The organism is Ammoniphilus soli, from assembly GCF_040813775.1.
Genome location: NZ_JBEGDL010000005.1, coordinates 115,344 through 309,504 on the forward strand (window position 1 = coordinate 115,344; position 194,161 = coordinate 309,504).

The window sequence follows — 194,161 nt, forward strand, 5'->3', positions numbered from 1 at the left end:
GGTGAGCTTGCTGACAAAACTTTTGTGACAAATTCAGATGCCCATTCTCTGGCTAAAATTGCCCGGGAGTATCAAAAAATGCGAATGGGGGAATGCAGCTTCGATGAGCTGCGCAAGGTGCTATGGAGGGAAGAGGGACGGAAAATAACTGCTAATTATGGATTGCACCCTAAACTGGGGAAGTACCATCTCACCCGCTGTGCCTCCTGTGACGAACTGGTCCGGGAAGGCGCGGAGGGGCGCTGTCCTTACTGCGGTCATCACCAACTCATCCGAGGGGTCTATAACCGTCTGATGGATATCGCTGATCGAAAAGAGCCCATTCATCCAGATCACCGCCCGCCATATATCCATCAGGTTCCGCTGGAGTTCATTCCGGGCCTTGGACCCAAGAAGATTCAGGATTTGCTGCGTCACTTCAAAACCGAAATGAACGTCCTGCACGAAGCGGATCAAGAGCAGCTTGCATCCATTGTAGGAGAACCGATTTCCCGTCTCATTCTAACCAACCGCATGGGAGAAATGGCGATGGAGGAAGGTGGGGGAGGCCGTTACGGCAAGATCCTGCCAACATAAGAAATACACTCATATCTGATCCCCTCCCCGCATAAAGTGAAGTATGACCAACAGATAAGCGGAGTTTTGGAGGGACCGGGATGAGGCAAAGTAAATTTGGACAAACTATACAATTGCATCTTAAGGAAAATATTTCGCTTTACCTGTTCATCATAGTTCTCTTCACGATGGGTGTCAGCTTTGGCGCCGTTATTGTAAATTCTCTTTCCCTCGCTCAGAAGCAGGAACTGTCGGGGTATCTTGGCCAGTTTTTTCAAGTGATGAATGAAGGGGTGGAAAGCAACGCGAGAATGGCTTTCCAGCATTCTTTGGGAGACCACCTTAAGTATATCGGCTTTATGTGGATTCTTGGACTTTCGATTATAGGGCTACCGGTCATTCTCGTCATGGTGTTCCTTAAAGGGCTTGTCATTGGCTTCACCGTTGGGTTTCTGGTCAATCAATGGAGCTGGAATGGCATGATGCTTGCAGGACTGTCCGTCCTGCCGCAAAACCTCATCGCTATACCTGCCATTATTATTGTAGGTACGGCGGGCATTTCTTTCTCCCTTCGCCTCATACGTTCTCGCTTTCTTCGAAGAGGGGAGCCGATCTACCATCATTTCCTCCGGTATTCCCTGCTTATTGTTTTTATGGGAGCGCTTCTTGCGGTATGCTCTATGTTTGAAGCCTATGTCTCTCCTCAACTAATGAAGCAAATTGTTGTTAATGTCATGGGTGTATAAAGTGTTGCCTCAGTGCAATTTCGTATTTGACTTCTTTTGTCTGCCTCTTCTATAATGGATGAAGTGAGATCGGAGTGCCATGACCGAACAAAGATACTATGGCGTTCAAGGTGCGGGGAGGAATAGACGTGGAAGAAAGAATAGACCGGATCAAACAACAATTGCATTCACATGGCTACAAACTGACGCCTCAGCGGGAAGCCACGGTCAAAGTTCTTCTGGAGAATGAGGAAGATCACCTCAGCGCAGAAGATGTCTACTTGTTAGTAAAAGAGAAAGCACCTGAGATCGGATTAGCTACAGTATACCGCACATTGGAATTGCTCAGTGAACTTAAAGTGATTCACAAGATAAATTTCGGCGATGGAGTAGCTAGGTATGAATTCCGCGCAGAGAATCAAGCCCACCATCATCACCACCTCATCTGCGTTCAGTGCGGTACGGTTGATGAAATTGAGGATGACCTGCTAGACGACGTAGAGAATATTGTAGAACGCGATTTTAATTTCAAGATAACGGATCATCGTCTGACCTTTCATGGCGTGTGCCACCGTTGTCATGGGGAAGCGGAATAACTCGAAGGAGAAATCGAATTTCGATTTCTTTTTTTTTTTTTTTTGAGGAACTTTGAATCCCAAACTTCTAATTTCAAGGTTTCGATATGTATATTACGCCCATAATAGGAATAAAGATGAATTAATCTTGTCCGAAAGGGATTGGGCGGTGGGAAGATGTTTATTTCATTCAGAAGATTGTTTGAAGGAATTCGACTTATTATTATCTTTGCTGTAACCACCTTCATATTTTTCAGTGTCATTTCATTTTTTTCTGACGTGATCAAGCCGAGCAATCCGTATCGTAAACCAGAAGGCAGAGCCCTAAAGGTTATGAAGGTTGAGGAGCATTTCTACCCTTCTTCCGAGAGCGGCGCCATAGAAAGGCTCAAGTTGTTTTATTGGTATGGAGAATGAAATTTCGCAGATAAGGCAGGAAAATAAATAAAGGAAGTGGAATAACATTATGGAGAAATTGTTGCAATAAAGGAGAAACCCAATGGAAACATGGTTGAATCAGTTTATGGAATACCTTCAAACAGAAAAGGGACTTGCTAAGAATTCCATAGACTCTTACCGAAGGGATCTGCTTATTTATTTATACTTCTTGGAATCCAAACATGTTTCTGACTTGAAAAATGCAAACGAAGATGACCTGACTCAATTTCTTTACTATTTAAAGGAGAAAGGCCGAGCGGCTTCGACGATATCCCGTCATTTGGCATCCATACGATCCTTTTATTCCTACTTGCTAAGAGAACAAGTCTTACATAAAGACCCGACGATTCATCTTGAATCCCCAAAAGTAGAAAAGAGACTTCCCAAGATCTTGACCATCGATGAGGTTGAACGCCTAATGAGTTCTCCAGTCCTTGAGGATCCGGCTGGATTAAGGGATAAGGCGATGCTAGAGCTTCTTTATGCTTCCGGGGCTAAAGTGTCAGAAATGCTTTCTGTTGACGTAGAAGAGGTTAATCTTGAGCTTGGTTATGTGAAGTGCATAAATAAGAGCCGTGAACGGATTGTCCCCCTTGGGAAATATGCCATCGAAACATTGGGCAGCTACTTGCAGAAGGGTCGTCCAGGCTTTGCAAAAAATGAGGAAGAACAAGCCCTTTTCCTGAATCAGCATGGGAACCGGCTGTCTAGGCAAGGATTCTGGAAATTGATTAAGAAATACGCGGAGAAGGCAAAGATCAGCAAGGACATTACCCCGCATACGCTTCGGCATTCCTTTGCCGCCCATTTGCTCGAGAACGGAGCCGACCTGCGTTCGGTCCAAGAAATGCTTGGTCATGCCGATATTTCTACTACGCAGATTTATACACAAGTGACGAAGCCAAAGCTAAGGGAAGTTTATTCAAAGGCACATCCTAGGGCTTAATCCATCGCTCTTTCGATACAACTATGGATCGAAAACGAGCGTTTTTTTGTCCTGTCAGAATTAAAACTTCGTTAGATTATTTGAACAGCACGAGGAAAGCCTGGAGACGCAGAACGAAAGCTTGGCGTCGGCCAAGTTTCTAGTGTCATTGGTAAAATAGGAATAGGTTGGGAAAAATAAAAAAGCAAAATGAGATTCGTTCAGGGGGTAAACATGAAATTTGATCGTATTTTTCTAATTGTTTTAGATAGTGTAGGGATTGGTGAACTCCCCGACGCCGATAAGTTTGGGGATAAGGGAGCCCATACCTTGGGGCATATTGCTGAAAAAATGAATGGGCTGAACATTCCTCATATGCAGGCCCTCGGATTGGGGAATATCGAGGCTCTTCAAGGAGTCGAAGCGCCATCGGAAACGAAAGCCCATTATGGAAAGATGGCCGAGGTCTCTGTGGGAAAGGATACGAGCACCGGGCATTGGGAGATAATGGGACTTAAGGTTTCTACTCCCTTTAATACATACCCAGAGGGATTTCCTAAAGAACTCATCGAGACCTTTTCTAAGCGCATTGGCCGAGGGGTGCTAGGGAACAAACCCGCATCAGGAACGGAGATTATCGCTGAACTAGGAGAAGAGCATATAAAAACAGGAGATGTTATTGTCTATACTTCAGCTGATTCTGTTTTTCAGATTGCTGCCCATGAAGAGGTGGTTCCTCTTGATGAACTCTATCGAATTTGTGAAGCAGCCAGGGAGCTTACGCTAGAGCAAAGTGAATATCCGGTGCTGAGAGTAATCGCTCGGCCTTTTATCGGGAGTCCCGGCCAATTCTCGAGAACAGCAAATCGCAAGGATTATTCCTTAAAGCCGCCTGGAAAAACCGTGATGAATCATTTGGTGGACGCCGGATATGATTCTATCGCCATAGGAAAAATCTCCGATATTTATGCTGGCGAAGGGGTAAGCGATTCTGTTAAAACCAAGGACAATATGGATGGCGTGAATAAGCTCCTAGAAGTGATGGACCGTGATTTCAAGGGACTTGCCTTTCTTAATCTCGTGGACTTCGATGCCTTGTTTGGTCATCGCAGAGATCCTATCGGATATGGCCAGGCCCTAGTAGACTTTGATGCTCGATTGCCAGAAATCCAAAGCAAGCTGCGAGAAAAAGACCTATTGATCCTGACTGCGGATCATGGCAATGACCCCATTCACCATGGTACAGATCACACGAGGGAGTATGTCCCTTTACTTGTCTATCATGCAGGTCTTACTCAGGGGGGAAATTTAGGGGTACGAGAGACCTTTGCGGATATTGGAGCTACAGTAGCAGAGAATTTCGAGGTGAACGCGCCGGAGATCGGCACGAGTTTTCTAAAGGACATAGGGGGATTGTAGGATGCTAAATTTTGAACAGATCCAGGAGACAAAGGAATATATCAGTGCCAAACTTGATGCGGTTCCGGAGATCGGCTTGATCCTTGGCTCTGGCCTTGGAGTATTGGCAGAGGAAATCACCAGCCCAAAGGCTATCCCTTACCATGAAATTCCTCATTTTCCCGCTTCGACCGTGGAGGGCCATAAAGGCCAATTAGTCGTTGGCCAATTGAGGGGAAAGAATGTCGTAGCCATGCAGGGGAGGTTCCACTTTTATGAGGGATATTCCTTAGATACTGTAACTTTTCCCGTCCGTGTAATGGCCGCCATTGGCGTGAAAAAAATTATCGTAACGAATGCTGCCGGAGGCGTAAACACAAGCTTTGAACCGGGGGACTTGATGATCATTGAGGATCATCTGAATATGACAGGGAGAAATCCTCTCATTGGAGCGAATGATGATCGCCTAGGAGTGCGGTTCCCTGACATGTCCGAAGCGTATTCCAAAGAATTGATCGGTTTAGCAGAACAAGCGGCAGCGGAACAGGGAATCCCCTTGAGACGAGGAGTATATGCCGGATTGACTGGACCAAGCTATGAGACGCCTGCGGAGATACGCATGCTGCGTTCCATAGGGGCTGATGCGGTAGGAATGTCAACGGTCCCTGAAGTAATCGTCGCGCGCCATAGCGGGATGATGGTGCTGGGAATCTCTTGCATAAGCAATATGGCTGCGGGGATCTTGCCACAGCCTTTGTCTCACGGGGAGGTTATGGAAACAGCTGAAAAAGCAAAGGAAAAGTTCTTAGGGCTAGTCCAAGGAATTATAGAGAAGATATAAATGATAAGGCTGTCCCTGAAGGTCGGAAAAACCGACTTTTGGGGAACAGCTTTTTATTTTTCGCAGCGTATGACAAATTTCTTGCAAAAATTGTAGAAAATACCATTAAAAATGATATAATCGTATTTGGGCGTGAGGGCTCAAAATGCCAGAAGACTTCGAAGACTACCTTCTCGACTAGTTGTTTGAAATAAAGAAAAAGTCATGGGGGAGGTTAGTTTCTTGAAGAAACAGGGGCTTTTTAAACTGTCTGCTGTTATACTTTCCAGCCTGCTGCTCACCGCTTGTGGTGGCGGACCGGCTATGCCAATAACAGATAAGCGTGCTGAACTTGCGGTTAAGAAGGAAGATAAGGGAGATCAAGTGCTTCGCCTTAACATCGACAGTGAGCCGCCTACGCTTGACCCTGGTCTCGCGAAGGATAGCGCTTCTGGTACATTGATTCGCCAAATGTTTGAGGGCCTTACTCGAGTGGGGGAAGATGGAGTTCCCCACGAAGCTGCAGCGGAGAATATTGAGGTATCCCATGACTTGAGAACCTATACCTTTACCATCCGAAAAAATGCCAAGTGGTCAAACGGCGACCCTGTTACCAGTTATGACTTTGAATATGCCTGGAGGCGTATTCTAATGCCTGAAACCGCAGCTAATTATGCCTACCAGCTGTATGTCATCAAGAATGCAGAGAAATTCAACAAGGGTGAGATTAAGGATGGGACTGGAGTGGGGATCAAGGCTGTTGACGATCGAACACTGGTAGTTGAACTGGAGAACCCGATTCCATACTTCCTGGAATTGACAGCGTTTTATACCTATATGCCAGTCAATCAAAAGATCGTAGAGGCTAACAAAGATTGGGCGAGAAATGCAACAGAAAAGTATGTATCCAATGGGCCTTTCAAATTAGCCAAGTGGGAGCATCACAACATGCTTGAAATGGTCAGAAACGACCAGTATTGGGATACAGAAAAAGTTCAGCTCGAGCGAATTACATTTGCCATGATTGAAGACAACGTGACATCCTTTAACATGTATGAGAATGGAGAGCTGGATTGGGCAGGTGCACCTACAGCCGACCTGCCTATCGATGCGATCCCTGCGCTGAGAGACCAAGGAAGACTTCATGTCTATCCCATTGCCGGCACGTATTGGTATAAGTTCCAGACGGAAAGGGTACCCTTCAATAATGCAAAAGTACGTAAAGCATTTGCCTATGCCCTTGACCGTCAAGCGATTATAGAGAATGTGACCCAAGCGGACCAAATTCCTGCCATGGGAGTTGTACCCCCAACGATGGCCGTAGGTGAAGGCGGCTATTTCGAGGATCATGATGTCGAAGGGGCGAAGCAATTATTGCAAGAAGGTTTAGCGGAGCTAGGCGTAACGAAGGAAGAGTTGGATATTACGCTCAGCTATAATACCGGTGAAGGACACCAAAAGATTGCTGAAGCGATTCAGGACCAATGGAAGCAAGCTTTAGGCGTGGATGTCAAGCTTCACAGCTTAGAGTGGCAGGTATTAATAGATGAGCAGGACAATGGAAATTATCAAATTGGCCGCATGGGCTGGTTTGGCGACTTTAACGACCCGATCAACTTCTTGGAGCTATTTAAAGATAAATATGGCGGAAACAACGATACGCTTTGGGAAAATACTGAATTCCAACGTTTACTCAACGAGTCAGCCTTGCAAACAGACCTTGAGAAACGTAAGCAGATCCTTGGGCAAGCAGAGCAGATCTTAATGGATGAAATGCCCATCATGCCTATCTATTTTTATACCAGATCTTATGTAAAGGACGAAAAAGTAAAAGGCGTTCTTCTTCATGGACTTGGTGATGTGGATTACAAATATGCCTATATTGAGTAGATGCTGGTAACGATTAAGTTGCTTTCTGGATTCAAGCATGATAAGTTAACGAAACATGTAAAGGTATATGTTGCGGAGTCATCCCGTTTGATGACTCGCCATATACCTTGCTTATTGTCGGAGGTGTTAATGGGTGGCAAGCTACCTATTCAGACGCTTAATTTTCTTCTTTATTTCTTTGTTCCTGATTGTCAGTGCGACGTTCCTTTTGATGAAAGCGATACCAGGTGATCCGTTCACTTCGGAGAAAGCTGTTCCAAAGGAAATTATGGAGTCTATGAGGGAGCACTATGGACTGAATGATCCGCTTCAGATCCAGTATGTAAAATATCTTGGATCCGTAGCAACCTGGGATTTAGGGCCATCATTCAAATATAAGGCTAGAACAGTAAACGAAATAATAAACGATGGTTTCCCCGTTTCCTTCACGCTTGGTTTATCTGCTTTACTGATAGCTATTAGTTTGGGTTTGCTATTAGGAGTCATTGCGGCACTCTATCACAACAAGTGGCAGGATTATGCGGCAATGCTCGTTGCCGTACTTGGGATTTCCGTACCTAGCTTTATTCTGGCCACCTGTTCACAGTATATCTTCGCTATTAAGCTAGGCTGGTTTCCTGTGGCCAGATGGGGATCATTGGAGCAAGTAGTCCTTCCGGCATTCGCATTGGCGGCACTCCCCATGGCATTTATTGCAAGATTAACCCGTTCTAATATGCTAGAGGTATTGTCACAGGATTATATTAAAACAGCGAAAGCAAAAGGAATGAGTAAGTTTACCACGACGTTCCGGCACGCACTGCGAAATGCTCTGATGCCTGTAATTACGTACTTGGGCCCTCTGTCCGCAGGAATTTTGACGGGGACTTTCGTCATTGAGAGAATTTTTGGGATTCCGGGCCTCGGAAGCCATTTTGTAACAAGTATCGGTAACCGGGATTATACGGTGATTATGGGTACGACCGTATTTTATAGTGTTAATCTAATGCTCATGATTCTATTGGTGGATATTGCCTATGGAATCATAGACCCAAGAATTAAACTCTCCGGGAAGGGGAAATAGAACTTGTCCCAGCCAATGAAATTGACCAAGGATTTGTTTCAGCCGATTGAAAAAGATTGGAGCAAGGCAGAAGAAATATCCCGTCCCAGCCTTTCCTTCTGGCAAGATGCCTGGAGACGCCTTAAAGCAAATAAACTGGCGATGGCAGGCTTGTGGAGTTTAGTCATCTTGAGCATTATGGCTGCCATTGGCCCGATGATCAATGGCTTTACCTATTATGATACAAACTTAAAACTCAAAAACTTGGCTCCAAATGCAATATACTGGTTTGGTACAGATGATTTGGGGCGCGATATGTTTACTCGTGTATGGTATGGTGCTCGTATCTCCTTGTTTATCGGGATTGCAGCCGCCCTGATTGACCTGGTCATAGGAGTTATTTGGGGGGGGATTGCAGGTTTTAAAGGCGGTAAAGCGGATGAGTTGATGATGCGCTTTGCCGATATCCTCAATGGCCTTCCGTATTTGCTTGTCGTAATCATGCTTATGGTTGTAATGGAGCAAGGCTTACTTACGATTATTGCGGCCATGACCATTACAGGATGGATAGGGATGGCTCGCATTGTACGCGGACAAATCCTTCAATTTAAAGAACAGGAGTATGTACTGGCAGCCCGTTCCCTTGGGGCCAGTGAATCCCGTATTCTATTCAAGCATGTGATTCCCAACGCGATGGGGCCCATCATTGTGACCATGACACTGACGGTTCCTAGCGCCATTTTTACAGAAGCTTTCTTGAGCTTTTTGGGATTGGGTGTCCAAGCGCCGATCGCGAGCTGGGGGACCATGGCAAGCGATGGGTTAGGGGCCTTGCGTTATTATCCATGGCGGTTATTCTTCCCAGCTGTCTTCATCAGTATCACGATGCTTGCTTTTAACGTATTAGGAGATGGCTTGCGTGACGCGCTGGATCCTCGTCTGCGCAAATAACCTGGGGGTGGACGGAAGTTGGAGAAGATCTTGGAAGTTAAAGACTTGCATGTCTCCTTTCATACCTACGCTGGTGAGGTCAGAGCTGTCCGCGGTGCCAATTTCCATGTAGGCAAAGGAGAGTCCTTAGCCATTGTAGGGGAATCCGGCTGCGGGAAGTCTGTGACGGCCCAGACGATCATGAAATTGATTCCAATGCCCCTAGGGCAGATCAAACAAGGGCAAATCCTTTTTGAGGGTGAAGATATAGTAAAAAAATCGGAGAAAGAAATGCAAAAGGTCAGAGGAAAGGAAATGGGGATGGTTTTTCAGGATCCGATGACTTCCTTAAATCCAACGATGACGATCGGGGCACAAATCGTGGAAGGCTTGGTCAAGCATCAAGGCCAATCCAAATCGGAAGCCAGAATCCAAGCGATGGATATGCTCCGTCTAGTGGGCATCCCGAATCCTGAAGTCCGACTCGATCAATATCCGCATGAATTCAGTGGAGGGATGCGCCAGCGTGCGATGATTGCGATGGCTTTAGCCTGCCAGCCGAAGCTGTTAATTGCGGACGAGCCCACCACGGCGTTGGATGTGACGATCCAGGCGCAGATCATGGATCTAATGAAAAAGCTCCAACTCCAGACCGGAACTTCGATAATATTGATAACCCATGACTTGGGAGTTGTAGCTGAAACCTGCGATCGGGTGGTAGTCATGTATGCAGGCCAAGTGATCGAAACCGGCACAGTGAATGAAATCTTTTACAACACGATGCATCCCTATACGAAGGGCTTGCTGAAGTCTGTTCCGCGTCTGGACCTGAAAAAAGATGAAGAGCTTGTTCCCATTTATGGCACGCCGCCAGATCTCTTGCATCCGCCAAAGGGATGCGCTTTTGCTGCGCGATGTGATTACACAATGAAAATTTGCACCCAAATAGAGCCTCAGATGGAGGACATGAGCCATACCCATAAAGCGGCTTGCTGGCTGAACCATCCCATGGCGAAGGAGGGTGAATAGGGATGTCCAAACCTGCGGAAGTTTTACTGGAAGTCAAAGGTCTGAAAAAGTATTTTGAGGCGGGCGGGGCTGTAGTTAAAGCTGTCAACGACCTGAACTTTGTCGTTCATCGCGGGGAAACCCTCGGAGTTGTTGGGGAGTCGGGTTGCGGAAAATCAACAGCTGGCCGAACCATCCTCCGCTTGTATGATGCTACCGAGGGAGAAGTGCTGTTTCAAGGAAAAGATATTCAAAAGCTATCCCCTAAAGAATTAAAAGCCATCCGCAAAGAAATGCAAATGATCTTTCAAGATCCTTACGCCTCCCTTAACCCTCGCATGACGGTTGGGGATATTATCGGGGAGCCGTTAGATATTCATAGATTGGCGAAGGGAGAGAAACGCAGACAACGCATCCATGAACTCCTGAAATTAGTAGGGCTAAACCCGGAGCATATGAATCGATTTCCCCATGAGTTCAGCGGCGGTCAGCGTCAGCGTATCGGGATTGCCCGGGCGCTTGCCGTTGAGCCGAAACTCATTATATGTGATGAGCCGATTTCAGCCCTTGATGTATCGATTCAAGCACAGGTGGTCAACCTGCTGAAGGATCTTCAAAATAAAATGGGGTTGACCTATTTATTCATAGCTCATGATTTGTCTATGGTCAAGCATATCAGTGACAGGGTAGCGGTGATGTATTTGGGCAAAATGGTGGAATTGGCAGAAAGCGAGGAGCTCTATTTCAAACCGTTGCATCCCTATTCCGAAGCTTTATTGTCGGCCATTCCCATTCCAGACCCCAAATGGGGACGAAGCCGGGAACGAATCCTCTTGCAAGGCGATGTGCCAAGCCCTCTGAATCCTCCATCCGGCTGTCATTTCCGCACTCGGTGCCCGAAGGTAATGGATACTTGTTCCAAGCAAGAGCCAAACTGGAAAGAAGTAAAGCCGGGTCATTTTACGGCTTGCCATCTTTATAACGATAGATAAGAGAAAGTTCTGTCTGCAGGACTTTCTTTTTTCTTTTTTCTCCCTATGGTATATTTATCCAAAAAAATGACCAGACTATGAGTTGAAATAGAGGTTAATCTTTGTTCATTCTACTTTTGGAGGGAGATTATGCAAAAGAAGGTTGCACTTTTGATCGCCATGATGCTATGCCTACTACCCGTTTCCAGCTTTGCGCAGGAATCTGCCATAGACTTGGCTCCCAATGCAAAATCTGCAATTCTGATTGAAGTTGATACCGGAACGGTCATCTATGAGAAGAACTCCCATGAAAAATTGCCCCCGGCCAGCATTACCAAGGTTATGACGATGCTGCTCATCATGGAAGCGATTGATCGTGGAGAATTAAAGCTGACAGACAAGGTAAGAACAAGTGAATATGCCGCATCGATGGGAGGTTCCCAAATCTTTTTGGAGCCCGGAGAGATGATGAGCGTGGATGAGATGCTTAAGGGGATCGCGATAGCTTCCGGCAATGACGCATCTGTAGCGATGGCAGAACATTTGGCCGGTACAGAAGAAGCCTTCGTTTCCAAAATGAATCAAAAAGTAAAAGAACTCGGATTGAAAAACACGAACTTTGCCAATACTAATGGGCTGCCAAGCACCAATCACTTCTCGACAGCCTATGATATTGCGATGATGTCAAGAGAGCTTTTGAAGCATGAAGAAATAACAAAGTATACAAGCTTATACCAAGATTATTTGCGGAAAGAATCCAATCGGCCGTTTTGGCTGGTCAATACCAATAAATTAGTTCGGTTCTATCCCGGAGCGGATGGGCTGAAAACGGGTTATACATCAGAAGCTAAGTTTTGCCTAACGGCAACGGCCAAACGGGACAACATGCGCATAGTTGCAGTCGTCATGGGTGAACCCGATTCCAAAACACGGAATAAGGAAATTACTCAGATGTTTGATTATGCCTTCTCTCAATACCAATCTTTCCCACTGGTAAAGAAGGGCGAGGTCGTAACCCAAGTAGAAGTAAATAAGGGTTCAGTAGACAAGGTAAATCTGATAGCCCCGCATCCCTTTGGCATCCTGTCGAAAAAAGGAGAAAAGCCAGAGGATTTTGAAAAGGAAATAACCGTGAAGCAAGATGTGGTCGCTCCTATACAGCAAGGAGATGTTCTGGGTGAAATGGTGGTTCGCAAGCAGGGGCAAGAGATCGCCAAGCTGAGCCTAGTAGCAGACGCATCTGTGGAAAAGGCGTCATGGTGGCAGCTAATGAAGAGAGCAACGAAACGACTAATTCTCATCCATGAGTAGCTTCATTGAGATGCCTTAGCAGACGACAAGGCATCTCGCTTTTTTTCTAGTTTTGTCGACTGGCAGGAATTGCCTTTCTCCTTGTAGAAAGATTAGCATATGACAGAATCTACAAGGAGTGAGTGAATTGAGTTTGCATGTTGATCTTGAAGTCTTATCGAATGTGCTTATCGTCCGCCTGCGCGGCGAGCTTGACCATCATACAGCTGAGAAATTAAGGCAGCAGATGGAGGAAAAGATCCTTAGGGGAAATGTGCAAAACATTGTACTCAGCTTGGAACACCTTCACTTTATGGACAGCTCTGGACTTGGGGTAATTTTAGGGAGATACAAACAAATCACGGGAAGAGGCGGAGAGATGGTCGTTTGTTCCATTAACCCCTTGATTTACCGTTTATTTGAGTTGTCCGGTCTCTTTAAGATTATTAAAATCAGAGAAAATGAAGGCGAAGCCCTTCAGCTATTGGGGGTGGCCTAATATGACAAATAAGAATTACATGAAGATCGACTTAGCGGCGAAGAGTGAGAATGAAGGGTTTGCGCGAGTGGCGGTGGCAGCTTTCGTATCCAAGCTGAATCTTACCTTGGACGAGCTAGAAGAAATTAAAACAGCCGTTTCGGAGGCTGTAACGAATGCTATTATTCACGGTTATGATGAAAATGAGGATCAATTGGTCACGATCGTAACCCAGTATAATGAGGAATACATTGAAATTATGATTGAGGATAAGGGTATTGGAATCCAGAATGTGGACGAGGCGAGACAGCCTCTTTTCACCACGAAGCCTGAATTGGAGCGTTCTGGCATGGGCTTTACCATCATGGAGAATTTTATGGATTCGATAGAGATTCTGACCGGAGAAAATATTGGAACTAGAGTTACCATGAGGAAAAATCTAGTAAAAAATCAAGCACTTTGCAACTAGTAGGGAGATATGCCTATGGAGACAGACGTACGAAACGCTAATCATCCCTATTTGAGCGACGAAGAAGTCAAGCGGCTAATAGAAGCAAGTCAGAATGGGGATCAAGAAGCTCGCGAGAAACTGGTCAATTGCAATATCCGCCTAGTATGGTCAGTGGTTCAGCGTTTCTTGAATCGCGGTTATGAAGCAGATGATCTGTTCCAGATCGGTTGCATCGGTTTGCTGAAGGCAGTAGATAAATTTGATCTGTCTTATGATGTAAAGTTTTCAACCTATGCGGTTCCTATGATCATCGGGGAGATTCAGCGCTTTCTGCGAGACGATGGAACATTGAAAGTGAGCCGGTCGCTAAAGGAAATGGCGAATAAAGTAAGAAGGGCGAAAGATGACTTATCTAAAAAGATTGGCAGAATCCCGACCATTGTAGAAATTGCCGATGAACTCGGGGTCACACCGGAAGAAGTGGTTTTTGCCCAGGAGGCGAACCGTGCCCCGTCTTCCATTCATGAAACGGTTTTTGAAAATGATGGTGACCCTATTACTCTAATGGATCAGATTTCCGACAGTGATGAAGGGAAATGGTTTGATAAAATTGCTCTAAAGGAAGCCATTAATAAGCTTTCGGAGAGAGAAAGACTGATTGTATTCCTCCGTTACTTCCGGGATCAAACCCAATCCGAAGTGGCGGAAAGGCTGGGGATATCCCAAGTGCAAGTCTCCCGGCTGGAAAAGAAAATTTTAAAAATGATCAAGGACCAAATCGAACTCTAATTGTTCGGTTTGGTTTTTTTTTACGCTTATACTGATGGCGGGATCGGGAACGATACGTTATACAAAGATATATTACCATCAGCGAGGTTTAACTACTATGGCTGGAAATGAACTGAAACAGAAGAATACATGGAAATGGTCAAAGGAAACTTATACCAAGCAGGCCGAGCGGTATAAGCCGAAAAAACCTGTCGCTTACAACTGTCTAAAAGCTTTTGCAGTAGGAGGCTTAATCTGCGCCTTCGGGCAGGCCATTACCAACTTCTACATTTATTTCTTTGGATTTACGGAGCAAAATGCAGGGAATCCGACGGTTGCCACCCTCATTTTTCTGGCGGTTCTTCTAACTGGCTTCGGTGTATATGACAACGTGGGTCAATTTGCAGGGGCTGGCTCTGCCGTTCCCGTTACCGGATTCGCCAATTCCGTGGCATCAGCTGCCATCGAGCATCGCAGCGAGGGATTGGTTTTAGGCGTAGGCGGAAATATGTTTAAGCTAGCTGGATCTGTCATCGTGTTTGGTGTCGTGGCTGCGTTTTTCATAGCTTTAGTCAAGAAGCTTTGGATGCTTATGTTCTAATGAATGGGAGGAGGATATTTCGTGAACATTCAACCGCGTGTTAGCAGACAGACGTGGCAGTTCAGCAAAGATATCCGCATCCTTGGCTCCGGGGTAGCTACAGGGCCCTTGGAAGGGCAGGGCCCGTTAGGAGAGGAATTCGATATTATTCACGAAGATAACTATGCCCATGAGGATTCATGGGAAAAAGCAGAGCGCAAAATGATGGGTGAGGCTGCAAATGTAGCCCTGAAAAAAAGCGGATTAACGGGCGAGGACATCGATGTGATGTTGGCTGGAGATTTGCTGAATCAGATTATTACGGCCAATTACACCGCTCGCGGGCTTAGCTTGCCTTTACTGGGCTTGTTCGGGGCATGCTCCACCTCCATGGAGGGGCTGGCTTTAGCTGCGGCCCTTGTTGATGGAGGCTTTGCCAAGTATGCGCTGACGGGTTGCAGCAGTCATAATTCAACTGCCGAGAGACAATTTCGATATCCCACAGAATATGGCGGACAAAAACCGCCTTATGCCCAATGGACCGTTACGGGAGCTGGTGCTTCGGTAGTTGGGATTGGAAATAAAGGTCCGAGGATCACCCATGCAACCATCGGAAAAGTAACCGATATGGGGATAAAGGATCCTTTCGATATGGGAACGGCGATGGCTCCCGCCGCTGCGGATACCATCGTTACACACTTTGGCGACCTGGGCCGAGCCCCACAGGATTATGATCTGATTGTGACTGGCGATTTGGGCAAAGTCGGCTACGCGATCCTTAAAGATATGCTTAAGGATTTCGGCTATGACATGACGCCTCATTACAGCGATTGCGGAATAATGCTATATCGTCAGGATCAGGATGTATTTTCCGGCGGGAGTGGATGTGCTTCTAGCGCTGTTGTTACATACAGCCATATTGTGAATGGGTTGTGCAGCGGAAAGTATAACCGTGTCCTTGTAGTGGCCACGGGAGCTTTATTCAGTCCTGTCAGCTTTCAGCAAGGCGAATCCATTCCTTGCATAGCCCATGGCGTGGTGATGGAAAGGGTGATGGACAATGAGTGAATACTTTATCGCTTTTTTAGTCGGCGGCTTGATTTGCGTCATCGGTCAATTGATGCTGGACCTCACCAAGATGACACCCGCACATGTCATGTCGACTTTAGTGATAGCTGGTGTCGTCTTGGATGGATTGGGCCTTTACGATCCGCTCATTGATTTTGCAGGGGCGGGGGCAACCGTGCCGATTACAAGCTTTGGCCATGCCCTTTACCATGGGGCCTGGGCGGAGGCTGAGAAAAACGGGTTAATCGGGATCGTAACAGGGATTTTTGAAGTTCCCAGTGCAGGTATTTCTTCTGCTATTGTATTTGGCTTCTTAGGAGCACTCGTGTTTAAACCGAAGGGGTGATACAGATGAAACCAACGAAACGGGACGTTATTATCATAACGGATGGTGACCAGGTCGCGCAAAAAGCAGTGGAGGTTGTTGCCCAAAATATCGGAGGCCGATGTATTTCAAGGTCAGGGGGAAACCCCACTCCGCTGACAGGGGAGGAAATTGTCGAACAAGTCATGAGAGCAAAGTACGATCCTGTACTCGTAATGTTTGATGATAACGGAAATGGGAGTGAGGGTGATGGGGAGAGAGCTTTGGAATTTGTCGCCACCCATCCGGAAATTAATGTTTTAGGCATAGTCGCTGTCGCTTCCAATACTCCCATGGTAGATGGAGTTGACGTCGATCTCTGTGTGAACTTAGATGGCCAGGTGACTACCCATTCAGTGGACAAGGATGGAGAAGAGCATTACACAGACAAGCCTCATATTGACGGGGATACCGTTGATGTACTCAGTAGGCTTAATGTTCCTATCGTGGTCGGCGTAGGGGATATCGGAAAAATGCATGGACGGGACCATTCTATCCATGGGGCTCCCGTGACAACGAAGGCCGTGGAAATTATTCTTGAAAGGAGCGGCTATTATGGCAACGAAAGCTCCTAATAGAGAAAAGAAAGCCCAAGAAGAGCAACAGGAAAGTCTTGCGGAGAAAAAAGGATTGAAATTTTTCAAAAAACTGGAATTGAATAAAAAGATTCTTAATGAGCGGATCCAATCGGAAATCAGCTATGATATGAAGTGCCGCGAGATGAATTTTGCCGAGAAAGATGTTGCTTTTTTCTATGTTAATGGCTTGATTGATTCTAATTTAATGACCATAATCGCGAATATCATGAGCGATCTGAAGCGCGAGGAAGTGGTTCCAAATACCATTAAACATTTTTTGGAACGGTATGCTACCCATATGTCGGTGGAGACCGTCAATACCTTTGATGAAGCAATTGATAAGATGTTATCAGGCGTCGTATTATTTCTGATCGAGGAGGAAGAGAAAGCTCTACTCATCGATGCCCGCAATTATCCAGGGAGAAGCCCTGCCGAGCCGGATACGGAAAGAGTGGTTCGCGGATCGCGTGATGGCTTTGTCGAAAATATTGTGGTCAATACAGCTTTAACTCGTAGAAGGATTCGGGATGAGCGATTGCGCATGGAGATGATCCAGGTGGGGGTTCGCTCCAAAACCGATGTATGTATTGCTTATCTGAACGATGTAGCCGATCCAGGTCTAGTCGATTCGCTGAAGCAAAGAATGCAAGAAATTCAAATTGATGGGGTTCCCATGGCGGAGAAAACAATAGAAGAATTTATTGTGGGAAAAAACTGGAACCCTTACCCTTTAGTCCGTTATACGGAAAGACCGGACGTCGCAGCGATTCACTTGTTAGAGGGACATGTATTAGTGTACGTGGATACTTCTCCGAGCGTCATGATAACACCAACGACTTTTTTCCACCATGTACAGCATGCCGAGGAATATCGTCAAAAGCCCTTAGCTGGGGCTTATTTAAGATGGGTTCGCTTTTTTGGGATCTTTTCTTCCCTCTTTTTGCTTCCCATTTGGCTCTTCTATGCCCTGAATAAAGGATATTTGCCTGCACCGCTTGCCTTTATTGGACCAAAGGAAACAGGTGCAATTCCAATATTTTGGCAATTCATACTTGCAGAAATTGGGATAGATCTGATGAGACTGGCTGCAGTGCATACTCCGTCCCCTTTAGCAACAGCTATGGGCTTAATCGCCGCCATTCTCATTGGGGAAGTTGCGATCAATGTTGGTTTATTTATGCCAGAGACCATCCTTTACTTGGCTGTAGCGTCGATAGGGATGTTTGCAACGCCAAGTTATGAGCTAAGTTTGGCGAATCGAATGGTTCGGATTGCTTTGCTTGCGGCGGTTTTTGTATTTGGTCTTCCAGGCTTGTTGGCTGCAGGTACCTTGCTGATCGTGATGCTTGCCACGACGAACTCTTTGAATACACCTTATCTTTGGCCGTTTATTCCGTTCAATTTTAATGCGATGAAACATATTTTATTACGGATGGCTGTTCCGACATTGAAGAAGCGCCCGAGTATCGTCCATCCGCAAAACGATAACCGCCAATAGAAATGTTTTGCAAGTTAGGCGGACGGGTTGTCACTTCTGCAGGGGAGTGGTATATTTTATAGATATATAACAAAAGTAAAATGGCGTGTGCAAAGCGCCTTTTTTCCATTATATAAGATTTTTTTGGGCAGAGGAGGGGATAGGGACGTGTACTTGCATGGAACAAGCAAAATTAATGAATCAGGCCACCTTGAGATTGGTGGATGCGATACGGTAGAACTTACTGAAAAATTTGGTACACCCTTATTTGTTTATGATGAACAATTAATCCGACAGAAGTGCAGAGATTACATGCAAGCCTTTGAGACAACCGGACTGACTTTTCAAGTGGCTTACGCGAGCAAAGCCTTTATGTCAATGGCAATGTGCCGGTTGGTTGCGGAAGAGGGGCTTTCTTTAGATGTTGTATCCGGCGGTGAATTGTATACTGCCTTGAAGGCGGATTTCCCTGCGGAACGAATCCATTTCCACGGGAACAATAAGACGCCTGAAGAGCTCGAAATGGCCCTTGATGCGGAAATTGGATGCTTCGTCGTAGATAATTTCTATGAGCTTGAGCTGCTCCATGCTTTGGCTAAGGAACGCAAGATTAAAGTAAACATTCTTTTGCGATTGACACCAGGGGTCTCAGCGCATACTCATGAGTATATTTCTACGGGTCAAGATGATTCCAAATTCGGCTTCAGTGTTACGGCTGGGCAAGCCATGGAGGCTATGAAACAAGCGTTAAAAATGGAACACTATACGGTATTGGGGATTCATTCCCATATCGGGTCGCAAATTTTTGAAACCAATGGGTTTGTGGCAGCTGTAACCAAGCTGTCCGAGTTCTTGTTTGATTTGAGGGAACAAACCGGCTACGAAGTGAAGGTCCTTAATTTAGGGGGCGGATTTGGCATTCGTTATACGAATGAAGATACTCCTCTGAAGGCTGCAGAGTACATTCACCCGATTACGGATGAAGTACGGAAGCAATTTCAAGCAGCTGGCTATTCCCTTCCTGAAATTTGGATTGAACCAGGCCGAAGCATTGTAGGCGATGCAGGCACAACGCTTTACAAGATTGGGTCAGTAAAAACCATTCCAGGCATCCGCAAGTACATTTCGGTAGATGGAGGAATGACCGACAATATTCGTCCGGCCCTGTACCAATCGCGCTATGAAGCCATGCTGGCAAATCGTGCAACCGCAGCAGCAGATGATTTGGTTTCTGTTGCAGGCAAATGCTGCGAGTCAGGCGATATGCTGATCTGGGATATTGAGTTGCCTACAGTTACCTCAGGAGATCTCTTAGCTGTATCTTGTACAGGAGCATACGGGTATGCGATGGCTAATAATTATAATCGCATCACGCGTCCTGCTGTAGTATTTGTTAAGGATGGCCAAGCGGAGATCGTAGTGGAACGGGAGACATATGATGATTTGGTAAAGAAAGATCGAATTCCGTCCAGCATGATTATAACAAAATAAATTCAAAAGTCGCCGGTACAGTGCTGTACCGGTTTTCTTTATGAAAAGGGAGTAAAACCTCTCAGTTCAATGGATATAAGGGATGGAAGAACTTCGCTTGCTTAATGCTTGATAGTTTTCTTTTTGTTTCCTTTTAGCGTATAATCAAATGGTACAACTTACATATTGACGTTGAAAGGAGTTCATACATATGAGCAAATACGCTGTTATTGATCTAGAAAAAGGCGGACAAGTCAAAATCGAGTTATTTCCAAACGAAGCGCCTGGTACAGTAGGGAACTTTGAAAAGCTAATCAAAGAAGGGTTCTACAATGGACTGAACTTCCACCGTGTTATCCCTGGCTTCGTAGCGCAGGGCGGTTGCCCGCATGGAACAGGAACAGGCGGTCCTGGTTACAGCATCAAATGCGAAACGCAAGGAAACCCTCACAAGCATGAGCGTGGCTCGCTTTCGATGGCCCATGCAGGAAAAGACACTGGAGGATCTCAATTCTTCATCGTTTATGAGCCACAGCCGCACTTGAATGGCGTGCATACCGTATTCGGCAAGGTTGTAGAAGGCATGGAGTACGTGGATGATATCAAGCAAGGCGATAAGATGAAGGAAGTTAGAGTGGTAGAAGAATAATTGTAGTCTTGCAATAAAATAGGGCAAAGCCATTAGCTAAGCCCTATTTTTTCTTTTGTTAAGGAAGCATATCTCTGAAGGATTGATGTGAGGAATGCTCCAGGCCAGCTTTGTTTTGAACCATGAACATAAGAGATTTTCCGAAATCAATAGCCACTTTGCCGGTTGACTCCGCGATCTTTTGAGTCAAGACTACAGCATTAACGCCGCATGATACTAAGGCGATATCAAATTCGTGTTGCCTTTGGATAGCAACCTTCAATACTTTCTCCATTTGTTCATAGTTGGAAAAGGGCTGAACGAACACGATATTCAGTTTGTAAGGCTCTTTCTGCAAAATGGGCTTAACCGACTCTCCCCAGTCGCCAATAAGGAAAATTCTCCTTCCCTTTAAGATTCTCCAGAATCTTCTTTTTTGAGTAAAGACCCGATTGACAAACGTGTGGCAAGTCCGTTTTGGGCGTATTTTAAAATATTGGAAGACAGCCTCTGTTAACGGCCGCTTAATTCGCTGTTCTGCTATAATCGGATCTCCATGCCAAAATGGAATCCCTATGACATCTGCCTTTTTTAGGGCCTTTACCATTTCATTTCGAAGCTTGATATTAGGCAGGGTTACTCCCTTCTTCCCCTGATTGGCAGCTTTTGCCCAGTTTTCTGAAAGTACTTCTTTTATAGGCATCACGGAGTTCTGGGCCAAGATAAGGTTTTCCCCATCGCCAACCCGTACAAGAGAGAAAGGCTTACGCTGCTCCACGGCATCCCTAATCAAGCGCAAGACTTGATCAACCTTCAGAAAGTCCCTATATTTCATACTTACGCTCCCTCCTTATACGCAGATTAAATCTATTACTATATTAATATGTAACAACAGGGAGAAAGTTTTAGGCTGCCATTGATTCAGTTAAAATGCTAGAGTACAAATTCTCACTAGTAGACTACCGCATAATCTATCAGAAAGTAATGATAATAATATAAAGAGAGGAGTGATAGAAATCATAAGAGGAGGATACGCATGAGAGTTGCCTTAATTTGCCCTAATTCGCTGCCTTGTCCCCCTATCCGAAGCGGAGCGATTGAATTATTGCTCCATCGCATGGCGCCCTATTTAGCGCGGTTAGGTCATCAGGTTACCGTTTTTTCCATTCAAGACCGCTCATTGCCAAACAGAGAAATCTTGAATCATGTGAGTTATATCCGATACCCCAAAGCGAGGTATATAAAAGAAGTATCAAAATATCTGAAAAGAGAATTCTTTGACGTCATCCACATCTATAACAAATTTCAATGGGTGAAAGAGATAAGGAAGTGTTCTCCAAAGTCTAGACTGGTCCTATCTTTCCACAATTTGAGATTAGGCCATTTTGCTGATGATGAAGTTTCTATGGAAGTTATTAATACGGTAGATCATTTTGTAACCGTCAGCCAATTTGTCGCTAAGGATATGAATACGCGCTATCCCGCTTCTTCCGGAAAAACCACCTCCCTGTACACTGGGGAAGATCCCTTCCGTTATATTCCCCATTACAGCCATGAAGGACAAAGTATAACAAGCTATATGAAACATAGACTAGGTATCCCGCAAGATTATCGCATCGTTCTTTTCGTCGGCAGGCTTGTAGAATATAAAGGCTGTCATCTCTTAATACAAGCCATGAAAAACGTGCAAAAGCATTTCCCGAAAACGGCTTTGGTTATTGTCGGCAGCAGGTGGTTCGGCGACAAGAAAATGACTGATTACATTAATGGATTATTAAAAAGCGCAGCGAAGCTTAAGCATTTTCACTTCACTAATTTTATCCCAGTAGATCAGATCCCCCGCATTTACACGATGAGCGATATCCTCGTTTGTCCTTCCCAGTGGGAGGAACCGCTGGCCCGGGTACATTACGAGGCTATGGCTGCCGGGCTTCCGGTCGTTACGTCCCATCGGGGAGGAAATCCTGAAATAATCAGGAATGGAACCAACGGTTTCGTGGTCAGTCGCTACAACCAATCTGATGAATATGCTAAAGCGATCTGCCAGCTGCTGGAAAAACCGCAATTGTGCGTAAAAATGGGTAGAGCCAATAGGAAATTGATTGAGCAAAGATACAATTTTAAGCAATATGCACTGAACTTGTCCAAATTATATAAAAAAATAATTAACGGATAAAAGTATGTTACGAAAGCGGTGAAAAAAGAATGATTTATTTGATTAACTTCGCAACAACCAGATTTTATAAATCACAAGAGCTATTAAACCGGTCTGCTCTACGTTTTGGGATAGATCGGGTCGTTTCGTATAGGGAAAAAGATATCCTGCGAACAGAGTTTTACCGTAGAAATCGGAATATACTGGACCAGAAGAGAGGATATGGATACTGGATTTGGAAGCCCTATATTATTCGTGATGCGATGTCAAAAGTGAAAAAAAATGATATCATCATTTATTGCGATTCCGGAATAGAGATTATCAATCCAGTAGACCCCTTGATTAAGACTTGCAAAAAGCAGCAGGGAATCATGCTGTTCCAAACTCACGGCCATCTTAATCGTACTTGGACGAAAAGAGATTGTTTCGTCCTTATGGACTGCGATGCCCCAAAGTACTGGAATGCCGAACAAATAATGGGGTCCTTTTCCATATACGTGAATAATAAGCGAAACCGGGATTTTGTAAATGAGTGGCTTCACTATTGCTGTAATGAAACCATTGTTACGGATTGTGCCAATCAATGTGGCTTAAGCAATTTTCCAGATTTCAGGGATCATCGCCATGATCAGTCCATCCTCTCACTATTGGCCGTCAAGCATAACATTGAAATCTATCGAAATCCCAGCCAAAATGGCAATGGGCGCAAAAAGGCTTATCGCAATTCTCGATATGGAACAATATTGAACCATCATCGAAAAAAGGATAAGGCCCGTTAAAATAGGAAGAGGGGGTCATTACGACGCCCCTTTATTCTGTGTGCGAATCTGTTAGAAAGAGTATTTCAACGTATCTAAATCTCTCCGATACAAAACCTCACTATTCCAAGGGTCAAAAGAAATCAGTCGTCGGCTTTTCGGATGCGGACGAAGAAAGGCTTTGGCCCGTTCATTCATCATGCATGCAGCAAAGGAGAAGGTACTATTGGAGATAGCTACCTTATCGCACTGGGTCAAGATATAGAAGTCTGGATAAAAGCTCGCTTTTGGAAGCACTATGCCTAATTCTCTGCTCGTTATGGGATGAAAAGCGGAAAAAGCATCGATTACTTTATGCGGTTCATCACTGGCAAGGAATAATATGGGGTCATCCAACTTGTTCCAGATTGAATGCAGCCAATTGATATAAATATGATTGGGGGGAATGAAGCAAAATGAATGGGTAGATTTGTATCGTTCATAATCCCCGCGCCGCAAATGAAGCCCGATGATCGTTTTACCTCCGGCTCGCAAGCGCTTGATGGCTTCGTCCATTTGAGCTTGGATTGGGGGAATGGGCTGGAACAGGGAGCGGATGTAACGTTTGGAGCGAGCAAAATACTTCGTGTGATATTGGAAATATCCTAGGAAGTCAATATTTTTATAAGGCTTCTTGGCATTGGGAATGGAGTCGCGCTTGAGGCTGGGGGAGATCTGCTTCACGACCGGGAGGGGTCTGGCGATATACGGATCAGCATGGCCAAACAAGTAACGTCCAATCCATTCTGGAGCCTCGGCACGCAAATGGTATCTTTTCGCATAGGTTTTAAGAAAGGCGTATTGGAATACCTTGTTACCGAACCCTTTTCCGATCTTTTTCGAAGCTAATACGTTCATCGTGATGACATCTTTCAAAATGCCTCCTCCTTTCGTCGGGTTACACATACCTCTTTAAATCCAGCAATGAACCAAGCTTTAGACTCCACTCCTTGGGGGCGGGAAGAAAACCTCCGCCGGTTGCAAAAGTCAATTCGCCAACATATATTCGCCCGTTGGCCACTATGAAGTCTACACGGACATATGGAAAATCTTTCGCAAGGATGTGGGCAAGGGCAAACATTTTTTCCAACTGCTTTGGTTTTTCCGGGGGGTGATGGAAGCTTTGCTTATCGATCCGCTCGTGTATTACGTCCCCTTTTCTATTGTAAATCCTAAGGGTGCTGTGGCCTGGCAGCCTGAGGAAAATGCGGCTTCCATGAAAGCATTGAAACTTATACTCTTTGATTCTTCCGGAGGAATCCCATAAAAATTTTTCAATCATCACGCGCCCTTTTAAGGGTTTGTAATTGCGTTCCATTGACTTGTCATACCAATTCGACTTTAGCCATTTTTTCATCCTGGACTTTGCTTTAGGCCAATTGATCTCTGACTTATCTTTTACGAAGATATTCCATCCTGATCCATGTGTCGCTTTCATGACAAATGATTGGGGAAGCGCATCGAAATCGATGTCCTCCACACGTTTGTAAACTCCAAAAACAGGAACAAGATATTCATTTCCAATTCTCTTCCTGATGAACTTCCGGACTTTAGCTTTGTCAGTGTATTTCGCGAATCTTTCTAGTTTTCCGTAAATTTTAATCCATTGTATTTTCTCCTGAATGGTTTTTGGATGTCTCAAGTTCAGCTCATAGCCTAAAATTCGCTTAAAGCGTTTTTTAATGTGCTCCTTGGTATCGTCGTCCATGTTGTAGAAGCCACCTTTCACAAAAAATAAATTAGCTTGTATGGCTTATTTATTCTATTACTCTATCATATTTCCAAATACAGTTATTGCTATGAGTTAGTTGACTCAATTGCTCTCGCCTGTTGAAGATAGAGAATGCTTCCTGTAAGGTACCAGCTATTTTGCCTACCCCATTCCATGAAATTTGTTGTATAATTATCAACAGCCCAAAACAGTAGGCGGGGATGACGATGGCTTATGAAGTGAAGCTGAATACCTTTGAAGGGCCTCTAGACCTTCTTCTTCACTTAATCGATAAGGCGGAAGTGGATATTTATGATATCCCGGTTACGCTTATTACCGAACAATATATGCAGTATCTTTACATCATGCAGGAATTTCAGCTGGATATAGCAAGCGAGTTTTTGGTCATGGCGGCTACGCTGCTTGAAATCAAGAGCAAATTGCTGCTTCCGAGGAAGGAAGAACCTTCCTATGAACCCATGTATGATATGGAAGACGACGACTATGATCCCAGGATGGAATTGGTAGAAAGACTCCTTGAGTATAAAAAATTTAAATCCCTGGCAGAACAGCTGAAAGAGCGAGAAATAGGCAGAAGTAAAATCTATACGCGTTCGCCAGGTGACTTAACGGCCTATATGTCTATCGCAGAAGAAAATCCTGTGGCAGATGTGACGCTATACGATTTAATGGATGCGTTGGCGAAGGTTTTTACCAAATCCATTAGCCCTGCAGAAAAAACCATGTCTCGGGTACATAGGGATGAGGTGTCGGTAAAGGATCGGATCAAAGAGGTGCGCGATCTGCTTTCTTTTAGCGGCAGCCTGCCGTTTTCGCGATTGTTTTCTGATGCGCCAGCAAAAACAGAAATCGTTACAACCTTTATGGCCATTCTTGAAATGATGAGAAAGCATGAGATCCAATGCGAACAACATGCTCTTTTCGATGATATTTTGATAACTCTGAGTAAAGGAGGGGGCCATTACGGACAGGGGAAATGAATGGAAGAGCGTCATTGAGGGCCTTCTCTTTGTTTCCGGAGACGAGGGCATTGATGCTAAAACGATAGCGGAAATTTTAGAAGTTGAGCAAGATACAGTGATAGAGCTGCTCCATGAAATGCAAGGCGAATTCAGGCAAACTGGACGCGGCCTGCAAATTATCGAGATTGCTGGCGCCTTCCAAATGACAACTCTTTCGGAGCACGCAGCATATTTTGAGAAATTGGCCTCATCCCCCGCGCATGCCACGTTATCCCAGGCAGCGCTGGAGACGTTGGCCATCATCGCCTATAAACAGCCTATCACGCGAGCAGAAATTGAAGAAATTCGCGGCGTCAAATGTGAGAAAGCCATCAATACACTGACTGGCAAGAGGCTGATCGTGGAAACGGGAAGGGCAGAAACAGCCGGACGTCCCATTTTGTATGGGACGACTAAAGAGTTTATGGATTACTTTGGCTTAAAGCACATGAATGATCTGCCGCCTATGCCTGCCATCTCCGTTGATGATGAAGTGGAACAGGAAGTAGATCTGATTTTCCAAAAATTAAAGGATAACCCATAGGGAAAATGCTTTGCAGTCTTTTTTTCTTTTCTGGTATAATATGTTCTTAGTTAACATGGAGGAGTGTCGAATATGATTCAAAGTCTATATGATAAAATGCTCGGATACCTTAAAATGGAAGAAGAAATTGACTTTAAGGAATTCGATAGCTACTACAAGGAAGTTTTGTCAACGCTTGAGAAGGAATACCAGCAATACAATCAAGAGCAAGCCCTGCAAGCTCTTTTTGTGATGGATAATATCAAAACGAACAGTGATTCCCGCATGCAGCGCAAATTTTCAGAAGCAAAAAAGTACAAGAAAATTTCACAGCGTGCCCAGATTTGGGTGGAGGCGCTGTTTATCCATTTAGTGAAGAGCGGGATGACCGATCAGGAAATCCACGATAAAATTGAAGCCATGTATGAAGCGGCTTAGGCAACCAAGCCGCAGGCCAACCCTAGTATTCTCGGATACTAGGGTTTTTTGCTCTGTTTTCGTCTCCTATCCTGCTGACATATCAACATGGGATAAGCATATACTTGTACAAAGTGCGCGAGGTAAGGAGGATAAAATGAAGCGGAGAAAAAGCCGATTATCGCTTTTTATTTTATTTGCATATGTTCTATCCATGTTCTCTATCCCCGCTGCAGAGGCGGCCCCATCCATCTCGGCACAAGCTGCAGCCGTGATTGATGTGGAATCCGGGCGGGTTTTATACGAGAAGCAAGGAAATGCAAAGATGCGGGTCGCTAGCCTGACGAAGATTATGACGGCTATTGTGGCCGTTGAAGAAGGACGCTTGGATGAGGTGGTCACAACTCCTGACCATGCAGTAGGGACGGAGGGGTCGTCCATTTATTTGCGTAAGGGGGAGCAGCTTACGCTTGAGCAGCTGCTATATGGGCTAATGCTGCGTTCAGGTAATGATGCGGCAGTTACCATTGCTGAACATATAGGGGGTTCGATAGAGGGGTTTGCCCGATTGATGAATGAAAAAGCAGAGTATTTAGGGTTAAGACAAACCCACTTTACCAATCCCCATGGTTTGGATGACAGCAACGAGCACTATTCTACTGCACTTGAAATGGCTAAAATTTCGGCTTATGCTCTGAAAAACGAGGACTTTCGCCGGATCGTGTCGACCAAAGTGATTAAAATCCCCCAGCATGGCGAAAAATGGGACAGAAAATTAGTAAACAAAAACAAGATGCTCAACTTATATGAGGGAGCAGATGGGGTGAAGACCGGTTATACCAAACTGGCCAAACGATGCCTGGTTTCCTCCGCAACAAAGGAAGGCAGACAAATTGCAGTCGTCACGTTAAATGCTCCGAATGATTGGGACGATCATGCTCGTTTATTAGATTACGGGTTTCAGCATTTCAGCCGAACCCAGCTTCTTGGTGAGAAGGAAATGGTTGATGCAGACAAAGGATTAATGTCGATGAATGCCTTTTATTATCCATTAACCGAAGGAGAACTCAACCAAATCCGCAAGCAGGTTGTCATGGAAGAAGGCTATCGGGAAATGCTCCCTGGCGGAGTGGCTGGATATTTACATATCTATTTGGGAGATCAACAAATAGGGCGCATTGGCTTGGTATCTGAGGGAGAAGAGAAGAGTACTGCAGGAAGTGGCATTGAAGGTACGCCGTCGGACGATTTCGATTTTCTTTCCATCTTTAAGTCGCTTATCTGGGGGCTTGTAAATGGTTAACTTCATTTGGCTGGGACTCATCCTTATTGGAATTGTTGTGGCGGGCATAAACGGCAAGATCGAAGTGGTAAGTGCCGCTGCCTTTGAGGGAGCCAAGACGGGGGTTACCGTTTGTTTTGGCTTGATCAGCATTCTGGCTTTTTGGCTAGGCATGATGAAAATAGCTGAAGATTCGGGCTTGCTCCAAAAGCTGCAGCATCTATTAAGCCCGATAGCCCAATTTTTGTTTCCAGATGTGCCCAAAGACCACCCGGCAATGGGGTACATTTTATCCAATATGAGTGCCAACATGCTTGGACTTGGAAATGCAGCGACACCCATGGGGATTAAGGCCATGCAAGAACTCCAAAAGCTAAGCCCGGATCCCCAAAGGGCCACGCCTGCCATGTGTACATTGCTCGCCCTTAATACTTCTAGCATTACGTTAATTCCTACAACGATAATCGCTATTCGCTTAAACTACGGATCAGCCAATGCGGTTGAGATCGTGGGGACGACGCTATTTGCTACAATCGTTTCGACAGGGGCTGCCATCTTGCTAGATAAATACTATCGTTTTCGAACCCGAAGAACTCGGATAAAGGGGTGAACAGTCTGTGTATGAACTGATCAGCTATGCTTCTGTTTGGGCCATACCGCTCGTTTTAGCCACGATATTAGTTTATGGCATGTATAAGAAGGTCCCGGTATATGAGTCATTTACAGAAGGGGCTAAAGACGGCTTCGGAACGGCGGTAAAGATCATCCCGCATCTTGTAGGGATGCTAGTCGCGGTCTCGATATTCCGCCAGTCAGGTGCTTTGGATATGATTACCTCCCTAGCAAAGCCGATCTTAGATGTTTTGCATATACCGGGTGACATCCTGCCTTTAGCCCTGTTGCGGCCGATTACGGGGGCTGGGGCGCTAGCCGTAACAACAGACATCATGGCAACTCATGGTCCGGACTCGTTTTTGGGTCGACTAGCGTCCACCATGCAGGGCTCTACTGATACCACGCTTTATGTATTGACCGTTTACTTTGGGGCGATCGGTATCCGCAATTATCTTTATGCGCTTAAGGTTGGTCTCTTGGCCGACGTGGCTGGAATCGCCGCTTCTATTTTCATTGTTACGCTCGTATTTGGGTAAGCTCACTTACCTTGAGGACCAGCTGGTCGCTTCCGCCCAATTATCCGTTTTCCAGCGCAAGATTTCAGGACGCACTAAATGTATGATTTCCTTGAAGAATTCCAGCTGCTCTTCTTCAGTGAGCGGTTGAAAGTTTTCGGCAATGGCTAGATTTTTTTCTAGCTGTTCCATGGTTTCCATCCCTACGATGGTAGTTGATATCGGAAGACCTAGGGTATATCGCAAAGCGCGATCATACCAAGGAACAAGCTTACCCAGGGCCATGACCTTCATGCCGATAATAGCTGCTCCTTGTTCGTTTGCCGCCGGGACAAACTCGTGCAGGAAGCTGTACATGTGATGATCCAGAGCAGACAGGGCAACGAGGACACTATCAAAACGAAAGCGGCGTATGGCCTCCAATTGAACTTGGGGATTGGTATGGCCGCTAATGCTAATGTATTTGATTAAACCCTGTTCCTTGGCTTCCAAAATCGCTTCCATAGCTCCACCCTTGGCAAATACCGCGTCCAGCTCATCCATATACATGACGTTGTGAATCCGCCATTCCTCCACGTGATCGGTTTGTAAACGTTTTAGACTTTCCTCCAATAACCGCAAGGAGCCGTCTCTTGTCCGATCATGCGTCTTGGTGGCTATCCAGACGTCTTTTCTTCGTTGACGGAGAGCTAAAGCTTTCCCTAATCTTTCTTCAGATTGCCCCTTAGAGTAGCTTGGTGCGGTGTCAAAATAAGTTATCCCGCAATCGATTGCTTTATTGACGATTTCAAGGGCTGCCTCTTCAGAACACTGGTGCTCGTCCACGATACGCTGAGATCCGAAGCTTAAAAGGGAAACCTCGTATCCGGTTGAGCCAAACTTCTGCTTTTTCATGATTCCAGGACCTTCCTCCTTGTGTATTCACTTCTAGTTTTTCCAAATTAAATCAATGATAACGTAAAGGGAGCACATTCGCATGTTTTATTTAAGTCTACTATTTGCTACAGTAGTTTGGGGACTGAATGTAATCATCGACAAACAGGCGTTAAAGACCGGACACCCGATTGAAGTCAACTTTATCACAACGATGACAACGGCTATTGTGGTATCCATCTACTTTAGCTTGGCAAAAAAGAATGGATTGCAGTTTGCGTATTCCCCTCAAACTGTTGTGTTGAGTGTACTGAACGGAGTCCTGATTCCCACTTCCTTCGTTGTTTATTTGTATGCCTTATCCAAGGGTGAGATCAGCACAGTAGTCATGGCCACTGCCACCTATCCTATTATTGCCATTTTATTTGCGGTCTTTGCGTTTAACGAAAGCGTGAGTGCTTCACAGTGGCTAGGCATCCTCTGTACGGTTTTTGGAATTTTTCTCGTAATGAAGTAAAATGGACTACAAGATCGGACATAAGGAAGGAATCGGAATATGGAAGAACGATTGCAAAAGGTCATGGCCGCGAGAGGAGTGGCTTCTCGCCGCAAGTGTGAGGAATTAATTTTAGCCGGCCGGGTTAAGGTCAATGGGACCGTGATCAGCGAACTGGGCTATAAAGTCAACGAGGATAACGATCGGATTGAGGTAGACGGAGAGGTTCTCGGTAAACAAGCCTTTAAATACATTTTGCTCCACAAGCCGACGGGCTTCATTACGAGTGCCAGTGATCCACAAGGGAGAAAAGTTGTAACGGATTTGGTCAGGAATGTAAAAGAAAGAGTTTACCCTGTCGGGAGGCTGGACTATGATACTTCGGGCCTGCTGCTTCTGACGAATGACGGGGATCTTACCAATAAAATCGCCCATCCGCGTTTTGAAATTGACAAAGTCTATTTGGCTACAGTGAAAGGAATTCCCTCTGCTCAAGCGCTCAAATCATTGAGAGAAGGGATTATGCTGGAGGACGGCATGACTTATCCTGCACAGGCAGAGCTTGAGAAAACCGATCCGGAAAAAAATCAAGCCACCATACGTTTAACCATTCATGAAGGCAGAAATCGTCAAGTGCGGAGAATGTGTCAGGCGGTGGGTCATCCTGTTATTCGGCTGAAAAGGGTGCAGCTGGGCTTTCTGACACTGGGCAACCTCGCTCCTGGCCATTATCGTTTTTTGGAACCGACCGAGGTGGATAAGCTTCGCAAACTGTTTACGTAAGGGCTTGGAATGCAAATCTAAGCCTTTTTCTTTTGCTGGGGAGGGATAGCCCAGAATGTCATATAAAGTTCATAAATCGTATTTTCACTATCAAAATGTTACAGTTATAATTAAATTAGTTTTAGTCAAAGCACAAAAATAGTAATCAATCTGGAGTGGAGGGTTTTGATTTGAACCGTTCTCGTACGATCACTAGAATGGCCATTCTTGTCGTTATTTTTGCAGGCATCGCTGTTGCTCTATATAACGGATTCATTAAGGATAAGGCTGTGGTGCAAACCGGGGAAAAGGCTCCTGATTTTGTTCTGCAGACACTGCAAGGCGAGAAATTTCAACTTAGTGACTATGAAGGAAAAGGAGTTGTCCTGAATTTCTGGGGAACTTGGTGTGCGCCTTGTGAAGCGGAAATGCCTGACTTAGAGGAGGCTTACAAGACGTTTAAAGATCAAGGTGTTGTCGTGGTTGGAATGAATATTAGGCAGCCCGATGTAACCGTAAAGCCTTTTGTCGAACGCTATAAATTGACGTTCCCGATTGTAATGGACCGCAACAACGAAATTACTCAGCTCTATGAGATCGGCCCCATACCGACTACCTATTTTATCGATAAGGATGGGATCGTCCAGAAAATTGTGATTGGTGGTCCCATGTCAAAAGAGACAATCGAAAATAATATGAAACTTATCGTGCCGGAATAGGAGTGGAATCATGGAAGACATCAAGTGCCATTGCGGGCACGCAAACCCTGTGGGGACCTTTCTCTGTGAAGCATGCGGCAACCCTATCGGTGAAGAAGTCAAGGATAAAGACACCGTGTTGGATATGCGTTACGAAGGAGTGGCGCGAAGATCCCAGACCTACAATAAGACGATTGTGGACAAGATTTGGAACTTCTTTTCATCCGTAAAAATCGCCGTCTATATGATCATCATCGTCCTTATAGCATCCATTCTCGGAACCGTATTTCCGCAAGAAATGTACATTCCAGTTCCTAAGCCAGCTAATGTTTATTATGGTGAAGCGTATGGGACACTCGGAGAAATCTATTATTTTCTTGGATTCCATAACCTGTACACATCTTGGTGGTATGTCAGCTTGCTTCTCATGATTGGGATTTCCTTGATCGTTTGTAGTATTGACCGGGTAGTTCCTTTATATAAAGCATTGAATAAGCAAAAGGTAAAACATAATATAAACTTCTTGACTCGCCAAAAGCTGACGGCACAAATTCAAGCTCCTGATCAATGGAGCCTCAAGCTTGAAAAAATGGAAGAGCTCCTAAAGAAGCGGCATTTTAAGGTCAGAAGGGAAGGAGATGCGCTTCTTGCGGAAAAAGCCCGTTTTAGCCGATGGGGACCTTACGTGAATCATATCGGATTGATCGTTTTTCTTATTGGTGTGCTTCTGCGCCTAGTTCCAGGCTTTTATCTGGATCAGTATGTTTGGGTACGGGACGGGGAAACGAAAAAAGTTCCGGATACCAATTATTATGTGAAAAATGAAGCTTTTATCATCGAGTATTATGCGGATGATGAGTTCCCGGAAGACATTGGGCTAGGTTCCCGGGATAAAGTCGTCAAGACGTATAAAACAAAAGCTGTCCTCTATGAAAATCTGAATGCAGGATTGGCGGGAGCTGAGCCGAAGCTTGAGAAAGTGACGGAACACGAGATTCTCGTCAATCATCCATTGAAGTATAAGGATTTGCAATTGTTCCAAGCCGGTCAGAAGCCGAATTCCTTATCTGCACTCAACTTGACATTGATCAATGAAAAATCGGGGACGGAGATTGGGCAATTCAAAATAGATTTATATGATCCAAAGGATGAATACCGGATAAATGAGGATACAACCGTACAAATCCTGGAATACTTTCCTGATTTTGAATTCAATGAGGAGAAGAAACCCGTCACGAAGTCTACCAATCCAGACAACCCAGCATTTATCCTTAATACGATCACTCCAGAAGTCCCTGAAGGAGAAAAATCTTGGTTGTTCCTTGGCTCGTACTTGCCTGCCCCTGGCGTAGACAACATCTATGGTTTCAAGTTCCATATGCCGGATCTTACGAACATTACGGGTCTCATGGTTCGTATGGATAAGAGCTTGCCGCTGATTTATTTTGGGTGCTTTGTCACCATGATCGGTTTAGTTATGGGCTTCTATTGGCAACATCGCCGGATTTGGATTCAAACGGAAGGCAATCGTGTCTATGTGGCTGGACATACGAACAAAAACTGGTTTGGCCTGAAGAAGGAATTACAGGATATTATGGATAAAGTGGAGATCCCCATCCTCCTAGAGGAAACGGGGAAAGGAGGAAAAGCATCGTGATTGCATTAAGCGGCAATTTGCTTCTATGCGCTTTTATTAGCTATGTTTTGTCAACCATCGCTTTCGTTATTTCAGTGACCGGAAAGCGTTGGAGCGACCGCAGTCCCGAACAGCATACCCAGCGCTGGGGCTGGATAGGGTTCGGGATCGCAGCAGTCGGCTTTTTATTCCAGACAGGGTTTATTATCACTCGATGGATTGCCGGCGGACACTTCCCGACAAGTAATATGTTTGAGTTTATGGCATTCTTGGCTTACTCGATTATTTTGGCTTTCATTGTCATTTACCTCATGTATCGGATGACGGTCATTGGAGCTTTTGTCATGCCGGTGGGGATTATCATGCTGGCCTATGCTTCAGTATTTCCGAGAGAAATTCAACCGCTTATCCCAGCGTTGCAGAGCTACTGGCTAAAAATTCACGTAACGACAGCGGCCATTGGCGAAGGAGCGTTTGCGGTAGGCTTTGCAGCGGGCTTGATGTATCTTATTCGAACGGTAAATCAAGAAAAGAGCACAAAGAGTACCAAGTGGCTTGAGGCTACACTATGCATGGTGTTGATGCTAGTCGGATTTATTATTACCACAATGGGCTTCTCCTCCTCTGGGTATGAGGCTACCTTCCAAATGGGAGGGAGTGGGGGTGCACCAGCATCCGAAGTGGTTTACCGCATGCCGGCCATTGCCGGACCGCAGGATGCTGCCCTAGTGACAGAGGGAGTTATGAAGCCGCTCTTTGAAGCTCCGTCTTGGATGCAAGGCGTAAATGCGGGAAGAAAGCTTAATACGCTAATATGGTCAATTCTAACCGGTTTGGTATTATATGGGTTTATACGCTTAGTCACCAGGAGAAGGCTCGGGCAACTGATGCATCCGTTGGTTCGCGACTTGGACCCTGAAACCATAGACGAAATTAGTTACCGAGCGATAGCTATCGGTTTTCCAATCTTTACATTAGGGGCTTTAATCTTTGCGATGATTTGGGCAGCTGAGGCGTGGGGGCGCTTCTGGGGTTGGGATCCCAAGGAAGTCTGGGCATTGATTACCTGGTTATTTTACTCTGCTTATTTGCATCTCAGATTATCGAAGGGCTGGCAAGGGGAAAAGTCGGCTTGGATGGCTGTGCTCGGCTTCATCGTTGTGATGATTACTTTAGTATTTGTAAATCTTGTCATTGTAGGATTACACTCTTACGCATAATGGACAAAGGGGGAATGGAGTATGGGTAATGAGGCGGTTCAGAAGATTTTAGTGGTGGACGATGAGGAGAGAATCCGCAGGCTGCTCCGCATGTATTTGGAGAGGGAGAGTTTTGCGATTGATGAAGCGGCTGATGGGGAAGAAGCCCTTGAAAAGGCCATTAATAATGATTACTCGCTAATCTTGCTTGACTTGATGATGCCTGGGATGGATGGGATTGAAGTATGCCAAAGGCTGCGGGAGAAAAAGGCTACTCCGGTCATGATGCTAACCGCTAAGGGGGAGGAAGCGAATCGGATCCAAGGCTTTGAAGTAGGGACCGATGATTATGTGGTGAAGCCATTCAGTCCTCGGGAGGTCGTATTTAGAGTGAAGGCCCTTTTGCGCAGAACCTCTACGACTGCTTTCCTGAAAACGGACCAGCCGACTCACAATGTACTCGTCTTCCCGCATTTGACCATCGATAATGATGCCCATAAGGTGCTTGCCGATGGAGTAGAAGTCAATTTGACTCCGAAAGAGTATGAATTGCTGCTTTATCTGGCGCAAAATCCAGACAAAGTTTTTTCCAGAGAAGACCTGCTCAAGGATGTTTGGCATTATGAGTTCTTTGGTGATCTGCGGACTGTGGATACGCATATTAAAAGGCTGCGGGAAAAGTTAAACCGGGTATCAGAGGAAGCAGCAGTGATGATTACCACGGTCTGGGGCATCGGATATAAGCTTGAGGTGCCAAGATAGTGGTTTGGAATAGTGTAGTCGGGAAACTATGGATTACTATAATAGGCTTAGTTGCGGTGGTGCTCACCCTGCTGAGCCTCTTGCTGGTTCAGTTCTTGGATCGATACTATTACCAGGAGGGCTCGGATAACCTGAAGAAATTAGCTGTACAATTGGCTACCATAATAGAGGAATATCCCGATCCCGAGCATGTGAACACGGGAAGGGAAATGGTTGAAGCGTTCAATATGAGCATGATTGTCCTTGGCGTGGAACAAGTCATTCCCTCTGTGGAAAAGGAAACCCTGCCGCATGTGCCGCCTACGCTGCTAATGGAGGATGAGAGGCTGAAAAAGGCATTAGCCGGCGAAGTGGTCGTTATTAGGGATCGTTTTCCGGTGAAAACCTTAGATACCGATCAGATGAATATGATGGATATTCTTGCTGTCTCTGTACCATTGAATATGAAAAATCAGCAGCCGGGGTCTGTCATATTGTACCAAACCTTAGAAGAGCTTACGGAAACAACAAGGGAAACTACTAAGTACATTCTTTATGCGGCAGCCAGTGCTATCTTTTTGACGACAATCTTTGCTTTCTTCTTATCTACTCGCATTACCCACCCGCTTCGGCTAATCAGGAAAGCGGCTGATTCCTTTGCAGAGGGAGATTTCACAACCGAAATCCCGATCCGAAGCAATGATGAAATCGGGGATTTAGCTTCGACCTTTAACCATATGGCCAAGCAATTAGATGAGTTGATCCATGCCTTATCCAGGGAAAAGGAGCAACTGTCCAGCGTCCTGCGGAGTATGGTGGACGGTGTGATTACGGTGGATATTGAAGGCCGCATTATCATTGCGAATCCGCCAGCGGAATTGATGTTCAAAACCCTTGCTTTTGAGCATTCGCTGGATAATTGGGTACCAGGGGAAGCTTCCATAGGACGGAAAATTCCTGAACCGCTGTCAAGCTTCAGTCGTACCGTGATGGAAGAGGAGCATGAATCAGAAATCGATATCACGGTGCAGGGGAGGACTTGGTCGGTCATTATGGCTCCGCTTTATGACCGGAATCAGGTCCGCGGAGCCGTTGCAGTGCTGCGGGATGTGACAAAGGAGAGGCAATTGGACAAGCTTCGCAAAGATTTTATTGCCAACGTATCGCATGAGCTCCGGACGCCTCTAGCGATGCTGCAAGGCTATAGTGAAGCCATCGTCGATGATATTGCCGGAGATCCTGCCGAGACGAAAGAGCTGGCGCAAATTATTCACGACGAGTCAGTCAGAATGAGCCGATTGGTTAATGATCTATTGAATCTTGGCAGGATGGAAGCCGGATTTATTGAATTAGAGAAAGAGAATGTCCACCTCGTACCTGTTTTGGATAAAATCGTTCGGAAATTTATAGGCGTTGGGAAAGAAAGAAATGTAACGGTGACGTCAGAGCTTGATTTCCAGAATGCGGATGAATTTTTCCTTGATATTGACCGAATGGAGCAGGTGTTTACCAACTTGATCGATAATGCGTTAAGGCATACGGAAGCAGGGGGAAAGGTAACCCTCTATGCCACAATGAAGGAGCAGAGCCTTTACATGGAGGTTCGGGATACGGGAAGCGGAATTCCGGAAGAAGACCTGCCGTTCGTCTTTGAGCGATTCTACAAGGCGGACAAGGCGAGAACGAGGGGGCGTTCAGGAACCGGTTTGGGGCTTTCGATCGTAAAGCATATTGTACTCGCGCATGGCGGGAAGATTGCTGTTCATAGCAAGCTAGGCGAGGGTACGACCTTTTCCATTCATATCCCGAAAGATTAAATTGTGATAAAATAAGATTAATCAAGGCTGGCTTGGTGCCAGCCATTTTTCATACTGTCTGAATATATCACTTTGTTATACCATTTGGACAGCACGTTAGGGGAGTACAGACTATGGTGAAAATGATTTTATTCGATGTGGATGGCGTTTTGCTGAGTGAGGAAAGATACTTTGACGCTTCGGCATTGACGGTCTGGGAAATGCTGTTTAGTCCAAACTACCTTGCGTTGGCGGGGGAGAACTTTACGGCAGTTCCTAGCGAAGAAGAAATTCGTCGCATCCGTACAGATGTCTTCACGGAAGACCGAGTGCTCGATTTTATGAAAAATCGAGGGATTAACGGTAACTGGGATATGGTCTACTTGTCCTTTGCCCATCAGCTCATACGATTAATGGAAGGGCTGCTGGAGGATCATAGGGCGGAACTTGAAAGCATGCTTAGCCAAGAGATCAATCGCGATGCCTTGCAAAAGCTGGCGGGATGGCTAAAAGGGCATACGAATTCCATCGATTATGGTTCTTTTATAGCCGACTTCCAACCGAGCCAGGCAGAGAAGCAGGAGCTCTTCTTATACTTAAATGAGCTGGCGGAGAGTAAATTGCGGATCAAGACAACTGTGTTTGGCCGCAATAGTGAGTTATGGGAATTGTGCCAGGAAACCTTTCAGGAATGGTATCTAGGAGACGACCTGGTTCATGAGGATATAGGAAGAGCGGCATTTCAAGCAGGAAAAAAGGGCTTTTTGCATGACGAGATACCCATTGTGAATCCCAAAGAAATGGCGGATGTCTTCTCAACGCTAAAGAGGAAAGGAATTATTCTCGGGATTGGGACAGGCCGGCCTTCGATCGAAACGCTAGTCCCCTTGAAGGCGATGGGGCTGTTGGATTATTTTGACCCGGAGCGCATTATTACGGCCACGCATGTTCTGGAAGCTGAGAATGAATTCCCGGAGAAAGCTCCGCTTGCCAAACCGCAGCCATTTAGCTATGTAAAGGGCTGGCTAGGACTGAATGCAGATAACCAGTCATGCGTAAACTTTGCTCTCCCGTTAACCAATGGAGCCGACTTGCTGATCGTAGGGGATTCTGTAGCGGATTATATGGCTGCGAAAAGTATGGGCTGCCGTTTTGCAGCTCCGCTTACCGGCTTGACAGGAGAAAAGGCGAGAAGCAAGTTTGAAGAGCTACAAGCGGATTACATTCTGAACGATATGAGAGAAGTGGTTTCCATCGTGTAACAACAAGAGAAGGGAAGTTACGCTTACAGGCTGCCTTTCATATACTGTAACAATATGAAGGGATGGGTGACGAATGAAAAAAGCCACTTTAAAGATCGTGCGCAAGGTGCGATATCCTTTCTACCAAGCGATGGTGGATGCTCGTGAGGAGCAATTCCTCGATGAAGAATTTAAAATCGTGTGGGATGAAGCGGAAAGTGATAATATGAATTTTACTCTGGAAGATCGAGTAGAATTATTAAAAATGCTAACCTGCCTTAAGCACGTATATCATGAAGGGGTAGACTATTTCTACTGTACGGATCTTGATGCTTATTGGGAGGAGCTCAGCATCCTGTTGGATGCGAAAGGAAAATGAAAGGGGTCAGCGTATAGCTGACCCCTTTTTCCTATGCTAATTCAATTTCTGTTACACTGATGATTTCGTTCAATTCGCCCAAATGATCAAGTACATCCGGAGAAACTTGACGGTCAACGCTTAGAATCATAATTGCGTTACCACCCACATCGCGGCGTCCAACCTGCATGGTCGCAATATTTACATCATTGTTTCCAAGCAGCGTTCCGACTCGTCCGATAGCCCCTGGACGGTCAGTGTGGTGGATCAGAATGAGGTGTCCATTCGGCTGAATGTCCACGGAATAGTCATCCACTTTCACAATGCGTGCACCATAACCGCTTAATAGCGTTCCAGCTGCTTTTTTCTGTTCCTGACTGGTTGTTAAAGCTACAGTGATGAGGTTCGTAAAGCCTTTGTTGGCAGAAGACTTCTGCTCAACAACAGAAATTTCTCGCGACTTGGCCAAGTGAGGGGCATTGACATAGTTAACGCCTTCTCCCAAGTGATAGGATAGAACGCCTTTTAACACCGTACGGGTAAGGGCCGCAGTATCCATTTCAGTGAGCTCTCCAGAATAGGTCACAGTGACTTCCTGAAGTCCTCCAACGGCCGTTTGTGCTACAAAATGACCAAGCTTTTCTCCTAGAGAGAAGTATGGCTCTAGCTTTTCCATCACGTCTGCAGGAACGGAAGGAAGGTTTACGGCGTTCTTGAAAGGCTCGTTGCGTAAAATATGAAGGATTTCTTCAGAAACATCGATCGCTACGTTTTCTTGGGCTTCTACAGTCGACGCACCAAGGTGTGGTGTTACGATCACTTGCGGCAAGGTCACAAGTGGGTTTTCTACTGGAGGCTCCACTTCGAATACGTCAAGAGCAGCACCTGCTACTTTCCCGCTTACGATAGCCTCATATAGAGCCTTCTCTTCAATAATACCGCCACGAGCGCAGTTAACAAGACGAACGCCGTCTTTCATCTTGGCGAAACGATCTTTATTGATAATATATTTGGTTTCCTTTGTTAAAGGGGTGTGAACTGTAATAAAATCTGCCACACTAACGAGCTCGTCAATGGTAGCGGCAACTACGCCAAGCTGCTTCGCACGCTCTGCCGTTAGGAAGGGGTCGTAAGCCACGACTTTCATGTTAAACGCTTTGGCGCGCTTAGCCACTTCAGCGCCAATTCGGCCTAATCCAACAACACCTAGAGTTTTTCCGCTTAATTCAACCCCGACGAAAGACTTGCGATCCCATTCGCCTCTCATCATGGAATAATAAGCGTTAGGGATGCGGCGGGCTAAAGCCATAATCATGGCAAAGCTGTGTTCAGCCGTAGAGATGGTGTTTCCATCGGGAGCATTAATCACTGCAATCCCTTTGTTTGTAGCAGCAGGGATGTTGATGTTATCTACTCCTACGCCAGCTCGGCCAATCGCTCGAAGGCGGGTACCGGCCTCGATGATCGCTGGAGTCACCTTTGTTTGGCTGCGAACCAGCAAAGCATCATATTGAGGAATGATCTGAACGAGTTCTTCCTCGGACAATCCGGTCTTTTGGTCAATTTCTACATCTGGGGCTTCCAAAAGCTTCTGCAAGCCTTGCTCGCTTAATGGATCACTTACTAAAACCTTAAACATAATTACTCCACTCCTTTTTTATATTAATAGATAAAAGCTTTACATTAGGAAAATGAAAGCGTAACAAAAAACCTCTCGCCTCCTTACCAAGACCCATATATAGTCACAGTAAGGGACGGAGAGGCTGTTATCCGACTCCGTGGTGCCACCCTTATTCGCTGCCATCTCGCGATGACAGCCTTAGCTGGTCAAAGACCACTGCATATAACGGTGCAACCGTCATAGTCCTACTCCCATTGGTTCAGACTAGAAACTCAAAAGCGCTCGGTTAATGGCAAGGTCACCGGTTCGCAGCAACCACCGGCTCTCTGAAGACCTATATCCATTAACATTCTTCATCATCGTTTTTTAAATTTGCGGAAAGTTATCATTTTGATTGATTAATAATGTAACATGCCAAGAACTTGCAGTCAAGATTTTTTGTGTTGCATAAAACTGAACGTTACATAGGATATTATATGTTATTGTTCGTCATTTTGCAAGCTTTGTGGAATCTTGATTTGGTTCTTATAAATATTATAAAGAAAAGTATGTTAAAATCAAAGGATAGGACTTTATTGAAGGAGCTGTATCTGATGGATCAACACTATATTCATGCGAGTGATTTTGTGAAGAAACTAGAACAAGGAGAATTAGATCAGTCATTAATTATCGATGTACGCGAGCCTTACGAGTGGGAACAGTACCGCTTGGAACAAGCTACGCTTATTCCAATGAATACGATACCTTCCAAATGGACTGAGTTGCCGGCAGATCGGGATATCTATTTAGTATGCGCCCATGGGGTAAGGAGTTGGCATGTGATGAGCTTTTTGCTGCAGAACGGCTTGCAGCGCGCAATTAATGTGGAGGGAGGCATGGCAGAGATCTATCCTCTGCTTAGTGGGGGTGAATGAAGCTTTTCCTAGGGCTAGTATTAAGTGGGGCGATCTCATATTTGGCATATAAGAGAAACTCGCTTTCGGCAAGCGGCATGATGGCAGCGGTAGGGATAGGCACAATAGTTTATGCATGGGGATCTTTGTACTGGTATGGACTTTTGTTAGCCTTTTTTATTTCCTCCAGCCTTCTCTCGCACTTTCAAAAAGCAAAAAAAGGAGAGGTAGAGGACCTGTTTGATAAAACGGGAAAAAGAGACGCTGCCCAGGTGGCAGCGAACGGGGGAATAGGTGCAATTCTTGTCCTCCTCTCCTATTTTAGCGATAACTCTATGCCTTTCATGATGTTTTATCTAGGGGTAACGGCTACGGTGAATGCGGACACGTGGGGAACTGAGCTAGGGGTATTATCAAGGAAGGCGCCGAGGCATGTTCTTACATGGAAGGTGATGGAACGTGGGGGATCGGGAGGCGTAAGCTCTTTAGGTACAGTGAGTTCTTTGTTAGGCGGATTGTTCATTGGAGGGTGTGCGACAATTTTTCTATATCTCGAAGGAGGAAAGTTTGAGAGCTACTTGATGCTGATCGGGGCGGTGGGCGGACTAGTCGGTTCACTGCTCGATAGTATATTGGGGGCCAGTGTCCAAAGAATGTACGTCTGCAGCATATGCTCACGGGAAACGGAGAAAAGCCTGCACTGCAGCCAGACAACCATACCCATTCGCGGCTTTACCTGGTGCAGCAATGACTTCATTAATGCCTTAAGCTCAATAGGGGGAGGAGCGGTTGCTTGGATGCTGTGGACATTCATCATCTAGTGAGCAGGATAACTTAAATTTCATTAAAGCATCTCGGAGGAGTTGCGGAAAACGGATGATAACTCGGTACAGATTACTTTCTTACTACATCAAAAAGAGGGTGTCCCAAGGGACGCCCTCTTAATACTTATTACTTATTGAAAGGCTCGTCACCGATCTTGATGGAATCAGTTGGGCAACCTTCTGCAGCATCGTTCATATCATCCCAAAGGATTTCAGGGATCTCTGCAATACCATGGTTATCGTCAAGCGTTACGAAAGCTAGTCCTTCATCATCGTAATCATAAATGTCTGGAGCAGTTGCTCCACAAGCTCCACATGCAATACAGGTTTCTTTATCCACCCAAGAATACTTAGCCATTTCTAATATCCTCCTCAAATGTTACAGTAATTTGGAAGGCTATAGAGAGTTGATTCTATATCCTTCACTATAGGCTGTATTTTGTCCGTTTTCAATATACATTGTAGTCATAACTAGGAAAAATATCAAGAAGTTTAATGGAAATATTTTTTTCTGAGTGGCGTATTTTGACATATTAGGAAGAAGAATTTTGTCGGATATGGTATAATGAGGAAAGAAGTGGATGTGGCATATGCATTTTAGAGAGCTATGGCAGTGGGGAGAGAACAATGGAGCTTAGAAGAAGACAAGTTGATGCACATTCAACTGAAAATTTAGATCTGGATCACGAAGCGTTAGAAGACGACGACAAGGCAGAGAATCACACTGAAATGGAAGAGATGGAGTCAGGGAGTTCTGAGATTCCTCCACGGAGTGCGATTCATGGTCGGAAAAGAAAAAAATCACCGTCTAGCAAGCGGAGTCTAATGATGTCTTGTCTTGTATTGGCTATAGTGGCCTTGGGAGGCGCATACTGGTATTTAGGTGAGGAAGGGATAGAACAGGCGATACAAGCAACCGCCTCAAGCCTTTTAGAAGGAGATACTGACGCGGCCACCGAAAAACATGAGGTATTTAAGGGAGTGGAGGTTAATACGCAATCAGAGCAGGACAATAATCCCCCTTTAAATGAGCGGGAAAACGGTGATTCTTCCAGTCCTCAACAGGAAAACATTGTCCAACCGGCTCCGGAACCTGTGAAGCAAGCACCAGAACCGGACGCGCAACCGAAATCGAAACCATCGGCAGTAGATACTCCGTCGTTCGAGCGAATTGCCAAACATAAAGTCGAAGTAGGGGAGACTCTTTATAGAATCTCTGTCAAATATTATTCGAGCGGAAAATATGCCGATTTCCTGGCCCGGCATAATAACCTAAAAACGCCATCAGACCTTATTTCAGGTACCTATATTCAGGTTCCCTTTCCTCCTCTGAAGTAAATTTGAAAATAGAAAGTCATGAGATCATGAGAAACTCATTGACAATTGGTGTGGTGGAATCTTAACATGTTATAAAAAATGTGCAAGCCAAGTTGGTAACGGCACTAAAAATTGAATATCATGAAAGGAAGAAGCTATGGTTTATAAAATTGTAAGGTTTCTAGTCCATACATGGCTCCACCTGCGCTTCCGGATTAAGGTGGAAGGATTGGAGTATATCCCGGTGAATGAGGGATGCATATTAGCAATGAATCATCAGAGTAACTATGATTCTCTGATGGTAGGGGTCCATACTCCCAGAAAAATGTTCATCATGGCTAAAGAGGAATTGTTCAAAAACCGCTTCTTTGCCTGGCTGATTACAGAAATGGGTTCTTTTCCCGTCAAGCGGGGAAGTGCTGACTTAAAATCTTTAAAGCATACGCTAAAACTGATTAAGGACGGAAATATTTTCTCCATATTCATTGAAGGGACCCGTTCTCAGACAGGTGAAATGCAGGAGCCTAAAAAGGGGATCGGCTTTATCGTAGACAAAAGCAAGGCGCCTGTCATCCCTACGTACATCTATGGCGTAAAGGGAGGCTGGGGATCGCCGGCTGGAGTGGTGTTTGGACCGCCTATCAGCCTTGAGGGCTTATCCGACTATGAGGAGATTGCTGCTAAAGTGGCTCGCTCCATTGAAGAGCTAAAGAATAGGAATACATAAAAAATAGAGCCTTGCTCAAGAGAGCGAGGCTTTATTTTTCTTCCTGCTTATCCAGATTTTCTTCTGTGTGGGGGAATTCCAGATCAACAGCCATTTCAAACAAAAACTCTTGGTCATCTTCCCTGCCGTTACGCTCTTTTCTTCTCTTTAGGAATTTAGAGATAAAGGAGTGGTCATGGTCCATAGTTTAAGGCCCCCTTTATGGGTATGCTATCCTTAAACTTTCAAAACATTCATCGTGAAGGAGTTCATTTGAAAAATGGAAGTGAAATTAGAGAACCCTTTAATCGTTCAGAGTGATAGAACTCTATTGCTTGAAGTTCAAAATCTTTTATTCGAAGCTGCCAGGGATGCGATTACTCCTTTTTGTGAGTTGATCAAGAGTCCGGAATATATCCATACCTATCGCATCACATCTCTTAGCATTTGGAATGCAGCTGCAGCAGGGATAACGGCGGAGCAGATGTGCTCTGCCTTGATTCAGTTTGCCAAATATGGAGTTCCGCAAAGTTTGCTCCGGGATGTAGAGGATTATGCTTCCAGATATGGGTTACTAAAACTAGAACGGTTGGAGGACAAACTATATTTGACCTCTTCTGATCCCTTGTTGCTCATGGATATCCTTCGCTATCGGGATCTGCGTACGATGTTAGGGGAAGAGAGAACGGAGCACAGGGTGGAAATTGCCCCTTACGCACGCGGGATTCTCAAGCAAGAGTTAATTCGTCTGGGCTACCCCGTCCAGGATATTGCAGGTTATGTCCAGGGGGCTTCCTTATGTCTCTCCCTGCGAGCAACTTTAAGGGAATATCAAAATCTTGCGGTTGATTCATATTACGCAGGGGGGAGCGAATTTGGCGGGAGCGGTGTGCTGGTTTTACCCTGCGGAGCAGGAAAAACGGTGATTGGGATCGCTTCGATGGTCAAAACGGGAATGGAGACGCTCGTGTTGACTACCAATGTAACATCCGTAAGGCAGTGGATCCAAGAAATTTTGGATAAGACGGATTTATCCCCTGACCAGGTAGGGGAATATTCGGGAACGAACAAAGAAGTAAAGCCTGTCACCGTAACCACATATCAAATGCTGACCTACCGGAGCGGCAAAGATGCGGACTTTACGCACATTGATTTGTTTAGTCAACGGAACTGGGGATTTATTATTTATGATGAGGTACATATGCTACCAGCTCCTGTTTTTCGCGTGACAGCCGATATCCAGGCCAAACGGCGTTTAGGATTAACGGCCACCCTCGTAAGAGAAGATGGAAGGGAAGAGGACGTGTTTACCTTAGTGGGTCCAAAGAAATTTGACATGCCTTGGAAGGACCTCGAGAAGAAGGGGTGGATCGCCGAAGCGAATTGCTCCGAGATACGGATTCCTATGCCTTTCTCCCTTCGGGAGGTATATATTTATGCTAGCGCAAGGCAAAAATTTCGAGTTGCTGCCGAAAATCCAGAAAAAAACCGTGTAGTCAGACAAATTATCGATCAGCATACAGATGATCAAGTCCTCATCATCGGCCAGTATGTTGATCAACTAGTGGAACTATCTAAAGAGCTGAGAATTCCAGTGATTACGGGAAAAACTCCGCAAATGGAGCGGGATAGACTTTATGCTGAATTTCGCAAGAGTGCTCTTAAACGACTCATTGTTTCTAAAGTAGCCAACTTTGCCGTAGATTTGCCAGACGCAAACGTAGCTATTCAAATATCGGGAACGTTTGGATCCCGCCAAGAAGAGGCTCAGCGCCTCGGTCGCGTTCTTCGCCCTAAGGAGGAGAACAGGGCCTACTTTTATACATTGGTATCCAAGGGAACAAAGGAAGAAGAATGGGCGCAAAAACGCCAGATGTTCCTCGTAGAGCAAGGGTACCAGTACAAAATACTCGATGCGGAGTGAGAGCAGAAAAGGAGGTACTTCCGTTATTTCTTCCTCCTGAATATTTAGGAAACCAGGCGGTTTGAAGGGCTAGCCCTTCAAATGTTGCAGGCGATCAAGATAACGGGAGAATTTCCGGTTATTTCTCTTTTGTTCAAGAAAAAAGGCAAAATAAGCGGACTTTTTCCTGTTAAGCCCTGCAAAAATCAGGGTTTTTCGTGCAATTCGTGGGGTTAGCCGGATTTTCTCCTGCTATTTTAATCAATTTGCTCTCATTTTTTGAAATAACCGGACTTTCCCCACTATAGCACCCATCTCCAGCAAAAATTCGCAAATCCTCTTGACCCATCCCTTACGAGTTCCCGTAAGGGATGTTTTGTTTTATAACAGACCATCTAGCATTCTTCGAGACTGTCCAATCCAATTATTCCAATTACGTTCGGCAATTTCTCCTTTTATGAACCATTAACCTGGAGCATCTGTTTCTTGTAATATAACAAAAAATTAGTCTGTTACATATCAGCCTGAATGCTCGGATTCAAAAACAAATAGTTAATAATTCAATGCTTAAAGCGATTACACGCAGGTAAAACACAGTGAAAAAAATGTCGAATGATTATCTGTTGCTATTGGCAATTAGTTCTGTTATACTTTAGAAAGTGAAAATACAGAATAGTTATAATTAAAAGTAGTTAATTACTGTGTTAATAGGGAAAAAGGAAATTGGGGGAGGGAACAGTATGTTACCAAAGAAAAATGAATTAGGATTTTTTGAGATTCGCTTAGAATCAATTGGCGGTCTAGGAGCTAACTTGGCCGGGAAAATGCTAGCAGAAGCAGGAGTCATGGGGCTAGGTTACAATGGGATGAATTTTTCTTCCTACGGCTCCGAGAAGAAGGGTTCGCCAGTTAAGGCGTTTGTCCGTTTCTGTGAACCTGATGTTGAAGTGCGTGCCCATAGTCCGATTGAACAGCCGCACGTTGTAGGCGTATTTCACGAGGCATTATATAAAACTGTTGATGTGTGCAGCGGGGTTTACCCGGACAGTATCGTTTTAGTCAATACAACAAGAGATTTCGATGAAGTTCGCAAAGATCTTAAGATGGAATATGGAACGCTTGCGCTAGTAGACGCCTTAAGTATTGCTGTAGAAGAAAAAACCAAAGTAAATACTGCGATGCTCGGTGCCCTATTCCGGGTCTGTGATTTCTTGGATCCAGAAGCAATGAAAAACATTATCCGCAAGACCTTTGAAAAGAAATACCCTCACTTAGTTGAACCAAACATCCGTACGTTTGAGCGAGGCTATCAAGAAGTGAAGTTCAAAACCTACGAGGCACCTGCTGATGCCCAGTCACGCGCTTTCGTTCGTCCGCAGCCTGCTTTAGGGTATGAGACTCAACCGATCGGTGGAGTTATCGTAAATCCCGGTAACAGTATTCTGAAGGACTTGAGCGGATCCCGCCAAGGGTTTTTGCCGGAGTACCATGATGATAAGTGCATCCACTGTGCAGCCTGTGATACAGTTTGTCCTGATTTTTGCTTTGTTTGGGAAGAACGCCCTGACAAGAAAGGTCGTCCGCAAATGTTCCTGCAAGGTATCGATTATCAATACTGCAAAGGCTGTCTAAAGTGCGTTCAAGCCTGTCCGGTGGAAGCACTAACTGATAAACGAGAAGAAATTGGCTACGCCGAGGATCACCGCATTCCTCACAAGTTCGTATTGGCTCAATAATAAGGGGGGTATTCTAGATGGCAATCGATTATGAAAAGGAAAAAGCAGAGTTAACACAAAGCAAACCAGCGCAGAAATTGGTATTCGAATCCGGCAACGAAATGGCTGCAATGGCGGCAGCTCAGATCAACTATCATATTATGGGTTATTTTCCAATTACACCATCTACAGAAGTAGCCCAGTTCCTTGATGCAATGAAGGCGAAAGGACAGCATGATATTGTCTTGATTCCAACAGACGGAGAACATGGTTCTGCAGGTTCCTGTTATGGGGCGGCAGCAGCTGGAGCACGCGTCTTCAACGCTACTTCCGCCAACGGGTTCTTATATATGCTTGAGCAGTTGCCAGTTCAATCCGGTACGCGTTATCCAATGGTTATGAATTTAGCGACCCGTGCAATTAGCGGACCGCTGGATATCCGTGGAGATCATTCAGACTTATACTATGGCTTCAATATTGGATGGCCTATCTTGCTGGCCAGAACGCCACAAGCCGTTTACGATATGAATATTATGGCATTAAAATTGGCTGAGCATCATGACGTTCGCCTTCCGGTTCTTGTTGCGTACGACGGATTCTTCACGTCTCACCAGAAGCGTAGAGTCCAGTATTTCGAAGACCGTGAAGTCGTTCAGGATTTCATCGGACCACAGCCGAAGAACTACAACTTTGCCCTTGATCCAGCAAACCCAATCACGGTTGGCCCTTACATGAATGACCCGGATCTTATCAATAATAACTACCAGCAATCTGAAGCGATGTACCGCGCTTATGATGTGTTCAAGGAAATTGCAAAAGAATACTACGAGCTCTCTGGACGTGAGTATCCAATTTTGGATCTTTATCAAATGGAAGATGCAGAAGTTGCTGTTTTCTTGATTAACTCCGCATCGGAAACCGCTAAGGATGTTGTTGATAAGCTTCGTGCGCAGGGGATCAAGGCTGGTGTAATCAGTCCTAATATCATTCGCCCGTTCCCGGCTAAAGAAATACAAGAGGCATTAAAGAATGTAAAAGCTTTGGTCGTTGGTGAGCGTGCGGATTCCTATGGTGGACATGGGGCAAACATAACGCATGAAATCAAGTCAGCTCTACAAAGTGACCGAAATAGCGCGATGGTTATTAGCCGAGTGTTTGGGGTGGGCGGTAAAGACTTTTACTCTGATGATGCGGAAAACTTCTTCCAATTAGGATTGGATGCTATCGAGAAGGGCTACATTGAGAAAGAATTTGACTACTATGGTCATACTCCAGGTAAAGCGGAATTAGCTCCGAAGCGTGTGCTTGAGCCTCTTTATGGCAATGCGTATAAAACAGGCCTAATCAAGGTGACTCCAAATGAAGAAACAGGGAAGTTGGATGTGAAGATCCCTCCACTTCGCGCTTTGACTGGGAAACCGAAGAGAATTGCTCCAGGACACGGTGCTTGTCCAGGATGCGGGATCTTCCCGGGCTTGGAAATGTTCTTTAAGGGCATTGAGGGCGATATTGTAGCTTTATTTCAAACGGGCTGTGCGATGGTAGTTACGACAGGGTATCCGTATAGCTCTCATAAACAAACGTACATTCACAACCTATTCCAAAATGGGGGCGCCACTTTATCCGGTGTGGTTGAAGCATTCCATGAGCTTAAGCGTCGTGGAGAAGTGGAAGTTTCCGATGATTTCACCTTTGTCATGATTACCGGGGACGGTGGTATGGATATTGGGATGGGACCAGCTATCGGGGCGGCTCTTCGCAACCATAAAATGATCATCCTAGAGTATGATAATGAAGGATACATGAACACAGGTAGCCAATTGTCTTATTCGACACCACTGGGGCATATGACAACGACCTCTAACGTTGGGAAGTTCCAGGGAGGAAAAGCGTTCCATCATAAAGATACGGTGCAAATCATGGCATCGACGAATATTTCCTACGCATTTACAGGTACAGAAGCGTTCCCGCAAGACTTGTTGAAGAAAGCGGCAAAAGCGCAATGGTACGCTCAAAACGTCGGAACGGTTTATGGAAAAATTCTTATCGCTTGTCCGCTTAACTGGAAGTCGCCAGATGAACTTGGTGAGTCTATTGTGGGTACAGCAGTTAACTCCTGCTTCTTCCCGCTTTATGAGATTGAGAATGGAGTAACTACTCTCACTTATGACCCAGAAGAAAAAGGGAAGCGAGTAGACGTTTACGAGTGGGTTAATTCGATGGGTAAAACAAAGCACCTGACTAAGCCAGAGTATGCTGAAATGTTGGATGCCTTCCGCCAGGAAGTCGAAAGACGCTGGAGAAAGCTGAAGGAAAAACATTTGAATCCGTATTTGTAATATATAGGGCGATGACATTTCTTTTGTCATCGCCCTTTTCCATCATTTTTGGTAAAGACGGAAAGTTAGACGTATAGGACGTCCCCTAGCAAGAATAGATATAGAAACAAAAAGTGTTAGGGGGGAGAACGTTGCAGATCCATGTCGTTCAGCCTGGGAATTCCCTTTACGGCATATCCCAAGCTTATGGGGTACCAATTAATACGATAGCTCAAGTTAATCAGATTGATTTACAGAATAACTTAGTGGTAGGCCAAACGCTAGTCATACCGATAACGGGAATGTATTATTGGGTTCGCCCGGGAGATACCTTGAGTGAGGTGGCCAGAAAATTTGGCACAAGCGCACGGACACTGGCAAGAATCAATCGCATCCCTCTTAATAGGCCTTTGCCCATCGGGCTTCGGTTATATATTCCACCAAAAGAGAAATATCGTGCCGAAATCAACGCTTATGTAGAGCCAAGAGGGGAAGAAGTAGCACCCGCCTTGGAGCAAGCTGCTAGAGAGGCGGCACCCTATCTAACATACCTAGCTCCTTTTAGCTATCAAATTAATCGCGATGGAAGCTTAAAGCCTCCCTTGCTTAATGATTTTCCGAGTATTGCAGCCAATCAAAACGTAACGCTAATGATGGTTGTCACCAATCTTGAAAATGATCAATTCAGCTCTGAATTGGGGCGAATCATCCTGACAAATAATCAAGTACAGAATAATTTGCTCAATAACATTATTCAAACGGCAAAACAGCAAGGCTTCCGGGATATCCACTTTGACCTGGAGTTTTTGCGGGAAGAGGATCGGGAAGCTTATAATCAGTTTTTGCGCAAGGCCGCAGCACGTATTCGAGGCGAAGGATTCATGATCTCCACTGCTCTTGCCCCGAAGGTAAGTGCAGAGCAAACCGGGGCATGGTATACGGCGCATGACTATAAAGCCCATGGACAGATCGTCGATTTTGTAGTCATTATGACGTATGAGTGGGGTTATAGCGGAGGTCCTCCAATGCCTGTTTCTCCAATTGGTCCAGTACGCGAAGTGCTCGAGTACGCAATCAGTGAGATGCCTCCGAACAAGGTGATGATGGGGCAAAACTTGTATGGGTATGATTGGACGCTGCCTTTCGTACAAGGCGGACAATATGCGCGTGCACTAAGTCCACAGGCAGCCATAGATCTTGCCCGGAATCAAAATGCGGCGATTCAATATGATTATCGAGCTCAAGCCCCGCACTTTGATTATTGGGATGCAGAAAGAAAGCAGCACAAAGTTTGGTTTGAAGATGCGCGCTCGATACAGGCAAAGTTCAATCTTGTTAAAGAACTGGGCCTGAGAGGAGTAAGTTACTGGAAGTTAGGCTTGCCCTTTCCGCAAAACTGGCTGCTCATTACAGATAATTTTAATGTGGCAAAACGAGAGTAGGAGCATATCCTGTCCCGCTTCTTTATAAAATGGAAGGAGGGGGGATGGCTCTTGTTATTAAAATACCTCTTTTCATTGTTTGCGGCTTGGGGACTCTTGTTTACCTCAGAAAAAGCTTTTCCAAAGGTAAATAGGATTCTTGGTACCGAAGCGGATTGGGGGTCTTTATTTTTATTTAAACCTTTCCATCTTTTAGTTTCGGTTTTTTGCTTTATTTCAGCGTTCCTTATTTTTCGCCACCTTTTTAGAACCTGCCTGAAAAATTTATTTTCTAGAGGTCCCTGGTTTAGAAAAGCTCGATTGATTAACATCATTCTTATAGGTCTTATTGGTTGGATAGTTATTGAACTTACTATAAAATATAGCGTGCCTACCCTTTTTCTTATAGGCATGCTTGTAGCCTTTGATCTGCTCCGATGGTTTTCGATGGCAAGAAGGAACAGGAGGCTGAAAACTGCTTTACAGGAATTAAAACCATGAGATCTAAATGGATTCTTATCATAACAAAAGGGTGACTAAGGTCACCCTTTTTTGGTGCTGTCAAAGTTATTCCACTCGAACTTCAGTGGGTAAAACGAATCTATAGCCCATTCCTGTTAATTCTTTTAAAATTGGCTCCAGCGCCTCTGCGGTAACTGGTAAATCGTGCATAAGGATATTGCCTCCATCATGCATCGTCGATACCACCTGCTTAACAACCTCCTTAGGGTCTTTGTGTTCCCAATCGAGGGAGCCGACAGACCAATTCATCCACTGCATGTTTTCCTTTTTCATGACATGTTTTTGAACATCGGAGTAGGCCCCGAAGGGTGGACGGAAGAATTTGGGTCTCTCTCCTGTAATGTTTTCAATAAGATCATTCATAGAAATAATTTCTTTTTCTTGTTTCTCAGGAGTAAGCTTTCTGAGGTTCTCATGTTCCCATGTATGGTTAGCGATGAGATGTCCCCGTTTATGAATTTCTTTTAATAAAGTGGAGAAGGTTTCTGCTTTTTTAGGGTTGGCTTGATAATCCCATCCATAATTGTATCCGTTGACAAACCAAATGGATTTAGCATTATACTTGTCGAGGATATCCAGTATTTGGGTAGTTACCTGTCCCTTGGGACCATCATCAAACGTGAGAAGAGCAATCTTTTCGCTTTTTTCTTCATCTAATGGATGGATCTTATAATTCTTGGTGTCCACGTAATACTTCGGAGGATTTGATGCGTCTTCGGGAGGCTCTTTGGAGGCAGCTGGTTCTGGCTCAGTTGTTTTGTTCGCTGTTGTCAATTTTTCTGGGTTACTCGGTTGAGGGGGACTAGCTTTGGGAGCAGGAGTAGGCTCTTGCTTTAAGGGCTGTCCGGTTGAAGAATTCGACGCTGTGGAACATGAGGTAATCAGCAGAATACATAGAGTCCATAAGAGGCATGCGTGTCTAGCTTTAATCATCTAGGCTTCCCCTCCAATTCTTTTAATTTATCTTAATATACAGGCCATCAAATTAGAACTGCAGGAAAAAGTTCAAAAGTAAGTAAACCGTGCATAGAATAATAATGCTCACAAAATAGTAAGTGAGGACAATACTCTGTTCTTAGAGTAAATAGCAGATTTCTTGTACTACCGGAAGCACAATACACTGTTATTAAGGTAAATAGCAGATTTCTTGTACTACCGGAAGTACAATACTCTGTAATCAAGGTTAAAAACAGATTTCTTGTTGTTTCCTATGCCTTGTACATGGTATCATTAAACAAATTAATAGATAGTTATCCAGAACATGAAAAAGCCTTACTTCATAACCTATAGTACTACCGGATTGGCAAGGGGGGGTCGTGAATGCGTGTTGAGCGCCTAAGTCAGGATAAGATAAGGATTTTCTTAACGTTCGATGATTTACATGAAAGAGGAATTGAAAAAGAAGACATCTGGCGTGATATCCCGAAGGTCCACGATTTGTTCAATGACATGATGGAGCAAGCCTATCAGGATTTGGGCTTTGAAGTCATGGGACCCGTGGCAGTAGAAGTTTTCGCTATGCCGGCTCAAGGGATGGTAGTGATTGTAACAAGAGGCAAAAGTCATGCCAATGCTGAAGATGATACAGATTATGATGATGAAGATATATATGAAATGGAAGTTACGCTCGAAGAGAGTGAGGATATCATTTTTTACTTCCACGATTTTGAGCATCTAGTTGAAGCCTGCCACAGGGCGATTGCTGTCGTTCCTGATGGGGGGCGTGTGTACAGTTACAATAATCGCTATTATCTAGTTTTGGATGATATCGATATGGATAACCAACAACTCTACCATACGATCATTGCTTTGCTTTCGGAATATGGGGAGGCTTCTACTGTAACCAAGTATGTCCTAGCGGAATACGGAAAGCAATTGGTTGGGGAAAATGCCATTCAGATCCTCTGCCAACATTTCAAATAGCATATTTATAATGTAAGTAAAGGCGCGTGCTTCTATACGCGCCTTTTTTCAGCCTTATCGCACGTTTTCAATATCAAATGGGAGAGTGAACTGATGGACAACAACAAGGATGATTATGCAACCATTCTTCCTCGGCGAGTATCCAGTGAGGATTTGAATCAGCTGCATGCGTATTATCGAAGCAATATGAAGCAAGAGGCCCTTGAATATCTGAAAAAGCGAGGAATTCAAGAGACCACGGCCGATCGTTTCCAATTGGGTTTTGAACCGCACCGCATCGGATTTACGTCACAGAGAGGAAAAACAAGCGGTTTCTTTACGAACTGTCTTGTCTTCCCGGTTAGAGATGAAAAGGGTCAGTTAGTGGACCTGATTGGCCGCTCCATATACGATGAAAAGCCCAAATATAAAGCTCTTGTTGGCAGAGGGGATGTCTTCTTCAATGAGGAGATCATTGAACAATCGGATGATATCCTTTTATGCCGAAATGTCTTTGATGTGCTTTCCTTGGAACAAGGTGAACTGCCTGCCATCTGCATGAATGATTATGCTGGCTTTAAGGAAAGCCATGCTCAGAAATTAAAAGGAAAGCGAGTTTTTATCTGCTATCCGAACGATGAATCGGGAAGAAGGGAAAGTAATCGGATTTCCTCATTACTGGCCGAATGGGCAACGGATGTTTACACGGTATATTTGCCAGAGGGCCTAAGGGATGTGAATTACTTTTTTACTCAAGTGAAAAACCCTCGAGATACCTTTCATCAGCTTTTGCAAGAAACGATCGAGGAAAGCGAAAAGGCCCCGGTGTCCCCTGATGTGAGGAACTCAGTCGTGTTTCTTGAGGAATATCAGAAGAGGCATAATGGTGACGTAAAAGGAATCTCCACGGGCTTTGCCTCGCTGGACGAAAAATTGGTGGGAGGTTGGCGAACAGGTTTTTATCTCATCACAGGACTCGTATCTAGCGGCAAGTCCATGCTTCTTCGTCAAATGGCAGACCATATCGCCCTGCAGGGTGAGCCTGTGGTTTATATCTCATGGGATATGACGGGCTTCGAATTATGGGCTCGAAGTATGGCTCGGCTGTTAAAGGTGTCTCCGCAGGATATTATTTCAGGCAAGGTCCCTTTGCAGCAGCTTAATCAAGCCAATCAAGAATATGCCGCCATTGCCAAAAATATGTGGACGATGGAGGGCAGGATGGATACAACACTGGATGAAGTGGAAGAATATATAGAGAGAATTATTCAGTCCATCGGACGCATACCGGTTGTTTTCATTGACCATCTTTTTCGGGTACCTTTACGGGATAAGGAAGGACGCCTTATCCAACAAAATTACTCTTTAGTTGCATACTTCCTGCACCAATGGTCGAGACAATGGGATACGCCGATTCTGGTGGCAGCGCCAAAGCAAGGGAATGAGCAGCACCTGTTCTCCGCGATTGAGGCGGCTGTAGATGTCATTTTGGCCCTAGAAGCGGAGGCAGGCAAGGAAGGGAGAAATCAACGAGAGCAAATTTCTCTTTGCGTGAAAAAAAACCGAAATGGGACATTAGGTCAGTTATCTTTCGTGTTTGATAAGGAGAAGGCCCTTTTTTTTCCTTCTCAATCATAGAGGAAAGATGTATACTAAACCACGTATGACTTTTCATTAGCATATAATCGTGTTGAGGTGGTAATTATGGCAGAAAAAGAAGTGGTAGAAAAACAAGGAACGAATGAACTAGGAAAAGAAAACCTAAATGTCCTTGTATCCACTCAAAAAGTCATCAATGAGGCTCTTTCAAAGCTAGGATATCCTGATCCAGTCTACGAGTTGCTAAAAGAACCCATGAGGATACTAACCGTACGCATTCCCGTAAGAATGGATGACGGTTCAGTCAAAGTTTTCACAGGGTATCGTGCCCAGCACAATGATGCAGTCGGCCCTACTAAAGGCGGAGTGCGCTTTCACCCCGAAGTGACGGAAGATGAAGTGAAGGCGTTGTCAATATGGATGAGCTTAAAGTGTGGTATTGTAGATTTACCTTATGGTGGAGGAAAGGGCGGAATTATTTGCGACCCTAGAGAAATGTCCTTCCGCGAATTGGAAAGATTGAGCCGGGGGTATGTACGGGCCATCAGCCAGATCGTTGGACCTTCCAAGGATATTCCAGCACCTGATGTATTCACCAACTCTCAGATTATGGCATGGATGATGGATGAATACAGCAGTATCCGTGAGTTTGATTCCCCTGGGTTCATTACAGGAAAACCCTTGGTACTGGGTGGATCGCACGGCAGGGAAACGGCTACGGCAAAAGGGGTAACGATCTGCATTGAAGAGGCAGCCAAGCGCCGGGGCATAGAACTTAATGGGGCACGCGTGGTTGTTCAAGGCTTTGGTAATGCAGGAAGCTTCCTTGCAAAGTTCATGCATGATAAAGGGGCTAAAATTATCGGGATCTCTGATGCTTATGGCGGGCTTCACGATGAAGAAGGCTTAGATATAGATTATTTGTTGGACCGAAGAGATTCCTTCGGAACGGTAACCAAACTGTTTAAGGATACGATCACCAATAAGCAGCTGCTTGAATTGGATTGCGACATTCTAGTGCCTGCTGCCATTGAAAACCAGATTACAGCTGAAAATGCTCATAATATCAAGGCGAAAATTGTGGTCGAAGCAGCCAACGGTCCTACTACTTTAGAGGGAACGCGAGTTCTTACTGAAAGAGGTATCCTCCTTGTGCCAGATGTCTTAGCTAGCGCAGGCGGTGTAACTGTTTCCTATTTTGAATGGGTTCAGAATAATCAAGGGTACTATTGGACCGAAGAAGAAGTGGAAACCAAGCTTCGAGATGTTATGGTGCGCGCTTTTGAGAACGTCTATAACACCTCCCAAGTACGCCGCGTAAATATGCGCTTGGCAGCCTATATGGTGGGTTGCCGTAAAATGGCAGAAGCATCCCGCTTCCGCGGTTGGGTTTAATTCGGATATTTCAGGGGTCTAGGCGATAACAGGAGAATTCCCCGCGGAGTTTCTCCTGTTGGGTCCCATGAAACCTGGCTTTTTTGTATGATGCGCTGTACTAAAATTTGCCGCTCATTTTCCCCCTCAAGTTTCCACTCCACTTTTAGTCAAACATCTTTGCAATTTGTTTCAGGTCTTTGGAATTTTCGCAGGCTACCATTAACTTAATTCTCGCCTTTTGGCCATTTAATCCATTCGAGAAGATAACACCCAGCTGGCCTAAATGGTGCCCTCCGCCTTCATATCCATACAGATCCTGTACATAGCCGTTATAGCATCGAGAAACAAGAACGACCGGTTTTCCTTTCTGGCATAAGGTCTCGATGACAGGTACGATGCCAGGGGGAACATTTCCTGCACCGAACGCTTCGATGACGACACCATCTATCTCATCATCCAAGAGGAAGGAAAGCCATTCTGCCTTCATCCCTGTTACGGTTTTGATCAGAGGAATATTGGCCAATATTTTGGAAATGGGAATATGTTTTCGAGGTAATGGAGATTCCATATACTGGATGTTCTTTTTTGAAATCAATCCCACCGGTCCATGTTGGGGGGACTGGAAGGTCGCAACATTGCTTGTATGAGTTTTGGTTACATAGCGAGCTGCATGAATCTCGTCGTTAAAAACAACAAGTACGCCCCGTCCATGGCTTTCTCTATGGGCAGCGACACGGACGGAGTGCACGAGATTAATGGGGCCGTCTGCGCCCAGCTCATTGCTGCTTCTCATGGCTCCGGTAACGACTATTGGCTTGTTGCTGTGTAATATCAGATCCAAGAGGTAGGCCGTTTCTTCCAAGGTATCCGTGCCGTGGGTAATTACCACACCTGAAACGCGCTCATCATTTATATACTTGCCGATCTGAGTGGCAAGTGCCAGCATAAGTTCTGGAGTCATATGGGGACTTGGGAGATTTAAGAAATCGTCCATAATGATTTCGCCGAATTCCTTTAAATAAGGAGTGACGTGATGCAGCGGCTGACTTCCTTGAGGCTTAACGGCCTCGCTTTGTTCATCGACCGCCATGGCGATGGTTCCTCCCGTATTAATCACTGCAATCTGCTTATTCATCTATTTCCTCCAGTTGTGTTGTTTTCTATTTATTAAAAGCATGATACGATGGTAAGAAGTGTTGCTTACACTTCGTCTAAACAACAGTATAATGAAAAAGTGCCCCAAGAAAAAGTGGGGGGGATGAGCGATGATCGCAACAATTGGCGCTGCTGTCGCGCCGGGTATTGCGTTGTTAAGTTATTTTTATCTGAAAGACCGCTACCAGACAGAGCCGCTTCATATGGTCATTAAGACCTTTTTGTTCGGGATCCTTTTAGTATTCCCGGTTATGGTTTTGCAATATGGTCTCCAGGAAGAAATTGAATTTGGGATATTGGGCAAGGCTTTTCTTGTGGCGGGTTTGATAGAAGAATTTTTCAAGTGGTTTATTGTGTATTATACCGTTTATAAGCATATAGATTTTGATGAACCTTATGATGGCATTGTATACTCTGTAGCTGTGTCTCTTGGCTTTGCCACATTGGAAAACTTTTTTTATCTTTATTCCTTTGGGATTCAAGAGGCTTTGATGAGGGCTTTGTTGCCTGTCTCGAGCCATGCTTTATTTGGCGTTACGATGGGATATTACTTGGGCAAATCAAAATTTGAAGGAACGGTCCATGGTCAAAGGTGGCTGTTTTATTCGATTTTATTTCCTGCATTACTTCATGGCGTTTATGATTTTATTTTATTAACCTCGAAGCATCATTTTCTATGGGTGATTACCCCATTTATGGCGACCTTATGGCTGGTCTCTCTGCAGCGTATAAGAAAAGTGCAAAACAAGTCTAAAACGGTTCCTTTCTGATCAAACTAAAGGGAGAGAGTAGTGAAGGAGGAATCTTGTATGTTGTTGAAAGATCGGCAAAAGGTAAGAATCCGCTGCAATTTGTGCGGTGAAAAATTTACACTCGTTGGGAAGCGTGGGCGGTCCGGTGAAGTGGACACGGGCTTCAAGCAGTGTTTATGCAATAATGACAAGGATTTTGAAGTGTCTGAATTAGATCTGTAAGGATATGCGAATGGCATATCCTTTTTTGTTTGTCTTTAAAGAATAATCCATTTGGATAAAACTCACAATAAGAGCAATACAAACTCAAGTTGGAAGTAAGAGGAGGATTATCCATGGCCAATCCCTCTAGAATGCTTATCCTTGCCGCTCTTTCCATGCTTATTGCCTTGGCTTTCTTGCTGACAAATGCTTGGAGCAACGATGAACCTACATTCAGCGGAAGAATTTTGACTCGGGGTTCTTCTGGGCAAGATGTGGTGGAGCTTCAGGAACGGTTGAAGTACATAGGCTATTTGAAAGATACCACAGATGGCAAGTTCGGATGGAATACGTACTGGGCAGTTCGTAAATTTCAAAAAGATTTTGGCATAAAGGCAGATGGGAAAGTAGGAAAGGCAACCCAGCGCATTCTGGTTAGCAAGACGAAGTATAAGCCAAAGAAAAATCAAGCGGCTGCTCCCAAACCTAAAGCAAAGGATCAAGGATCGGCGTATAAACCTCATGGTTACTCTGACAATGACTTGAAGATTATGGCTAATGCGGTCTACGGTGAAGCTAGGGGGGAGCCTTATGTAGGACAAGTGGCAGTGGCTGCCGTTATCTTAAATCGGGTAGAAAATTCATCCTTCCCGAACACTCCGTCAGGTGTTGTGTTTGAACCTCGAGCGTTCACTGCGGTAGCGGATGGGCAGATCTGGCTGACTCCGAATGAAAATGCAAAGAAAGCTGTACAGGATGCCCTAAATGGTACTGACCCAACCGGAGGCTGCATTTATTACTTTAACCCGGATACCGCCACCTCAGGATGGATCTGGACAAGAGCCCAAGTGAAGAAAATTGGGAAACATATATTTTGCAAATAAGGAGTGACACCTATGTATACGAAAGTTTCCGGTGTATTGGCGCCAGTCCTTGCTGTGGCTGCAATCGGCCTTGGAATGTGGGGCTACCAGGAGAACCAGGAAAAAAATCGGGTACTGATCAAGGCAGAGAATCAATATCAACGGGCTTTCCACGATCTTACCTTCCATATGGATCAACTGCAAGATGAGTTAGGCAAAACTTTGGCGGTTAATTCTCGCAGGCAAATCGACGGAACCTTAAGCAACGTCTGGAGAATTACGGCAGAAGCAAGAAACGAAGTTGGACAATTGCCTTTAACCATGCTCCCCTTCAGTAAAACGGAAGAGTTTCTAGCGAATATTGGGGATTTCTCTTATAATACAGCGATCCGGGATTTAGACAAAGAGCCATTGTCTGAGAAAGAATACCAAAGATTAAAAAACTATCATAAGCAGGCTCAGCAAATTCAGACAGAACTGCGCAATGTTCAGGATCAAGTTTTGGATCGCCAGCTTCGGTGGATGGATGTGGAAACTTCGTTAGCGAAGGAAGAAAAGGGGCTAGACAGCACCATTGCAGATGGATTCCGCACTATTGACAAGACGGTTGATGAGTATTCGGATATGGAAGTAGGACCAGGAATCAATTCGCTGGAATCCCAGAAGCGATTTAAAGCGGAAAATCTTAAAGGAAAACAGATTTCGAAAGAAGAAGCAAAACGTATCGCAATGGAGTTTGTAGGATTAAATGAGAATGAAGCGGATATACAGGTGAGAAAAACAGGAAAAGGCCTTGAGTATCAGGCTTATAGTGTGAATTTTGCCCCAACTGGAAAGGAACAAGAGAACATTAGCCTTGATGTCACCACAAAAGGAGGACATGTCATCTGGCTTTTGGACAATACGGAAGTCAAGGAAGCCAAGCTAAGCCAAGAACAAGCGAAGGCTAAGGCAGATGAATTCTTGCAAAAGCACGGGTATAACAACATGCAGCCTTATGTTATAGATGAATACAGCAATACGGCGGTACTTAGTTATGTGTATGTGCAGGATAATGTCCGCATTTATTCGGACATTGTTACTGTCAAGGTAGCTATGGATACCGGAAACGTAGTAGGCTTCCAATCCGAGCATTATATCTTTAATCATAAGGATCGAACAATTCCTAAACCGAAGTTAACAGAGGCCCAAGCAAGGAAAGAAGTAAATCCTCACCTTAAGGTTCAAGAATCTAGATTAGCGATGATCCTTAGCGACGAAAACAAAGACACGTTATGCTATGAGTTCTTGGGAAGCCTGGGGGACGAAACCTACCGAGTATTTATTAATGCAGATAATGGAGAAGAAGAATCCATTGAGAAGCTAGATGGCCCTGGAAGTGATCGATAAAACAGGCTAATGGAGCTTTCCCTTCTGGGGAAGGCTCTTTAAGTACTGGACCCTTACCAATCCAACCTATGGTATAATATTCATAGCATGATTGGGATGGAGGTTTCGTATGATTCCGGGAATCAGCCAACTTATTAGAATTAGCATACGAACCAAGAATGAGGGGGAAGCCAGGACCACATATAAATCTCGAGTGGATAATGTGCTTGAAGACTCCTTATTAGTTGAAGTGCCTTTATCTGAACAAAACGGCAAAGCAATGGCTTTTTCGCCTGGTTTGGAAATTACGGTGTTCTATTTTGGAATAGATGGTTCAAAATATATATTTCCGAGTGTCGTATTAAGCAGAAAAAATGAAGAAGTGCCTATGTGGGAGTTAGCACTGCCCCGTCTCGAGGACATTCAGAGAAACCAAAGGCGGAATTATCTGCGCATCTCCGCAACCTTAGAACTGTCATTAAGAATTTTAAACGGAAAAATGCACTTTTTAGCCCGGACGGTTGACGTAAGCGGGGGAGGAGTAGCTTTTACTTGCAAGCCGGAGTATCGGATCAAGCAAGGAGAGATATTCCAGTGCTGGTTGGCGATCCCTTATCGTCAAGGCATGGAACATGCTCCTTTTACAGCGAAAGTTGTTCGTGTGGTTCCACCCAAGGAAAAAGGGGAACATCAGTCCATAATGCTGATGATTTTGGAGATTAGGGAGCCTGAAAGAGAAAAGATCATTCGTTATTGTTTCGAGCGCCAAGTAGAACTTCGCAAGAAAGGATTGCTTTAAGTTCATAAACCCTTCCATTTTTGGCCATAATGGGAATGGAGGTGCAGGGTGCGTGAGAAGAAGTAAATATCCTAGTTACGAAGAGCGTTTTTGCCGTTTCTCCAGCTTTGTGGAAAAGGGCTTAGTAGCGACGGTTCTGGTGCTATTAATCTCCCTGACTTTTACGCAGGTTTTGTTAAATGTTGACAAAGTTAGGCAATGGGTCGTCGAAGTAGAGAGACTGGAAGGCGTTGCATCTTAAGGTACACTATGGTACTATCAAAAGGGTGGAGCGACAAATAATTGAATAGCTGATGATAGTATTGTCCTTCGGTCTGCGGCTCTTATCTTTTTCTTTATGGCGTAATTAAATATTTTGAGCATATAAGCAGGAAAACCCTGCTTTTTCTTGTATGTGCCGAATTTACAACTTCGTTATATCATTTGGATAACACATAGAGAACTTTAGGCTTTACCCATGACAAGCAATAATTGGAAGAAGCGAGGGTTTTCTTTGTGACGAGAAAGGGATCGCGCATGAACATAGCAATAGATGGACCAGCTGGAGCAGGTAAAAGCACAGTAGCGCAGCTTGTAGCTAAGCAGATTGGTTTTACATACATCGATACGGGAGCAATGTATCGTGCTTTAACTCTCATGGCGCTGGAGAAGAATGTTTCCCTTGACAATGAGGAAAGCCTACTAGAAATTCTCCGTTCCATGACTATATTACTTAAACAGGAATTGAATGAACAAAAGGTTTTTATCGGCGACCGCGAAGTAACTGAAGAAATCAGGCATCCTGAAGTAACACGGAATGTCTCTTTGGTAGCCAAGCATCCCTTAGTACGCCATAAATTAGTAGATATGCAGCGGAACATGGCTGCGGAGCAGAACGTCGTAATGGATGGGCGGGATATCGGTACACATGTTCTTCCCAACGCCCAAGTCAAAGTTTTTCTTACGGCATCCATTGAAGAACGTGCTCTTCGGCGCTATAAAGATCTTCAGCAGAAAGGGCATACGCCTGATCTTGAACAATTAAAGGATGAGATTGCTCGTCGCGACCAATTGGATAGTGAGCGTGAAACGGCTCCCCTGAGATGTGCCGAGGATGCCATCGTAGTAGATTCCACGGGACTTACGATTGATCAGGTGGTAGATAAGATTGTGGCATTATTTAAGGAAAGATTAGAATCAAGGCAGGCCTAAATCATGGGATGGTATCGTTTATTTAGAGCCCTATTTCGGGTTTTCTATCAGGTGGTTTACCGTTGGCAAGTCATCGGCCTTGAACGCATACCTTCCCAAGGAGGGGTTATCCTCTGCTCTAATCATATCAGCAATTTGGATCCTCCGTTTATCGCAGCCCCTATCGAGAGACAGGTATTGTTTATGGCTAAAGAGGAGCTATTCCATATGCCAGGTGTGGGCTGGCTCATCAAAAAATTTGGAGCCTTCCCTGTCAAAAGAGGAATGAGTGACCGTTGTGCTTTGAAAAAAGCCCTTCAAGTTTTGGGGGAAGGACAAGTTTTGGGCATTTTTCCCGAAGGAACACGAAGCAAAACGGGTAAGCTGGGAAAACCGTATCCAGGTGCAGCCTTGTTTGCGCTTAAATCGGAAGCGACCGTAATTCCAGTGGCCATCATGGGGACATGGAGGCCTTTTTCCCGGATGAAGGTCATTTATGGGGATCCTATCGATCTATCTAACTACCGTAACGTAAAGCTTACATCGGAACTGATCGGAGAGGCCAGTAACCATTTCATGCAGGAAATCCAGAAGCTTCTGGATGAACATGCAAATTCATTCATCTCTTGAATCAAATATGGTAAAATGTTTTATACTAAGATTACCTGAATTAGCAATCATTTTATTTTTTCAATGGTAAAGTGTGTTAACTTTTAAGGAGGAATGGTCCATGGCTGAAGAAATGCAAAATGCGGAAGTAAGAGCAGTTCAAGTAGGGAAAACGGTTCAAGGAAAGGTTACGAAGGTAGATGCTAAACAAGCTTTAGTTGATATTGGTTATAAAACAGAGGCAATCCTGCCAATTAGCGAAGTATCCAGCTTGCATATTGAGAAGGTAGCTGATGTTTTATCAGAGGGCGATGAACTAACGCTTCAGGTTACAAAGATTAATGAGGACAAAGATGAAGTCATCGTTTCCAAAAAGGCGGTAGATGCGGTTAAGGCATGGGATGAGCTTGAACAGAAATTCCAAGCCGGTACAGTCTTCGAGAGCCAAGTAGCCGATGTAGTAAAGGGAGGTTTGGTTGTTGACGTTGGGGTACGCGGGTTTATTCCGGCTTCCCATGTTGAACGCCACTTCGTTGAGGACTTCTCTGAATATAAAGGGCGCACACTGAGCCTCAAGGTCATTGAACTTGACCGGGAGAAGAATAAGGTGATCTTATCCCATCGCGCTGTTCTTGAAGAGGAAGTAAATACCGTGAAGAAAAAAATCTACGACGATCTACAAGTGGGCGAGGTAATTGAAGGAACTGTTCAGCGATTGACTGACTTTGGAGCTTTCGTGGATGTCGGTGGGGTTGATGGACTTGTTCATATTTCCGAATTGGCTTGGGAACGAGTTGACAAGCCGTCCGATGTAGTGAACGAAGGCGACAAAGTAACGGTGAAGGTTTTAAAAGTGGATAAAGAGGGCGAGCGAATCAGCTTAAGCATGAAGGAAGCCCAGCCTGGGCCTTGGCAGAGAGCAAGTGAGCAGCTTAAGGCAGGAAGTGTGGTTACTGGGACAGTTAGACGCTTAGTCAGCTTTGGAGCTTTTGTTGAGGTAGCACCTGGAGTAGAAGGGTTGGTACACATCTCTCAGATCTCTAACCGTCATATTGGCAACCCAAATGAAGTGTTGGAAGAAGGACAAGAGGTGCAAGTGAAAGTGTTGGATGTTAACACGGCTGAGCAACGCATTAGTCTAAGCATCCGTGAAGTACAAGAAGAAACAGAAGCAAAAGCAACGAAAAAAGAATTGGCTAACTATGAAGCCGATCAGGGCGGAATGGGCGTAACCATTGCTGATCGTCTCGGAGACTTGGCTAAGAAATTGAAATCCTAAGGACGAGGTTTATTTAATGCAGAGGACATCAAGAAAAAACGATCACATCAAGTTTGCTATCCAAACCGGTCAAAGCGGCCGGCAAGGCTTTGAGGACGTGAAGTTTGTCCATAACTGCATTCCACAATCCATCGTTTCCGATATATCACTCGATACGACTTTCGGCGGACTTTCTCTAAGTTCGCCGATTGTTATTAATGCCATGACGGGTGGGGCAAAGGAAACCTATAAGATCAACCAAAAGCTCGCCCGACTTGCCCGGGCGGGCAAATTGGCTATGGCTGTAGGCTCCCAGATGGCTGCGATCAAGGACCCATCGGTTCGGGATTCCTATACGATCGTTCGAGAAGAATATCCGGATGGGATTATTTTGGCTAACTTAGGTGCGGAAGCCAGTCCGGACCAAGCCCTGGAGGCCGTTGAAATGATTGCGGCAGATGGATTGCAGATCCATTTAAACATCATGCAGGAGTTAATTATGCCTGAAGGGGATCGGGATTTTCGTGGCGTACTGGAACGAATTGAGGCGATTGTAAAAGCCGTTCCTTGTCCTGTGATCGTTAAAGAAGTTGGCTTTGGTATGTCCCAAGAGTCCATTCAGTTTCTATTGGAGACGGGGATTTCTGCCATTGATGTGGGCGGATCGGGAGGCACGAACTTTGCTCGAATTGAAAATGCGCGTCGGGAAATTCCGTTGGACATGTTGGACGACTGGGGAATGACGACAGTGCAGAGCTTATTGGAAGCGTCATTATTCCTGGATAGAGTGGACATCATGGCTACGGGAGGGGTCCGTAACGGACTAGAAGTGGCCAAGTCGCTGGCTTTAGGTGCATCCGCTGTAGGAATGGCAGGGTATTTCCTCCACTTGGTTACGCAGATGACTGAACAGGAAAGCCAATTCGCTGTAAAGCATCTTCATGAACAGCTTCTTCTCGTGATGGCTGCTGTTGGGGCAATGGATGTGAGTGACCTTAGGACTTGCCCGGCAGTGATAGCTGGAGATTCCTATCATTGGGCAATAATGCGAGGGATTGATTGTACATTGTTAAGCAAAAGAAAGTTAAGAGGCGAATCCTAAGTATGGATTCGCCTTTTTAGTTAAGCTTTAAGCGGGCGGATTTTTCCGCTGCCAAGCTTGATGAAGAGGTGTCCTTCTCCATTTTTAAGCACTTTGATCCCCAATAAATTGACGACCGTGGTGTAGAAAGCCATCTGCTCTGTCACCTCCTTCATTTATATCCTATGTGATTGGAATCAAGTCCTATTACCTATACAATTATTTCCTTTTCCCTTTTCTTTTATGTTTCAATCGAAATGGCAAATACTATACCTGAACTTAAAGGAGTGAAATGAAGCAGAGGAGGATATATATGGTTAAGAAGATTTTCCCCCCGTTTTTTGCGCTTCTCCTCATTGTTCCCTTGCTGTTAGGGCAACCGGGAGTGGGAGCAGCGGTACCAGGAAAACTTAAGGTGCCCGACACAGTAAAAGACATTTCCAGGCAAAATACGTACCCTAATCCCAGTATGGATCCGGAATACGTACAGCCGAGTGCAACAACGTCCGAACTATTCAGGACCACCAATTATGGGATTGAGAATCCAAATTTAATTCGGCTGCTCAATGAAACAACCATTCAACCCTCCAAATTGGCCATTGGATTTCGCGCCAATATCTATTTAGGAAACTGGGCTTTAAACTATGAATCCAAGGAAACATCGGTGAATTGGGAGTATAAAGAAGCCAATATCAACAAGTTGGATAACCGCGGCGGTCGGGAAACGACCGAGCTGACCTATGAACAGAATGAAGAATTTACGGCCGTAGGAGGATTAACCACAGAGGTTTTAGCCGAGGATGATGTTAAAAAGCTGATGATTGCGAAAGCGAAACAAAATACGGGGCTTAATCTAGCCTTTCAAAGTACAGTCGGAAAGGGAACGAAGCAGGATACCATCATGAGGGTCCCAACCAAGAAAATCGGTTATCTGCATGCGTTTGTCCCAGCTGCTAGCGAAAAGGGTACCATTACGTATGGTGAGGTTTATTTAAACATCCAAGGCGGAGAGAAAAAGTTGATTATAAAAAATGTAACCCACAAGGGAGTCGGTGCGTGGATACCGATTCAGGACAAGCTGATGTTTAAATATGTGATGTCCGATCAGCCCAAATCGAATCAAAATTGAACAGCTATTATAGCTGCAGAGTCTGGAACGTCGCAAGCACGTTTCAGACTTCTTTGTTTTCTTGTTTTTTCTCGTCCATTTTGAGGAATAATGAAAGTAATACATGTGCCACCGAGAGGGGATAAATCAAGTGAATGACGGATTTTTAGGCCTGATTGGCTTATGGTTTTTGCTTCTGTTTTTATGGATCGGCTTGTTTGACCGTTTTTTTGCGGAAAATAACTGGAATAAAAAGTGGGTGATTATTATTCTGGTGTTTGAGTTGCTATTTACGGGATGGACGATCGAGTTGCCGGGTAATGGGCAGATTGCGGTGATGTCTGCTCTATTGCCACTATGCTTAGGGGGCTGGCTATGGGTCAAGCTGGGAGATAATAGCCGTCTGCATTTGCTGACCGCAAGCTTTTTGGTAGGAGCTTCCGTGTTTCTGATGCAGTTGCTTCTTCGTTTAGACCCCGTTTTAATGTTTATGCAAGAGAGTTATATGATTGCAAGTTTTGCCCTTGTTCTCATTCTAGTGGCAGCAAGGACCCCTGTGCAGCAATTTGTGTTACTCACCCTGGGACTAGTTTTAGGGGATATCTGCTATCAAGCGTATTTATGGGAAAAAACAGGACATTATCTTCTCGGATCACCTCTTCATAGGGATACGTGGTGGATTGCCTTGTACTTGCTAATCTTAGCCCGCCTAATCCTTCAGTATGCGAAGCGATCTAGTGCATGGAAGCGAAAAAGGGCAGAGACAACAAGCTAGAAAGGGAGTGAGTACGAATGGAAGAATACACGGCTGCAGTGGTGATGGGAATTATAGTCGGCATCTTTAGCCGCTTGCTCATGCTGCGCACGGATTATCGTTCCTATCCGACCTATCCGCACGGACATGTGATTCATATTGCTTTAGGAGTTATTGCGGCTGGATTAGGTTCGGTAGCCGTGCCTGCTTTTATCGAAGAGGATTTCACAGCCGTTACTTTCTTAGGCTTAGCCGCTTCACAATTTCGCGATGTAAGGAATATGGAACGCAATACCTTGCAGCAGCTTGACCAAATGGAGCTCGTTCCCCGGGGTACTGCATACATAGAAGGAATTGCCATGGTGTTCGAAGGGCGTAATTATCTCGTAATGCTATCTTCTATCATCACAACTGCGGTCTCGGTCTTTTTTGGCTGGAAGTGGGGAATCGTCATAGGACTAGCTACACTCCTGATCGATAAGATTTTCATGTCCGGAAAGAATATTACGGATATCGCGGAAGTTACACAGGGAAATGTTCGCATGGAAGGGCAAAATTTGTATGTCGATGACATTTATATTATGAATATCGGGCTAGAGGATACAAGAGAAAAGATTAAACAGCACGGAATAGGCATGATATTAACGCCCAAGAACGCCAATGGGGTAGTTACACTGGGTAACTTTGGGCAAAGGCAAGCCATTCTCCATGATGTGTCTACCGTACTTGGAGTCTATCGCGATTCGGGAGAGCCCTCACTTGTTCCGCTGATAAAGCGAAGTCTAGATGATGGTCGATTGGGTATTTTCCTTCTGCCCCAAATTAAGGATCCAGGGAAAATTAAGGGGACGATCCTAAGAGTGCCCGTATTGGAGAGTGTTTACCGCAAGCCGTTGGAAGCAAAGGTAAATGAATAGGGGGTGTAAAGATGGGGACAACAATAGAAAAAACCATACTGGCTGTGGTGACGATGAATCGGGAGCGAGTGGCAGGAGGTGCCCCCATTTTTTTTGCCGCAAATGAAAAAGAGTTACAGCAGCTGGCTTTCACTTTGGAAAAAATTCTCGATGCCATGGCGCATACGCTGAACGATGATACGACAATTCTTGTAAAGCATTTTTAAATCATGGCGATATTGCAAGAATGAGGAAAATCCAGTATTATAGATGGTTGAAAGTGAGGTTGGAGAAATATGGCTAATCCAGTTGTGGCTATCGTCGGCAGACCTAATGTAGGAAAGTCGACATTATTTAATCGCATAGTAGGAGAAAGGATCTCCATTGTAGAAGATATACCAGGTGTGACGCGCGATCGCATTTACAGTAAGGCCGAGTGGCTGGATCGCCATTTTCATCTGATTGATACTGGCGGTATTGCATTTGATGATCATGACGTGCTATTGGAACATATTCGTCATCAGGCAGAGCTAGCCATTGACGAGGCTGACGTTATTGTCCTTATCGTAGATGCAACTACAGGTATAACCAGTACGGATGAAGAAGTGGCAAAGATGCTATTCCGTTCAAAAAAGCCCGTAGTATTAGGCGTAAATAAGGCGGATAATCCTGAGCGGATGAATCAAATGTACGAATTTTACGCTTTGGGCTTCGGGGAACCGATCGGCATATCCAGCGTTCACGGGCTGGGTATCGGTGACCTGCTCGATGAGGTGATCAAGCATTTCCCGAAGGATAGCGAGGAAGAGTATGATGAAGATGTAATCCGCGTATCCTTGATTGGCCGTCCGAATGTGGGCAAGTCTTCGCTTGTTAACGCTTTGCTTGGGGAAGAACGCGTAATTGTCAGCGATATTGCCGGAACGACGCGGGATGCGATTGATACCAGGCTTACCCGGGAAGGACAAGATTTTGTATTAATCGATACAGCCGGTGTGCGAAAGCGGGGGAAGGTCTACGAGTCAACAGAAAAATACAGCGTGTTGCGTGCCCTTCGAGCAATCGAACGATCTGATGTGTGTTTAATCGTCATCAACGCAGAGGAAGGCATTATCGAGCAAGACAAGAAAATTGCAGGCTATGCGCACGAAGCGGGACGAGCGGCTATATTTGTAGTGAACAAATGGGATGCGATTGAAAAAGATGATAAGACGCTTCATCAGTTTGAACGGACGCTTCGCGAGCATTTCTTATTTATGGAATACGCTCCTATCGTTTTTGTATCAGCCAAAACCAAGCAGCGTGTCCATCAGATTCTCCCTAAGGTAAAGGACGTGGCAGATCAGCACGCAATGAGAATCCAAACGAATGTATTGAATGATCTCGTGCATGAAGCGACAACAGTGACTCCGCCTCCGTCGGATAAGGGAAGAAGGTTAAGAATTAACTATATTACCCAAGTTTCCGTTAAACCTCCAACGTTTGTTTTGTTTGTAAATGATGTGGAGCTATTGCATTTTTCATATCAGCGTTTTATAGAGAATAGAATTAGAGAAGCTTTTCCTTTTGAAGGGACACCGATCCGGATTATCGCCAGAAGCAAAGCCGAGGATTAGGTGCCGTGTAAGCAAAAAGGCTTAGGGAGAGGATTGAGGGGATGAATACGGTAATTGCTATCGCAGCAGGGTACCTGCTAGGGTCGATTAGCTTTAGCTATCTTATTGCTAAGAAGGTAGCAGGTATAGATATTAGACATCATGGGAGCGGGAATGCGGGAGCAACGAACACACTGAGGGTACTAGGCAAAGGACCAGGAATGCTGGTCCTTCTTCTGGATGCCTTGAAGGGAATGGCTGCTGTTTGGCTCGCCCTATGGATAAGCAATGGTGATCATGTAATAGCGGCACTGGCCGGGGCGGCAGCTATCCTCGGCCATAATTGGCCCATTTTCTTTGGTTTCAAGGGAGGAAAAGGAGTAGCGACCACGATAGGGGTCATCGCAACTCTCTCCTTTATCTCGTTTCTTTGGTCTGTACTCATTACAGTAGCCGTTATTTTCATTACTCGTTATGTGTCTTTAGGTTCTTTGGTATTTTTGGCTCTTATTCCGATATTCATGTATGTTTATGAAGAACCTCAAGCGTATATCTGGATGGCCGGGATCGTTGCTGTCCTTGGTTTTGCTAGACATTCCCAAAACATTGTCCGTCTGCTTCAAGGGACAGAAAGCAAATTGGGGCAATCCAAAAAATAAGGGGGATGAGCAGATTGGACATTGGTTTGATTGGTGCAGGAAGCTGGGGAACGGCTTTGGCTATGGTCTTAACCGATAACGGACACCGCGTTCAGATGTGGTCCCGACGTGTCGAACAAGCGGAGGAAATAAATGAGAGGCATACAAACAGTAAGTATTTGCCTGGTATTGAGTTGCCGGAATCTATTGTTTGCTCCAACCACTTAGAAGAAGTGGTTCAAGGAAAGGAAGTAATCCTACTCGTAGTCCCTTCTCATGGCATCCGAGAGATTGCGCGAAAAATTGCTCCTTACTTAAGTGCAGGCGCTCTCCTCATACACGCTGTCAAAGGGCTCGAGCTAGGCACTTATAAGCGCATTACAGAGGTGCTGAAGGAAGAGCTGCCGCCTTCTCATCATAATCGAATGGTAGTCTTATCTGGCCCTAGCCATGCGGAAGAAGTAAGCCGCAAGTCACCGACGACTGTAGTCGTGGCCTCCCAGCCAATCGATGCGGCAGAAGAAGCTCAAGACTTGTTCATGAATGGTTATTTTCGGGTTTATACGAACCCGGACGTGATAGGATTGGAATTAGGCGGTTCCCTCAAAAATATTATTGCCTTAGGTGCAGGTTTATCCGATGGGCTAGGTTTTGGGGACAATGCCAAAGCCGCTTTGATGACGCGCGGACTTGCAGAAATTAGCCGTTTGGGCGTTCATATCGGATCTGATCCTTTAACGTTTTCTGGCTTAGCGGGCGTAGGGGACTTGATTGTAACCTGTACAAGCAAGCATAGCCGGAATTGGAGAGCCGGAAATCTTCTGGGTCAGGGGATGTCGCTTGAAGAGGTATTGGAAAAGATGGGTATGGTGGTTGAGGGAGTGAAAACAACCAAAGCGGCTTATGAATTAGCTGAGCGCATTGGTGTGGAAATGCCCATTACCCGTGAATTATACCGAGTGTTATTTGAAGGAAAATTGCCTCGACTTGCTGTCGAGGAATTAATGGGGCGCCCTCAGCGGCACGAAGTCGAGGAGATCGCACACAATAAGTATCAGTGACATATCATAGCAGGGTGATTTTACAAAAGAATTTGAAATAATGGGCTACCGTCTATGTTGCAGACTTTAAAGCGTCCACATAGGATATATTGGGTTCAAAATAAACGCAGCCTTTAACAGGCAAGGTTACAGTCAAAGAGGGGTAACGGATTCCGTTACCCCTCTTACTTTTGCTTCCTTGCCTCTTCCTGCGCTAAGAATTCGACTAAGTCTTGCACAAGAGGGGATTGAAGGAGACTCATGACTTGCTTAAAGTCGAGGTTCTGCAGATCTTTTATGAGGTCCGTATCCCATCTTCCGCGATGGGCCGATGTGCGCCTGCTTTGCTTCATAGCCTCGATGATGCTGGACAGTGTTACAAGCGATGCTTCCAGTTCCTGAAGATGTTGTCTAACCGTGCGCATTTGTTCACTGACTTGAATCAGAGTCGAAGGCGATGACTCCAAAGGGTCATCAAGGTTCAGTGGGCTAGCGGCAGAGGGCGGCTTGGGACTGCTTTGCCTTTCCGGTTGCATGTTTCTCCAATCATTGTGGGACATAAGAGAATCTAGCACCCCTTTAGTAAATCTTTTTCGATGTATTCTATTCAAAATTAGGCGAGAAGGTGCTTTGCGTCCAAGTTATGCTATAATAGGAGCGATGAATAAAGAAAGAAGGAAAGTGAAGAAATGGATAAAGAAATGTCGTCTTTCGTTGCCATGGGATTAATGTTTTTAGCGAATATTGCCATTATATTTGCCCGCAATAAGCTATCAGGTATACCCCGCATTCTGGTATCTACCTTTGCCTTTCTGTTGTTAATTCCATCCTTGCTCCTTATTTTAGTTGTTCTATTATGAGAATTAAAGTTGAATTTCAACCTAAGGGTAAAACCGTTTCGCTAAATAAAGGAGAAAATCTCCTTCAAGCGGCCTTGAAAAATAGAATCCCGATTCGGAACCGATGCAGAGGCAATGGGCAATGTACCACGTGCAAAGTTCAAATTATGAGTCCAAACGCTATGGTTTCCCTGCCCTCTTCCCAAGAGCAAAGAATGATTGGGGAGGAAGCTTTGGAGACCGGATATCGTCTCGCTTGCCAGACAAGGGTTTATGGAGCTGTTCGGGTCCGTGTTCCAGAAGAGGCTTGGAAGACAACCGTCAGAGAGCATATTCAGCAACAGAAAGAGAATGAGGGGATTTAAATTGAAAAAACGCAGCTTAGTCAAACTATCTGTTTTGCTTTTGCTAATTATGATCCTATTAACCGGGTGCATGTACCCGGAAGAAAGAAGGGCGGAAAACCAATTGCCGCCTATGCAGCAAGTGCAGCTTGTGCAAGATGCCATTGATCAATTCCGGGAGGAAACCGGTGTCCTTCCCATTGCAACCAAGGAAGCTGACACGCCGATATTTGAGAAATATGTGATTCAGTTTAACCAGCTTGTTCCCAAATACCTGACGTATACGCCTGGAGCAGCTTTTGAGCAAGGCGGTTCCTATTTATTTGTTCTGACGGACGTCGAAGTCCAACCTACTGTTCGCCTGCTGGATCTGAAGATGGTGGAGAATATTGCGGATATCCAGATGCGAGTGACGCGCTACTTTGATAAGAATAAAAGCTTGCCTGTGGCTGGGGTAGTACAGCCTGGCTATTTTCAAATTGACTTGAGGAAAATTGGCGTAGCGAAAGGGAAAGACGCGATAGAAAGTCCTATAACAGGCAACAGCCTGCCCGTGATTATGTCTGCGGCAGGGGTGGTGGGGATAGATTACGGTGAAGATTTGAAGCAAATTTTAAGCGGCATCCAGGGAGAGATACCGGCAGATAAGGATATTCGATCCCTCATTCCGGAAAATTCACTATATGTCCCGGTAAAGTCATTTCCTTATGTATTGATTGATGGTATCCCTACTTTGGCCAGTAACCAGTAATTTTATAAAAATAAAGTCATAGACTCGTAGTCCATGCCATAGGATGATTTATAGAGGCAGAGGGGTGCGATCGGTGATCCAGAAGAGCAATTGCCTTGTCAATTGCTCTTTTTGTTTAAAGATTTGATCATAATTCCATCACATCCTCATATATTGATAGTGTCCTAATCTATCCAAGAGTCATTGTACAAAACACTGATTTTTGAAAGGGAGGTAAATAGGTGGAACGAGTAGATATTTTCAAAGACATTGCAGAACGGACGGGTGGAGACATCTACATAGGCGTCGTTGGTCCTGTCCGTACCGGAAAGTCTACTTTTATCAAGCGGTTTATGGAACTCGTGGTATTGCCAAACATCAAGAGCGAAACAGATCGGGCCCGAGCAAAAGATGAACTGCCACAAAGTGCATCTGGACGCACAATTATGACCACAGAGCCAAAATTCGTTCCTAATCAGGCTGTGGAAATACTTGTGGCAGATGGGTTGGAAGTGAATGTGCGCCTTGTAGACTGCGTGGGGTATGCCGTCAATGGAGCCAAAGGCTACGAGGATGAAAATGGTCCCCGCATGATTAATACACCTTGGTATGACGAGCCGATTCCCTTTGAGGAAGCAGCTGAAATCGGGACACGCAAGGTCGTTCAGGATCACTCCACTTTAGGTGTGGTGATTACGACAGACGGATCAATTGCGGAAATCCCCCGAGAAGGATATGTAGAAGCAGAAGAGAGGGTCATTGCGGAATTAAAAGAGGTAGGGAAGCCGTTCATCGTTGTCGTGAACTCGCTTCATCCAGACCGCAAGGAAGCGCAAGAATTGCGTAACCAGCTGATTGAAAAGCATGATGTGCCGGTTCTGGTCATGAGTGTAGATGACATGGTGGAAGCCGATGCCATGGCCACCCTGAGAGAGGTGCTGTTTGAATTCCCGGTACATGAAGTAAACGTAAATTTACCGAGCTGGGTGATGGTGCTTCACGATGATCACTGGCTTCGCCAAAATTATGAAGAGAGTGTGCGGGAGACGGTTAAGGAAATTCGTCGTCTCCGTGATGTAGATCGAGTTGTCGGTCATTTTAGTGAGTATGAGTTCATAGAGAAAGCATCTTTATCCGACATGAATATGGGGCAGGGAATCGCCGAAATCGACTTGTATGCGCCCGATTACCTCTACGATCAGATTCTAGTGGAAGTCGTTGGTGTAGAGATTCGCGGGAAGGATCATCTGCTTCAGCTGATGCAGGAGTTCTCTCACGCTAAACGAGAGTACGACCGGGTAGCGGTTGCCTTAAATATGGTGCGCCAGACGGGCTACGGAATTGCACCGCCATCCATTGCAGAAATGACGCTGGATGAGCCAGAGATCATTCGCCAGGGAAGCCGGTTCGGGGTGCGCTTGAAAGCAACGGCTCCATCGATTCATATGATTCGAGTCGATGTGGAATCGGAATTCTCCCCTATTATCGGGACGGAGAAGCAAAGCGAAGAGCTGGTCCGCTACCTCATGCAGGACTTTGAGGAAGATCCGCTTAGCATCTGGAATTCTGATATATTCGGGCGCTCCCTTAACTCTATAGTGAACGAGGGGATCTCGGCAAAGCTTGGCATGATGCCGGAAAATGCCCGCTATAAGCTCCAAGAGACTCTTCAGCGAATCATTAATGAGGGCTCAGGTGGTTTGATTGCTATTATACTATAGATAAATATTGGTTATCTAAGGCTTCCGTCAATCGATGGAGGTCTTTTGCTTTTTAGTCTAGTCAAAAATTTGGTGGAATATCCATATTTGATGAGAAAAATCCTTGAATTTAACGGTTTTCTATATTAATATAAAGCATGTTAACTGTTAGAATAGCTTGTTTAAAAGCCGCTGCAGTTGCTTTAAAAGAAGTAAATTCCCTTTTTTTGAGGAATTTCCAGCGAATAGGTATAATTTAAGTGCAATTGGTTAAAGAAAGTACCATAAGGCCAACTCATTGGGAGGAGGTGAAACAATGAATAAGACAGAACTTATTTCTTATGTAGCTGAAACAGCTGAATTAACTAAGAAGGATGCTACAAAAGCAGTTGATGCCGTGTTCGATGCTATAGAAAACGCTCTTAAAAATGGAGATAAGGTTCAACTTATTGGTTTTGGTAACTTTGAGGTTCGCGAGAGAGCAGCACGCAAAGGCCGCAACCCGCAAACCGGCGAAGAAATCGAAATCGCAGCTAGCAAAATCCCAGCTTTTAAGCCGGGAAAGAGCCTTAAGGATTCCGTTGCCGGCGAATAGAACTAAAGACTTACATAAGTGGATGAAATCTGCACCTTTATGGTGTGGATTTTTTTGTTTGAAAGGTGAATGGGTTTGAAATCGGTGGATATTCGAGACTGTCGATTAACTATAGGTTGAATTTTCAGGGGTTTGGATGATAACGGGAGTTTTTCCGACTAAACCTCAAAATCATGATATTTTTTAGTGTTTTAGAGAGATAACCGGATTTTCTCCGCTAATTTTCGCCAAAAAGTCCCCGTTTTAAAAATTAACCGGACTTTCACCTGTTATCTGAAACCCGCCTTCTACTGGGAAAAACATTTCACTCCTTTGTCTATAAAAAAAGCCCCAAAAACAAGTTTTGGGGCTTTTTTGGCTAGTGGCAACACTAGGTTGCTTTTGAAAATATGTAATCCTTATCTGCTGCACGATAGGAATAGACCAGAGAAACGGCCATGAGCAGTATGGCTCCTCCGAACAGGAATGGATAATTCATATTGTAATGATAGAGCAATGTACCTGTAATGGGTCCTAAAATTCGCCCTAAGCTATCCATGGAAGAAATCAGACCGGAAGCGACACCGTGTCCAACCGTAGACTTTTGCGTAACGAGCGAAGTTACACAAGGCCGGATTAAGGCATTGCCAATGCCGAAGACGGTAACAAAAAGCGCTGCAGTCCAAAAGTCCATCGAAAGGAGAATAAGGAGAAAGCCGATGCCGGAGACCACGAGTCCGATGAGAATGGCTGTACTTTCTTTTCCTTTTTTTATTTTCTTGCGTACCACGTACCCTTGTATAATGGCCCCAGCAATCCCGCTAATCGCAAACATCAATCCCATTTCCAAGGAGGAAGCACCGATCTTGCTCATTTGAAAATACTGGAGGGTGCTTTCTAAACCGGCTAAGGTAAAGGAAACGAGGAAAGACAAGATGTAAAGATGCTTGAGTGGGCCGGCAAAAGCTTTCCAGCGGGATTCTCGTTTTGCAGGGCGCGATGTTTTGTCTGGGTGATGGGATTCCTTCAGCACGATCCAAGCAAATCCAAGAGTCCCTAGAGAAAGCAAGGAAGCGGCAAAAAAAGGAATCGCCATACCGAAAACACTCAATAGTCCGCCAAAGGCCGGTCCGAATATGAAACCAAGACCAATGGACATTCCGGCTAAACCCATGCCTTTGGTCCGGTTATCTTCTGTCGTGATATCGGCGATATAGGCTATGCAGCAAGCTGTGGCTGCTCCGGAAAAGGCTCCTCCCAAAAGACGGGAAGCATACATCATCCATAGATTCTGTTCAGAGATGCCGAATAGAAAAAAGCTGACGCTGAAGCCCAATACACCGATCATAATGATGGGGCGACGCCCGAATGAATCGGAGAGACCGCCCCAAACTGGTGATAAGAAGAATGACATAGCTGAATAGAGAGAAAGCATCAACCCCAGATGATAAGGTGCAGCTTGAGCGTCCTCCACCATATTGGGAAGAACAGGGATAATCATTCCAAATCCGATAAAGATGGTCACTAGAATCACCATGACGGTGAATATTCGCTTATCCATGTATGGCCCCCTTTTTATTTTCAGATTCAGTCTCTACGGCAGGACTGTAAGGCAAGGATTGGAAGCAGAGGTAACAGATTACTCCAAACAAGCCAGCAATAATAGAGTTGTGAATGAGTGACGGAACGAGTGCAAGGCGGGACAATACCACGTAACCACCGCTTAGAACTTGCAGTATGGTAAACGTCAATACTAGAATCGTACCATAATATAAATCTCTTCGATGACGATAATGCTTTGCGATCACAGAGGTTAGCCAAATGACAAGAAGAAGGAAAATAAAGGCAGCCACTCTGTGGATGAATTGAATAGCAACAGGCCCCCAACCGGTTAGATCCGGAAGCCAGGATCCGTTGCAGGTAGGCCATGTAGTACAGCCTAGTCCCGTTTTCGTGTGGCGTACATAGGCTCCTAAATAAACAACTCCGTAGCAGTATACCGCAAGCCACCAGATGGAGTTCCTTAAGCGAGAAGAGATCGGAGCAAGCTTACGGGGCTTTAGCAGGTTCCCTTCAAACACTAGAATGGTTAAGAGAAGAACGCTGGCAAAGGCTGTAAGTGAAAAGCCGAAGTGCAGCGCCAGAACAGCGGATGATTGTCCCCAGACAACTGCAGCTGCGCCAAGCAAAGCTTGCAGAAAAGTAAAGAAAAAACCCCCAAAGGCAAAGGCTTTGACTCCACGCTTATGTCCTAGCTTCCTCCAAGCCCATACGGATTGTAACGTTACTAAGATGCCAAGGACACCTGAAACGGCGCGATGGCTGTATTCAATCAAAGACTCAAGGTTGTCCAATGGCGCGAACTGACCATGGCATAACGGCCAAGTTTCACCACAGCCTTGCCCGGAGCCGGTTTTCGTAACGAGGGAACCCATGATCAGCACAATGAACATGCCCACGGTGGTCAGCACAGACACCCATTTCAATCCTTTATTCATCTAACTTACCTTCTTTCTGGCAAAGACGCCGGATTACGGTCAATAGACCGGGTCATATATGAGGTTAACACTTTATAGAAGAGAAAAATGCCATCTTTCATTTTAGCAGTTGCATCCCTCATTGTTAATAAGTTTTTCTATCCAATATTGTATTTTAGAGAACACATATCTTTTTTGCAATTTTTATGAGCAGGTGCTATTATGAGATTGAGTTTTGGGGCGAAAATTGGTTCGCCATTTGACATGTCTGGTACAATGAGATTTGGTACATATGTCAAGAGGGGGATCAATAGGAGGGAAGAATAAGTGAACGTTGATCATGAAAAGATACAACAAGCAGTAAGGATGATTCTTGAGGCGGTTGGAGAGAATCCTGACCGCGAAGGATTGCAAGATACACCAGCAAGAGTAGCCAGAATGTATGAAGAGATCTTTCAAGGCTTACATATTGATCCAAAAGAATACTTCTCGGTGATCTTTAGTGAACCGCATGAAGAGATTGTATTGGTTAAAGATATTCCGTTTTATTCAACTTGCGAGCATCACCTGGTGCCTTTCTTTGGTGTCGCTCATGTAGCCTACATCCCTCAAGGGGGAAGAGTAGTGGGGCTAAGCAAACTAGCCCGGGCAGTTGAGGCTGTCGCTAAACGGCCGCAATTGCAGGAGCGGATTACTTCTCTGGTGGCGAACTCTATTATGGAGACGATAGAGCCACAAGGCGTTGTGGTTGTAGTAGAAGCGGAGCATATGTGCATGACGATGCGCGGAGTGAAGAAGCCAGGATCAAAGACAGTCACCTCCGCCGTGAGAGGTTGTTTCGAAGAGGATGCAGCCGCTCGGGCCGAAGTCTTCAGTCTCATAAAGGGATAGTAAGGATGAGGAAAAGAAAATGTTTAGGAGGAGTTCCTTGTGAGTGAGACGAACGATTATTTTATCATTAAAGCTAAGGAAAATGGGGTAAACGTAATCGGGTTAACAAGAGGCGAAACGACTCGCTTCCATCATTCGGAAAAGCTGGATAAGGGCGAAGTGATGATAGCCCAATTCACGGACCACACCTCAGCGGTAAAGATTCGCGGAAAAGCGATTATCCACACTAAGTTTGGGACAATTGATACAAGTGAGGACTAAAAACCACCACCCCGAGCAGGCGACTTGCCTGTTTTTCTTTTCCTGTTTTAAGCCATGCCGACGGGCTTGACTTTCTTTCGGTGGCATACATTGCTATCTCCTCTCGTACAATGGTACAGAGAGGGGGTGGCTTTGCCATGCCATTAGCACGCAATATATTCTTTGCCGTAGTCCTTTCTACGACAATTGCTTTCTTACTTTCTGTTCTTCCTGATAGCCAAAAGGAACAGCAAGCAGGGTTTGCCCCGGTATTCAAAAGAGTGAGCCCAATGGTTCTGCAAGAAGAAAATTTGGTGGATGTATTGGCCATGTTTGATACTGGCCTGCCGATATCGCATGTGAAATGGGAAAATGGCAATCTGTTTATTGATTATAAAGCGGCAATGGAGAAGCCCATCTATGTTGAGGATATATATAAGGACCTTTTCTCTGCTGTCAGATCAGCTTATCTGTACACGAGTAATGTAGAAGGACTGTATGTGCGGGTTCTTTACCATGAAAAGGGAAGGGATGAAGTGCTTCTGGCGGTTTCGGCCGATAAAAGCGATACCCTGCTCAACGCTCTAGAATCGGTTACAGACAAAAAGGCATTTTTGCAAGAATATACGAACTTATCGTATGGTGTACTTTGGAAGGCCAACATTCAAAAATGATTCTTAAAATTTAATGTCATTAAAGATATAATAACGTTAGTGTCAATACGTTTAGCTGTATGTTATACTGTATCCATTGTCATTTTGGGGGAAAAGTTATGATACTAACGACAAGTTTATTCCGTGAAGAACTGAAGGCTATAGTAGAAGAAGTGAATAAACATATAAAGTGTGACTATGTTCAGCGCTACGTGGAAATCCCCTCCATCCCCTTGTTGCGGATGCAGGTCCTTTTTTTGTTTCTGCACGATTCCGATGTACCGCACGAGCAAATCAGGCATTATATCGTTTCTACTGTTCTTATCCAGATGGGGCTGGATTGTCATGAAGAAGTGACGTTGCTCCCGCAGTATAGTGAAAAAGGGATCCGCAACAGGCAGCTTTCCGTTTTGGCGGGTGACTTTTTCAGCAGCAAATATTACTTTTTACTAGCAAAGCTCGGGGATGTTGCATTAATCAAAGAACTGGCTAGGTCAATTTACCAGATTAATGAAGTCAAGACGAAGCTTTATACGCAACCTCAGTTGTCTATTGAGGATAGCCTGAAATTGAGGAATGAGATAGATTCAGCTTTATATACAAGCTTCATCCCTCGGTTTTCTGCCGATTTAGATTCGATCTGGCGAGGGCTGATTGAAAAGTTCAGCCTTCTAGAAAGACTAAGGAACGGTTGGTATGAGCTGCGTTGGGGACAAGCCCAAAAAGAAAAACAGGAAGAAGAAACACTTTCGCTTATTCAAACAAAAATTGAGCAGACGGCGAAGGAAATTAAAAACACCCTAGCATACGTTCAGAAGGAAGAAGTAAAACAGGGCGTTGGAGAGCTTCTAGAGGCTTATTTCCCGCAGGGACGTGTCGCAATACAATAGGGTGTTCATTTGAGGAATGGAGAGAAGGGGTCAAAAGCAACATGAACAAACTCAAAATTATCTTAGAAATGATTAAATTTGAGCATACTATTTTTGCTTTGCCATTTGCATACATGGGAGCCATTTTGGGAAGCATGGTGGTCAATGGCACATGGCCAAGCCTATCTCAAGTTTTTTGGATAACTGTGGCTATGGTAGGGGCCCGAAGTGCTGCTATGGCTTTAAACCGGGTGATTGATCGGGTCATTGATGCCAAGAATCCCCGTACGGCAACTCGGGCTATTCCGGTTGGCTTGCTTTCGGCGAAGGAAGTCTATGTCTTCATTATTGGTTCTTTTGCGCTGTTATTTTTTGCTGCCTTTCAGTTGAATATGTTAGCTGTAAAATTGCTGCCGCTTGCTGTTTTTGTTCTCGTCTTGTATTCCTACACGAAGCGGTTTACATGGGCTTGCCATTTGGTTCTCGGTGTTGCTATCGGTCTGGCACCATTAGGCGGATGGGTGGCGACGACAGGTCAGGTTGATCTCCTTGGGATCCTGCTTTTCGCTACGGTGGCCTTATGGACAGCCGGTTTTGACGTCATCTATGCTTGCCAAGACATTGATTTCGATAAGCGGAATGGGCTGTTTTCTATTCCAAGTCGATTTGGTGTAGCCAAGGCACTAAATATGGCAAGAGGGTTCCACATGGTTACCCTCATCGGATTTATAACGTTATATATCTTAACGGATCTCAGTCTCTGGTTTGCCATAGGACTGATCGTTGCAGCCGTTATTCTTTTCTATGAGCATCGATTGGTATCCCCTCACGACTTGTCAAAACTTAACACAGCATTTTTTACGATGAATGGCATATTAAGCGTGGTGGTTTTTGCCTTTACAATCTTGGACTTGGTGATGAAATGAGAAAAATATTTGTAGTTGGAATTACTGGAGCAAGCGGGGCTATCTATGGTGTTCGTTTGACCCAGGAGCTGCTAAAACAGGATCATAAGGTTCACCTTGTGATTACGGAGGCTGGGTGGCAAGTATTTCAGGAGGAACTGGGCTGGAATACCGAAGACCGTGATCTCGTGCTGGCTGCCCACTTCATGCAGGAGGGAGCCGGAGAGCTTCACTACCACCAGCTTCGTGACTTTACCGCTCCAATCGCTTCAGGTTCCTATCAATGTGACGCCATGATCATCGTGCCTTGTTCTATGGGAACCGTAAGCGGGATCGCGCATGGGGCATCCGGGAACCTGCTCGAACGGACGGCCGATGTGATGCTGAAGGAAGGCAGAAGACTGGTTTTGGTACCGCGCGAGACCCCGTTTAATACGATTCACCTGGAAAACCTGTTGAAGCTTTCCCAGCATGGTGCACGAATTGTTCCAGCTATGCCTGGATTTTATCAAAAGCCGGAAACCATGGAGGATTTGGTTCATTTTGTAGTGGGTAAGGCTTTAGACAGCCTTCAAGTTCCGCACTCCCTTTTCCGGAGATGGGGGGAATGAGCATGAGTCGAATAAAGATAGGGAAAATCGCTTATTCAAACGTACTGCCCGTATTTTATTTTTTTCGTGACACCATGTTTGAAGGACGAGCGACCTTCACTGAAAAAGTCCCGGCGGTGCTAAACCGCCAATTGGCAGCTGGGGAGATTGATCTGGGACCCGTGTCCTCCTTTGCGTATGCGGAAAATGAAGCGGAATACCAGGTGTTGGCGGATCTTTCCGTAAGTGCGCTTGGCCCGGTGGGGTCGATTTTTTTATTTACCAAGGAGCCTATAGAACAACTAAAAGAACCTAGAATAGCTTTAACCAACACGTCGGCAACCTCAGTAAACTTACTGAAAGTAATTTTGGAGAAATTTCAGGGATGCATGCCGCATTACCAAACCATGATGCCTGACTTAGCCAGTATGATGGATAGTCACGATGCAGCTTTATTAATCGGAGATGATGCTCTCTTGGCCAAGTGGAGCAATCCAGGATATTATGTTTACGATTTGGGGGAAATGTGGTATAAACATACAGGGATGTGGATGACCTTTGCCTTATGGACGGTAAGAAAAGACACAGTAGTTTCTGACCCTGGATTGCTCGGCGAAATTCATCGGGAGTTTCTTAGATCAAAGAAACAAGGGTTGGAGCAATTGGATCATATCATTAATCATGCCCAAAGCGTATTCAGAGGGACCAGCGAGTTTTGGCGAGAGTATTTTTCGGGGCTATGTTATGATTTCCAATCAGAACAGAAGAGAGGGCTGGAATATTATTTTCACTGCGCTTCCGAATTGGGTTTGTTGTCAAGACCTGTTGAAGTGAATACATGGGGTGCCAGTGCGAAAATAACTTAGGGTGAACGTATGAAATTAGCTGACATTTTCTTTCAGATGAAAAGTGATATGCAGTATATAGAAAAAGAGCTGGCAAAGTCGATCTCAACGAAAGATGCCATTCTCTACAAGACGTCCAGTCATTTGCTCAAGGCAGGAGGAAAGCGAATTCGTCCTGTTTTTGTGTTGCTGGGAGGCAAATTCGGCCACTATGACCGGGAACAGTTAAAGCATGTTGCTGTTGCTTTGGAATTGATCCATATGGCTACCTTAGTGCATGATGACGTGATCGATGACGCGGAGACGCGGAGAGGGCAGCAAACCGTTAAGTCAAAATGGGACAATCGGCTAGCGATGTATACGGGCGACTATATTCTTGCAGAGGCTTTGCTCACGATAACTTCGTTGCCGATTCCGAGAGTTCACCAGGTCCTTTCTCGTTCTATCATGTTAATGACTCAAGGGGAAATTGAACAGATCCGTGATTTTCACCGATGGGATCAAAGCTTGCGCAACTACCTTCGAAGAATTAGAAGGAAGACGGCTTTGCTTATCGCGATAAGCTGCCAGCTAGGGGCGATTGTTTCTGGGGCGCCGGAAAAATACATACGTTCCCTATATAACTTTGGCTATAACGTCGGGATGGCCTTTCAGGTTACGGACGACATATTGGATTTTACCGGAGATGAAAAAACGCTTGGAAAGCCTGCTGGAAGTGACCTCCGCCAGGGCAATATTACCCTTCCTGCTTTATATTGCTTTCAAGACCCGAAGACTGCCCCCCTGCTTAAAGGGATGATGGAAACGCTGGTAGACCAGGAAGGGAACCGAACCTTGCATATTCCAGACAACCGGGTTGGTGATGTCATCCAAGTCATTCGGGACAGTGAAGGAATTGCTTATGCCCAGTCTTTAGCTGACCGTTACATTGCCCGGTCGTTGCAATGGCTTGAACAGCTGCCAGAAGGCAAGCCAAGAAGCTCTTTGCAGGAAATAGCTCAATTTATTGGCAGGAGACAGTTTTAGCATTTGCAATTCAAGGGCAACATTTGGTAAAATCACATTCGTGAACGTAGGCATTAAGAATACATAAGAGGGAAAAGAGGAATCGTTATGGCATTGGAAAGAACTTTTATTATGGTAAAACCTGATGGAGTACAACGCAACCTTATCGGAGAAATCACAACTCGCTTTGAGAAAAAAGGATTTAAGCTTGTTGGGGCTAAGTTTATGGGAGTAGGACAAGCATTGGCTGAGGAGCATTACGGTGAACACAAAGAACGTCCTTTCTTCGGCGAATTGGTAGGCTTCATCACTTCCAGCCCAGTTTTTGCAATGGTTTGGGAAGGAGATAACGTAATCGCCACTGCACGCAACATGATGGGGAAAACTAATCCGGCTGATGCAGCTCCTGGAACGATCCGCGGAGATTTTGGAGTAAGCGTAGGCATGAATATCATCCATGGATCCGATTCCGCAGAAAGTGCACAACGCGAAATTAACCTATGGTTTAAAGAAGAAGAGTTGACTTCTTATGAAAAAACTGTAAATAAGTGGATCTAGCGTCTAAACCGTAGAGGATAAGCCTCTACGGTTTTTTGTTTTTGGGGAGGAATTTTGGGTCTCGTCACGAATAGATAAAGAAGATGACGTAAGGACTAATACGAGCGGGTGGGGTCACATCAGATGGAAGATCGCGATTTTTTGCAATTTATTGCTAATGTCAAACGAAAGACAGGGATTGACTTAGCATTGTATAAAGAAGCTCAGATGAAGAGACGCCTGACATCCTTGCTCCAGAAGAGGGGCTTTGCCGATTTTGCTTCCTATTTCGAGGGGATGAGCCGGGATAAGGATCTGTTTTATGAATTTCTGGATCGAATGACGATCAACGTCTCAGAGTTCTTTCGAAATGCCGGGCGATGGGAGGTCCTTAACCAGAAGATCCTTCCTCGGCTTCTGAAGGAAAAACCAAAATTAAAGTGCTGGAGTGCGGCATGTTCGACAGGAGAAGAACCGTATACCTTGTCTTTAATTCTATCGCAATTCATGCCGCTAAGAGATATCAATATCATGGCCTCAGATATCGATGAGGGAGCCATTTCCAAAGCGAAGATGGGGATCTACAATGAGCGATCTCTTCAGGAATGCCCGAAGGATTTGCTGGCAAAATATTTTGCCAAAGACGGACTCCATTACCGGATAAGTGAAGATATTAAACGCACCATTAGGTTTAAAAAGCATAATCTTTTAGCTGAATCCTTTGATTCGGAGCACGATCTCATTATTTGCCGTAATGTCATGATTTATTTTACAGAAGAAGCGAAGCACGAGCTGTATAAAAAATTTAGCCAAGCTTTACGTCCTGGCGGCGTTTTGTTTGTTGGCAGTACGGAGCAGATTTTCCAGCCGCAACAGTATCGCTTAGAAACCGAGGATACCTTTTTTTATCGTAAAGTCTAGTGAAGGAGTTTGAAGTACATGTTTAACTTATTGTTTGTTCTGTTAGGCACGTATATCTTTTATAAGCGGGGATTAGGCTATATGCTGGAGTCGCGAATTATGGGACGTGACAAGGCGGAGCGAATGAGTTACTTTCTGTTTATGTTGGCGGGAATCATTTTTGGGGAATTCATTGGTTTGTCGGCGGCCATACATTATGCACCTGATCTTCTCCTAGTTCAGGCGTTGATGGGTACAGCATGCTCGATTGTGTGCGGGGAGACATTTTATTATTATAACAAGAGAGTCGTAAGAAAAATTCCAACGGTACAAGAACGAAAAAATTATTAATAATGCTATCTTCTGTCTGCATAGATTTCCAGTTATTGCCTCAAAATAACAGGAGTATGCTGGTTTTAGGGAGGCGATAGCATGGACAAAAGCAAGGTAATAGATGCCTATTTCCAAGGGCTCTTAAGCCTAGATGAATGTGCGCAGATCCTGGGATTGGACAAGAACCGATTGATGGAAATGGCAGAGTACTTTGTTGAATGTCCTTCCCTTTCTATGGGGTAACTTCATAGCAATTTTGTATTCGAGCGGTCCCTATGGGGACTTTTAGTATTCCCAAAAATGAAAAGCTTATTCTATGAAATTGCTTTTTACAGGATGGGAAAGTTTAAGTCAAATTGCTTCAAGTAAATTTTTTTTACACTACCAATTTTGACAAGGCTATAATATAATAGCACATAAAAATATGACACTTAAAAGTGCTAAAGGGTGGAGGGGTTCAGATGAGATATTTAACAGCTGGAGAATCACATGGTCCTCAACTGACGGCGATCATTGAAGGCGTACCGAGCAACGTTCCGATATCTGCAGAGAAAATCAATGAGCAGTTGCAGCGTCGCCAAAAAGGACATGGCCGAGGCCGCAGGATGCAAATTGAAAAGGATCAAGTTCGAATCGTGGCAGGGGTGCGCCACGGCTTTACTACGGGAGCACCGATCTGCTTGGTTGTAGAAAACAAAGACTGGACCCATTGGGAGCATATAATGGGACCCGATCCAATCGAAGGAGACGAAGAGGTCAAAAGACAAGTCACCAAACCAAGGCCAGGACATGCTGACCTCAATGGGGCCCTTAAATATAACCAAAAGGATATGCGCAACATACTGGAGCGCTCAAGTGCTAGAGAGACAGCCGTTCGGGTAGCTGTAGGAGCTGTAGCTCGCCAATTATTAGAACAGTTCGACATTAAGATTGGCGGTCATGTCAAGCGTATCGGTTCTGTTGAAGCAAAGGAAGTTGAGGTTTCACTAGATGAATTAATCCGCATTACTGAAGAATCCCCTGTTCGTTGCCTCGATGAGGAAGCAGCTCAAAAGATGATGGATCTCATCGATCAAGCGAAGCAGGATGGGGACTCCCTTGGCGGAATCGTTGAAGTCATCGTAGACGGTGTTCCTATTGGGCTAGGCAGCCATGTACAATGGGATCGCAAGCTGGATGGAAAGCTTGCCCAAGCTATCATGAGCATTCAGGCATTTAAAGGGGTAGAAATCGGTATCGGCTTTGAGGCAGCAACTAGCCCAGGCTCCCAGGTTCATGATGAAATCATTTGGAATAAGGAGCAAGGCTTTACGCGCAGCACCAATAATGCAGGTGGACTAGAAGGCGGAATGACAACAGGGATGCCAATTGTGGTAAGAGGCGTTATGAAGCCTATACCAACCTTGTATAAACCGTTAATGAGCGTAGATTTGGCAACGAAAGAGCCGTTCACTGCGACCATTGAGAGATCTGACAGCTGTGCGGTTCCAGCGGCATCTGTAGTGGCAGAAGCGGTTGTGGCCATTGAGATAGCCAAAGCGATGTGCGATACCTTCCATAGCGACAACCTAGAGCAAATGAAGGAAAGTGTAGCGCAATTCAAGCAGTATTTGGAGAAGATTTAGTGATGAAGAGGTTAACCGTTGATTTAGGTGAGAGGAGTTATCCGATCGTAATTGGAAGGGATATCCTGCAATACCTTCCAAAGGAACTTGCTGATCGGGGGATTACGCCAAAAAATAAGCTATTCATCGTAACGGATCATCAAGTGGCTCCTTTATATTTGGAGAAAATACAAACCTTACTGACAGTTGCCGGTTATCAGCATGGTTCCCATGTGATTCAGGCTGGGGAACAGGCCAAGACACTGCAAGTGCTTGAAGAGGTAACGGGCAGTGCGCTGGAAGCTGGACTTGACCGAAAGTCGGTGTTCATCGCTCTTGGCGGGGGAGTGGTTGGGGATTTGACGGGATTTTGTGCCGCTACCTATATGCGCGGTGTACCCTTTGTCCAAATTCCGACTACCTTATTGGCTCATGACAGCAGTGTAGGGGGGAAGGTTGCGGTCAATCACCCTCTTGGAAAGAATATTATCGGTGCTTTTCATCAGCCAAGCCTAGTTCTCTATGATACGGACACGTTAAAGACCCTGCCGGCCAGGGAAGTTTCTGCCGGTTTTGCTGAAGTCATAAAGCATGGGCTGATATGGAGTGAATCGTTCACGGATTGGCTGGAGAGTCATGCAAGTGAGCTGCTGGCCCTTCAATCCCCTTATATTGATGAAGCTATTTATCAAGGCTGTCTGATTAAGACCCAGGTTGTTTCAGAAGATGAGACCGAACAAGGGAAGCGTGCAATCCTGAATTTAGGGCATACCTTTGGTCATGCCATGGAGTCCCTCTCCCATTATGGAGGAATGATCCATGGAGAGGCGGTATCCATCGGAATGGTGGCTGCTGCCCTGCTTGCTGAGCGCATCGGTTTGTGCGACCCATCCTTGGGCGTATCGCGACGTACCATTGAGCTGCTTAAAAAGTATCAGCTGCCGGTTCGGATGCCTGAGCATTTTCAGCCGGATCAATTGCTTGAGGCCATGAGGCTTGATAAGAAGGGCAGTGGAGGAAAGCTTGTTTTTGTTCTGCCTAGCCGAATTGGACAGGTTGAAATTGTTCGTGAAGTCAATGAGGAGGATGTAGTTGAGATCTTGCAACTCGTAAAAGAGATAGAGTAGCAGCGGACTTTGAGGAATGGCGATGCTTATACCGTTACAGAAGTCATAAATGCGTAAAAAATGCGTTGACATCTTAGATGACAGTGTATAAACTTATATGTAAGTTAAAGTTGAGAGTCTAGTTGAGCGTGAGAAGTGAGTTGAGTTGAGGAAGCAGAGCTGAGATGTCATAGGGAAGGCAGGTAGGCCTTCGTCTATTTTTCTATGCACATTAAGCCCAGGGTTTCTGGGCTTTTTTATTATATTTTGGCTATTCCTACCCTTTTTAGAGTAGGAATATGCTCTCCTCATCTCCGCTTCTTTCTTTTTCAAAAATGAAAGGAGAGGAAGACCACATGTATTATCCCCCCATTGAAAAAGCAGTAGAGCTTGCTGCTGAGTATAACTTGATTCCCGTACGGATGACGTTCATGGCGGATCAGGAAACCCCAATCAGTATTTTTCAAAGACTAAGATGCGATGGCTCATTTCTTCTAGAAAGTGTAGAAGGAGGCACCCGCTGGGCACGCTATTCTTTTATCGGCTTAAATCCATTAATGACCCTGGAAGCGAAAAACGGTAAAGTTAGAATTCAACATCGCGGCTTGCCGCTCATTGAGTCGACAGAACATCCTGTTGAACGACTTCGCCAGGAATTGCAGAACTTTCGAAGTCCGGATGAGCTGGATTTCCCTCGTTTCTCAGGAGGGGCAGTAGGCTATTTCGGCTACGATATTCTTCGTTATTATGAAGAGCTTCCTGAAGCGAAAAAAAATGATTTAGATATGGACGACGTGAAGTTTATGTTTGCTGACGAAGTCATCGTATTTGATCACCTGAAGCAAGAAATCCAAGTCATTGGCCATATCTCGGTTGATCCCAACGACCAGCCAGAGGATATAGAGAAAAATTATCAAGCTTGCTGTGAAAGAATTAAAGCACTAGCACGCAAGACACGCAATCTGGGGAACTCTCCGAGGGATCTCTATGTCCTTCCAACCGGATATGCACCAATCGCGGTTCAATCGAATCTAACTCAAGATCAATTTATAAAAATGGTGGAAAAAGCGAAGGAGTACATATCATCTGGGGATATTTTTCAGGTGGTCTTATCCCAACGTTTCGCCATTGAGGATGTACCTGATCCGTTTCATGTGTATCGGGTGCTGCGGTCACTGAATCCTTCCCCTTACATGTACTTTTTGCAATTTAACGAAGACGAAATTCTCGTGGGGACTTCGCCTGAACTATTGGTTCGGGTGGAGGAGGGGAAGGTAGAGAACCGCCCGATTGCAGGAACGCGTCCTAGAGGAAAAACCGCACTTCAAGATGAAGAACTGAAAGCGGATCTTCTCGCCGACCAAAAGGAGAGAGCCGAACACCACATGCTCGTCGATCTTGGACGCAATGATATCGGGCGAGTTTCAAAATACGGGACAGTCAAGGTTGAACAGTTGATGGAAGTGGAGATGTACTCCCATGTCATGCATATCGTCTCGCACGTAACAGGCAGGCTGCAGGATGACAAGGACGCTTTTGACGCTTTGGTATCGTGTTTCCCTGCAGGGACGGTATCAGGGGCTCCGAAGCTAAGAGCTATGGAAATTATTGCAGAGCTGGAGCAGGAAGCACGTAATGCATATGCAGGAGCCATTGGGTATTTTAGCTTCTCTGGCAACATGGACTCCTGTATCACGATTCGTACGATTGTATTTAAGGATGGGAAAGCCTATATTCAAGCGGGAGCGGGCATTGTTGCCGATTCTGTCCCTGAAAAGGAATTCGAGGAAACGGAAAATAAAGCCAAAGCGTTAATTCGTGCCATTCAGATGGCTAAGCAGATTCAGAGATTAGAGGAGGATGATGAGTATGTTTCAACCGCTACTCAATAAAGTGGTCGATCTGAAGCATTTGAGCCGAGAAGAGTCTAAGGAAGCGATGAACTTAATTATGTCAGGGGAGGTTTTACCTTCCCAGCTGGCTAGCTTTCTTACCGCAATGAAGATTAAAGGGGAGACTGTGGAAGAGATTACAGGGTTTGCCCTGACCATGCGAGAAAAAGCGCTGAAAGTCCAAGTTCCTTCCCAAAACCTGATTGACACGTGCGGAACAGGGGGAGACGGGGGAATGACCTTTAATATCTCTACAGCTTCGGCTTTTGTAGCGGCTGCAGGAGGCGCACGTGTTGCTAAGCATGGGAATCGGGCAGTTTCCAGCAAAAGCGGCAGTGCAGATGTGCTTGAGCAATTAGGGGTGACCATTCAGTTGGGAGAGGAAGAAGCCAAGCAGTGTTTGGAACAAACCAACCTTTGCTTTATGTTTGCACCATTCTATCACCAGGCAATGAAGCATGCGGTTGCCACGCGTAAAGAAATTGGTTTCCGCACGGTATTTAATCTGCTCGGACCGTTAACCAATCCAGCGCAGGCCGATCGCCAATTAATAGGTGTATATGATGGAAGCTTAGCGGAAAAAGCAGCCCATGTTTTACGTGAGCTGGGGCTGGTCAGATGTCTGATTGTGGCGGGCGAAGACGGATTGGATGAAATCAGCATTTCGGGTCCCACAAAAGTGGTAGAATTAAAGGATGGAGAGATCCACTCTTATTACCTGACTCCTGAGGAATTGGGCTTGGAGAGCTATCCAGTTGAGGCTGTGTCCGGAGGAAAGGCTGAAGAAAATGCCTCCATCATTCACCGAGTATTCTCAGGCCATCAGGGAGCTGACCGGGATATCGTATTGGCCAACAGTGCGGCTTCGCTGTATCTGGCAGAACAAGTCGAGTCGATACAAGAAGGAGTCCGACTAGCGGCAGAAATTATTGATCAAGGACTTGCGTTACAGAAGCTAGAGCAATTAATCAATGTCACAAGGGGGATGTCCCGTGCTTCATAAGATAGTGGAACAAAAGAAAAAAGAGATAGAGGTATTAAAACAGGAGCTTAATTCGAACCAGGCGGAGAAAATCATAGCGGATCTTTTGCCGACACGGCCTTTTGTCAACCGGTTGATCCAAAGCCATCGCCCGGTTAGTGTAATTGCGGAGGTGAAGAAGGCTTCCCCTTCCAAAGGGATCATTCGCCCAGACTTTGACCCTCTTGCCATTGCAGCGGCTTATCAAAAGGCTCAAGTAGATGCCATGTCCGTCCTGACCGATGTAACGTTTTTCCAAGGCAGCAAAGAATATTTGCAGCTTATCCGCCAAGAGAGCGATACTCCCATTATCCGCAAGGATTTCCTGATTGATCCGCTTCAGGTGTATGAAGCCCGGATCATGGGAGCAGATTGCATTCTATTGATTGCTGCCATATTAACTCCTCAGCAATTAGCTGAGCTATCCTCTTTAGCGGAGAGCCTCGATTTAGATGTTCTAATTGAAGTTCATAGCCAAGAAGAGCTCGAACAGGTCTTGGCCAACACCAGTCCTTCTTTGATCGGGATCAATAATCGCAACTTGAAAACCTTTGAAACATCATTAAAGACAACGGAAGAGCTACTGAAGTATATCCCAACAGGATTACCTGTAGTAAGCGAAAGCGGGATTCATTCTTCAGATGATATTCGTTACCTGCGGAGCCTCGGAGTAAGGGCGGTATTGGTCGGTGAACACTTCATGCGCCAGCAGAATATCACGCAGGCGGTGGAGGAACTGGTAGGATGATAAGCGCCAAACCTCTCATTAAATGCTGCGGCTTTCAGGATGTCCAATCGATCGCTTACCTGGAGTCCACGGATGTTGATTTGGTAGGGTTCATCCTGGCTCCAAGCAAGAGGCGGGTTTCTCTTGATAAGCTCCCCTTGCTTTTAGAAGCCGTTCCGACTGGCAAAAAGAAGGTAGGAGTGTTTGTGAATCCTAGCTTGGAGGAGCTTCGCAGTCTTCTCAAGGAGGTTACCTTTGACGTGATACAGCTTCACGGACAGGAAACTCCGGCATTCTGCAGAGCATTAAAGCAAGAATTTCCTGTCGAAATTATTAAAGCTGTCCATATCGAAGCGGATGAACAAAGCAGCCTTCCCGATCAGGAGTATGGAGCGTGCATAGATTATCTTTTGCTGGATACATTTGATAAGCAAGCTGCGGGAGGAACAGGGAAAACCTTCCGCTGGGAGGTTATACCTGCCTATCAGCAATGGTGCGTACAATACGACGTAAAATTGCTCGTAGCCGGGGGCATTACGCCGGAAAACGTGGGCCAGTTGATTGGCGAATGGCCATTAGACGGAGTGGATGTGGCTAGTGGAGTAGAAACGGAAGGTAAAAAAGATAAAGAAAAAATCATGAGACTGGTAGAAAGGGTGAAGGAATATGGCAGCAGTGCCAAATGAGTTTGGCCGTTTCGGCGAGTTCGGCGGCAAGTATGTACCGGAAACCTTGATGAATGCGTTGGAGGAATTGGAACAGGCTTTTCAGGAAGCGAAGGAGGATGCTTCTTTTCAGGAGGAGCTGCAGCATCATTTAACCTTTTATTCCGGACGGGCCACTCCTCTTTATTATGCAGATCGGCTGACCGAATATCTGGGTGGAGCAAAAATCTATCTAAAGAGAGAAGACCTTAATCATACGGGAGCCCATAAGTTAAATAACGCGTTGGCCCAAGGCTTATTGGCTAAAAGAATGGGCAAAAAGAAGATTGTTGCCGAGACGGGGGCCGGCCAGCATGGAGTAGCGTCGGCAACGGTTGCCGCTAAGCTGGGCTTAGAATGCAAGGTGTTTATGGGGGAAGAAGACATTCGCCGGCAGCAGCTTAATGTGTTTCGCATGCAGCTGCTGGGTGCAGAAGTCGTACCGGTTAGCTCGGGAACCAAAACATTGAAGGATGCAACCAACGAAGCAATCCGTTACTGGGTCACGAATGTTGAAGATACCTTTTATCTAATAGGCTCTGTGGTTGGACCGCACCCTTACCCTGTGATGGTGCGAGACTTCCAACGAATCATAGGTGATGAAACTAAGGAGCAAATTCTTGAGCTGGAAGGACGCTTGCCTGATACGGTGGTAGCCTGTGTTGGAGGAGGAAGCAATGCCATGGGCATGTTTTATCCGTTTGTTCAAGATGAGGCGGTGAGGCTGATCGGAGTAGAGGCAGCAGGCCACGGGATTGAAACGGGCAAGCACGCGGCAACCTTCGCTAAAGGGACTAAAGGGGTCATCCATGGGTCGCTGACGTATTTATTGCAGGATGAATTTGGGCAAATTCAAGAACCGCATTCGATTTCTGCCGGCTTGGATTACCCGGGTGTGGGTCCTGAGCATGCCTATCTGAAGGAAATCGGCCGTGCAGCCTACCACCCGATTACAGATCAAGAAGCCCTTGAGGCACTTCAAATTCTTTGCAAGACAGAAGGAATTATTCCGGCCCTCGAAAGCTCCCATGCGGTTGCGGAGGCTATTAAATTAGCACCAGACCTTCCTTCAGACCATCTCTTGGTTGTTTGTTTGTCGGGGAGGGGAGATAAGGACGTAGAAGCAATCCAGCACCATCTGAAGGGGGAAAAGCAATGAATCGCGTGGCAGGAAACAACCCTATAGCGCAAAAGTTTGAAACCAAAAAGGGACCGTTGTTCATTCCTTTTATTACAGCGGGAGATCCTACCCCAGGGGCCACGGTAGAGATTGCTTTAGCCCTGGAAGAAGCAGGGGCAGATATCCTTGAATTGGGAGTCCCTTATTCCGATCCTTTAGCAGATGGACCTACTATTCAGCGCGCTTCCGCGCGTGCTCTTCGCCATCAGGTGTCCATTCGGGACTGCATTCGCATGGCTGGCGAAATGCGCCAGAAGGGATTAGCCATTCCAGTTATTTTATTTACCTACTTCAATCCCGTAATGCAGTATGGAATTGAGCGCCTTTTCCAAGAAATGAAGGAGAATGGGCTAAACGGTATTCTTATCCCTGACCTGCCGGTGGAAGAAAGCGGAGAAGTGAAAAAAGCTTCTGAAGCTTACGGTCTTCCCCTGATATCTTTGGTTGCTCCTACCTCAGAGAAGCGGATTCAGAAAATTGCCGAGCAGGCTGATGGTTTTCTCTACTGTGTTTCTTCGCTAGGAGTGACGGGGGCAAGAAGTGAGCTAGGAGCGGGCGTAGAAGCCTTCTTGCAGGAGGTCAGAAAACATTCGCGTGTTCCTGTTGCTGTCGGCTTTGGAATCTCTAGGCCGGAACAGATGGCTCAATTGGCTCCTCACTGCGACGGATTGATCGTCGGAAGTGCTTTGGTGCAGGTGATTGAAGAGGCCGGAGATTTGCTTGCAAAGGCGGATACACAAGCGGCAGGCTTGGAAAAAATAAAAATGTTTGTACAAAACCTAAAATCTGGAGTAAGATAAAAAAAAATTTACTCTAGGAGTGAGAGACATGATCCCAAAGAAGCAGATAGTCGATTTACCGGTCTACCAACCGGGCAAGCCAATTGATGAAGTTAAGCGGGAGCTGGGGCTGGAGCGCATTGTGAAGCTCGCTTCCAATGAAAATCCATTCGGATGCTCCCCTAAAGTAAAGGAAGCTATTGTGCCTGTGCTAGATCAGCTAGCGATCTATCCGGATGGTGCAGCCATGGATGTAAGAGAAGCGGTGGCCGAATTCCTCGGAGTTGACGGCTCACAGCTCATCTTTGGCAATGGTTCAGATGAGTTAGTCATGCTGACCTCCAGAGCGTATCTTGAACCTGGCGCCAATACCGTGATGGCTACGCCGACCTTTTCCGTGTATAAAACCACCGCAACAGTTGAAGGGGCGGATGTGATTGAAGTGCCGTTAAAAGACGGTGTCCATGACCTGAATGGACTTTTGGAAAATATCACGGAGCGGACAAGGGTCGTATGGGTCTGCAACCCGAATAATCCATCCGGGACGATCAATAGTGAAGCGGAAATCAAGTCCTTCCTTGAGCAAGTACCGAAAAATGTTTTAGTCGTATTGGATGAAGCCTATTATGAATATGTGACGGACGCTTCTTATCCCGAGTCGATTCAGTTTTTAGCTGATTACCCGAATCTGCTGATTCTTCGTACCTTCTCCAAGATTTATGGATTAGCGGGACTGCGAATCGGATATGGCATTGCTTCGCCGGATATAGTGGATAAGATCAACCGTGTCCGGGAGCCGTTTAATACAAGCAGTGTTGCACAAGTAGCAGCCATTGCTGCCATTAAGGATCAAGAGTTTGTTCAATCTTGCCGCACCACCAATGATAAAGGGCGCAAACAGCTTTACGCAGCCTTTGATGAAATGGGTCTTTCTTATTACCCTTCCCAAGGGAACTTCGTTTTGGTGAATACTGGACGTGATGGGAATGAAATTTTCCAAGCCTTATTAAGAAAAGGTTATATTGTGCGCTCAGGCGTAGCGTTGGGCTTCCCGACATCCATTCGTGTGACGGTAGGCAATGAGGAGCAAAATGAGGGATTCCTCTCTGCTCTGCGTGAGGTGTTATAAGTGAAAAAAGTAGCGGTATTGGGAGTGGGACTCATCGGTGGGTCCCTCGCCCTTTCCTTTAAAAATGAGAATATTGAGATTATAGGTTTTGATGTAGATTCAGAAAATCTGCAAAAGGCACTGGAACTGGGCGTCATTCATAAAGGGACTCAACATTTAGCAGAGGCGGTTCAACAAGCCGACTTTATTTTTCTTTGCTCGCCTGTAAGCAAATTATTTGAACTGATATCTTTCCTTCGCTATACGCCGTTGAAGGAAGGAGCGATCGTGACCGATACGGGGAGCACCAAGTCGTCCATTGTCGAATGGACCCAAGACTTCCAACAGAGGAAGGTTCATTTTATTGGAGGGCATCCCATGGCTGGCTCCCACAAATCCGGCGTGGAAGCGGCGCATGACCGTCTTTTCGAAAATGCTTACTATGTATTGACTCCAGTGCAAGGCGTACCGGATGAAGCCGTCTCCTCATTGAAGGAGTTGCTCATGCCGACAAAGGCAAACATCGTCGTCCTGGATCCGGAAGAACATGATCGAATTGTAGGTGCGATCAGTCATTTCCCTCATATTATTGCTGCGGCTCTCGTGAATCAGGTCGATCGCTACAGTGAACATACACCGTGGTACAACCGTCTGGCTGCAGGCGGATTTCGCGATATTACCCGAATTGCCTCCAGTAATCCGCGGATGTGGCGGGATATTTTGCTGCACAATCGCAAGGTGATGCTATCCCTGGCCGAGGATTGGAAGAAGGTTCTGGATGAGATCATTGGCTTTGTGAAGGAAAGCGACGGTCAAGGAATAGAAAACTTTTTCCGGGAAGCACGCGATTTTCGCAACCAGCTGCCAGAGCGCAAAAAAGGAGCGATTGCTCCCTTGTATGATCTTTATGTCGATGTGCCTGACACACCGGGGGTTATCGGAAAAATTACGACTCTCTTGGGACACAAGCAAATCAGCATTACCAATATCCGGATTCTGGAAACCCGGGAAGATATCATGGGTGTTTTGCTGATCACGTTCCGAAATGAGGAGGATATGGAAAAAGCGCGTGAGGAATTAACCCGTGATGGCTATCGGGTGTATTCTCGAGAATAGGGGGAAAAGATATGTTGACAACCAAGGCGGCAAAGCGAATTGCGGGGGATATCACCGTTCCGGGAGATAAATCGATTTCCCACCGTGCCGTAATGTTCAGCTCCATGGCAAAAGGAACGGCTAAAATCTACGGTTTTTTACCGGGAGCAGATTGTCTCAGCACGATCAGTTGTTTTCGGAAAATGGGTGTTTCTATCGAACAGAACGGAGATCAAGTGGTCGTTCAAAGCTCAGGTTTAGAGGGCTTGAAGGAGCCGCATGACATTCTTGATGTGGGAAACTCAGGGACAACGATTCGGCTGATGTCAGGCATCCTGGCAGGGCGCCCGTTTCATTCGACCCTGATTGGGGATGAATCCATTGCTAGACGCCCAATGAAAAGAGTCGTCCAACCGCTAAAACAAATGGGGGCTAGAATCGATGGACGGTCTGGCGGCGACTTCACGCCGCTAGCGATTCGCGGGGGCGAGCTGAAAGGGATCGAATACCGTTCACCAGTAGCTAGCGCACAGGTGAAATCTGCGATCATTCTTGCCGGTCTGCAGGCAGAAGGGATAACGACGGTGTATGAGCCGCATCTTTCCCGTGACCATACCGAGCGCATGCTGTCTTCCTTTGGCGTGGAACTGAAGTCGTTTGAGGGCGGAGTGTCCATTCAAGGCGGACAAGCGATGCAACAGCAGGATGAGATTCATGTTCCAGGGGATATTTCTTCGGCTGCCTTCATGCTGGCTGCTGCAGCGATTGTCCCAGGCAGTGAATTGACCATCCGTGGAGTGGGTGTGAATCCTACTCGTACAGGGATTATTGATGTTCTCTTAGAGATGGGAGCAGATCTGAAGGTTGAAGATGAAAGAATTCAAAACGGTGAGCCTGTGGCTGATCTCACGATCCGCTACGCTCCACTAAAAGGGATTGAAATTGGCGGGGCCATTATTCCTCGTCTGATTGATGAGATCCCGATTATTTCTATTATCGCTTCCCAAGCTCAAGGAAAAACAGTCATCCGAGATGCAGAGGAATTGAAAGTAAAAGAAACCAATCGCATCGATGTGATGGTTCAAGAGCTCAAAAAGCTGGGAGCTACTATCGAAGGAACGGACGACGGGATGATTATCCAAGGCGGAGCGGCACTGACAGGTGCCCGTTGTCACAGTCACGGTGACCACCGCATCGGGATGTCAATGGCCATCGCAGGATTAGTTGCTGAGGGTGAAACCTCGATCGAAGAAGCGGAAGCGATTAATGTTTCGTTCCCGGGATTTGAACAGATATTGAATAAAATTGCCGAGCAGTAGTAAGAAAGAAGAGGCTGTCCTTTTTGAGGGCAGCCTCTTTGGCTGCTTTATCCACAGGCAGGGAGTGTCAGCGTTACCTTAGTCCCTTGGCCAAGGGTACTATCGATGGAAATCGTTCCTCCATGCTTATCTATGATCCACTTGGCAATCGACAAACCCAGTCCGGTACCAGGAAAATGGCGGACATTTCCTCCGCGATAAAAGCGGTCAAACACCCGGTGAAGCTCTTCTGTTGGAATGCCGCCCCCGGTATCTTGAAGGGTGACTTGTATTTCGTGATGCCGGTGGGCAACGCGGAGCTCAACTGCCCCTGATGTAGTATACTTAAAGGCATTTTCCAAGAGAATGAGAGAGATTTGCTTTAGGAAATCTCGATTCCCTTTCAAGCGGATATGCTCAAGCCCCTCATTGATGGGATCCTGTCGAAAGACCACGTCTGGCTTAGCCATCGCTTCGGCTTGTCCTATCCAATCTTCCAGCCAATCGCTGAGCCGAATGTCTTCCATCTGAATAGAGTAGCCGGCATCAGCGCGGGCCAAAGCGAGCAATTGGTGCACCATTCGGGAGACTCGTTCGATTTCTTCTACAATGTCTTCCATAGCTTCTGTCGAAAGCACTCCCTTTTCAAGGTAGAGCTTTCTCAGAAAGTCCATATTGCCGCGAATCGTCGTTAGCGGGGTGCGAAGTTCATGGCTGGCATCAGCTACAAATCGTCGCTGGGCTTCATATGAATCCTCAAGCTCTCGATACATTTGCTCGATTTTTTCCATCATCGAGTTGATTTGGGCAGAAAGCCTTCCGATTTCATCCGGTGGACCTGAATAGCTGATCCTACGTTCAAGCTTTCCTTCTCTTTCGATTTCCGCCGTTGCTTCCATAATGCGCTGGATAGGGAGGAGGGCTTGCCTCGCTAAGATCCAGCCGAATAATGCTGATAGGGTAACCGTCGTTACAGCCCCGATAGCAAGAAGCCACCGAAGGTTGGCTAATGAACGGTGAAAGCCGTAAAGAGATTCCGCCACTTGAAGAACGCCGAGAAATTGCTTTTCGGAGACCAAGGGCAAATAATAAAGCCGGATTTGGGTACCTTGAACATTTTTCGTCTCAAAAAAAGAAGTCCCTTGTACGATATGCTGCAGTGCTTCTGTACTGATCGGCAGGGAATATTCACCCAATGATTCAGAGCGAGAAAGCACTTGGCCTTTTGGGTCGACAATCTGTACGAACAGCTCAGGCGAAGAAAAGACATCGATATCGGGAAGCACCAATCGACGCAGAGGAAAGGGGAAAATGTCTACAATTTCAATGGATTGATGGATCTCTTGGGCTCGTTCCTGAAGGTGAATGTCAATTTGATTCATTTCCCGATGGGTAAAAAATAAGTAAATATAGGTACAAAATAAAGAGATCACGAGCAGAAGCACTCCACTGTAATAAAGGGAAAGCTTCAGGCGTATAGGCATTTATCGACCCTCCCGCAGGATATAACCAAGCCCTCTGACTGTCTGAATGAGGCGTGCTTGCCCATGCTGCTCCAACTTTGAGCGCAAAGAAGCAATATAGACTTCAATGACATTGGATTCTCCCGCATAGTCATATCCCCAAACATGATGGAGAATTTGATCTTTGGATAAAACGATATTCGGGTTTTTCATGAAATACTCGAGCAAGTCAAATTCTTTGCCCCGTAGGTCAATCTTCTGGCCACTCCGCTTACACTCTCGGCTTGCAGAATTTAAGGTCACATCGGAAAAGGTGAGAATATCTTCCTTTTCTTTAGGCGGTTGATGTCTTCTGAGCTGAGCCCGTATACGCGCTAGAAGCTCGTCAAGAGCAAATGGCTTGACTACATAGTCGTCGGCTCCCATGTCCAGCCCTTTAACCCGTTCCTCTACCTCGTCCTTTGCTGTGAGCATGATGATTGGCACCGTGTTATTTATTCGGATTTCCTGGCAGATTCCCCAGCCGTCCAAGCCTGGAAGCATAATATCGAGAATGATGAGATCAAATGATTCCTCGTGTATAATCAGCAACGCATCTTCACCCGAGTGCACGACTTTGACTTCATAACCTTCATATTCTAATGAGCGTTTGAGCATCATTCCAATTTTATGATCGTCATCGACTACAAGAATGCGATCTTTTTGCATTAGAACTCACCTGCCTCAAGGAGTTAATGGTACATGGGCTTTACATAAGGGCGGCCAATGAAAATAACGGAAGTTTTTCCGACAATTTAACTTTTGGGATAGAAAAAAGCTCAAATAAGGGGACTTTCCCCTGTTATTGGGATAGCCCCCCAAAAAGGAGGGGCCAAACCCGCCATAACCCCTAGGATGGTGTGTCTAGCCCCGCTCTAAACCATTAATTACTATTATAATTTTTTTCCCCAATAATGACATTCAAATTTTTAAATTCTCCGTTTCGCATGAGAAGCAAAGAATGTTTTGATCCTACTTTGGTCTCCCCGATGGCTTTGACGAATTGATCGCTGCTTGTCATCTTTTGTTTATCCAATTCCACAATGATGTCCCCTTGCATAAGACCTGCTTTTTCTGCAGGGCTTCCTGATGCCACGTAGCCAACGACGACACCTTCTTTCATATCAGTCTCGAAGTATTTCGCCAGCTCTGGAGTTAAGTCCTGAATCGAGACTCCAAGCCAAGGGCGTGATACCTTTCCTTTATGGATAAGGTCTTCTAAGACGTCTTGAACGGTGTTGATAGGAATAGCAAAACCGATACCTTGGGCTTCAGCATTAATGGCTGTATTAATCCCTATAACTTCTCCATTTAGGTTCAGCAGAGGCCCGCCGCTGTTTCCAGGGTTAATGGAGGCATCCGTTTGCAGGAGGTTAGTAAATCGAGCCTGACCGATATTGAGCGGTCTTTGCTTGGCGCTAAGGACTCCTACCGTAACCGTATGGTCGAGCCCATAAGGATTTCCGATCGCTACAGTCCAGTCTCCAACGAGAATTTGGTCGGAATTTCCCATCTTGAGAACAGGCAAGTTCTTATCGGCATCAATTTTTAATACGGCTAAATCAAGCTCTGGGTCTTGGCCAATAATTTTTGCATCGTATTTATTTTCTGCGCCAATGATGTTGACTTTAATTTGCTGTGCCCCTTCTACCACATGGTGGTTCGTCAGGATGTATCCATCCTCACTAATGATGAATCCTGAGCCTAGCCCTTGTTTCTGCTGTTCAGGCATCGGATAGTCCCCGCCGAAGAATTGGCGGAAGAAGAGGTCGCGCTCACTCAAATTGGAATCCTGTGCGGACTGGGTTTCAATTTTTACGACGGCTGGTCCGACTTCTTCAACCATTCTTGCAATAATATTGCTATTCTTGGATTCCAAGAGAGAGGCCTGCTGTATGGATGAGATAGGAGCAGATACGGCTTGCGTAGGGATGTTTTCTGTGTTGTCATTAAAGTATGAAGCATTCTCTACACCCAACCAAAAGCTTCCTGTCAGCAAGGTGCCTGCCACAAAAGACAAAAATGCGGTTTTCCATGTCTTTTTCGTCATAATATTTTATCCTCCTTACATCTACTATTCTTATTTAACCCATTCAACCTTAAACTAAGCTGAAAAAAAGATGACAATTTTCCTGCTCTATTAGGAAGGCTTGTCATCTTTTTTCGTTTTCTTACATATCTATTACCAATGCCTGGACAGGGGGAGAAAGGAGAAGGGGAAAATTTGAATCGATACCTTGGTTATTTGTTTTTTAGCACAGGACTGTTATCTGCAATGGTTCTGGTCAAGCTCTGGGTGATTCCCTTTACCTTGTGGCATCTCTTTCCGCAAACAGACCTCATGTCAAGATTATATGAGGTGTTAATCATGGCTTTCGGAGGAGTAACGTTTCTCCTTTTTATTGTTTTTGGGTACTTGGGCAAGCATGCGTTTCATATAGATCTATCGAAACACCTGCTGCTCCATTTTATGATTCAGCTTCCTTTTGGATTGCATGCCATATTGCAGGAAGTGACGGATGCGAGACCTTTAATCGGAGTCGCGCGTGTTTTTGCGGAGGGCTGGTGCGGATTGGTCGGGGAACCTACAAGACTTTTATTTATGGTTTATCCGTGGACCGATATTTTTGCCATTATCGCTAGCTTCATCTTCTTAACTATTGGCCGGACAATTGAGATCGTTGATGAGGAAAGACGCTGGATCCAGCAAAGAAAAAAAATAAAGGTGGGAAGAGTATGAAGACCTTAATCCGCAATGCGACTCTCATCTATGGAGGGGGGACCAAGGCAGAAGATATCTTGATCGAGCATGGGCGAATCCGTGAAGTCAGATCCTCCATTGCCATCAGGGGAGACGAAACCCTTATTGATGGTACTTCTTTTTATGTTTTGCCTGGGTTTATCTCCGAGAATGCGAATGATCCTTCACTAGGAGTGACGACAAGGATTAAAACGGTTCGACTTTCTGATCCGCAACAGCTTAAGGAGAACGAGAGTCTGAACACAGAAGATAGCAGCGGGGACTATGTTTACCGGGTATCCCTGCCTGTCTTAACTAAGGAAGTCTTTCAATTTCTCATGCAAAAGAGGATAAAGGTGATTCGGCTAGAGGGTGAATTAGGGGGAAAAAGTCATTGGAGTAAGTTAGATTGGGAAGTTTGGGAGCAACGAATGCTAAGAGCGGGAATAGTTGCCGATATGGACGAGAATGACTTTTCTTATCTTTCAGGATTGTCCATCCCCCTGTTAATACCCTATGAAAAGTGGCGGAAATCTACACGTCCGAGAACCATTTTCAGAGTAACCGATGGGACAAAGGCACCATGGAAGAGTCAAATGAGTAGGATGGATCCAGTCGTAATGGGGGCTTATTGGCTTGATGCGAAGGATACCTTTCTTCCTAAATTGGAAAAAGAAATAGATGTCCTGAAGTATTTGGGGAGACTCGCTTATGTCCGCTCCCGGTTGCCCGCTAAAATGTTCGGGATTTATCCGGTTAAGGGCTCAATCAGTGTGGGAGCTGATGCAGATCTTCTTTTCGTGAGCAAGGATAGCCTGCTCCTAGGATCGAGCCAATCCCTGCAGTGGAGGACGATGGTTAAGGGGATTTTCCTAGATGAGCAAATGCATTCTGAAAACAATAGAGGGCAGTTTCTAATCGCCCACCAAACCTATGCTTATGCCTATTAGTTCCTTATATCTTCCGATTAAGATTTCCTTTTGGGGAGTCATTAATTGGAAGATATATTTTTTGCTTTTCTTTGCAGGAATATGGCGGGATTTGACGAATTGAAGATAAAAGAGAGTAAACAGGATTAATGCCCCATCTTTTTTTTTGTAATAGGATGAAACCTTTTTGCTTTGGAGTACGTCATTAACATGTAGAGAGAACAATGAATTGTTCAGTTTGCCGAGGGGGTAGGAGAATGTTGACTGATTCTCAATTAATCCGTGAAATAAAAGATGGCCGTGTAGAATATTATTCTGAAATCATCCAGCGTTATGAGAAACGACTTCTAGCATTTATCGTACATATGCTGCACAATACGCACTTGGACCATATGGCCGAAGATCTCTGCCAGGAAACCTTTTATAAAGCTTTTCGTAACCTGCAGTCCTTCCGGGATGTTGAAGCCTCTTTTTCGACTTGGCTATATACCATTGCTAGGAATACGGTCTTAAGTGAACTTCGCAAAAGCCGCAATTCCGAAGTTTATATTGAGGACAGCAAGGTGGATCCAAGCACTTCTTTGGATCGCTTGCCGGAATATGAGCTGTTGCGCACAGAACGGGAGAGGCTTGTACGCCTAGCCATCGAGAATCTTCCTGAAAAGCAGCGTTATGCCCTTATACTCAGAGAGTACGAAGATAAGGATTATAAGGAGATTGCAGATATTTTGGATTCGACTGTGAGCTCCGTTAAGTCTCTGCTTTTTAGAGCGCGAAGCAGCATTAAGACTCAGCTGGAATCCTATTTTACTGAAGCACAATGGGAGGAAGCTAAGGGAATGACGAAAACATGAAATGTTCAAACGCCATCCATCTCATGGCAGGCTATGTAGATCAGACATTACCAGAGCATTCGATGAAAGCCATGAAGCTTCACCTAAGCCAGTGCCAGGACTGTCAGATGGAATATATCATCTGGAAAGAAAGCAGCAAGCTGTTCCAGATGGATTTCTCGACCCTCCCGATCCCGGAGACATCCGCGTCCTCCGTGTCAGACGGAGTTATGTCACGGCTGGCTCGTGAAGATAAATGGATGTTTCCAATAACAGCACACGTGTTTGCCATCTCTCCTTCCGCGAAGAGATGGCTGACTACGTTATCGATTCTTTTTCTGCTGGTATTTGGAGTTTTAATGTATGGAACCTTTAATGTAGATCAAGCAGCTCAGACAGAACAGGGACAAGGGGAATGGAAGGAGCTTTCATCCTCTCAAGTGGTCATCGCCATTGATCAGCTTGTAGCCAATACCGAAGAGAAGGCCTCTACTGACATGAGGTATCGCTTAATGGCCAGTATTGGTGATCCATTGAATTTGGACCATAGCTCCTATACACCGCCTAATGCAGGTTTAGTGACTGGGTTTTTAGGTATAATGGTTACGGTAGTAACCATGAGCTGGCTATCGAGAGCATAATCATTATTCAAGCCGTTCTATTTATTAAGAACGGCTTTGTTTGCCTGTTAGAATACGTAACACGAGGAAAGCAATAAGTTTTGCAGATCGAGGTGATTGGGTGTACGGACAAGTTTATGACCAAATAGAAGAAGCTATGGGAAAAATTCGCACAGGGCAAGTCGCTGAAGGACTGGCTATCCTTCAGATGCTTATGGCCGAGGCAGGGGAACAACCGGATTTGCAGCTGCTGCTAGCCGATGTATTTTATGATCTGGGACATGTTGATACCGCTCTCTCCCTTTTGAAGGAAGCTGAGATTTATTTCGAAGAAATGTCAACCGATATGCAAATTGAGGCTAGAACCTTAAAAGCAGAAATCATGATAGATATGGGTGATCTGGACGAAGCGATGAATGAATTGCTTCTCTGTGTTGACTTAGAGCCAGATTATACACAAGCCTCCATTCTTTTGGCTGATATATACCTGATGCAAAATCTCCCCGAGGTTGCTTGTCGCCACTTAGAGAACGTTTTGGAGATCGAGCAGGATCAAGATGACGTCAGATTGATTCTAAGCGATCTTTATATTCAAATGGGCGATTTCGAGAGCGCACAGGAGCACCTGGACTATTTGACAGGCACGGAGCTTGAACACCGAGCCAGGTTAGGTCAAGCGAGACTCTGGAGTCAAATGGGGAAATTCGAAGAGGCCTACGAACTGTTTCTCCAATGCTGGAGAGACGGTTTTTCGGTCGAAGCGCTTTTTGGCTTGAGTGCGACGGCGCTCCAATTGGAACGAGTAGACGATGCCATAGATTATGCAAAAGAAATCTTGCGGGAGGATCCTTCCCATATTGGAGCTTATCAAATTTTAGCGGAAGCCTACCAATCAACGGGTCAGCTGGATGAAGCAAAAGAAGTCCTTAACACCGCTCTGCAACAAAGTGAACAAGACGAATCTTTAGTTTTAAAGCTCATCGAGATTACCTATGCAAAAGGAGAGCTTGAAGAGGCAAAGCGATACGTGGAACAGCTGCTAAAGCAGAATGATGAGCATGAGACAGCCTTAGAATGGAAAGAGAGATTACAAGGATTTCTTAATTAAAAGGGTGGCCCTAGAAGCAATTGCTTTTGGGGCTGCCTTTTTTCTTTTATGTACTCGAATAAATTCATTTGCAATAGGGTATAACCCTATATCAGATCGGTCAATAATGGAATTAGCAGGAAGGGAGGGATAAAGAAGATGCGATTGGCGGAAATGTTAAGCTACGCGGATATAGATCAGCTTCATCAATTGGCAAGTACCTATTCATGTGATTGCAATATCAATTCTAAAAATGAACTTATCCAGTCCCTACTTACCTCGATAAAAAGGGAAGCAAACATCATGGAACAGCTGGAGGCGCTCAGGAAAGAAGAATTTCATTTCCTAATGTATATTGTCTTTGATTCCAGGACGTCATTTTCCTTAGAGGACTTACGGGCAAAGGCAAAGTTTTCATATATGGAGAACCTCGATCGGGATACCTATAGGAAGCTGGTTACGGTGGCGCTGAAGAAGGGATGGATCTTTCGCGGCATCTCACGGAATGCGGTTTCTTCTTTTCAGGTTCCGGAAGATATGAGACAAAGCTGGGCAAATGCGATTTTAAAGATGGAATGCGGGGAACAGCCGCATTTGGCAGATCCCCCGGTTTACCGAGATGAAGGAAATGCCATTATTCAAGACCTTTGCCACTTTCTTCAATTTGTTCAGCGCCATCAGCCGCAGCTGACCTCGGACGGTGTCATTTATAAGCGAAATCAGCAGCAACTCATGGACCTGATGTCTGTTCAAGAAGAACTCATTGAAAAGGGCGGTTGGCGTTTTGGGTATGGTCGTCATTTCCGTGATTATCCGGACCGATTCTCCTTGATTTATGATTTCTGTTTTTATCGGGGCTATATTCATGAAGAACCTGGCAGTACCTTATGGCTCACGGCCGAAGCGGAGGAAGCCAATCAGCTGCCTCCTGAATTCTTATCGATGGAAATGTACAAGTTCTGGTTAAGGTTATACAAGCGTCCCATAAGCGGCTTGCCTATGTTTGCGCGGCTAATTGGAAAGGCAGCAGAGAGATGGATCAGAGAAAAAGAGCTTGTTCAAATTCTTTCACCGAGAATTCGTCCATATTACTATGATAATGAAGATAGTATTGCTAGAAACCGTATTTTAAAAATGATGGTACATCTGGGATTACTTCGCAAAGGGCTGATAGATGAAGAGGGTTGGGTGTTTGAAACGACAACACTTGGGAAGCACCTGTTAGAATCTGTCGAAGGAAATATGATGAAGGACATTGTGTTAGATAGGAAAAATGAAGGATAACTAGAAGTGATCTAGAAGAATAAATAATATCAATAGATGTTAGATACCCCTACACCAATAATAATCGGAATATTATGAGAATATAGAGGAGGGCTGCTCTGTGGGTGAAGCAGTGACCGTTTCTGCAAAAAAAGAGTTTATTCGTTGGTTTCTGAGTAAATTCCAGTTGAAGAAAAAAGAGGGAAGCTGGTTGTTTAATTATATGTTGTCTGATGAACGTCTTCTGGAGAAAGTTCATTTTACGGACGATCTGAGAAATCGGGAGAAAACGATGATCATATCAACAATCTGTTCACAGGCCACTCCATTTCAATTTCAGAAGACAACGAAGATATACTACGATGTTGAAAGAGCTTTTCATGACATTCGATTAAATCCGGAAGAGGATGTATACATCTCCCTATATTTTAAAGACCGGTTGTTATGTCCGCAATATCTAGCTGTGTTGGAGGGAAAGCCAATGGAAGGGCAGCGGGTAAGCCAGGATGATGTGATGAGTTTGATGGCTGAGATTATTATGGATAGAGCGATCCGCAAGCAAAGGATGAAGGTTCTCTATGACGAAATCGATCGCTCACTTGCTGATGGCAACCAAGGGTTGTTTCTGGATCTAACCAAGGAGTGGAATGAGTTGAAGCAGCTGGAGTGGGAACAGGAGAGTTGACAAGCACCGTTCGGTTAGCGAAAATACAAGGTAGTTGAGTAAAACTCGGAGACCCCGAGTTTTTTTCTGTATATTGAAAAGGGCGGTGGCTTAGTTGAGATGGACAGTTGAAGATATGACGACCTATGAAGGGGCTAAAGAATATATCGATACGGCATTGATTCCAGTGTATCATTTACATCCGGACGAATTAGGGGTAGCTAAGATTAAAGAGCAAAAATGGCTAGAAGAAATATGTGTCTATGCCGAGCGGCAGCTAACCGGTCGAATGGTGTTGTTTCCGACTTTGTATCTAATGGATGGACAGAAAGGAGTGCCCGCTTTTGACTCCAATCAATTTCAGTACATACAGTTCATTACGACGCAAACGGAAATGCACGAGAGTCTAATGGCATTAAAATTTCCGGTCTACTTGTTAGAAAGGAAGGAAGATGAAGAGGATCTAACGGAAATGGTGAGAGAGGGAAAAAGGTTGACTCAACAAATAATGGGTCTATGGAAAAAGTAGGGGATTCTTGTATTGTCCAAGGGTTGGAAGGACAAACTATCTATGGAAACCCTAAGTTGGTGGACCCCATGACGAGATCAGTGTCAAGAGAAGTCATAAAATGTTCACAAAACCTTTCAATCTGGAGTGGATTGTAATTTACAGTACAAGATATTCTTGACACTTTTCGTTTTCTTTCGCTATGATTGGAATGTCCTAGTTTCAGTGTGTATTATTCTGGGGTCCGAACGGACTTTTTCAATTAGAAGGATAGGAGGTCAGAGAGAAATGAGTAAGAAAGACATTTCCAGGCGGACGTTTTTGAACTACATGCTCATGGGTACCGGTGGGTTTTTAGCCGCTGGGATGATCACTCCCATGGCACGGTTTGCTTTGGATCCGGCATTGAAGGCTGATGCTGGCGAAGGAACCATGGTTCCTGTAACGACAGTGGATAAGCTAACTAACGAACCGCAACGCTTTGACTTTAAAGTTAAAGTGACAGACGGTTGGTACAAGACTGAAACCCCATTATCCGCTTGGGTGTACACAGAAGGAGACGATATTGTAGCTTTGTCGCCAATCTGTAAGCATCTAGGGTGTACGGTTCAATGGAATACAGAACCGAGCAAAGAGAATCACTTCTTTTGTCCGTGCCACTTCGGCTTCTACGAGAAGAACGGGAAAAACGTTCCGAACACGCCGCCGCTTAAACCGCTTGATCGGTATGCGTTCGAAGTGAAAGAAGGAAAACTATATCTTGGTAAACCTGAACCAAATCCTGTGTAGGGGGGGCGTAAATTAGATGATTAAGCAAATCTACGACTGGGTCGATGAACGCCTCAATATTACGCCGATGTGGCGCGATATCGCCGATCATGAGGTGCCTGAGCACGTTAACCCAGCGCATCATTTTTCAGCATTTGTATACTGTTTCGGGGGATTGACCTTCTTTATTACCGTCATCCAAATCCTATCCGGTATGTTTTTGACCATGTACTATGTTCCAGATGTAATCAATGCTTACGAATCCGTTAAGTATCTCCAAAACGAAGTGGCGTTTGGGGTTATCATTCGCGGTATGCACCACTGGGGTGCGAGTCTTGTAATCGTTATGATGTTCCTACATACTCTTCGCGTTTTCTTTACAGGGTCTTACAAGCACCCTCGCGAGTTGAACTGGGTTGTCGGAATGCTGATTTTCTTTGTAATGTTAGGTCTTGGTTTCACAGGATATCTTCTTCCTTGGGATAATACAGCCTACTTTGCGACAAAGGTAGGGGTTGAGATTGCAGCAACCGTACCTTTCATAGGAACCTTTATTAAGCATTTATTGACTGGTGGAGAAATTCTTGGTGCTCAAACGCTTGCTCGCTTCTTTGCGATTCATGTATTCTTCTTACCAGGTGCGTTGTTAGGGCTTTTAGGGGCACACTTTATCATTATTCGCAGACAAGGTATTTCTGGGCCTCTATAAAATCAAACTAAGTGAAAGAAGTTTACTGAAAACGCTCAAGAGGGGGGTAAAAGGAGAATGGCAAAGCAAGATAAGACCATTGAATATGTCGGCGATTCCCGGGTTCCTGCTAAACGGGTACCTAATGTTTCGCCTTCCTATTCCGAATTTCCGGGAAAAAACGAGCCGTTCTGGCCTAACTTTCTATTAAAAGAATGGATGGTAGCAGCAGTTGCTCTCGTTGCTTACCTGATTTTAACTGTAAGTCATCCGTCCCCGCTGACGGATAAAGCGGATCCTACGAATACGGATTTTACACCGCTTCCTGACTGGTATTTCTTGTTCCTTTTTCAGCTATTAAAATATCCTTGGGCATCAGGGGATTGGGTGCTAATCGGGATTATGGGTATCCCTGGGCTAATGTTTGGAGGATTGCTTTTAGCCCCATTCTTAGATCGAGGACCTGAGCGCCGCTGGACAAGACGACCTGTATCCTCCGGATTGATGTTTATTGGTATCATTTCCATCGTATATCTCACTTGGGCAGCGATGGATGAACATCATAAGAAGCATCCTCCTAAGGATGAGGCGGAACAGCATGAGGCCCCTGCAGCGCCTGCTCCTGAGGCAGCTGAGGGCGATCCTGGCGCTGAAATATGGGCCAAGCAACAGAACTGCCAAGGCTGTCACGGAGTGGATATGTCAGGCGGTGGCGGTCCAGCGCTAACTACGGTTGGAGCTAACCTTTCTGCAGATGAGATCAAGGATGTTATTCAAAACGGACGCGGCAATATGCCTGGTGGCATGTTCTCCGGTAGCGATGCAGAACTTGATCAACTTGTTGAGTATCTAGCTGGTTTGAAGTAACTTAAAAAAACTGACTGTTTCTAAAGCAGTCAGTTTTTTCCTTTTGATGTATAATTTTATCCATTTATGGTCTAGCTAGGAAGTGACATAAACTTATCGGAGGCAATTATGGTTGCATTATTCGAATGGCTAATGGGATCCTTAAAAAAGTCCTGGTTTTTATGGAGCCTCATCGTGATCAATTTCTTTGGGTCGATTTATGGCTTTTACTGGTATAAAGGACAGCTAGAGCAAACGGATCCAGGGTGGCTTCGCATTTTTGTTCCAGATAGTCCGACGGGAAGTACACTGTTTACCTTCTTTCTTATTACCCTTCTCATTGGACGTAGTTTTCCTACGCTAGAGGCATTTGCCGCGGTCACCAATTTTAAATATGGAGTGTGGGCGGTTGCCGTTATTCTAGGTGGCTGGGGGATGGGAGGCAGCCAGCATTGGACCGACTACATGTTGATGTTTTCCCATGCAGGCATGGCTGTAGAAAGTCTTCTTTATGCCAAGCATTATACCCTAGGTTTTCAACATATCCTGATGGTCGGGATTTGGACAATCTGGAACGATTGGATGGATTACATGCTGGATATTCATCCATATATTCCTTCTGTCTTGGAGCCCTATGACCATGTTGTAGGATGGTTGACTTTATTGCTTAGCCTAATGTCTCTGGGACTTGTTTATTATCTCGTGATGGATGGAAAGCAGAAGGTTCGTTAAAATATGAGGTAAGCGATACAATCAGTGTGTAGCTTACCTTTTTTTGATTTATTTTTCTTAACTTCATTGGTTCTTCACAACTAAGCATTAAAATAGCTAGAGTTGGAATAAATCTGCGAAGAGCGATTTGGAGCTCCGCAGTTCTGGATATGCTGATGATAACCGTAGACTATGCTCATTAGGAGTGAAGCTGAATCATGAAAAAGATCATCATAATGCTTGGGGCATTAGGATTGACAGTTGCATTGGCAGCATGCAGCCAAAATAATACCGATAAAATGCCAGAGCAAAACAATCAACAGGAAAAGGCAGAACCTATGCCAAAATCAAACCAGGAAGAAGATGTATCAGATACAGAAAAAGGGGGGATTGCTTCGGACAGTTTTTACGAGCCGTTTGCTGGGAAAATTGATCACGTTCATGGTTTAGGCTATGTTGGCAACCAAAACGCTGTTTTTCTTGCAACGCATGACGGACTAAAAGCATATGAAAATGGCAAGTGGTATAAAACGATAGAGGAAAACCACGATTATATGGGATTTAATGCAATCAATGAAGGGTTCTATGCTAGCGGTCATCCTGAACCAGGTTCCAATTTGATAAATCCGTTTGGGATAAAGAAAAGTCTTGATAATGGACGCAGTCTTGAAGCGCTGGCGCTGGAAGGCGAAACGGACTTCCATGCCATGGGAGTGGGCTATGACAGTAAAGTCATTTATGTTATGAATCCGGAAAAAAACTCTTTGATGAGTGGCGGTCAATTTTACATGAGCGAGGATGATGCGAAAACTTGGAAAAAAACAGCGGCCAAAGGACTGGGAAAGGATATATTTAGCATTGCCGTTCATCCCAAAAATTCCGATATCCTCGCGGTTGCAGGAAAAGAAGGGATCTATTTATCGAAGGACAAAGGGGAGACCTTTCATTTAATGACGAAAGGTCTTCAAGGGACATCAGTATTTATGACAGAGGATACTTTATGGTATGGTGGCTATAATGGCCAAGCCGTACTCGTTAAACGTTCCCTTGAAAACGATGCAGAAGAGAATGTAGCCCTGCCTGAAATGGAGCAAGACGCAGTTATGTACCTAGCCCAAAATCCGAAAAATCACAATGAAGTGACGTTTGTTACGTTTAACGGCGATGTATTCATGAGCAAGGATGGAACCCAAACATGGAATATACTCATTGAAAAAGGGGAAATGAAGTAAGGATTTAAAATGGCACCTCAAAGACGAGGTGCCTTATTTATGCGCGTAATATCGCTTTCTTATGGTTAAATTCTTCTTCACTAATTTCTCCTTTGGCAAATCGTTCACGCAAGATGTCCAACGCATGATCCTCGCTTTTAGCTTTTCCTCCGGAAATCCATCGAATGAGGAAATAGATTCCTGTGAGAAGGAGTCCCCATTGAAGAAACATCCAGAACATCATGCCGAAACCACCTAAACCCATGCCATTCATATAGCCCATCATGATTTATCCCTCCCTTTGGTTATATTATAAAAAAACTTTATGTAGAAATATGGAGGGAGAAAGAATATTCCATCAGATTTCCTCCATAGTACGGTTTCGCGCAGCAGTATCACCATCAACATCCACAGACAGTATTATGTTAATATAGATACGAATTGAAGTATTAAAGGGATGTGGTTTCTGTAGGAACTAGATCTGCTTATCTACAATAAAAGATAACATTAAATGGGACTTAGGTGAATTTATGGAACAAAAGATTGTTTATTATTTTATGGAATATGAAAACATCGCGGTTTTGATCAGTTTACTAATCAATATTGTTATTGCGGTTCTTGGCGTTGTTCCAAGTGTCTTTGTAACGGGTGCCAATCTGTTGTTTTTTGGATTTTTTGGGGGAACGATGATTTCTTTTCTGGGTGAGGCAATTGGTGCAATCGTCGCATTTATTATTTACAGAAAAGGATTGAAAAAAATTTCTGAAAAACATCTTGAAAAGTACCCCAAACTAAGGCGATTATTGGATGCTGAAGGCAAAGAAGCTTTTTATCTTATTCTGTCTCTTCGCCTTCTGCCTTTCATTCCATCAGGATTGGTTACATTTACGGGAGCGGTTGGGAGAGTTTCGCTGATCTCATTCGCGCTTGCGAGTTCATTGGGGAAAATCCCCGCATTGCTCATTGAAGCTTATTCCGTATATCAAGTTACCAGGTTTGAGTGGCAAGGAAAACTGTTGTTAGCTTTAGCAGCCGGTTATTTCTTTTATTTGGTAGTTAAAAAGAGATAGATACATATTAGGCAGGAGCCTTTTTTGAATTACTTTTATAATAGCCAATTAACCCCTCCGCATGACCCTACATATCGTAGTATGGCAAGCGAAATTAATCGAAAAATGGAGGGTAATACTGCATGCCTCATAAGATGAATGTTCCTTTGACCCATTCTCCAAAGGCCACTGCGAATGCTTACATGCTTCCTGGTCTGGTGAATAACATTCAGCACTGTGAAGCGGTTTGCGAGCATATGGTAACGATGATGCTCCATCAGCCTGACCTGCATGCAAGGACAATGCAGATTCAATTTTTGCGCGATTGTGCGGATATTTGCGCCCTAACCGCAAAATACTTATCTCGCCAAAGTTCCTTTACCCGCTCGCTAATCCAGAAATGTGCGGAAATATGTGAAGCTTGCGGAAGGGAATGTTCCAGATTCCAGGATGAAATGTCTCAGCATGGCACTCGGGTATGTTTCCATTGCGCCGCAGCATGCCGTGAATTTCTTCGGAAAATGAGCTGATCCGTCCAAAGAGACTGATGGTTCGAAACGTGTTGATTCTACTTTTTAGACTCATCCCAGATCATTTGGAAAGGTTTTTTAACAAAAGCATCCATTTTCTGCTTTGGAAGGATTTTTTCCCAACTGGTTGATATCCTCTTTTTTTATAATACGATGGCAAGCTGGGATGTCGTTTGATAGTGAACAATCCGGTCCTTTTTCCACCCTGTTTTTTCACTTTTTTCTCAGCATAGCGAAGTAGTTTATTTCCCCATCCCCGCTTCTGGTAAGACGGGATGACTGCCAATGACCCGATTTCCCAATACGTATTTCTTCGGCGGATCGCTACCGTTCCTACAATTTTTTTCTCGAATACAAGAACATAATATATTTCTTTCTTCATCTTTTCCCGCAGTTTGCTAAGTTTGATGCGAGCTGCTGGGAAGACGTATCCTTTTCTCGTATTATCCTGATGAGCGAGAGATAAAACTCTTTTAATAGCTTTAACATCATCAGCTACGGATTTCCGAATAGTTATCTGCATAGGATTCCTCCTTATCACTAAGATATGTAGCGTTAAGGAGCAGCGAATAGACTTATGCAGGCAGCTTATAAAATTGGGTTATATAAGGTTTTTATCTCAATTAGTCTAGAAATTTAGCAAGTGTAAGCAAAAGCCACCCCATCCTGATGGATGCGGGTGGTTTTCTTCTATTAGATGAATTACTTTTGAAGAGTAGATTTCACTTTGTTCAATAAAGCTATAACGCGTAGTGACTCTCGATCGATTTGGACTACCATTCCGTGAGAAGACATAAAATGGGTAGCAAAGGACGTATCGAGAGGAGAACCGACAAATGACAATGTCTTTATGGGTTACTTTTGGAGTTATGCTTGCTCTCTCAACGGCTGTCATTGGATATTCCGTCCATAAGCGAAATCGGATTCCAGGCATGACGGGAATGATGATTGCTATGACGCTGGGAATGATGGTAGGATTAACGGCTGGTGTCATATTCGGAGTCCTTTTTTCCGGGAATCTGTTCCTTTCTACGATCATTTCCATGTTTGTCGGCATGGGGGCTGGTTTTCTAGCGGGTCTTCCAATGAGCGTCATGGCCGTGCTGGATGGAATGCTTGCTGGGTTAATGGCCGGCATGATGGGAGCTATGCTAGGGGAGATGGTGCCTATAGAGTTTCAGAATACCTTGATTCGCATTATGTTCGTCCTTTTTATCGGCATCTTGCTGATTCTTCTATATATGATGCAGGAGGAGTTTTCCGGGAAAAAAGATTCCAAACGCACTTTGTTTCATCAACCTTTATTCATGACGGTGGTGCTGTTTGCTTTCTTTGTTGGCTATAACCAGCTCGGTTCAACTATACATATCACCCAAGGGGACGGAATCGAAAATGCGCATACAAAGCATGATTCCAGCGAGCGGGAGATGGGGTATCAAGAGAATGAGATTACAGTTAGGGCAACAGAATTCTCTTATTCTCCGGAACAAGTGGAATTGCGCAAAGGAGAAAAGGTTACCCTAGTCTTGAAGAATGAGGGTAAGGTAGAACATGATTTGGAAATTGTAAAGCTGGAAGCCAATATTTGGGGTCAAGATGTTTCACATGGGGCAGGATCGAACGTTGTCCATGTGCACGCTGGTCCTGGCGAGAAACAAGCTATTACGTTTACGCCCTTACAGGCCGGACGGTATAAAGTCTTCTGTACTGTACCTGGCCATCAGGATGCGGGAATGGTCGGCATAATTAATGTATTATAGAATTAAGCTTTACCACATAGTAAAACAAAAGCCGAATCTCCTTATACCAAGGATTTCGGCTTTTTATTCTAATTCTATTTGCCAGAAGATGATCGTTGTGCAACTTCGTGACTTAACAAATCATGAATAAAAATTTTCGTTTCTTCTATATTAGGGTCAATCACTTGCCCTCCATTTACTCTCTTTTCTTTTAGAATGGAAAAAGGAGGGATTTGTTCCGTTCCCATTTCCGTCCACCGTACTTTTGTGGCTAAGGATGCAAAGCGAAGCATATCATTCGTCTCCATATTGGTTGAAATGTAAGGAGAAAGATCATTGAGGATTTTAGGAATATTAAAGGCATTTAAATGGCTCTTGGCTTGGCTGGCCAAGGCCTTAAGTAGCTTCCTCTGTCGTTCCGTTCGTGAAAAATCACCCATTTTATCATGACGAAATCGAACATATTGCAAGGCTTTATGCCCATCCAATCGCTGCATTCCTTCTTTTAAATGGATGTCATAGTAACCGTTATTTTCATATAAAAGATAATCCATATCTTTTTCAACGTATAAATCGAGTCCGCCAAGGGCATCAACCATTTTTTCAAAGCCTTCAAAATCGGTGGTCATGTAATACTGGATGGACAATCCCGTTAATGCTTCAACGGTTTTTGCCGTTAAATCGGGTCCCCCCATCTCAAAAGAAGTATTGATTCGATTGGATCCATACCCAGGTACTTTGATCCAAGTATCACGGAGGATGGAAAAGAGGTAGGCTTGTTTGGTTACGGGATTAAGGTTTAAAAGCAAGATGGTATCTGAACGCATAGAGGATTCAGTTTCTCTTTTGTCCGTACCTAACAAAAGTATACTAACGGGCTCTGTACCTTTCCATTCCGGAAGCTTGATTGGTTCAGTTTTGGTTTCTGCTTGAGCGCGTTGATTATCTCCATTTTGGTTGATCCGTTCTGAAAAATTATATAAAACAGATCCATAATATCCAGTAAGAATTACAAAGGTTATGAAAAATAACCATAAAACTCGTATACCCATTTTTTTTAGCCTCATGATTTAACATTCCCTTCTCATACCAACAAACCCTGTTGAGGGATTTTTTAAATCCTAATGCTGTATTGGACAAAAAAACTAATAAGTTGTTGAATGTTACTATATCATAATTTTGAATCATTTTTTCAGTTTTTGTAATTGTGAAGTTTTAACATATGGCAATTTGAATATAGAAATCCTGCACCGCGCCGGAGCCTAAGCAGGAACAGACCGTGGAGACCATTTGGATGAATGGGCTAGTTCAGCCGCTACTCCGGAAGGACAAGGAAACCCGCATGCCATGGCTGGAATGGAGCAAGGAGGTTCGCAGGGAGATCATATGGCGAATTATGATTTGGTCTCCGTGAATGGCAAAGCGGAAGAGGCGATTGAGCCTTTAGTGGCAAAAAAAGGAGAACTGGTTCGCCTTCGATTCCTTAATTCCGGCAATATCCGCCGCACCTTGCATCTCCTAGGGCATCAGGGCAAAATCATATCCTTCGACGGTCAGCCTGTCGAGCAGGAGGTTCAGCAGGATATCGGATTTACGATCGCCCCGGGTGAGCGGGTGGATGTTTTAATCCGCGCAGACAAGAGCGGCGATTGGGCGTTTAAGGAACTTCGCGATGGTGCAGCAACGAATAACCACAGCATGACCACCTTTATCCAGTCCTCCAAGCCGTTGCGTATTCCTTTCAGGGTGGAAGGGGAGCTCGCCAGCACAGGGGCAAAGGAATGGCCGAAGATCCCATTACCGGAACGCCCGGCTCTGCCAGCTAAGTTCGAAAAAACCTACACCATGACTCTAACTGAGAAAATGGTGCAAGCGAACGGAAATATGGAAACCGTCTAACCGATTAATGGAGAATTTTTCCCGAATGTCCCCGCTTTGGAAGTCAAACAGGGAGATTGGGTTAACGTAACGATAAAGAATGAAAGCAATGCCGATCATCCAATGCACCTGCACGGACATTTCTTCCGCGTATTAAAAAGAAATGGGCAAGCCGTATCGACGGAAATTTGTAAGGATACCATTTTGCTGAAGCAGGATGAATCGGTAGAAGTGGCCTTCCCAGCGGATAACCCTGGAGATTGGCTATTCCATTGCCACGATTTGCATCATGCCAGTTCTGGAATGGTGGGTACAGTTAACTATGAAGGGTATGAACCGCCAAAAGACATTCAGATGACGGATGAAGACAAACCGGAGTAAGGTGTCTAGCGCCTCTTAGTGGAGTTGTAAGACCTAATTTCAGTACCTAGGAGATTTGATACATAGATTCCATCCACGAATAACTCGGAATCTTTAAGTTCAACCTTTGAGGGAGGACCGGCTATATGTCGGTCTTTTGTGTTGGTTAAAGTGAATTAAATAGTGGTGCAAAAGAATATTAACAGGTCTAAACTTGTCCTGCCTCCCATAAGATGAAGGTAGATGTCGAAGAGGGAGGGTTAAAGTTGAATAAGAGATTCTATCGCTTGATGATAACCATCCTCTTGATGGTGTTGTGCCTACCTGCAATTGTTTCTGCGGATCAGGAAATATCACAGCAAGAGTTGATGCAAAATTTGGATCGCCTATCCCAGGAAGTACTGAGACATACCGAGCATGGGGAGATATTGGAAGCAAAAGCAAAATTGGATGAACTGGCACAAGGGTTTACCCAAGTTGGATTCCATAAGAAAATCAGTATAGAAGCTTTAGAGTTGGCATCGAATGCTTTAGTGCAAGGAAAGCAAGTTTACGCTGCCGTATCTCCTGATAAAAAGGAGGCGTTATGGCACGCGACGCAGATTCGCTTGTTTATTGATGCTTTGACTCACCCTAACCAGCCGATTTGGCGGGGGTATCATATGACCTATGTGGAGCAAGTGAGTAAAATGATTCATCACTCCCAGCGCAAAGAGGTAAGTGATTTCCATACGGCCCTTCAGGAGCATATGCAGCTGTATATGATTTTAAAGCCTTCCTTTGCTGTTAACCATTCACCTTCTACGATGCAAATGCTGGACTCCTTATATAATTTCTTGCAGCAACAATCACGGCAGAGCGAAGTGAATTGGCTCGCCGTCCAGAGTGCATTGGAGCAGCTAAGAGAAGTCACGGGGAACGTATTTTTGGGTAAGGAGGAGTTTACTTTTGCATGGTATATCAGCAGCAATTCGCCGATTGCGATGATTACTTTAATGGCTATGATCTTATTTACGGTTTTATCGTATGTGGGGTGGAGAATGTATAGGGCTCAGAGGTTCAGTATATAAGGTGGTTTCTTACCGCCTTTTTTGTTTTTTCAAAAAAACGACATAACTCTATGATTACATTTATAGTGATATTCCTTTAGAATATAGAAATAATGATAAAAACTAAAGGGATGATGCTTGGTGATGATCCAGCCTATAAAAAAAGAGATTCTTCTGGAAAGCGGGACGAATGAATTAGAGGTGCTGGAGCTCGGCATAACAACTGATAAGGAACAGTGCTTCGGCATTAATGTTGCGAAGGTAAGGGAAATTACAGCCCCTCAAAAGGTAAGCAAACTGCCTCATTCACACCCCCATATTTCCGGACTCATCCTCATGCGGAACGAAATCCTGCCGGTGATTAACCTTCCCCGGGTACTTGGCTTAAGAGAGGAGCTTGCATGGAATGAAGGAAGTTTCATCGTTACGGAATTTAATGAAATGAAAGTGGTTTTCCATGTTGGCTGGGTAAACCAAATTCACCGAATCTCCTGGGAACGAATTGAAAAGCCTTCTGAAATGCTACAGTCCGGAGGTTCCCTGGTTGGGGTTATCAAGCTCGAAAATAAAATGATCATGCTGCTGGATTTTGAAAAAATCGTAGTTGATATCAATCCCGATACGGGCATTAATGTAAACCGTTTAAATCATGTGGCCATTCGACAGGAAAGGGAGAGCAAGCGCATCCTTATAGCGGAAGATTCGGGAATCCTGCGCAAGCTTCTCGAGGAGACACTGGCGAAGGCCGGGTATTTACAGCATCATATCTTTCAGGATGGGAAGCAAGCCTGGGAATATCTTCTTGAACTTTCCAGTCAACATAAGGAAAATATCCAAGACCAGGTTCATCTTCTCATTACAGATATCGAAATGCCCCAAATGGATGGGCTGCACCTGACCAAAAAAGTAAAAGAACATGAGCATCTTCAGCGAATTCCGGTCGTCATTTTCTCTTCCTTAATTTCTGAATCCCTGAAGCATAAGGGTGAGGCTGTTGGCGCGAACGCCCAAATTACGAAACCCCAGATCGACACTCTAGTGAAGACGCTGGACAAGTTGATTTTAAGTTAGTAACATGACCGAGGGCTCCTAGAGGAGCCCCGGAGCTTAAAGTTAAGCTTCTTTCAGCGGGCGCTTTTGCTCGTCATGGGTAAAGCCTTCCCCGAGCACCTCGTGAACATCATTTACGATGATAAAGGCATAAGGGTCAATTTCATGGACTAAGCTTTTGACACGGATCATTTCCTGGCGGCTGACAACGCAATACAGCACATTCTTTTGAATTCCGGTCCAGCCGCCCTTTCCACTTAATAAAGTAGCCCCTCTTTCCATCTCAACCATGATTTTCTTAGCAATCTCTTCATTATGATCTGAAATGATCGTAACCGCTTTCGCAGAGTAGGCTCCTTCCTGCACAAAATCAATGACCCGAGCCCCGATAAAAACCGCGACTAAAGTATACATGGCTCCTGTTAAATCCAAGTAGATCAAAGATATGCCGATAACGAAAAAGTCGGCCACAAACATTGTCCGTCCGATACTCCAGCCTTTGTATTTATTGAGCAGTCGAGCGATAATATCCACACCGCCTGTGGTGCCCCCAAAACGAAAAACAATACCGAGCCCTACCCCCAACGATACCCCTGCATATAGTGCAGCAAGCAGTGAGTCCTCCAGCGGAAGTCGAAATTGACCAAAGAGCGATAAGAAAAAGGATAAAGATACCGTTCCAATAATCGTATAGATTAAAGCAATACGCCCAAGTACCCTCCACCCTAAAACCAAAAGGGGAATATTAATGAGCAGGTTAACCAAACCTGGGTCCCAGTTGAAGATAAACTTTAGGAGGATGGTGATCCCTGTTACCCCGCCTTCAGCTAGATTGTTGGCAATGTTAAAATAGTTGATGCCGAAGCCCATTAGGCCGGAACCGAGGATAATCATTATGATATTTCTGACTCGCTGTTTCATCAAATACCACCTAACGGAATTATGTATTGAGTTGGCCTGAATCTGGGAGTCAGGTGATAACAGGAGATTTTCCGCTTATTTAACAATTTTTAAAGAAAAAGTGGAAAATAAGGGGACTTTTTCCGGTTAAGTCCAGTAAAACAAGGTTTTTTCCTGTGTTTCAATTTAATAAGCGGATATTCTCCTGTTATTTTATCCCGAATTTTTCACGTTTTTTGAAATAACCGGACTTTCTCCCGTTATGCTAGACCAATTAATCACAGCCTCCTTAATAATACCTAGTATGTTCTCAAACTGTCTAGGAAATAGGTGAGGAAAAAGGAACGTGGTATAATTGGTCTATGAAAAAAGAAAAAATGAAGAAAGGATGGAATTCATGTCCAAAGAAATGACGATCAAGGAAATGCAGGCCGAGGTTGATGCCTATATTTCACAGTTTAAAGAGGGGTATTTCAGCCCATTGGCCCTTATGGCCAGACTAACGGAGGAAGCGGGAGAATTGGCGCGGGAGGTAAACCATTATTATGGCGAAAAACCCAAGCGGGCCGATGAGGAGGAGAATTCCATCGATATGGAATTGGCTGACTGTCTTTTTATACTAACCTGCTTTGCCAACTCCTTGAATATTGATCTAGAAGAAGCTTTTCATAAAATGATGCACAAGTTTAACACAAGAGATGCAAATCGCTGGACAAGAAAAGAGTAGTTCCCTCTTTTCCAATAGATACATAATCCTGTATAATTTGGTACTAAGATAGGCCACACGGACTTGATAGGCTGTACATATACTGTAGCATGATAGAACCTTCGCTAAAAAGGAATGTGATGCTATGAATCCAGGAAAGGAGTTTATCAAGGAAGCCTACCGTGCCATCTTTCAGAAAGACTACCAGAAGGCCATTGAATTGTTTAAAAAAGCAATAAGCCGTGACGTTAATAATTCAGCTTATTATTATAAATTATCAATCACTTACGCCAGAAACAATAATTTGGAAGATGCCATGGCAACGATCCAACAGGCTGTTCGAATCAGTCCGGATAATCCGGTTTACCGTCAGCACAAGGCTTTCTTGGAGGGACGGATACTGGCGAAAGATGCCCTTTCCAAAATGAGGAAAGGGGAAGAGATGTCGGCGATTTTGCCTTTGCTTGAACGATCCATTGAATTGGATCCGATCAATACCCAGTCTCGATTGCTTTATGCCATGATGCTGAAAGAGCAAGGAATGGCGGATGAAGCGGCTGATGCCCTTCAGGAGCTACTGGCTTTGGATCCAAGCCACCGGGAGGCGAAAGAGCTGTTGAAAGCATGCCTATTTCAAGAAGACTAACGAAGAGAAAAAGGAGAAACAAATATGTCAATTCGCGTCGCAGTAGCAGGTTCAAAAGGGAGAATGGGCCAAGAGGCCGTCAAGATGGTCATGTCTGACCCAGAATTGGAATTGGTGGCTGAAGTAGGTTCCCCCAGATCTAGAGGAGAGGGAGCCAGCGTTCATGGTGTACCTTTCCTCACTTCTCTAGAAGAAGCTTTTCTGAATTATAGACCGGATGTCCTCGTGGATTTAACGACCCCGCAGGCGGTAAAGAACAATATGGAACTTGCGATTCAACACGGGGTCAGACCGGTTGTAGGGACAACCGGGTTAAGTGCGGACGAGATTCAGGAATTGGACGACCTGTCCCGCGAGAAAGGCGTCGGAGCCATTATCGCCCCAAATTTCGCCATCGGGGCCATCCTCATGATGAAGTTTGCAAGGGAAGCGGCTCGCTATATGCCGCATGTGGAAATCATTGAGCTGCACCATGATAAGAAACTGGACGCCCCATCCGGTACAGCGGTAAAAACGGCAGAACTGATCCAACAGACCCGGCAAGAATTCAAACAGGGACATCCGGATGAAGAGGAAATCATCGACGGGGCTCGCGGCGGCTACTATAATGGATTCCGCATTCACAGCGTCCGCTTGCCCGGATTGGTAGCCCATCAGGAAGTGCTCTTCGGCCATGTTGGACAAACATTGAGCATACGTCATGATTCCATGAATCGGGAATCCTTTATGCCAGGCATCAATTTAGCCATTAAGAAAGTCATCGATTTGAATACCCTTGTTTACGGTCTTGAGAATGTAATGGATTAATGCTCGCAGGAGGGTCCCATGAAGATTGCTTTAATTGCCCATGATAAGAAGAAAAGTGAATTGGTTAATTTCATGATTGCCTATGAACATATTTTTTCCCAACATACATTGTATTCTACCGGAACAACTGGTTCGAGGATCATGGAGCAGACCGATTTGAATATCCATCGTCTGGCCTCAGGTCCATTAGGGGGAGACCAGCAGATTGGGGCTCTCGTAACTACAGGAGACTTGGATCTCATCATCTTCTTCCGTGATCCGTTGACTGCTCAGCCTCACGAACCTGATGTCAATGCATTGCTCCGCCTATGTGATGTCTATGGGATTCCGCTAGCTACAAATGTCGCTACTGCCGAACTATTAATAAAAGCGGTAGAGCACGGATTTTTTAGTTGGAGAGAAGTCGTAGATAAGTATAAAGGAGAATAAAAAAACATGGCTGCAGATATATTGGCTATTGGAGCTCATGCGGATGATATTGAAATCGGAGCTGGCGGCACCCTTTACAAGCAAGCCTCCGCGGGACAGACCATCATCCTGTGCGACTTGACCTTAGCAGAGCTCTCATCGAATGGGGATGTGGAGACTAGAAAGCAAGAGGCAGAACGGGCAAGGATTCGCATGGGGGCCAAACATCGCATCAATCTGGACATTCCGGACCGGCAGATTCAATTGGGTACGGAGCAGATCGGACGATTGGTTCGCGTGATCCGAGAATGGAAGCCTTCCATTATTCTTGCCCCTTATTGGGAGGATCGTCATCCGGACCATGAATGGTGCAGTCGTCTCGTTCGGGAAGCTATATTCAGTGCAGGAATTCGCAAGTTTGCTCCAGAAGCTGGAGAACCTTTTAAGGTTTCCCGCTTTTATCATTACTTTATCAATGATTTTACCGATCCGGATTTCTGCATCAACGTTACAGATGTGTATGATCAGAAGATACATATCTTAGAAGCCTATGAAAGCCAGTTTATGCCGGCGAATGGCAGAGTGGATACACCCTTGAACACAGGGTACTTCGAACAAATCCGCAGCAGAGAATATGTATTCGGAAGAAAAATAGGCAAGGGTTTTGCAGAGGGGTTTAAATCCTCTGCTCCCCTTTCCTTAGACTACTTACCTTGAGAGGAAAAACCATGAAGATTGGGATCACATGCTATCCGACAGTGGGCGGTTCTGGCGTAATAGCTACAGAGTTGGGGAAGCTTTTGGCTGAGCGCGGGCATGTTGTGCATTTTATAACATCCGATATGCCGTTTCGGTTAGGAAAGTTTTATCCAAATATTTTTTACCATGAAGTAGAGGTTAATCGGTACAACGTGTTCCGTTATCCGCCCTACGATTTAAGCTTAGCCAGTCGCATGGCGGAAGTGGCTCAGACGGAGAAACTGGACTTATTGCATGTTCACTATGCCGTTCCGCATGCGATCAGTGCTCATCTAGCCAAGGAAATGGTAGGAGACCACCTGAAAATTGTGACTACATTGCATGGCACGGATATTACGGTGCTGGGCTATGATCGGACACTCAGCAACATGATTCGTTTCGGGATCGAGAAAAGCGATGCGGTAACGGCGGTGTCACAGGATTTAATCAATCAAACCAAACAGCTTCTTGGAGTAGAAAAACCAATTGAGAAGGTGTATAACTTCGTAGATAAGCGGGAGTATTATCCGCGGGATATGACTGAAGTAAAGAAACAGATGGCTCCGAATGGAGAAAAAATTATCATTCATGTATCTAATTTTAGGCCAGTTAAAAGAACACAGGACGTCATTAAGGTCTTTGACCGGGTTCGGCAATCCATGCCTGCGAAATTATTGCTCATTGGAGAGGGTCCTGATACCTCCATGGTACGTCAACTTGTTCAAGAGATGGGCTTGTCTCAAGACGTTCGCTTCATGGGGAAGCAGGATAATCTCGCTTGTGTCTATTCCCTTGCAGACCTATTATTACTGACTTCCGAAAAAGAAAGCTTTGGTTTGGTGGCTCTAGAAGCGATGGCATGCGGCAAACCGGTGGTCGCAACGAATACCGGAGGAATACCGGAAGTCGTAGAGGAAGGACAGACCGGCTATCTCCTGCCCATAGGCGATATCGAAGGAATGGCTGAAAAGGTGTTATTGCTTCTCAACACGGATGAACTATATGCCAGGTTTTCGAAACAGTCGCTTCAGCGGGCATACTACATGTTCTGCCAAGAAAAGATAGCCAAGGAATATGAGCAGATTTATGAACGGTTGGTTTATGGAAAATCCTAATTATCCAAATTCCGATTATTTGCGAACTGGCCTGGTTTGAAATATCTTGGATAATAATACCAATACGCCTATGAATACGCGCATTCTTTTCACCTCCTCTCTACATTATATTTTGTTAAAGGAAGGAGGTTACAAGGTTGGAACAAGCTGCTGATGAACTTCTTGCCATTCTTGAGGAAAAGGGATTCTTCGCTTACAAGGTAGGAGGCTTTGTTCGAGATAAATTGCTTGGACTTCCCGTCCAAGATATTGATATTGCTACATCCGCCAGTCCGGATCAAGTGATGAGCTTGTTTCCGAAGGTGATTCCGACGGGAATTCAGCATGGGACAGTAACCGTTCACTGGAAGGAGCAGTCGTTTGAGGTTACCACCTTTCGCAAAGATTTGGGATATGCTGATCACCGGCATCCTTTAGGGGTGGAGTTTGTTGATGATATCACGGTGGATCTGGGACGACGCGATTTTACGATCAACGCCATGGCAATGGATCTCCAAGGCAATCTTATTGATCCTTTTAATGGGAAACAGGACTTGGGAAAATCGATTCTTCGTGCGGTAGGAAATCCTTATGAGCGTTTTGAGGAAGATGCTTTGCGCATTCTTAGGGGGTTGCGCTTCAGCATTCGATATGCTTTGCAGATCGAATCTGCCACTTGGGCTGCAATGAAAGCCACCAGTGCGGGATTAAATCAAATTTCCAAGGAAAGAATCCGGGACGAAATGATCAAAATGATCGAAGGGGATCATCCCGTGAGAGCGATCGACCTCCTTGCGGCGGAGGGAATACTGCCTTTTTCGGACTGGCGCTCAAAAGCGCTCAAACTGTCACAACACCCTAATAAGCATTGGACGAACCAGTGCGAAAATACAGCGCTGAGATGGGCTGCCTTGTGTTTCGAAGATTCAGCTGAGGAAGCTAAGCAATTTCTGATGCTTTGGCGCTTTCCTAAAAAGTTTATACAAGAGGTGGCTGTCTGCCTAGAGATAGCTCAGCTCCCTCTGGAGGGTGAGAGGGAGGCGAAGAGGCTCCTTCTTCGCTATGGTATAGAAAAAGTTAAGCAATGTCGGGCTTTATCACGCGCTTTCTATAATCCATTTTCTATCGACGATGAATGCTTGAACCATTGGGATCAGCAGATTCTTCTTCGGGATATGAAACAGCTTGCTGTTACGGGCGAGGATTTAATGCTGGACAGCAGTAAACCATCCGGACCGTGGATAGGGAGAACGCTGCAATATTTGTTTGAACAGGTTTCCCTGGAAGGCATGCCAAATGATCGCGAATTACTCTTAAAGGAAGCTAGAAAACTGGGTTAGCGTCTTATCGAAGGTTTTATTTTACCAGGCCAGAAAGGTTAAGGTTGGATATGAAAGATGAAATTTTGAAGATGTTTAAAGAAGCCGAGGGGGATTTTGTTTCGGGCGAAAGCCTGAGCAATGCCCTTTCCTGCTCGCGTACAGCCATCTGGAAGCATATCGAGGAATTGCGAGGGGAGGGCTATGAATTCGAAGCGGTTCGACGTTCAGGCTATCGTCTCCTTTCCTCACCTGATGTGCCTTATCCGGAAGAAGTGAGATGGGGGCTAAATACAAAGTATTTGGGCAAAGAAGTACACTATTTTCCATCGGTGGATTCAACACAGCACAAAGCCCATAGCTTGGCAAAGGAAGGGGCACCGGAAGGCACCCTAGTCATTGCGGATCACCAGGAGGGCGGCAAGGGCAGGCTAGGCAGAGTGTGGCATTCACCGCCAGGCAGCGGAGTATCGATGAGCATTCTGCTTCGGCCAAAGCTGGAATTGCATCGCTGCCCGCAGCTGACCCTTCTTACTGCGGTGGCTATTGTTGAAGCGATCCGGGAAGAAACGGAATTGCCGGTGCAAATTAAATGGCCGAACGATATCTTATTGAACGGGAAGAAAATTTGCGGAATTTTAACCGAGCTAAATGCTGAATCGGATTGTATAAATTACTTAATTATCGGAGTGGGCATTAATGTGAATACCCCTTCATTCCCTGAGGAGCTCTCGGGGATCGCTACGTCCCTTATGCTGGAAAAAAAGGAGCCTATCCGAAGGGTAAAGCTCATTCAAAACCTTCTGCAAAAATTAGAAGAGCTGTATGAACTTTATCTTGAAGAAGGGTTTGCTCCTATTAAAAGCCGTTGGGAATCACATGCCATTTCGATTGGGAAAAATCTGATCATTCGGCAGATGAGTGGCACCATGACCGGTTTCGCCCTGGGAATTGATGATCAAGGGGTCCTGTTGGTCCAAAAGGATGACGGAAGCGTAGAGAAAGTGTACTCAGCCGATATAGAAATTAGTTGAACTTTAGGGCAATTCTGCTATACTAAGGACAAGTTGGCTGTATCCTCCCTATAGAGGAATAGCACAATGTAACTGAGTGATATGCAAAAGCGAAGAAAGAAATTTAAGCATGCTTAATTAAAATCTGCTCTGAGCCTATTAATGGACCGAGACAGAAGAATCCGTGCATAGCACGGCATGCCTCTGTATTGTCATGTCCACCCCACGGGCTCTCATGCCTTTGGGGTTTTTATATTTGGTTTGCGCTCAGAAGAATGGGGGAGCAAATGGCAACAGATCGAGTCTACTCGACATCCGCGTTTCGAGAAATGAAGAAAGAAAAAGAACCGATTGTAATGGTGACGGCATATGATTACCCTTCAGCAAAGCTTGCCGAAGAAGCCGGAGCGGAAATGATTCTCGTGGGGGATTCCTTAGGCATGGTCGTTCTAGGATATGATTCCACCGTCCCTGTCACGCTGGACGATATGATCCACCACACAAAAGCGGTTACTCGCGCGGCAAAAAAAGCTTTTGTCGTGGCAGATATGCCTTTCATGACCTATCACCTGAGTCCGGATGAAACGTTAAGGAATGCAGCGAGGCTGATGCAAGAAGGATTAGCTAAAGCCGTTAAGCTAGAAGGCGGAAAAGAGCTATGTCCGGTCATTGAAAAGCTTGTTGCCGCAGGCATTCCAGTTGTAGCCCATATCGGACTGACCCCGCAATCGGTTCATCAGCTTGGCGGGTATAAGGTACAGGGAAGATCCGTAGAGGATGCTGAAAAAATGATGGAGGATGCCTTAGCCCTTCAGGAAGCCGGTGTTTTTGCTATTGTTCTGGAGTGCGTGCCTCATCAATTAGGTTCCTATATTTCAGATCGGCTGGATATCCCAACGATTGGCATTGGGGCAGGAGCGGGTTGTGACGGTCAAGTGCTAGTTCTGCATGATATGATTCAATATGCGAGCTCCATCAAGCCTAAATTTGTAAAAGTTTATGCCCAGGTGGGAGAGCAGATTTCTGCTGCCATAGCGGAGTATGCCAAGGAAGTGAAGCAAAGGGCTTTTCCGGCAATGGAGCATAACTTTTCCATGAAGGAAGAAACGATCCGGCAGCTCTATGGGGAGAAGGTCACGGTATGAAAATTGCAGAAACAATAGAAGCCTTGCGGTTATGGACGGCAGAACAGCGAGCGCAAGGCAAGACGATTGGTTTCGTACCTACCATGGGCTTTCTTCATGAAGGGCACATGAGCTTAGTGGACGAGGCAAAACGGCACACCGACCTAACAGTGATGAGTATTTTTGTGAATCCCTTGCAGTTTGGGCCGAACGAGGACTTAGAGCGGTATCCCCGAGATCTGGAACGGGATCAGGCGATGGCGGAACAAAGAGGAGTTGATCTTCTCTTTGTCCCTAGCGTAGCGGAGATGTATCCGCAAGCTACCAAAACCGTCATCCAAGTTTCGGGAGTCACCGAGCGGTTATGCGGCGCTTCGCGACCTGGGCATTTTGACGGGGTTGCCACGGTTGTCTGCAAGCTGTTCAATATTGTGCAGCCGAATTATGCTTTCTTCGGGCAAAAAGACGCGCAACAGGTAGCTGTCATCCAGCAAATGGTTCAGGACCTGAACCTCCCTGTTCATGTGGTGCCCTGCCCTATCGTTCGGGAAAAAGATGGATTGGCTATGAGTTCTCGAAACGTGTATCTTAATGATGAGGAAAGAAAACAAGCCCTTGTTCTGAGCCAGTCCTTACTAGAGGCGAGAACGGCCTATGGGAAGGGAAATTCCCCGCAAGAGGTCAAGCAAACGATTCTGAATCGAATTAGCAGCCAACCGCTGGCGGATATCGATTACGTTGAAATATTGTCCTATCCGGCATTGGAAGCTATAGAGACATTTGATGATTCGGCCTTTCTTATTGCCCTTGCAGTAAGATTTGGAAAGACAAGACTAATAGATAATTTACTTATTATGGAAGGTAAAGGGAGAGAACAGCATGCTGCGAACGATGATGAATGCCAAAATACACCGAGCTACAGTTACTGAAGCAAATTTGAACTACGTGGGGAGTATTACCATTGATACCGATTTGATTGAAGCGGTGGATATCCTGCCCAATGAAAAGGTCCAAATTGTCAACAATAACAACGGAGCGCGATTAGAAACCTATGTCATTCCCGGGCCGCGCGGAAGCGGCGTCATCTGTTTGAATGGAGCAGCAGCTAGGCTTGTCCAGCCTGGAGATAAGGTAATTATCATTTCCTATTGCCAACTTACGAATGAAGAAGCGAAACGGCACCAACCTAAAGTGGCAGTTATGGATGAAAACAACAAAATAATTGAGATGTTGGGTGAAGAAATTCACGCAACCATTTACTAAAGTACATGCGGTCTGGAAACAGGCCGCATTTTTCTGTTGTTTCCGGAAAAAATAAGGGGAAATATGAAAAAGGTGGTTCCAATATGCTGGTAAAACACCTCTTTTGCTCATTGATGGAACGGTTGGAGGGAATAGAAAATAATTGGTCAGCAGTGAGTTCCCCAACCTCAAAGGAAAAGCTTCTCTCCGAGGTCATGGAGCTGCGAAAAGTGAGCGATGATATTTTAGATCAGTGGCTCCTTTTTGAAGAGCGCATGACCAAACTGCAGAACAAATTACAAGGGCATCTTCCCTATACTACAGGTAACATGGACGCAGAGCTAGCAGAGATGCCAGATGAAGTAGCCGAGAAAATATTCAAGGAATTGATGAAGCTAGAAGACAAACCATCCAAAAAACCAGAGATGGTCAGTTTTTTATCAGGTCAAGCGGCCCATTGCTTCCGAAAGGGGCAAGGCTATTATAGCCTCCTAATGTATGGGCATGCTGTAAAGCATTTCCAGGAGGTTTTGGAGGAAGAGCCGGAACTGGATATTGCCCGCTTATTTCTTGGCTTCAGTCTCATGATGGATGGGCAGTGGGACCAAGCGGAGCATCAGTTTCACTTTATCGGAAAAACGACTGAAAATCGCTTGTTAAAAGCAACCGCACTCAATGCGCAAGGTTCCCTGCTGGCAGGGGCAGAAAAGTGGGATCAGGCGCTTTTTCATTTCGAAGGGGCAATCGGGGCCTATCCTAAGCTAAGGGATCCTTATTTTAATAAAGCTTTAGTGCAGATGAAGCTGAGGCAGTACGAGGAAGCAAGACCAACCTGGGAAATGCTAGCCAAAGAGTGCAAGGACGATTGGGAAGTTCACCTGCAGCTGGCTACATGCTATCAAGAATTGGGTGATGACAAAGAAGCTGAACAGACATTGACGCAAATCATTCAAGCGTCAGAGGATCCGGATCTTCTATGGCAGATTGGTCTTGCCTTCGAAAATCTGCGTCAATTCGGCAATGCTGTGGTTTGTTACCAGCTTATCCTGAACCGAGAGCCCGAAAATGCAGGAGCCTGGCATGGGATGGGTTGGAATTTATGGCATGCGGAAGGAATCCCGGTAAGCATGAGCTACATCAAAAAGGCAATTTCCCTTTCTCCAAAGAATCCTGATTATCAGTTTTCTTACGGTTGGATTTTGTGCCAGATCCAAGAATACAAAGAGGCGGAGCACATCTTTAAGCAAATTCTCCAGCAGGAAGGGCAGTACCCTTTGGCTGCAGCTGGTCTGGTTCACGTCTATATTGGCTTGCAGGAATGGCACGAGGCAGAAAAGTATGGCTTGCAGCTATCCTCTGATTCCCATGCTCCGACAAGGGGGTTGGGCTATTTGCAACTGGGAAGAGTGGGATTGGCCAAAGGCGATTATATCGTCGCGCAAAAACATTTTGAGCAATCCATCCAAGAAAGTCCGGATTTGAAGGACAGTTACCTCTGGCTAGGATTAACGAACTATGCGCTAGGAAAAAAGGAAGAAGCCATGCGGATTTGGGAGTATACGCTGTGAATCGGTGCAGGTTGTGGTAAGATGAAAGTTAGCAGCGGTGTATGAAAATACGCCAAATGACCTGAGGTGAACCGATTGAATAAGTTTTTAGTGGTTGATTTTGAAACTACCGGCAATAAGCCAAAGGACGGGGACCGCATTATCCAGATCGGCGCCGTCCTGATTGAAGACGGGGAGATTGTCTCCCAATTTTCCACATTAGTTAATCCAAAGACACCCATTCCGATATTTATACAACAGCTGACGCAGATAAATGATGATATGGTAGCGGATGCTCCAGTCATTGAAGACATTCTTCCCGAACTTTTAAAGATATTGGATGGCTCTGTCTTTGTTGCTCATAATGTATTTTTTGATTTAGGCTTCTTACAGCATGCTTTAACGGAGAACGGATATAACCCCTTTTCGGGACCTATATTAGATACCGTCGAATTATCCAGGCTGCTTTTGCCTAACCAGTCCGGGTACAAGCTTTCTGATCTTTCCATGGAGCTGGACATCGAGCACGAGACGCCTCATCAAGCCGATTCCGATGCAATGGCTACAGCTCATATTTTTCTATCCCTCCTGGATAAGCTAGATAGCTTGCCCTATTTAGCGATACAGCGTCTGGCTGACTTAACGAAGGGGTTTTCTTCGGATGTCGCCGAGCTGATTCGCCATATCGAGCATCAGCGCCTCATGAAGGGAAAGGTGGAAGACGATCGGGAAGATCTGGAGATGTACAGGCAATTCGCCTTGCGTACGCGCCCTGCAACAGAGCCGGACAATGGCGATGAAGAAAGTACATATGAAGAATTCTTGAAAAGGATCCAGGATAAGCTCCAACAAGAGATGGAGGAGTTTGAATGGCGCCCCGCACAGCAGGAAATGATGAAGCAAGTCTATGACGCCTTCTCCCGCTCCAGACATGCCTTAATTGAAGCGGGAACGGGTACGGGGAAATCCTTGGCTTACCTGATTCCGGCTTTATACTGGGCGAAGCAGGAAGGCGAAAAGGTGGTCATCAGCACTCATACGATTCAGCTGCAGGAGCAATTGTTCAGCCGAGATCTTCCTTTGCTCAACCGATTGTTTGAATCTGAAGTGAATGCTGCGGTATTTAAGGGACGCAATAATTATCTTTGCCTGCGAAAATATGAACAAAGCCTGATGGAAGCCACGGACAATTTCGATATCCAGCTTTCCAAGGGACAGATTCTGATCTGGCTGACGGAAACGGAATCAGGCGATGTAGAAGAACTCAATTTGCCTTCAGGAGGACAAATCTACTGGCGGCAAGTGCAAAGCGACACGCACTCTTGCTTGAACAATCAGTGTCCATGGTTTTCTCGCTGCTACTATTTTGCCGCACGGCGACAAGCCCAAGAGGCGGATCTCATTATCACGAACCATTCGCTGCTATTTACCGATATGAAAGCAGAACAAAGACTTCTTCCCAGCTATGATTATGCGGTCATCGATGAGGCTCATCACTTTGAGGATGTGGCCAGTCATCACCTGGGATTGTCTTTAAGTTCCTTGCAAATAGAGAACCTGCTTTCTGAACTAAGCTCAGATCGCGGAATGGGGATGCTGGAGAAGCTGGACAAGGAACTGACTCAGTTTTCGGATCTCTCCAGCTCAGTCCGGGACCGTCTTCAGGCCTGCATGAACCAGTTAGTCGAGGGAAGGGAATTCGTGCGGGATTGGTATGTACGCCTTTATAATTGGGGAGTGCGAACAGCAAAGGAAGGGACCGAGGCGGGCAGACTAGTGAAGCGGTACTCAAGTGCAGATTGGACGGAAAAATCGGCGAAGGGAGCGTGGCAAGCAGCCACTTATGTATCCGAATGGTTTCGCTCCTTCGAGCAAAATCTTGAAAGCCTGTATACGGAGCTGCATGCTGACAAGGAAATATCCTCTCGCATTCGCGGGCTGTTAACCGATTTGCATGGTGCCATCAAAAGGGGAGTTCATTTTAGGCAGTTGATTCTGGAATTAATGCTAGAGCCTCAAGAGGGACAAATTCACTGGATGGAATTGGATACTCGGACGAATCGAAGAACGGTGTTTTTGTATCAGGTTCCCATTGATGTAGCTCCTCTTCTTAACGAACAGTTTTTTTCAAAAAAAGAAAGCGTAGTGCTGACATCGGCGACGCTAAGCGTGAATCAATCCTTTGCTTATTCTTTACAGCGAATGGGATTGGATGCCTCCAATGTATCAACCATTGAACATGCATCTCCCTTTGATTATCGGAGCCAAACCTTGCTTTGTGTTCCTTCCGATGCCCCTGCCCTACGGTCCGGAAATGATACGGATTTTGTCCAACACCTGACGGAATCCCTGGCTAAGCTGGCCCGGGTGACCGAAGGAAGAATGCTTGTCCTATTTACATCCTATCAAATGCTCCGACAAGTGTATGAACCTCTCAAGGAAATGCTATCGGGAGAAGGATTAACGGTATTGGGACATGGCATGGATTCCAGCAGCAGAAGTAAGCTAACACGTCTCTTCAAGCAAACCCCTCGCTGTCTGTTGCTCGGAACGAGCAGTTTCTGGGAGGGAGTAGACATACCAGGTGAGGCTTTGTCGTGCTTGGCGATAGTCCGGCTTCCCTTCTGGCCTCCAAACCATCCCGTGGTCGAGGCGAGAAGCGAGCATATTAAAAGCAAGCGAGGCAATCCATTCATGGATCTGTCCGTACCACAAGCCGTTATTCGTTTCAAGCAAGGATTTGGCCGTTTGGTCAGGACCCAAAAAGACAAGGGTGTAGTCATTGTTTTTGACAAGCGAATCGTAGAATCCCGCTATGGTCAGTACTTTGTCAAGTCGCTGCCCGACACGCCCCTTCATTTTCGTCCATTAGACGATTTATTGCCTATGATCGATGAGTGGTTAGGATAAAATCGAAAGACAAAAGGATCTGGGTGATGCCAGTTTGTTTAGTTTGTTTAAAAAGTCTATTGCAGTTGTTTGGTTCTTTTTACTGATGGCTGGAAGTCAGGGGTGGGCGATGGAACAGTCTCCCTATCCCGCTCTTCCAGACGGACAGGATGCTCAGGAAATTGCTGTCCATTTTCTTGCCATTTCTCAAGGCGAGTCCACCTTAATCCAAGGAACTGACGGTTTTACGATGCTCGTGGATGCAGGATCAGCGAAGAGCGGATCAGAGCTGGCTGAATTGCTGGAGCAAAATCACATCCTTAAGATTGATGCTCTCGTGTTAACGGGGGATATGGATCACCATGTTGGAGGGGCGGATGAAATTCTTGAACGGTTTCCGGTAGATCAAGTCCTTGTTCCTAAACTGATTAAGGAAACTATTTTACGCGAAATTCACAGTCCCGTTCGAAAGCTCGAGACGATTGAGGAAGGTCAGACTCTGGAGTGGCCGCAGTTCAAGATGAGGATACTTCACCCTGCAGAGCCCTTGTCTCTTTCCCCCCAGGCCAATTCCCTGGTTTTTCAGCTTATTCATGGAGACGTGAAATTTTTATTCACCAGTGACATCAATGAGGCGGCAGAGAATGAGCTGCTGGAAAAATATAATGTCAAGTCGCAAATTCTGAAGGTCAGTGACAGTGGAAGCAATCAAGCCTCCAGCCCAGCTTTTTTAGAAAAGGTAGATGCTCATGCGGCCATCATTTTCAAAAACCAAACAGTAGCCGAAGGGGTCGATGAAGTGGTGGAGCGATTGCATGAAACCTGGATTGATATCTATCAGACCAAAAATCATGGTACCATTAGCATCTTTTCCGATGGGGAAGATTATCGGATCAAACGCGAAAAGTCCAAGGGTTATTTCGATGCGAATTAACCCTTTTTGTCTATAATTCCCGCGTAAAGATGGCACTCTAATACCAAAGGAGTGTGTAAATCCATGCATACAATGTGGAAAGGCTCGATTAGCTTTGGTTTAGTCAATATCCCCGTAAAAATGTTCTCTGCCACCGAAGATAAGGATATTCGTTTCCGACATTTGCATAAAGAGTGCGGAACTCCGGTTAAGTATGTAAAAATGTGCCCTTCCTGCAATCGAGAAGTGGAATTGGCGGAAATCGTGAAAGGGTACGAGTATGAAAAAGGACGCTTCGTGATCATTCAGGAAGACGATCTCGAGTCTATTATGCCAGAGACTCGAAAGACTATCGAAATTCTGGATTTTGTCAGTTTGGAACAAATCGACCCCATTTATTTTGACAAAACCTATTTCCTCTCTCCGAATGAGACGGGTGATAAGGCTTATACGCTCCTTCGCGAAGCGATGAATCGAACGGGAAAAATAGCGATCGCGAAAATTACGATCAGGGCAAAAGAAAGCCTGGCAGCGGTCCGCCTCTATAAAAATTGCATCGTAATGGAGACCATCTTCTATCCGGATGAAGTGAGAGCGGTTGATCATGTCCCGGGTTTACCGGGTCAGGTGGAATTGAATGAGTCAGAGATGAATATGGCTGTGCAGCTGATAGAGAATTTGGCGACAGACTTTAATCCGGAAAAATATACGGATGACTATCGGGCAAAGCTCACGGAGCTAATCCATGCCAAAATTGAGGGAGAAGAAATTCAGGAAGCGCCTGAGGCTCCGCGCCTTGGCAAGGTAGTCGACTTGATGGCAGCTCTGCAGGCCAGCCTCGAAGCGACTAAGCACGAAAGAAACCCGAAAGCCGAGGAAGAGGAAGCAAAGGAGCCCGCCAAAAAACGTCGCAAAAAGGTTACGGTGTAGAACGGTCATGCGATTAGCACCGATCATTCCCTTTGAGCCCATTGCGACAGAAACCATGCCGGAAGGTGAAGAATGGGTTGCCCAAATAAAATGGGATGGAGTTAGAGTCCTTACCTATTTTGATGGCGAGGAGATCAAACTCTTCAACCGCAGAATTAACGAGCGAACAAATCATTACCCGGAATTAACCAAAATCGAATCCTATTGCTCTGCTACTTCGGTTATCCTCGATGGAGAAATCATAGCTTTGGGGGAAAATGGGAAACCGTCGTTTCATGAGGTGATGCGGCGGGATGGGCTTCGCCGTATGGAGCGGGTAAAAGAAGTTCAAAAGAATGTAGCGATTACGTATATGATTTTTGATGTTCTTTATTACAATGGCCAATGGATCCATCATCGTTCCTTAGAAGATCGAATAGAGATCCTCGGGAATATCATCCGACCCCAGGAATACGCCCAATTAGTCACCGTTCATCGGGATGCGGATACGCTTTTTGAGGTGATCCGGCAGCAGGGCATGGAAGGAATTATTGTGAAGGATCTGCTCAGCTCCTATACTTTTGACGGCAAGGACAAGCGCTGGCAAAAGAAAAAGAATTTCCGGGATCTTATTGCGGTGGTTGGAGGTATCACATTAAGGCAGGGCATTGTAAATGCGTTAATGCTGGGCGCTTATGATTCTGCTGGGAAGCTATGGTACATTGGGCACGCTGGCACGGGCAAGCTGACTAAAGAGGAATGGCGGGAGCTCACTTCGCTTGTCCAGCCCTTGATCCAGGAGGAGCGTCCTTTTGCCAATCGGCCTGAAAGAATGAAGGACGCCATTTGGCTTCAGCCTAAAATCACAGTCAAAATCAAGTTCATGGAATGGACCGAAGGATACAGTCTAAGGCAGCCTAACATTCAAGGGTTTGTAGACATTCCTCCGGAAGAAGCGAGGTTGGATCTGTCATGAGGCAAGAGGAATTTGAAGTAGAAGTGGAAGACCGAAAGGTGAGAATAACCAATCCACAAAAAAAACTCTGGCCTGAAGCAGAAGTGACCAAATTGGATTATATTCGCTATCTGGTGGAGATAGCGCCTGCTCTTTTGCCTTATTTACGCAATCGGTTGCTTACAACGATCAGGTTCCCGGACGGCATTCATGGAAAGTCGTTTTACCAGAAAAACATTCCGGAGCATGCTCCGGAATGGATTCAAAGCCATGTATGGCGAGATACGCAATATATTGTAGCGAATGATCTGCCTACTCTTGTATGGTTAGGCAATCAGGCTTGCTTGGAACTTCATGTGAGCTTTAATTGGTATCAGCAAGAGCGCTATCCTACCGAGCTGGTGTTTGACTTGGATCCTATGGACCTGGATGATTATTCGCATGTTTTGGAAATTGCTCTTCTTATCGAAGAGGTACTCCAATCTTTAGGTTTATTTAGCCAGCCCAAAACCTCAGGGGCGTCAGGGCTGCAAATTTATATTCCCATCGAAGTGAGATACACCTATGATGAAACCCATATGCTCAATAAGTTTATTGCCCATTATATTGCCGAACGGTACCCCAAAAAAGTAACGATTGAACGATTAGTGAAGAATCGGGGAAGCAAGCTTTATTTCGATTTCATCCAGCATGGTGAAGGAAGAACCTTACCCGCGGCCTATTCTCCTCGTGCCAGAGAGGCCGCTTCCGTGTCAGCGCCGGTTAGTTGGGAAGAGGTCCGCCGGGGATTTCATCCCACCGATTTTACGATCCGAACGATGAAAGAACGAATGAGTGTTGTAGGGGACTTGTTTTCTACGGTTACAACGGAAAAGAAAAATCAATCCTTGGACCAACTGCTTCAGTTCCTTAAGCAAAAAGTAACTTGACTTTTGGAAAACAACTTTGCTTAAATGAACGATATGAGTGTGCCTAAGGAATGGAGTGGAAATGGATGAAAAAAATAGTGGTCAATGGTACCATAGTTACGGTAAATGAACAAAACGAAGTTATCGAAAAGGGAGCCCTTGTTTTCGAGAACGGGAACATCTCCTATGTAGGGAAGGTACCGGAAGACCTTTCCGGTTTTGATGAAGTTATCGATGCTAGAGGCTGCATCGTCATGCCGGGACTCGTTAACACGCATGGCCATGCAGCTATGTCTTTGTTAAGAGGCTATGCGGATGATCTGCCTTTGCAGGAGTGGCTAGAAACGAAAATGTGGCCTTTGGAAGGTCAATTTACCTCTGAACACGTCAAGTGGGGCACCTTGCTTTCGATTGTGGAGATGATGCGGACGGGCACGACAACTTTTATGGATATGTATGACCATATGGATCAAGTGGCGGAAGCCGTAGAACAAAGCGGAATGCGTGCAGGCCTGGCCAGGGGGATTATTGGACTCTGCCCAGAGGAAGTGCAAAAGGCCAAACTCGAGGAAGCTACAAGCTTTGCGCGCAATTGGCATAGACAAGCGGGTGGGAGAATTACCACTATGATGTCGCCTCATGCTCCCTATACCTGCCCGCCAGACTACATCAGGCAGATCGTATCGAGAGCCCATGAGCTGGACCTGCCTATCCACATTCACATGTCTGAGTCCATGCGTGAAGTGGAGCAGAATGTGAAAGATTATGGACAGCGGCCGCCGGCCCATCTCGACCAGTTGGGGGTGTTTGACCGACCAACATTAGTAGCCCATGCCGTTCATTTAACGGATGAGGAAATAGACTTATTAGCTCGAAAAAAGGTGAAGGTCTCACACAACCTGATCAGTAATTTAAAGCTGGCTAGCGGTGTAGCACGCGTCCCGGAGCTACTGAAGAAAGGGGTTACCGTATCATTGGGTACGGATAGCTCGGCAAGCAACAACAATTTGAATTTGTTCGAGGAAATAAAGATGGCAGCCCTCCTGCACAAGGGAGTTAACTATGATCCGATAGCGGTACCGGCTGAGGAAGCAATCAGAATGGGAACACGCTACGGGGCAGACGCCATGTTCATCGGAGATCAGACGGGGTCCCTGGAAGTCGGAAAAAAAGCGGATTTTATCCTTGTACGGACGAATCGCGCTCATTTCCACCCGTTTCATGAGCCAGTTTCCCATATGGTCTATGCGACCTCCGGATATGACGTTCAAGACGTCTATGTTGATGGGGTTCAACTGGTAGCCAAGGGGGAAATGCTGACGATTGATGAAGAGAAAATCATCTACGAGGCAAACCGCATGTTCCAATTGCTAGAAAGATAAAAAACATTTTTCACGGTAAAAAGTCCCTTTGCGGGACTTTTTACATTCATAGGTATAGGTAGGGTATTTTTAGTCACACTAATGATGGAAGCTTGGCTGTCTGCTGCCTGTCCGGCAGGATGGTTCCGGGAGGCAACGCACTAATCCATTTGGATCCAAGATGAGAAGTCAGGCTGTCTGTATGAAGGTGCTGCGTCTTCCTGAAAACGAAATGGTGATGATAAAGCAACCCAAGACATGTGGTGATCGTTCATTAATCGTTCTACAATTTCCGGAGGCATGTCATTTATATATTTTAGGGTAGTTCCATTGAGGGCCACGCATTCACCTCCCTCTTGCGCGGTAACTATATTATGTCCGTTGCCTTGGCAAGCATGAATAACAGTATTTGCACATTTGATTTACTTTCTTAACCTTTTGCGCGTTATGGCATGAAAATGCTGTGGTATAATAGAGGCAAAGCTAAATAAAGGAGAAGGGTTGAGTGAGAAATTGGCTGATCGTTTTGTCTTTCCTGCTGCTGCTTGCAGTATGGCAGTCAGGTCATCTCCTTTACAGTGTATTGGGAGATAAAAGCAAGTGGGAGGAAGAGGGAACGGTATTGGCGAAATCCTACACGGAAATCGAACAGGTGGAGAAAGTTTCGCAGTACCATGGAAAGGCGAGCTATATCGTCGTGCAAGGAAGAAACGCTGCAGATCAGCCCATAACAGCATGGTTTCGGGATGGGTTGTTCGAAGGGGCGGAATATGATAAAGATCTTATGACGGCGGAGAACATTCAAGAGAAAGTATCCAAGCAGGTGAAGGTTAAGGAATGGATCCGTCTTCAACCGGGGATGGAGGACCGCAGACCGCTTTGGGAAGCTGTCCTTAGAGATGAAGACAATAAATTTAATTATTACTATTACGATATGAAAAGCGGACAATTTATACGTTCCTATCGACTGCAAAAAGCAAGCAGTTAAAGAGAGAGTTCTTGGAGGTCTGGCCAAGCTGACCTTAGATAGGAACTCTTTTTTTTCTTTCAGGAAAAACATTCTTGCACCCTAAATGATAGATCATATGATATACTGTTAAATGTAGCTCTTACTCCAACGGAATTATTAGGTGCATAGAAAGGGGGCGCAAGCATGAACGTACGTGCAATGCCCGTAATGTTGTCTTTGATTTTTACTTTGTTCCTATTGTTCGGTGGTTGGTTTGCATACCAACAGTTCTATGTACAACAGCCTATAGAAGCTTTTATTAAACAGAAGCAGCATATCACTTTACATGATATGCGAATTGATAATAACCAGGTTAACCTTTATTTAGACTTTAGCCAACCAGATGACTTTGTTGATGACTATAAGGAGATCCAAGAGTTTGTAGCATCCAAAGCTCCAAATAAAGATGTATTTATCCATCTTTCCAAGCATGGAGAAAACATGAAAGACCTATGGGAGGAGGAATACTTTGGCTTGGCGGAAGCCATTCAAAAGCAGGAGTACTCCCGCATCCCGGAAATGATTGAGGAAATGGGGAAGAAGAGGCAGTTAGAAAAGACAGTAGCCCGTATGGATGACCAAAATGTCTATGTGTTTTTGCAGAGTGGGACTGACCATTTGTATGCTGTCCTTCCTTTAAAGGAAGAGGTGAATATCCATGAGTAAAGAAATTGTCATTGGAATCATTCCTGCGCTATTTATTTTCTTAGCGTTCATGGGTGTCAATATTGCCCCTCTCATTATAGGCGGGGTGCTTATTACTATTTTTGCCTTTTTCATGATTCGTCAATCCGGTGGGGGCATCGGGATTGGACAAGGAAAAAAGACTAAAAACAGCGTACCTAAAACCGATATGAAGTTTGAGGATATCGGCGGGCAGGAACGGGCAAAAGGCGAGTTGAAGGAAGCGCTTGACTTCTTGATCCACAAGGATGATGCCAAAAAATACGGCATCCGCCCACTGAAGGGGATTCTCCTGACAGGACCTCCGGGGACTGGGAAAACGCTCATGGCCAAGGCGGCTGCAAACTATACAAATTCAGCATTTGTGGCAGCGAGCGGCTCACAATTCGTAGAAATGTATGTAGGGGTCGGGGCCCAGCGTATCCGTGATCTTTTCAAGGAAGTCAAAACGCAAGCGGAAAAGAATAATCAAGGCAGCGGGATTATCTTCATCGACGAGATCGATGTTCTTGGCGGCAAGCGCGAGGGAAGCCAGCATCGCGAATATGACCAAACCCTGAATCAATTGCTGACAGAAATGGACGGAATGTCAACGACCGACCAGCCGCGCATTCTCATTATGGCCGCCACTAACAGGGCCGATATGTTAGATGATGCCTTGCTTCGTCCAGGGCGTTTTGACCGCAAAATCGTGGTTGATCTTCCGGATAAAAAAGCGAGAAAGCAAATCTTGAATATTCATGTGAAAAACAAGCCTTTAGCCAATGATATTGATTTAGAAAGAATCGCACAAGAAACCTATGGTTTTTCTGGTGCTCAGTTAGAAAGTGTTACCAACGAAGCTGCCATTTATGCATTTCGGGAAAAATCTGACCAGATTGAAAGCAAACACTTCTCCCTAGCCATTGACAAGGTGATGATGGGAGAAAAAACAGATCGCGAAACCAACGATCAAGAACGGGAACGTGTAGCGATTCATGAGCTCGGACATGCTATCATTTCTGAGGAGGTCAATCCGTATTCCGTTTCTCAAGTCACTGTCAGTCCGCGCGGGCAGGCTTTAGGTTATGTCCGGCAAAATCCGCAAGAAGACCGATATCTTTATACCAAAGATTATCTGGAGAAACAAATTATGATTTGCCTAGGCGGAGCAGTAGCCGAGGAAATCAAGTATGGCCACCGCAGCACAGGATCGAAGGGAGACTTCGATCAGGCTCTGCGCTTGGTTCATTCCATGATTGACAGTGGTTTATCCAAACTTGGAATCGTGAAGCTCGAAATGCTGCGCAAGGAAGATATCCAGCAAGAAACGTCTAATATTTTGGATGACCTATTGGAGAAAACGAGAAAAATTCTTCTTTCCAAGCGCCAGCTTATGGAAGATGGGGCAAGGATACTGGTAAAGGAAGAAGTATTAAGCGGTGATTTCTTCCGAACTTTCGTTGCAGAAGAGCATAAGGTAGTCAGTTAACAGTTCGGGGGCACCCGCGGCTTCGGCCGTAGGGGTGCCTTTTTAGTGTAGATACTTTTTGTAAATATATTCCGCTTTCTTTTTTTCTTCACGAACCACTTGCTTGACTTCCTCTAGGGTTTGAATTTTATACTTCTTTAAACGAAGCATGCGGTGAATCGTATGGGGAAATAGAAAATCAATCAAGATTACTTTTCGCGTCGCAGGACTAATGGGATTGACCTCTTCGTACCATTCCATCATCTTTTGGAAGATTTTTGCATCAAATTGATGTCTTTTGGTATATTTTGAAAAAATGCGAATTAAGTCTTTGGAAGGGAGGTCGTAGCAAACGTCCTCAAAGTCAATGATTGCTTTTTCGTTTTCTTCGTACCTGACATTTCCCTGGTGGGCATCTCCGTGGATGAGGCTTTGTTCTTTATAGGGTCTTTTGGCAAGAGAGGCATACTTGCTCTTTTCGAGAAATTTCAACGCTTTTTTTGCCATCTTGCGGAAGAAGGGGATGGAACTTACGTAGGCTTCCTTTCGGGGATTGCTGGCGTCTTTATTCATTTTATAGAATCGGTCCATATAACCGATTCTTTTTTTGTAATCCTTTTTCCAGTTCGTATTGGCATAAGGCTTGATGTGATGAGGAAAATTCAAGTTGTAAGAGGCTCTGTGCATTTCGGCAATGGTTTTAATCAGGCTCTTTAAATCCTGAGGATTGTTGAGAGGGTGGCGGTCGCCTTCGACCCACTCATATAGGACATAGGGATGGCCTTTGTGCATAAAAAAAAGCTTATCATCTTTGGTTGGTACAGGCTTTGCTAAGCATACCCCTTTCTTGCTCAAGAGAAGCTCTGTCCGAACGATGAATTCTTGCTTTCGCTTGTTCAGGTACAGCGTTTTTAAGGCATACTTTTTCCCGTTATCCCCGAGAAGCTTGGCAACGAGTGAAGTCGTCCGATCGTGTTTGATAAGGGAGCTTTTTTGAATCTCAATTCCGTACTGATCGGTTACTTTTTTATTTAATTTATTTAGCATATCCACCCTTCCTTTAGCGAATGCGCGCAGGCATATGGAATGGAGATAATTGAAGAAGCTCAGGGTATACATCCTTTAAATCTTTCACCGAGTGATGGGAAAGTTTTTTCATGCATTTCGCCATCACTTCCGCGCCGTTGCATGGTATCATTTTAAAAATCTCTCGGATAGAAGCCGATTGGTCTAAAAGGCTGCGGATTTGCCGGGATAGATCATGCGGGGAAAGCTTCGATTTTGCTATGCAAAGAGGACTCCCCGTCAAATCCTGCAGCATCATGTTTTTGACTTCACGTTCCTTTGAATCGGCAGGCAGCGCCAATAAGGGGGTCCCGGTAGATATACAGTCAATCATAATGCCCATGCCAGGTTTGCTGATCACTAATTCGGCTGCATTGATCAGACTGGGTCCATTCGAAAACATAGGAGCTTGAATGACAGATTTGGGGAACTTCCTGCGCACTCCGCCAAATTGGCTCGCGATCACAAGTCGGTAGGGGGTCTTTATCTTCATCAGCAAATCATACCATTCGTCCATATACTTATAGCGGAAAGGACCCACGCCTCCCCCCATATGAACGAGGATGAACCGTTCAGAAGGGCGCAAACCAAGGATCTTTCGGACCTTTGAGGGAGATTGGTCAGGCGGGCGAGCGATAATCGGGATAGGAACATAGAGCGTAGTTAGCTTCGGAACTCTGGAGGGGGGGAGGAGGTTCATGTGGAAAAAGACATCTGTTGTTTTTTCGGATACATCATGAATCTCGTTCTTAAACTTAGTCGTCCAATCTGTATCTCCTTGCGTTGTAAAGAGGTCGCTATGATAAATTCCCCCAATGATGGGTCCTTTTTTTCCTCTTTCATCCTTCAGTTCTGCCACTTCTTTTCTCCAGTCGTGCATAATGAGTCCAGCGTTGAGCAAATTCCCGGGGTGTTCCCTGATTTTTTCCTTGCTGAAATTACGAATTCTGGCTTTGGGCAAGTTGGAGCGAAGCCAGGAATGAGAGTGCTTAAAGGCAAAAACTTTGACAGTCTGCCTGCTTAGCTCCTTGAACTTGCCTACATTGGCTACACAGCGGCTCAGATGCCCTAAATTTCGTCCAACGATGTAATGAATCACGGTTTCACCACCTTTTTCCTATCGTATGAAAAAATAGGTGGGACAGTGCTTTTTCTCAATGCGCTCCAGAAAAAAGGGCTTAGACTTTTTCGTTTATTATGCTTTTGTCTAAGAGCGGACCAAGGGGAATCCATACAATGATGTAAAGAGCATAGAAGGAGGGATATATTGCGAAGAGTTGCCGTCATTCGCTCCGTCTTTCTGCCCATCAGTGAGACTTTCATCTATAATGAGCTGACGAATCTAAGGAAAACGAAAGCGATCCTCTGTACCCGGAGAAGAGAAAACGCAAAAGAGTTCCCTTTCAATAAAATCTACAAATATCGAAATCGAAAACAGCTGGAGAAAATCCTTCGCAAGAGAAAGGTGCGACTGGTTCATGCCCGTTTTGGCACGCTTGGCGTAGATCTCTTAGGGATGAAGGAAAGGCTGAAAATTCCCCTCTTAACTTCCTTCCATGGCTCAGATCTACCTACAAACCGTAATAGAAAAGCATCCTATCGGAAAAAGCTGAAGTCACTTTTCAAAAAGGGGGACGCTTTTACGGTTCCTTCCTATGATATGAAGAAGATCCTTGTTCGCCACGGATGTCCTAAGAAAAAAATCCATATCCAATATAGCGGCATTAACGTGGGTGAGTTTACCTTCAGCAGACGTACGCTATTTCGGGGAGAGAGAATCATTATCCTTTCTGTTGGACGGCTCGTGGAAAAGAAAGGAATGAAATATTTACTCGATGCTTTTTCCGAGGTTCAACGACACTTGCCTAATTCTGAGCTGCGAATTATTGGGGACGGACCCTTAAGGATCAAATTAAAGAAACAAGCAATGAAGAAAGGCATCGAAAATAAAGTCAAGTTTTTAGGGAAACTTTCTCATGATGAAGTCCGAAGAGAAATGAGGAGAGCCCACATTTTTGTATTGGCCAGTATCACGGCGAAAGAAGGAAATCAGGAAGGAATTCCAAATGTCCTTAAGGAAGCGCAAGCGAGCGGACTGCCTGTGGTATCCACGTGGCATGGCGGCATTCCGGAGCTTGTCGAGCATAAGAGAACAGGTTATCTCGTTCCCGAGAGGAGCAAGAAAGCCTTAGCCCGTGCCATGATTAGACTATTGAAAAGCCCAGAACAATGGGGATCGATGGGAAGGCGAGGAAGGGAAAAGGTTTTGGAATCCTTTAACGCGAACAAACAAATCAGAAAGCTCGAAAAGTTGTATCGAAAACTGATAAAGGGGCGATAGGGGGAAGGTTATGAAAATTGCTCTCATCTGTTCCGATCGCGGTCCCTGTCCACCGATTAAAGGCGGGGCGATTCAGCTGCTGATCTCTAGAGTAGCACCGATGCTTGCCAACAGGCATTCTGTCACAGTGTATTCCATTGCAGACCCTGCTTTACCTAAGCAAGAGAAGGTACATGGCGTACGATATGTTCGATTCCCTGCCTCTAGTTTCCTTAACGATGTATCCGCACACCTTCGAAAACAATCCTATGATCTTATCCAGACTTTCAATCGACCAAACTGGATTCCTCGATTGCGAAAGGCATCCCCATCATCCCTTTTTGTTGTTTCCTTGCACAATTTGCTGGAAGATTCCGAAAAGAAAGTTTCTTCCTCCCTAAGAGATGCCGATCATATCCTAACGGTAAGCCGTTTCGTGGCTAAGGATACCATCAAAAAGTTTCCGGAGGCCAAAGGAAAAATCAGCCCTGTTTATACAGGGGTGGAACTGCGGGAATATGCTCCCGTAGATTCAGAAAAGGGAAGCCGCTGGAGAAGACAGATCCGCAAAAGATATGGAATTGATGAAAAAGCTCCCGTCATTCTTTTTGTCGGACGACTTGTCTCATACAAAGGGTGCCATCTAGTAGTAGACGCTATGAAAAAGATCGAAGATAGAATTCCCCGAGCTACCCTGCTGGTGGTTGGAAGTAAATGGTATGCAGATAAGGAAAAGGATAAATACTGGAAAAAACTTCAAAAAAGCGCAAAAAAGCTAAAAGAAAAAGTAGTGTTTACATCTTATATTCCAGTGGATGAGATTCCCAAGTTTTTTGCTGCAGCAGATCTGTTTATTTGTGCCTCACAATGGAAGGAACCGCTGGCCAGAGTCCATTATGAGGCGATGGCGACGGGGCTGCCAATCATCACAACCAACCGCGGGGGAAATGCCGAGGTTATTATGCATGGGAAAAACGGCTATGTAATAGATGATTATAAAAATAAAAAAGCATACGCTAGATATGCGATCAAGCTTTTGTCAAACCCCCATCGGTCAAGCCGCATGGGCCAAATCAACCGCAGACTGGCTGAGGAAAAATATAGGTTTGACCGGGTAGCCGAGGATTGGCTTAACGTATACCATGACTTGATCAGGGATAAAAAAGGGGCGAGCGGAAAAAGCTATAGATAGAAACAAGTGAAGGAGGATGCCTAAACGATGAAATATTCGCCAGAAAGAAACAGTGCCAACGATGATAGGCGCAGACATGAAGCAAACCAACAGCCCAAAGCGGCAAAAGAAAATGCTGCAGGCTATGGGGATAAGAAGCTGGATGGACCTAACCGCCCGTCAACCTAATGGCTAAGCAAAGAGCATGAGACCGAGTTCGGTTTTATGCTTTTTTGCTTATAGACGGCAGCCTGGATTTTCTATAAAACAGCGGATATCTGAAACTTCCTCTACTAACATGGCATAGACTACCAATATACCATGTTAAGGAAGGTGGAGGATATGGAAGACTTTCGCTCTATCAAAGTTACCGTAAGAGAGGATAGAAAACCAGGGCAAACCCGGCTTGTGATCAGTAACCCCACCTCATTGAAACTGATTGGACAAGGCGCTCAGGGGGCTGTTTTTGAATTATCTTCCAACCGATGTGTAAAGATTTACGCGAAACCCAATAGTGCTGAAAGAGAGCGGAAGGCCCTGGAAGCCGGAGGTCCTCATTTTTTTATGCCTCAACTTTACGAAACGGGTAAGAATTATATTATAATGGAGCTCATTCAGGGACCGGACCTAGGCCAATATCTCGATGAACTCGGGGAAGTTCCGAAACGGGTCGTAAAACAAGTTATGCAAATATTTGATAGCATGAAAAAGATAGGATTTTCGAGAATAGATATGAGACTCCGCCATATATTAGTGACAAAGGAAGAGAAGCTCAAAGTCGTCGATCACGTGAATGCCTTCTCGGCGAAGAGCGAGGTTCCCGCCAAACTGCTTAAGGATCTGAAGAAGAAAAAGCTATTAAAGCCATTCTTGAAAAAAGTAAAAAAGATAGACCCTAAAACCTATGAATTATGGAAAGGATAAAGCAGGGCTCGGTTGCTTTTCCCCCCTTGGAATTGTATAATTCTAAGGGCAATGGTACATATCGTTTGTTAATAACTGGGGGTATTTACATATGAATCCAACCATCAGTCAATTAGGCCGGTTTGAAGGTCAAGAGATTCGATTAGGTGCCTGGCTTTATAATAAGAGATCGAGCGGAAAGATCCAGTTTCTGCAATTAAGGGATGGCTCAGGTTTTGTCCAGGGGGTACTGGTCAAAGCGGAAACGTCTCCCGAGGTTTGGGAAACGGCAACCAAGCTGACTCAAGAAAGCTCTATGTATGTCACGGGATTAGTCAGGAAGGAAGAACGGGCTCCCAGCGGATACGAGCTAACGGTCACGAATATTGAAGTGATCCAAATTGCTGAAGAATACCCCATCTCACTTAAGGAGCATGGAGTGGAATTCCTGATGGATCATCGCCATTTATGGATTCGTTCTCCAAGACAACGCGCGATTCTTGCCATCCGTTCAGAAATTATCCGTTCCATGTATGAATTTTTCCATGAGAATGGATTCATAAAAATGGACGCACCGATCCTGACGCCGACATCTGCAGAGGGGACTACCTCTCTTTTCCATACGAAGTACTTCGATGAAGATGCCTATCTCTCGCAAAGCGGTCAGCTTTATGCAGAGGCTGGCGCGCTCGCCTTGGGACGCGTATTTACCTTCGGCCCCACTTTCCGGGCGGAGAAGTCGAAAACACGTCGCCATTTGATTGAATTTTGGATGATTGAGCCTGAGATGGCTTTTTGCGATCACGAAGAAAGTCTTCGCATACAAGAGAATTTTGTAAGTCATGTTGTGCAATCAGTACTGAAAAATTGTCAAAAAGAACTAAAGGCTCTTGACCGCGATCTTAGCAAGCTAGAAAATATCAAAGCGCCATTCCCGCGCATCTCATATGATGATGCGATCAAGCTGCTTCAGGAGAAGGGACATGAGATCAAGTGGGGCGAGGATTTTGGAGCTCCGGATGAAACGGCGATTGCGGAGCAATTTGACAAGCCGGTGTTTATTACTTGCTATCCGACGGAAATCAAAGCGTTTTATATGAAGCCGGACCCTAACCGGCCAGAAGTGGTGTTATGCGCAGATTTGATTGCTCCTGAAGGATATGGAGAAATTATCGGGGGAAGCCAGCGGATCGACGATTTGGAATTGATGAAGCAGCGCTATGAGGAACATAAGCTGGATGAAAATTCCTACAAGTGGTACCTTGACCTGCGAAGGTATGGCACTGTTCCTCATTCCGGCTTTGGATTGGGTTTAGAGCGTACAGTAGCATGGATCTGCGGCACGGATCATGTGAGGGAGACGATTCCGTTCCCGCGATTACTCAATCGCTTGTACCCGTAGGCAAGACATGTAAAGACTATATACCCGCGGTCCGCGTTTGGGTTTATAGTCTTTTTTTTTCCACTCCTAACATTTCAGACAAGCTAATAGTATAATGAGGAGTGAGGTGTTTATAAGCATGGAGAAGTTATTAACGAAGATAATGAAAGAGGGAGCTCTCTCCCTTCAGCCTATTCTTATCCAGAAGTATAAGGAACTTGGACTGAGCGATCAAGAAATGATGCTGGTGATTCATATATTATCATTTAAGCATGAAGGAAACGATTTTCCAACGATCCACCAGCTGGCGTCAAGGATGACGGCTGCGGAGACGCAGGTTATAACCATGCTGCAGAAGCTGGTTCAGCGAGGATATTTAGCGATTGATGATGTGGTTGAAAAGGGAACGGGTATCCGCTCGGAGATGTATCAACTAGATCCTTTCTACAACAAATTAGCAGGCCTTTTAATGGAACAATATTCAAAGGAAAAAGCGGAAGAAGCTTCGGAGAAAAAAACAACCGACAATTTATTCGAGATCTTTGAACAGGAATTTGGCAGACCGTTATCTCCGATTGAATGCGAAACCCTTGCGATGTGGCAGGATCAGGATCAATATTCAGACGAATTGATCATTGCAGCTCTCCGTGAGGCGGTGATCTCGAACAAGTTGTTTTTCCGGTATATCGATAGGATTCTGTATGAGTGGCAGAGGAACAATATTCGAACCCCTGCCCAAGCTCGAGACTTTAGCTTGAAATTCCGCAAACCTCCGCAGCCGGCTGCTCCCCAGAGAAAGGTAGAGCCCTTTCCCTTCTATAATTGGCTGGAGAGCGATTCAAGGAAATAGATACTGGATTAGACAAGACCTAGAGAAAATCTAGGTTTTTTTGTTCTGAACGAAAACAAGCCTGTTTTCTTCTCCAAAAGCACCAAATTTTCAGCTCTTCATATCGTATCGTGAGAAACTATATGGGTGATGAGGATGACAAAAGATTGTCTCGGCATTTTGGTAAATGACGGTATATGGGAAGGAATAGCAAAAGAACAGACGGGATACGAAAGGATTGACTTTTATCTCGAGGCAGCGAATATGTATGAATTGATCCCCTGTTTTTTTCGGTTGCGGGATATTTCCCTTCGAAGAAAAAAGGTGAAAGCTTTGGTGAAGCACAATGGTCGATGGGATACCCGGATTCTCCGCCTTCCATCTGTCATTCACAATCGGGCTATCTTCCAATCTCCCAATAATTTTACCCGGTGCAAGAAGCTTGTTGATCATGGTGCGGTTCTATTCAACTTTTGGAACCGTTACTCCAAAATGCGCATTGCAGATATTTTAGGGAAGTCTGATGCAGTTAAACCGTATTTGCCTGCCAGTGCTCCTTTTTCTTTATCCGATTTGGCGAAGATGGGGCAGGAATATGCCTCCATGATGGTGAAGCCGGACAGGGGGACGGTGGGGGAAGGAATTATAAAAATTGATCAAATTTCCCCGCTTGAATGGAAGGTTAAGTATCGTGAAGGTACTGCCCTAGCGGAACGTTCCGTGCAGACAGGGGAATTATACACGAAATTAAAGCGACTGGTCGGCAAGCATGACTATTTATTGCAAGAAACCATTGACTTAGCCACGCACCAGGGAAGTCCTTTTGATCTTCGGGTTTCTGTGCAAAAGGATGGCAGGGGAGAATGGGGAGTTACGGGAATCGTAGGAAAGGCGGCCAGACCTGGACATTTTTTAAGCAATGTAGCACAGGGCGGGACAGTCCACAAATGGGAAGAATTTCCTTGGGGTACGCTAGGTCTTTCATTCCAAGAAGTAGAAAAAAAAGTGAAAAATGCCGCAATGCAGGTGGTCCAGGTCCTTGACCAGAATCTTCCGCACTTGGCTGATGTTGGTTTTGATTTTGGAATCGACCGCCAAGGTCATCCCTATTTTATTGAAATGAATGGAAGGGATCAGCGCTACAGTTTTGCTAAAGGTGACATGATGGAAACCTGGAAAATGACCTATGAAAAGCCAGTCGCTTATGCGAGATATTTGTTAGACAGCAGAAGGAGAGGGTGAAATGAAGCCAATGATTGGAGTCCTGCTCGACCAAGGAACATGGAGAGGAATTCCTTGGAGACGAACAGGTCATGAAAAAATTTCCTACTATGATAAGGCTGCCCAAAAGCTAAATGTGAAAATTGTTTATTTTCCCCTTTCTCAGGTTCTGCCTGACCGAAATCGAGTAAAAGGCTATATACTGGATCGTGGAAATTACCGCTTAGTTGAACGCCTGATTCCACCGGTGATTCATAACCGTTCCATGTCGGCGAATACCGCCATGGGCAGAAAGCGTCAAGCATTAACCAAGCGAATCCTATTTAATGAGCGGACCCGCTACAGCAAGTACCACATTCACCGTATCCTTGCCAAAAAATCAAGCCTCCATCCCCATCTTCCTCACACGGAACCCTTCAGTAAACAAAAACTAGACAAGATGATGAGACGGATTGACTCGATCTATGTAAAGCCTGTGAGCAGCAGCATCGGAAGAGGGATATTTCGGTTAGAAAGAACGGACCAGCAGCTTTGGACGATCCAGGGACCAGGGAATCGAAAAACCAAAAGAAGTGCTAAGATCTACCCCTATTTAAAACAGAAGACTCAAGGAAAGGACTATCTTCTTCAAGAAACGATTCCTCTTGCCCATTATAAGGGGAAGCCCTTTGACATCCGGGTTTCAGTTCAAAAAAGCGGAAATGGCGAATGGCAAGTCACAGGTATGGTTGGCAAAGTAGCGGCCAAAGGCAGTCATGTAACCAATGTGGCAAGGGGCGGAAAGGTGAAGCGTTGTGAAGAGCTTTTCAAAGCTTGCGGCCTTGATGTTGAAAAAACAAAACGAGAAATTGAGAAGGTTTCGATTAAAGTGGCAAAACAGCTTGGAAAGTCTTTAAGGAATCTTGCGGATGTAGGTCTGGATATGGGAATTGACAGCCAAGGCAAGCCGTACTTCATTGAAATGAATGGAAGGGATTTGCGATATAGCTTTCGGAACGGAAACCTTATGACGCAATGGTATAAGACCTATGAGCACCCGATTAGGTATGGAATGTATCTGTTGAAACAAGTAAAAAGAAAATTAACACAAAAAACATAGTATTCTCATAGGCAGTCAGCTATACTTACAGCAAATAGCCAAAAGGGAGTTTCTGCAAATGGACGAAATAATTGGACCTATCATGGATGGAACACTAGAATCGATAACGGCCATTATCCCCTTATCGACGACGTTTAACCCGCCGACCTGGCTCAAGGCCCCTTTTCAGCAAAAGGAAATTGGAGTATTGGTAGGTCTAGCAGGAGATATGCATGTTCGCTTTTTGCTTGAAGGCGAAAGGGAAACCTTGCGCAAGCTTGGCCAGTCCATGTTTGGCATGGAACTGGAAAATCAGATGCTGGAATCTTTTGCTGGAGAGCTTAGCAATATGATCATCGGAAATCTCTCTACCTTTCTGGCAGGAAAAGGTTACGTTATCGATATTACCCCACCAACGGTTATGGTTGGAGACACGAAGCTGTATGGGTTTAATCAGGCTGTATGCATCCCTTTTGAAATTGAAACGGTTGGCTTATTAAATTTATTGGTATTAGTAGATAAAAACTAGGTGATTAGGCCGTCTGATGAAGTGCATTTTTCATGTTAGTTTTTATGACATATAGATATCATCCTTATATTAAATCTGTTATTCTATATAGTAACATTTCCCTCCACACCTTGCACCTTTACCATGAAGGTGCTTTTTTTTTCTTCATTTTCCTGTAACTTCGTGAAAACAATCTCTTCATGTGGAAAACTTGTAGAAACTTTAATGTAAGATGTAATATAATATAACATAAAGAGATAGGGGATTAAGATAAGGAGGGGGAAGAATGTCTTATAAGGATAAAAAGGTGATTACAATCGGAGTTGTCAGTGAATTAACAGGATTGTCTGAACGTCAAATACGATATTATGAAGAACGGCAGCTGATCTTTCCTGATCGAAGCAAGGGTGGTACCCGCAAATATTCTTTTAATGATGTAGACCGCCTTTTTGAGATCGCCAATAAAATGGAGGATGGTTATCAAACTTTCGAAATTCGCAAGATGGAGAAGAAACAGCTTGAGCAAAAGCATCGCAACCAAATGATCCAGGGGCAGCTGAATGCAGCTTTCTACAAAAACAGGCCGCAAAGACCGTAAGCTTTTTACCCGCGAATGGGCGGTATGATTCAACTACCTATAGACATATGCCGTGTCCATGTCATTGGTTTCCTCATAAACTGTGGAAAATGCACTAGAAATGGGTGTGGCCAAATGAAGATTGCGATCATTAGTCCAGGGAGCTTTTCTGTACCGCCCGTTATAGGCAGCAGTGTGGAACATGACATCCAAATGGTTGCAGAGCAGTTGGAGAAGAACCATGAAGTTACGGTATATGCGAAAACTTGTCCGGAATATCCGCGATCAGAGAAAATAGGAAACCTATATTATAATCGTGTTGCGTTTTCCAACTCGAAACAATATCTGAATCGGATTATGGAACACATGAAAAAAGAAAAACCAGATATTGTGGTGGTTGAAAATCGTCCGCTTTATGTCTTGTGGATTAAGGAGAAAATGGCGGATATTCCGGTCGTTCTGAACATGCACTCCGCTGTGTTTGCCTCCCCTCCAAATATTCGTGAAGAGGATATGAAGAAAGCAGCCATTCAGGCGGATGGGTTAATTACGAATAGTAAATATCTAAGAAATCATTATGTCAAAAACTACCCGGAATTCAAAGGAAAAGCCTACGCTGTCCATTTAGGCATCGATGCTGCTCCGTTTGAAAAAGCTCATAAGAAGGAAGAAAAAATTGCGAAGCTAAAAAAGAAGCTGCACATTAAGGACGACAATACAACGATTCTCTTCGTCGGGCGATTGCTCAAAGCCAAAGGCGTCCATCTTGTCCTTGATGTGATGCCGGAGCTGATCAAGGAATACCCGCAGCTCAAGCTTGTCATAACAGGAGCCTCGCGTTATGGAAGAAACGTCGTAACGCCCTATGTTAAACAGATACGGAAAAAAACAAAGCCGCTGGGGAACCATGTTGAACTTACGAATTTCGTGAAACCAAATAAAATCCCTTATATTTATCAACTTGCGGATGTGGTTGTCATTCCCTCCTTATGGCAAGAACCATTTGGGAGGGTGAATCTGGAAGCGATGGCTTCCGCTAAACCCGTAGTGGCTTCCGATCGCGGCGGCATTCCAGAGGTCATTAAACATGAGGAAAACGGATTAATTGTCTCTTTGGATAAAGAACGTAACGAATTGCGTGATTCCCTTGTCAAGCTGATTGAATCAAAGGAATTGAGAGAGCAATACGGACAAAAAGGCTGGGAATATGTATATCGGTTTTCCTGGTCTAAAACGGCTAAAAGATATGCGAGAATTTTCTCAAAGCTGGTAGATAGAAAAAGTGTTAACTAAACGTGCGTGTTGAATGTCCAGTGGAAAAGATACTGGACATTCTTACATATTGAGGACAGGAAGCCCTTTCTTTTTTAACTTGCTTGTGCGCATGCCCATTTTCCGTAAAATCTTGTGACATATTGTAGGCAAATGCATAAATTACGTGTAGTGGGAGTACACGAGTCTAGGGAAAGGAATGAAAAGGAAATGTCTAATCAAAAGCGCCGAGGCAATTCGCGCAAAAAAAACGCGTCGAGTTCTCCTTTGATCCTAAACCTTGGAAAAAGTTTTAGAGAACCATCGGAACTTGATGACGACAATATTCTCCAGCTCCTAGATTTAAATGAAGATCAAGGACCGAAACAAGTGGAAAATAAGCCAGCGCGGGAAAAGGACGATACCGTTAATAGTCCAGTATCCGTTGTACCTAAAGTTACGGAGGATGAATCAGAAAAGAAGGAAGTTGTGGTTCAGGAGCAAGAATCAAAAATTGAAACGCTAAAAGAAGTGAATGTAGTTGAGACCGAACCGCTGCAGAGGAAGGAAAAGAAGTATAAGCTGGCAAGAAAGAAGAAAAATCAAGCCATTGCCCCTCCCGATAAAAACCTGATATTAAAAGATCGGAAAAAAGGCTTGAGTGAACCTATTATTTACACCGATGATCTTCATAATGAAGCGGTAACGAATGAGAAAATTGCCAGAAAGTCCATTGATGCTTCCCGAATAAAGCCTGAAACAATAGATTCCAATACTTTAAAGGATTATGCGGTAAGCAACGCAAAGCTGGCAAACCAAAGCGTAACGTCCAGTAAAATTGCATCGGGATCCATCGAAGAAGAGCATTTAGCGGATCAGTCCATTTCCGGGAGAAAGCTTCAAGATCGTTCCATCTCTGGGGAAAAGCTGATGAATAACAGCATTACCTCCGACAAACTAGCTGATAAAACGATCGATTCCATGAAAATTGCCGAGGGATCGATTCAGACCAAGCATCTTCATGAACAGTCTATTACAAATGAACTCCTCCAAGATCAAAGCATCACAGGAGACAAAATTAAGAAAGGCTCTATCCAAGCGGATCACTTGGCGAATCAAGCGATTGATACAGCAAAGCTCGCAGCAGATGCTGTCAGTTCGTTTCATTTGAAAAATAGTTCGGTTACTTCTGGAAAGATCGCGGATAACGCAGTAGAATCCAAGCATTTGCAGGAACAGGCGATTGAATCGAAGCATATTCGGCCAGATGCTATCCGCTCCGTTCATTTGGAAAAGGACTCGGTAGTCTCCGCCAAGCTTGCACCTGAAGCTGTCACTGCTGAAAAAATCAAAGAGCAATCCATTCTCACTTCGAAAATCGCGGAAGAGGCAGTGGTAACATCTAAACTAGCCGATGAATCTATTACTACGGAAAAGGTAAAGGATGAGTCGATCACCACCTCGAAGTTAGCCGATTCAAGCGTCAATGAACATAAGCTTGCCAAAAGGTCAGTTACATCGAATCACATTTTGGAACAAGCCATCGAACGAAAGCATCTGTCTGAAGGAATTATCAGCACGCAGCAAATCAATGACCATGCCATCACGACCTCCAAGCTGGCTCCTGAGTCGATATCCGTGGAGAAGATCATCGACCAAGCTATCACAACCCGAAAGCTAGCGGATCACAGTGTTACCTCTCAAAAAATCACAACGGGTTCGATCCAGTCCCACCATCTCCAGGAAGGCATCATCCAGGAGCAGCATTTAGGAAAAGAAACCATCAAAGCCCACCACATTAGCAACGAAGCCATCACTCAGCCTAAATTAGCCACTGATTCCGTATCTACGGATAAAATGATAAATCAGTCGGTTACAACCGATAAATTGGCAGAAAAAAGTGTGACAGAAGCAAAGCTTGCGGATGCTTCTGTAGGCACTGCGAAGATCAAGGAGCAGTCGGTTACCTCAACGAAGCTGTCAGATAACGCTGTGACGGCAGAAAAGCTGGCCAATAAATCAGTGGCTTCCCTTCACATTCAATCCGGGGCCATCCAGGAACATCATTTGGCTAATGGATCCGTTCATGCAAGTCATTTGGCTGAGTCAGCCGTACACACGTCTAAAATCGCGCCAGAATCGGTTACGACGGAAAAGCTAACGAACCATGCGATCACCACTTCCAAACTTTCCGACGGCAGCGTTACAGGAGAAAAGCTGGCTGATCATGCCATCAGTGCGAATCATCTTCAACAACAAGCCGTACAGCCGCAGCATTTAGCCTATGGAAGTGTCCAAAGGCATCACATTGCAGAAAATTCAATCAATACGGATAAAGTGGCTAATGAAAGCATCGTGACAGAAAAATTAGCCGATGGTTCGGTTACCCAAAGAAAGCTGGCCGATTCCAGCGTAACCGCGAAGAAGCTCGGAACTGAATCTGTGCATTCTGCCCACCTGCAACCGAAAGCTATCCAACAGCAGCATATCGCGGAATCGGCGGTCAGTACGGAAAAAATCGCTGACCAATCGATTACAACTCCTAAGATTTCCTCCGAATCGATATCGACAGAGAAGCTAATCGACCACTCTGTCACAACTGCCAAATTAGCGGATTACAGCGTGACATCAGAAAAGCTGGAGTATTGGTCTGTGGGAGGAGAACACCTCCAAGAAGGAGCCATCGCTTCTCAGCATATTAAGAATGAAAGCATCCAAGCCGATCACCTGTCACCGGAAATTATTTCAGGGAAACACCTTGCAGATGGTGCCATCTCCACATCTAAGATCAGAGATGAAAGCATTACGACAGAGAAATTGGCCGATCGGTCAGTTACATTAGAAAAGTTAAATTTAGATCCTCTTGAGGGCAAATATATCAAAGAAAATGCGATACATGGCGGACACCTGCAAAAGAGTTCCGTAGATACCTACCATCTGGGACAGCAGATCGTTACGGAAGAAAATCTCGCAGATCAGTCTGTATCGAACAAGAAGCTGCAAAATGACAGTGTGACCTCCGATAAGCTAGGTGCCAAGGCAGTAACCGGGGAGAAAATTGCTGACAAATCCGTAAATGGAAGCCATATTCTTGAGGACTCCGTGGGAAGCCATCACATAAAGCAAGGTTCTATCGTTTCAAACCATCTGGGGAATAACAGCGTCACTACGGAAAAACTATTGGATGGCAGTGTAACGGAAACTAAGTTACAGGATCAAAGTGTTGTTACGGAAAAACTAAGCGACTATTCGGTAACCGGGACAAAACTGGCGATGGGGTCCGTATCGGAAGATCACCTTCAGGACGCGGCCATTAGTACCAGCAAGCTTCGAAATCGGGCCGTTACAACGGATAAATTAGACGAAGAATCGGTAACCGGCAGAAATATCGCCAAAGAATCCATCTCGGAGCAGCACCTGCAAGATAACGCTATTTCCCAATCCAAGATTCAAAATGAGAGCATTAATACCGAGAAGCTTCGTTCCGAAGCCGTTACGGGAGACAAAATTGCCAAAGCCTCCATTTCTGCTGAGCATATCCAGAATGAATCCATCCAGTGCAATCATCTGACAAAGGGCAGTGTGACGTCTGACCATCTCATTCCACAATCTATTAGCAGCGAACATCTCCAGGATCAGATTTTAGAGTCTAAGCATTTAACCGCTGAGAGTGTTACTTCAGAAAAGCTGGCCAAAGGATCTGTAACAGAAGAAAAGATTGCAAAAGGTGCGATTAGCGGATCCCACATTCAAGCTGAGTCCATCCAAGGCCATCATTTGCTGATGAGATCCATTGCCTCCGGTCATCTTGGCAAATATAGCATCGTTGAAGAACATCTCCAAGATAAAATCATTTCTTCGGCGAAGCTGCAGGACCAAAGCGTTACTTCTAATAAATTAGGCGAAGGTTCGGTCCATAGCCAACATATCCAACCGAATTCCATCGAATCGAAACACCTAAACTTGCACAGTATTTCGGAAGACCATGTGCAGGAAGATGCAATCTCGTCTGAAAAGCTGCAGGATGAGTGCGTGACAACTGAAAAACTAAGAGACGGTTCTGTGACTGGAAGTAAGTTAGAGGCTGGGTCGATTCAGGCAGATCATTTGCAGGATTTATCTATAGAAGCTAGGCATATACAGATGCAAACGATCGGATCTCTTCATCTCAGAGAAAATAGCATCTTGTCTGAACATGTAAGCAAGGAAAGTATAACGGAAGAACACTTACAAAATGATAGCATTTCTTCAGAGAAACTGCGGGATGAAGGTGTGACTGCGGAAAAACTCGCCGCAGAATCTGTTACAAGAGAGAAGGTAGCTAGGGAAGCCATCGGTGGAGAACATCTGCAGGAAGCTGCGGTGGAACGCAGGCACCTCGCGCTTGATTCTGTAGCAGCAGAGCATCTGACTAAACGGAGTATTAAAGAAGAACATCTCCAAGAAAATGTAATTTCTACGGAGAAGTTGCAGGATCACAGCGTAACAGCAGAAAAGCTGGCCCCAGAATCCGTCACAGAAGAAAAGCTGGCTAAGGAAGCCATTGGTGAGGAGCATCTGAAGCTAGGAATCATTGGAGGCCGTCATCTCAGAGAAGAATCGGTCGGATCTGAGCATCTGACTAAACAAAGTATCGTCGAAGGCCATCTCCAAGAAAATATCATTTCCACAGAGAAGTTGCAGGATCATAGCGTAACGTCAGAAAAGCTGGCCGAAGAATCTGTTACAGGAGAAAAGCTCGCCAAGGGTACCATTGGCGTGGAACATCTCAAAGATGAAATAATCGAAAGCCGCCATCTCACGGCAGAGGCTGTAGGTTCTAAACATGTCGTAAAGCAAAGCATTACCGAAGAGCACTTACTAAATGAAATTATCTCTGCAGCGAAGCTGCGCAATGAGAGTGTGACCAATGACAAACTCGCTGTAGAATCTGTTACAGGAGACAAAGTAGCTAGAGGAGCCATTAGTGGAGAACATCTGCAGGAAGCAGTGGTGGAAAGCCGTCACCTAACGTTTGATTCTATAACAGCAGAGCATGTGACCAAACAGAGTATTACGGAAGAGCACCTGCAAGCTAATGTGATTTCCACGGAGAAGTTGCAGGATTATTGTGTAACGCCAGAAAAGCTGGCCAAGGGAAGCTTTGGCGGAGAGCATTTGCAAGATGAAACCATCGAAAGCCGCCATCTGACAGAGGGATCCGTATGCTCTGAACATATAGAGAAGAACAGCATTACGGAAGATCACCTACAAAATGATGTCATTTCTTCAGCGAAACTGCGCGATGAAAGTGTGACTACAAGCAAACTCGCCGACGAATCTGTTACAGGAGAAAAGGTAGCCAGGGAAGCTATCAGTGGGGTGCATCTGCAGGAAGCGGCAGTGGAAAGCCGTCACCTGACGTCTGGATCTGTAACGTCAGAGCATCTGACAAAACAGAGTATTGCGGAAGACCACCTGCAAGCTAGTGTGATTTCCACGGAGAAGTTACAGGATTATAGTGTAACGGCAGAAAAGCTAGCCGCAGAATCTCTCACCGGAGAAAAGATAGCCAAGGAAGCCATAGGCGGAGATCATCTGCAGATCGGAATTATTGAAGGCTGTCATCTTAGCACTAAATCGATAGGATCTGACCATCTGATCAATCAAAGTATCACAGAAGGTCATCTGCAGGAAAATGTCATTTCCACGGATAAATTACAGGATAAAAGCGTGACTGAAGAGAAGCTCGGGACTGAGTCCGTCACAGCTGAAAAGATTGCAAAGGAAGCCATTGGCGGGGAGCATTTGCAGAATGAAGCTATTGCAAGGCACCATCTCGCGGCAGAATCTGTCACAGGAGAAAAGCTAGCCAAGAAAGCTATTAGTGGAGAACATTTACAGGAAGCGGCGATAGAAAGGCACCACCTAACGCATGGTTCCGTAACTTCAGAGCATCTGACTAAACAGAGTATCGCGGAAGATCACATCCAAGGAAATGTCATTTCTACGGAGAAGTTGCAGGATTGCAGCGTGACAGCAGAAAAGCTGGCTATAGAATCCGTCACAGCAGAAAAGATCGCCAAGGAAGCGATTGGCTCGGAGCATCTACAAATAGGAGCTATAAACAGTCGACATCTGACGACTGAGTCGATAGGATCCGACCACCTGATCAAACAAAGTATCACGGAAGATCATCTGCAGGAAAATATCATTTCCACAGCCAACCTTCAGGATAAATGCATTACAGCAGAAAAGCTTGGTGCCCAATCCGTGACAGAGGAAAAACTCGCCAAGGAAGCGGTTGGCGGGGTGCACCTGAAGAATGAAACCATCGAAAGCCGCCATCTTACCGAGGAATCCGTATGCTCTGAACATCTAGAGAAGCATAGCATAACGGAAGATCATTTGCAGAATGATGTTATTTCCACGGCCAAACTGCGCGACGAGAGTGTGACGACAGGCAAACTCGCTGAAGAATCCGTCACTGGGGATAAAGTAGCCAAGGAAAGCATCAGTGGGGAACACATTCAGGAGCGAGCAATTGAAGCCCGACATCTGAAATCCAAGATCATCGGTTCTTTGCAGCTGCGAGATAAGAGCATTGCAGGCCTGCATCTGCAGAGCGAGTCGATCAGCTCTGGGCATCTGGCCAAACAAAGTATCGGTGAAGATCATCTTCAGAACAAGGCTGTTACTTCTCAAAAAATTGCCCCCGATACGATTCAACCTCATCATATTCCAGCGGGTTCAATCCCTAGCGAAAAGCTATCTTTTATTCCGGTGCAGACGATAGCAAGTGCCCAAAACACGTGCCAGCAATTTGGAGTGTGTGGATTCCAGTTTACGGGTGAGGAAGAATCCGATGATGTATTAATCGAATTTGAGCAACCTTATGTCACTGGAAAATACGTTGTTGTTGCCATGGCTAATCACCCAGATTGCTATGCTGTCCTAAAGGAACAAACGGATCGTTCGGCTGCGGTAACCGTGATTAGAAGGAATATTCAAGGTGAGCTGCACGGGTTCATATCCTGGATTGCGATTGGAGAGAAAGGGGAGTTCATAGAACAAACAGTGAAATACCCGATGGAAGTTCAAGCAAGCGATACGGCTAAAGAAAGTGAGATAGAAGCAGAATCAGAGACAAAGAAGAAAAGGAAAAGAACGAAGAAAAAGCAAGATGAATAGTACTTGCAAGCATACTGAGGCTTAAACAATGTGATCTAGAAAAGGGTGTCCAAAAGTTAAATTCAACTTTTGAGACGCCTTTTTTCTGGCCTATTTTCCTCAAGTCTCAGATGCAATAGACTTATGCCGTGTCCAAGATATTGCCCCATTCATAGACTGTGTTACTAGATAAAAGTCCTGAAACCATAACGATCGAAGACACTGGTTATTTTCATTGAGATGGAGGAGATGAAATTAACATTCCTTAGGAGTGGTCATGATGAAAGGATTGATCTTGTGCGCGGGAAAGGGAACGCGACTTCAGCCCTTCTCCTATTCGCAGCCCAAAACCCTTTTGCCGGTCGCAAATAAGCCTGTTTTGCAGTATTGCCTTGAAAACTTGCTGAAAAATGGGATTAGGGAGATAGGCATTGTCATTCATCCCACTCAAGATTCGATTCCTAAACTCATCGGCAATGGGGAGCGCTATGGGGTTAGCGTATCGTATATTCACCAAGTGGAGCAGAAAGGAATATCCCATGCGGTTAAACAGGCAGAGGAATTTATTAATGGGGAACCGTTCATTCTTCTTCTGGGAGATAACCTTATAGCAGAGGATCTTGGGACCCTTATTGAGTCTTTTCAGCGAGACGAAAACAATGGAGCCATTCTCTTATCTCCAGTACCCAATCCACAAGAATTCGGAATTGCGGAGATTAAGGGAACCGATATCATCGGGTTGGAGGAAAAACCCCAAAAGCCGAAGAGCAATTTGGCTGTCATTGGAGCCTATCTCTTTGATCCCCTTATATTCACCGCGGTAAACAGCATTCGTCCTTCAGCACGCGGGGAATTTGAAATTACAGACGCGATTCAATGGATGATTGATCAAGGACATTCCATCACCTATACCATTACAAGGAAGTTATATTCTGATGTCGGTACCGTAGAGCGATGGCTGGAAGCCAACCAATGGATGATGGAAAAGGAGCTTGATGACCAGATTATTCTTGGCAAGCATACGGTGGTGGAAAACTGTACGCTGGTAGGCCCTGTGATGATCGGTGAAAACTGTGTGCTAAGGAATTGTGTTATTGGGCCTTACGTCTCTATCCAGGATCAGGGAACGATTGAAAATTGCCGGATCGATCACAGTATCTTGCTTGAGAAGGCCGTTATCCGCGACTTGCAATATCCTATTTCAAAAAGTGTGTTTGGACGGGAGGCCCATCTGATAGGGTCAGGGGATGATGCAAAGACGTATCATCATTTTTATCTGGGAGATAAAACAAAGATAAATATGAAACGGGACCAGGGGGATTCCAGTGACTAAAGCAAAGCTTACTGTTGTAATCCCCTCCTACAACCGTGCTGAATTTATTGAACGGGCCATCCGAAGCGTTCTCTCCCAAACCTATAAGAACTGGAAGCTGCTCATCGTCGATGATGCCTCTACTGACGATACGGAGAAGAGGATTGAACCTTATCTGAAGGACAATCGCATCCGCTTTATTGCTCTTGACAAAAACGTGGGCATTTCCCACGTAATGAACCGTGCACTAGAGGAAGTGGATACAGAGGCTTTTGTGCAGCTTGACTCCGATGATTGGCTGGATCGAGATGCCCTGAGGCAATTTTCCAAAGCTATGAAACGAAATCCCCAAGCTGCTCTTTACTACGGAAATGTCCGCATGTGGGTTGAGCAGAAAAACGGAAGGCTGAAGCAATTCAAGACAGTACGTCACAGGCAATTCCATACGAAATACCAATTCCTTTGCTATATGACTTATATGCTTCACCCGCGTTGTTACCGGACGGAAGCTGTACGAAATGCTGGCGCTTGGGAAACGAATGATGAATATGATGGCCGTTTCATGGAAGACCGCCGTATGGTTATGAAGCTGATCGAGAGGCACCCTGTTCATTGGATCAACAAAACTTTATATAACCGGATCAAGCATCGCCAACAATTAACTAACAAGGAAGCCTTCCGAATCCGAAATCAGCTGCGCAAGGACTTAGTAAACCACTCCTTACGCAGCTGGGGCAATCAATATTCACCGGTTTTCGGTTACCGTGGGGGACTGCTCATTGTCAAGCGGCTGATTATCAATAAAAAACAGTCAAACGTACAGGTAGGTGATGCACAGTGAAAAAAGCAGTCGTAACCGGATGTGCTGGCTTTATCGGCTCTTCATTAAGCAAGCGGCTACTAGATGAGGAGTTTGAAGTGGTGGGCATCGACTGTTTTACGGATAATTATGATCGGAAAATCAAAGAAAAAAATCTAGAGAAGTTCTTAAACCATGAGAATTTTACATTCTTAATGGACCACATTACCCATCTGGATTGGGGCAGCCTTCTGCAGGGTACGGACTATATCTTTCACCAGGCAGCGATGCCGGGGGTGCGCACGAGCTGGGGAAAAAGCTTTGATACGTACGTACTGAACAATATTATGGCTACTCAGGTTCTGTTGGAAGCGGTGAAGAGAAACCCCGTGAAAAAGTTCATTTATGCCTCCTCCTCTTCCATATATGGCTCCACACATGGCAGCACTCCGGAAACTCTCATCCCACGGCCTCTTTCCCCCTATGGAGTAACGAAGCTGGCTGGTGAGCAGCTGTGCCACCTTTATGCCGATAATTATGGGATTCCTACCGTTTCGCTACGCTACTTTACGGTTTACGGACCGGGTCAGAGGCCAGATATGGCTTTTCATAAATTTATCCATAGCTTGCAGTTCGGAAACCCGATTCAGGTCTATGGGGATGGGACACAGTCGCGTGACTTTACTTATATCGATGATGTCATCGAGGCTAATTTACTGGCTATGAACTATCCTGGATCAGGCGAAGCATTCAACATTGGGGGGAAATCTCGCATAGTCCTAAAGGACGTCATTGAACTCCTGGGAAAGCTTATGGGAGTGACGCCTAAGATCAATTATGTGCAAAAGCAAGCTGGCGATCCGGCCCATACATGGGCAAATATTGAGAAAGCCAAAGCCCTGCTAGGCTATGCCCCAAAAATTTCCCTGGAGGAAGGCTTTAAAGCGGAAATTGCCTATGTAAAGGAACTTTATGGATGAGTATTCGGAAACCTATCGTGGTTTACCGTGAACGGTATTTGCCAATAAGCGAAACATTCATTTATGAGCAAATCAAGCACCTCCAGGAATATAAGCCTTATGTTCTTTGCAAGGAAATCCTTCCTGATGCCAAACGGCATTTCCCTCATGAGCATATTTACTTCCTGCAGGATTTTCGAGACAAGGCGATCGTACTAAGGAGGAGAGGGATTCGGGTCATCTATGCCCGCTTTGGAATGGGCGGGGTAGAAATGCTGCCGCTAAAGCGTGCGGCCCGCTTACCCATGCTCACCTCTTTTCACGGATCCGATGTGTCGCGCCAGCTGAACAAGCGACCGGATTACCGTGAAGCGTTGCCTGCTTTATTTGCGGAGGGAGAAAGATTCACAGTCGTATGTGAACATATGAAAAACAAGCTGATCGACCTAGGATGTCCGGCTGAGAAGATTGCAATTATTAAGTCAGGAATTGATTTGAAAAAGTTCCCATTCTGCCCAAAGTTGTCAATCGAGCAAGGAAACATTCGCATATTGAGTGTCGGGCGGCTAACAGAAAAAAAGGGGATGGATGATCTCGTATTAGCCTTTACCCGCGTAGCATCTGTCTACCCTAGAGCGAAGTTAGTCATTATCGGGGATGGGGAGGAAAGGCCCAGACTCGAATCCATGATTTGGTCATTAGGCCTCGAGAGGCATGTAGAACTGTTGGGCAGACAAAACCACGAGAAGGTCCAGGAAGAAATGAAAGAATGCAATCTGTTCGTCCTCGCATCAAGGATCGCCTCAGATGGCAATGAAGAAGGGATTCCTAATGTCATAATGGAAGCCATGGCCACCGGCAGACTAGTCATCGCGACCAAGCATGCAGGAATTCCTGAACTAGTCAAACATGAAATAACCGGATACCTCGTGCAGGAAAACGCTCCCCACCAGTTAGGGGGCATGATGCTCAAGGCCTTAAAAAATCAGGAGGATTGGTCAGACATAATAGCGAAAGGCAGGGAAATGGTAGAAGAAGAACATAACGTTCATAAGCAAATCAGAAAGCTGGAAGCTGTCATTAATGAAATCATACCGCAAGGAAGAGTAAGGGCCCGTCGGTCCAAAGTAAAAAGAAGAAGAATGGCTAGAAAGGTAAGGGGATAGCTGGAGCTGTCCCTATTGTTTTTGCAGGGCATTCTCCCATTTTCCCAATTCCTAGGTTGATCCCCACGCCTTGTAGGTGATTGTGGAATATAGTAGCAGTAAACTAACGATCCCGTCGAAGGGAAAGGGGAGTCCAAGGTGATTTCTTTTATTGTTGGCAGAGGAATGGGACATATGGGAAGGTGTATTAGCATCATGAAATGTCTCAGCGAAAAAGATCAATGTTTGCAGGTCCATGCATTCCCTGAAACCCACGACTATCTGAAGAACAACCTGCCTCAGGAATGCAAGTTAAAGGAATATCAAACGGGAAATATTCTAGAAGCCGCCAAAGATCGGGTTCTGATCCATGATTGGCGCCCTGAGGTAGCGGAATCGACCGGGGGATCCCATAATCGCATCGGTCCCGTCACGGTTTCTCTCTATCATAGCCGTTTCGATATGAAAAAAAACGAACCGAAGCCAATGCGTGACTTTAAAAGGCATATTCGGCAAGTGGCCAATAAGACCGATGTATTTCTGCACATAAACGTCACTCCACCCAGAAAAAAGCTCTCAGATATGGAATGTCTTTATATCCCAATCCCAAACATCACGCGGGACGCGACCCAATCCCCCAAGGAGGTCAAAGCGAAGCTTGGCTTGAAGGAAGGGGAGCCATTCATCCTCGTACAGATGGGATCAGGCTTAGGCAAGCATCGCTACAAGCAAATAAAAAAATGGTACCGACAAGTAGATAAACTAGCGTATAAATATCAATTTGTTGTCGCTGGACAGCTTAAGGACGAAGATTTTCCTTTCAGCAAGAAGGTCATCCAGGCCCCGCTGTTTCCCAATGGAAAAGATCTTGTTCAAGCGGCAGATTTAGTCATTACCAAGCCGGGCATGGGAATACTCGGTGACTGCATTTCTACTCAAACTCCCATTCTCATGCTGCCGGCTGATAATCCCGAGCGGAAGCAAAAAATTCAGATCTTGAGAAGAATCTTGAAAAGTGATATCGGGATCGTCAAGAAACCCGATGAACTAGAGAAAAAAATAGAAAAGGCAATGGCCAATAAAGAGATATTTGAGAAAAGCTTTAAGGCCATCCCCGCCAACGGAGCAGAAGTGGCAGCTAAAATTATGATGAAACTCATGGAAATTCCTCGCACAGAATTAAAGAAAAGAAAGAAAGAGCTTCTCTCCTTAACTCCCTTTTATTTCCATGCTAAAAAGAAGGAATGCCAATGAAGGATAAGCGTTCTATCGTCATTATTGCTCCTGAGACGCTGCCGCTTCCTCCAGAAGAGGGAGGAGGCGTACAAACGGTCATATATGAGCAGTCCAAAAGATTAAGGGACTACGAACTGACCATCATCTGCCCCAGAGGAAGCGGGCAGGAACCAGAAGAGAGTCTTGACCATACCTGTTATAGAAGGATTGACGTACCAGCTTTAAAGGGCAAGAAGCAGGTCCGGGCAGAATATATTCGCCTCGTCGCCAAAATAGTAAAAGACATTCCTGCCTGCCTGATTCACGTGCACAACCGTCCCGAATTTGTCCTGCCGATCCACTCGGCAAGAAAAGATTCATCGATCATCCTCCACATGCATAATAACCACCTTGCTGCTATTCCCTTAAGGAAACGAAAAAAAGTCATCGATGCGTGCTCCCGAGTGGTATTTGTGAGCCAATATCTTAAGGAGCGGGCAGTGAAAGGGATCAAGATCTCGAATCAAAAACTGACGGTTATTCATAACGGGATCGATACGGAAAAATTCTCTCCTCCCGGAGAGGAGGATCATATCCGTAAAGTGCTAAGGAACCAATACGGTTTCAACGAAAAGGATATTGTCATGCTTTACGTTGGGAGGATTGTGAGAGAAAAAGGACTGCTGGAAATCATTCGAGCGATGAAAAAGGTAAAAAGGAAGCAGCTAAAGCTTCTTGTCATAGGGGCATCTAAATTTGGCTCAGACCAGATGAATCTCTATGAGAGGCTTGTTCGAAAACAGGCGAAGGAAATGGGCGAAAGTGTCCGTTTCATAGGTTATATTCCCCCAGACGAACTTCCCCCATATTATCAAATGTCCGATGTATTTGTCTCTCCTTTCCGCTGGGAGGAGCCTTTCGGCCTTGTGATTGGAGAAGCTGCTTCGTGCGGTCTACCCATCATCACGACAAGGAAAGGGGCCATTCCTGAAATCATTGAACACAAGAAAGAAGGATTGCTTCTTCCGCCACGCTTTAACACCTCAGATCTCATTGCCCATCTGAAGAAAATCATGGGAAACCAAGAGTTGAGAGAGAGAATTAGCTGCAGGGCAAGGAAAAAAATCAGCCGCCATTTTACATGGGAGATTTCCGCGCAGAACATAGAGAAAGTCTATCAGGAAGGGTGAAAATATGAGAATTGCTGTCATTGGAACGGGTTATGTAGGAATCACGACTGCTGCCTCTCTAGGTGAAATTGGACATCAAGTCATAGGAGTGGATATTGATAGCGAGAAAATATTGAAGCTAAGCGAAGGAATCCTTCCTATCTATGAACCCGGGGTCGAACCGCTCATTCAACAGCAGCTGGGAGAAGGCAGCTTGTCGTTCACAACCAGTATACGGGATGCCATCGAAAAATCGGAAATTATATTTATCGCAGTTGGAACGCCTTCCTTGCCAAATGGCCAGCCGAATATGACCTACGTAGAGGACGTGGCCAAAGAGATTGGAAAGCATATTGAATCTTACCGGCTCATTGTTAACAAAAGTACGGTACCGGTGGGTACAGCAGATCGCGTAAAGGAATTAATTTCGCAAGAGATTAGTACCAGAAATAAAGCAATAGACATTGATGTGATTTCCAATCCGGAATTTCTACAGGAAGGCAAGGCCTTGCAGGATGCTCGCAAGCCAGATCGAATCGTTATCGGTTGCTTATCGGAGAAAGCCAAGCAGATGATGAGCCAGCTATATGAAAAAGTTCCCGCCCCTATATTCTTCACGACTCCCCGCAATGCGGAAATGATTAAGTATGCCTCAAATGCTTTCCTCGCCACGAAAATTTCCTTCATTAATGAAGTTGCCAGAGTATGCGATAAGCTGGGTGTCGATGTATCCGACGTTGCCAAAGGAATGGGGATGGATAATCGGATTGGTCCCCAGTTTCTGCAAGCAGGTGTAGGATACGGAGGCTCCTGTTTTCCTAAAGATGTTGCCGCGTTATATTCAATGGGCAAACAAGTTCAGGTGGAGATGTCCATCTTACGCGATGTTCAGGAGATTAATGCCATGCAGCCGAATTGGCTAATCGAACGGATGTCTGAGAAGATGCAAGGCCTTCGCGGAAAGCGCATTGCCCTCCTCGGTCTAGCCTTCAAGCCGGAAACGGATGATATCCGGGAGGCTCCGTCCTTAAAGCTGATTCCTCTCCTTTTGCAGGAAGGAGCTTTTGTTCTGGCTTATGATCCTATCGTAAAAGGCAAGATTAAAGACCGCTTCCCTGATATCATCATGGCCCAAAGCATAGACCACGCAGTCCGTTATGCCGATGCGATTCTGCTATGCACCGAATGGAAAGAGTTCCTGTCTTTAGATTGGAAAAAAGTGAAAGCTCAGATGCGGGGCCGCTACATCTTCGATGCGAGAAATGTTTTGCCTGTCCGCGAGATGCAGAATCATGGCTTCGAATACTGGGGAGTAGGAAGGAGCGGAATGTGAGAAATGCCGCAGGTGAGCGTGATCATACCGACCTATAATCGCGGGTCGTTCATTTCAGCGGCCATTGAAAGTGTCTTGAGCCAAACCTATAAAGACTATGAGATTCTAGTCATTGATGATGGCTCTTCGGATAATACGAGAGCAAATGTAACCTGCTATGGGTGGCCGGTACGGTATATATACCAGCATAATCAGGGAGTATCAGCAGCACGGAACAGCGGGATAAAACATGCGAAAGGGACCTATATCGCATTCTTGGATTCCGACGACCTCTTTTTGCCTGCAAAATTAGAGGAACAGATGCATTATATCCGAAAAAATCCCGACTGCAAGTTTTTATATAGCTGGTACTATAAAACGAATGCGAAGGGTGACATTAAGCTTCTCAGAAAAAATGTCTCCTGCAAAAACCAGGAGCATCTTCAATATTGCCTCATTACTCGCCGGCTAGGCATAAGAACCTCAACCGTGCTCATCCACAAGGAGTGCTTTGAAAAAGCTGGTTTATTTAACCCCAACTATTGGCGTTCCCAAGACTGGGATATGTGGCTGCGTTTGGCTGCCTACTATCCAGGAGCATGCATCCGGAAGCCCTTAGCCAAATATGTCCTGCATGATACGAACGTAAGCTATAAGGGCGGCGGATTCCGAAGCGAAATCAGGAATGCCGCCATGAAGCTTTATGGATGGAATCAGGAAAAACTGGATGAATTGGGGAAATGGTATGGAGACGACCGTGATCGAAAGAAGTCATACTAGAGGTGGTTACAAGTGAAATTAGCCTTCATATTTGACCGCAAGCTACCCAGCCCAGCCATTCGCGGCGGCGCCATCCAGGTATTAATCGACGGGATTGTACCTTATTTAAGGCAGAATCACGACATTACCATTTTTTCTATAACCGACCCGGATTTGCCGAATAAAGAAAAGCGCAATGGCATTAAGTACATCCGGATTTCGGCTAAAAACTATTTTAGGGACGTAGCACGCTATCTCGCAAAAGGAGGATTTGACCTCATCCATGTGCTGAATCGTCCGGACCAGCTGACATACCTTAAGGAATTTGCTCCCAAAAGCAAATTCGTATTGAGCCTTCACAATGAACGCCTATCGGAAGGATCGATATCTTCCAAAGAGGGAAAAGAAGTTATCCGTTCGGCGAAAAAAATTATTACGATCAGCCGTTTCCTGAAGAAATCCGTGATCAAGCGGTTCCCTGATGCCAAGAATAAGCTGGTTACCGTGTATTCAGGGGTTGATCTAAGCCGCTTTACCCCCATTTGGTCTCCAGAAGCCGAACGGATCCGCAATCAGATTCGGGAGAAATATGACATAAGGCCCGAACAGAAGGTGATTTTATTTGTCGGAAGGCTGATCAAGAAGAAAGGCCCCCATATCCTCATTGAGGCGATGGATAATGTCATCGAAAAGCATCCCAATGCGGTCTTGGTCATTTCAGGTGGGAAGTACTATAGCGATAATCGCGTGGATGGTTATATTGAGTCCTTGCATCAATTGGCTAAACCCATCGAGAAGCATATTCGCTTCACGAAGTATATCCCGATTGATGATATACCCAACCATTATTTGATTGCCGATGTATTTGCCTGCAGTTCGCAATGGAGGGAGCCTGCCGGAAGGATTCATTATGAAGCCATGGCTGCCGGAATTCCGATTGTCACAACGAGACGCGGGGGGATTCCAGAGATCGTGAAGCATATGGAGAATGGCTGGGTGATCAATGACTTTAAAAATCCGAAAGCTTTTGCTGAAGCGATCAATTATATATTTGATCATCCTAAGGAAGCCGAACGCTTAGCACGAAACGGGAGAAAGCAAGTGGAGCAAAGCTTTCAATTTTCCGAGGTAGCGCAAAACTTGGACCTTGTGTACTGCAAGGCGGTCAAAAATACGTAAGGGGAGGGGAAGGGATGGAACGAGTTCTGCATTACAAATATGCCCTAATTAAAGACCACAGTACCCCCCACGTTAAGGAAGTGCCCGGATTCTCTTATGCCTATTTGACCGATAAGCAAAAGCCAACAGATGAATGGTATCGGGACTTATTCGATCCCGTTTATCATTTTCCGGATATCCCGGATTTTAAAGAGTTTATTAGAAAAAGTCACATTAAAGTTATTCATGCCCATTACGGCCAGCTGGGTATTAAGCTTCTCCCAGAGATGGAACGGGTTAACGTCCCCTTAGTTGTCAGTTTTAGAGGAAAGGACGTAACAAGCTACCCGAGAAAGGAAGAGAACCAGCAAAAGCTTCTTCAATTATTTGAAAAGGGAGATTTGTTTTTGCCTGTCTGCCAATATTTTGCTGGAAGACTTGCCGAAATGGGGTGTCCTAAAGATAAGATCAAAGTTCTTTATGGCGGAGTGGATTTGCAAAAATTTCAATATCAACCGAAAATCGGGCCAAGAGAAGAAAATCGAGTTCGCATCCTTTCCGTGGGGAGATTTACCGAGAAAAAGGGATTTGCCTATCTGATTCAAGCCTTCTCCAGGTTTTATCCTTCTCACCCCCAAACGGAACTTCGGATCATCGGACGATCCGGGGAGGTGTCACAGGAAGTCAAGAGACTGGTTAAACAATTGGATTTAAAAAAGTCTGTCAAGATTAAGGAATATCTGGACCATGACAAAATAGCAGATGAAATGGAAAAAGCAGACATCTTTTGTCTCCCCTCCATTACGGCAGAAAATGGAGATATGGAGGGGATTCCGAATGTCCTGAAGGAAGCGATGGCAACCGGATTGCCGGTTGTCTCGACCAGGCATGCAGGCATACCCGAGCTTATTGAGGATGGCAAGGAAGGGTACTTAGCGGATGAACGTGATATTGAGGGATTAGCGGCACTGCTGGAAAAGCTGATCGAGCAGCCAGAAAAGTGGGAGTCGCTGGGCAGGAGAGCAAGAGAGAAAGTCGAAAAGCAATTCCATTTGCAAAAACAGCTTGCTCTTCAGGCGCAATATTACGAAGAGGCGAAGAATCGCTACTTAACTAAATCATAAGGGAGGGCGCGAATGGACACCATTGTCCATTATCTTGTGAACGATATTAAGCTGAACCAGGATTTCATGTACCGACAAATCAATGAACTCAAAAGATATCGTTCTATCGTAATCGGGGAGTTCCCCGTAAGGGAAAGTGAAAAGGAGTATCCTTTTAGCAACTACTTCTATCTGGGTGATATAAAGGATTGGCCGGCTTTTATCAAGGAATATAACATTAAGGCCATTCATGCACACAAGGGGAACCACGGCGCCAGGATATTGCCTCTGGCCAGAGAGTATGGGATCCCATTAATTACAAGTTTTCGCGGACAGGATGCATCGGCCCATCATAACTACTTTGAAATAAACCGTGAAAAGTTTTCTGATTTGATGAAACACGGAAGCTTATTCTTGCCTGTGTGTCAATATTTTAGGAAGGAAATGATTCAATTAGGCTTTCCAGCCAACCGGATCGGGGTGTTATATGGGGGAATTGACTTGAACAGATTCTCTTATTCGGTTCGCCGAAAGCCAAGGCGTCGAAAGTTTCGGATCCTTTCCGTCGGCCGCTTTGTGGAGAAGAAGGGATTTGATATCCTTCTGGTAGCCTTTGCGATGGTTCACGAAAAATATCCGAACACGGAACTCGTCATTGTTGGAAAAGGAAGCGATAAGTATAAGGAGAAGCTAGAGGAAATCGTAAAGCTTCTTCATATTGAAGATGCCGTACACTTTAAAGAACCGATGCACAATCAATTTATCGCTGAGGAAATGAAGAACGCCCATTTGTTTTGTCTGCCTAGCTATACAACAAATAAAGGGAATATTGAGGGGATCCCTAACGTCTTAAAAGAAGCGATGGCAAGCGGACTTCCAGTCATTTCAACGAAGCATGCCGGAATTCCCGAATTAATTCAGCATGGCAAAAGCGGTTGGCTGGTGGGGGAAAGAGATATTGAAGGATTGGCCAAAGGGATAGGCAAATTATTGAATAATACGCGCTGGTGGGCGAAGCTGTCTTATCATGCCCGGGTGAAAGTCAATAAAGATTTCAATTTAACAAGGCAAATTGCGATCCAAGAAAAGTATTACGATTGGCTGCTACATGCTTCTCCCTATGTTGCGAAGGAGGAAGCAAGGTGAAGAAACAGATCATCATTGGCTTAAGTTTCAATGAGCTGAAGAAAGAAAGAAGGAATCACGGAAAGGACAATATTGTACGTTTGACCAAGGATTGGATTGAAAATCGGCTTGCCATTTTTATGAACTTCACCCTCAGAAGCTTCCAAGCACAAACCAATCAGGACTTCCGCGCTCTAGTCCGCTATGATGAAACGTCCAAGGAAACCCTGAAGGAAGCATTGCGGAAGTATGAACCGCTTCCTTCAAACATCAAATTCATCGGTAAGGATCGCTTTGACAAAAAGGTAAACAGTTATCTGGAAAAAGGAGGCAGCGATTATTTTTACTTGGTCAGACTCGACTCGGACGATATGTACCATAAAACCTATATTCAACAGCTGCACGACCACATTCCCCAGAAAGATAAAATTGCCCTCATTTGCCGCAAGGGTTACAAATATGATCACATGAATCAGTGGTTAGGGGAGGATACCCGAAAATCCCCTCCTTTTTATACAGTCATCTATAAAACAAAAGACTACTTAGCGGGCAAGCGATATGACTTATCACGAGGTCACCACTCCTCGATCAAACTCCCGCATGAATTTTTACCGGACAGAAATTACGTTTACATCATTCACAGCACGAATGTGAAAGGAAAATGGCATAATGATATACTGGAAAAAGATCCAGTAAAAATACAGGAGATTTTGAGTGAATATAAAAATTAAAAGAGGGCTCTCGAAAGGTCTATAATATGTGACCTTTTGAGAGCCTTCTTTTTTCCTAACTAATTGCAGGTGAAATGAGTGTATGCTGGTGTAGAGGAAAGGAAGCAATCTAAAATTAAAAATAATATTTTACAGCCTTGTAAACCAAATCCTCCAATACTTGCCGACCCCTTAATAAGTGGATCAACAAAGCCTCTTTTTCATATGTGGAAATATTCCAATCATCCGGTAAGGATTGAATGGTTTCATACAGCAGGTTCACAGGCAACCGCTGAACTGCATAAATAAATTCAAAAAGTTTATTGGAATCCTCCATCATAGAGAGGATCCATTTGTGAACAGGGCGAAGCTTGATAGGATTGGGTTGCCCTTCCAGCGAGTCGAGGGTCCACTTAATTCCCCCGGGAAAACAATTGCCATGATCAATCATGACGACACGGTACAGATCCGGCTCCTGTCGTTCAAGCAATAGGTTATTGCGATTCCGGTCATCATTGCTGAGCCAGTGGTCAAATACAATGATTCCAGGGAGAACATCCGCGTTTACGACTGAAGTAACGGGAGGAAAATGTTTCCGTATCTTTTTTGCTTTTTTAATATATAAACTTGCAAATTGCACTCCAGGAGAAAATTGATAGTTTTCCCACTCGGGTATCTTGTCGATGAAAGGTTGATCAATGGCAATTTGTGTACATTCGGGAACAGGAAGAGATAGATACTGGGCCAACCGGGAAGCGATGTAATCGTTCCCTAATTGCTTAGTGCCTTGGGGATTATTTTTAAATTTTACGATATAGCGCAACCCATCGCTGAATTGGATAAGCTGGGGACAAGATTTCCCTTTTAGCCTTTTACTCCATCTGACGGGAGTTAAGGTCATGGATACATCCACTTCCTCTCTGTCTCCTATTATCTGCAGGCTTTATAATAATAGTTTATGAGAGGTATGGGAGGATGGTAATAGGTGATATTCATAGAATTTGGAAATTCCGCACACTTACTATGAATTTTTATTGTAAAAAACGGATCTTATCATCTTGTACATAGGTTTATCAAAATGTTTGTAACCTCTAAAGGAGGGCCATGGATTCACCTCTGTGATGAAAATGCGTCCTTTTGCATCTATCCCAATGTCCATGCCGTATATGTTATGAAAAGGAAAGAAACGGTCTAAATAGCGAGCTATGTTTAGGGAAAGCTGGTCGATCTCTTTTAGTAGCTTCACTCTAGTCTTTTTGCTTGATTTGAGTCGGCAATTAAAAATGGCTTCATCCAAATGGAGGCGATTTCCTCCAGATGAAGTATTGGTCACAATACGATCCTCTCCAGCCACTCGTGCAACTTTGCCTGTAGTAACCCATTCCTTGGGTGCTTTTTTTTGAACCAGAACTCGAATGTCGAATGGTCGGTCCTCGATCAAGGCCAGATTGACTCGTTGTTGAACGATATAGCGAGTAGCTCCAATTTTGGAAAAGACATAGGAATTTGCGTGGTCCTTTTGATCAAAAAGAATTCTTTTCTCCTTTATATGGACTTCGAAGCGTTTATCTTGCTTGGATAATCTCATCACACCTTTTCCGCCGTGAGAGCTAATCGGCTTTAAAATAACATCTTTATATTGATCAAGAATTTTCCACATGCTTTTCTCCGTTAGGAACTCCGTGTCCGGAATAAACTTACGGAGAGAATGATGCTTGCGTAAAATGTTAGACATATAAAGCTTGCTGTCCATTTTCTTTAGGGTTTTATTGTCTTTATCCAAAATGGGATAGCCAATTTTTCTCCAACGTGCAATCATTTGCTCTCTATATATGGTTTCCTCGTCATCATTTTTTATTTCTTTCATTACACCACATCCTTTATAGGCTGCCTTTAGATAGGACTGGAATAGGTTCATAAGTTCCCTTAAAGCATTATATGAGGAAATGGTTTTGGGTGTATGGGCCCTTGTGGGTTAAATGTGAAAAATTAATTTAGTACCAAGATAGTATGGGGTTCCTAATGAGATATTATAGTTGTGTCCATTGCTTATAAAGGGTGGGGTTCAATTTTTCAAGGTGACTAAGAAACTCAGAAATCATACCTAAATTCTTTAATCCTTTAAGCAAATGAGTAGGCTTACTGCGAACCTTTTTATAAGAGTTCACCAGATCAATCACTTTCAATTTGCCATTTTTCATAACATAGATATGTCGAAGAGCTGCGTCCACTCTCGTAAACTTTAAGCGGTTCATTTCACCAAGCAAAAACAAAATTTCCTTGGCGACGCCCTCAGATAGGTAGGATTTTTTACTGAGGTACTCTGCCAAAGTGGGGCCATGCAGATATTCCATAATGATATAATGGGTTCCCGATTTGTAGAGTCGTGGGACAATAGAAGAGGATTGACCAATGCTTAATGCCCTAAGTTCTCTTTTGGCATAATGTTTTCTTTTATAGATTTTTATGCAGCGATCATGTGTTAGTAGAAAAACGGCTCCTTGATTCCCTTCTCCGATTAAGGGATAAATTGTAGTCTGTTCCGTTCCTATACGTTTCTTCTTTATTATTTTCCTGATAGTTTGAATTTGACTTTCATCCATATTAACCACCTCCAACCTGATTTATAATATGAATTATCGAACAACTTGTTTTAGGTACATGCTGAAATCTATCAAAATTGAGTTGCAAGTCTATTAGAATTAGCTAGATTAATGTGAATACCAAATCCAGTAAAGGGCCCACTAAAGATTAGTGGGCCCTTCTTATATGTTTTTTTAAAACCCCGCTAACTTTTTAGCATATAACATGTTAGATAGCAAAATGTTCTGAAAAAGTTGTTCATCCCTCATGTCTAATGCGATGGTAGGATCGGGATTATTATTGTTTACTTCTATAATCCAAAGATGGTTATTTGTATCTAAGGCCATATCAATTCCTAAATTTCCGTAATGTCCGTAGCCATCCAGCGTTTTGCATATTTCATAAGTGATTTTATACATAGTTTTCTTTAGTGAAAAGACCTCTTCATCGGTCATATTCATCTTGTTCTTTAGCGTAATTTCACCTTTTTCTGCTAATCCCCCTGCCGAGATATTAGTAACGATACTTTTGGTTTTACCAAACCGAGTAACGAAGCCCATCTGTCTCCACTTTCCAAGTCGATCTTTAACCATGATAACGCGAAAGTCTACAAGGCGCTTATTAATTGAAAGAAGATCTATTCCTCTTTGAATAATATATTTGGATGGTATTAGTTTATTTTTTAAGTGACTTAAAAGATCCTGTTCATTATTGTATTTTCTCTTCTTTTTCTTGCCCATGTGGTTTAGATCCCATCCTCCAGATTTTCTGCTTATTTTTCGAATATCTTTTCCCCAGGAGCCGTCTATAGGCTTTACTAAAATATCTGAATGACGAGAGAGAAAGGAATGGAAATCTTCGATTTCCCTATAAATTATGGTTTCAGGCAGATGAGTCTTGAGGTTGGGGGAGTGGCTAAGCAGCTGATGCATCTTCCATTTATCAATTCCCTTGCTGTTAAATATCCGGTTTTCAATTATTGATTCAAAGTGGTCGACCCATTTTCTGCTGGCCTCCGTTTTCTTAAAAATAGCGGCAGGGTAGTTGAATAACCCAGGTTCCCATGAATGTTTATCCCCATTGTACAAGTAGCCTCTAATAGTATGGTTAACTCGATTGGTTCCTTCCAAACTGAAAGCTACAATTGCACCCTGGATAGATGTATTATTCTTGCAGTAATCCATTAGATTATCCAATGACTTAAGTAGGCCTCTATTTGTCCCCGCGGCTAAAATGCCAATGTACGGACCGATGATGAGATCATGTTTTCTCCGGATTAGTTCATATTCTGGGGTAATCGGTAACTTTAAGAAACGGATGACCGGGTGAGGAAGAGCTAAATGATTTGAGGAGAGTTTCTTGGAATAATGCAAGGCCAATTTCATTTTTTGAGTCCCGAAGCAAAGTGTCCAATGACGCCTTTCTTCTAAGACTAATTTTTTTCTGTTTTTAGGATGTAGAGTTAATATTGCTTCGTTTGTATCTACGGGGATGACCTTAAAAGTTTGTTTCATAGCCCACTCCATTCACTAGTTTCTTCTGTTTTGACCTGCTCTTACTAAATAAGAAGCATAGAGTAACGGTTGGCGATTAGCTTGTCTAAAGAGGTCATGTCTTCCCATTTGCTTGAAGATTTTTCTTCCAGGCTTGTCGTTCACTTCAATGATCCATATTTGACCTTGATTGTCAATACCGATATCCAGACCTAATTCCATCATTCTTCCATACTTTTGTTCAATTGTATCTGCCACTAAATAGCTAATCTCATGGCATTTCCTAAGCAGATTCTTAACTTTCTTGATGCCAAATATCGATTGAAGAACAGGAAATACTTCTTTACCAGCCCCTCCTCCGTGAAGGTTGGAAACGGGACTTTTCGGGGCTCCGATGCGCATCCCTTGGCCTGTAATTTGCCATTTCCCTTTTTCATTTTTTTGAATGAGGATTCGCATGTCGGCTACCCGGTCTTTAAGCAGATTGAGATGCAGCCCTTGTTGGATCACAAAAGGAATACGGTCTACCCAGCGATCGATCCATGGAATGATTTCACTTTGGGGAATAAACTCTTGTATCTTTTTCTTTCTCTTTCGCCCAACAGCAAGGAACCCGTCAGTATGTCTTTCTATTTTTACAATCCCATTCCCCCAGGTGCCATCAAAGGGTTTGATATAAAGGAGAGGGAATCTTCTCAACATTTTCTTTAAAGCATGGGGGCTATAAGTGCATGTTACGGGAAGAAACGGACGTAAACTGGGAACCTTCCAAAGAATATTATGAAGCTCCCACTTGCCAGGCAATTGGTGTTCGGTAAAGGGCAGTAAATCGTGTTTCCTTATATCTTCATAGAGCTTATGAGACGTATCGAAGTATTTATCAATTACCGCGTCAGGCCATTTGAATCTTCGTTGCTCCCATCTCCCGTCGGGCGTCAGCAAATACCCTTTAATTTTCCTCTTCTTAAATTTGATATCCTGCAGGGAGAATAGATAGAGTACATTCCCGAGACTTTTATTTTCTTTGAACAAAGGCCGAAACAAATCGTTATCGCCTGGGGTGGTAAGGACTCCGATGACGATCTTTTTCTTCATATAACCAACCCTCCTTACTAAATAATATGGCTCTGTAATAACTTATGAGTTTCGCCGCATTATTGATTGGATTGTTGTACTCCTATATTTCCGCTCTTAGTGGTAGGCTAGCAAACAAGCGCCTTTTTTCAAAGACACATAAGGTAATAGAAAAGAGGAAAGAGGGAGCTCCTTTGCAAAAGCATATGATTATTCGAAACAAGATCAGAATAGCCCGGTCTTTAATGAAGGATCCGTCTCTGTCAAAGTTCGTCCCGGATACAGTTCCGTTTAGTGTAAAAAAGTTAGTGAGGATGCTGAAAAAGCATAAAGTCATTTACTTAAAGCCTAATGATGGACTCAAAGGCAAAGGCATCATTCGGGTAAAGACCGTTTCCGATAGAAAATACGAGGTTTCCTATGGAAAGAAAGTGAGGATTCACAAATTTGACGCTATGGTCAATAAAGTCATTCAACAAATCGGACCAAGGGAAGATTACCTCATCCAGCAGGGAATTAATCTTGCAACCTATAAGGATCGTCCCTATGATATTCGTCTCCTTCTAGTAAAGCACCTAAACAGGTGGCATTTGACTATGATTTCAGCAAAAGTCGCAGCAGTTAAAAATGCTGTTGTGACCAATGTATCTTTTAACCGCAAATGGCTGCCGCTTGAAGAACTCCAGCATTCTATTTATAAAGTTCTTGATGAAAATGATCAAAAGGTAAGACCGATGGCTACCTTACGGGAAATGATAGATCTCTCTTATCAGATAGCTAATAAGTTGGGCAATCGTTTTCCTTTTTATATGCTTGGGTTAGATTTGGCTATCGATAAAAAAGGTAAGATTTGGTTTATCGAAGCGAATACAAGTCCTGCAATCAAACCTATGAAACAGGTCAATGACAGAAAATCTTATCTTATTGTTAGGGAAGCATTAAAAAATATAGAAATAGTCAACCCAGATTAGATATCTAGTCCCATTTTTCTATACTTAAAACCAAACCGTGGAGGGAATACCATGATCAAACATCATTTAATTAAAAGCAAGATGACAAAAACTAAGCCACTGCTGGATGATCCCATACTTTCACAATATGTTCCGGAGTTGCATTGGTTTAGTAAAGAACATTTAAAAAGAATGTTGTTTAAGTACGGTACGGTTTATGTAAAGCCAGATGAAGGAAGTCTCGGTCTAGGAGTAAGACGTCTAAAGCTGAAGAGCGATTCTGTATGTAAGCTGGCCAATGTGGAATCTTCCAGAGAAATGTCACCTTCACAGGCAATTAAAACCTTACGTAAGGCGCTAGATCCTAAAGAGAACTATCTAGTCCAACAAGGAATTGATTTATCTACTTATAAAGGACGTCCTTTCCATGTCCGTATTGTTATGCAGAAGCCAATGGATCGATGGCAGGTTTCTCTCACAAGTGCTATCCTCGGGAAAAAGAAAAATGCTATTACAACAAATGTAGCAAGTGGCGGAAGCGAGTTACCTTTAGAGGAAATGATGTACAAAAAGGATCAAAACTGGGGCCCAATGACTACTTACCGAGAGCTGCTGGATCTATCCCATCAGATTGTGTCAGCGATTGGAGCCAAGTTACCGATTCTAGTAGCTGGGTTAGATATGGGAATAGACAAGAACGGAAGAGTTTGGTTCATTGAAGCCAATACGAGACCAGATGTCGAAGGGTATAGGGAGTTAAATGATAGAATTTCCATAGAAAAATATCTTCAGGCGAAAAGATGGATTAATAAGCATCAGAAAAAATAATGGCTATAAAAATATAGAAAAGGTTCTGCCTATAAAGGCGAACCTTTTTAATTTCATTAAGCTACTAAAATTCGTAACCTGGCAACAAAGGCAATGGACCTAATGGATAGTCATCCCGGATCAAACTGCTTCCACGCAACTTTCCATTTATTCGACGACATTCGCTTTTCTTCAATCTGATCGATGCATATTGGAGACAGAGCTGCTCATCAGGAATGAAACCGTCTATTTGTTGGTATTTCCATGACGATGGATTCTTTAAATAGGGCAGTAGCCACTCAATGGCAGCGTTTATCCCTTTACCGTCATCCGTTCGATAATTCCATAAGTCGGATCCGTTTTGGTAAGCGATTTCGCAAAGGAGAGCTTGCGCATCAAGATTCAGGAGGCAATAACTCAATGACTTCGTCCTCTTCAATTCCTGGGGGAGTTGTCCGTCAGGGGCTATCTGTTTGGCTACTATCTCCTTTTGGTAAAACTTAAAAGCATCCTTCAGGATTTTTCTTTTCCCCAGGAAGGAACCATAAGTTGCAACATGGGTGACCCACCAAGCCGCGTGGTTATTTCCTGAATGACTCTCTTCTTTGCCTTTCTTACTTTTCAGGATCCAAGTGAGTATATGGTCTATCCATTCGGCAACACCATCTAGTTCCTTTTTCCAATCTGGGTACTCCGATAGAAAACCTAAAGCATGTACTATCCGGTTTACTCGCCAGAGGGCAATCATTCCCGTATGTCTCCCAGCATATTTGCCAGGAATCGCTTCGGCATATTCCATATGGGGATTCATTCGGGTTGCGGGATCTAGGAACCAGATCCTTAATAGTTCTGCTGCTCTTTCCAAATACGCTTTATTCCTCAGATAATATCCCCCGCAGCATAAGACAAGGATTGTCCTGGAAAGTTCGTCTAGGGACAGCCAATGATGCCTGTGCCGATCGGGTCTCTCTAAGCCATCCCTGCGAATGTAAGGACCTCGGCTATCTTTAGGGTTCGGCCACCAGTAGGGGGCTTCACAATAGTAATCGTGAGGATCACCGCTTGCGGCTAAACCCGGAAAGAAGGTGACACTCCACGGACCTTTCTTCATGCCAATATCAGCCATTTTCTTCAACTCGTGCCTAATCTTTTTCCATTTCCCTTGATTTTGGCTAAGGCATTGTCTGGTTTTCTCTACGAATTGCCTATCTAAGTAAACAAAGTCCAATGCTTGGCACCTCCTCTAACATGAAAATAGTAGGACTATCAATAATATATTCCTGTAAATGAATCTAGCAATAGCTTAATCGCCTATTAAATATACATTAAATGGGTAGAAAATTAGTTATCTCTCTTATATCCACTTTCTATTAAATTCATAGAATATATAAAACCATTTGCCGATGAATCTGGGGGAGGCAGGGAATGGGCAACGCTGATAAACGGATGATTGCAATGAGCTCGCTGGGACAAAAGGGGAATGGCCGATTTGGGAATCAGGCTATTCAATATGCATTCGTGAAAATCTACTCGTCACAATATTCCTTAGGATTAGAAACTAGTCCATGGGTTGGGCAATATTTGTTTGGCCATAAAGATCCGCCAGTGACTCACTCCTTCAAAGTTGCTAATAGCCAATCGGTTAAAAAATATATAAGGCGAGGAACCATTTTCAAAGAAAAAACCACCATTTGTTAACATAGATTTCAGTGGTCAGTACTTTATCTTCCATACGAAACAATACTGTCCCTATAAATCTTTCTTTCGTACCTGTTTCAGCCTGTACCTGAAATAGCAAGAATCGTGAGACCAGGGTTAGAGAATTTACAGGGAAAAGGAAATACGATAATCGGCATCCATATCAGAAGGGGTGACTTTACAAAATTCATTGGCCACCCACGCCATTGGGTCGCTCCAACTAGTTGGTATGTAAGCTGGCTGGTTTTATTTCTAGCTAGTGATGACCTTGACAGCGTTTTGCCAGATTTAAGCCTTATGATCCGGTTACCTCCCACGATTATCCTGACTACTTTCTATTAACCCAATGTGATATATTAGCCATTTCCAATAGTTCGTTTTCTCTCACAGCGAGCATGTTAAATAACTCCGGCAAACAGTTTATGAGGCCAGATATTACGAAAGCCAAGCTAGTGCGCTATGATCCATGGAACTGTAAGCCAAAAGTGAGCAGATAAATTTTCTGAAAGGAGGAGATGCAAATGATTCCTGATGAAGAGTTTCTAACCGTAGAACAAGTCCTCAGGAAGATTGAAAAGGCATTAGAACAGAAAAAATCCTTTTCGCTTGTACGAGTGGGCGATGGGGAAAATATCATTTTGGCCCAAGACTCCATTCTGACCATTAAGCAAGTATTGAAAAAGAAATGGGCAAAGAAAGCCAATAAGGGCGAAAAAGGCGTGCATTTGCCTAATCTAAAGCTAAGAAATCAAATGGTAAAAGCCATTAAAAAAGCAACTGTAGTAGGCATCCCATTTTGGGGAAATGATCCAATTAAAGCTGATGAGGACATCAAGCGTCCACTAACAGAAGCAGTATTCAGCTATTTTGATATCAAGCCCAAGCGAATCTGCCATACTTTTGTCAATCGGGTCCTATCGCAGAAAAGAGAGTTCTGGAATTTATTAAGGGGTAAAAGAGTAGTCCTAATAGGAGGCTGGGCGGAACAAGTTCAAGCAATATTAAAAGAGGAACCATATGGTTTAAACATCGTATATATCCATCCATTTTCCGATTATAGCCAGCTTGAAAAAACGTTAAAAATAATCCGAGGTATGAAAGGTGATTTTGACATTGCGTTAATCGCATGTGGAGTAAATGCAGTGGTTTTATCGCAAAAAATAGCCGAATCGACTAAAACAGTCGCAATCGACTTTGGAAAGTCTCTTATGTTTATGGTTCAAAAGAAGGCCGGACTCGAGTATTCCTCAAGTAAAGCTCGGGAGGATATGTTGCCTTAGTCGTTGCATGGAAATATATCAAAATGTTAAAAAAGTGGTATTAAAGAAGCAAGCCGGTCATTTAGCCTGCTTGCTTCTTTAATCTTTTTTACGATGATGGTTGAATAAAATGTCATGGGGCGAATTTGTGTAGGCTTATACCTAGGACGACATGGATGGACAAGATAGTTTAATCTCTGTTGAGATCTATAAAATGAGCAGTCGCTTACTTAACTAAATGGATCTTTGATGCTTTCCCCCCTTAGGCTCTATTTCACACTCCGCTCTTTAAAAGAATACCTTTTTGTATAAAGATCTGTACGATACAGCACTTCGCTATCCCAGGGATCGAAGGAAACCAAGGATTTCTCTGGAGGGTAAGGGCACATAAATGACTTGGATCGTTCATTTAGCAAACATGCAGAAAAAGAAAAGGTGCTATTCGATATCGCCAATATGTCACATTGAGTCAAAATATAGAAGTCCGGATAAAAACTCGCTTTAGTTAAAGTTATCTCTAAATCTTTACTTGTTATGGGATGGTAGGAAGAGAAATCATTTAGAACTAGATCGGTTTCATCACTAGCAATAAACAATAGGGGATCATCCAAAGTATTCCAAATTTCATTCAGCCATTGCAAATACCAGCTGTTCGGAGGAATGAAAAAAGGATCTTTGTTATACAAGCCATAATCACCACGCCTCAAATGTAAGCCGACAATAGTTTTACCCTTCGAGCGCAGCCTTTTGATGGCTTCATCCATGCGAGTTTGTATATCAGGTACCGGTTGGAATAATGCTTGGATGTAATTCTTATAGGGCGCATAATATCGGGTGTGATATTGAAAATACCCAAGTAAATCAACATTTTTGTAGGGTTCCTTAGCATTTGGTATCGAATCTTGCTCAAGACAAGGAGAGACTTGCTTTACGACCGGAAGTTTTTTTGTAATGGGGGGGTCTTTGAGGCCAAATAAGTAACGACCAATCCACTTTGGCACTTCAACTTTAAGATGATGTTTCTTGGCATAGGTCTTTAGGAAGGCGTACTGGAATAGCTTGTTTCCAAAACCTTTTCCAATCCCCTTTGGACCTAATGCTGACATTGTAATACGATCTTTCAATGCAGTGCTACCTCCAATTCATCGCAAATTCACGCGTACGTCGCTATCCCAAGGATCATAGGAGACTAGCTTTTGTTTGGGATTGGGACGCATGAAGACTTTACATCTGTCATTAAGCATGCTGGCCGCAAAAGAAAAAGAACTATTGGAAATCGCTAAAACATCACATTTGGTTAATAAATAGAAATCTGGATAAAATGAAGTATCGGGGCGAAAGGAAGTGATCTTTGGAAAGTTTTTAATGACATCCGAAGAGATTACTGGATGGTAAGGTTTGAAATCAGGAAGTACACTGTCTACGTCATCACTTGCAATAAATAGGACAGGTTTCTTCAGTGTCGGCCATGTTTGGTCAAGCCATTTCGTATACCAGCTAGTGGGAACGGGGACATTCCTCTTGTGGTCCTTGAATTTTAAAAAATCACCCCTTCGGATATGGATCCCAATGATCGTCTCGCCCCGTTTGCGAAGATCTTTGTAACCTTTATTTACCATACTTCGGATTTTGGGGGCAGGCTGGAATAAAGAGCGGAAAAGCTTCTTATGCGGTCGATAGAATCTGGTATGAAACATAAATTGTCCCCAAAGTTCAACATTGCGGTAAGGGGGAGTCTTGGAAGAAAAAAGTGTCCCCTTCCTGATCTGCTTCTTGATGACATGAGAAGTTAACAAGGGAAAATTGTGAGTAACAGGCGGGTCCTGATGACCAAAAAGGAATTGCCCGACCCAAGGGTTTGTCTGTATTTCTAGTGAGTAGCGAGACGCATACATATTTAAGAAAGCATATTGGAAGACTTGGTTTCCAAAACGTCCTTTTTTACCGAGAGAATTCATAGTTATAATCCCATTGCTCATCGTATCCCTCCAATTCAAGAGCTTTCAGATTAGTATATTCAAGATGAAAAAAATGGATACTTTATAGTATATTGTGATCTTCTAAAACTAGAAAATAGGAATGTAACTATTCCGAGTTAACAACCTTTTTCATAGAATATAGGAAGTAAAACGATAAAAGGGGGGGACGATGTGAAAATTATGCTCTTATCGGGCGGTTCCGGCAAGAGGTTATGGCCCTTGTCCAATAATAGCCGGTCAAAACAATTCCTAAAGATCCTCAGGGGGCCAGAAACCCAATTAGAATCTATGGTTCAGAGGGTATGGCGGCAGCTCAAATCCACAAAATTGGATGAACATGCCTACATTGCAACTTGCGAAGAGCATGTCGGCTTGATCAGAAGTCAATTGGGAGATGATGTTCGCATCATTATTGAACCATCAAGAAGAGATACATTCCCTGCTATCGCCTTAGCAACCAGCTATCTGCATTCCCTAGAGAAAATAGATGAGGAGGAAGTAGTGTGTGTACTTCCTGTTGATCCCTTTGTTGATGATGCATTTTTCGATACCCTGAAGGATCTCCAAGATATTTTAATTTCTTCGTCAGCCGATTTAGCTCTTCTAGGCGTGGTCCCCACATATCCCTCCGCAAAATATGGCTATATCCTTCCATCTATCAAATCCCATCACTCCCAATTACCTTACCAAGTAGCCAGCGGATTTATTGAAAAACCGGATGAAGAAGCTGCACAGCAATTAATCGATAAAAAGGCACTTTGGAATTGCGGAGTATTTGCTTTTAAAATTAAGTTCCTTCTTCAATTTCTAAGCAACAGAAAAATGCCGAAAACATACGAGGAGTTAAGAAATAGCTATCACACACTACCTGAGATCAGCTTTGACTATGAAGTGGTTGAAAAAAGCTCGAATATTGTCATTAAGAAGTACGACGGGAGTTGGAAGGACTTAGGTACTTGGAATACATTAACAGATGAAATAGGCCTACGGCAGATTGGTCCTGGAATTATAAGCGCGAATTGCAAAAATACGTATTTGGTTAATGAGCTGAATCTGCCCTTCATTCTACAGGGCTTGTCGGATGTCATTGTTGCCGCTAGTCCGGATGGTGTTCTGGTTACCCAAAAATTCACTAGCGATAAAATAAAGTCTTTAGTTCTAGGGATCAACAGCAGACCTATGTATGAAGAACGTCACTGGGGAAAATACCAGGTATTGGATTATGAGAGGGCTGGCGAACAAAAGGTCCTGACCAAGCGCTTGATGGTTTATGCAGGAAAGAACTTAAGCTATCAAACCCATGAGAAGCGCAGCGAAGTATGGACGGTCGTAAACGGCGAAGGGCTTTTCGCCTATGAAGATAAAATCTATCCGGTCAAACCGGGAAGCGTACTTCAAATTCCGGCAGGAGCAAAGCATTCCATAAAAGCCATAACGGACCTTCAAATAATAGAAGTCCAAATGGGAACAGATTTGGTTGAAGAAGATATAACAAGGATCTGCATGAGCTGGGCGGAAGTGGAAAAGCGTTGCACAATACAAGATCATGACCAATCTTAAAATCCTTCTGGGATAATGAAATTGGGAGTTGAAAGGGTGGTGTGAGAAAAATGGCTAAGGTAGCCTTGATTACGGGTATAACTGGACAGGACGGAGCGTACCTATCTGAATTTCTATTGAACAAAGGCTATACTGTCCACGGATTAATAAGGAGAAGCTCCATTTCTAATACGGGTCGAATTGATCATTTGATTCATGAAAAGAATAAATATAATCATAGATTTTTTTTGCATGACGGGGATTTAACGGATGCAACGTCTGTGATTAGGATGATTGCGAAGGTCCAGCCGGATGAAATTTATAATTTGGGTGCAATGAGTCATGTTCATGTCAGTTTCGATACTCCGGAATATGCCGCCAACGTGGATGGGCTTGGAACGCTTAGAATTCTAGAAGCAATTCGAATATTGCAAATGACAAAAAAGTCAAAGATTTATCAGGCATCCACTTCAGAGCTCTATGGATTAGTTCAAGAAATCCCACAGAGTGAAAAGACGGCCTTCTATCCACGAAGCCCCTATGCGGTAGCGAAACTTTATGCCTATTGGATTACCGTGAATTATCGGGAAGCATATGATATGTTTGCCTGCAATGGAATCTTGTTCAATCATGAAAGTCCAATAAGAGGCGAAGAATTTGTATCAAGGAAAATTACTAGGGCGGTTGCGCGGATAGCTTTAGGTCATCAAGATAAGCTGTTTCTTGGAAATTTAAACGCTAAGAGAGACTGGGGGCATGCGAGGGATTATGTCGAAGCGATGTGGCTCATTCTTCAGCAGGCAAAACCTGAGGATTATGTTATTGCCACAGGGATTACTACAGAAGTGAGGGAATTCGTTAGATTGGCTTTTGCAGAGCTGGGCGTGGAAATTGAATTTAAGGGGAAGAACGAAGAGGAGAAGGGCATTGTGATGGATTGCAAATATCCTGAATATCAGCTTCCTATTGGAAAAGAAGTTGTTGCCGTTGATGCTAAATACTTTAGGCCAACTGAAGTTGATTTGTTGGTGGGAGATAGTTCAAAGGCCAAAGAAAAACTAGGATGGAAGCCAAAGTATGATCTGAAAGCCCTTGTGAAGGAAATGGTGGATCATGATCTCAAGCTAATCAAAAGATTGATATAAACATTCAGCAATGGGAAGGGGATTGAAAATGTCGATAGATCTAAGCAAAAAAAGGATTGTTGTTACGGGCGGAGCTGGTTTTCTGGGTCAGCATACGGTAGCTCGGTTGATGGAGCATGGATGCGCAGAGATTTTTATTCCCAGAAGCAAAGAGTTTGATCTAAGAGAACAACTGGACATAAAACGGATGCTCGATACTTTCAAACCAGAGATAATAATCCACTTGGCAGCATCAGTAGGGGGAATTGGAGCGAATCAAAAGAATCCAGGCAAATATTTGTATGAAAATCTTATTATGGGTGTTCAATTGATGGAATATTCCCGCATATATGGGGTTGAAAAATTTGTAGGGATTGGGACCATTTGTTCCTACCCTAAGTATGCTCCTGTTCCTTTTAAGGAGGAGGATCTGTGGAATGGCTACCCGGAGGAAACGAATGCGCCTTATGGACTAGCAAAAAAAATGATGCTTGTACAATCTAAAGCTTACCGCGAACAGTACGGTTTTAACTCTATTCATCTGTTGCCTGTGAATCTTTATGGCCCCGGCGATAACTTTGACTTGGAAACGTCCCATGTCATACCGGCAATCATTAGAAAGTGTATGGAAGCAAGAAAGAGAGGCGATGACAGTATTACACTTTGGGGAAGCGGAAATGTAACAAGAGAATTTATTTTTGTGGAGGATGCAGCAGAGGGAATTGTATTGGCGACGCAGAAATTCGATAAATCGGATCCTATTAACATTGGTTCTGGCCAAGAGATCTCGATTAAGGATCTGGCAGAACAAGTTAAGAATCTTATCGGTTTTAAAGGGGAGATCATTTGGGAGAAAAGTAAACCTGACGGACAACCCCGGCGTAGATTGGATATTCAGAAAGCAAAAGAAGAATTGGGGTTTGTTGCATCAACCGATTTGGAATCAGGTTTGAAGAAGACGATTCAATGGTACCGCAAACAAATAAACTGTTTTTAACAAGATTAGCAATGACCAAGACCTGGCAAGGGGGGGGGAATTAGGATGGGGGAAAGCTAAACCAATAAGCTGCCCTCTTTAATAGGGGAGTCAGCTTATTGGCTAATTAGTTTAATCACGCTCTCTAATTAATTTGAACATTTGTTCTTGGTTTCCAACTGCAGCCTTATACTGTAAGCCAAGAATCTTATTCTTCTCCCAAACCGGATTTCCTTTTGAAGGGACTGGAGGATGCCAAAGATGGTATATATTCCAATCTAATCTTTTCGGAAGACCGCAGATTGTCGTCAAGGCATAAGCGAAAGCGTTATCCTCCCAACCATAACCTACGAATCTTTCATCAAAGCCTCCTACCTTGAAATAGTTATCACGAGTTATTACATTTAGTTTCCCAGCGAAATTCTGATCGCGTGTCTCAACCTCAAAGTCTTTGATCTTAATCTCTAGCGGCCATTGCGGTTTGCTTTTTAAGAGTTTTTTTGTGTTTTTTTGTGAAAGGTTAAGAATCTTTCTGTGATGAAATGGTATTACCCATGGATATTTTTTTAGACAGCTAATTGCATCAGATATCGAAGCCGGCTCAACGATTACGTCTCCGTCACAAATTACAAAAATATCTCTTGTAGCCTGTTTTGCAGCTGAATTCAATCCTTGAGACCTATTAAATAATTTACTTTCGGATATTCCAATACACAATTCAACATTTGGCAAGGTTGTTTTGTAATATCTCTGAATCCACTCGAATGCTGAATCTCGTGGACCATTATCTGGCTGGTAAGCAAAAAGAATGGACACATTACTAAACATAAACGACCTCCTTCTTGGTTGGTAGGAAAACAAGGGAGATAACAGCTTGCCAAGTATATCATATTCATAACTTTGCTCAATGGAATAGATTTTTGCATATTTTAGCTAGTCCAACCTTGTTTCTTTACTTTTTAAGTTTTTGGAAAGGCAAATTATTATTAAGTACAATTTTAGCGGGTTAAGAAAAGGACAAAAGTTGTTTTCATAAGGGCATTTTCTACAGGTATATGTCCAAGCAAATTTTCTTAGCATTCATACTATGATATTAAATTTTAGTTGGAAAAAGGATAGATAGGATAAAGGTCAAACAAGATGTATCTTGTAGGAGGTAAACCAGCGATCCAACATGAATGGGGAGGAGATTGATGAGGTGTGCCTAAATCAAGTAAACCAGTAGTCAGTATGACAAGGCTAGGACGCATGGGTCGCTTTGGAAATCAAATTTTTCAATATGCCTTTTTGCGAATTTATGCATTTCGCTACAATCTTCATGTAGAAACATCAGAGTGGGTTGGTCAGTATTTATTCGGTCATCGGGATGGTTGCGGAAAAAAATTACCTGCTTTCCATGAAAAGAAAATCACTGACAGGGAAAATATCTTTAATCGGCCGAAGCCTTTCGTTACAAATGTCGATTTACGAGGATATTTCCAGTACCACACGAAAATTTATGCACCGTATAAAAAATATTTTTGTTCATTGTTTCAGCCTGTTCCCGAATTGAAAAAAATCATGTCCGAAGCTTATGGACGATTGTTATCTAAACGGAAAACAATTGTTGGTCTTCATATCCGAAGAGGAGATTACGTGAAATATCAACATGATAGCGTATATGGCAAGCTTTATTACATTCCACCGAAGGAATGGTATATTGACTGGCTCCAAAGTTTATGGGAAACCCTCGATGATCCAATTCTTTTCATTGCCAGCGATGAACTCGATGCTGTACTTCCTGATTATAAACTGTTTAATCCAATAACATCTAGGGATTTATTGCTTAAGGGCTTACCTCAGGCGGATTATTATCTTGATCATTATATTTTAAGTCATTGTGATATTTTGGGTATATCAAATAGCACTTTTTCTTTTACTGCAAGCATGCTCAATCAGACAGGTAGACTTTTCTGTCGGCCGGATTTGAAAGCAGCAGGTCTTGTTACTTATGATCCATGGAATAGTCCTGTCAACCTTTGGAATCATTTGGTAGGCTTATAATTACATCTTGGAATTTTTATATAAAATTTAAAATCTGCACTTAGTTTCTAGGAGAGATTAAGAACTCTTTTTTGTGCGCTTGGCAGCGCATCTTACTGATCGGGTTCAAGTCCCGTGTGTGCCGACGGCCGGAAACACTAGCAGACAGACAGT

The 194,161-nt window shown here is 44.6% G+C and carries 201 protein-coding genes and 1 other annotated feature (1 of these 202 running past the window's edge); of the genes, 170 read left to right on the forward strand and 31 right to left on the reverse strand.

Annotated elements, in window-relative coordinates; all coding sequences use genetic code 11:
- The 23 genes from ABLT31_RS12585 to ABLT31_RS12695 form a co-directional block, all read left to right on the forward strand.
- Positions 1-576, forward strand: partial view of an endonuclease Q family protein gene (locus ABLT31_RS12585; RefSeq protein WP_367751964.1) — the end only. 597 nt of this gene lie to the left of the window's left edge; only the last 576 of its 1,173 coding nucleotides appear in the window; its start codon lies off the left edge, out of view; the stop codon is at positions 574-576.
- Between the two features lie 80 nt (positions 577-656).
- On the forward strand, positions 657-1,301 hold the full coding sequence (gene spoIIM, locus ABLT31_RS12590) for a stage II sporulation protein M (RefSeq protein WP_367751966.1): 645 nt from the start codon (positions 657-659) through the stop codon (positions 1,299-1,301).
- Positions 1,302-1,429: 128 nt separating this feature from the next.
- The gene (fur, locus tag ABLT31_RS12595; RefSeq protein ID WP_367751968.1) at positions 1,430-1,876 is read left to right on the forward strand and encodes a ferric iron uptake transcriptional regulator; all 447 of its coding nucleotides are present in this window, start codon (positions 1,430-1,432) and stop codon (positions 1,874-1,876) included.
- Between the two features lie 156 nt (positions 1,877-2,032).
- Positions 2,033-2,272, forward strand: coding sequence for a DUF4227 family protein (locus ABLT31_RS12600; RefSeq protein WP_367751970.1), 240 nt, complete (start codon positions 2,033-2,035; stop codon positions 2,270-2,272).
- An 82-nt stretch (positions 2,273-2,354) separates the two neighbouring features.
- Positions 2,355-3,239: a site-specific tyrosine recombinase XerD gene (gene xerD, locus ABLT31_RS12605; protein ID WP_367751972.1), complete on the forward strand. Its 885-nt coding sequence runs from the start codon at positions 2,355-2,357 to the stop codon at positions 3,237-3,239.
- Between the two features lie 213 nt (positions 3,240-3,452).
- Positions 3,453-4,637 (forward strand): phosphopentomutase, encoded by a 1,185-nt coding sequence (gene deoB / locus ABLT31_RS12610; protein ID WP_367751974.1) that lies wholly within the window; start codon positions 3,453-3,455, stop codon positions 4,635-4,637.
- A 1-nt stretch (position 4,638) separates the two neighbouring features.
- Positions 4,639-5,457 (forward strand): purine-nucleoside phosphorylase, encoded by an 819-nt coding sequence (locus tag ABLT31_RS12615; protein WP_367751976.1) that lies wholly within the window; start codon positions 4,639-4,641, stop codon positions 5,455-5,457.
- A gap of 222 nt (positions 5,458-5,679) precedes the next feature.
- Positions 5,680-7,326 carry a peptide ABC transporter substrate-binding protein gene (locus ABLT31_RS12620; protein ID WP_367751978.1) on the forward strand — a complete coding sequence of 549 codons (1,647 nt, stop codon included), beginning with the start codon at positions 5,680-5,682 and terminating at the stop codon, positions 7,324-7,326.
- Positions 7,327-7,459: 133 nt separating this feature from the next.
- On the forward strand, positions 7,460-8,389 hold the full coding sequence (locus tag ABLT31_RS12625) for an ABC transporter permease (RefSeq protein ID WP_367751980.1): 930 nt from the start codon (positions 7,460-7,462) through the stop codon (positions 8,387-8,389).
- A 15-nt stretch (positions 8,390-8,404) separates the two neighbouring features.
- Entirely contained in the window at positions 8,405-9,319 is a 915-nt protein-coding gene (locus ABLT31_RS12630) for an ABC transporter permease (RefSeq protein ID WP_367751982.1), read from the forward strand.
- An 18-nt stretch (positions 9,320-9,337) separates the two neighbouring features.
- A complete protein-coding gene (locus ABLT31_RS12635; RefSeq protein WP_367751984.1) occupies positions 9,338-10,327 on the forward strand; it encodes an ABC transporter ATP-binding protein in 990 nt (329 codons plus the stop codon).
- A gap of 2 nt (positions 10,328-10,329) precedes the next feature.
- Entirely contained in the window at positions 10,330-11,298 is a 969-nt protein-coding gene (locus ABLT31_RS12640; protein ID WP_367751986.1) for an ABC transporter ATP-binding protein, read from the forward strand.
- A 129-nt stretch (positions 11,299-11,427) separates the two neighbouring features.
- Entirely contained in the window at positions 11,428-12,588 is a 1,161-nt protein-coding gene (locus tag ABLT31_RS12645; RefSeq protein WP_367751988.1) for a D-alanyl-D-alanine carboxypeptidase family protein, read from the forward strand.
- Positions 12,589-12,715: 127 nt separating this feature from the next.
- On the forward strand, positions 12,716-13,066 hold the full coding sequence (gene spoIIAA / locus ABLT31_RS12650) for an anti-sigma F factor antagonist (RefSeq protein ID WP_367751990.1): 351 nt from the start codon (positions 12,716-12,718) through the stop codon (positions 13,064-13,066).
- Position 13,067: 1 nt separating this feature from the next.
- The gene (spoIIAB, locus tag ABLT31_RS12655; protein WP_367751992.1) at positions 13,068-13,514 is read left to right on the forward strand and encodes an anti-sigma F factor; all 447 of its coding nucleotides are present in this window, start codon (positions 13,068-13,070) and stop codon (positions 13,512-13,514) included.
- 15 nt (positions 13,515-13,529) lie between these two features.
- Complete coding sequence (sigF, locus tag ABLT31_RS12660; protein ID WP_367751994.1) at positions 13,530-14,285, forward strand: RNA polymerase sporulation sigma factor SigF; 756 nt, start codon at positions 13,530-13,532, stop codon at positions 14,283-14,285.
- Positions 14,286-14,382: 97 nt separating this feature from the next.
- Positions 14,383-14,865, forward strand: coding sequence for a stage V sporulation protein AC (gene spoVAC / locus ABLT31_RS12665; protein WP_367751996.1), 483 nt, complete (start codon positions 14,383-14,385; stop codon positions 14,863-14,865).
- A 21-nt stretch (positions 14,866-14,886) separates the two neighbouring features.
- Complete coding sequence (gene spoVAD / locus ABLT31_RS12670; protein ID WP_367751998.1) at positions 14,887-15,912, forward strand: stage V sporulation protein AD; 1,026 nt, start codon at positions 14,887-14,889, stop codon at positions 15,910-15,912.
- The gene (gene spoVAE, locus ABLT31_RS12675) at positions 15,905-16,258 is read left to right on the forward strand and encodes a stage V sporulation protein AE (protein ID WP_367752000.1); all 354 of its coding nucleotides are present in this window, start codon (positions 15,905-15,907) and stop codon (positions 16,256-16,258) included. The genes spoVAD and spoVAE overlap by 8 nt, the downstream gene beginning before the upstream one ends.
- Before the next feature lie 5 nt (positions 16,259-16,263).
- The gene (gene spoVAEA, locus ABLT31_RS12680) at positions 16,264-16,851 is read left to right on the forward strand and encodes a stage V sporulation protein SpoVABEA (RefSeq protein ID WP_367752002.1); all 588 of its coding nucleotides are present in this window, start codon (positions 16,264-16,266) and stop codon (positions 16,849-16,851) included.
- On the forward strand, positions 16,832-18,352 hold the full coding sequence (locus ABLT31_RS12685; RefSeq protein ID WP_367752004.1) for a spore germination protein: 1,521 nt from the start codon (positions 16,832-16,834) through the stop codon (positions 18,350-18,352). Before spoVAEA ends, ABLT31_RS12685 begins: the two co-directional genes overlap by 20 nt.
- A 147-nt stretch (positions 18,353-18,499) precedes the next feature.
- Entirely contained in the window at positions 18,500-19,822 is a 1,323-nt protein-coding gene (gene lysA / locus ABLT31_RS12690; protein WP_367752006.1) for a diaminopimelate decarboxylase, read from the forward strand.
- A gap of 190 nt (positions 19,823-20,012) precedes the next feature.
- A complete protein-coding gene (locus ABLT31_RS12695) occupies positions 20,013-20,450 on the forward strand; it encodes a peptidylprolyl isomerase (RefSeq protein ID WP_367752009.1) in 438 nt (145 codons plus the stop codon).
- A 58-nt stretch (positions 20,451-20,508) separates the two neighbouring features.
- On the opposite strand, the gene ABLT31_RS12700 is transcribed toward ABLT31_RS12695, so the two are convergent.
- On the reverse strand, positions 20,509-21,264 hold the full coding sequence (locus ABLT31_RS12700; protein ID WP_367752011.1) for a GT-D fold domain-containing glycosyltransferase: 756 nt from the start codon (positions 21,262-21,264) through the stop codon (positions 20,509-20,511).
- A gap of 201 nt (positions 21,265-21,465) precedes the next feature.
- On the opposite strand from ABLT31_RS12700, the gene ABLT31_RS12705 reads away from it, so the two are divergent.
- Both ABLT31_RS12705 and ABLT31_RS12710 read left to right on the forward strand, forming a co-directional pair.
- Complete coding sequence (locus ABLT31_RS12705) at positions 21,466-22,605, forward strand: glycosyltransferase family 4 protein (protein WP_367752013.1); 1,140 nt, start codon at positions 21,466-21,468, stop codon at positions 22,603-22,605.
- A gap of 29 nt (positions 22,606-22,634) precedes the next feature.
- Entirely contained in the window at positions 22,635-23,363 is a 729-nt protein-coding gene (locus ABLT31_RS12710) for a hypothetical protein (RefSeq protein ID WP_367752015.1), read from the forward strand.
- Positions 23,364-23,414: 51 nt separating this feature from the next.
- On the opposite strand, the gene ABLT31_RS12715 is transcribed toward ABLT31_RS12710, so the two are convergent.
- Together ABLT31_RS12715 and ABLT31_RS12720 are read right to left on the reverse strand one after the other, a co-directional pair.
- Positions 23,415-24,257 carry an alpha-1,2-fucosyltransferase gene (locus ABLT31_RS12715; RefSeq protein WP_367752017.1) on the reverse strand — a complete coding sequence of 281 codons (843 nt, stop codon included), beginning with the start codon at positions 24,255-24,257 and terminating at the stop codon, positions 23,415-23,417.
- Between the two features lie 22 nt (positions 24,258-24,279).
- Positions 24,280-25,089, reverse strand: a complete 810-nt coding sequence (locus tag ABLT31_RS12720; protein WP_367752019.1) for an ATP-grasp fold amidoligase family protein — start codon at positions 25,087-25,089, stop codon at positions 24,280-24,282.
- Between the two features lie 230 nt (positions 25,090-25,319).
- On the opposite strand from ABLT31_RS12720, the gene ABLT31_RS12725 reads away from it, so the two are divergent.
- From ABLT31_RS12725 to ABLT31_RS12750, 6 genes are all read left to right on the forward strand, one after another.
- Complete coding sequence (locus ABLT31_RS12725) at positions 25,320-26,093, forward strand: segregation and condensation protein A (RefSeq protein WP_367752021.1); 774 nt, start codon at positions 25,320-25,322, stop codon at positions 26,091-26,093.
- Positions 26,074-26,658: an SMC-Scp complex subunit ScpB gene (scpB, locus tag ABLT31_RS12730; protein WP_367752371.1), complete on the forward strand. Its 585-nt coding sequence runs from the start codon at positions 26,074-26,076 to the stop codon at positions 26,656-26,658. The genes ABLT31_RS12725 and scpB overlap by 20 nt, the downstream gene beginning before the upstream one ends.
- Positions 26,659-26,730: 72 nt before the next feature.
- Complete coding sequence (locus ABLT31_RS12735; protein WP_367752023.1) at positions 26,731-27,075, forward strand: hypothetical protein; 345 nt, start codon at positions 26,731-26,733, stop codon at positions 27,073-27,075.
- Positions 27,076-27,211: 136 nt separating this feature from the next.
- Positions 27,212-28,357, forward strand: a complete 1,146-nt coding sequence (locus ABLT31_RS12740) for a D-alanyl-D-alanine carboxypeptidase family protein (protein ID WP_367752025.1) — start codon at positions 27,212-27,214, stop codon at positions 28,355-28,357.
- The gene (locus tag ABLT31_RS12745; protein WP_367752028.1) at positions 28,350-28,946 is read left to right on the forward strand and encodes a nucleoside recognition domain-containing protein; all 597 of its coding nucleotides are present in this window, start codon (positions 28,350-28,352) and stop codon (positions 28,944-28,946) included. Before ABLT31_RS12740 ends, ABLT31_RS12745 begins: the two co-directional genes overlap by 8 nt.
- A gap of 7 nt (positions 28,947-28,953) precedes the next feature.
- On the forward strand, positions 28,954-29,487 hold the full coding sequence (locus tag ABLT31_RS12750) for a spore maturation protein (protein WP_367752030.1): 534 nt from the start codon (positions 28,954-28,956) through the stop codon (positions 29,485-29,487).
- A 6-nt stretch (positions 29,488-29,493) separates the two neighbouring features.
- On the opposite strand, the gene ABLT31_RS12755 is transcribed toward ABLT31_RS12750, so the two are convergent.
- On the reverse strand, positions 29,494-30,360 hold the full coding sequence (locus tag ABLT31_RS12755; protein WP_367752032.1) for an aldo/keto reductase: 867 nt from the start codon (positions 30,358-30,360) through the stop codon (positions 29,494-29,496).
- An 82-nt stretch (positions 30,361-30,442) separates the two neighbouring features.
- On the opposite strand from ABLT31_RS12755, the gene ABLT31_RS12760 reads away from it, so the two are divergent.
- The 9 genes from ABLT31_RS12760 (at position 30,443) to ABLT31_RS12800 (ending at position 39,287) form a co-directional block, all read left to right on the forward strand.
- The gene (locus tag ABLT31_RS12760) at positions 30,443-30,856 is read left to right on the forward strand and encodes an EamA family transporter (RefSeq protein ID WP_367752034.1); all 414 of its coding nucleotides are present in this window, start codon (positions 30,443-30,445) and stop codon (positions 30,854-30,856) included.
- Between the two features lie 39 nt (positions 30,857-30,895).
- Positions 30,896-31,618 carry a pseudouridine synthase gene (locus tag ABLT31_RS12765; RefSeq protein ID WP_367752036.1) on the forward strand — a complete coding sequence of 241 codons (723 nt, stop codon included), beginning with the start codon at positions 30,896-30,898 and terminating at the stop codon, positions 31,616-31,618.
- A gap of 170 nt (positions 31,619-31,788) precedes the next feature.
- The gene (resA, locus tag ABLT31_RS12770; RefSeq protein WP_367752038.1) at positions 31,789-32,316 is read left to right on the forward strand and encodes a thiol-disulfide oxidoreductase ResA; all 528 of its coding nucleotides are present in this window, start codon (positions 31,789-31,791) and stop codon (positions 32,314-32,316) included.
- Positions 32,317-32,326: 10 nt separating this feature from the next.
- The gene (gene resB / locus ABLT31_RS12775) at positions 32,327-33,952 is read left to right on the forward strand and encodes a cytochrome c biogenesis protein ResB (protein WP_367752041.1); all 1,626 of its coding nucleotides are present in this window, start codon (positions 32,327-32,329) and stop codon (positions 33,950-33,952) included.
- Complete coding sequence (gene ccsB, locus ABLT31_RS12780) at positions 33,949-35,151, forward strand: c-type cytochrome biogenesis protein CcsB (protein ID WP_367752043.1); 1,203 nt, start codon at positions 33,949-33,951, stop codon at positions 35,149-35,151. The genes resB and ccsB overlap by 4 nt, the downstream gene beginning before the upstream one ends.
- 21 nt (positions 35,152-35,172) lie before the next feature.
- A complete protein-coding gene (locus ABLT31_RS12785) occupies positions 35,173-35,892 on the forward strand; it encodes a response regulator transcription factor (protein WP_367752045.1) in 720 nt (239 codons plus the stop codon).
- Complete coding sequence (locus ABLT31_RS12790) at positions 35,889-37,688, forward strand: ATP-binding protein (RefSeq protein ID WP_367752373.1); 1,800 nt, start codon at positions 35,889-35,891, stop codon at positions 37,686-37,688. Before ABLT31_RS12785 ends, ABLT31_RS12790 begins: the two co-directional genes overlap by 4 nt.
- Before the next feature lie 113 nt (positions 37,689-37,801).
- Complete coding sequence (locus tag ABLT31_RS12795; protein WP_367752047.1) at positions 37,802-38,929, forward strand: HAD family hydrolase; 1,128 nt, start codon at positions 37,802-37,804, stop codon at positions 38,927-38,929.
- Between the two features lie 73 nt (positions 38,930-39,002).
- Positions 39,003-39,287, forward strand: a complete 285-nt coding sequence (locus tag ABLT31_RS12800; RefSeq protein ID WP_367752049.1) for a hypothetical protein — start codon at positions 39,003-39,005, stop codon at positions 39,285-39,287.
- 31 nt (positions 39,288-39,318) lie between these two features.
- Here ABLT31_RS12800 and serA read toward each other — a convergent pair whose 3' ends face one another.
- Positions 39,319-40,905 carry a phosphoglycerate dehydrogenase gene (gene serA, locus ABLT31_RS12805; RefSeq protein WP_367752052.1) on the reverse strand — a complete coding sequence of 529 codons (1,587 nt, stop codon included), beginning with the start codon at positions 40,903-40,905 and terminating at the stop codon, positions 39,319-39,321.
- 108 nt (positions 40,906-41,013) lie between these two features.
- Positions 41,014-41,256 (reverse strand) — a binding site (T-box leader).
- A 224-nt stretch (positions 41,257-41,480) separates the two neighbouring features.
- Between serA and ABLT31_RS12810 the strand changes: the two genes are divergently transcribed.
- Together ABLT31_RS12810 and ABLT31_RS12815 are read left to right on the forward strand one after the other, a co-directional pair.
- Positions 41,481-41,801 (forward strand): rhodanese-like domain-containing protein, encoded by a 321-nt coding sequence (locus tag ABLT31_RS12810; protein WP_367752054.1) that lies wholly within the window; start codon positions 41,481-41,483, stop codon positions 41,799-41,801.
- Positions 41,798-42,601 carry a DUF92 domain-containing protein gene (locus ABLT31_RS12815; RefSeq protein WP_367752056.1) on the forward strand — a complete coding sequence of 268 codons (804 nt, stop codon included), beginning with the start codon at positions 41,798-41,800 and terminating at the stop codon, positions 42,599-42,601. The genes ABLT31_RS12810 and ABLT31_RS12815 overlap by 4 nt, the downstream gene beginning before the upstream one ends.
- A 130-nt stretch (positions 42,602-42,731) precedes the next feature.
- Here ABLT31_RS12815 and ABLT31_RS12820 read toward each other — a convergent pair whose 3' ends face one another.
- On the reverse strand, positions 42,732-42,962 hold the full coding sequence (locus tag ABLT31_RS12820; protein WP_367752058.1) for a ferredoxin: 231 nt from the start codon (positions 42,960-42,962) through the stop codon (positions 42,732-42,734).
- Positions 42,963-43,231: 269 nt separating this feature from the next.
- Here ABLT31_RS12820 and ABLT31_RS12825 point away from each other — a divergent pair, with 269 nt between their 5' ends.
- Together ABLT31_RS12825 and ABLT31_RS12830 are read left to right on the forward strand one after the other, a co-directional pair.
- Positions 43,232-43,942: a LysM peptidoglycan-binding domain-containing protein gene (locus tag ABLT31_RS12825; protein ID WP_367752061.1), complete on the forward strand. Its 711-nt coding sequence runs from the start codon at positions 43,232-43,234 to the stop codon at positions 43,940-43,942.
- Positions 43,943-44,078: 136 nt separating this feature from the next.
- Entirely contained in the window at positions 44,079-44,648 is a 570-nt protein-coding gene (locus tag ABLT31_RS12830; RefSeq protein WP_367752063.1) for a lysophospholipid acyltransferase family protein, read from the forward strand.
- 31 nt (positions 44,649-44,679) lie between these two features.
- Here the strand turns inward: ABLT31_RS12830 and ABLT31_RS12835 are convergent, their stop codons facing one another.
- Entirely contained in the window at positions 44,680-44,832 is a 153-nt protein-coding gene (locus tag ABLT31_RS12835) for a hypothetical protein (RefSeq protein WP_367752065.1), read from the reverse strand.
- A gap of 75 nt (positions 44,833-44,907) precedes the next feature.
- Between ABLT31_RS12835 and ABLT31_RS12840 the strand changes: the two genes are divergently transcribed.
- The 5 genes from ABLT31_RS12840 (at position 44,908) to ABLT31_RS12860 (ending at position 52,485) form a co-directional block, all read left to right on the forward strand.
- Complete coding sequence (locus ABLT31_RS12840; RefSeq protein WP_367752067.1) at positions 44,908-46,551, forward strand: DNA repair helicase XPB; 1,644 nt, start codon at positions 44,908-44,910, stop codon at positions 46,549-46,551.
- Positions 46,552-47,270: 719 nt separating this feature from the next.
- A complete protein-coding gene (locus tag ABLT31_RS12845; protein ID WP_367752070.1) occupies positions 47,271-48,266 on the forward strand; it encodes a 2-oxoacid:acceptor oxidoreductase family protein in 996 nt (331 codons plus the stop codon).
- Positions 48,267-48,283: 17 nt separating this feature from the next.
- Positions 48,284-50,584 (forward strand): transketolase C-terminal domain-containing protein, encoded by a 2,301-nt coding sequence (locus tag ABLT31_RS12850; protein ID WP_367752072.1) that lies wholly within the window; start codon positions 48,284-48,286, stop codon positions 50,582-50,584.
- A 131-nt stretch (positions 50,585-50,715) separates the two neighbouring features.
- The gene (locus ABLT31_RS12855) at positions 50,716-52,005 is read left to right on the forward strand and encodes a glycosyl hydrolase family 18 protein (protein ID WP_367752074.1); all 1,290 of its coding nucleotides are present in this window, start codon (positions 50,716-50,718) and stop codon (positions 52,003-52,005) included.
- Between the two features lie 51 nt (positions 52,006-52,056).
- Complete coding sequence (locus ABLT31_RS12860; protein WP_367752076.1) at positions 52,057-52,485, forward strand: hypothetical protein; 429 nt, start codon at positions 52,057-52,059, stop codon at positions 52,483-52,485.
- A gap of 66 nt (positions 52,486-52,551) precedes the next feature.
- Here the strand turns inward: ABLT31_RS12860 and ABLT31_RS12865 are convergent, their stop codons facing one another.
- A complete protein-coding gene (locus ABLT31_RS12865) occupies positions 52,552-53,439 on the reverse strand; it encodes a polysaccharide deacetylase family protein (protein WP_367752078.1) in 888 nt (295 codons plus the stop codon).
- Positions 53,440-53,826: 387 nt separating this feature from the next.
- Between ABLT31_RS12865 and ABLT31_RS12870 the strand changes: the two genes are divergently transcribed.
- The 3 genes from ABLT31_RS12870 (at position 53,827) to ABLT31_RS12880 (ending at position 57,402) form a co-directional block, all read left to right on the forward strand.
- Entirely contained in the window at positions 53,827-54,429 is a 603-nt protein-coding gene (locus tag ABLT31_RS12870) for a genetic competence negative regulator (protein ID WP_367752080.1), read from the forward strand.
- Positions 54,430-54,522: 93 nt separating this feature from the next.
- On the forward strand, positions 54,523-56,046 hold the full coding sequence (locus ABLT31_RS12875) for a DnaB-like helicase C-terminal domain-containing protein (RefSeq protein WP_367752082.1): 1,524 nt from the start codon (positions 54,523-54,525) through the stop codon (positions 56,044-56,046).
- Positions 56,047-56,112: 66 nt separating this feature from the next.
- Positions 56,113-57,402 (forward strand): Glu/Leu/Phe/Val family dehydrogenase, encoded by a 1,290-nt coding sequence (locus ABLT31_RS12880; protein ID WP_367752084.1) that lies wholly within the window; start codon positions 56,113-56,115, stop codon positions 57,400-57,402.
- Between the two features lie 145 nt (positions 57,403-57,547).
- Here the strand turns inward: ABLT31_RS12880 and ABLT31_RS12885 are convergent, their stop codons facing one another.
- The gene (locus ABLT31_RS12885) at positions 57,548-58,519 is read right to left on the reverse strand and encodes an asparaginase (protein WP_367752086.1); all 972 of its coding nucleotides are present in this window, start codon (positions 58,517-58,519) and stop codon (positions 57,548-57,550) included.
- A gap of 130 nt (positions 58,520-58,649) precedes the next feature.
- Here ABLT31_RS12885 and prsW point away from each other — a divergent pair, with 130 nt between their 5' ends.
- From prsW to fni, 10 genes are all read left to right on the forward strand, one after another.
- On the forward strand, positions 58,650-59,309 hold the full coding sequence (prsW, locus tag ABLT31_RS12890; RefSeq protein ID WP_367752088.1) for a glutamic-type intramembrane protease PrsW: 660 nt from the start codon (positions 58,650-58,652) through the stop codon (positions 59,307-59,309).
- A gap of 39 nt (positions 59,310-59,348) precedes the next feature.
- The gene (locus ABLT31_RS12895; RefSeq protein ID WP_367752090.1) at positions 59,349-59,513 is read left to right on the forward strand and encodes a hypothetical protein; all 165 of its coding nucleotides are present in this window, start codon (positions 59,349-59,351) and stop codon (positions 59,511-59,513) included.
- Positions 59,514-59,626: 113 nt separating this feature from the next.
- Positions 59,627-60,376, forward strand: coding sequence for a spore cortex-lytic enzyme (sleB, locus tag ABLT31_RS12900; RefSeq protein WP_367752092.1), 750 nt, complete (start codon positions 59,627-59,629; stop codon positions 60,374-60,376).
- 12 nt (positions 60,377-60,388) lie between these two features.
- Complete coding sequence (gene ypeB, locus ABLT31_RS12905; protein WP_367752094.1) at positions 60,389-61,744, forward strand: germination protein YpeB; 1,356 nt, start codon at positions 60,389-60,391, stop codon at positions 61,742-61,744.
- 109 nt (positions 61,745-61,853) lie between these two features.
- Positions 61,854-62,522 carry a flagellar brake protein gene (locus tag ABLT31_RS12910; protein ID WP_367752097.1) on the forward strand — a complete coding sequence of 223 codons (669 nt, stop codon included), beginning with the start codon at positions 61,854-61,856 and terminating at the stop codon, positions 62,520-62,522.
- A gap of 52 nt (positions 62,523-62,574) precedes the next feature.
- The gene (locus ABLT31_RS12915) at positions 62,575-62,763 is read left to right on the forward strand and encodes a hypothetical protein (protein ID WP_367752099.1); all 189 of its coding nucleotides are present in this window, start codon (positions 62,575-62,577) and stop codon (positions 62,761-62,763) included.
- Positions 62,764-63,038: 275 nt separating this feature from the next.
- Positions 63,039-63,713: a (d)CMP kinase gene (cmk, locus tag ABLT31_RS12920; RefSeq protein WP_367752101.1), complete on the forward strand. Its 675-nt coding sequence runs from the start codon at positions 63,039-63,041 to the stop codon at positions 63,711-63,713.
- A 3-nt stretch (positions 63,714-63,716) separates the two neighbouring features.
- On the forward strand, positions 63,717-64,322 hold the full coding sequence (locus ABLT31_RS12925; protein ID WP_367752103.1) for a lysophospholipid acyltransferase family protein: 606 nt from the start codon (positions 63,717-63,719) through the stop codon (positions 64,320-64,322).
- 100 nt (positions 64,323-64,422) lie between these two features.
- On the forward strand, positions 64,423-65,580 hold the full coding sequence (gene rpsA / locus ABLT31_RS12930) for a 30S ribosomal protein S1 (RefSeq protein WP_367752105.1): 1,158 nt from the start codon (positions 64,423-64,425) through the stop codon (positions 65,578-65,580).
- Between the two features lie 16 nt (positions 65,581-65,596).
- Entirely contained in the window at positions 65,597-66,661 is a 1,065-nt protein-coding gene (gene fni, locus ABLT31_RS12935; protein WP_367752107.1) for a type 2 isopentenyl-diphosphate Delta-isomerase, read from the forward strand.
- A 20-nt stretch (positions 66,662-66,681) separates the two neighbouring features.
- On the opposite strand, the gene ABLT31_RS12940 is transcribed toward fni, so the two are convergent.
- On the reverse strand, positions 66,682-66,816 hold the full coding sequence (locus ABLT31_RS12940) for a hypothetical protein (protein ID WP_367752109.1): 135 nt from the start codon (positions 66,814-66,816) through the stop codon (positions 66,682-66,684).
- A gap of 137 nt (positions 66,817-66,953) precedes the next feature.
- Between ABLT31_RS12940 and ABLT31_RS12945 the strand changes: the two genes are divergently transcribed.
- The 7 genes from ABLT31_RS12945 to ABLT31_RS12975 all read left to right on the forward strand — a co-directional run bounded on the left by ABLT31_RS12945 (position 66,954) and on the right by ABLT31_RS12975 (position 72,692).
- Positions 66,954-67,769 carry a YfkD family protein gene (locus ABLT31_RS12945; RefSeq protein WP_367752111.1) on the forward strand — a complete coding sequence of 272 codons (816 nt, stop codon included), beginning with the start codon at positions 66,954-66,956 and terminating at the stop codon, positions 67,767-67,769.
- A gap of 130 nt (positions 67,770-67,899) precedes the next feature.
- Entirely contained in the window at positions 67,900-68,523 is a 624-nt protein-coding gene (locus ABLT31_RS12950) for a YphA family membrane protein (protein ID WP_367752113.1), read from the forward strand.
- A gap of 17 nt (positions 68,524-68,540) precedes the next feature.
- The gene (locus ABLT31_RS12955) at positions 68,541-69,419 is read left to right on the forward strand and encodes a YIEGIA family protein (RefSeq protein ID WP_367752115.1); all 879 of its coding nucleotides are present in this window, start codon (positions 68,541-68,543) and stop codon (positions 69,417-69,419) included.
- 11 nt (positions 69,420-69,430) lie between these two features.
- Positions 69,431-69,625, forward strand: a complete 195-nt coding sequence (locus tag ABLT31_RS12960; RefSeq protein WP_367752117.1) for a capping complex subunit for YIEGIA — start codon at positions 69,431-69,433, stop codon at positions 69,623-69,625.
- A gap of 69 nt (positions 69,626-69,694) precedes the next feature.
- Complete coding sequence (gene der, locus ABLT31_RS12965) at positions 69,695-71,014, forward strand: ribosome biogenesis GTPase Der (protein ID WP_367752119.1); 1,320 nt, start codon at positions 69,695-69,697, stop codon at positions 71,012-71,014.
- A 41-nt stretch (positions 71,015-71,055) separates the two neighbouring features.
- Positions 71,056-71,652 (forward strand): glycerol-3-phosphate 1-O-acyltransferase PlsY, encoded by a 597-nt coding sequence (plsY, locus tag ABLT31_RS12970; RefSeq protein WP_367752121.1) that lies wholly within the window; start codon positions 71,056-71,058, stop codon positions 71,650-71,652.
- A 5-nt stretch (positions 71,653-71,657) separates the two neighbouring features.
- Positions 71,658-72,692 carry an NAD(P)H-dependent glycerol-3-phosphate dehydrogenase gene (locus ABLT31_RS12975; RefSeq protein ID WP_367752123.1) on the forward strand — a complete coding sequence of 345 codons (1,035 nt, stop codon included), beginning with the start codon at positions 71,658-71,660 and terminating at the stop codon, positions 72,690-72,692.
- Between the two features lie 164 nt (positions 72,693-72,856).
- Here ABLT31_RS12975 and ABLT31_RS12980 read toward each other — a convergent pair whose 3' ends face one another.
- Positions 72,857-73,207: a hypothetical protein gene (locus ABLT31_RS12980; protein ID WP_367752125.1), complete on the reverse strand. Its 351-nt coding sequence runs from the start codon at positions 73,205-73,207 to the stop codon at positions 72,857-72,859.
- 153 nt (positions 73,208-73,360) lie between these two features.
- Here ABLT31_RS12980 and ABLT31_RS12985 point away from each other — a divergent pair, with 153 nt between their 5' ends.
- From ABLT31_RS12985 to ABLT31_RS13005, 5 genes are all read left to right on the forward strand, one after another.
- On the forward strand, positions 73,361-73,531 hold the full coding sequence (locus ABLT31_RS12985; protein WP_367752127.1) for a DUF2768 family protein: 171 nt from the start codon (positions 73,361-73,363) through the stop codon (positions 73,529-73,531).
- Positions 73,528-73,875, forward strand: coding sequence for a 2Fe-2S iron-sulfur cluster-binding protein (locus tag ABLT31_RS12990; RefSeq protein WP_367752129.1), 348 nt, complete (start codon positions 73,528-73,530; stop codon positions 73,873-73,875). The genes ABLT31_RS12985 and ABLT31_RS12990 overlap by 4 nt, the downstream gene beginning before the upstream one ends.
- A gap of 1 nt (position 73,876) precedes the next feature.
- Complete coding sequence (locus tag ABLT31_RS12995) at positions 73,877-74,605, forward strand: hypothetical protein (protein ID WP_367752131.1); 729 nt, start codon at positions 73,877-73,879, stop codon at positions 74,603-74,605.
- Between the two features lie 221 nt (positions 74,606-74,826).
- On the forward strand, positions 74,827-76,305 hold the full coding sequence (spoIVA, locus tag ABLT31_RS13000) for a stage IV sporulation protein A (RefSeq protein WP_367752133.1): 1,479 nt from the start codon (positions 74,827-74,829) through the stop codon (positions 76,303-76,305).
- 295 nt (positions 76,306-76,600) lie between these two features.
- On the forward strand, positions 76,601-76,879 hold the full coding sequence (locus ABLT31_RS13005; protein WP_367752135.1) for an HU family DNA-binding protein: 279 nt from the start codon (positions 76,601-76,603) through the stop codon (positions 76,877-76,879).
- A 370-nt stretch (positions 76,880-77,249) separates the two neighbouring features.
- Here ABLT31_RS13005 and ABLT31_RS13010 read toward each other — a convergent pair whose 3' ends face one another.
- Entirely contained in the window at positions 77,250-78,419 is a 1,170-nt protein-coding gene (locus ABLT31_RS13010) for an MFS transporter (RefSeq protein WP_367752137.1), read from the reverse strand.
- Positions 78,412-79,356, reverse strand: a complete 945-nt coding sequence (locus ABLT31_RS13015) for a COX15/CtaA family protein (protein ID WP_367752139.1) — start codon at positions 79,354-79,356, stop codon at positions 78,412-78,414. The genes ABLT31_RS13010 and ABLT31_RS13015 overlap by 8 nt, the downstream gene beginning before the upstream one ends.
- Positions 79,357-79,662: 306 nt before the next feature.
- Between ABLT31_RS13015 and folE the strand changes: the two genes are divergently transcribed.
- From folE to aroA, 23 genes are all read left to right on the forward strand, one after another.
- Positions 79,663-80,226, forward strand: a complete 564-nt coding sequence (gene folE / locus ABLT31_RS13020) for a GTP cyclohydrolase I FolE (protein ID WP_367752141.1) — start codon at positions 79,663-79,665, stop codon at positions 80,224-80,226.
- A gap of 39 nt (positions 80,227-80,265) precedes the next feature.
- Positions 80,266-80,487: a trp RNA-binding attenuation protein MtrB gene (mtrB, locus tag ABLT31_RS13025; RefSeq protein WP_367752142.1), complete on the forward strand. Its 222-nt coding sequence runs from the start codon at positions 80,266-80,268 to the stop codon at positions 80,485-80,487.
- Positions 80,488-80,624: 137 nt separating this feature from the next.
- Entirely contained in the window at positions 80,625-81,140 is a 516-nt protein-coding gene (locus ABLT31_RS13030; RefSeq protein WP_367752144.1) for a hypothetical protein, read from the forward strand.
- Positions 81,141-81,238: 98 nt separating this feature from the next.
- Complete coding sequence (locus tag ABLT31_RS13035; protein WP_367752146.1) at positions 81,239-82,009, forward strand: heptaprenyl diphosphate synthase component 1; 771 nt, start codon at positions 81,239-81,241, stop codon at positions 82,007-82,009.
- Positions 82,010-82,050: 41 nt separating this feature from the next.
- Entirely contained in the window at positions 82,051-82,914 is an 864-nt protein-coding gene (locus tag ABLT31_RS13040) for a UbiA-like polyprenyltransferase (protein WP_367752148.1), read from the forward strand.
- Positions 82,911-83,504: a UbiX family flavin prenyltransferase gene (locus ABLT31_RS13045; RefSeq protein ID WP_367752150.1), complete on the forward strand. Its 594-nt coding sequence runs from the start codon at positions 82,911-82,913 to the stop codon at positions 83,502-83,504. The genes ABLT31_RS13040 and ABLT31_RS13045 overlap by 4 nt, the downstream gene beginning before the upstream one ends.
- A 2-nt stretch (positions 83,505-83,506) precedes the next feature.
- Positions 83,507-84,349, forward strand: a complete 843-nt coding sequence (locus ABLT31_RS13050; protein ID WP_367752152.1) for a menaquinone biosynthesis protein — start codon at positions 83,507-83,509, stop codon at positions 84,347-84,349.
- Between the two features lie 9 nt (positions 84,350-84,358).
- Positions 84,359-85,354: a polyprenyl synthetase family protein gene (locus tag ABLT31_RS13055; protein WP_367752154.1), complete on the forward strand. Its 996-nt coding sequence runs from the start codon at positions 84,359-84,361 to the stop codon at positions 85,352-85,354.
- A gap of 93 nt (positions 85,355-85,447) precedes the next feature.
- Positions 85,448-85,891, forward strand: a complete 444-nt coding sequence (gene ndk, locus ABLT31_RS13060) for a nucleoside-diphosphate kinase (RefSeq protein WP_367752375.1) — start codon at positions 85,448-85,450, stop codon at positions 85,889-85,891.
- Between the two features lie 123 nt (positions 85,892-86,014).
- Positions 86,015-86,791: a CheR family methyltransferase gene (locus ABLT31_RS13065; protein ID WP_367752156.1), complete on the forward strand. Its 777-nt coding sequence runs from the start codon at positions 86,015-86,017 to the stop codon at positions 86,789-86,791.
- 18 nt (positions 86,792-86,809) lie between these two features.
- Positions 86,810-87,121 (forward strand): hypothetical protein, encoded by a 312-nt coding sequence (locus tag ABLT31_RS13070; RefSeq protein WP_367752158.1) that lies wholly within the window; start codon positions 86,810-86,812, stop codon positions 87,119-87,121.
- A gap of 81 nt (positions 87,122-87,202) precedes the next feature.
- On the forward strand, positions 87,203-87,346 hold the full coding sequence (locus ABLT31_RS13075) for a hypothetical protein (RefSeq protein WP_367752160.1): 144 nt from the start codon (positions 87,203-87,205) through the stop codon (positions 87,344-87,346).
- A 218-nt stretch (positions 87,347-87,564) separates the two neighbouring features.
- The gene (gene aroC, locus ABLT31_RS13080; RefSeq protein WP_367752162.1) at positions 87,565-88,728 is read left to right on the forward strand and encodes a chorismate synthase; all 1,164 of its coding nucleotides are present in this window, start codon (positions 87,565-87,567) and stop codon (positions 88,726-88,728) included.
- Between the two features lie 2 nt (positions 88,729-88,730).
- Positions 88,731-89,834, forward strand: a complete 1,104-nt coding sequence (aroB, locus tag ABLT31_RS13085) for a 3-dehydroquinate synthase (RefSeq protein WP_367752377.1) — start codon at positions 88,731-88,733, stop codon at positions 89,832-89,834.
- Between the two features lie 314 nt (positions 89,835-90,148).
- Complete coding sequence (gene trpE / locus ABLT31_RS13090) at positions 90,149-91,705, forward strand: anthranilate synthase component I (protein ID WP_462976489.1); 1,557 nt, start codon at positions 90,149-90,151, stop codon at positions 91,703-91,705.
- A complete protein-coding gene (gene trpD, locus ABLT31_RS13095; RefSeq protein WP_367752164.1) occupies positions 91,683-92,708 on the forward strand; it encodes an anthranilate phosphoribosyltransferase in 1,026 nt (341 codons plus the stop codon). The genes trpE and trpD overlap by 23 nt, the downstream gene beginning before the upstream one ends.
- A complete protein-coding gene (gene trpC, locus ABLT31_RS13100) occupies positions 92,698-93,474 on the forward strand; it encodes an indole-3-glycerol phosphate synthase TrpC (RefSeq protein WP_367752166.1) in 777 nt (258 codons plus the stop codon). Before trpD ends, trpC begins: the two co-directional genes overlap by 11 nt.
- Positions 93,471-94,139: a phosphoribosylanthranilate isomerase gene (locus ABLT31_RS13105; RefSeq protein WP_367752168.1), complete on the forward strand. Its 669-nt coding sequence runs from the start codon at positions 93,471-93,473 to the stop codon at positions 94,137-94,139. Before trpC ends, ABLT31_RS13105 begins: the two co-directional genes overlap by 4 nt.
- Positions 94,120-95,316 (forward strand): tryptophan synthase subunit beta, encoded by a 1,197-nt coding sequence (gene trpB, locus ABLT31_RS13110; protein WP_367752170.1) that lies wholly within the window; start codon positions 94,120-94,122, stop codon positions 95,314-95,316. The genes ABLT31_RS13105 and trpB overlap by 20 nt, the downstream gene beginning before the upstream one ends.
- Positions 95,313-96,137, forward strand: coding sequence for a tryptophan synthase subunit alpha (gene trpA / locus ABLT31_RS13115; protein WP_367752172.1), 825 nt, complete (start codon positions 95,313-95,315; stop codon positions 96,135-96,137). Before trpB ends, trpA begins: the two co-directional genes overlap by 4 nt.
- 28 nt (positions 96,138-96,165) lie before the next feature.
- Positions 96,166-97,245 carry a histidinol-phosphate transaminase gene (gene hisC / locus ABLT31_RS13120; RefSeq protein ID WP_367752174.1) on the forward strand — a complete coding sequence of 360 codons (1,080 nt, stop codon included), beginning with the start codon at positions 96,166-96,168 and terminating at the stop codon, positions 97,243-97,245.
- On the forward strand, positions 97,246-98,340 hold the full coding sequence (locus ABLT31_RS13125) for a prephenate dehydrogenase (protein ID WP_367752176.1): 1,095 nt from the start codon (positions 97,246-97,248) through the stop codon (positions 98,338-98,340).
- Positions 98,341-98,351: 11 nt separating this feature from the next.
- On the forward strand, positions 98,352-99,638 hold the full coding sequence (gene aroA, locus ABLT31_RS13130; protein ID WP_367752178.1) for a 3-phosphoshikimate 1-carboxyvinyltransferase: 1,287 nt from the start codon (positions 98,352-98,354) through the stop codon (positions 99,636-99,638).
- Positions 99,639-99,685: 47 nt separating this feature from the next.
- Here aroA and ABLT31_RS13135 read toward each other — a convergent pair whose 3' ends face one another.
- The 3 genes from ABLT31_RS13135 to ABLT31_RS13145 all read right to left on the reverse strand — a co-directional run bounded on the left by ABLT31_RS13135 (position 99,686) and on the right by ABLT31_RS13145 (position 103,169).
- A complete protein-coding gene (locus tag ABLT31_RS13135) occupies positions 99,686-101,101 on the reverse strand; it encodes a sensor histidine kinase (protein ID WP_367752180.1) in 1,416 nt (471 codons plus the stop codon).
- On the reverse strand, positions 101,102-101,788 hold the full coding sequence (locus tag ABLT31_RS13140) for a response regulator transcription factor (RefSeq protein ID WP_367752182.1): 687 nt from the start codon (positions 101,786-101,788) through the stop codon (positions 101,102-101,104).
- A gap of 214 nt (positions 101,789-102,002) precedes the next feature.
- Complete coding sequence (locus tag ABLT31_RS13145; RefSeq protein ID WP_367752184.1) at positions 102,003-103,169, reverse strand: trypsin-like peptidase domain-containing protein; 1,167 nt, start codon at positions 103,167-103,169, stop codon at positions 102,003-102,005.
- Between the two features lie 174 nt (positions 103,170-103,343).
- Between ABLT31_RS13145 and ABLT31_RS13150 the strand changes: the two genes are divergently transcribed.
- The 13 genes from ABLT31_RS13150 (at position 103,344) to ABLT31_RS13210 (ending at position 114,008) form a co-directional block, all read left to right on the forward strand.
- Positions 103,344-103,859 carry a hypothetical protein gene (locus ABLT31_RS13150; protein WP_367752186.1) on the forward strand — a complete coding sequence of 172 codons (516 nt, stop codon included), beginning with the start codon at positions 103,344-103,346 and terminating at the stop codon, positions 103,857-103,859.
- Positions 103,856-104,809, forward strand: a complete 954-nt coding sequence (locus tag ABLT31_RS13155; RefSeq protein WP_367752188.1) for a hypothetical protein — start codon at positions 103,856-103,858, stop codon at positions 104,807-104,809. Before ABLT31_RS13150 ends, ABLT31_RS13155 begins: the two co-directional genes overlap by 4 nt.
- Before the next feature lie 239 nt (positions 104,810-105,048).
- The gene (locus ABLT31_RS13160; protein ID WP_367752381.1) at positions 105,049-105,642 is read left to right on the forward strand and encodes an RNA polymerase sigma factor; all 594 of its coding nucleotides are present in this window, start codon (positions 105,049-105,051) and stop codon (positions 105,640-105,642) included.
- Positions 105,639-106,262 carry an anti-sigma factor family protein gene (locus ABLT31_RS13165; RefSeq protein ID WP_367752190.1) on the forward strand — a complete coding sequence of 208 codons (624 nt, stop codon included), beginning with the start codon at positions 105,639-105,641 and terminating at the stop codon, positions 106,260-106,262. Before ABLT31_RS13160 ends, ABLT31_RS13165 begins: the two co-directional genes overlap by 4 nt.
- 100 nt (positions 106,263-106,362) lie before the next feature.
- Complete coding sequence (locus tag ABLT31_RS13170) at positions 106,363-107,349, forward strand: tetratricopeptide repeat protein (RefSeq protein WP_367752192.1); 987 nt, start codon at positions 106,363-106,365, stop codon at positions 107,347-107,349.
- A gap of 138 nt (positions 107,350-107,487) precedes the next feature.
- Entirely contained in the window at positions 107,488-108,612 is a 1,125-nt protein-coding gene (locus tag ABLT31_RS13175; RefSeq protein WP_367752194.1) for a hypothetical protein, read from the forward strand.
- A 100-nt stretch (positions 108,613-108,712) separates the two neighbouring features.
- On the forward strand, positions 108,713-109,276 hold the full coding sequence (locus ABLT31_RS13180) for a YpiB family protein (RefSeq protein ID WP_367752196.1): 564 nt from the start codon (positions 108,713-108,715) through the stop codon (positions 109,274-109,276).
- A 94-nt stretch (positions 109,277-109,370) separates the two neighbouring features.
- Entirely contained in the window at positions 109,371-109,784 is a 414-nt protein-coding gene (locus ABLT31_RS13185) for a DUF2487 family protein (RefSeq protein ID WP_367752198.1), read from the forward strand.
- A 267-nt stretch (positions 109,785-110,051) separates the two neighbouring features.
- Complete coding sequence (locus tag ABLT31_RS13190; RefSeq protein ID WP_367752200.1) at positions 110,052-110,552, forward strand: QcrA and Rieske domain-containing protein; 501 nt, start codon at positions 110,052-110,054, stop codon at positions 110,550-110,552.
- Positions 110,553-110,568: 16 nt separating this feature from the next.
- Positions 110,569-111,240: a menaquinol-cytochrome c reductase cytochrome b subunit gene (qcrB, locus tag ABLT31_RS13195; RefSeq protein WP_129198939.1), complete on the forward strand. Its 672-nt coding sequence runs from the start codon at positions 110,569-110,571 to the stop codon at positions 111,238-111,240.
- Between the two features lie 57 nt (positions 111,241-111,297).
- Complete coding sequence (locus ABLT31_RS13200; RefSeq protein ID WP_367752203.1) at positions 111,298-112,086, forward strand: menaquinol-cytochrome c reductase cytochrome b/c subunit; 789 nt, start codon at positions 111,298-111,300, stop codon at positions 112,084-112,086.
- 108 nt (positions 112,087-112,194) lie between these two features.
- Positions 112,195-112,797 (forward strand): DUF1405 domain-containing protein, encoded by a 603-nt coding sequence (locus ABLT31_RS13205; protein ID WP_367752205.1) that lies wholly within the window; start codon positions 112,195-112,197, stop codon positions 112,795-112,797.
- Positions 112,798-112,994: 197 nt separating this feature from the next.
- Positions 112,995-114,008, forward strand: a complete 1,014-nt coding sequence (locus ABLT31_RS13210; RefSeq protein ID WP_367752207.1) for a F510_1955 family glycosylhydrolase — start codon at positions 112,995-112,997, stop codon at positions 114,006-114,008.
- A 37-nt stretch (positions 114,009-114,045) separates the two neighbouring features.
- Here ABLT31_RS13210 and ABLT31_RS13215 read toward each other — a convergent pair whose 3' ends face one another.
- Positions 114,046-114,273: an SHOCT domain-containing protein gene (locus ABLT31_RS13215; RefSeq protein ID WP_367752209.1), complete on the reverse strand. Its 228-nt coding sequence runs from the start codon at positions 114,271-114,273 to the stop codon at positions 114,046-114,048.
- 244 nt (positions 114,274-114,517) lie between these two features.
- On the opposite strand from ABLT31_RS13215, the gene ABLT31_RS13220 reads away from it, so the two are divergent.
- Positions 114,518-115,057 carry a TVP38/TMEM64 family protein gene (locus tag ABLT31_RS13220; protein ID WP_367752211.1) on the forward strand — a complete coding sequence of 180 codons (540 nt, stop codon included), beginning with the start codon at positions 114,518-114,520 and terminating at the stop codon, positions 115,055-115,057.
- Between the two features lie 122 nt (positions 115,058-115,179).
- Positions 115,180-115,566, forward strand: coding sequence for a four-helix bundle copper-binding protein (locus tag ABLT31_RS13225; RefSeq protein ID WP_367752213.1), 387 nt, complete (start codon positions 115,180-115,182; stop codon positions 115,564-115,566).
- A gap of 61 nt (positions 115,567-115,627) precedes the next feature.
- Here ABLT31_RS13225 and ABLT31_RS13230 read toward each other — a convergent pair whose 3' ends face one another.
- Positions 115,628-116,089 carry a GNAT family N-acetyltransferase gene (locus ABLT31_RS13230; protein WP_367752215.1) on the reverse strand — a complete coding sequence of 154 codons (462 nt, stop codon included), beginning with the start codon at positions 116,087-116,089 and terminating at the stop codon, positions 115,628-115,630.
- Positions 116,090-116,402: 313 nt separating this feature from the next.
- Between ABLT31_RS13230 and ABLT31_RS13235 the strand changes: the two genes are divergently transcribed.
- Complete coding sequence (locus ABLT31_RS13235; RefSeq protein ID WP_367752217.1) at positions 116,403-117,326, forward strand: cupredoxin domain-containing protein; 924 nt, start codon at positions 116,403-116,405, stop codon at positions 117,324-117,326.
- 74 nt (positions 117,327-117,400) lie between these two features.
- Here the strand turns inward: ABLT31_RS13235 and ABLT31_RS13240 are convergent, their stop codons facing one another.
- Positions 117,401-118,357, reverse strand: coding sequence for an LCP family protein (locus ABLT31_RS13240; RefSeq protein ID WP_367752219.1), 957 nt, complete (start codon positions 118,355-118,357; stop codon positions 117,401-117,403).
- A gap of 238 nt (positions 118,358-118,595) precedes the next feature.
- Here ABLT31_RS13240 and ABLT31_RS13245 point away from each other — a divergent pair, with 238 nt between their 5' ends.
- The 4 genes from ABLT31_RS13245 to ABLT31_RS13260 all read left to right on the forward strand — a co-directional run bounded on the left by ABLT31_RS13245 (position 118,596) and on the right by ABLT31_RS13260 (position 121,663).
- On the forward strand, positions 118,596-119,204 hold the full coding sequence (locus ABLT31_RS13245) for a multicopper oxidase domain-containing protein (RefSeq protein WP_367752221.1): 609 nt from the start codon (positions 118,596-118,598) through the stop codon (positions 119,202-119,204).
- A 3-nt stretch (positions 119,205-119,207) separates the two neighbouring features.
- Positions 119,208-119,564 (forward strand): multicopper oxidase domain-containing protein, encoded by a 357-nt coding sequence (locus ABLT31_RS13250; protein ID WP_367752383.1) that lies wholly within the window; start codon positions 119,208-119,210, stop codon positions 119,562-119,564.
- A 245-nt stretch (positions 119,565-119,809) separates the two neighbouring features.
- The gene (locus ABLT31_RS13255) at positions 119,810-120,613 is read left to right on the forward strand and encodes a sporulation protein YpjB (RefSeq protein ID WP_367752223.1); all 804 of its coding nucleotides are present in this window, start codon (positions 119,810-119,812) and stop codon (positions 120,611-120,613) included.
- Between the two features lie 123 nt (positions 120,614-120,736).
- Entirely contained in the window at positions 120,737-121,663 is a 927-nt protein-coding gene (locus ABLT31_RS13260) for a chemotaxis protein (RefSeq protein ID WP_367752385.1), read from the forward strand.
- 42 nt (positions 121,664-121,705) lie between these two features.
- Here ABLT31_RS13260 and ABLT31_RS13265 read toward each other — a convergent pair whose 3' ends face one another.
- Positions 121,706-122,563: a YitT family protein gene (locus tag ABLT31_RS13265; protein WP_367752225.1), complete on the reverse strand. Its 858-nt coding sequence runs from the start codon at positions 122,561-122,563 to the stop codon at positions 121,706-121,708.
- A gap of 376 nt (positions 122,564-122,939) precedes the next feature.
- On the opposite strand from ABLT31_RS13265, the gene ABLT31_RS13270 reads away from it, so the two are divergent.
- The 21 genes from ABLT31_RS13270 (at position 122,940) to ABLT31_RS13370 (ending at position 144,285) form a co-directional block, all read left to right on the forward strand.
- Entirely contained in the window at positions 122,940-123,269 is a 330-nt protein-coding gene (locus tag ABLT31_RS13270; RefSeq protein WP_129198949.1) for a nucleotide pyrophosphohydrolase, read from the forward strand.
- 124 nt (positions 123,270-123,393) lie between these two features.
- On the forward strand, positions 123,394-123,894 hold the full coding sequence (locus ABLT31_RS13275; RefSeq protein ID WP_367752227.1) for a tetratricopeptide repeat protein: 501 nt from the start codon (positions 123,394-123,396) through the stop codon (positions 123,892-123,894).
- Positions 123,895-123,918: 24 nt separating this feature from the next.
- A complete protein-coding gene (gene dapB, locus ABLT31_RS13280) occupies positions 123,919-124,701 on the forward strand; it encodes a 4-hydroxy-tetrahydrodipicolinate reductase (protein ID WP_367752229.1) in 783 nt (260 codons plus the stop codon).
- An 18-nt stretch (positions 124,702-124,719) separates the two neighbouring features.
- Positions 124,720-125,130, forward strand: coding sequence for a methylglyoxal synthase (gene mgsA, locus ABLT31_RS13285; protein ID WP_367752231.1), 411 nt, complete (start codon positions 124,720-124,722; stop codon positions 125,128-125,130).
- A 6-nt stretch (positions 125,131-125,136) separates the two neighbouring features.
- The gene (gene bshB1 / locus ABLT31_RS13290) at positions 125,137-125,826 is read left to right on the forward strand and encodes a bacillithiol biosynthesis deacetylase BshB1 (protein WP_367752233.1); all 690 of its coding nucleotides are present in this window, start codon (positions 125,137-125,139) and stop codon (positions 125,824-125,826) included.
- Positions 125,827-125,837: 11 nt separating this feature from the next.
- Positions 125,838-126,962, forward strand: coding sequence for an N-acetyl-alpha-D-glucosaminyl L-malate synthase BshA (gene bshA / locus ABLT31_RS13295; RefSeq protein WP_367752235.1), 1,125 nt, complete (start codon positions 125,838-125,840; stop codon positions 126,960-126,962).
- 137 nt (positions 126,963-127,099) lie between these two features.
- On the forward strand, positions 127,100-128,281 hold the full coding sequence (locus ABLT31_RS13300) for a CCA tRNA nucleotidyltransferase (RefSeq protein WP_367752237.1): 1,182 nt from the start codon (positions 127,100-127,102) through the stop codon (positions 128,279-128,281).
- 50 nt (positions 128,282-128,331) lie between these two features.
- Positions 128,332-129,294, forward strand: coding sequence for a biotin--[acetyl-CoA-carboxylase] ligase (locus ABLT31_RS13305; RefSeq protein WP_367752239.1), 963 nt, complete (start codon positions 128,332-128,334; stop codon positions 129,292-129,294).
- Between the two features lie 266 nt (positions 129,295-129,560).
- Positions 129,561-130,418, forward strand: a complete 858-nt coding sequence (panB, locus tag ABLT31_RS13310; protein ID WP_367752241.1) for a 3-methyl-2-oxobutanoate hydroxymethyltransferase — start codon at positions 129,561-129,563, stop codon at positions 130,416-130,418.
- A complete protein-coding gene (gene panC, locus ABLT31_RS13315) occupies positions 130,415-131,326 on the forward strand; it encodes a pantoate--beta-alanine ligase (RefSeq protein WP_367752243.1) in 912 nt (303 codons plus the stop codon). Before panB ends, panC begins: the two co-directional genes overlap by 4 nt.
- Positions 131,277-131,660 (forward strand): aspartate 1-decarboxylase, encoded by a 384-nt coding sequence (gene panD, locus ABLT31_RS13320; RefSeq protein WP_367752245.1) that lies wholly within the window; start codon positions 131,277-131,279, stop codon positions 131,658-131,660. The genes panC and panD overlap by 50 nt, the downstream gene beginning before the upstream one ends.
- 83 nt (positions 131,661-131,743) lie before the next feature.
- Positions 131,744-133,207, forward strand: coding sequence for a tetratricopeptide repeat protein (locus ABLT31_RS13325; protein ID WP_367752247.1), 1,464 nt, complete (start codon positions 131,744-131,746; stop codon positions 133,205-133,207).
- A 75-nt stretch (positions 133,208-133,282) separates the two neighbouring features.
- Positions 133,283-136,096, forward strand: coding sequence for an ATP-dependent DNA helicase DinG (gene dinG, locus ABLT31_RS13330; RefSeq protein WP_367752249.1), 2,814 nt, complete (start codon positions 133,283-133,285; stop codon positions 136,094-136,096).
- A gap of 34 nt (positions 136,097-136,130) precedes the next feature.
- Positions 136,131-137,009, forward strand: a complete 879-nt coding sequence (locus ABLT31_RS13335; protein ID WP_367752251.1) for a ComEC/Rec2 family competence protein — start codon at positions 136,131-136,133, stop codon at positions 137,007-137,009.
- A gap of 63 nt (positions 137,010-137,072) precedes the next feature.
- Positions 137,073-137,918 carry a non-homologous end joining protein Ku gene (gene ku, locus ABLT31_RS13340; RefSeq protein ID WP_367752253.1) on the forward strand — a complete coding sequence of 282 codons (846 nt, stop codon included), beginning with the start codon at positions 137,073-137,075 and terminating at the stop codon, positions 137,916-137,918.
- Between the two features lie 7 nt (positions 137,919-137,925).
- Entirely contained in the window at positions 137,926-138,873 is a 948-nt protein-coding gene (locus tag ABLT31_RS13345; RefSeq protein WP_367752255.1) for an ATP-dependent DNA ligase, read from the forward strand.
- A complete protein-coding gene (ligD, locus tag ABLT31_RS13350; protein WP_367752257.1) occupies positions 138,870-139,781 on the forward strand; it encodes a non-homologous end-joining DNA ligase in 912 nt (303 codons plus the stop codon). Before ABLT31_RS13345 ends, ligD begins: the two co-directional genes overlap by 4 nt.
- A gap of 65 nt (positions 139,782-139,846) precedes the next feature.
- Positions 139,847-141,142, forward strand: a complete 1,296-nt coding sequence (locus ABLT31_RS13355) for an amidohydrolase (RefSeq protein WP_367752259.1) — start codon at positions 139,847-139,849, stop codon at positions 141,140-141,142.
- Positions 141,143-141,626: 484 nt separating this feature from the next.
- Complete coding sequence (locus ABLT31_RS13360; protein ID WP_367752261.1) at positions 141,627-142,109, forward strand: cell wall elongation regulator TseB-like domain-containing protein; 483 nt, start codon at positions 141,627-141,629, stop codon at positions 142,107-142,109.
- Positions 142,110-142,274: 165 nt separating this feature from the next.
- The gene (locus ABLT31_RS13365) at positions 142,275-142,796 is read left to right on the forward strand and encodes a hypothetical protein (protein ID WP_367752263.1); all 522 of its coding nucleotides are present in this window, start codon (positions 142,275-142,277) and stop codon (positions 142,794-142,796) included.
- Positions 142,789-144,285, forward strand: a complete 1,497-nt coding sequence (locus tag ABLT31_RS13370) for an AAA family ATPase (protein WP_367752265.1) — start codon at positions 142,789-142,791, stop codon at positions 144,283-144,285. Before ABLT31_RS13365 ends, ABLT31_RS13370 begins: the two co-directional genes overlap by 8 nt.
- A 42-nt stretch (positions 144,286-144,327) precedes the next feature.
- On the opposite strand, the gene ABLT31_RS13375 is transcribed toward ABLT31_RS13370, so the two are convergent.
- Both ABLT31_RS13375 and ABLT31_RS13380 read right to left on the reverse strand, forming a co-directional pair.
- Positions 144,328-145,311, reverse strand: coding sequence for a CotS family spore coat protein (locus ABLT31_RS13375; RefSeq protein ID WP_367752267.1), 984 nt, complete (start codon positions 145,309-145,311; stop codon positions 144,328-144,330).
- A gap of 13 nt (positions 145,312-145,324) precedes the next feature.
- On the reverse strand, positions 145,325-146,428 hold the full coding sequence (locus ABLT31_RS13380; protein WP_367752269.1) for a glycosyltransferase: 1,104 nt from the start codon (positions 146,426-146,428) through the stop codon (positions 145,325-145,327).
- Between the two features lie 168 nt (positions 146,429-146,596).
- On the opposite strand from ABLT31_RS13380, the gene ABLT31_RS13385 reads away from it, so the two are divergent.
- The 24 genes from ABLT31_RS13385 to ABLT31_RS13500 all read left to right on the forward strand — a co-directional run bounded on the left by ABLT31_RS13385 (position 146,597) and on the right by ABLT31_RS13500 (position 176,504).
- Complete coding sequence (locus ABLT31_RS13385; RefSeq protein ID WP_367752271.1) at positions 146,597-147,670, forward strand: glycosyltransferase; 1,074 nt, start codon at positions 146,597-146,599, stop codon at positions 147,668-147,670.
- Between the two features lie 10 nt (positions 147,671-147,680).
- Positions 147,681-148,841, forward strand: a complete 1,161-nt coding sequence (locus ABLT31_RS13390; protein ID WP_367752273.1) for a glycosyltransferase family 4 protein — start codon at positions 147,681-147,683, stop codon at positions 148,839-148,841.
- Positions 148,842-148,868: 27 nt separating this feature from the next.
- Entirely contained in the window at positions 148,869-149,009 is a 141-nt protein-coding gene (locus tag ABLT31_RS13395; protein ID WP_367752275.1) for a hypothetical protein, read from the forward strand.
- Between the two features lie 153 nt (positions 149,010-149,162).
- Positions 149,163-149,744, forward strand: a complete 582-nt coding sequence (locus ABLT31_RS13400) for an AarF/UbiB family protein (protein WP_367752277.1) — start codon at positions 149,163-149,165, stop codon at positions 149,742-149,744.
- A 91-nt stretch (positions 149,745-149,835) separates the two neighbouring features.
- The gene (asnS, locus tag ABLT31_RS13405; protein WP_367752279.1) at positions 149,836-151,125 is read left to right on the forward strand and encodes an asparagine--tRNA ligase; all 1,290 of its coding nucleotides are present in this window, start codon (positions 149,836-149,838) and stop codon (positions 151,123-151,125) included.
- Positions 151,126-151,243: 118 nt separating this feature from the next.
- Positions 151,244-151,954, forward strand: coding sequence for a DnaD domain protein (locus ABLT31_RS13410; RefSeq protein WP_367752281.1), 711 nt, complete (start codon positions 151,244-151,246; stop codon positions 151,952-151,954).
- Positions 151,955-152,089: 135 nt separating this feature from the next.
- Entirely contained in the window at positions 152,090-153,175 is a 1,086-nt protein-coding gene (locus tag ABLT31_RS13415) for a YheC/YheD family endospore coat-associated protein (protein ID WP_367752283.1), read from the forward strand.
- 1 nt (position 153,176) lies between these two features.
- Positions 153,177-154,253: a YheC/YheD family endospore coat-associated protein gene (locus tag ABLT31_RS13420; RefSeq protein WP_367752285.1), complete on the forward strand. Its 1,077-nt coding sequence runs from the start codon at positions 153,177-153,179 to the stop codon at positions 154,251-154,253.
- 58 nt (positions 154,254-154,311) lie between these two features.
- On the forward strand, positions 154,312-154,761 hold the full coding sequence (locus tag ABLT31_RS13425) for a chemotaxis protein CheX (RefSeq protein ID WP_367752287.1): 450 nt from the start codon (positions 154,312-154,314) through the stop codon (positions 154,759-154,761).
- A gap of 265 nt (positions 154,762-155,026) precedes the next feature.
- The gene (locus ABLT31_RS13430; RefSeq protein ID WP_367752289.1) at positions 155,027-155,338 is read left to right on the forward strand and encodes a MerR family transcriptional regulator; all 312 of its coding nucleotides are present in this window, start codon (positions 155,027-155,029) and stop codon (positions 155,336-155,338) included.
- A 114-nt stretch (positions 155,339-155,452) separates the two neighbouring features.
- The gene (locus ABLT31_RS13435) at positions 155,453-156,610 is read left to right on the forward strand and encodes a glycosyltransferase family 4 protein (protein WP_367752291.1); all 1,158 of its coding nucleotides are present in this window, start codon (positions 155,453-155,455) and stop codon (positions 156,608-156,610) included.
- 189 nt (positions 156,611-156,799) lie between these two features.
- Positions 156,800-163,738 carry a WIAG-tail domain gene (locus ABLT31_RS13440; RefSeq protein ID WP_367752293.1) on the forward strand — a complete coding sequence of 2,313 codons (6,939 nt, stop codon included), beginning with the start codon at positions 156,800-156,802 and terminating at the stop codon, positions 163,736-163,738.
- Between the two features lie 259 nt (positions 163,739-163,997).
- Positions 163,998-165,050 carry a glucose-1-phosphate thymidylyltransferase gene (locus ABLT31_RS13445; RefSeq protein WP_367752295.1) on the forward strand — a complete coding sequence of 351 codons (1,053 nt, stop codon included), beginning with the start codon at positions 163,998-164,000 and terminating at the stop codon, positions 165,048-165,050.
- On the forward strand, positions 165,043-165,870 hold the full coding sequence (locus ABLT31_RS13450; protein ID WP_367752297.1) for a glycosyltransferase family 2 protein: 828 nt from the start codon (positions 165,043-165,045) through the stop codon (positions 165,868-165,870). The genes ABLT31_RS13445 and ABLT31_RS13450 overlap by 8 nt, the downstream gene beginning before the upstream one ends.
- Positions 165,867-166,808 (forward strand): NAD-dependent epimerase/dehydratase family protein, encoded by a 942-nt coding sequence (locus tag ABLT31_RS13455; protein WP_367752300.1) that lies wholly within the window; start codon positions 165,867-165,869, stop codon positions 166,806-166,808. The genes ABLT31_RS13450 and ABLT31_RS13455 overlap by 4 nt, the downstream gene beginning before the upstream one ends.
- Complete coding sequence (locus tag ABLT31_RS13460) at positions 166,805-167,953, forward strand: glycosyltransferase (RefSeq protein WP_367752302.1); 1,149 nt, start codon at positions 166,805-166,807, stop codon at positions 167,951-167,953. The genes ABLT31_RS13455 and ABLT31_RS13460 overlap by 4 nt, the downstream gene beginning before the upstream one ends.
- 138 nt (positions 167,954-168,091) lie before the next feature.
- Positions 168,092-169,186: a hypothetical protein gene (locus tag ABLT31_RS13465; protein ID WP_367752304.1), complete on the forward strand. Its 1,095-nt coding sequence runs from the start codon at positions 168,092-168,094 to the stop codon at positions 169,184-169,186.
- Positions 169,183-170,337, forward strand: coding sequence for a glycosyltransferase family 4 protein (locus tag ABLT31_RS13470; protein ID WP_367752307.1), 1,155 nt, complete (start codon positions 169,183-169,185; stop codon positions 170,335-170,337). Before ABLT31_RS13465 ends, ABLT31_RS13470 begins: the two co-directional genes overlap by 4 nt.
- Positions 170,338-170,341: 4 nt before the next feature.
- Entirely contained in the window at positions 170,342-171,649 is a 1,308-nt protein-coding gene (locus ABLT31_RS13475; RefSeq protein WP_367752309.1) for a UDP-glucose dehydrogenase family protein, read from the forward strand.
- 3 nt (positions 171,650-171,652) lie between these two features.
- Positions 171,653-172,408 carry a glycosyltransferase family 2 protein gene (locus ABLT31_RS13480; protein ID WP_367752311.1) on the forward strand — a complete coding sequence of 252 codons (756 nt, stop codon included), beginning with the start codon at positions 171,653-171,655 and terminating at the stop codon, positions 172,406-172,408.
- A 12-nt stretch (positions 172,409-172,420) separates the two neighbouring features.
- Entirely contained in the window at positions 172,421-173,566 is a 1,146-nt protein-coding gene (locus ABLT31_RS13485) for a glycosyltransferase family 4 protein (protein ID WP_367752313.1), read from the forward strand.
- Positions 173,567-173,580: 14 nt separating this feature from the next.
- Positions 173,581-174,669, forward strand: a complete 1,089-nt coding sequence (locus ABLT31_RS13490) for a glycosyltransferase (protein ID WP_367752315.1) — start codon at positions 173,581-173,583, stop codon at positions 174,667-174,669.
- 12 nt (positions 174,670-174,681) lie between these two features.
- Entirely contained in the window at positions 174,682-175,794 is a 1,113-nt protein-coding gene (locus ABLT31_RS13495) for a glycosyltransferase (protein ID WP_367752317.1), read from the forward strand.
- Complete coding sequence (locus ABLT31_RS13500) at positions 175,791-176,504, forward strand: glycosyltransferase (protein WP_367752319.1); 714 nt, start codon at positions 175,791-175,793, stop codon at positions 176,502-176,504. Before ABLT31_RS13495 ends, ABLT31_RS13500 begins: the two co-directional genes overlap by 4 nt.
- 115 nt (positions 176,505-176,619) lie before the next feature.
- Here the strand turns inward: ABLT31_RS13500 and ABLT31_RS13505 are convergent, their stop codons facing one another.
- The 5 genes from ABLT31_RS13505 to ABLT31_RS13525 form a co-directional block, all read right to left on the reverse strand.
- Positions 176,620-177,396: a HipA family kinase gene (locus ABLT31_RS13505; protein WP_367752322.1), complete on the reverse strand. Its 777-nt coding sequence runs from the start codon at positions 177,394-177,396 to the stop codon at positions 176,620-176,622.
- A 108-nt stretch (positions 177,397-177,504) separates the two neighbouring features.
- Entirely contained in the window at positions 177,505-178,350 is an 846-nt protein-coding gene (locus ABLT31_RS13510; protein ID WP_367752324.1) for a YheC/YheD family protein, read from the reverse strand.
- A gap of 163 nt (positions 178,351-178,513) precedes the next feature.
- Entirely contained in the window at positions 178,514-179,086 is a 573-nt protein-coding gene (locus ABLT31_RS13515; RefSeq protein WP_367752326.1) for a kinase, read from the reverse strand.
- A 174-nt stretch (positions 179,087-179,260) separates the two neighbouring features.
- Positions 179,261-180,592, reverse strand: coding sequence for a YheC/YheD family endospore coat-associated protein (locus ABLT31_RS13520; RefSeq protein WP_367752328.1), 1,332 nt, complete (start codon positions 180,590-180,592; stop codon positions 179,261-179,263).
- A 3-nt stretch (positions 180,593-180,595) separates the two neighbouring features.
- A complete protein-coding gene (locus ABLT31_RS13525) occupies positions 180,596-181,654 on the reverse strand; it encodes a YheC/YheD family endospore coat-associated protein (protein ID WP_367752330.1) in 1,059 nt (352 codons plus the stop codon).
- Positions 181,655-181,827: 173 nt separating this feature from the next.
- On the opposite strand from ABLT31_RS13525, the gene ABLT31_RS13530 reads away from it, so the two are divergent.
- Positions 181,828-182,604 (forward strand): YheC/YheD family protein, encoded by a 777-nt coding sequence (locus tag ABLT31_RS13530; RefSeq protein WP_367752332.1) that lies wholly within the window; start codon positions 181,828-181,830, stop codon positions 182,602-182,604.
- Positions 182,605-182,655: 51 nt separating this feature from the next.
- The gene (locus ABLT31_RS13535) at positions 182,656-183,411 is read left to right on the forward strand and encodes a YheC/YheD family protein (RefSeq protein ID WP_367752334.1); all 756 of its coding nucleotides are present in this window, start codon (positions 182,656-182,658) and stop codon (positions 183,409-183,411) included.
- Between the two features lie 64 nt (positions 183,412-183,475).
- Here ABLT31_RS13535 and ABLT31_RS13540 read toward each other — a convergent pair whose 3' ends face one another.
- Positions 183,476-184,618, reverse strand: a complete 1,143-nt coding sequence (locus tag ABLT31_RS13540) for an alginate lyase family protein (RefSeq protein WP_367752336.1) — start codon at positions 184,616-184,618, stop codon at positions 183,476-183,478.
- A gap of 197 nt (positions 184,619-184,815) precedes the next feature.
- Between ABLT31_RS13540 and ABLT31_RS13545 the strand changes: the two genes are divergently transcribed.
- Both ABLT31_RS13545 and ABLT31_RS13550 read left to right on the forward strand, forming a co-directional pair.
- Positions 184,816-185,088 (forward strand): hypothetical protein, encoded by a 273-nt coding sequence (locus tag ABLT31_RS13545; RefSeq protein WP_367752338.1) that lies wholly within the window; start codon positions 184,816-184,818, stop codon positions 185,086-185,088.
- Positions 185,089-185,609: 521 nt separating this feature from the next.
- Positions 185,610-186,368, forward strand: coding sequence for a GT-D fold domain-containing glycosyltransferase (locus tag ABLT31_RS13550; protein WP_367752340.1), 759 nt, complete (start codon positions 185,610-185,612; stop codon positions 186,366-186,368).
- 248 nt (positions 186,369-186,616) lie between these two features.
- Here ABLT31_RS13550 and ABLT31_RS13555 read toward each other — a convergent pair whose 3' ends face one another.
- Complete coding sequence (locus tag ABLT31_RS13555; RefSeq protein ID WP_367752342.1) at positions 186,617-187,471, reverse strand: alpha-1,2-fucosyltransferase; 855 nt, start codon at positions 187,469-187,471, stop codon at positions 186,617-186,619.
- An 18-nt stretch (positions 187,472-187,489) separates the two neighbouring features.
- Positions 187,490-188,326: an alpha-1,2-fucosyltransferase gene (locus ABLT31_RS13560; RefSeq protein WP_367752344.1), complete on the reverse strand. Its 837-nt coding sequence runs from the start codon at positions 188,324-188,326 to the stop codon at positions 187,490-187,492.
- 171 nt (positions 188,327-188,497) lie between these two features.
- Between ABLT31_RS13560 and ABLT31_RS13565 the strand changes: the two genes are divergently transcribed.
- From ABLT31_RS13565 to ABLT31_RS13575, 3 genes are read left to right on the forward strand one after another with little or no spacing between them, the layout of a single operon-like run.
- A complete protein-coding gene (locus ABLT31_RS13565) occupies positions 188,498-189,886 on the forward strand; it encodes a sugar phosphate nucleotidyltransferase (RefSeq protein ID WP_367752346.1) in 1,389 nt (462 codons plus the stop codon).
- Between the two features lie 50 nt (positions 189,887-189,936).
- The gene (gmd, locus tag ABLT31_RS13570; protein WP_367752348.1) at positions 189,937-191,010 is read left to right on the forward strand and encodes a GDP-mannose 4,6-dehydratase; all 1,074 of its coding nucleotides are present in this window, start codon (positions 189,937-189,939) and stop codon (positions 191,008-191,010) included.
- Positions 191,011-191,038: 28 nt separating this feature from the next.
- Positions 191,039-191,986 carry a GDP-L-fucose synthase family protein gene (locus ABLT31_RS13575; RefSeq protein ID WP_367752350.1) on the forward strand — a complete coding sequence of 316 codons (948 nt, stop codon included), beginning with the start codon at positions 191,039-191,041 and terminating at the stop codon, positions 191,984-191,986.
- Positions 191,987-192,097: 111 nt separating this feature from the next.
- Here ABLT31_RS13575 and ABLT31_RS13580 read toward each other — a convergent pair whose 3' ends face one another.
- Positions 192,098-192,793: a glycosyltransferase family 2 protein gene (locus ABLT31_RS13580; RefSeq protein ID WP_367752352.1), complete on the reverse strand. Its 696-nt coding sequence runs from the start codon at positions 192,791-192,793 to the stop codon at positions 192,098-192,100.
- A 372-nt stretch (positions 192,794-193,165) separates the two neighbouring features.
- On the opposite strand from ABLT31_RS13580, the gene ABLT31_RS13585 reads away from it, so the two are divergent.
- Positions 193,166-194,008 (forward strand): alpha-1,2-fucosyltransferase, encoded by an 843-nt coding sequence (locus ABLT31_RS13585; protein WP_367752354.1) that lies wholly within the window; start codon positions 193,166-193,168, stop codon positions 194,006-194,008.
- The last annotated feature ends 153 nt before the right edge of the window (positions 194,009-194,161 follow it).

Coding starts and splice junctions, on each gene's coding strand:
- gmd (WP_367752348.1), top strand. CDS start 189,937: ATGGCTAAGGTAGCCTTGATTACGGGTATAACTGGACAGGACGGAGCG.
- ABLT31_RS13480 (WP_367752311.1), top strand. CDS start 171,653: ATGCCGCAGGTGAGCGTGATCATACCGACCTATAATCGCGGGTCGTTC.
- panD (WP_367752245.1), top strand. CDS start 131,277: ATGCTGCGAACGATGATGAATGCCAAAATACACCGAGCTACAGTTACT.
- ABLT31_RS13370 (WP_367752265.1), top strand. CDS start 142,789: ATGAGTAAAGAAATTGTCATTGGAATCATTCCTGCGCTATTTATTTTC.
- ABLT31_RS13430 (WP_367752289.1), top strand. CDS start 155,027: ATGTCTTATAAGGATAAAAAGGTGATTACAATCGGAGTTGTCAGTGAA.
- ABLT31_RS12925 (WP_367752103.1), top strand. CDS start 63,717: ATGGGATGGTATCGTTTATTTAGAGCCCTATTTCGGGTTTTCTATCAG.
- ABLT31_RS13345 (WP_367752255.1), top strand. CDS start 137,926: ATGCGATTAGCACCGATCATTCCCTTTGAGCCCATTGCGACAGAAACC.
- ABLT31_RS12845 (WP_367752070.1), top strand. CDS start 47,271: ATGTTACCAAAGAAAAATGAATTAGGATTTTTTGAGATTCGCTTAGAA.
- ABLT31_RS12865 (WP_367752078.1), bottom strand. CDS start 53,439: ATGATTAAAGCTAGACACGCATGCCTCTTATGGACTCTATGTATTCTG.
- ABLT31_RS12990 (WP_367752129.1), top strand. CDS start 73,528: ATGAGAATTAAAGTTGAATTTCAACCTAAGGGTAAAACCGTTTCGCTA.
- ABLT31_RS12725 (WP_367752021.1), top strand. CDS start 25,320: ATGGCTTATGAAGTGAAGCTGAATACCTTTGAAGGGCCTCTAGACCTT.
- resB (WP_367752041.1), top strand. CDS start 32,327: ATGGAAGACATCAAGTGCCATTGCGGGCACGCAAACCCTGTGGGGACC.
- ABLT31_RS13490 (WP_367752315.1), top strand. CDS start 173,581: ATGGAACGAGTTCTGCATTACAAATATGCCCTAATTAAAGACCACAGT.
- deoB (WP_367751974.1), top strand. CDS start 3,453: ATGAAATTTGATCGTATTTTTCTAATTGTTTTAGATAGTGTAGGGATT.
- ABLT31_RS12810 (WP_367752054.1), top strand. CDS start 41,481: ATGGATCAACACTATATTCATGCGAGTGATTTTGTGAAGAAACTAGAA.
- ABLT31_RS13040 (WP_367752148.1), top strand. CDS start 82,051: ATGAACAAACTCAAAATTATCTTAGAAATGATTAAATTTGAGCATACT.
- ABLT31_RS13210 (WP_367752207.1), top strand. CDS start 112,995: ATGAAAAAGATCATCATAATGCTTGGGGCATTAGGATTGACAGTTGCA.
- ABLT31_RS12985 (WP_367752127.1), top strand. CDS start 73,361: ATGGATAAAGAAATGTCGTCTTTCGTTGCCATGGGATTAATGTTTTTA.
- bshB1 (WP_367752233.1), top strand. CDS start 125,137: ATGGCTGCAGATATATTGGCTATTGGAGCTCATGCGGATGATATTGAA.
- ABLT31_RS13015 (WP_367752139.1), bottom strand. CDS start 79,356: ATGAATAAAGGATTGAAATGGGTGTCTGTGCTGACCACCGTGGGCATG.
- ABLT31_RS12975 (WP_367752123.1), top strand. CDS start 71,658: ATGAGCAGATTGGACATTGGTTTGATTGGTGCAGGAAGCTGGGGAACG.
- ABLT31_RS13560 (WP_367752344.1), bottom strand. CDS start 188,326: ATGAGCAATGGGATTATAACTATGAATTCTCTCGGTAAAAAAGGACGT.
- ABLT31_RS12820 (WP_367752058.1), bottom strand. CDS start 42,962: ATGGCTAAGTATTCTTGGGTGGATAAAGAAACCTGTATTGCATGTGGA.
- spoIIM (WP_367751966.1), top strand. CDS start 657: ATGAGGCAAAGTAAATTTGGACAAACTATACAATTGCATCTTAAGGAA.
- trpE (WP_462976489.1), top strand. CDS start 90,149: ATGAAAGGAGAGGAAGACCACATGTATTATCCCCCCATTGAAAAAGCA.
- panC (WP_367752243.1), top strand. CDS start 130,415: ATGAAAATTGCAGAAACAATAGAAGCCTTGCGGTTATGGACGGCAGAA.
- ABLT31_RS12940 (WP_367752109.1), bottom strand. CDS start 66,816: ATGAAGGAGGTGACAGAGCAGATGGCTTTCTACACCACGGTCGTCAAT.
- ABLT31_RS13515 (WP_367752326.1), bottom strand. CDS start 179,086: ATGGATGAAAGTCAAATTCAAACTATCAGGAAAATAATAAAGAAGAAA.
- ABLT31_RS12600 (WP_367751970.1), top strand. CDS start 2,033: ATGTTTATTTCATTCAGAAGATTGTTTGAAGGAATTCGACTTATTATT.
- ABLT31_RS13510 (WP_367752324.1), bottom strand. CDS start 178,350: ATGAAAGAAATAAAAAATGATGACGAGGAAACCATATATAGAGAGCAA.
- ABLT31_RS12800 (WP_367752049.1), top strand. CDS start 39,003: ATGAAAAAAGCCACTTTAAAGATCGTGCGCAAGGTGCGATATCCTTTC.
- hisC (WP_367752174.1), top strand. CDS start 96,166: ATGATCCCAAAGAAGCAGATAGTCGATTTACCGGTCTACCAACCGGGC.
- der (WP_367752119.1), top strand. CDS start 69,695: ATGGCTAATCCAGTTGTGGCTATCGTCGGCAGACCTAATGTAGGAAAG.
- plsY (WP_367752121.1), top strand. CDS start 71,056: ATGAATACGGTAATTGCTATCGCAGCAGGGTACCTGCTAGGGTCGATT.
- ABLT31_RS13425 (WP_367752287.1), top strand. CDS start 154,312: ATGGACGAAATAATTGGACCTATCATGGATGGAACACTAGAATCGATA.
- ABLT31_RS12760 (WP_367752034.1), top strand. CDS start 30,443: ATGTTTTATTTAAGTCTACTATTTGCTACAGTAGTTTGGGGACTGAAT.
- ABLT31_RS13535 (WP_367752334.1), top strand. CDS start 182,656: ATGATCAAACATCATTTAATTAAAAGCAAGATGACAAAAACTAAGCCA.
- ABLT31_RS13390 (WP_367752273.1), top strand. CDS start 147,681: ATGAAAATTGCTCTCATCTGTTCCGATCGCGGTCCCTGTCCACCGATT.
- ABLT31_RS12630 (WP_367751982.1), top strand. CDS start 8,405: ATGAAATTGACCAAGGATTTGTTTCAGCCGATTGAAAAAGATTGGAGC.
- ABLT31_RS13460 (WP_367752302.1), top strand. CDS start 166,805: ATGAGTATTCGGAAACCTATCGTGGTTTACCGTGAACGGTATTTGCCA.
- rpsA (WP_367752105.1), top strand. CDS start 64,423: ATGGCTGAAGAAATGCAAAATGCGGAAGTAAGAGCAGTTCAAGTAGGG.
- ABLT31_RS13495 (WP_367752317.1), top strand. CDS start 174,682: ATGGACACCATTGTCCATTATCTTGTGAACGATATTAAGCTGAACCAG.
- ABLT31_RS13475 (WP_367752309.1), top strand. CDS start 170,342: ATGAGAATTGCTGTCATTGGAACGGGTTATGTAGGAATCACGACTGCT.
- aroC (WP_367752162.1), top strand. CDS start 87,565: ATGAGATATTTAACAGCTGGAGAATCACATGGTCCTCAACTGACGGCG.
- xerD (WP_367751972.1), top strand. CDS start 2,355: ATGGAAACATGGTTGAATCAGTTTATGGAATACCTTCAAACAGAAAAG.
- trpB (WP_367752170.1), top strand. CDS start 94,120: ATGGCAGCAGTGCCAAATGAGTTTGGCCGTTTCGGCGAGTTCGGCGGC.
- sleB (WP_367752092.1), top strand. CDS start 59,627: ATGGCCAATCCCTCTAGAATGCTTATCCTTGCCGCTCTTTCCATGCTT.
- ABLT31_RS13010 (WP_367752137.1), bottom strand. CDS start 78,419: ATGGATAAGCGAATATTCACCGTCATGGTGATTCTAGTGACCATCTTT.
- ABLT31_RS12795 (WP_367752047.1), top strand. CDS start 37,802: ATGGTGAAAATGATTTTATTCGATGTGGATGGCGTTTTGCTGAGTGAG.
- ABLT31_RS13575 (WP_367752350.1), top strand. CDS start 191,039: ATGTCGATAGATCTAAGCAAAAAAAGGATTGTTGTTACGGGCGGAGCT.
- ABLT31_RS12895 (WP_367752090.1), top strand. CDS start 59,349: ATGTTGTTGAAAGATCGGCAAAAGGTAAGAATCCGCTGCAATTTGTGC.
- ABLT31_RS13070 (WP_367752158.1), top strand. CDS start 86,810: ATGTTTAACTTATTGTTTGTTCTGTTAGGCACGTATATCTTTTATAAG.
- ABLT31_RS13135 (WP_367752180.1), bottom strand. CDS start 101,101: ATGCCTATACGCCTGAAGCTTTCCCTTTATTACAGTGGAGTGCTTCTG.
- trpA (WP_367752172.1), top strand. CDS start 95,313: ATGAATCGCGTGGCAGGAAACAACCCTATAGCGCAAAAGTTTGAAACC.
- ABLT31_RS13550 (WP_367752340.1), top strand. CDS start 185,610: ATGATTCCTGATGAAGAGTTTCTAACCGTAGAACAAGTCCTCAGGAAG.
- ABLT31_RS13420 (WP_367752285.1), top strand. CDS start 153,177: ATGAAGCCAATGATTGGAGTCCTGCTCGACCAAGGAACATGGAGAGGA.
- ABLT31_RS13035 (WP_367752146.1), top strand. CDS start 81,239: ATGATACTAACGACAAGTTTATTCCGTGAAGAACTGAAGGCTATAGTA.
- ABLT31_RS12615 (WP_367751976.1), top strand. CDS start 4,639: ATGCTAAATTTTGAACAGATCCAGGAGACAAAGGAATATATCAGTGCC.
- ABLT31_RS12740 (WP_367752025.1), top strand. CDS start 27,212: ATGAAGCGGAGAAAAAGCCGATTATCGCTTTTTATTTTATTTGCATAT.
- ABLT31_RS12735 (WP_367752023.1), top strand. CDS start 26,731: ATGATTCAAAGTCTATATGATAAAATGCTCGGATACCTTAAAATGGAA.
- ABLT31_RS13270 (WP_129198949.1), top strand. CDS start 122,940: ATGTCCAAAGAAATGACGATCAAGGAAATGCAGGCCGAGGTTGATGCC.
- ABLT31_RS12765 (WP_367752036.1), top strand. CDS start 30,896: ATGGAAGAACGATTGCAAAAGGTCATGGCCGCGAGAGGAGTGGCTTCT.
- serA (WP_367752052.1), bottom strand. CDS start 40,905: ATGTTTAAGGTTTTAGTAAGTGATCCATTAAGCGAGCAAGGCTTGCAG.
- ABLT31_RS13275 (WP_367752227.1), top strand. CDS start 123,394: ATGAATCCAGGAAAGGAGTTTATCAAGGAAGCCTACCGTGCCATCTTT.
- ABLT31_RS13225 (WP_367752213.1), top strand. CDS start 115,180: ATGCCTCATAAGATGAATGTTCCTTTGACCCATTCTCCAAAGGCCACT.
- ABLT31_RS13265 (WP_367752225.1), bottom strand. CDS start 122,563: ATGAAACAGCGAGTCAGAAATATCATAATGATTATCCTCGGTTCCGGC.
- ABLT31_RS13260 (WP_367752385.1), top strand. CDS start 120,737: ATGATCCAGCCTATAAAAAAAGAGATTCTTCTGGAAAGCGGGACGAAT.
- panB (WP_367752241.1), top strand. CDS start 129,561: ATGGCAACAGATCGAGTCTACTCGACATCCGCGTTTCGAGAAATGAAG.
- mgsA (WP_367752231.1), top strand. CDS start 124,720: ATGAAGATTGCTTTAATTGCCCATGATAAGAAGAAAAGTGAATTGGTT.
- ABLT31_RS13415 (WP_367752283.1), top strand. CDS start 152,090: ATGACAAAAGATTGTCTCGGCATTTTGGTAAATGACGGTATATGGGAA.
- ABLT31_RS13165 (WP_367752190.1), top strand. CDS start 105,639: ATGAAATGTTCAAACGCCATCCATCTCATGGCAGGCTATGTAGATCAG.
- ABLT31_RS12885 (WP_367752086.1), bottom strand. CDS start 58,519: ATGAATAAGCAGATTGCAGTGATTAATACGGGAGGAACCATCGCCATG.
- ypeB (WP_367752094.1), top strand. CDS start 60,389: ATGTATACGAAAGTTTCCGGTGTATTGGCGCCAGTCCTTGCTGTGGCT.
- ABLT31_RS12875 (WP_367752082.1), top strand. CDS start 54,523: ATGGACAACAACAAGGATGATTATGCAACCATTCTTCCTCGGCGAGTA.
- ABLT31_RS13395 (WP_367752275.1), top strand. CDS start 148,869: ATGAAATATTCGCCAGAAAGAAACAGTGCCAACGATGATAGGCGCAGA.
- ABLT31_RS13525 (WP_367752330.1), bottom strand. CDS start 181,654: ATGAAGAAAAAGATCGTCATCGGAGTCCTTACCACCCCAGGCGATAAC.
- dapB (WP_367752229.1), top strand. CDS start 123,919: ATGTCAATTCGCGTCGCAGTAGCAGGTTCAAAAGGGAGAATGGGCCAA.
- ABLT31_RS13200 (WP_367752203.1), top strand. CDS start 111,298: ATGGCAAAGCAAGATAAGACCATTGAATATGTCGGCGATTCCCGGGTT.
- asnS (WP_367752279.1), top strand. CDS start 149,836: ATGAATCCAACCATCAGTCAATTAGGCCGGTTTGAAGGTCAAGAGATT.
- ABLT31_RS12645 (WP_367751988.1), top strand. CDS start 11,428: ATGCAAAAGAAGGTTGCACTTTTGATCGCCATGATGCTATGCCTACTA.
- ABLT31_RS12685 (WP_367752004.1), top strand. CDS start 16,832: ATGGCAACGAAAGCTCCTAATAGAGAAAAGAAAGCCCAAGAAGAGCAA.
- ABLT31_RS13105 (WP_367752168.1), top strand. CDS start 93,471: ATGATAAGCGCCAAACCTCTCATTAAATGCTGCGGCTTTCAGGATGTC.
- ABLT31_RS12745 (WP_367752028.1), top strand. CDS start 28,350: ATGGTTAACTTCATTTGGCTGGGACTCATCCTTATTGGAATTGTTGTG.
- sigF (WP_367751994.1), top strand. CDS start 13,530: ATGGAGACAGACGTACGAAACGCTAATCATCCCTATTTGAGCGACGAA.
- ABLT31_RS13205 (WP_367752205.1), top strand. CDS start 112,195: ATGGTTGCATTATTCGAATGGCTAATGGGATCCTTAAAAAAGTCCTGG.
- ku (WP_367752253.1), top strand. CDS start 137,073: ATGCATACAATGTGGAAAGGCTCGATTAGCTTTGGTTTAGTCAATATC.
- prsW (WP_367752088.1), top strand. CDS start 58,650: ATGATCGCAACAATTGGCGCTGCTGTCGCGCCGGGTATTGCGTTGTTA.
- ABLT31_RS13235 (WP_367752217.1), top strand. CDS start 116,403: ATGACAATGTCTTTATGGGTTACTTTTGGAGTTATGCTTGCTCTCTCA.
- aroB (WP_367752377.1), top strand. CDS start 88,731: ATGAAGAGGTTAACCGTTGATTTAGGTGAGAGGAGTTATCCGATCGTA.
- ABLT31_RS13220 (WP_367752211.1), top strand. CDS start 114,518: ATGGAACAAAAGATTGTTTATTATTTTATGGAATATGAAAACATCGCG.
- ABLT31_RS13375 (WP_367752267.1), bottom strand. CDS start 145,311: ATGCTAAATAAATTAAATAAAAAAGTAACCGATCAGTACGGAATTGAG.
- ABLT31_RS12720 (WP_367752019.1), bottom strand. CDS start 25,089: ATGGACGACGATACCAAGGAGCACATTAAAAAACGCTTTAAGCGAATT.
- ABLT31_RS13175 (WP_367752194.1), top strand. CDS start 107,488: ATGCGATTGGCGGAAATGTTAAGCTACGCGGATATAGATCAGCTTCAT.
- ABLT31_RS13230 (WP_367752215.1), bottom strand. CDS start 116,089: ATGCAGATAACTATTCGGAAATCCGTAGCTGATGATGTTAAAGCTATT.
- ABLT31_RS12705 (WP_367752013.1), top strand. CDS start 21,466: ATGAGAGTTGCCTTAATTTGCCCTAATTCGCTGCCTTGTCCCCCTATC.
- spoVAC (WP_367751996.1), top strand. CDS start 14,383: ATGGCTGGAAATGAACTGAAACAGAAGAATACATGGAAATGGTCAAAG.
- ABLT31_RS12825 (WP_367752061.1), top strand. CDS start 43,232: ATGGAGCTTAGAAGAAGACAAGTTGATGCACATTCAACTGAAAATTTA.
- ABLT31_RS13520 (WP_367752328.1), bottom strand. CDS start 180,592: ATGGAGTGGGCTATGAAACAAACTTTTAAGGTCATCCCCGTAGATACA.
- ABLT31_RS13215 (WP_367752209.1), bottom strand. CDS start 114,273: ATGATGGGCTATATGAATGGCATGGGTTTAGGTGGTTTCGGCATGATG.
- ABLT31_RS13005 (WP_367752135.1), top strand. CDS start 76,601: ATGAATAAGACAGAACTTATTTCTTATGTAGCTGAAACAGCTGAATTA.
- ABLT31_RS12830 (WP_367752063.1), top strand. CDS start 44,079: ATGGTTTATAAAATTGTAAGGTTTCTAGTCCATACATGGCTCCACCTG.
- ABLT31_RS12840 (WP_367752067.1), top strand. CDS start 44,908: ATGGAAGTGAAATTAGAGAACCCTTTAATCGTTCAGAGTGATAGAACT.
- ABLT31_RS13445 (WP_367752295.1), top strand. CDS start 163,998: ATGAAAGGATTGATCTTGTGCGCGGGAAAGGGAACGCGACTTCAGCCC.
- ABLT31_RS12960 (WP_367752117.1), top strand. CDS start 69,431: ATGGGGACAACAATAGAAAAAACCATACTGGCTGTGGTGACGATGAAT.
- ABLT31_RS12700 (WP_367752011.1), bottom strand. CDS start 21,264: ATGAAATATAGGGACTTTCTGAAGGTTGATCAAGTCTTGCGCTTGATT.
- ABLT31_RS13545 (WP_367752338.1), top strand. CDS start 184,816: ATGGGCAACGCTGATAAACGGATGATTGCAATGAGCTCGCTGGGACAA.
- cmk (WP_367752101.1), top strand. CDS start 63,039: ATGAACATAGCAATAGATGGACCAGCTGGAGCAGGTAAAAGCACAGTA.
- qcrB (WP_129198939.1), top strand. CDS start 110,569: ATGATTAAGCAAATCTACGACTGGGTCGATGAACGCCTCAATATTACG.
- ligD (WP_367752257.1), top strand. CDS start 138,870: ATGAGGCAAGAGGAATTTGAAGTAGAAGTGGAAGACCGAAAGGTGAGA.
- ABLT31_RS12850 (WP_367752072.1), top strand. CDS start 48,284: ATGGCAATCGATTATGAAAAGGAAAAAGCAGAGTTAACACAAAGCAAA.
- ABLT31_RS13155 (WP_367752188.1), top strand. CDS start 103,856: ATGAAGACCTTAATCCGCAATGCGACTCTCATCTATGGAGGGGGGACC.
- ABLT31_RS12835 (WP_367752065.1), bottom strand. CDS start 44,832: ATGGACCATGACCACTCCTTTATCTCTAAATTCCTAAAGAGAAGAAAA.
- ABLT31_RS13075 (WP_367752160.1), top strand. CDS start 87,203: ATGGACAAAAGCAAGGTAATAGATGCCTATTTCCAAGGGCTCTTAAGC.
- ABLT31_RS13325 (WP_367752247.1), top strand. CDS start 131,744: ATGCTGGTAAAACACCTCTTTTGCTCATTGATGGAACGGTTGGAGGGA.
- ABLT31_RS12815 (WP_367752056.1), top strand. CDS start 41,798: ATGAAGCTTTTCCTAGGGCTAGTATTAAGTGGGGCGATCTCATATTTG.
- aroA (WP_367752178.1), top strand. CDS start 98,352: ATGTTGACAACCAAGGCGGCAAAGCGAATTGCGGGGGATATCACCGTT.
- ABLT31_RS13400 (WP_367752277.1), top strand. CDS start 149,163: ATGGAAGACTTTCGCTCTATCAAAGTTACCGTAAGAGAGGATAGAAAA.
- ABLT31_RS12910 (WP_367752097.1), top strand. CDS start 61,854: ATGATTCCGGGAATCAGCCAACTTATTAGAATTAGCATACGAACCAAG.
- spoVAEA (WP_367752002.1), top strand. CDS start 16,264: ATGAAACCAACGAAACGGGACGTTATTATCATAACGGATGGTGACCAG.
- ABLT31_RS13435 (WP_367752291.1), top strand. CDS start 155,453: ATGAAGATTGCGATCATTAGTCCAGGGAGCTTTTCTGTACCGCCCGTT.
- ABLT31_RS13580 (WP_367752352.1), bottom strand. CDS start 192,793: ATGTTTAGTAATGTGTCCATTCTTTTTGCTTACCAGCCAGATAATGGT.
- ABLT31_RS12785 (WP_367752045.1), top strand. CDS start 35,173: ATGGGTAATGAGGCGGTTCAGAAGATTTTAGTGGTGGACGATGAGGAG.
- ABLT31_RS13410 (WP_367752281.1), top strand. CDS start 151,244: ATGGAGAAGTTATTAACGAAGATAATGAAAGAGGGAGCTCTCTCCCTT.
- ABLT31_RS13305 (WP_367752239.1), top strand. CDS start 128,332: ATGAAAGATGAAATTTTGAAGATGTTTAAAGAAGCCGAGGGGGATTTT.
- ABLT31_RS12955 (WP_367752115.1), top strand. CDS start 68,541: ATGGAAGAATACACGGCTGCAGTGGTGATGGGAATTATAGTCGGCATC.
- ABLT31_RS13190 (WP_367752200.1), top strand. CDS start 110,052: ATGAGTAAGAAAGACATTTCCAGGCGGACGTTTTTGAACTACATGCTC.
- ABLT31_RS13365 (WP_367752263.1), top strand. CDS start 142,275: ATGAACGTACGTGCAATGCCCGTAATGTTGTCTTTGATTTTTACTTTG.
- fni (WP_367752107.1), top strand. CDS start 65,597: ATGCAGAGGACATCAAGAAAAAACGATCACATCAAGTTTGCTATCCAA.
- bshA (WP_367752235.1), top strand. CDS start 125,838: ATGAAGATTGGGATCACATGCTATCCGACAGTGGGCGGTTCTGGCGTA.
- ABLT31_RS12870 (WP_367752080.1), top strand. CDS start 53,827: ATGCGTGTTGAGCGCCTAAGTCAGGATAAGATAAGGATTTTCTTAACG.
- spoVAE (WP_367752000.1), top strand. CDS start 15,905: ATGAGTGAATACTTTATCGCTTTTTTAGTCGGCGGCTTGATTTGCGTC.
- ABLT31_RS13045 (WP_367752150.1), top strand. CDS start 82,911: ATGAGAAAAATATTTGTAGTTGGAATTACTGGAGCAAGCGGGGCTATC.
- ABLT31_RS12980 (WP_367752125.1), bottom strand. CDS start 73,207: ATGCAACCGGAAAGGCAAAGCAGTCCCAAGCCGCCCTCTGCCGCTAGC.
- spoIIAB (WP_367751992.1), top strand. CDS start 13,068: ATGACAAATAAGAATTACATGAAGATCGACTTAGCGGCGAAGAGTGAG.
- ABLT31_RS12755 (WP_367752032.1), bottom strand. CDS start 30,360: ATGAAAAAGCAGAAGTTTGGCTCAACCGGATACGAGGTTTCCCTTTTA.
- ABLT31_RS13065 (WP_367752156.1), top strand. CDS start 86,015: ATGGAAGATCGCGATTTTTTGCAATTTATTGCTAATGTCAAACGAAAG.
- ABLT31_RS13030 (WP_367752144.1), top strand. CDS start 80,625: ATGCCATTAGCACGCAATATATTCTTTGCCGTAGTCCTTTCTACGACA.
- ABLT31_RS12695 (WP_367752009.1), top strand. CDS start 20,013: ATGAGCAAATACGCTGTTATTGATCTAGAAAAAGGCGGACAAGTCAAA.
- ABLT31_RS12945 (WP_367752111.1), top strand. CDS start 66,954: ATGGTTAAGAAGATTTTCCCCCCGTTTTTTGCGCTTCTCCTCATTGTT.
- ABLT31_RS13440 (WP_367752293.1), top strand. CDS start 156,800: ATGTCTAATCAAAAGCGCCGAGGCAATTCGCGCAAAAAAAACGCGTCG.
- ABLT31_RS12710 (WP_367752015.1), top strand. CDS start 22,635: ATGATTTATTTGATTAACTTCGCAACAACCAGATTTTATAAATCACAA.
- ABLT31_RS13145 (WP_367752184.1), bottom strand. CDS start 103,169: ATGACGAAAAAGACATGGAAAACCGCATTTTTGTCTTTTGTGGCAGGC.
- ABLT31_RS13470 (WP_367752307.1), top strand. CDS start 169,183: ATGAAGGATAAGCGTTCTATCGTCATTATTGCTCCTGAGACGCTGCCG.
- trpD (WP_367752164.1), top strand. CDS start 91,683: ATGTTTCAACCGCTACTCAATAAAGTGGTCGATCTGAAGCATTTGAGC.
- ABLT31_RS13055 (WP_367752154.1), top strand. CDS start 84,359: ATGAAATTAGCTGACATTTTCTTTCAGATGAAAAGTGATATGCAGTAT.
- ABLT31_RS13355 (WP_367752259.1), top strand. CDS start 139,847: ATGAAAAAAATAGTGGTCAATGGTACCATAGTTACGGTAAATGAACAA.
- ABLT31_RS13140 (WP_367752182.1), bottom strand. CDS start 101,788: ATGCAAAAAGATCGCATTCTTGTAGTCGATGACGATCATAAAATTGGA.
- ABLT31_RS13240 (WP_367752219.1), bottom strand. CDS start 118,357: ATGGGTATACGAGTTTTATGGTTATTTTTCATAACCTTTGTAATTCTT.
- ABLT31_RS12640 (WP_367751986.1), top strand. CDS start 10,330: ATGTCCAAACCTGCGGAAGTTTTACTGGAAGTCAAAGGTCTGAAAAAG.
- ABLT31_RS13050 (WP_367752152.1), top strand. CDS start 83,507: ATGAGTCGAATAAAGATAGGGAAAATCGCTTATTCAAACGTACTGCCC.
- ABLT31_RS12880 (WP_367752084.1), top strand. CDS start 56,113: ATGGCAGAAAAAGAAGTGGTAGAAAAACAAGGAACGAATGAACTAGGA.